Consider the following 230,686-nt stretch of genomic DNA (forward strand, 5'->3'; position numbering starts at 1 on the left):
CCTGCGGCGCACCGGCCGGAGCCGTCGCCTTGCGCGTGGCACGGCGACGGGTGCGGGGCGCGGGGGCCTCGGTGGGCTCTGCGGCCTCTTCGGCGGCGGGCGCCTCGGCCGCGGCGGGGGTTTCGCTGCTCTCCGCGGCGGCCTGCGGCGCGCCGGCGGGGGCGGTCGCCTTGCGGGTCGCGCGGCGGCGGGTGCGCGGCGCGGGGGCCTCGGTGGGCTCTGCGGCGGCGGGTGCGACCGGCTCGGCGGCCGGTGCCGGGGTCTCGGCGGTTCCCGCCGTGTCGGCGGCCTCCGCGCCGGGTGCGCCCACCGGCGGACCGGCGGGTCGCGATGCCGCGCGGCGCCTGCGGCGCGGCGGCAGCGTGTCGCTGGGGCTGTTCTGGTCGTTGTCTCCGGTGGTACCGGATTCGTTCTGCTCAAGCATGCGGGCGTAGCTCCCGTCACGCTCCCGGGCGCCGCGCCTGGTCCGGTCCGGCGGCACGGCCCACGCGGTGTGCGCGGGTGCCGCCGTCCGGGGCGCGGGCGCCGCACGGGAGCTGTTATGTCTGGCTCGCCGGTTCCCCACGCGGTGTGCGTACGGCCTGGCGAAAGTCTGTTAGGTCTGTGCGCGGCCCGACCCAGGTGGCTCCCGAGTGCCAGGGCTGCGCTACGACGACCGCCCTTACGCGGCGGGACCTTCCGGCGCCGTCGCAGAGACGGTCCCGGCGGCTGTTTGTGGAGCGGCCGGGGCTGCCTCGCGGTCGGGCGCGAGCGGGTCGGTCACCGTGCCGGACTCCTCGTCGAAGAGCCCCTGCGCCAGCCTGGTCACCGCTGCGGGGACCGGCGGCGCCAGGTCGGCCACAGCTCGGAGACCGGACAGGACGTCGTCGGGTCGTACGGCAGGTGTCAGGTGCCGCACTACCAGCCGCAGTATCGCACAGGCGTCGCCGAGAGGCCTATCGGCCTGCGGAGGAAGCGCCTGGAGGTCGGCGACGGCGCCTCTGGTGTCGAAGGTGCGCATGCCGTTCTTGGTCTGGCGCTGGACCTCGACGGTGTCGGCGGCGAGGAATGTCCGGACGGCCTTCTCGGCGGTCTCGACGGTGACGCCGTCCAGGCGCAGCTCCCACACGGAGGCGGTGAGCCGGTCGGCGAGGCCCGAGGTGCGGACCTCGACGGCGTCGACGACGTCGAGCCCGGTGGGCAGCGACTCGTCGAGCAGGGCGCGCAGTTTCTCGGGGTCGCGCTGTGCGGTGAGCGCGATCTCCAGGTACTCGGCCTCGGAGCCGACGCCGGTGGGTGCGGCGTTGGCGTACGACACCTTGGGGTGCGGGGTGAAGCCTGCCGAGTACGCCATGGGCACCTCGGCTCGGCGCAGGGCCCGCTCGAAGGCGCGCTGGAAGTCACGGTGGCTGGTGAACCGGAGGCGGCCGCGCTTGGTGTAGCGCAGGCGGATGCGCTGCACCGCGGGTGCGGGCGGCGGGCCTTCGGGCTGTCGCTTGCCCAGTGGTTCTTCTCCTCGGTGCGGGGCGGGCGCGGGTGTGCGCCGCCCACCGTCCTGTGGGGGTCCCTCCGGTCACGGCGGGGGCGCTACCCGGCTCATCCCTCCGTTTTGCTGAGGGAGATCTCGGGGGCGGGCACCGCGCCGGAGGCAGTAGTTGTACTACCCAGAGTACGCGCCCGGTGCTCCACCCGTTCCCGGGGCGACCCGCCGACCAGCGCCCGCCAGGCCTCCTGCCGGGCGTTGCGTACGGTCTCGCGGGCCGAGGCGAGGGCTTCGCGCGCGGCGTGCCCCGCGCCACGGGCCGCGTCGGCCGCGATCCGCCCGACCCCGCGTACGGCACGGGCGGCCGGCCGGAGCACCGTGTCCCGCGCCCAGTGTCCGACCGGGGTGAGCAGTGCGGCGTACACCCAGCGCAGGGGCCGTCCGACGAGGTTGCGGCCGAGCCACTTGAGCCCCCGGCCGACGGCCCGCGACACGAACCCGGCGGCCCGCCAGGCGTGCCCGACCGCGTGCCCGATCTCCCGCGCCACGACGGCGAGCGCCCGCCCGAGCGGCGTGAGCACCTGCCGGTACGCCCACACGACCGGCACCACGAACAGCAGCACGACGAGCGCGCCGAGGCCCCGCGCGAGGGCCGTCAGAGCGGCCCCGACCGCCCTGCCCAACCAGGCGGTTGCGTGGCCGAGCGGGGTGAGGGCGTTGCGGTACAGCCAGCTGCCGGGGGCCAGCAGGCCGTAGCGCAGCAGCGGGTGGAGGAGGCGCCACAGCGTGGCCGGCGTCCGGACGAAGACGGCCCACAGCACGCGTCCGAGCACGAACCCGATCCCCTGGGCGGCCAGGCCGATCCCCGTGCCGATTCCCCTGACGACCCGTCCGACGCCGCGTCCGAGCGGCGCCAGGACGGTACGGAACAGCCATCGGGCAGGGGACGCGACCAGGTTCACGGCGAGCCGTGCCACCCCCCGCCCCAGCGCGACGCATCCGGCCCCGACCAGGCCGGCCAGCCAGGTGATCCCCTGCCCGAGGGGGGTCAGCAGGAACCGGTACGACCACTCGAACGGGATCACCACGAGCACCCGCCACAGCGGCACGAGTACCACCCGGCGCACCGCCTTCGCACCGGCGGCGAGCAGGTCCCACGCCATGCGGACGGGGACGACGAGGACGAGGACCACGATCCGTACGGGGATGCGGATCGCGACGGTGAGGCAGCCTTCGGGGCCCTGCGGGGTCGACCGGTTCTCCATACCGTCAGGGACGCACGAAGGGCACTCCGCCGTTGCGACGGGGTGCCCTTCGTGATCAGTCGGTGATGCGGTGTGCCCGGGGCGGTGCGGTCAGTTCTTGACCGTCAGCGGCAGCAGCTTCTTGCCGGTGGGGCCGATCTGGATGCTGGTGTCCATCTGGGGGCACACCCCGCAGTCGAAGCACGGCGTCCAGCGGCAGTCCTCGACCTCGGTCTCGTCGAGCGAGTCCTGCCAGTCCTCCCAGAGCCAGTCCTTGTCGAGGCCCGAGTCGAGGTGGTCCCAGGGCAGGACTTCCTCGTAGGTGCGCTCGCGGGTGGTGTACCAGTCGACGTCCACGCCGAAGGCGGGGAGCGTCTTGTCGGCGCAGGCCATCCAGCGGTCGTAGGAGAAGTGCTCGCGCCAGCCGTCGAAGCGGCCGCCGTCCTCGTAGACGGCGCGGATGACGGAGCCCACGCGGCGGTCGCCGCGCGAGAGCAGGCCCTCGACGATGCCGGGCTTGCCGTCGTGGTAGCGGAAGCCGATGGAGCGGCCGTACTTCTTGTCGCCGCGGATCTTGTCGCGGAGCTTGGTGAGGCGGGCGTCGGTGTCCTCGGCGCTGAGCTGCGGCGCCCACTGGAACGGGGTGTGCGGCTTGGGCACGAAGCCGCCGATCGACACCGTGCAGCGGATGTCGTTCTGGCCCGAGACCTCGCGGCCCTTGGCGATGACGTTGACCGCCATGTCACCGATCTGGAGGACGTCCTCGTCGGTCTCGGTGGGCAGGCCGCACATGAAGTACAGCTTCACCTGGCGCCAGCCGTTGCCGTACGCGGTCGCGACGGTACGGATGAGGTCCTCTTCGGAGACCATCTTGTTGATGACCTTGCGCATGCGCTCGGAGCCGCCCTCGGGGGCGAAGGTGAGGCCCGAGCGGCGGCCGTTGCGGGTCAGCTCGTTGGCGAGGTCGACGTTGAAGGCGTCCACGCGGGTCGAGGGCAGCGAGAGGCCGATCTTGTCCTCGGTGTAGCGGTCCGCGAGGCCCTTGGCGATGTCACCGATCTCGGTGTGGTCGGCGGAGGAGAGGGAGAGCAGACCCACCTCTTCGAAGCCGGTCGCCTTGAGGCCCTTCTCCACCATGTCGCCGATGCCGGTGATGCTTCGCTCCCGCACGGGGCGCGTGATCATGCCGGCCTGGCAGAAACGGCAGCCGCGGGTGCAGCCGCGGAAGATCTCCACGGACATGCGCTCGTGGACGGTCTCGGCGAGCGGGACCAGGGGCTGCTTGGGGTAGGGCCACTCGTCGAGGTCCATGACGGTGTGCTTGGAGACCCGCCACGGCACGCCCGACCTGTTCGGTACGACACGGGCGATGCGGCCGTCCGGCAGGTACTCGACGTCGTAGAAGGCGGGAACGTAGACGCTGCCCGTCCGCGACAGGCGGAACAGGACCTCTTCGCGGCCGCCCGGGCACCCCTCGGCCTTCCAGCCGCGGATGATCTCGGTCATGTCGAGGACGGCCTGCTCGCCGTCGCCGATGACCGCGCAGTCGATGAAGTCCGCGATCGGCTCGGGGTTGAAGGCCGCGTGGCCGCCCGCGAGGACGATCGGGTCGTCGATGGTGCGGTCCTTGGACTCCAGCGGGATGCCCGCGAGGTCCAGGGCCGTGAGCATGTTGGTGTAGCCGAGCTCGGTGGAGAAGCTGAGCCCGAACACGTCGAAGGCGCGCAGCGGGCGGTGCGAGTCCACCGTGAACTGCGGGACCTTGTGCTCGCGCATGAGCTGTTCCATGTCCGGCCACACGCTGTAGGTGCGCTCGGCGAGGACGCCCTCGCGCTCGTTCAGTACCTCGTAGAGGATCATGACGCCCTGGTTGGGCAGCCCGACCTCGTACGCGTCCGGGTACATGAGCGCCCAGCGGACGTCACACTCGTCCCAGGCCTTGACGGTGGAGTTGAGCTCACCGCCGACGTACTGGATCGGCTTCTGCACATGCGGGAGCAGCGCTTCGAGCTGTGGGAAGACGGACTCGGCAGACATCTCGACCTTCGTGGGCTGGCAGGGGGCGACTCTCTAGCGTAACGCGAGCCGGGTCGCCCCCTCGCACGACGATCAGCCGGCCCCCGTCCCGGCCGTGGCGGCGATCACGAGCCGGCGGTCCTCAGGCGCCCGCGGAGCTTCGTCCGGGAGGCGCGGGCCCACACCTCGGGCAGCCGGCGTTCGCTCAGCGCGGCCGCCGCCTCCTCCCTGCCGTACACCAGTCCCCAGGTGAACGCGGACTCGCCGGCCGCGTGGGCGCGGGCGGCGAGCAGCCGCAGGGCGTCGCGGGCGACCACGCCGTCCTGGTGGTCGCCGAGCAGGCTCTGTACGGCCTTGACGCGCTTGGCGAGCTTCTTGGCGGGCTTGCCGAGCGCGGGGGTCGCGGCCTCGGCGGCGTACCGGGTGCGTTTGGCGGCCTTGCGGGCCTCGTGCAGGGCGAGGTCGCGGGCGTGGCCCGGGGCGAGGTCGAGCGCGGTGCGGATGCGGCCGGCGAGGCGCCGGTGGTCCTTGAGCACGGCCTTGGGCAGGACGTCGGCGGCGGGCCGGGCGGCGGCCGGGCGCAGGGGCGGGTCGGCGAGCAGCGCGTCGAGGGCGTCGAGCAGGGTGAGGTAGCGCTCGGAGTCGAGGACGGCGAGGGTCCGGCGCCGGGCGCCGGTGCCGCGGTCGGCGCTCCAGATCCGCAGCCGGGCGCGGACCGGGCCGAGCAGCAGGGTGACGGGCAGGGCCTCGATGTGGGAGCGCAGGCGTCCGGCGAGGACTTCCCGGTCGCGGTCGACGCCGAGTTCGCCCGCGAGCCATCTGAGTTCCTCGCCGACGGGGTCGGTGACGGACCGGTCGATGACCTTGGCGTACGACGTGAACGCGCTGCGCAGCCGGCGGGTGGCGACCCGCATCTGGTGGACGGCGTCGGGCAGTTCACGGCGTACGGCCGGGTCGTGGGCGACCAGCGCGTCGCGCTGGTGGCGCAGATAGCCGAGCACTTCGGCGCCGGCGGTGCCGTCGGCGGGCCCGGTGTCCTTGCCGCCGTCGTCCTCGTGCGGCTTCGGCGGGGCCGTCTCGCGCAGGGCGCGGGCGAGTTTGGAGGCGCTCGCCGAGGGCCGGATGCCCGCCTTGCGCAGATGCTTCTCCACACCGTCCAGGATGCTCTCGTCGTGGACGGCGTCGGCCAGCTCGACCTCGATCTCGGTCCAGGTGGTGCCGGAGGCGCCCTCGGCGAGCCCTTGGGCGCTGACGGTGTCGACGCTGAGCTCGGCGAGCGGGGTGCCGTCGTCGGCCAGCAGACGGGAGACGGCGCGGGACGACAACAGCCTTATCACGGGGGCGAGTTGGGCGTCGCGGACGCGGGAGCGCAGCAGGGCGGCGAGCTCCGGCGGCAGTGCGTCGGAGAGCGGGGCGCGCACCTCGTCGCGGATGCCCTTGGCGACGGGGAACTTCAGGTGCCAGCCGGCGTCGGCGCCGCCCGTTCTGCGGCGCAGGGTGAGTGAGCCGGCGTCCAGGCGCAGGTCCGGGGTGTCGTAGTAGACGGCGTCGAGGTCGACGACGCCTTGGTCGACGACGCGTGCGATGCCGGGGACTCTGGTCAGGTCGGGGAGCCGGACCGGGTCCCCGACCGCGGTGGGGAACTCGAATTTCCGCTCGATCTCGCGTTTCGTGTCCGCCATGTACCGACCCTAGACGCGATCGGCGCCCTGCGGCAGGGCGCCGGACCGGCCAACCTCCGCCGGTCCGGTGCCCCTGCCCGCCAGGCCGCCAGGCCGTTGTCCCGCCAGGCCGCCAGGCCGCCAGGCCGCCAGGCCGCCAGGCCGCTAGGCCGCTAGGCCGTTATGGGCCGCTGCACCCGGATCGACTGGAGCAGCCCTATGGCGACCCACACCGCGAACATCGAGGACCCGCCGTAGGAGACGAAGGGCAGCGGGATGCCGGCGACCGGCATGATGCCGAGGGTCATGCCGATGTTCTCGAAGGACTGGAAGGCGAACCAGGCGATGATGCCGGCGGCGACGATGGTGCCGTACAGCTCGGTCGTCTCGCGGGCGATGCGGCAGGCCCGCCACAGGATGACGCCGATGAGCACGATGATCAGGCCCGCGCCGACGAAGCCGAGTTCCTCTCCGGCGACGGTGAACACGAAGTCCGTCTGCTGTTCGGGCACGAACTGGCCGGTGGTCTGGGAGCCCTTGAAGAGCCCGGTGCCGGTCAGTCCGCCGGAGCCGATCGCGATCCTGGCCTGGCCGGTGTTGTAGCCGACGCCGGCCGGGTCGAGGTTGGGGTTGGCGAAGGCCGCGAAGCGGTTGATCTGGTACTTGTCCAGTATCCCGAGGGCGGCGACGAGGACCGCGCCGACCACGCCCGCGCCGAGCAGCCCGAAGATCCAGCGGTTGGAGGCTCCGGAGGACAGCAGCACGCCGAGGATGATCACCACGATGACCATGGTGGAGCCGAGGTCGGGCATCAGCATGATGCAGCCGATCGGGATCATCGCGAGGCCGAGGGCCTTCATCACCGTGCGGTGGTCGGGGTGCGGCTGGTCGCCTGCGTCGACGCGGGCGGCGAGCAGCATCGCCATGCACAGGATGATCGCGATCTTCGCGAACTCGGAGGGCTGGAGGGAGAATCCGCCGCCGAGCACGATCCAGGAGTGCGCGCCGTTGACGGTGGCGCCGAGCGGCGAGAGCACCGCGAGCAGCAGCAGGATGGAGAGCCCGTACAGGATGGGCACCGCCCCGCGCAGGGTGCGGTGGCCGAGCCAGATGGTGCCGACCATCAGGCAGAGCCCGATGCCGGCGTTCATGGCGTGCCGGATCAGGAAGTAGTACGGGTCGCCCTGGTTGATGTTGGTGCGGTTGCGGGTGGCGGACCACACCAGGAGCGAGCCGATGAAGCAGAGCGCGAGGGCCGCGAGGAGCAGCGGCCAGTCGAGCCGGCGCACCACCGAGTCCCGGGCGGTCAGCTTGGCGAAGGCGCCGCGTTCCTTGGGGGCGTAACGCGGGACGGAGAAACCTGCCATGGCGCTAGTCCCTCCGCGGGTTGCGGTTGTCGACGTTGGTGGCCGGCGGGTTGGCCGGCTGCTGCTGGCCGTTGGGCTGCTGGCCGCCGGGCTGCTGCTTGTCCTTGGTCTTGCCGGCGTTCGGGTCGTAGGCGGCGACCGTCGGCGCGTCGATGGAGCCGTCGGGCTGGATCTTGGGCAGGGACTTCTCGGGCTCGGGGAGCATGGCGCGCTTGAGGTCCTGGTGGCCGGCGTCGTCGATGCCGTACATCGCCTCGTAGATCTTGCGCACGGCCTCACCGGAGGCGCCGGAACCCGTACCGGCCTGGGCGATCGTCATGACGACCGTGTAGTCCTTGGAGTACGTGGCGAGCCAGGAGGTGGTCTGCTTCCCGTAGACCTCGGCGGTGCCGGTCTTGGCGTGCAGCTCGATCTTGTCCTGCGGCCAGCCCTGGAACTTCCAGGCCGCGGTACCGCTGGTGACGACGCCCGCGAGCGCCTTGTTGAAGCCGTCGAGGGTGGCCTGGGAGACCGGCAGCCTGCCGTTGACCTTCGGCTTGATCTCCTGCACGGACTTTCCGTCGGCGCTGATGATCGCCTTGCCGATGGTCGGGGCGTGCATGGTGCCGCCGTTGGCGATCGCCCCGTAGATCATGGCCTCCTGGATCGGCGTGACGAGGGTGTCGCCCTGGCCGATGGAGTAGTTGATCGAGTCGCCCTCGCGCATCTTGTTGCCTTCGAGGCAGTTCTCGTACGCGATCTTCTCGACGTAGGTGCCGTCCTTCTTGCCGGTCTTGCACCAGCTGTCCTTCATGGACGCGAAGAGGGCTTCCTTCCACTGCCGGTCGGGGACGCGGCCGGTGACCTCGTTGGGCAGGTCCACGCCGGTGACCTTGCCGAGGCCGAACTGGTGGGCCGCCTTGTAGAAGTAGTCCTTGGGCTGGCCCTTCTTCGGGTTGATCCCGCCGTCCTTCTTCCACTCGTTGTCCGCGAGCCCGTAGAAGACGGTGTCGCAGGACACCTCCAGAGCACGGCCGAGCGAGATCGGACCGAAGCTCTCCCCCTCGAAGTTCTTGAAGACCTGCCCGCCCACGGAGTACGAGCTGGTGCAGGGGTAGCCACCGTCCCACTTGTAACCGGCCTCGACGGCGGCGGCCGTGGAGACCACCTTGAACGTCGAACCGGGCGCGGCCTGACCCTGTATGGCCCGGTTCAGCAACGGATAGTCGCTGTCCTTGCCGGTGAGCGCCTGGTAGTCCTTGGCGGAGATCCCGCCGACCCACACGTTCGGGTCGTAGGTCGGCGCCGAGGCCATCGCGACGACGCGTCCGGTCTTGGCCTCCATGACCACGACCGCGCCGGAGTCCGCCTTGTAGTTCTCGTTCGTGATCTTGTCGAACTGCTGGCGGGCCTCCTTCATCGCGTAGTCCAGCTCGTACTCGGCGACCGCTTGGACCCGTGCGTCTATCGACGTCACGACATTCGCGCCGGGCTGCGCCTTGTCGCTCTGCGCCTGCCCGATGACCCGCCCGAGGTTGTCGACCTCGTACCGGGTGATACCGGCCTTGCCGCGCAACTGCTTGTCGTACGTGCGCTCAAGGCCCGAGCGGCCCACCTGGTCGGAGCGCAGGTAGGGCGAATCGCTGTCCTTCGCCTTGGTGATCTCGTCGTCGGTGACGGGCGAGAGGTAGCCGAGCACCTGGGAGGTGTTGGCCTTGCCGGGCGCGGGGTAGCGGCGCACGGCCGTGGGGTCGGCGGTGATGCCGGGGAAGTCCTCGGAGCGTTCGCGGATTTGCAGGGCCTGCTGGGTGGTCGCCTTGTCCGTCACCGGGATCGGCTGGTAGGGCGAGCCGTTCCAGCACGGCTTGGGGGTCTTGGCGTCGCAGAGCCTGACCTTGTCCATGACGTCCTGCGGCTTCATGCCGAGCACTCCGGCGAGCCGGGTCAGGACGGCCTTGCCCCGGTCCGGCATCTTCGACAGGTCGGTGCGCGAGGCCGAGACCACCAGTCGAGTCTCGTTGTCGGCCAGCGGCACGCCCCGGGCGTCCAGGATCGAGCCGCGCACGGCGGGCTGGACGACCTGCTGGACGTGGTTGTTCTTCGCCTCGTCCTCGTACTCCTGGCCGTTGCGGATCTGGAGGTACCACAGGCGGCCGCCCAGCGTGAGCAGCAGCGAGAAGACCAGGACCTGGATGATGACGAGCCGGATCTGCACCCGGGGGGTGCGGCCGGTCTCGGGAATGTTGCTCATGCCTTGACGACCCCCTGGTTCACAGACGCTTGACGCCCTTGATGCGACCGGCGCGGGCCGCTCTGTTCCTGGCGGCCTTGACGCGCAGGCCGCCGCGCTGGCCGCCGATGCGCAGGCCGGTGCCGCCGGCGAACCAGCCGGCGGTGATGTTGCTCTTGGAGCTGCTGCCGCCGGTCTCGCCGAGGGGATCGTTCTCGGCCCGCCGGGCGATCGCCATGATCAGCGGGACCGTGAACGGCGCGAGCAGGAGGTCGTAGACGGCGGCCGTGAACAGCAGGCTGGGCAGGCCGACATGGCGGGCCGCGGTGTCCCCCACCAGGGCGCCGACGGTGGCGTAGAGCAGCGTCGAGCCGATGGCCGCGCCGACCACCACCAGCATCGGCCCGGCCGCGCTGCGCAGCCGGCCGTGGTCGGGCTTGGCGAGCCCGGCGAGGTAGCCGATCACGCACAGGACGAGGGCGTAGCGTCCGGCCGCGTGGTCGGCGGGCGGGGCGAGGTCGGTGAGCAGACCGGCGCCGAATCCGACGAAGGCGCCGCCGAGGTGGCCGTAGACCAGCGCCAGGCCGAGCACGGTGAGGAGCACGAGGTCCGGTACGGCGCCGGGCAGTTGGAGGCGGGCGAGGACGCTCACCTGGATGACGAGGGCGATCACGACCAGGGCGGCGGAGAGGATGACCCTGTTGACACGCATCTGGATCAGCTCCTACTGCTCGCCGTCGGCGTTGGCGTTGCCTTGGCCGTTCGGATCACCGTTGTTGGGATTCGGATTGGCGTTCCCGTTCGGAGGATTGGCGTTCCCGTTCGGAGGGTTGGCCTGCCCGGCCGGGGGGTTGGCGTTGCCGGCGGGCGGGCTCGGCTTCGCGTTCGGGTCCGGGGTGCCGTTGGCGTTCGCGTTCGGGCCGGTGATCTCGTTGTTGGCCAGGTCGTTCGGGGTCGGGTTCCCGGACGGGGTGGCCGTGACGGTGACCGTCGGGATCGGCGTCGGCTTGGGCTTGGCGGGCAGTACCTGGTCGCGCGGGTCGGTGCGCGGGGCCTGGACGACGACGCCGACGATGTCGAGCTTGGTGAAGCCGACGTAGGGGCGTACGTAGATGGTGCGCGTGAGGTCGCCGCCCGAGGGGTCGACCTTGACGACCTCGCCGACGGGGACACCGGGCACGAACGGCTTGTCGGCCTGGGAGCCGAAGGTCACCAGGCGGTCGCCGGGGTTGACCTTGGCCTTGCCGTTGAGGAGCTGGACCGACAGCGGCCGGTCGCCGTGCCCGGTGGCGAAGCCCAGCTCGTCGCTGCTCTCCATACGGGTGCCGACGGTGAAGTCGGGGTCGTTGGCGAGCAGCACGGTCGAGGTGGAGGGGCCGACGGTGGTGACCCGGCCGACCAGGCCGTCGCCGTTGAGGACCGTCATGTCGCGCTTGATGCCGTCGTTGGACCCGGCGTCGATGGTGACCGTCCAGGAGAAGCCCTGGGCCGCTCCTATGGCGACGACCTGGGCGGCCTTGATGCCGTACTGGCCTTCGCCCGCGGTCTTCAGCATCGCGTCGAGCTGGTTCAGGCGGCTGCGGTTGCGGGCGTCGCTGCCGAGTTTCTGCTTGAGGGCCTCGTTCTCGGCCTGAAGGGTGGAGATCCGGTCGTGGCGCTTGCCGGAGTCGCGCACCGCGCCGATCGCGTTGCCGACCGGGTCGACCGCGGCCGCGACCCCGTTCTCCACCGGGCCGAAGACGGCGGCGGCGGCGTGCCGGGCACCGTCCACCGGTGAATTCGCCCCGCCTCTGATGTCCACCGTGATCAGCGCGAACGCCACGGCGATCAGCAGTACCAGGAGCAGCCGGCTCTCTCGTGTGTCCCTCACGTGCGGCGGCCGTGCCTTCCTCGTAGGAATGTGGGTGATCTACAAGATCTCTTCGATCTGTATATCAACGATCCGCCGTACGGGTCGGCAGTGACCCATACGGCGGACAGCAGGCCCCGGGGGGCTATCGGCGGGGCTGCGCGTCGAGCACCTGCTGGAGTGCTTCGAACTCCTCCACGCACTTGCCGGACCCGAGGGCGACGGAGTCCAGCGGGTCCTCGGCGATGTGGATCGGCATGCCGGTCTCGCGGCGCAGCCGCTCGTCCAGGCCGCGCAGCAGGGCGCCACCGCCGGTCAGCACGATGCCGCGGTCCATGATGTCGCCGGAGAGCTCCGGCGGGCACTTGTCGAGCGTCGTCTTGACGGCGTCGACGATCGCGTTGACGGGTTCCTCGATCGCCTTGCGCACCTCGGCCGCGGAGATCACGACGGTCTTCGGCAGGCCGGAGACGAGGTCGCGGCCGCGGATCTCGGTGTGCTCGTCCTTGTCGAGGTCGTACGCGGAACCGATCGTGATCTTGATCTGCTCCGCGGTCCGCTCACCGAGGAGGAGCGAGTACTCCTTCTTGATGTGCTGGATGATCGCGTTGTCGAGCTCGTCGCCCGCGACCCGGATCGACTGGGCCGTGACGATTCCGCCGAGCGAGATCACGGCGACCTCGGTGGTGCCGCCGCCGATGTCGACGACCATGTTGCCGGTGGCCTCGTGGACCGGCAGGCCCGAGCCGATGGCCGCGGCCATGGGCTCCTCGATGATGTGCACCTGGCGGGCGCCCGCCTGGGTGGAGGCCTCGATGACGGCGCGGCGCTCGACTCCTGTGATGCCCGAGGGCACACAGACCACGACGCGCGGGCGGGCCAGGTACCGGCGCTTGTGGATCTTCAGGATGAAGTAGCGGAGCATCCGCTCGGTGATTTCGAAGTCGGCGATCACGCCGTCCTTCAGGGGCCGTACGGCGACGATGTTGCCCGGCGTACGGCCGATCATCTTCTTGGCTTCCGCGCCGACCGCCAGGATGCCGCCGGTGTTGGTGTTGATGGCGACGACGGACGGCTCGTTCAGGACGATTCCGCGGCCCCTGACGTACACCAGCGTGTTGGCGGTCCCGAGGTCGACAGCCATGTCACGGCCGATGAACGACATTTTGTTGCTCCCCATGAGGATGCGTCCGGCCTTCCCTAATCGAGCGTTGACGGCTTCTCAGGTCGGCGAGGTGGGTGCGTTGAGCGTGAGGGCCCATCGTAGTCCGGCCTGCACGGACACGGCGCGGTGGTCCACCTCAGTATTGGTGACGTCGTGTCGGGGCGATGCGTTCCCGAAGTCGTCCCGCATATGCCCGGGGACGACCGAAATTCCTTCGGTCGCCCCAGGTAGTGAGCGCTATATGGCTGACATCGCGTCAGTAAACGGGTCAGCTGCGGCCCGGGAAGAAAATCTTCAGTTCTCGCTCCGCGGACTCCTCGGAGTCCGAGGCGTGGATGAGGTTTTCCCGGACGATGGTGCCGAAGTCGCCACGAATGGAGCCGGGGGCCGCCGCGATCGGGTCGGTGGGACCCGCCAACTGGCGTACACCCTCGATGACGCGCTCACCCTCGACGACCAGGGCCACGACCGGACCCGAGGACATGAACGCCACGAGCGGCTCGTAGAAGGGCTTGCCCTTGTGCTCGCCGTAGTGCTGCTCCAGGGTGTCCTGATCCAGCGTGCGCAGCTCAAGGGCGGTGATCTGCCACTCGGCCTTGCGCTCGATGCGGCCGATGATCTCCCCGACCAGCGAGCGGCGGACGGCGTCCGGCTTGAGGAGGACGAGGGTGCGCTGCGTCATGGTGTGCGGCTCCTTGGCAAACGTGTGCGGTCCGCCGAGATTACCGGGTGTAGCCGAAGGCCCGACACCCGGTCCCGCCGGCGCAGCTCAGGCCTGTGGCTGGGCCTCGGCCTGGGCCGCGAATCTCGCCTTGGCCTCGTCGATCTTGCGGCCGTAGTGCACCGACGCCCACCACAGGGCGGCGAACAGGGCGCCCATGAAGAACATCAGCGGCACGGCGAAACCGCTCGCGATCAGGGCGATCTGGAGCGCCCAGCCGAGCTCGACGCCACCGCGCCGGCCGAGCATCCCGCAGAGCAGCACCGAGACCAGCATGCCGATGCCGCACACCGTCCACACCGTGGTGGTGGCGAGGTCGGGGTCCTTCATCGCGACCAGGCCCGCGAAGGCGATCACGAAGAATTCACCGATCAGGGTGGACGCGCAGAGCGTACGCATCGGGTCAGCCCCTCTTCAGCAGCAGCCGGGCGTCGCCGACCGTGAACACGGAGCCGGTGACGAGGACGCCCGCGCCCGCGTACTCGTCCTCCTCCTCGGCCAGGGTGATGGCGGCCTCGATGGCGTCGTCCAGGCGGGGCTCGACCACGACCCGCTCGTCGCCGAAGACCTCGACGGCGAGCGCGGCCAGCTCGTCCACGTCCATGGAGCGCATGGAGGCGTTGGCGGTGACCACGACCTCGGCGAAGACCGGCTCGAACGCTTCGAGCAGCCCCTTGACGTCCTTGTCTGCGCTGGCGGCGACCACGCCGATCAGCCGCGAGAAGCCGAACGCCTCGGTCAGGCCGTCCGCCGTGGCCCGCGCGCCCGCCGGGTTGTGCGCGGCGTCCAGCACCACGGTCGGCGAGCGGCGCACGACCTCCAGGCGGCCGGGCGAGACGACGGAGGCGAACGCCTTGCGGACCGTGTCGAGGTCGAGCGGGCCCGGCTGCTGCGAGCCGACGCCGAAGAACGCCTCGACCGCGGCGAGCGCGACGGCCGCGTTGTGCGCCTGGTGGGCGCCGTACAGCGGCAGGAAGACGTCCTCGTACTCGCCGCCGAGGCCGCGCAGCGTCAGGAGCTGGCCGCCGACGGCGACCTCGCGGCTCACGATGCCGAACTCCATGCCCTCGCGGGCCACCGTGGCGTCCTTCTCGACGGCCTTCTTCAGCATGACCTGCGCCGCGTCCACCGGCTGCTGGGCCAGGATCACCGTCGCGTCCTGCTTGATGATCCCGGACTTCTCCGTGGCGATCTCGGCGGTCGTGCTGCCGAGCCGGTCGGTGTGGTCCAGGTCGATGGGGGTGACGACGGCGACGCCGGCGTCGATGACGTTCGTCGCGTCCCAGGTGCCGCCCATGCCGACCTCGACGACGGCCACGTCCACCGGCGCGTCCGCGAAGGCCGCGTACGCCATGCCGGTGAGGACCTCGAAGAAGGAGAGCCGGAACTCTTCCCGGGCGTCGACCATCTCGACGTACGGCTTGATGTCGTCGTACGTCTCGATGAAGCGCTCGGCGGGAATGGGCAGGCCGTCCAGGCTGATCCGCTCGGTGATCGACTGGATGTGCGGCGAGGTGTAGCGCCCGGTGCGCAGCTCGAAGGCGCCGAGCAGGGCCTCGATCATGCGGGCGGTGGACGTCTTGCCGTTGGTGCCGGTGATGTGGATCGTCGGGTAGGCGCGCTGCGGCTCCCCGAGGACGTCCATCAGGGCGGCGATCCGGGTGACGGACGGCTCCAGCTTGGTCTCGCCCCAGCGGCCCGCCAGCTCGGTCTCGACCGCGCGGAGCGCCGCGTCCACCTCGGGGTCGGCCGGGCGGCCCGGCACGGCTTCGCCCTGCGGCTGGACGCCGTGGGTGCGCAGGGTGCGGCTGCCGGCCTCGATCACCGCCAGGTCGGGGTCTCTATCGGTCTCGGCTTCGACGATTCCGTCGAAGTCATCGGCTTCACTGCGGTCGGGCTGCTCGGTCACGGGTCCAGTCTACGGAGGGGTACCGACAGGACCTTGGACCCGCCCCTTTCGGGACGTTCGGCCCCCGGGTCCCACAGGCTCTCCGGGCAAACTTGGCGATCATGGACATAGGGATCGACCTCGGCACCGCCAACACGCTTCTGTACGCCAGGGGGCAGGGCATCGTGCTCAACGAGCCGTCCGTGGTGGCGATGAAGGAGGGCGGTCGCACGGCCCTCGCCGTCGGCACGGAGGCCAAGGAGACCATCGGCCGCACCCCCGGCTCGATCACCGCGATCCGGCCGCTGCGGGACGGCGTGATCAGCGACTACGAGGCCGCGGAGGAAATGATCCGGCATTTCGTGAAGAAGGCGGTACCGGGCCGCCGTCCGCGCACCCGCATGGTGGTGTGCGTGCCGAGCGGGGTGACGCCGGTGGAGCGGCGCGCGATCGTGCACGCCGCCCAGCGCTCCGGTGCTAAGGCCGTGCACCTCATCGAGGAGCCCATGGCGGCGGCCATCGGGGCCGGGCTTCCGGTCGCGGAGCCGCGCGGCTCGATGGTGGTGGACATCGGCGGCGGCACCACCGAGGTGGCCGTGATCTCGCTCGGCGGCATCGTGACCTCGCAGTCCCTGCGGGTGGGCGGCGACCGCCTGGACACCGCGATCACCGACTACGTACGCAAGGAGCACTCGCTGCTCATAGGCGAGCGCACCGCCGAGGACGTCAAGTGCGCGATCGGGTCGGCGTGGCCGGTGCCGGGCCAGGAGGAACTGGAGGAGCGGGCCTTCACGATCCGGGGCCGCGAGAAGGTGGGCGGCCTGCCCAAGACGCTGTCGCTGACCGCACGCGAGGTGCGGGCCGCGCTGGACGAGCCGGTCGAGTCGATCATCGCGGCGGTGAAGGTCACCCTGGAGGAGTGTCCGCCGGAGCTGTCCGGCGATGTGATGGAGCACGGCATCGTCCTGACCGGCGGCGGCGCCCTGCTGCCCGGCCTCGATCTGCGGATGGCGTCGGCGACCGGCATCCCGGTGTTCGTGGCGGACGACCCGCTGGACTGCGTGGCACTCGGCTCGGGCAAGTGCGTGGAGGACTTCGACCAGTTGCAGAAGCTGCTCGTCGGCACGTAGGCGCCGGGGCGGGCCCGGTCAGCCGACCGTGCCCGCCGGAAGCGTCGCCCGCACCTCGTACGTGGTGTCGGTACGGGTCGTGGCGAGCGAACCGCCCATGCTCTCCACCCGCTCCCGCATCGAGAAGGTCCCGGTCCCCGTGGAGACCGGGTCCTTCACCGGGGCCGAGCGCGGCAGCGGGTTCTGCACCGTCACCACGAGGTCTCCCGCCGCGAGCCGGATCGTCACCGCGACGGGCTCGCCCCGGGCGTGCTTGACCGAGTTGGTCAGGCATTCCTGCACGACCCGGTAGACGGCCGCCTGCCGCAGCGGGGACAGCCGGTGCGCGGCCTCCTCTATGTCGAGGCCGACCGGGGTGCCCGCGCTCCGGCTCTCCTCCGCCAGCACGGGCAGCCCGTCCAGGCCGGGCGTGGCGGTGCGTTCGTCCGCACGCCGCACGATGATCTCGTTCAGCATGAGGTGGGCCCGGCGGGCGGTGTCGGCGAGCTCCTCGAAGTCCTTGTGGTGCGGCTCGTTCCTGGCCCGCATCGCGAGCACCTCGGAGCGCACGGCGAGCATGGTCAGCTCCCGTCCCACCATGTCGTGCACGTCCCGGGCCACCGAGACCCGCTCGGCCTGCACCGCCTGGAGGGCCGTCGTCTCGGCCCGCTGGGCCTCCAGCTCGTGCACGAGGTCGTGGCGGTAGGCCGAGATGCCGACGCCGGAGGCGAGGACCCCCACCGGCACCACGATCGCCAGGAACGAACTGAGCGTCTCGCCCCGGGTGTCGGGCCAGCCCGGCAGGTTGAACAGGACGTACGCCACCGCGATGTACCCGATGGTGGCGAGGACGCCCGCGCGCCGGCCCCGGAAGCGGCCGACCGAGTACAGCGCGAACTGGACCAGGTTCAGCTGGTGCAGCCAGCCCAGGAAGAGCAGCGAGACCAGATACGGCAGCCACGGCCACCGGCGCCGCAGGAGCAGCGTCGCCGCGCCCACCGCCAGAACGGGCGGGGCGGTGTAACTGTTGAGGGAGTTGTCGGCCTTGGCCAGGCCCGGCACGTCCAGGACCATCAGACCGAAGCAGCTCAGCGCGATCAGCGCGTCCAGGGCGCGTTGGTCGCCCACCCAGCGTGTGCTCACGGCACGCGCCGCCGCCAGCGCGCGCTGCGGCGCGGAGGGGGAGGGCGGGGTGTGCATGCCTTCCATCATCCAAGGTCTTTGGGCCCGATCGGCTGAGCCGAACGGCCCAAATTTAGTGATATGTCGCACGTGGTTACGGTCCCTTCGACCCTCCCCCGGTGGCCGCACGGATCCCTAGCGTGGTTCCCATGCCTGCCTCCTCCCCCGGCCGTTCGGCGCGCGGCACCGGCCTGCTCCTGCTGATCGGCGGACTGCTCGGCACCCTCGCCTCCGCGGCGCTGACCGCGGACCGCGTCCACACCCTGGAGAACCCGGCCTTCTCCCCCGGCTGCAACATCAACGCGGTGCTCAGCTGCGGCGACGTGATGGACACCTGGCAGGGCAATCTGCTCGGCTTCCCCAACATGCTGCTCGGCGTGGGCGCGTTCGCGGCCCTCGCGGCGCTGGGGCTCGCGCTGGTCGCGGGCGCGGAGTTTCCCCGGTGGCTCTGGCTGGGCGTCTGGGCGGGTGTCACGGCGGGCTTCGCCTTCACGGTGTGGCTGATCGGCCAGTGCCTGTACGTCATCGGCGCGCTGTGCCCGTGGTGCCTGCTGGTGTGGGCGGTGATGATCCCGCTGTTCTGGTACGTCACCCGGCACGTGGCCCGGCCCCGCTCCTGGGTGCGCCGGGTGGCGCCGCACTGGCTGGTGCCGCTGGCGATGTACGCGGTGGTGGCGGCGCTGGTGTGGGCGGAGTTCGGCGACCGGCTGTTCTGAATCCGGGCTGAATCCGGGCCGAATCCGGGCTGAATCCGGGCTGGATCCGGGCGTGCGCACGGGGAAGGCCCCCGGGATCTGGTCCCGGGGGCCTTCTCGTCTCGGTACGGCGTTGCGATCAGGCCTGCGGCAGGCTCGCGATCTGGTTGCCGATGCGCTCGATGTCGGCCTCGGCCTTGGCGAGCCGGGTGCGGATCTTGTCGACCACGTTGTCCGGGGCCTTCGCGAGGAAGGCCTCGTTGCCGAGCTTCTTGTTGGCGTCCGCCTTCTCCTTCTCGGCCGCGCCGAGGTCCTTGGTCAGGCGCTTGCGCTCGGCCTCGACGTCGATCGTGCCCGACAGGTCGAGCGCGACCGTGGCACCCGCGACCGGCAGCGAGGCGGTGGCGTGGAAGCCCTCGCCGGCCGGCTGGAGGCGAAGGAGCTGACGGATGGCCGCCTCGTGCGGGGCCAGCGCGGTGCCGGTCAGGGTGAGCTCGGCCGGGACCTTCTGGCCGGGCTGGAGGCCCTGGTCGGAACGGAAGCGGCGGACCTCGGTGACGACCTGCTGGACCAGCTCGATCTCGCGCTCGGCGGCCTCGTCGCGGAAGCCGCTGTCCTTGGGCCAGTCGGCGATCACGAGGGACTCGCCGCCGGTCAGCGTCGTCCACAGGGTGTCGGTGACGAACGGGACGACCGGGTGCAGGACCCGCAGCATCACGTCGAGGACCTCGCCCAGGACCCGGCCCGAGACCTTCGCCTGCTCGCCGCCCGCGAAGAACGTCGTCTTCGACAGCTCGACGTACCAGTCGAAGACCTCGTCCCACGCGAAGTGGTAGAGCGCCTCGCTGAGCTTGGCGAACTGGTAGTCCTCGTAGTACGCGTCGACCTCGGCCACGGTCTTGTTCAGCCGCGACAGGATCCAGCGGTCGGTCGCCGACAGCTGCTCCACGGGCGGGAGTTCGCCCTCGACGGTCGCGCCGTTCATCAGCGCGAAACGCGTGGCGTTCCAGATCTTGTTGGCGAAGTTGCGGGACGCCTGGACCCAGTCCTCGCCGATCGGCACGTCCGCACCGGGGTTGGCGCCCTTGGCGAGGGTGAAACGGACCGCGTCCGAACCGTAGTTGTCCATCCAGTCCAGCGGGTCGACCGCGTTCGGGTTGGACTTCGACATCTTCTTGCCGAACTCGTCACGGACCAGACCGGTCAACGCGACCGTCTTGAACGGGACTTCGCCGTCCATCGCGTACAGGCCGAACATCATCATCCGGGCGACCCAGAAGAAGATGATGTCGTGGCCGGTGAGCAGGACGTCGGTCGAGTAGAACTTCTCCAGGTCGGCGGTCTTCTCCGGCCAGCCCAGCGTGGAGAACGGCCACAGGCCGGAGGAGAACCAGGTGTCCAGGACGTCGGGGTCCTGGTGCCAGCCCTCGCCGGTCGGGATCTCGTCGTCGGGTCCGACGCAGACGACCTGGCCCTCGGGGCCGTACCAGATCGGGATGCGGTGGCCCCACCACAGCTGGCGCGAGATGCACCAGTCGTGCATGTTGTCGACCCAGTCGAAGTACCGCTTCGACATGTCCTCGGGGTGGATCCTGACCCGGCCGTCGCGGACCGCGTCACCGGCGGCCTGCGCGAGCGGGCCGACCTTGACCCACCACTGCATCGACAGGCGCGGCTCGACGGTGGTCTTGCAGCGCGAGCAGTGGCCGACCGAGTGCATGTAGGGGCGCTTCTCGGCGACGATGCGGCCCTGCTCCTTGAGCGCGCCGACGATCGCCGAACGGGCCTCGTAGCGGTCCAGGCCCTGGAAGGGACCCGGGACCGTGATGACCCCGCGCTCGTCCATGACCGTGATCGAGTCGAGGTTGTGCCGCTGCCCGATGGCGAAGTCGTTCGGGTCGTGCGCCGGGGTCACCTTGACGCAGCCGGTGCCGAACTCGGGGTCGACGTGGGCGTCCGCGACGACCGGGATGGAGCGGTCGGTCAGCGGCAGCTTGATGAGCTTGCCGACCAGGTGCCGGTAGCGCTCGTCGTCGGGGTGGACGGCGATCGCGGTGTCGCCCAGCATCGTCTCGGCGCGGGTGGTGGCGACGACCAGGGTGTCGTCCCCCTCGCCGTACTTCAGCGAGACGAGCTCGCCCGGGTCCTCCTGGTACTCCACCTCGATGTCCGAGATGGCGGTCAGACAGCGCGGGCACCAGTTGATGATGCGCTCGGCCCGGTAGATCAGCTCGTCGTCGTACAGGTTCTTGAAGATGGTCTGGACGGCCTTGGACAGGCCCTCGTCCATGGTGAACCGCTCGCGCGACCAGTCGAGGCCCGCGCCGAGCCGCTTGAGCTGGCCGAGGATGCGGCCGCCGTACTCGCCCTTCCACTGCCAGACGCGCTCGGTGAACGCCTCCCGGCCGAGGTCCTGGCGGGACTTGCCCTCCTCGGCGAGCTGCTGCTCCACCTTGTTCTGCGTGGCGATGCCCGCGTGGTCCATGCCGGGCAGCCACAGCGTCTCGTAGCCCTGCATCCGCTTGCGGCGGGTCAGCGCGTCCATGAGCGTGACCTGGAAGGCGTGGCCCAGGTGCAGCGCGCCCGTGACGTTCGGCGGCGGGATGACGATGGTGTACGGGTCCTTGTCGGACCCCGCGTCGGCGGTGAAGTAACCGCGCTCTACCCAGCGCTCGTACAGCTTCCCCTCTACCTGGGCCGGCGCGTACTGGGTCGGCAGTTCGGTGATGGGCGCTGGATTCTGCTGCTGAGAGTTCTCGGTCACCGGGCCAGTTTAGAGGTGTCACCGGCCCGTACTGAAACGGGAATCTTTGGTAACGGTGAGCCCCCCGATGCACCACTCCACCGCCTCTTCGGTCAGGATGTCTGGATCGGATAAGCATTCCTAGGGGGAACCCAGCAATGAGCTACAACCAGCCGGGCCCGTACGGCGGCCAGCAGCCTCAGCAGCCCGGCCCGTACGGCCAGCAGCCGCCGCAGCAGCCCAATCCGTACGGGCAGCCCGGCCAGCCGCAGCCCGGTTACGGCTATCCGCAGCAGGCCCCCCAGGGCGTTCCCCCGCAGCAGCCGGGTCCCTACGGGCAGCAGCCGCCGCAGCAGCCGTACGGCTACCCGCAGCAGCAGCCCGGCCCCTACGGCCAGCCGCCCCAGCAGCCCCCGTACGGCCAGCAGCCGCCGTACGGCGCCCCGATGCAGCCCGCGCCCGGGGCCCCGAAGAAGAAGACGGGCCTGATCATCGCGTCGGCCGTCGTGGCTCTCGCGGTCATCGGCGGCGGGGCGTGGTTCCTCACGAAGGGCGGCGGCGCGAGCAACAGCGATGTGTCGGCGAGCACGAAGGGCTACAAGATCGCCCCGCCGGCGACGGTCGAGGACTTCAAGAAGAGCCCCCAGGGCGACGTCAAGACGCCCATGACCGCCGACCAGAAGAGCAAGGCCGAGGCCCTCGGCGTCAAGAACCCGCAGCAAGTCGGCGCGCAGTACCAGGCCGGTGACAGCGCCAACCCGCTGACCACCAAGGCGCTCAGCTTCCAGGGGGTCTGGGGCGACATCGCCGATCCCGCCAAGGTGATCGACGCCTCGTTCGTGAACGCCAAGAACAACACCAGCAAGGACCCGAACATCAAGGCCGAGCTCGTCGGCGAGGCCAAGATCGTGAAGCCGGCCGGGTTCTCGGGCGCGCTGATGAAGTGCCAGAACATGAAGCTGACCAACTCGGGCGCCGACGGGTCGGCCGCCAAGGGGCCGAAGGAGGCCCTGATCCCGATCTGCGTCTGGGCCGACTACAGCACGTACGCCGTCGTCGACGTGGTGGACCTGGGCAAGGCCGCCACCGGTGGCGGCCCCAGCCAGGAGGAGGTCGCCAAGCTGACGGCCTCGCTCTACAACACCTCCCGCCAGAAGGTCTAGCGGCACCCGAAGTCGCCAACGGGCCGCCCGGTCAAGGAAGTTGACCGGGCGGCCCGCTGTCGTGCTGGTGAGGCCAAGCGCAGCGTCACGCGCTCTTCTCGTGCCGCCCGTCGTTCTTCACGATGCGGGGCTCACGCGGGACCAGCGTCGGGTTGACGTTGTTGCGGACCACGTCGGCGGTGATGACGACGCGGGCCACGTCCTTGCGGGAGGGGACCTCGTACATCACCGACTGGAGGACCTCCTCCATGATGGCGCGCAGGCCGCGCGCGCCGGTGCCGCGCAGGATGGCCTGGTCGGCGATGGCCTCCAGGGCCGGGCGGTCGAAGTCCAGCTCCACGCCGTCGAGTTCGAACAGGCGCTGGTACTGCTTGACGAGCGCGTTGCGCGGCTCGACCAGGATCTGCAGGAGCGCCTCGCGGTCGAGGTTGTGGACCGAGGTCAGCACGGGCAGCCGGCCGATGAACTCGGGGATCATCCCGAACTTCACCAGGTCCTCCGGCATGACCTCCTGGAACTGGTCGCTCGCCTCGATCTCCCGCTTGGAGCGGATCGTCGCGCCGAAGCCGATGCCCTTGGCGCCGGCCCGGGACTCGATGATCTTCTCCAGGCCCGAGAAGGCACCGCCCACGATGAACAGCACGTTCGTCGTGTCGATCTGGATGAACTCCTGGTGCGGGTGCTTGCGTCCGCCCTGCGGCGGGACGGAGGCGGTGGTGCCCTCCAGGATCTTGAGCAGGGCCTGCTGGACGCCCTCGCCGCTCACATCGCGGGTGATCGACGGGTTCTCGCTCTTGCGGGCGACCTTGTCGATCTCGTCGATGTAGATGATCCCGGTCTCGGCCTTCTTGACGTCGTAGTCGGCGGCCTGGATCAGCTTGAGCAGGATGTTCTCGACGTCCTCGCCGACGTACCCGGCCTCGGTGAGGGCGGTCGCGTCCGCGATCGCGAAGGGAACGTTGAGCATGCGCGCCAGGGTCTGCGCGAGCAGCGTCTTGCCGGAACCGGTGGGGCCGAGCAGCAGGATGTTGGACTTGGCGAGCTCGATCGCGTCGTCGCGGCCCGTGCCGCCGCCGTTCTCGCCGGCCTGGACGCGCTTGTAGTGGTTGTAGACCGCCACCGAGAGGGCCTTCTTCGCGGGCTCCTGCCCGACGACGTACCCCTCAAGGAACTCGTAGATCTCGCGCGGCTTGGGAAGTTCCTCCCACCGCACCTCGGAGGACTCGGCCAGCTCCTCCTCGATGATCTCGTTGCAGAGGTCGATGCACTCGTCGCAGATGTACACCCCGGGGCCTGCGATGAGCTTCTTCACCTGCTTCTGGCTCTTTCCGCAGAACGAGCACTTGAGCAGGTCGCCGCCGTCACCGATGCGTGCCACGAGGTGCTTCCCCTTCGCCTGGGAGACGCCACGTGCGCCGCCTCCTGGTGCCTACTGCGTTTTCCGGGGGGACACCCCCAGACCCCCTACCGACGGTACCTTGCCGAGGCCCTCGTTCGGGCCCCCCTTGGCGCGGTTCACTTCTCCGTGGACCGCGCCAAGGTCGCCGAAGCGGCTCAGGCAGCCGCGGCGGAGGTCGTCTTGCGGGTCGAAACGATCTGGTCGACCAGACCGTAGGCCAGCGCGTCCTCGGCCGTGAGGATCTTGTCGCGCTCGATGTCGTCGCGGATCTTCTCGATCGGCGTCGTCGAGTGCTTGGCCAGCAGGTCCTCCAGCTGCGTACGCATGCGGAGGATTTCGTTGGCCGCGATCTCCAGGTCCGAGAGCTGCTCGCGGCCGGTGCCGCCCGAGGGCTGGTGGATCAGGACGCGGGCGTTCGGCAGCGCCATGCGCTTGCCCGGCGTGCCGGCGGCGAGCAGGACGGCGGCGGCGGAGGCCGCCTGGCCCATGCAGACCGTCTGGATGTCGGGCTTCACGAACTGCATCGTGTCGTAGATCGCCGTGAGGGCGGTGAAGGAACCACCCGGGCTGTTGATGTAGATGGAGATGTCGCGGTCCGGGTCCATCGACTCCAGGCACAGGAGCTGCGCCATCACGTCGTTGGCGGACGCGTCGTCGATCTGCACACCGAGGAAGATCACGCGCTCCTCGAAGAGCTTCGCGTACGGGTCGTACTCGCGCACGCCCTGCGAGGTGCGCTCGACGAAGCGCGGAACGATGTAGCGGTTGTCGACCTGGGGGCCGGTGTAGAGGCCGCTCGCGTTGGCCGAGGGGCCGGAGAAGTTGCTCATGGGGGTGTTCACCATCCTGGTGGCGTTCAGTGGGCGGGGGAAGCGGTGCGGGTCGGGGGCTCAGACCCCGGTGCCGCCGCCACCCGGAACGCCCGAGGCGGCGGAGATGATCTCGTCGATGAGGCCGTAGTCCTTGGCCTCCTCCGCCGTGTACCAGCGGTCGCGGTCGCCGTCGCGGATGATCGTCTCGACGGTCTGGCCGGAGTGCGCGGCAGTGATCTCCGCCATGCGCTTCTTCGTACGGATCAGGTACTCGGCCTGGATCTTGATGTCGGAGGCGGTGCCACCGATGCCGGCGGAGCCCTGGTGCATCAGGATGTCGGTGTTGGGCAGCGCGAAGCGCTTGCCCGCGGCGCCGCCGGTGAGCAGGAACTGGCCCATCGAGGCGGCCATGCCCATGCCGATGGTGACGACGTCGTTCTGGATGTACTGCATGGTGTCGTAGACCGCCATGCCGGCCGTCACCGAGCCACCGGGGCTGTTGATGTAGAGGTAGATGTCCTTGTCCTGGTCGGCAGCGGCCAGGAGGAGCATCTGGGCGGTGATCTTGTTGGCGATCTCGTCGTCGACCTGCTGGCCGAGGAAGATGATGCGGTCATTGAGCAGTCGGCTGTAGACCTGGTCGCCGAGGCCACCACCGAGGGACGGCTCACCGGCGGCGTAAGGCATCAGATTCGTCACGTATCCACCTGCTCGTCTCTGACGGCTTCGGCCGTCTCATCGTCTTCGTTCCGGGGGCGCGGACTCCGGCTCGCCAGACTCCACCACCCTCGTATTCATGGACCCTAACGCGCAGGTGGGACAACGCCATCCCGGTTCCCGAACTGTTCGCTCGGAGCGCAAGGTGGTTGAAGCGGAATCCCTTACGAGCAAGGGCCCGTACGCGACTGCGCACGGGCCCTTCCCCAGAGGTACTGCGGAGGTCGGACGGAGGCTCAGGCCTCGGTCTTCTCCGCGGCCTCGCCCTCGGCGGCCTCGACGACGGCCTCGGCGAGCTCGGTGTTCTCGTCCTCGGCGTCCTCCAGGTCGACGACCTCACCGTTGGTGTCGGTGACCTTGGCGGCCTCGACAACGACGGCGAGCGCCTTGCCGCGGGCGACCTCGCCGACGAGCATCGGCACCTGGCCACCCTCGACGACGGCCTGGGCGAACTGGTCGGGGCTCATGCCGGAGGAGGCCGCACGCCGCATGAGGTGCTCGGTGAGCTCCTCCTGGTTGACGTTCAGCTTCTCCTTGTTGACGAGCTCGTCCAGGATGAACTGCGTCTTGATGCCCTTGACCGCCTGCTCCTCGGTCTCGGCGGTGAACTCTTCCTCGGTCTTGCCCTGGATCTCCAGGTACTTGGCGAGGTCGATGCCCATCTGGCCGAGCTGGTGGTGCTCAAGGTTGTGCTTGCGGGTCTGGATCTCGTCCGCGAGGAGCTTCTCGGGGATCGGGACCTCGGCCAGCTTGAGGAGCTCGTCGAGGACGCGCTCCTGGGCCTGGGTGGCCTGGTCGTACTGCTTCATGTTCTCAAGGCGCTTGCGGCTGTCGGCCTTGAGCTCGTCCAGGGTGTCGAACTCCGACGCGAGCTGCGCGAAGTCGTCGTCCAGGGCGGGCAGTTCACGGGCGGCGACCTGGGTGACCTTGACGGTGACCTCGGCCTCCTTGCCCTCGGCCGAGCCGCCCTTGAGCTCGGAGGTGAAGGTGGCCTCGCCACCGGCCTCCAGGCCCTTGACGGCCTCGTCGATGCCCTCAAGGAGCTCGCCGGAACCGATGGTGTACGAGACACCCTCGGCCACGCCGTCCTCCAGGACCTCGCCGTCGACCTTGGCCTCCAGGTCGATCGTCACGACGTCGCCGTCCTCGGCGGCACGCTCGACCGGGGAGGTCGAGGCGAAGCGCTCGCGGAGCTGCTCCACGGACTTCTCGACGTCCTCGTCGCTGACCTCGACGGCGTCCACGGTGACCTCGATGCCGGAGTAGTCCGGGATCTCGATGGTCGGGCGGATGTCGACCTCGGCGGTGAAGTTCAGCGTCTCGCCGTCCTTCAGCTCGGTGATGTCGACCTCGGGCTGACCCAGCGGGTTCAGCTCCGCCTCGTTGATCGCCTCGGTGTAGAACTTCGGGAGCGCGTCATTGACGGCCTCTTCGAGCACGGCGCCACGACCGAACCGCTGGTCAATCACTCGGGCCGGGATCTTGCCCTTACGGAAGCCCTTGACCGTGACCTGCTGGTTGATCTTCTTGTACGCCGCGTCGAGGCTGTCCTTGAGCTCCTCGAAGGGCACCTCGACAGTGAGCCGAACCCGAGTCGGGTTCAGGGTCTCCACGGCGCTCTTCACGGTTCGGTCTCCTTGTGGCTGACTTCTTGGGAGTTCTGCCGGAGACCGAGCGGTCCCCGACGGATGGGGCCCGGTACATCATTCATCAGACACACGGGCACGCAGCTTGCATAGTAACCGCAAGCGGGATGCCACCCACAATGTGATCTTGTGTGCGGAGATCGAGAGCCGCCGGCGGCGGCGATCGAACGCAGGTGACACCGGCCGAACGCCGGTGACGCTGGTCGGGGTGGCGGGATTTGAACCCACGGCCTTCCGCTCCCAAAGCGGACGCGCTACCAAGCTGCGCCACACCCCGTCGGTGCGAGACGTAGGGTACATGCCCGCGGGGACCGCGTCGGCCGCTTTGTCCGGGGCGGCCCGCCGAGCCCCGGTCCGGGCGCTCCGCCTCCGCTTCGACGCCCGCCGCCGGTGGCCGCGCCGGTGGCCGGGATCCACCGCCCGGGCGGGGCCCGCGCGGACGCCGGAGGGCCGCGGTGTGCGCGGCCGGGGTGCGACCCGCTACGATGCTCTACGTGCCGGGGTCGCGCTGACGCGATGACCTGCGGCGCGGTGCTTGCGGGCGTAGCTCAATGGTAGAGCCCTAGTCTTCCAAACTAGCTACGCGGGTTCGATTCCCGTCGCCCGCTCTCGAAGGTCCGAAGGGCCCGGCAGCCAAGCTGCCGGGCCCTTCGGCATGTTCAGAACTTGATCTGGTTGATCGTGTCCGCTATCGAGTTCAGGAAGCGCTGGATCGAGGGGGCCATGCCCGTCGAGGCCAGGAAGAAGCCGAACAGTATCGCGACGATGGCTGGGCCGGCCTTGATGGAGCCGCCGCGGATGAGCACCACGAGGACGACCGCCAACAGCACCACGGCTGACAGTGAAATGGCCACAACTGATCACACACCCTTGGTCGGTCCGCCTTGCCGGCCCGGGAGCATGCCGCGCACGCCCCCGCGAGCTCTATCGTGCCACCAACACCCCTGTGGTTGTTCCGGGGTGACGGATCGCCAAGGCAAGAATCCGGTCAACAGCCGTGAAATCGCCGTGACGTTTGATGACGGACAAGGTCAACTAGCCGGTCCGCAACGGATGTTCATCGCGTATCGGCCACCGCGTCGGCCGTTCTTCACGCCGCCGCCCGCGCGGGCGGCGGCGTCGCCATCCGTGCCGCGATCCGGTCGGCCGACATCGCCGGCAGGTCGTCGGCCAGGACGCCGTCGGCCAGGAACAGGACCCGGTCGGCGTGAGCCGCGGCCGTCGGGTCGTGGGTGACCATGACCACCGCCGCGCCCAGGGTGTCCACCGCCGCGCGGAGCAGGGACAGGACCTCGGCGGCGGTGGTGGTGTCCAGGGCGCCGGTCGGCTCGTCCGCGAAGATCACGTCGGGGCTCGTGACCAGCGCCCGGGCGATCGCCACGCGCTGCTGCTGGCCGCCGGAGAGCTCGCCGGGGCGGCGGTCGCCCTTGCCGTCCAGGCCGACCCGGGCCAGGAGCCGGGCCGCGTGGCGCCGGTCGGGGCGGCCCCCGGCGAGGCGCGCCGGAAGCAGCACGTTCTGCTCGACCGTGAGCGAGGGCAGCAGGTTGAAGGCCTGGAAGACGAAGCCGAGGCGGGAGCGGCGCAGTTCGGTGAGTCTGTTCTCGCTCATGCCGGTGATCTCGGTGCCGGTGAGCCGCACCGAGCCGTCGGTGGGGCGGTCCAGGCCCGCCGCGCACTGGAGGAGCGTCGACTTGCCGGAGCCGGAGGGCCCCATGACCGCGGTGAAGCTGCCCCGGGGCAGGGTGAGGTCGATGCCGCGCAGGGCGTGCACGGCGGTGGCGCCGCGGCCGTACCGCCGCCGTACGCCGCGCAGTTCGACGGCCCGGTCGGCTCCGGATGCCGCCCCCGCGGCCGTCCGGTGTCTCTGCTCGGCCCGTCGCAGCGCCATGGTCCCTGCCCTTTCCTCGCCCCGTCCGGCACGCTCGCGCCGGCCCTTCGAACCTAGGGAGGGGAGACGGCCCGGGCCATGGCGGCCGCCGGTGGATCGGGGGTGGTGCTGGCCCCACCCCCGGTGCGGGACCGCCGGACGGTCAGGCGTCGCGCCTGATCAGAAGCAGCGCGCGGTCGTCGTTGACGTCCTTGGCGACGGCCTCGATCAGGTGCCAGGCCGCCCCGTCGAAGCCCGTCGAGACATAGCGGTCGGCCTCGCCGGTCAGGCGGTCGATGCCCTCGGCGATGTCGCGCTCGGAGGTCTCCACGAGCCCGTCCGTGAAGAGCATCAGGACGTCGCCGGGGGCCAGTGAGCCCTTGGCCGGGTGGAATTCGGCGGCGTCGTAGACGCCGAGCAGGGGGCCTTCGGCGGCCTGCTCCTGCCAGCGTCCCGAGCCGGCGTGGAGCTGGAGGGCCGGCGGGTGGCCCGCCGAGAGGAGTTCGTAGTCGCCGGAGTCGAGATCGAGGACGAGGTGGATGGCGGTGGCGAAGCCCTCGTCCCAGTCCTGGCGCAGCAGATAGCCGTTGGCCGCGGGCAGGAAGGCGTGCGGGGGCAGCGAGCCGAGGAGCCCGCCGAAGGCGCCGGAGAGCAGCAGGGCGCGCGATCCGGCGTCCATGCCCTTGCCGGAGACGTCGGTCAGGACGATCTCCAGGGTGCGGCCGCCGCCGGTGCGGGCGGCGACCACGAAGTCGCCGGAGAAGGACTGGCCGCCCGCGGGCCGCAGCGCCATCTCGCGGTGCCAGCCCTTGGGGAGCTGCGGGAGCGCGCTCTGGACGCGGATGCGTTCGCGCAGGTCGAAGAGCATGGTGCCGCCGCGCCGCCAGGGCACCCCCACGCGGGCCCGGAACTGGGCGATGAGCAGCCCGAAGAGCCCGCACGCCGCCACCACCAGAACCGTGCCGGGGGTGACCCGCGAGGGGCCCGCGGTGTACGGGCCGAGCCGTACCGATTCCACGATCAGCGCGGTCGCGGCGGCCGCGTACAGGCCGAGGAGGTTGGCGGGCCGCAGCAGCAGGCCGCCCGCGACGATCGGCAGGACCAGGGCGGAGGGGGCGCACCAGACGGGGGCCAGAAGTGTGGCGCAGGTGATCGCGGGCACGGTGAGGAGCAGGCCGGCCAGGGCGATCCAGTCGGAGCCGTCGCCGCGGAAGTAGTCGACGCCGGATCTGCGCACCGCGTTGCGGACCCGGTGCAGCGCCTTGCGCCACCGGGCGGTGAACGAGTCCGCTCTCATCGCACGTGCCATTGCCGAGGACCCTATCCAGCCGGTGGGGCCGCGCGCAGGTGGCCCCCGGCGCCCGGGCCGGGCGCCCGGTGGAAATCGGGTCGCTCGTACGGCGCGCTCCCTGCTAGTCATGCACTCATGACGATGGAGTTGCGGGTTCTGGACCAGGCGGAGTGGGACGAGTGGTACGGGGCCGTGGTGGTGGCCTTCGGCGGGGTCCCCGACGCTCCCGAGGAGCTGGCCGGGTGGCGCGAGCTGATCGACCCCGAACGCACGATCGCCGTGTGGGACGGCTCGCTGTGCGTGGCCGGAACCAGCACCTTCCCGTTCCGCCTGAGCGTGCCGGGCGGCGCCGTCGTTCCCGCCGCGGGGGTGACCGCCGTCGGCGTCATGGGCACCCATCGCCGCCGCGGCGTCCTCACGTCGATGATGCGGCGCCAGCTCGACGACCTGCGCGAGCGGGGCGAGGCGCTGGCCGTCCTGACCGCGTCCGAGCCCGCCATCTACGGGCGGTTCGGGTACGGGATCGCTTCGATGGCGCTGTCCGCCGAGATCGACACGGCCCGGGTCCGCATCGCCCTGCCGCCGGGCGCCGAGGAGGTGAGCCTGCGGTACGCGAAGGTGGACGAGTCGCTGGCCCGCTGCGAGGAGCTGTACGCGCGCCTGGTGCCGCGCCGCCCGGGCATGCTGGCCCGCGTGCCGGGCTGGGACCGGTTCAACGTCATCGACCCGGAGTCCTACCGGGACGGCGGCTCGCCCTTGCAGTGCGTCCTCGCCGAGCGCGGCGGGGAGCTGGTCGGGTACACCCGCTACCGGGTCGCCGTCCAGGCGGAGCCGACGGGCGTGACGGGCACGGTGCGGCTGAAGGATCTGGAGGCCGAGGACCCGGCGGTGGCCGCGACGCTGTGGCGCTATCTGTTCGAGATCGACCTGACGAGCACGCTGAAGGCGAGGACCCGGCCGGTCGACGACCCGTTCCAGCACCTGGTGTCCGATGTGCGGCGGTGCGGGATCCGGCTGCGGGACTCGCTGCACGTACGCCTGGTCGAGGTGGGCGCGGCCCTGGAGGCGCGGACGTACGCGGCGCCCGTGGATGTGGTCCTGGAGGTCGAGGACGCGTTCTGTCCGTGGAACGCGGGCCGCTGGCGGCTGACCGGCGACACCAAGGGCGCGACCTGTGTGCGCACCGAGGATCCGGCCGAACTCGCCCTGTCCGTACGGGAGTTGGCCGCTGCCTACCTCGGCGGGGTCACGCTCGCCTCACTGGCCGGGGCGGGCCGGGTGCGCGAGTTGCGGCCGGGCGCGCTGTCCGGGGCCTCGACGGCCTTCGGCAGCGAGCTCGCGCCGTGGCTGCCTCACGGCTTCTGACAGCCGGGGCACCAGAAGAGGTTGCGGGCGGCGAGGCCGGCGGTGCGGATCTCGCTCCCGCAGAGGTGGCAGGGCAGGTTCGCCCGGCGGTAGACGTACACCTCGCCGCCGTGGTCGTCCACGCGCGGCGGGCGGCCCATGGCCTCGGGGGTGTGCTCGGGGCGGACGGTGTCGATGCGGTTGAGCCGGACGCCCTCGCGCATCAGCTCCACCAGGTCGGCCCAGATCGCGTCCCATTCGGCGCGGGTCAGGTCCTTGCCGGGCCGGTAGGGGTCGATGCCGTGCCGGAAGAGGACCTCGGCGCGGTAGACGTTGCCGACGCCCGCGATGACCTTCTGGTCCATGAGCAGGGCCGCGACGGTGGTGCGGCTCTTCGAGATCCGCTGCCAGGCCTTGACCCCGGTGTCCTCGGGCCGCAGCGGGTCCGGGCCGAGCCGGTCGTGTATCGCCTGCTTCTCGCCGTCGGTGATCAGCGAGCAGGTCGTCGGCCCGCGCAGATCGGCGTATCCGGTGTCGTTCAGCAGGCGCAGCCGGACGGTGTCGGTCGGCGGCGGGGCGGGGGCGTCGCCGAAGCCGTACTTGCCGAACAGGCCGAGGTGGATGTGGATCCAGCCCGAGGGCCCGAAGCCGAGGAAGAGGTGCTTCCCGTGGGCTTCGGCGTCTTCCAGGACCTGGCCGTCGACCAGGGCCGCGCCGTCCGAGAACTTGCCCTGGGGGCTGGACGCGCGCAGCGGCCGGCCGCCGAACCTCAGGTCGTGGTCGGCGGCCAGGCGGTGGATGGTGTGGCCCTCGGGCATGGGCCGGGCTCAGCCCTGCTGCGGGTGGTGGGCCGGGATCTCGGGGAGCTTGCCGGTGGTCTCGTACTCGGTGAGCATCTCGATGCGGCGGGTGTGACGCGCCTCCCCCGAGTACGGGGTGGCGAGGAAGATCTCGACGAACCTGGTCGCCTCCTCCTCGGTGTGCATCCGGCCGCCGATGGAGATCACATTGGCGTCGTTGTGCTCACGGCCGAGGGCCGCGGTCTGCTCGCTCCAGGCCAGCGCGGCGCGGACGCCCTTGACCTTGTTGGCGGCGATCTGCTCGCCGTTGCCGGAGCCGCCGATCACGATGCCGAGCGAGTCCGGGTCGCCGGCCGTCTTCTCGGCGGCACGCAGACAGAACGGCGGGTAGTCGTCCTGGGCGTCGTAGATGTGCGGACCGCAGTCCACGGGCTCGTGCCCGTGGGCGGTGAGCCACTCGACGAGGTGGTTCTTGAGTTCGAAGCCGGCATGGTCGGAGCCGAGGTACACGCGCATGTACCGAGTGTGGCATGCGCGGGGCAGGGCAGGGCTTAGCGGGGTGAGGACTTTGGTCCCCGCACTTGGTCCCGTCTAACGATCCGGATTCAGGCCTTCCGTCCCGAAGCGGACCAGGTTTGAATACCCGGGCTCGTAACCCGAGTGCTCCGAAGACTTAAGGAAGCGTCTATGACCTCGCAGCCGTCCCTTGCGAAGGAAGACCGCCTGCCCGGTGAACCCGGTGATCCGCAGGTGCCCGACAGCGGCCTCAAGGCTGGTCTCAAGAACCGCCATCTCTCCATGATCGCCATCGGTGGCGTGATCGGCGCCGGCCTGTTCGTGGGCTCCGGCTCCGGCATCGCCGCGGCGGGACCCGCCATTCTGCTCTCGTACGCACTCGTCGGCGTGATGGTCGTCTTCGTGATGCGGATGCTGGGCGAGATGGCCGCCGCCCGCCCGTCGTCGGGCTCGTTCTCGGCGTACGCCGACCGTGCGCTCGGCCGCTGGGCCGGCTTCTCGATCGGCTGGCTCTACTGGTTCTTCTGGGTCGTGGTGCTCGCGGTCGAGGGGACGGCCGGCGCGAAGATCCTGCACGACTGGGTGCCGGGGGTCCCGCAGTGGGGCTGGGCGCTGATAGTGATGCTGGTCCTGACCGCCACCAACCTGGCCTCGGTCTCCTCGTACGGCGAGTTCGAGTTCTGGTTCGCCGGGATCAAGGTCGTCGCGATCGGCGGCTTCGTGATCATCGGCCTTCTCGCGGTGTTCGGCGTGCTGCCGGGCTCGGACAACCCCGGCGCGGGCCTCGCGCACCTCACGGACGCGGGCGGATTCTTCCCCAAGGGGTACGGCGCGATCCTCACCGGTGTCCTGATGGTGGTCTTCTCCTTCATGGGCTCCGAGATCGTCACGCTGGCCGCCGGCGAGTCCGAGGACCCGCGGCGCGCGGTGACCAAGGCCACCAACAGCGTGATCTGGCGGATCGCGGTCTTCTACCTCGGTTCGATCTTCGTGGTGCTCACGCTCCTGAAGTGGAGCGACCCCTCGATCGTCGCCGACGGCTCCTACGTCGCGGCCCTGAAGACGATCGGCATTCCGCACGCCGACCAGATCATGAACGTGATCGTCCTGACGGCGGTCCTGTCCTGCCTCAACTCCGGCCTCTACACGGCCTCCCGGATGGCGTTCTCGCTCGGTGAGCGCGGCGACGCGCCGAAGTCCTTCGCCCGCACCAACAAGCGGGGCGTGCCGCAGGTCGCGATCCTGTCCTCGGTCGTCTTCGGCTTCGTGGCCGTCTTCTTCAACTACAAGTGGCCGGACACCGTCTTCGCGTTCCTGCTCAACTCCTCCGGTGCGGTCGCCCTGTTCGTGTGGCTGGTGATCTGCTTCACCCAGCTGCGGATGCGCGGGATCATCCTGCGCGAACAGCCGGAGAAGCTGACCGTGAAGATGTGGGGCTTCCCCTATCTCACCTGGCTGACGATCGGGATGATCTCCTTCGTCCTCGTCTACATGCTGTACGACAAGTCCGGCCGTGAGCAGGTGCTGCTCTCCCTGCTCGTCGCGGCGCTCGTCATCGTGATCGCGGTCGTCAAGCAGCAGGTGCTGGCGCGGCGCGCCCCCGCGCGGAGCGGTGTGAAGGAAGAGGTCACCGCGCCGTAGGCGTGTTCCAGGAGTGCTGGAACGGAAGAGGGCCCGGCAGCCGCCGGGCCCTCTTCGTCGTACACCTGCCGGGACTCAGCCCTTGCGGCCGAGGAACTTCCACGCGGCCGGGAGGAGGCCCATCGCCAGGGCGGCCTTCAGGGCGTCGCCGATGAGGAATGGGGTGAGGCCGGCGGCGACCGCGGCGGTCAGGGACATGCCGGTCGAGGCGGCGAGGTAGGGCACGCCCACCGCGTAGATGATCGCCGAGCCGAGCACCATCGTGCCCGCCGTGCGCGGCACCGAGCGGTCGGCGCCGCGGCGGGCCAGGGCGCCGACGACGGTGGAGGCGAGCAGCATGCCGAGGACGTAGCCGAAGGAGGCGCCGCCCGCGCCGGAGGTGCCGTCCGCGAACCACGGCATCCCGGCCATGCCGATCAGCGCGTACAGCGCGAGCGAGAGGAAGCCGCGGCCGGCGCCGAGGCCCGCGCCGACCAGGAGGGCCGCGAAGGTCTGGCCGGTGACCGGGACGGGCGAGCCGGGGACGGGCACGGCTATCTGGGCGGCGATGCCGGTGAGCGCGGCGCCGCCGGCGACGAGCGCGATGTCCCGGGCACGGGAGGCGGGCAGCAGGTCGGCGAGGACCGATCCGGTACGGGGGGCGGCGGACGCAGTGCTCATCGGAACTCCGGCAGGTATTGGGGCAGCGGGACGTGCTGGGGACACGGTGACGTTAGCCCACGGAATCTCGCCGGATCACCAGCAGCCGCCCACAAAGCGGGTGTTGAAGCCTTGGTGGGGTCCGGACAAAGGACGGGATTCACGCCTCGCCCGGGGTGACCCTCGTCACTACGCCGATCGTCCCGGGTATCCCTTTTGCGCCCGGGGTCGTGACTCGGCGAGACTGTAGATTCCCCATAAACCGAAAGTTACGAGCGCCATGCACGAGTCCCCGCCCGCCGAGCCCCTCTCGCACGGCCTGAAACAGCGCCACCTGACCATGCTCGGCCTCGGCGGGGTGATCGGCGCGGGACTCTTCGTGGGGTCGGGCGCCGGTATCGCGGTGGCGGGCCCCGGCATCATCGTCTCGTATCTGATCGCGGGTGCCATCGCGATGCTGGTGATGCGGATGCTCGGCGAGATGTCGGCGGCGATGCCCGCGTCCGGCTCGTTCTCGGTGCACGCGGAGCGGGCGCTCGGCCGCTGGGCCGGGTTCAGCGTGGGCTGGCTGTACTGGTTCCTGCTCGTGGTGGTGCTCGCCGTGGAGGCGACCGGCGCCGCGAAGATCGCGAACGGCTGGGCGCCGGGGGTTCCGCAGTGGGCCTGGGTGCTGATCTTCATGGTGGTGTTCACCGTCGCCAACCTGGCCGCGGTCAAGAACTTCGGCGAGTTCGAGTTCTGGTTCGCCGCCCTGAAGATCTTCGCGATCGTGGCGTTCCTGGTGCTCGGCCTGCTCGCCGTCTTCGGCGTGCTGCCCGACACCTCGGCGGTGGGCCTCGCCAACCTGACCGGCCAGGGCGGCTTCCTGCCCGCAGGCTGGAGCGGAGTGGTCTCCGGGGTGCTAGCGGTGATCTTCGCGTTCGGCGGCCTTGAGGTGGTCACGATCGCCGCCGCCGAGTCCGACGACCCGGTGCGCGCGGTCGGGCGCGCGGTGCGCAGCGCGGTCTGGCGCATCCTCTTCTTCTACGTGGGCTCGATGCTGGTCATCGTGACGCTGCTGCCGTGGACGTCGATGAAGCCGGGCCAGAGCCCGTACGTCGCGGTCCTCGACTCGATCGGCATCCCGGGAGCCGGCCAGATCATGAACATCGTGGTGTTCGTGGCCCTGCTCTCCGCCCTCAACGCCAATCTGTACGGCTCCTCGCGCATGATCTTCTCGCTCGCCGAACGGGGCGAGGCGCCGAAGGGCCTCCTGAAGGTGTCGGGCGGCGGGGTGCCGCGCCGCGCGGTGCTGGCCTCGGTGGCCTTCGGGTTCGTCTCCGTGCTGCTGAACCTGAAGTGGCCGGACTCGGTATTCCTCTACATGCTCAACGCGGTCGGCGCGGTGCTGCTTTTCGTGTGGGCGCTGATCGCCTTGTCGCAGCTGCGCCTTCGCCGCCGCATCGAGCGCGAGGCACCCGAGACGCTGGCCCTGAAGATGTGGGCCTTCCCGTATCTCACCTGGGCCGCGCTCGCCGCGATGGCCGCGGTGCTCGTCCTGATGCTGTTCGACTCCTCGGCCCGGCCACAGCTGCTGTGGTCGGCGGGGGCGACGGCGCTGGTGCTCGTGGTGGCAGGGGTACGGGAGTGGCGTACGCGGCGCGTGTGAAGTGCGGAAGTAAGGCGTGGCGCGCAGGAGAGCCGAGGTACGGGACGGGCGCACGCGGCGCGCGTGAAGATCGCGTAAACAAAACGCACGTGTCTCTTCACGCTGTGTGAGTCGAGTGTCCGCATAGCGGTCGGGTGTTCCCTCTGAGCGGGGCCGCCCTAAGACTGTGGGCTCCGTGCCGCCGACCCGGTGGATCAGCTACTGAACAGGGCATGCCCATGTCTCGGACAACCGCGCCCGCGCCGGACGACAGCCGGCCGAAGACCGACTCGCCGCTCACGCACGGCCTCAAGCAGCGCCACCTCTCGATGATCGCCCTCGGCGGTGTGATCGGCGCCGGCCTGTTCGTGGGCTCCGGCACCGCGATCGCCGCGGCCGGCCCGTCGATCATCCTCGCCTACGCGATATCGGGCGCCCTGGTCATGCTCGTCATGCGCATGCTGGGCGAGATGTCGGCCGCCAACCCCGCCTCCGGCTCCTTCTCGGTGCACGCCGAGCGGGCGATCGGGCCCTGGGCCGGATTCACCGCGGGCTGGGCCTTCTGGTTCCTGCTGTGCGTGGCCGTCGGCCTGGAGGGCATCGGCGCGGCGGGCATCGTGCACGGCTGGCTGCCGGGGGTCCCGGAGTGGGCCCTGGTCGCCGTGTTCATGCTGCTGTTCTGCGGCACCAACCTGGCGGCCGTGAAGAACTTCGGCGAGTTCGAGTTCTGGTTCGCCGCGCTGAAGATCGGCGCGATCACGCTCTTCCTGGTCATCGGCGTCCTGGCGATCATCGGCGTGCTGCCCGACACCAACGCACCGGGCCTGACGAACCTCACCGGCCAGGGCGGCTTCATGCCCAACGGCAGCGAGGGCCTCATCGTCGGACTGCTCGCCTCCGTCTTCGCGTACGGCGGCCTGGAGACGGTCACCATCGCGGCGGCCGAGTCCGAACACCCCGTCCAGGGCGTCGCGAAGGCCGTGCGCACCGCGATGTGGCGGATCGCGATCTTCTACGTGGGCTCGATGGCCGTCGTCGTGACGCTGCTGCCGTGGACCACGAAGGACATCGCCGCCAAGGGCCCGTACGTCGCGACCCTGGATTACCTGAGCATCCCCGGGGCCGGCCGGATCATGGACGTGGTCATCCTCGTCGCGCTGCTCTCGGCGATGAACGCGAACATCTACGGCGCGTCCCGGATGGCCGGCTCGCTCGTCTCGCGCGGTCAGGGCCCCAAGGTGCTCGGCAGGATCTCCGGCGGGGTGCCGCGCGTCGCGGTGCTCACGTCCTCGGCCTTCGGCTTCGTGTGCGTCCTGCTGAGCTACTGGCGCCCGGACGACATCTTCCAGTGGCTCCTGAACACCATCGGCGCGATCATCCTGGTCGTCTGGTTCTTCATCGCCGCCTCGCAGCTGCTGCTGCGCCGCCGCATCGAGCGCGAGGCCCCGGAGAAGCTCGTCGTGAAGATGTGGCTGTACCCCTGGCTCACCTGGATCGCGCTGGCCGGCATGGCGGCGGTGTTCGTCCTGATGGCCCGCGAGGACGGCACGCGCGTCCAGCTCTACTACACGGGCGGCCTCACGCTGCTGCTGGCGATCATCGGCTACATCCGCCAGCGCACCTCGCCGAGCACCCCGCTGGAGGCCTGACCGCACCCCCTCCCCCAGGGGCGTTCAGCGCGTACCGAAGTGGGTCAGCCAGCCCCAGAGCACCAGCATGGCCGAGCAGGAAACCGCCAGCTGGACATTGACGCTCACGCTGTTCCGGGGCCTGTCCCTGCCGGATTCCACCATCTCCGCCATGAGTTCGCGGACCTTCGCCCCCTGCCCGAGCAGACCGAGGAGCAGCCCGCACAGCGCTGTCGCGTACATCGGCAACAGCCGTTCCAGGGGCACCCCTTTCACGAGCACCGACGCCATCACGAAGACGGCCCCCAGGACGGGTATCGCGGCGACCCGCAGCTTGTAGGCGCGCTGGGGCATGAGCGGGACCAGGTACAGCCAGAGCCAGACCGTGCTCACGGCGGAGACGGTCCACCAGGACCCGATGCCGATGGCGGGCGGCTCCACGGGCACTCCTGTCGCTTATGTGCGGGAAACGGATATTCGTCCGCCGACTTTATCGAAGCCGCCCCGGCCCCCGGGGCGGCCCCCTCCCCTGCTCGCACCCCGCCCCAGGCCCCGGGACCCAGGACTTTTTGCTGAGGTCACCCTTAGCTGCGAAGCCGTATTGCTGCTGATAGCGTGCACTTGCACATCAATTGCAATAAGCATTTGCAGTGAGCAGTCGGAGGGCTCGGACATGGCCATTTACACGCTTCCTGAACTTCCGTACGACTACGCGGCGCTCGAACCCGTCATCAGCCCGGAGATCATCGAGCTGCACCACGACAAGCACCACGCGGCGTACGTGAAGGGCGCGAACGACACCCTGGAGCAGCTCGCGGAGGCGCGCGACAAGGACTCCTGGGGGTCGATCAACGGCCTGGAGAAGAACCTCGCGTTCCACCTCTCCGGCCACATCCTGCACTCGATCTACTGGCACAACATGACGGGCGACGGCGGCGGCGAGCCGCTGGAGAAGGACGGCACCGGCGAGCTGGCCGACGCCATCGCCGAGTCCTTCGGCTCCTTCGCCAAGTTCAAGGCCCAGCTGACCAAGGCCTCGGCGACGACGCAGGGTTCGGGCTGGGGCGTCCTCGCCTACGAGCCCATCAGCGGCCGCCTCGTGGTGGAGCAGATCTACGACCACCAGGGCAACGTGGGCCAGGGCTCGACCCCGATCCTGGTCTTCGACGCCTGGGAGCACGCCTTCTACCTCCAGTACCGGAACCAGAAGGTCGACTTCATCGAGGCCATGTGGCGGGTCGTCAACTGGCAGGACGTGGCCAAGCGTTACACCGCAGCCAAGCAGGCCGGCAACAACCTGCTCCTCGTGCCGTAGGGCAACGCGACCCGACTGGGTGCAACTCCCTTCACAACAGGCCCACTTGGGCCCCAGGCGTCCTGCTCGTGATCGTCTTCTCAACCTTCACCTGCGGACGGAATGACCGGCCGGCCCTCGCGAGGACATGACTCGCGGGGGCCGTCCGCGTTCAACCGCCGCGACGGCGAGGGGCGTTGTCAGTGGCGGGTGCCATGCTCGGTCCATGGACACAGCAGAGCTCTGGCAGTTGATCGACGACGCCCGCGCGCGGGTGCCGCACGGCGGGGACGCCGAGGCGGTCGCCGCGCAGGCCTCGGCGCTGCTCGCGGAGCGCCCGGCCGGCGAGATCCGGGCCGCCCAGCAGATCCTGTGGGACCTGATGGCGCGGTCGTACACGGCCCCGCTGTGGGCGGCGGCGTACACGATCAACGGCGGCTGCTCGGACGACGGGTTCGACTACTTCAGGGGCTGGCTCATAGCCCAGGGGCGCGAGGCGTACGAGGCCGCCGTGGCCGATCCCGACAGTCTGGCCGGGCTCGCGGCGGTGCGGGAGGCGGCCGTCACCTGGGAGGAGCTGGAGTGCGAGCCGGTCCTCGCGATCGCCTGGGACGCCCATCTCAAGGCGACCGGGCAGGAACTGCCCGGCGACTGCTTCACCATCGACTACCCGCTCCTGGACCCGGAGTGGGACTTCGACTTCGACGACGCCGACGAGGTGGCCCGCAGACTGCCGCGCACGGCGGCCCTGCACGCCTGAGAACCCGCGCGGAGGGCGCCCGCCCCAGGACGTGGCGGGCGCCCGGTGCCGGTCAGAGGTTGCTGAAGTCGGGGCCCTTGGTGCGGCTGCGCTTGAGCTCGTAGAAGCCGGGGGTGGCGGCGACCAGCAGAGTGCCGTCCCACAGCTTGGCCGCGGCCTCGCCCTGGGGGGCGGGGGTGACGACGGGGCCGAAGAAGGCGATCTGCTCGCCGTCGGCGCCCGGCACCGCGATGACGGGGGTGCCGACGTCCTGGCCGACCTTCTCGATGCCCTCCTTGTGGGAGGCGCGCAGCTGGACGTCGTAGGTGTCCCGGTCCGCGTAGTCGATGAGGTCGGCGGGCAGGCCCACGTCCTTGAGTGCCGCGGCGACGGCCTCGCGGGTCGTGCCGAGGCCCTCGTTGTGGATGCGGGTGCCGAGCGCGGTGTAGAGCTTGCCGACGACCTCGTCGCCGTGCAGCTCGCGGGCCGCGATCACCACGCGGACCGGGCCCCAGGCCCTGCCGCCGGGCCGCATGTTCTCGGCGTACTCCTCGGGCAGCTCGTCCAGGCGGTCCTCGTTGAGCACCGCGAGGCTCATCACATGCCAGCGCACCTCGACGTCACGGACCTTCTCGACCTCCAGCATCCAGCGCGAGGTCATCCAGGCCCAGGGGCACAGGGGGTCGAACCAGAAGTCGACGGGGGTCTTGGCGGAGTCGGACATGTCTCTCCTCGGGCAACAGCGTGCGACAGCGGACGACGTCGGAAAACAAGCGTCTGTACCGGCGAACACCGGAGGCGGCCGAAAGCATTCCGCCGTGCACCCGATGGGGCCGACCGTCTTCCCGCTCGGCTCCCGCTCCGGTGGCATGGGAGGATCGAGTCCGTTCGAACGAGACACGAAGGAGTGCCCGTGCCCGGTGAGAATCTGTCCCGCGACGAGGCCCGTGAGCGGGCCGAGCTGCTGTCCGTCGAGGGCTACGACGTCTCTCTCGACCTGCGGTCCGCGGTCGGTGAGGCCCCGGGCGGGCCCCGCACGTTCCGGTCCCTGACCACGATCCGCTTCCGCTCGGCCCGCCCCGGCGCCTCGACGTTCGCCGACCTCATCGCCCCGTCGGTGACCTCGGTGACCCTGAACGGCCGCGCGCTGGACGTGGCCGAGGTCTTCGACGGCAGCAGGATCGCCCTGGACGACCTGGCCGCCGACAACGTCCTCGTCGTCGACGCGCAGTGCGCGTACAGCCGGACCGGCGAGGGCATGCACCGCTTCGTCGACCCGGAGGACGGCGAGGTCTACCTCTACACGCAGTACGAACCGGCCGACTCCCGCCGGGTGTTCGCCAACTTCGAGCAGCCCGACCTCAAGGCCCGCTTCACCTTCGAGGCGCAGGCCCCCGAGGGCTGGACGGTGTGGTCCAACGGTTCGGGCGGCCAGGAGGCCGACGGGGTGTGGCGGTTCGCCGCCACCGAGCCGATCTCGACGTACATCACCTGCGTGGTCGCCGGCCCGTACCACTACGTGACCGACTCCTACACCCGCACGTTCGACGACGGGCGCACACGGGAGATCCCGCTCGGCGCGCTGTGCCGCAAGGGGCTCGCCAAGCACTTCGACGCGGACGACGTCTTCCTGGTCACCAAGCAGGGCCTGGACTTCTTCCACGACAACTTCGACTTCCCCTACCCGTTCGGGAAGTACGACCAGGCGTTCGTGCCGGAGTACAACCTGGGCGCGATGGAGAACCCGGGCCTGGTGACCTTCCGCGAGGAGTACATCTACCGCGGCAAGGTGACCCGGGCCGCCTACGAGCGCCGGGCCAACGTCATCCTGCACGAGATGGCCCACATGTGGTTCGGCGACCTGGTCACCATGGTGTGGTGGGACGACCTGTGGCTGAAGGAGTCCTTCGCCGACTTCATGGGCTCGTTCTCGCAGGCCGAGGCGACGCGCTTCACCAACAGCTGGGTGACCTTCGCCAACAATCGCAAGGCGTGGGCCTACCGGGCCGACCAGCTTCCCTCCACGCACCCGATCACGGCCGACATCCGCGACCTGGAGGACGCCAAGCTCAACTTCGACGGGATCACGTACGCCAAGGGCGCCTCGGTGCTCAAGCAGCTCGTCGCGTACGTGGGCCGGGACGACTTCCTCGAAGGGGCCCGGCGCTACTTCAAGCGGCACGCCTACGGCAACACCCGGCTCGGCGATCTGCTGACCGTCCTCGAAGAGGTGTCCGGTCGCGACATGGCCACCTGGTCGCGCTCCTGGCTACAGACGGCGGGCGTCAACTCCCTTACGCCGGTGGCCACTTATGACGCCGGGGACCGGATCACCGAGCTCGCCGTGCTCCAGGAGGCGGCCCCCTCGCACCCGGAGCTGCGCCCGCACCGGGTCGCGGTGGGCCTGTACCGCAACGAGGCCGGCGCCCTGGTGCGCTACGCCCGCGCCGAGGCCGACGTGGAAGGTCCGCGGACCGTCGTCACCGAGCTCGCCGGGGCCGAGCGGCCCGATCTGATCCTGGTCAACGACGACGACCTGACCTACTGCAAGATCCGTTTCGACGAGGGCTCGCTGGCCACCCTGCGCGCCCACCTCGGCGACATCAGCGATCCCCTGGCGCGCGCCCTGTGCTGGTCGGCGCTGTGGAACCTGACGCGGGACGCGCTGATGCCCGCCCGTGACTTCGTCGCGCTCGTCCTCGCGCACGCCGGCCGCGAGTCCGACATCGGCGTGCTCCAGATGCTGCACGCCTGGGCCGGGTCCGCGGTCACGCACTACGCGGCTCCGGACTGGCGCGAGGAGGGCGGCCGGCTGCTCGCCGAGGGCGCCCTGCGCGAGCTGCGGCTCGCCGAGCCGGGCAGCCAGCACCAGCTGACCTGGGCCCGCTTCTTCGCGGCGACGGCCGCCACCGACGCCGACTTCCAGCTCCTGCGGGGGCTGCTCGCGGACACCGCGAAGGTCGACGGCCTCGACGTGGACCAGGAGCTGCGCTGGGCGCTGCTCGAACCGCTGGCCGCACACGGCATCGCCGACGAGGCCGCCATCGACGCGGAGCTGGCCCGCGACGACACCGCCTCCGGCAAGCGCCACCAGGTGCGCTGCCTGGCGGGGCGCCCGTCCGAGGCGGTCAAGGCGCAGGCCTGGGCGCAGGTCGTGGAGTCGGACGCGCTGTCCAACGCCCTGGTGGAAGCCACCATTTCGGGCTTCAACCAGCCCTCGCAGCGCGAGCTGACCGCCCCGTACGCCGCGAAGTACTTCGCGGCGATCGAGCGGGTGTGGGCCGAGCGTTCGATCCAGATCGGCATGGACGTCGTCAAGGGCCTGTTCCCCGGGCTCCAGAACGACGAGGCCACCCTGGCCGCGACGGACGCGTGGCTCGCCGCGCACGAGGACGCGGCCCCCGCGCTGCGCCGCCTGGTGCTGGAGGCCCGCGACGACCTGGCCCGCACGCTGCGCGGCCAGGTCTGCGACGCCACGGCCGCCGCCCGCTGACGCCCGTTCGGGGGGCCCGGGAACGGGCCCCCTGATCGGCACTCGAACGCCCGTACTTTAGGACGGTGTTGTCCGGATTTGTCGACGGGCCTGTAACAGCGGTTAGCTGGGGCTCCGGGTGCGGAAAACCCTGCGGCATGAACCACAACACCCCGCTCTCCCCCCGCCCCCTGAGCCACCTCACCGAAGTGCAGCAGCGCGTGCTCTCCGCCAACCAGCTGCGCGCGCACGGGGTTTCGGCCGCGCGTACCGCCGCCCAGTGCCGGCCCGGCGGCCCCTGGCAGCAACTGCTTCCCGGCGTGTACCTGCTGCACCCGGGCCCGGCCACCAGCGAGGAGCGGCTGCACGCCGCGCTGCTGTTCGCGGGGTGGCCGGCCGCCGGACGCGCCAAGGCCATTCCGGCACAGGGCCAGGCCCACGACCAGCCGCCGGGGGCCGTCGTCACCGGGCTCGCGGCGCTCGCGATGCACCGGTTCTCGGCCGCTCCCCCGCTGCACTCGCTCGACCGGATCGACGTGCTGGTGCCGCGCACCCGGCGGCTGCGCTCCACGGGCTTCGTCCAACTGGTGCGCGCGGTGGCGATGCCGGGCGCGGAGATGATCGCGGGCGTGCCGGTGGCGCCGGTGCCGCGGGCGCTCGCCGACGCGGTCGCGGTCCTCGACGACGCCGAGGCGGTGCGCCGCCTGCTCACCGAGGCCGTGCGCTGCGGGCACACCGAACCGGCCGCGATCGTGCGGGAGTTGACGCAGGCGCGGCTGCTGACCCGGGCCCATGTGGTGGACGCGGTGGACGCGCTGCTCGCCGAGGGACGCTCGATCGCCGAGGAGCGGCTCTACGCCATGGTGCGCGGGTTCGGCCTGCCGGACCCGCTGTGGAACGTGGACCTGCGGCTGCCGGGCGGCCCGCACCTGGGCGGCCTCGACGCGTACTGGCCGGAGCAGGCGGTCGCGGTGGAGCTGGACACCCGGGCGGCCCGGCAGGACGACGACGCGCTGTTCTCGGAGTGCGCGCGCAAGCGCGAGGCACTGGAGCGGCTCGGGATCACCGTCGTGCACATCACGCCCAAGAAGCTGCGCACCGCGCTCGAACAGCAGGCGGCCGTGGTGCGGACCGCGCTGATGGCGTCCACCGAACGGGAGCCGGCCGCCTATGTGGTGGTCCTCCCCCGCTGACGCCGGGCGCGGGCGGCGGGCCTTCATGGAGGGGAACGGCCCGCCGCCCGCGACCGGAAGAAGGCGGCCGGCGACCGGTTCAGTCGGCGGCCGGATGCGTCCGCCGCGCCTTGCCGGTCGCCGGCCGGGCGTGCCACAACTCGATTCCCACGTCGACGAGTTCGACCCGGTCCAGATCGCTCACCGCGTCCAGGCGGTGCCAGGCGGCCAGGTCGGTGGAGCCGTTGGTCTCGTGGCGCAGCTCGCCGCCGGTGACCCGGCCCTCGTAGACGATGCGCAGCCCCTGGAAGTCCGCGAACCGGCCGAGCTTGCGCGGATAGCGCCGGTTGATGGAGTCGATGCCGAGCAGCCGGACCGGTTCGACCGCGTAGCCGGTCTCCTCGTCGAGTTCGCGCACCACGGTGTCGAGGGGATCCTCACCGTGGTCCATGCCGCCGCCCGGCAGCGTCCACCGCTTGGTGCCGTCCCGGGCCACCCAGCGCGCCAGCAGGATCTCCCGGACGCCGCCGGTTTCCCGTACGCATACGGCGTAGGCCGCCACCCGCAACTCCGTGTTCATTTGGTGAGATTACGGGTCGGCGTGCGTGTGCGCCCGCCCCTGGGGAGAACCGTGCCGGTTCGACCTGGCGGATCCGGTGCGCTGGCGGGAAAGCGCCATGTTCACATCACGTAACGGTCAACTCTCCACAAACAACAGTCATATACGCAATGCTCAGCGGTCATCCGGTACCGAATTTCGAACCGTTCACGAGTCCGGACCTTTACCCACATCACAGGGATGCTGAATGACCACTGAATCCCCGCGCCCCATACCCGGGGCGAGACGCACGGCCCGAATAGCGGCGGCGGCCGGCCTGGTGGCCGCGCTCGTCACGGCGGGCGCAGCCCCGGCCTTCGCCGCCACCGGCGGCGACGGTCCGACGTCCGTGCCCCCGGTGAAGACCGCTCCGGCCAAGACCGCCGAGGACAAGCTCGGCAAGGCCGATGAGCAGCGTCTCGCCGAGGCGCAGGCCAAGGGCGAGAAGAGCGTCACCGTCATGGTGGCGACCGCCCCGGGTGCCACGTCCGACGTCACCGAGCAGCTGCACGCGGTCGCGGGGGCGACCGTGGGCAAGCGGGACGACAAGCTCGGCTACGTCCGGGCGACCCTGCCGACGGCCAAGGCCGAGGCCGCCCTGAAGGCCGCAGCGAAGCTGCCCTCGGTGGACGGCATCGACCTCAAGCAGGACATTCAGCTGGACGACCCGACCCCGTCGGGCGACACCACGAAGTCCGCCAAGCAGCTGCGCACCTCGGGCAGCTACCCCGCGCCGGACAAGAACACCCCCGCGAAGAACCCGTACAACCCGAACTTCGAGACGGGTGCGGTCGACTTCGTGAAGCAGCACCCCGAGGCGGACGGCCGCGGGGTCACCATCGGCATCCTGGACTCCGGCGTCGACCTCGGTCACCCCGCGCTCCAGAAGACCACCACCGGCGAGCGCAAGATCGTCGACTGGGTCACCTCGACCGACCCGGTGCAGGACAACGACGGCACCTGGCTGCGCGCCAACACCGCCGTCTCCGGGCCGACGTTCACCGCGGGCGGCAGGACGTGGAAGGCCCCGGCGGGCTCCTACGACTTCTCCACCTTCGCCGAGAAGGTCACCAAGGGCGGCGACGCGGCCGGCGACCTGAACCGGGACGGCGACACCACCGACACCTGGGGCGTGCTCTACGACCCGGTCGCCGGCACGGTCCGGGTGGACCTGAACAACAACAACGACTTCTCGGACGACGCTCCGATGAAGCCGTACAAGGACGGCTACCAGGTCGGCTACTTCGGTACCGACAACCCGGCGACCGATGTCGTCGAGCGGGTGCCGTTCACCGTGGAGATCCGCAAGAACGTCGTCTACGACGCTGCCGGGCACACCTCGGACTACGTCAACATCGGCGTCATCGAGTCCGAGCACGGCACCCACGTCGCGGGCATCACCTCCGCGAACGGCCTGTTCGGCGGCAGGATGAGCGGTGCCGCGCCCGGCGCGAAGATCGTCTCCTCGCGCGCCTGCAACTGGGACGGCGGCTGCACCAACATCGCGCTGACCGAGGGCATGATCGACCTCGTCACCAACCGCCACGTCGACATCGTGAACATGTCGATCGGCGGCCTGCCGGCGCTCAACGACGGCAACAACGCGCGCGCCGCGCTCTACAAGCGCCTCATCGACAGCTACGGCGTGCAGCTGGTCATCTCGGCCGGCAACGACGGCCCGGGCGTCAACACCATCGGTGACCCCGGCCTCGCCGACCACGTCATCTCCGTCGGCGCGAGCATCTCCAAGGAGACCTGGGCCGCCAACTACGGCTCCGGTGTCTCCACGGACTACCAGATGATGCCGTTCTCCTCGCGCGGCCCGCGCGAGGACGGCGGCTTCACGCCGACCCTCAGCGCCCCGGGCGCGGCCATCAACTCCACCCAGACCTGGCTGCCCGGCAGCCCGGTCAAGGAGGCGGGCTACAGCCTGCCGGCCGGCTACTCGATGCTCCAGGGCACCTCGATGGCCTCCCCGCAGGCCGCCGGCGCCTCGGCGCTGCTCATCTCGGCCGCCAAGCAGCAGGGCATCGACCTGCCGCCGGCCGATCTGCGCACCGCGCTGACCTCGACGGCCAAGCACATCAAGGGCACCCAGGCCTACTCCGAGGGTGCCGGTCTCATCAACATCGTGGGCGCCTGGGACGCGATCAAGGAGACCGCGAAGAAGCACGCCCCCGCGCACGAGTACACGGTCACCGCGCCGGTCTCCAGCGCGCTCGGCTCCGCTCTGAAGACCCCGAACGTCGGCACCGGCATCTACGACCGCGAGAGCGGTCTGAAGGCCGGACAGAAGAAGACGTACGACGTCACGGTCACCCGCACCACGGGCCCGGACAAGAACGTCAAGCACAAGCTGTCGCTGAAGAACGACGACGGCACGTTCAAGGTGCTCGGCGACAAGGAGGTGAGCCTGCCGCTCGGCAAGCCCGTCACCGTCAAGGTGCAGGCGCAGCCGAAGTCCGGCGGCGTGCACAGCGCGATCCTCCAGGTCGACGACCCCAAGACGGTCGGCGTCGACCAGCAGATCATGGCCACGGTCATCGTCGCGACCCCGATCGCGGGCCCCGGGTACACCTTCTCGGCGTCCTCGACGGTCCAGCGCAACTCGACCAAGTCGTACTTCGTGAACGTCCCGGCGGGCGCGCAGAACCTGGAAGTCCGCATGAGCGCGCTGCGCTCGGGCAGCCAGACCCGCTTCATCTCCATCCACCCCTACGGTGTGGCGGTGGACCCGACGGGAACGCCGAACTGCTACCCGAACTACGACAACCCGGCCAACACCTGCCGCCCCGACCTGCGTTCGTACGCGAACCCGCAGGCCGGTGTCTGGGAGATCGAGGTCGAGGCCCGTCGTACGTCGCCGTACCTGGACAACTCCTTCAAGCTGGACGCCTCGGTGCTCGGTGTCACCTTCGACCCGGCCACCCAGACGGTGCCCGAGGCGAAGGTCGGCACCCCGGCCCCCGTGCAGTGGAAGGTGACCAACAAGTTCGCCGCCCTCGACGGCAAGCTGACGGGCGGCTCGCTCGGCTCGGCGAAGGTCGCGAACCCCACCATCAAGGCCGGTGAGACGCAGACCAGCACGGTGACCATCGGCGCGGGCGTCGAGCACCTGGACGTCTCCATCGGCGGCACCTCGGACGCGGGCGCCGACCTCGACCTGTACGTCTTCGACCAGAGCGGCAAGGCCGTCGCCCAGTCGACGACGAGCAGCGCCAACGAGTCGGTCAGCGTGGTCAAGCCGGCCGCCGGCACGTACACGATCCAGGTCGCGGGCTACGCGGTTCCGGCCGGGTCGACGACGTACGCCTACAAGGACGTGTACTTCGCGCCCTCGCTCGGCACGGTGAAGGTCGACACGGGCAAGACCGTCAAGCTGGCGGCCGGCGCCTCCGCACAGGTGGCGGCGGACGTCGTCGTGGCGGGCGCGGCTCCCGAGGGACGTCAGTTCTTCGGCACCGTGCAGCTGGTGAACGAGCGCGGCACCGCGGCGGGCACCGGCAGCGTGCTCATCGGGAAGGTCACGCAGTAGCGGGTGCGGTGACGGCCTGAGGAAACGACGGCGGGGCGGGTGCTCATGGAGAGCACCCGCCCCGCCTGTTTCCGTACCGGCTCAGTGCTTGAGCGAGCTCAGGTCGTAGGCATAGGTGCCGACCGCCTGGGCGATGACGTCGATGTTGAGGTCGAAGTACTTCTTGTCGATGTTCTTCAGCGTGTCGCCCGCCGCGTGGTAGTTGGGGTCGAAGGCCTCACCGGCCCTGCCTCCCCACTTCTTGGCCTGCTCGGGCGTCTTGATCTCCTCGGCGCCGGTGTAGGTGCCGCCGGCCGGGATGCCGACCGCGATGAAGGGGCCGTAGTCGGAGCGGCCGTCGAAGTCGTAGCCCTCGTGCTGCACGTGCCGCTTGTCGAGGTAGCCGTTGATGAGGCCCTCGATCTGCGCCGAGCCCTCGGGGCCGGGGCCGGCGCCCTTCTTGTCGGAGTCGTCTCCGTCGTAGACGAGCTGGGCCGCGTTCGGCGAGGCGATCATGTCGAAGTTCAGATAGAGCTTGATCTGCTTCTGCTGCCGCTCGGTGAGGTTCTTGACGTAGTGCTCCGAGCCGAGCAGGCCGAGCTCCTCACCGGACCACCAGGCGAACCGCACCTTGTTGGGGAGCTGCTTGGGGTGCTTGCGGGTCTGCTTGGTCTCCTTGGCGAGCTTGAGGGCCACTTCGAGCAGACCGGCCGAGCCGGAGCCGTTGTCGTTGATGCCGGGCCCGGCGGGCACCGAGTCGAGGTGGCTGCCGAGCGCGACCACGCTGTCCGGGTTGCCGGTGCGGGTCTCGGCGATCACGTTGCGGGTCTTCCTGGCGACGTTCTCGGTGGCCACGTCCAGGGTGACCTCGACCGGGCCCTTGGCGAGCTGCCCGGCCAGCGCCTCGCCGTCGGCCAGGCTGATCCCGGCGGCCGGGATGTGCGCGTTGTCCGGCGATTCGACGGTGCCCTGCACGGGGTCGGTCCCGGAGTGGTTGTAGACGATCACGCCGGCCGCGCCCGCCTTCGCCGCGACGGCCTCCTTCTCCTGGAAGGTGCAGCTGCCGCGCTTCACCAGCGCGATCTTCCCGGTGAAGGTGTCCGAGGCGTAGTCGTCGAGCGAGCAGCCCGGGGTGTCGTCGACGCGGGCCGCCTTCACCTGGGCGGTGAGGCCGCCGACCGGGGTCGACTTGCTGAACTTGTAGGCGGCGGTGGGCAGTTGACGCCCCCCGAGGGTCAGCTTCTGCCGCAGGGTCTTCGACTCGTAGAACGTGAAGTCCTGGTAAGAGACGTCGTACCCGGCCTGCTTGAGCTGCCCGTACACATAGGCGGCCGAGGCGTCGTAGCCTGGAGTGCCCGCGGCCCGGTTGCCGCCGTTGGCGTCGGCGATCTTCTGGAAGGCCTCCAGGTGACGGTAGGCGCTCTCCCCGGACGCCTCCTTGACCAGCTTCTTCGCCAGGTGCTGGTCGTGGGTCCCACGAGCGACGGCGGGCGTCGCCAGGGACAGGAGCACCGGGGCGGCTGCGAGGGCGGCTATGGCCCTGCTGCGACGGGATACGGGCACGGGAAATCCTCCGGAATGCGGTGCGGTGTCGCCGATGATCGACCGGCTTGCCAGGACCGTAACCAGCGAAAACGACCGTGTAGGGCATTTCGGGGCGGATGCAACACGGATGCCATGGACTTGTCACAAGTGGGCAGGTGTCCCACACCCCGGACAATGGATTGGACAAGTCCGCCGGGCGCCGACGCATCATGGATGCGCCGGAGTCGTCAGAAGACCACGTGAGCTGCACGTGAGCACCAAAGGAGTCACCGTGAGGGTCGGAATCGTCGGAGCCACCGGACAGGTCGGCTCAGTCATGCGCAAGATCCTCGTCGAGCGGGACTTCCCGGTCGACGAGCTGCGCCTGTTCGCCTCCGCGCGCTCCGCGGGCACGGTCCTGGACGGCGTGACGGTCGAGGACGCGTCCACCGCCGACTACGCGGGCCTGGACATCGTGCTGTTCTCGGCGGGCGGCGCCACCTCGCGCGCCCTGGCCGAGAAGGTCGCCTCGCAGGGTCCCGTCGTGATCGACAACTCCTCCGCCTGGCGCGGTCACCCCGAGGTCCCCCTGGTGGTCTCCGAGGTCAACCCGCACGCGGTCAAGGACCGCCCCAAGGGCATCATCGCCAACCCGAACTGCACGACGATGGCCGCCATGCCGGTGCTGCGCCCGCTGCACGACGAGGCCGGCCTCACCGCCCTCGTCGCCACCACCTACCAGGCCGTCTCCGGCTCGGGCCTGGCGGGCGTGGCCGAGCTGTACGGCCAGGCCTGCAAGGTCGCCGAGGCGGCCGACCAGCTGACCTTCGACGGCGACGCGGTCGAGTTCCCCGAGCCCGCCGTCTACAAGCGGCCCATCGCCTTCAACGTGCTCCCGCTCGCGGGCAGCATCGTCGACGACGGCTCCTTCGAGACGGACGAGGAGCAGAAGCTCCGCAACGAGTCCCGCAAGATCCTGGAGATCCCGGAGCTCAAGGTGTCCGGCACCTGTGTCCGGGTGCCGGTCTTCTCCGGCCACTCGCTCCAGGTCAACGCCCGCTTCGCCCGTCCGATCAGCGTGGAGCGCGCGTACGAGCTGCTCAAGAACGCTCCCGGCGTCGAGCTCTCCGAGATCCCGACGCCGCTCCAGGCCGCGGGCAAGGACGCGTCGTACGTGGGCCGCATCCGCAACGACGAGACCGTCGAGAACGGTCTCGCGCTCTTCCTCTCCAACGACAACCTCCGCAAGGGCGCCGCGCTCAACGCCGTCCAGATCGCGGAGCTGGTCGCGGCCGAGCTGAAGGCTTAGCCCCCTTCGGGTGCGTCCACCTTCGGGTGCGGGCCGCCTGCGGCTGCCCGCACCCGACCGTCGAGGGCGACCCACCTCGAACTGGTCGCAGCCGTACTCGACCGCACGGACGTGCACCAGGACGACCTCCGGGTCGCAGTAGGCGTCGTCGAGGTTCCGGAGTTCCTTGAGGACGGCGGGGTCGACGAGGCGTGCGGAGTAGGTCGTCGTGGCACAGGCGGGGGCGCGCGAAGCCCTGTTCACCGGCGGAAAATGGACATCGCGCTGCGTGCATGCTGCGTGCAAGGATGGCCGGAACGTCACGATCTGATGGAACTGAAGCATCTGAAGGAGATGACCGGGTGCCTGGCACGAATCTGACCCGCGAAGAGGCGCAGCGGCGGGCAGCCCTGCTCACCGTTGACTCGTACGAGATCGAGCTCGACCTGAGCGGCGCGCAGGAGGGCGGCACCTACCGGTCCGCGACCACCGTGCGCTTCGATTCCGCCGAGGCCGGGGCGGAGACCTTCATCGACCTGGTCGCGCCGACCGTGCACGAGGTCATCCTGAACGGCACCGCGCTGGACGCGGCGGCCGTGTTCAAGGACAGCCGGATCGCCCTCGCGGGCCTTGAGGCGGGCCGCAACGAACTGCGGGTCGTCGCCGACTGCGCCTACACCAATACCGGCGAGGGTCTGCACCGCTTCGTGGACCCGGTGGACCAACAGGCCTATCTGTACACGCAGTTCGAGGTCCCGGACGCGCGCCGCGTCTTCGCCTCCTTCGAGCAGCCGGACCTGAAGGCGACCTTCCAGTTCACCGTGAAGGCGCCGAACGGCTGGACGGTCATCTCCAACTCGCCGTCCCCGGAGCCCAAGGACGACGTCTGGGTCTTCGAGCCGACGCCGCGCATCTCCTCGTACATCACCGCGCTGATCGTGGGCCCGTACCACTCGGTGCACTCCTCGTACGAGGGCCCGAACGGGCAGTCGGTGCCGCTGGGCATCTACTGCCGCCCCTCGCTCGCCGAGTTCCTCGACGCGGACGACATCTTCGCGGTGACCCGGCAGGGCTTCGACTGGTTCCAGGAGAAGTTCGACTTCGCCTACCCGTTCGCCAAGTACGACCAGCTCTTCGTGCCGGAGTTCAACGCCGGCGCGATGGAGAACGCGGGCGCGGTCACCATCCGCGACCAGTACGTGTTCCGCTCCAAGGTGACGGACGCCGCGTACGAGATGCGCGCCGAGACCATCCTGCACGAGCTCGCCCACATGTGGTTCGGCGACCTGGTGACGATGGAGTGGTGGAACGACCTGTGGCTGAACGAGTCGTTCGCCACCTACACCTCGATCGCCTGCCAGGCGTACGCCGAGGGCTCGCGCTGGCCGCACGCGTGGACCACGTTCGCCAACTCGATGAAGACCTGGGCCTACCGCCAGGACCAGCTTCCCTCGACGCACCCGATCATGGCGGACATCCGTGACCTGGACGACGTCCTGGTCAACTTCGACGGCATCACGTACGCCAAGGGCGCCTCGGTGCTCAAGCAGCTCGTCGCCTACGTCGGCATCGACGAGTTCTTCCAGGGCGTGCAGGCCTACTTCAAGGCGCACGCCTTCGGCAACACCCGCCTGTCCGACCTGCTCGGCGCGCTGGAGAAGACCAGCGGGCGTGACCTGAAGACATGGTCCCGGGCCTGGCTGGAAACGGCCGGGATCAACATCCTGCGCCCCGAGATCGTGACGGACGAGGCGGGCGTGATCACGTCCTTCACCGTCCTCCAGGAGGCCCCGGCCCTGCCGGCCGGCGCCAAGGGCGAGCCCACCCTTCGGCCGCACCGCATCGCGATCGGCTTCTACGACCTGGACGGCGCGGGCAAGCTGGTCCGCACCGACCGGATCGAGCTGGACATCGAGGCCGCGGCCCGCACCGAGGTCGAGCTGCCCGCGGGCACCCGCCGCCCGGCGGTCGTGCTGCTCAACGACGACGACCTCTCCTACGCGAAGGTCCGCCTGGACGAGGACTCCCTGCGGGTCGTCACCGAGCACCTGGGCGACTTCGCGGAGTCCCTGCCGCGCGCCCTGTCGTGGGCCTCGGCGTGGGACATGACCCGCGACGGCGAGCTGGCCACGCGCGACTACCTGGCACTGGTCCTCTCCGGCATCACCAAGGAGTCCGACATCGGTGTGGTGCAGTCCCTGCACCGCCAGGTGAAGCTGGCCATCGACCTGTACGCGGCGCCCGAGTGGCGCGATGCGGGCCTGACCCAGTGGACGGACGCCACGCTCGCGCACCTGCGCACCGCCGAGCCGGGCAGTGACCACCAGCTGGCGTGGGCCCGCGCCTTCGCGGCCACGGCCCGCACCCCGCAGCAACTCGACCTGCTCCAGGCCCTGTTGACGGGCGCGGAGGTCATCGAGGGCCTCGCCGTGGACACCGAGCTGCGCTGGGCGTTCGTGCAGCGCCTCGCGGCGACCGGCGTCTTCGACGAGGTGGAGATCGCGGCGGAGCTCGAACTCGACAAGACGGCCGCGGGCGAGCGCCACGCGGCGACCGCGAAGGCCGCGCGCCCGACGCCGGAGGCCAAGGCCGAGGCGTGGGCGTCGGTCGTGGAGGGTGACACCCTGCCCAACGCGGTGCAGGAAGCGGTGATCGGCGGCTTCGTCCAGACCGACCAGCGCGAGCTGCTCGCCCCCTACTCCGAGAAGTTCTTCTCGGCGGTCAAGGGCGTGTGGGAGTCCCGCTCCCACGAGATCGCCCAGCAGATCGCGGTGGGCCTGTACCCCGCGCTCCTGGTCTCCCAGGAGACCCTGGACGCCACGGACGCCTGGCTCGCCTCGGCCGAGCCGAACGCGTCGCTGCGCCGCCTGATCTCGGAGTCCCGAGCGGGCATCGAGCGCGCGCTGCGGGCGCGGGCGGCGGACGCGGAGGCGTCGGCCTAGCCGTTCGTTCGACGGGGGCGCCTCCTGTGCGGGGGCGCCCCCTGCTGCTGGACCGGAACGTATGAGGTCGGGCCGGCCGGGTCGGCCGCTCCGCGTGATCCGTCCCCGCCCCCCCCCGAACGCGACGCCAGACACCAGGAAGCCGAAGGCCGCGCCATGACCGTCTCCGCCCACAAGAAGAAGTCCATGCTCATAGGCGTGGGTTCGCTGGCGGCGCTCACCGTCCTCGCGACCGCGTACTGCTGGTGGAACACGGATCTCCTCGGTGCGGACTCGTTCTGTGGCGGTCGCTTGGGAGGCGGTGACGCGCAGGCCGCTCTGGACTCCACCGGCCGGCTGTCTCAGGTGCGCGCGCAAGACTCCCCCCGGCGAGCCGAGTTCACGTGCACGCTGGAGCGCACCAGCCGTTTCGTCGGTGGCGAGGAGCAGCGGGTGACGGTGGGGACGGCCGGCGAGCAAGGGGCGTTCCCCTTCACCACCAGCGTCTGGAAGGATCCGGCAGCCCGTTCCTATTTCACGAACGGTGTGACGGGCGCCGTGTCGCCCGGCGGCGGGTACGTGGTTCTACCGAAGGCGTGCTGGGGCAAGGTCGGGGGATTGCAGGGCAGTCAGGTCGTGCGGACCGAGGACAGCGTGGTGGCCGCAGTGACGGCAACCACCGAGAAGGGGTCGGCCGACCCGGCCGGCCTGGCCCGGTTGCTGGCCCACGCTGCACGGCAGGTCGCCGAGAAGGCAGGCTGCGGTACGTCGGCGCTCTCGGCCGCTTCGGCCCTCGCCGGTCCGTCGGCGTCCCGCACGACGGATGTCCGTAGCGTGTGCGCGTTGCCCGGCTTCGCCCTCCCGAAGAGCGTCGTTCTCGTCGGCCGGGCAGAGCCGGACAAGGAGCGGGTGAACGCCGGCAGCGCTCACACCTGGGCGTGCGACCTGCACATGGCGGGCTCGGCCAAGGCATCCGTCTCCTTCGCCGCGACATCGGACCCGAGCCTGGTTCAGGCAGCTACGACCGGCACCGACGCACTGCGAAACCTCCCTGGCCTCCGTGGAGTTGCCGGACCCGACCAGGCCGTCCTGCACTGCGGTGGCGCAGACACGTACTTCGCCGCGCACTGGAGCACCGCGTACGAGGGTGCCCTGCTCGACAGCGTCGGCCATGCGACCACCGCGTACGCGCAGGCCAAGAAGGCCGCGTTCCAGAACTTCCTCGACGCGACCGCCGACGCCCACGCGTGCCCACGAGTCGCCCTCCCCTGAGAGACTGCCAAGCGCACGCGTCCGGCACCGGACGGGCCGTTCCCGGCGCCTGTGCGTTCCATCGCGAGCGGGCCCGACCTGTCCCACGTATCGCGATGGGCCCCCACCTGGCGGTGCGCCGGTCACACCCCGCGGCGCTGGCATCGGGGCACTCCCCCGACCCGTGGAGTTCGCCGCAACGCCGTTGCCCCGTATCGGAGTTGTCATCGTGACCATGGGCACACGCCCACGGGAACTGGCGGCCCTCCTCGACTCGGTCGAGAAGCAGGACGTACCGGCGGCCCGCGTGGCACTGGTCGGCAACGCGACGCCGCTCTCCGATGTGGACGTGGCGCGGAACGTCACCAAGATCCCGCTCGACGAGAACCTCGGGTGTCCCGGAGGCCGCAACGTCGGCCTGGAGATGCTGCGCGACTGCGGCGAGGTCGATGTCGTCATCGAGCTGGACGACGACGGACTGCTCATCGACCCGGACGTGTTCCGGACGGTCCAGCACCTGTTCGCATCCGACCCTCGGCTCGGCATCGTCGGCTTCCGGGTGGCGGACGAGCACGGGCACACCGAACGGCGCTGGGTGCCCCGGCTGCGCGCCGACGATCCGATGCGGCGCGGCCTGGTGACCGCCTTCCTCGGCGGCGGGCACGCCTTCTCCGTGCCGATGCTCAGGGAAACCGGCCTGTGGGCCGCCGAGTTCTTCTTCGGACACGAGGAGTCCGACCTGGCCTGGCGTGCGCTCGACGCGGGCTGGAAGATCCTGTACGAACCCGCACTCGTCCTTCAGCACCCGGCGACGGCCCCGGCTCGGCACGCGGTCTACTACCGCTTCACGGCGCGGAACCGGGTCTAGCTGGCCCGCCGCCGTCTGCCCCTGCCGCTGATCCCGGTCTACCTCGGCGTCTGGATCCTGCTCACCATGGCCCTCATCCGGTCCCTGCCCGGCGCGAGGGCCTGGTGGGGCGGCTTCGCCGAGGGAATGCGCGAGCCGTGCGGTCCGCGCGGAGCGATGAGGTGGCGCACGGTGTGGCGCATGACCCGCCTCGGCCGCCCGCCGATTCTTTGAGCTGCTGCGCGTTCACCCGGGTCGGCCTCTGCCGTCTCGGACGGAACGCCGGGCTGTCCGAACACCCTTGCTTGCCACCCCGTGGAGATGACCGCCCCGGCGCAGGGGTAGCGACCGCCCTGACGGGCATGTCGCACAAGGGAGTTGAGAACCATGACGATGGCCTACGGAGAGTGGCTGAAGGACCGGAGGGAGCACGCCGGCCTCACGCAGCAGCAGCTGGCCGAGACGGCCATCATGAGCCGCACGCACATCGCCCACATCGAGGCGGGGCGGCGCTGGCCCTCCCAGGACGACGCGAAACGCCTCGACCGGGCGCTCAATACGGGGAATGTGCTGGCGAGCTTTCTGCCGGACCGGAATGCTCGACCGGTCGCCGATCATTTCGAAGCGGCGAAGCAGTTCGAGCAACAGGCTTCCGTGATCCGCGAGTTCGCGCTCGCCTGCGTACCGGGCATTCTCCAGACGGAGGCGTACGCAAGGGCCGTTCTGAGCGTCAGGTTCCCTCCTCTGAGGCCGGAAGAGCGGGACCAAGCCGTCGCCACGCGCCTGAAGCGCTCCCGCATCCTGACCGATCCGGTGACGCCCGTCGTGTGGGCGCTCCTGGACGAGACCGTGCTGCACCGGCCGGTCGGCGGCCCGACCGTCATGGCGGACCAACTGATTCACATGGCCGACTTGGCCGATGCCGGCCGAATCCGCGTACATGTGCTGCCGTTCAGCCTGGGCGCGCACCCGCTGTTCCCCAGCATGGTGACGCTGATGTGGTTCGAGGACCAGCCCCCTGTCGCTTACGTGGAAGGGCTGCACACTGGCACTGTGCACGACTCCCCGGCGCTGGTCGATCGCTTCCAGGCAACATACGATCTCGCGCTGAGTGACGCGTTGCCACTGAAGGAGTCACTCGCCCTACTGAGGGCCACAGCGAAGGGCTATGGACACCATGCCGATTGAGCACATCACTTCCAGGGCTTCCGCGCTGACGGGTTGGCGCAAGTCCAGCTACAGCGGCCCGGACGAAGGCAGCTGCGTAGAGATAGCCGACGGCCACGCGAGCGTCCCCGTACGGGACTCCAAGGATCCGGACGGCCCGGCGCTGCTCTTCCGGGCCGAGACGTTCGGCACGTTCATCGACGCGCTCAAGGCGCACGCGTTCTGACGCAATGAGAACCGCCCGGCGGACGGGCGTCAGAGCGCAACCGTTCCGCCGGGCGGGAGTCAGGACGGGCGACCGGGGGTCAGCCGGTCAACTCCGTGTAGCGGCGCCGGAGTTCGGCGGCGCCGTCCGCCGTGAGGGCGCCGTGCAGGCGCATTCGGGCCACCCCGCCGTCCGGGAAGGCGTCGAGGCGGACGTGCGTCGCCACCGCCTGCGCGGGAAGGCGGAACCGGTGCAGCGTGTCGGGCTGGAGGCGCGTACGCGGGATGATCTCGAACCACTCGCCCGACTCGCCGTTGCGGCCGCTCAGCGCGATCCACCCCGCCGAGTTCCCCTTCAGGTACGCCGTGTCGATCTCGACCGCCCTGATCGCCCCCTGTGCGACCAGCCGGAAGCGCACCCAGTCGTTGGTGTCGCGGACTCGGCGACGGCGGTTCTCCCAGCCGTCGTCCATCTTGCGGGAGGTGCCGGGCAGGATGATCTGCGTCGGCGAGGAGTAGAACTTGTCCGAAGCGTCCTCGTACGAACCGCCGTTGAGGACCGCCACGAGGTCGATCGTGCCGAGCGTGTCGAGCCACTCCGGGTCCGGTACGACCTCGCCGTGCACGCGCAGTCGGGCGACGCCGCCGTCCGGGTGCTGGCAGAGCCGGATGTGGGTGTAGCGGCGCCCGGTGGTGATCTCGAAGCCGTTCTCGGCGTGGCCGCGCACCGGCGTCGGCGCGACGATCTCGTCCCACTTCACGTCGTCGGCGAGGAGCTGCTCGGGGCTGGGCGAGCCCTCAACCGCGGTGGCCTGTATGGAGATTCGCTGCGGGTAGTTGCCGCGGAAGTGCGCCGTGTCGACGACAATCCCCTTGATCACACCGGGCGCGCCGAGCCGGACGAGGGCCCAGTCGTGGTCCTCGGGGGCGGGGAAGACGTGGTCGGCGTCCGCACCGCGACGGCGACGGGTCTCCCAGCCGTCCATGATCTTGCCCTTGTGTCCGAAGTGCTCGGGGTCGAAGACGGCCCGTTCGCGGACGAGGAGGTTCTCGCGCTCGGCGAAGAACTCGTCGTTGGCGGCGATGACTCCCGCGCCGAGCCGGCGGTCCGCGAGATCGACGAGCTCGGTGAAGGCGAAGTCGCCGGAGCGGTAGTCGGCGTACGGGTCGCCGCCGCCATAGGGCGCGGCGTCGTTGGCGTGCGGGTCCGCTGCGGATGCCTGGTCTGCGTTGTGCTCGGTGGCGGAAGTCATGATCCGACTCTCGCCTGCCCCACAGCTCACGTCCATCGAAAGTTTTCGGATGGTCTGTTCAGCTGAGCTGAATGGAAACGAGTCCCTGGTGGGCACCTAGGAGCCGATTCGCCCGACAAGAACTCCCTCGGCGGCAGGGGGAGTTGCGCGACCGGCCCTGGGCGGCCCGCACGCGAAACCTCCACCCCCACCCCCGCCCCCACCCCCACTCCCACGGAGCGATCACGCGCCCGCGACCTCCCGCAGCGCGGTCAGCACGCGGGCCACCGCGGGGCCGTCCTCCGCGCCCCGTCGCACCGCGGCCACCACATGCCGCCGGGGCTGGTCCGCACTGAGTATCCGCGTGATCACGCCCGCGCGGCGGTCGGCCACGGCCATCCTCGGGACCAGCGCGACCCCCATCCCCGCCTCCACCATGGCCAGGATCGCGGTCCAGCCGGCCGCGCTGTGGGCCTGTTCGGGCACGAACCCGGCCGCCTCGCACGCCGCCGTGGTGATCTCCGACCAGGGCCCGCTGCCGCCGAAGATCCACGGCTCGTGGGCCAGGTCGGCGAGCCTGAGGCCCGGTTCGGCGGCGAGCGGGTGCCCGGCGGGCAGGGCCACATCGAGTGGGTCGGCGAGCAGGGGCAGGAGCGCGAACTTGGGGTCGCGGGCGCTCGGCGCGTGGGCCGCCAGCGACAGGGCGAGGTCCACCGCCCCGGCCGAGAGCAGCTCGAACGCCTCGGCCGCCTCGGCCTCCCGCACCCGGACCTCAAGGGCGGGGTGGCTGCGGCGCAGCTGGAGTACGGCGGGGACGACCAGGGCGGGCACGGCGGTGGAGAACGCCCCGACCCGCACCTCGCCCGCCTCACCCTGGAGGTAGCCCGCCAACTCGGCGTCCGCGCGCTCCAGTTGGGCGAACACCGCCTCGGCGTGACGCAGTACGAGATGGGCGGCGTCGGTGAGCCGGACCCGTCGGCCGTGCGCTTCGAGCAGCGTCACGCCGAGCTGCTTGGCTAGGTTGGACAACTGCTGCGAGACCGCCGAGGGCGTCATCAGGAGCACCTCGGCGGTCGCGGTCACGGTGCCCTGCTCGCGCAGGGTCCGCAGGATGTGCAGCTTCTTGATGTCCCACTCGCTCATGGGACGCAACATACCGGCGCCTCCCCGGGGTGGCTCACCTGCGGAGTCACCTCACCTGCGGGAGCCACCTCACTTGCGGGAGCCGAGGACGACCCCGCCGAGGATGAGCGCCATGCAGACCAGCTGGGCCGGGCCCATGGCCTCGCCGAGCAGCGGGTAGGAGAGCAGGGCCACACAGACCGGCTGGAGGTAGTAGACGACACCGGCGCGGGCGGCGCCGACCAGTGAGATCGCCTTGTTCCAGGCGAAGAACGCGACGGCGGAGGACAGCACGCCGACATAGAGGAGCGGCCCGACGGTGGCGGCCCGCACCTCGAAGCCGCCCTGCACCGCGAGGCTGACCCCGTACGCCGGGGCCAGCATCAGCGCGCCGAGCACGAAGGTGGTCAACAGGAAGGCGAGCGAGCCGAGTTCGGCCGGGCGGCGCCGCAGGAGCACGCTGTACGAGGCGAAGCTGAGGGCGGCCGCGACCATCCACAGGTCGCCCGGGGCGAGGTCGAGGGTGAGCGAGCCCTTGCTGACCAGGAGCAGCACCCCGGCCACGGCGACGAGCAGTCCGATGGTGCGGCGGGCGCCGAGCCGGCCGCCGGTGAGCCGCTCGTGGACGGCCATCAGTACGGGCGAGGCAGCCATGATCATGCCCATGTTGCCGGCCGATGTGGAGGTGCCGGCCTGGTTGACGAGGGTGTTGTAGACCGTGATGCCGAGCAGCGAGGCCACCGTCAGATAGCCCAAGTGGCGCCGTATCAGGGTACGTTGACGCCAGGTCTCACGGATCGCGAACGGGGCGACCGCGGCGATGGCGATCAGCCAACGCCAGAACGCGGCCTGGATGGGCGGGACCGATGCGTGCAGGGCGCGCGAGGCGACGAAACTCCCGGACCAGACGACCGTCGCCACGGCCGCGAGGGCGAGGCCGAGCCCGGCGGCCTGCCCCGCCCTCTTGGCCGCGGTGGCGCGCGGTGTGCTGCGGACTGGGTCCAGGACGGTCACGATGACTCCGTTTCGGGGCGGTGGGGACGTGGCGAGCCGGCCGCGGCTCGCGAGGTCCCCCTACCGTCGCACCGCCACACCGATTACGTCTATCGAAAGTTCTGCGGCATTACCTTCAGTAGAACTGAACGGTACGATCTCCTCCACGGCCTTCGGCGGCCTCGTTCCGGACCGCCCGGCGCCGATCTGACCCGCCAGGGTGGCGCCGAAGGCGATCGCCATGCCGAGCAGTTGGACGGGGGCGAGCGCCTGGCCCAGCGCCGCCCAGCCGACGACCGCGGCCGTCAGTGGCGAGAGCGGGCCGAGGAAGGTGACGGAGGTGGCGGTCATCCGGCCGATGCCGCGGAACCAGAGCCAGTAGGCGACGGCCGTGTTCACCAGCGCGAGGTAGACGTAACCGGCGAGGTTGCGGCCGTCGAGCGCGGGCGGCGCGCCCTCCACGAAGAAGGCGACCGGGGCGATGAGGAGCCCGCCCGCGGTGAGCTGCCAGCCGGTCAGGACGAGCGGCCCGGCACCCTCCGGCCGCCCCCAGCGCTTGGTGAACACGGTCCCGGCCGACATCGAGGCCGAGGAGCCGAGGGCGGCGAGCACTCCGATCGCGTCGAAGGAGCCGGCCGCCTTGAGGACGACGAGGCTGACGCCGAGGGCGGCGGCGATTGCGGTGAGCAGGGTGCGCAGGGTCGGCTTCTCACCGAGGAAGAGGGCGGCCAGGCCCGCGACCCACAGCGGGCCGACCGAGCCGATCACCGCGGCCATGCCGCCGGGCAGACGGTAGGCGGAGAGGAAGAGCAGCGGGAAGAACGCCCCGATGTTCAGCGCACCCAGGACCACCGACTTCCACCACCAGTCCCCTCTCGGCAGGCGCCGGGTCAGGGCGAGCAGCGCGAGTCCGGCGGGCAGCGCCCGCATCATGCCGGTGAACAACGGCCGGTCGGCGGGCAGGAATTGCGTGGTGACGAAGTAGGTGGAGCCCCAGGAGACGGGCGCGAGCGCGGTGAGGGCGACGGTGGCGAGGCGGTTCCGGTTCATGGCTGGCTCCCTGTGCGGGTCGTAGTGCGCTGTAGCGGACCGGTTCAGCGGGCGGCGGTGACCGTGGCCGGCGCCGGGGTCTCCACCCGCGCGGCGACGATGGGGACGGGGACGGCAGGGACGCCGGGGGCGACGGGCACGGCGGGGGCGACCTGGGCGGCGGGGGCGACCTGGACGGCTCCAGCGGGCAGCACCCGCTCAAGGCGCACCACCATCAGGGCCGCGGTCAGCGACGTACCGACGAGCAGGGCCCACGGAAGTCGTCCGTCGACCGACATCAGGGCCGTGAAGATCGACGGGGCGACGGCGGCCGACAGCGACCAGGACAGCTGGTACGCCGCGAGGTAGCGGCCCCGCAGCGCTTCGGGCGCGGCGGCCACGGACAGCGCCCCGGCCGACGGGCTGTGGACGAGCTCACCCAGCGTGTAGAGGGCGACGATGACCATCAGGGCCGCGCCGAGCACGATCCCCGAGCCGGGGCGGAACGTACCGAGCACGATCTGGGCCGCGAAGGCGGCAGCGAACAGGAGCGAGCCGAGCGCCGTGGAGCGGGTGCGCCGGGCGCCGCGTGCCCGGACCCGGGCGGCGACGACGACTCCGCCCGCCGCGCACATCACGGTGTTCAGCGTGAACGCGGTGCCGGTGATGGCCTGCGGCCCGCGCAGCCAGGTGGTGAGGTACAGCGGGAAGAGGACCGAGAGGGCCGAATACCCCAGCGCGTTCAGGAAGTTGACGCCGGTGAGCCCGAGGAAGGGCCGGTCGGCGAACACCTGCCGGTAGCCGGCGGACGGCCTGGCCACGTCCGCGCCGGGCGCCCGCCGTTCGGCCCGTACGCCCCGCATCAGCACGGCGGCGAGCGCGAAGCTGGCCGCGTTCAGCCAGGCCGCGGCCGTGAACCCGGCGTTCCCCGCGAGGCCCACGATGAGCGAGGCGAGCAGCGATCCCGCACCGAGCCCGCCGTTGCGCAAGGCGCGCGAGGAGGCCTGGAGCCGGTCCCGGTCGGCGCCCTGGGCGACCTCGCCGATCAGGGACTGCTGGACGGCCGGGAAGGCCCGGTCGCCGAAGGCGGTGGCGAGCGCGACGGCCGCGAAGGCGGGGAGGGAGTGGGCGAACGGGTAGAGCAGGAAGCCCGTGCCGCGCACCCCGTACAGGAAGAGCTGGACGCGCTGCGCCCCGTACCGGTCGACCGCGGCCCCCGCGAGCGGCAGTGCGCCGAGCCCGACCAGCCCGACGGCGGTGAGCACGAGGCCCACGGTGGCGAAGCCGAGCCCGGTGACGTGGTGGAAGAAGACGAGGCTGAACGGGACGTACATCCCGGAGCCGGTCGCGTCGACCGCCATGGCGACGAGCATCCGGCGCTCGCCGGCTATGCGGGTGGTGCGGCTGCTGCGACTGCGGCTGCGGCTTCTGCTGCTGCTGCTGCTGAACGTACGCATGGGGGCTCCCGGGCGGGGCGGGCGGTGGGGTGGCTGGCGTCGATCGACTGCTCGACGGCAGTTAGCTTACCCCTAAGCTACTTACCGTCAAGCTACTTTCTTGCACGCGACCGACCTGGCTCGGATACTGACCCCATGACGCAGTCAAAGACGCCTCCCCCGGCCTCTCCGACCCCTTCGACCCCTTCGACCCCTCAGGCTTCTCCGGCCCCCTCCTCACCGGATGCGGTGGACGCGGTGGACGCGATCGCCGCTCAGTGGGCGGAGGTCCGCCCGGACCTCGAAACGGAGCCGATGGCGGTGTACGGGCGGATCTACCGGATCGCGCGTGCGATGGGCGACCGGATGGAGAAGGAGTACGCACGGTTCGGCATCGGGCGCGGCGAGTTCGACGTCATCGCGACGCTGCGGCGCTCGGGCGAGCCGTACACGCTCTCGCCGCGACAGCTCTCGGCGACGCTGATGCTGACGACAGGGGGGATGACGGGGCGACTGGACAAGCTGGAGAAGGCGGGCCTGCTGCTGCGCAGTCCCGACCCGAACGATCGGCGGGGGCTGCGGGTGAGTCTCACGGAGCGGGGGCTTCGACTGGTGGACGAGTCCGTCACGGCGGGGCTCGCGGTGCAGACGGAGGTGCTGTCCGCCGCGCTGGACGCCTCCGAGTCGGCCCAACTCTCGGCTCTGCTGCGGAAGTTGCTGGCGGCGCACTGAGCGCGGCGAGCGCTCTGGCCGGCGCGGGGCGCCGCCCGATACTGCCGGGGCTCCGCCCCAGACCCCGGTCCTCGGCCCCGCCCCGCCCCTTCCCCAAACCCTCCGGGGGCGGTGAAACGGGCGGCCGAGCTCTCCGGGGCTGCACCCCGGGCCCCTGCCTCCGGCTGCGGACCTGCGCGGAAGGGTGGGCGGCCCTTCCGGGGCTGCGCCCCGGTCCCACCGGTTCGACTGCGGACCGTGCGTGGCTGGTCGCGCAGTTCCCCGCGCCCCCCAATGCCTCGGCCCCGCCCCGCACGGGGCATCTCGCGCAGGCACCCCCACCCCGTCCGACGATCGAGGACGAGCGCCCGCAAAGCACGAACAGGGCCCGGGGCCGGCCCATCAACACGGACCCGTGCAAGCACCCCCAGCCCGTCCGACGATCGAGGACGAGCGCCCGCAAAGCACGAACAGGACCCGGGGGCCACGCCAATCAACACGGGCCCGTGCAAGCACCCCCAGCCCGTCCGACGATCGAGGACGAGCGCCCGCAAAGCACGAACAGGGCCCGGGGCCGGCCCATCGACACGGGCCCGCGCAGGCACCCCCAGCCCGTCCGGCGATTGAGGACGAGCGCCATCAAGGCGCGAACGGGGTCCGGGGCAGAGCCCCGAGGGCCGGAACCGACCAACCCCGGGTCACGGGCGGGAGGGTGGGCAAAAGGGGCCCCGGGGCGCAGCCCCGGGCACCTTCGGCCGACCCGCACGCCCGGCGAGGGCTACGCCTTGTTGGGCGTCTTCCGGGACTTGTCCAGGACCATGACCAGGCCCGCGATGATCGCGAACAGCGCGATCGGCGCGACCACGAACAGACCGATCGTGTCGATCACGCTCAGACCGGTCCCCGGATCGTCACCGTCATCGCGCGTGAGCGCAAGCGCCGGGGACGACATGAGCAGCATCATCAGCGTCGTACCGGCTGCTACGGCGCCGGCGCGCAGGGCGTTCTTCTTGTCCACGGTGCAAACGTAGCGAACGCCTAGGAGGGCCGCGCGCCCGGGGGTGCCGTACGGGGACCCGAGCCCCCGCCCATGCCCCGGAACACCCGCATCAGTTCGTGCAGCCGGGACGACGCCGTGATCTCCTCCAGGGTCAGGGGCTGGGCATCGGGCCCGGCCACCGGCAGGCGCCAGTTGGGGTACTGGTCCCACGTCCCCGGCAGGTTCTGCGGCCTGCGGTCGCCCACCGCGTCGGGCAGCCACACCCCGACGAGCCGCGCGGGCGTACGCAGCAGGAAGCGGTGGACGGCGATGATCTCGGTCCGCTCGTCGCCGGGGCCGTCGGGGAGCAGGCCGAGCCGTTCGAGATAGCCGAGCCATTCGGACACCTCCGCACGGGCGGCGCGCTGTTCCGTCACGAGCGGGCTCGTGAGCAGCCCGAGGCGGTGGCGGAGCTGGACGTGTTCGCCGGTGAGCCGGGCCGCTGTGGACGGCAGGTCGTGGGTGGTGGCGGTGGCCACACAGCCGGGCCGCCACGCCTCGGGGGCCAGGGGCTGCCCCGTACCGGCCCAGTCGCGCTCGAACCAGAGCACCGACGTGCCGAGCACGCCCCGTTCGGCGAGCGCCTCGCGCACACCGGGTTCGACCGTGCCGAGGTCCTCCCCTATGACGACGGCCCCCGCCCGGTGCGCCTCCAGGGCGAGGACGGCGAGCATGGCCTCGGGGTCGTAGTGGACGTAGGTGCCGTCCGTCGGCGGATGCCCCTCGGGCACCCACCAGAGACGGAACAGACCCATCACGTGGTCGATGCGCAGGGCACCCGCGTGCCGCAGCAGGTTGCGGAGCAGCCCGCGGTAGGGGGCGTAGCCGGATGCGGCGAGGACGTCGGGGCGCCAGGGCGGCAGGCCCCAGTCCTGGCCGAGCGCGTTGAAGGCGTCCGGGGGCGCCCCGACGGACATGCCGGGCGCGAAGGCGTCCTGCTGGGCCCAGGCGTCCGCGCCCTCCGGGTGCGCGCCGACGGCCAGGTCGTGGACGAGGCCGATCGGCATGCCCGCCTCGCGGGCCGCGCGCTGGGCCGCGGCGAGCTGGGTGTCGGTGAGCCAGGCCAGCCAGGAGTGGAAGTGGACGCGGTCGATGAGCTCGCGCCGGGCCCGGCCGGTAGCGGCGGAACGGGGGTCGCGCAGCCCCTCGGGCCAGCGCCGCCAGTGCGGCCCGTACCGCTCGGCGAGCGCGCACCAGGTCGCGTGGTCCTCCAGGGCTCCGCCCTGCTCCGCGAGGAAGTCGCAGTACGCGGCCCGCCTGCCGGGCCCGAGCGGCACCCGGTACAGCAGGTCGAGGGCCTCGCGCTTGAGCTCCCACACGGCGTCCCGGTCGATCAACTCGCCCTTGGTGAGCACCCGTTGGCGCAGCGCGGCCGCGCGCCCCGTCAGCTCGTCGAGGCGGTCGCGGTCGGTGGCGTACGCGTACTCGGGTACGTCCTCGACGCGCAGATGGACGGGGTCCGGGAAGCGGCGCGAGGACGGCCGGTAGGGAGACGGGTCCGTCGGGGTGCCGGGCACTGCCGCGTGCAGCGGGTTGACCTGCACGAATCCGGAGCCGAGCGTGCGGCCCGACCAGGAGGCGAGCTCCGCGAGGTCGCCGAGGTCGCCCATGCCCCAGGAACGGCTCGACAGCAGGGAGTAGAGCTGGACGAGGAAGCCGTGCGAGCGGACCGTGGGCTGCGGCACGACGGACGGCGCGACGACGAGCGTCGCGGTCGCGGTGCGGCCGTCCGGGTGGCGCACGTCCAACTGGTGCACGCCGAGCGGGAGTTGATCGACCTGGGTGCCGACGACCGTCAGCTCGTCGGAGAGGCCCGGCACCGGCCCGTCGCCCCAGCGCACGAGGGTGGGGGGCAGCAGGCGGTCCGCGTCGGCGGCCTCGGCGTCGGCCAGGGCCCGGCGCAGCGCGGCCGGGGTCGAGGCGTCCACACCGAGTGCGGCGAGGACGGCGACCACCGTGGCGTCCGGCACGTCGACGGTGAGACCCGCCGACGGGGAGTAGGACGTGGCCACGCCGTGCCGGGCGGCGAGCCGGGCCAGGGTCATGGCCTCAGAATCCCGCGGCAGCGGCGACCGGCGTCGGCTCGCTGGTGAGCGGGGGCTCGGCCATCGGGGGCTCGCTGATGAGGGGCTCGGCGTCGGCCATCGGGGGCTCGCTGGTCAGCGGCTGCTCGGGGGCTTGGGCGACCACGGGGGCCTCCATTTTCGGTGGACGGCAGGAACAGGGATGCCCTACCCAGAGGACGGCCCGCCAGACGTAACGCCGCACACAAGCTCGTACCGAGTCCATCCGACCAGGCATATCAGACACATCGGCCACCCGCGTTGACACCTTCGGCAGACGGGTGATGGGCTCCTTGCTCACGTGGTGTTGCTCATCGGTCACATCGCGTCACGCGTGTCGCGCGGCGATCGCGCCGCGGCCGGCGAGCTGTGGCACGTGAGCCAAGGCAGGTGAGCCGGGCCGGGCCCGTCGTGGCGGGTGAGCTGCGACAGGCAGGCCGGGCAGGTGGGCCGCGACAGGTAAGGAGTGGCCGTGCACGTCGGTCGCGGAAGGACGGTGGCGGCGCTCGCGGCCGCCCTGGTCGGCGGGCTGGCCGGCTCGGCGCCCGGCGCCCTGGCCGCCCCCGGGCCCGCCCACACCGCCCTCGACGAGCCGGCCCTGGAGGCGGGCCCGCCGCCCGCGGTGTGGCCCCGGCCGCAGTCGATGCGGGCCGCCGGCGGCGCGGTCCTTCTCGGCGGCGAGGCGGTGCTGCTCGCGGACCCGGAGTCCGATCCGTACGCCGTCCAAGCGGTCGAGGACCTCCTGAAGGCCGCCGGAGTGCGTACCGTCCACCGCCGGCTGCCGGGTCGGGGGCCGGTGTTCCGGCTCGGCGGGGCCGGGGCCGAGGAGGCACTGCGGGCACTGCGGGTGCCGGGGCGGGGCGCTCTGGCGTCCGGCGGCTACCGGATCGGGGCGGGCCGGGTCGGCGGGCGGGACACCGTGGCGCTCGACGGGGTCGGCGACGACGGCCTGTTCCACGCGGCCCAGACCCTGCGCCGGCTCGTCGGCGACGACCCGCGCGGACAGCGGCGAATCCCGGGGATCGTGATCCGCGACTGGCCGGAGACCGCCGTGCGGGGCATCGCGGAAAGCTTCTACGGACGCCCCTGGACCCTCCAACAGCGCCTGGAACAGCTGGACTTCATGGGCCGCACCAAGCTGAACCGCTATCTGTACGCACCGGGCGACGACCCCTATCGCCAGGCCCGGTGGCGCGAGCCCTACCCCGCCGGGCAGCGCGCGGCCTTCCGGGCGCTCGCCGGGCGGGCGGCCCGCAACCATGTGACGGTGGCCTGGGCGATGGCGCCCGGGCCGGAGCTGTGCCTGTCGTCGGACGCCGACGTGGCGAGCCTGAACCGCAAGTTCGACGCGATGTGGGCGCTCGGGGTGCGGGCGTTCCAGTTGCAGTTCCCCGACGTCTCCTACAGCGAGTGGCACTGCGGCGCGGACGCGGAAACGTTCGGCTCGGGGCCCCGGGCCGCCGCCGCGGCGCACGCCCGGGTGGCCAACGCGGTGGCCGCCCACCTCGCCACGGCCCACCCGGGCTCCCCGCCGCTTTCCCTGCTTCCGGCCGAGTACTACCAGGACGGTACGACCGACTACCGGCGCGCGCTCGCGGCGGGCCTCGCCCCCGGCATCGAGGTCGCCTGGACCGGCGTCGGGGTCGTGCCGACGTCCATCACCGGGGCCCAACTGGCAGCAGCCCGGGCCGTGTTCGGGCACCCGGTCGTCACCCTCGACAACTACCCGGTCAACGACTACGCCCCGGGCCGGATCCTCCTCGGCCCCTACACCGGCCGCGAACCCGCCGTCGCGGGAGGCTCGGCGGCGCTGCTCGCCAGTGCGATGGAGCAGCCGACGGCGTCCCGCATCCCGCTGTTCACGGCCGCCGACTTCGCCTGGAACCCGCGCGGCTACCGCCCGCAGGACTCCTGGCGGGCCGCCGTCGACGACCTCGCGGGCGGCGATCCGATGGTCCGCGAGGCGCTGGGAGCGGTGGCGGGCAATGACTCCTCGTCGGTGCTGGGCCACTCCGAGTCGGCCTACCTGCGGCCCTTCATGGCCGCCTTCTGGGCGGCGCGGCCGGGCCCGGACGCGGTGGCGCGCGACCGCGCGGCCGGCGCGCTGCGGGCCGCGTTCACGGTGTTGCGCCAGACCCCGCGGCGCCTCGCGCGGCAGCCGGTGGGCCCCGAACTGGCGCCCTGGAGCGAGCAGTTGGCACGATATGGGCAGGCCGGTGAGCTCGCCGTCGATCTGCTCCAGGCGCAGTCGGCGGGCGACGGCGCGGCGGCCTGGCGGGCCGCCCTCGCGCTCGCCCCGCTGCGGGAACGGCTGCGGGCCGCCCCGGTCACCGTCGGCGCAGGCGTGCTCGACGCGTTCCTGGACCGGGCGGGCCGGGCGGCCGACGCCTGGACCGGCGCGGACCATCCGCCCGCCGGCGTCACGCGGTCGCCGGACGCCCACACCGTCGCGTTCGGCCGCGCCCGCCCGGTCCTGGCCCTGACCGTCCTGGCCGGGCCGGGCACCACGGGCGAGGTCCAGGCGCACGTGCCGGGCGAGGACTGGCACACCCTGGGCCCGCTCGACGCCTCCGGCTGGACCCAGCTCGCGACGGCCGGGGTGCGGGCGGACGCGGTACGGGTCGTCGGCACGGCGCCCGGCGTGCGGCGCCTGGTGCCCTGGTACGCGGACGAGCCCGGGGCCCATCTCGCGCTCGGCCCCGCCACGGTGGACGCCGAGATCGGCGGGGCGCCCCGGCGGGTGACCGCCTCGGTCGCGGCGATGGGACCGGGCGCGGTGCGGGGCGCGCTGACCGCGCGGACCCCGCGGGGCATCACCGTGCGGCTGCCCCATGGCACGTCGGTGGCTCGCGGGACCCGTGCGGAGGTGCCGGTCGAGGTGAGCGTGGCCCGGGGCACGCCCGCGGGCAGCTACCGGGTGCCGCTGTCCTTCGCGGGCCAGGAGGCCGTCCTGACCGTGCGGGCCTTCCCGCGGACGGCCGGGCCCGACCTGGTCGCGGGCGCGAAGGCGAGCTCGTCCGGGGACGCGGACCCGGGTTCCCCGGCGCGCGCGGCGGCCGACGGCGACCCGGCCAGCGACTGGACCCCGCCGCCCGGGGACGACCCCTGGTGGCAGGCCGAGCTCGCGGGTCCCGCCCGGCTGGGCCGGGTGGTGCTCCAGTGGCGGGGCGCCGGTGCCGGGCACTATGCGGTGCGGGTGTCGTCCGACGGGCGTAGCTGGCGTACGGCGGCGACGGTGGACGGCGCCGGGGGCGGGCGCGTATCCGTCCCCCTGGACGCCGCGGACGCCCGTTTCGTCCGCGTCCAGGTGCTGGGGCGGGCGTCCGGTGCGGACTGTTCGCTGTGGTCGGTCGAGGCGTACGCGGTCGAGGGCCGGCCCTGAGGACGCCGGGCCCGGGAACTGCGGGGCCCGGATCGCGCTACGCGCTCCGGGCCGGGGCCGGCCGGGTGTCAGGCGGAGATGCCGTCGATCCTGGCCAGGGCGTCGTCCGCGCCGAAGGGCTGGAGGTAGGGCAGCCAGCGCGGGTCGCGGTGGCCGGTGCCGATGATCCGCCAGGCGAGGCCGGTGGGCGGGGCGGGCTGGTGGCGAAGGCGCCAGCCGAGCTCCAGGAGATGCCGGTCCGCCTTGACGTGGTTGCAGCGCCGGCAGGCGGCGACGACGTTCTCCCAGGCGTGCTGGCCGCCGCGGCTGCGCGGGATGACGTGGTCGACGCTGGTTGCGACGCCACCGCAGTACATGCAGCGGCCACCGTCCCGGGCGAACAGGGCGCGGCGGGTCAGAGGAACGGGCCCCCGGTAGGGGACCCGCACGAATCGCTTGAGCCGGACGACGCTGGGCGCGGCCACGGCCCGGGTCGCGCTGTGCAGAAAGGCGCCGGACTCCTCAAGGCTGACGGCCTTGTTTTCGAGGACGAGGACGAGCGCGCGGCGGAGCGGTACGACGCCGAGGGGCTCGTACGACGCGTTGAGGACCAGGACGTGCGGCACGGGTGCCTCCTATTACGCCGGCGGCGCGTGGCTCGCGCCGGGACGATCTGCTCTCCAGTCTCTCCTCATGCCTGGTCGAAGCGCCACCACGTCCGGGTAACGGGCTCGGAGTGTTTTCGACCACACCCCCTTCTTTCCCAGGCCGCAGGGCCCTCTCCCCCGAACACGTCAACGGAGCACAGCTCTTGCCCCGTTAGTGTGGTGGGTCTGCCCTCGCCTTCGCCGGCACCGCAACGCTGGAGGTTCCTGCCGTGAACTGGTCCGCCGTCCTGGCCGACGGATCGCCACCGCCCACACCCGCGACGCTTGAGGACGCCCAGAAGTCGGCGACCGAGGCCGCCGGGTGGGTGGAGCAGAACTGGTCGACGTGGTTGTACGTCGGATTCCGCATCCTCCTGATCATCGTCATCGCCTCGGTCCTGCGGGTTCTGGTCCGCCGGGCGCTGACCAAGCTCATAGAACGGATGAACCGCAGCGCCCAGGCGGTCGAGGGCACCGCGCTCGGCGGGCTCCTCGTCAACGCCGAGCGGCGCCGTCAGCGCTCGGAGGCCATCGGCTCGGTCCTGCGCTCGGTGGCGTCCTTCCTCATCATGGGCACGGCCGCCCTGATGGTCCTCGGCGTCCTGAACATCGATCTGGCCCCGCTGCTCGCCTCGGCGGGTGTGGCGGGTGTGGCGATCGGTTTCGGCGCCCGCAACCTGGTCACGGACTTCCTGTCCGGCGTGTTCATGATCCTGGAGGACCAGTACGGCGTCGGCGACTCGATCGACGCCGGCGTGGCCTCCGGCGAGGTGATCGAGGTCGGCCTGCGCGTGACGAAGCTGCGGGGCGCGGACGGCGAGATCTGGTACGTCCGCAACGGCGAGATCAAGCGCATCGGCAACCTCTCCCAGGGCTGGGCGACAGCCGGGGTGGACGTCCGGGTCCGCGCGAGCGAGGACCTGGAGCGGCTGCGTGCGGTGATCGGCGAGGCGACCGAGTCCATGGCGAAGGATGAGCCGTGGAACGAGCGCCTGTGGGGTCCGGTCGAGATCCTCGGCCTCGACGAGGTGCTGCTGGACTCGATGGTGGTCCGCGTCTCCGCGAAGACCATGCCGGGCAAGGCCCTGAGCGTGGAGCGCGAGCTGCGCTGGCGCATCAAGATCGCCCTGGACGCGGCGGGCATCCGCATCGTGGGCGGTCTGCCGCTCGTGGAGGAGCCGGCCGCGGTCGACCCCTCGGCCTCGGTCGCCGCCCCCTCTGCCCTGAACAACCCGACCTCCCCGCAGTCCCTGGCCACCGCCCCGATCCCGAACCCGGCCCCGAACTCGAACCTGTCGAAGTAGCCGCGGCCCTGTCGAACCGGCTGCGGCTCTGTCGAAGGAGCCGCCACAGCACGAACGCGCCCGAGGGGGCTTCCCCTCGGGCGCGTCGCCGTTCAGGGCCGCGCCGGGCGGCCGAACCGCAGGCTCCCAGCGCTTCTTGAGCGCGTCGTGGCCCGAGCCCCGGCCCATGTCCGCGTCGAGGCCTCCCAGGTTCATCGGCACCAGTGTCACCGTGATCGCCCCTTCGAGAGGGATACGCCGCGGCGCGAGCAGACGGCCGGTTCCACGGCAGGAGGCAGGAGGCAGGGGCAGGAGACAGGAAAGTCTCCCCGGTCACGCCACCGCCCGGACGAAACTTCCCCGACCCCGGTGCCCCGGTGCCTCGGTGAGTAACTCGGCGGAGACCGACCGCAGTGAGCGCGCACCACGCCGGAACTCCCCGGCCGCGAGACCGGCCGAATTGAGCGCGCACCACGCCGGAACTACCGTCACCCGCATGCCCGAACACGACGACTCCCTGGCAGCCACCCGCGAGGCCTACGACACCGCCGCCCCCACCTATGCCCGACTGTTCCGCGACTCGCTGCACGAAAGCCCCCTGGACCGGGCCATGTTGAGCGTGTTCGCCGAGGCCGTGCGGACGGGCGGCGGAGGCCGTGTCGCGGACCTGGGGTGTGGACCGGGCCACATCACGGCCCATCTGGCGGGCCTCGGCCTTACGGCCTTCGGCGTCGACGCCTCCCCCGCGATGATCGAGCTGGCTCAAGAGGCATACCCGGAGCTCCAGTTCGATACGGGCTCGATGGCCGCCCTCGACATCCCCGACGGCGAACTGGCCGGGGCGCTCTCACGTTGGTCCATCATCCACACCCCGCCAACTCAACTCCCGTCCATCACGGCCGAGTTCGCCCGCGTACTGACGCCCGGCGGCCACCTCCTGATCGGCTTCTGGGCGAGCGACGACGCGACCCACCCGACACAGGGCTTCGACCATGCGGTCGCCCCGGCCCACCGCTGGTGGCCCGACCACCTCTCCGCACTGCTGCGCGCATCGGGCCTGACGGAGGTGGCCCGCATGATCCGCGAACCCCAGCCCACGGACCGCCGCCAGTACAGGGAGGTCCACCTCCTGACCCGGAAGGCTTAGCTCCGCCGCCCATCGGTCCGCGACGGGCGGCCCAGGCCCCATGGAGGGGCGAATTCCGGCCGGGGTGTTTGCGTCACGTCTCGACGGGTCCTGGCCTGCAGGGGCTGCTCGGACGCCTGGCCCGGCGCCAAATGGACTGCCTGCCTCTGTTCTGAACTGGCGCACATGGAACGGTTGTTAGGGGGAAAAGAGGGGCGTTTCTTTCGGATGTCTGTGTGAGCGTGTGTGCCCTCCCGGGGCCAGTGGGGCTGCCGGGGCGAATCTTCCGTAGGGGAAAGCCATGCACACACCCTCGTTCGGCATGCCCAGGGGGCGCGCGAGATCCCGTACCCGCCTCTCGGTGGTCGCGGCGGTAGCCCGCCACGCCCGGCGGGGGAGCCGCCCGCACCGGCGAATCCTGGAACGACTTCGGCCAGCAGACCTCGATCACGGCCGGCTCGACCACCTACGCCGTGGAGAACGCCGACACCGGAAACACCGAACGGATCCGGATCGGCGACACCTGGTTCCACCAGACCCAGACCGGACTCGCCGCGTCCACAACCGGCAGCCAGGACACGGGATTTGTCCGCGAGCCGACGGGAACCCTCAACGAGTGGACACGTTATGGCTGCTGACCGTTGCGGTTGGAAGGACTTCGTGGTCGGAGCCGTCGCGACAGCGGCGGTGGGGGTGGCAGCTGCGGTGGTAGGGGCTGCATGCGGCGCTACGGCGGGGGTCGCATGTGCCGTAGCCGGAGGTGTGCCAGCAGGCCTCTGGGCAGGAGCTGCCGCCGGTGGCCCCGCAGCCGCACTGGGTGTCAGCACAGAAAGCGCCGTCTTCGGTGGTGTGGCCGCCGGGATATTTGGGCCATTCGTACCTGGCTTCAAATAACGCGGAGACGGATCGAAACGAGGAAGCATGAACCGGAAACGAGTGAGCGGACCAGCTCTCTGGGCCGTCTGCGTCATGCTGATCTTCTTCGTCGTGTACTACCTCACCCAGATGTAGCTCAGCAAACACAAGCCCACGCCGTCGAAGCAGTCCCCCAGCCTTTCCGCCATGCCGACACCTACCTCGACCCCACCGGCCTCTACACCATGGGCACCCGCACCTACGACCACAACCTCCAGAGAAAGGTTGGAGCCCCATGGACAACCTGATCTACATTCTGATCGCTGGGGTTGTCGCTCTGATCGGGAGCTACCTGATCGGCGAATGATGGAACAAGGGAAGATGAGCACGTCCGGTATGCGCTGAACGACTCGGCGGTCTCAAGCAGGCACGCGCTTGAGACCGCCGCTCGCGAACTCCGTCGCAGCACGCACGCAGGCTCGACGCCTCGCGGCCTCCCGGATACACGTCACCTCTGGTCGGGATTGACGCCATAACTTTCGGAACCGCATTCATTCCGATACCTATCTGCATCTGCGAACTAAGAGAGGAATCATGCGAAGGATGGCAGTCATTATCGCTCCCTCCACGGACGCCCCGGCGACATTGATCTTGAGCGTGTTTCTCATTTCGCTCGTTGCCATCTGCGCATACTATTTCATCTGGCGCAATAAATAACCACAGTACACCGGCACCGGCGACACCAGCCAAGCCTGCTGGGGATGCCCGAGGTAGCCGCACCACACGAAATTCCGGCCTGTCACACGCTTGCGAGGCGAAATGAAAGAAGCGATGACCATGGCCTACAAGGGTTGGCCGTCCGGGACACCGATCATAGCCCTGCTAGTGGTAATTGCAGTAGTCATAGTGGTGGCAGCCATGATAGGCCGCGCGAGACGCAAATAGCTGCCACAGCCTCCACGGACCTGCGGACCCATATACAACGGCAGGAGGAACAAGATGCTCACCCGGCTGGTGCGGATCGGGATTGCTCTGGGGTGCTTCGGGTTGCTCCTCTTCCTCCTCGACATGGCAATCTCGCGCTGATCATTCTCGGGCCGCCCGCAGCCCGCAGCGGCAGGCGGCCCACTCTTCTCAATCCGACAGCGTGCGGCGACATGATGCGGGTACAGCACGTACATGATGGGACGCGTTGAAGAGTTCGAGGATCGCACCCGTGGCCATCCCGTTGCCAACCTCGCATTGGCCTTTCTGGCGATCTATGTACTGGGGGGCGTGATCATGACCTTGACGGGCGCATCCGCCACGAAGGCGTGGGTGGCACCACTTCCCGTACTTCTCGCCGTCGGCTCCGGGATGGCAGCCGTGCGGTCTCGACGCAGGGGCAGGCCCAACCAGCCACACTGAGAGCCGAGTTGAAGGTCGCACCGAGCTCTCCCGGCGGCCAGGAAAACTCATCGGCGGAGAGCACGGCCACCAGTAGGCGGGAGACCTCTCCATGGCTGGCAGGTGGAAGCCCGGCCCCCGGATGCGTGTCCTCCTGATCGGGTACGTGGTGTTCATGACGTGCCTCGTCGTGGCATCGCTCGCCCTCGGCGAGTGGAGGCCGGGCCTGATGAGCGCCTTGGCGGTCCTACCAGGCTGTGTCGTATGCATCGCCGCCCTGAGGAGACACTAGGCAACAAGGGCGGCACCGGCGCCGCGAGTCAAGGAGGCCCGCTCAAGGAGGCCCGCATTCCGCTGCGGCGCGCCGGCCTTGTCACCGGACCGGACTCGTCGCCTCCACAACTAGCCACCTCGGCAGGGGATTTGTGCGGTGGTCCGCGGGAACTCTCAACTCCGTGGCAAGGAACGGGGAGAGGCACGGCACCGCGCCCGCGCCCGCGCCCCGGAAATGTCCTCGCGCGCGTCCGTTCCACCAGCACCCGTGAGGCAGAAGGTCCGCTTCTTCCTGTGGCACCGCCGACGATAAAGCAGGACTGAGAGCAAGGGGGGAGCATGGCGAAAACCATTGGTCGCGGAGTAGTCCGTCGGCTCTACTTCTACGTCATCCCCATCTACCTGCTCTCGTTCCTGCTCTGGAAACTCGTGTTGCGGAAGGGCTGGTTGGAGTCACTGCTCAGCGTGCCCCTGGCCTTGGCCCTGGGGGCCGTGGCGGGGTCCTTCGCCTACGCCGCGATGGATGTCGCGGCGGATAGGGACGGGCAGAAGGGCGACCACTCCCGGAGACAGGGGGATTCGTGAGGCGACGTTCACATTCTGGTTCCCACGCCGTGTCGTTATGGGCGAGGTCGGTCAACCGATGGGGCTCATGGCTCTGCCTGACGATGCTCTGTCTCAGTGTGGCCCTGCTGGTGCTGCGGGTGGTCGAAAGAGATGGGACGGGGAGAATCACGTTGGCCGCCTTCTCCGTCCTGACGTGGGTTTCGTTGCTGGCCGCCAACGAGCACTCACGGCGCAAGCGGAGGAGCCTCCCCCCGTCCCACCGGCCCTGAGGAGGACCGGCCTCTGCGGAGGGTGGCCCGTTCTCGCCGAGGCCGAGGGAAGAGCGGGGCCGGGAGCGAATCCTCCATCGCCGACGGGGTACGCGGCGGGGTACGCAGCTACCCAGAACGGCTACCCGGAATTGACGTCCTTCCGAGCCGGAGTCCGACGACCGAAAGGCGAAGCACGTGTCCGCATCCCTCGTGGAAACCGTCGATGTCAAAGCCCCCGTCTCCGTCGCCTGGGCCCTCTGGAGCGATGTGAACCGGTGGCCGAAGTTCCTGAGCCACGTACGTCGTGTGGACCGGCTCGACGGGCAGCGTTTCGCCTGGCAGTTGGAGATCCCGGGTGCCGACAAGAACTTCGTGGCGGAACTGACCGAAGTGATCCCGGAGGAGCGGATCGCCTGGCACACCGTGGAGGGCGTCGATCACGCCGGCGTGGTCACCTTCCACCGTCTGAGCGATACGACGAGCCGGGTGACCCTACAGATCGAGTACGACCCGAAGGGGTTCATCGAGCATCTCGGCGCGCTCACCAACCTCGACTCGACGCTCGCCAACTACGACCTCGGCGAATTCCAGAAGCTGGCCGAGAAGACTGCGGCATCCTGATCGTCCTGTCCGTCCTGTCCGTCCTGTTCGCCGGAGGGCGTCCCGGCCGGTCACCCTTGATGAACCGGAGATGACCGCCACACTCCCCTGTTACGGGAGTCCCCTTGTCACAGGGTGGCCGGCCGGTCGTTCCGAACCGAGGCCGACCCCCGGCGGCCCCCGACCGCTCCGATCGCCAACTCCGCGAACACCGTCTTGCCGACCGTCCGCGACTCCGTACCCCAGCGGTCGGCCAGCACCCCGACCAGCAGCAGCCCCCGGCCGAACTGCTCGTCGTCCGCCGCCACGCGCGGGCACGGGTGCGCTTCTCCGCGCGGGTCGCTGACCTCGATCCGGAGGGCAGAGGCGCCCAGCGTGAGGCGCACCCGGAACAGCCGGTCCCGCAGACAGCCGTGCAGTAGGGCGTTGGTGGCCAGCTCACTGACCAACAACGCCGCGTCACCGGCGAGTTCGGGATGCCCCCACGCGGCGACGAGGGCGGCGGCCCTTCTCCGCGCGAGGCTGACGCTGCGGGCGGTGGGGGTGTAGTCGAGACAGTCCGCGTACGCGGACACCTGCTCGCGGTCCTCCATGGACACGCACCTCCTTGTGCGGGTCGGCGCCGACGGTGGCCATGCCGTTCTCCCGTGCGGGGCAGGGGCAGAGCGGTGCACTTCCGTCAACTGGCTTAGCCAGATGGCTTGTTGGTGAGCGACGTTATTGAGCAAGCTGAAACGGATGCAAGTCGTTCGGGGATAATTGTCCCCAACGAGTGAAGGGGAGTCGACTGGTCCACTCCCAGAGGCCAGACTTGCCCCGTGAACGGATCAGCTCAGCAGGGCAATCGGACCTCAACTGTCCTGGGACGCAGACTCGGTGGCGAACTTCTGCGGCTGCGCGACGCGGCGGGCAGGACCCAACAACAGGCCGCCCAGGTCATCAGTGCCACCAACTCGAAGATCGTCAAGATGGAGCGCGGCTGGGTCCCGATGCGCGACCCCGACCTTCGCGCGCTGTGCGAGTTCTATGGACTGGCCGACACCGAGAAAGTCGGCAAACTTCTGGAGCTGGCCAAGCTGGACCGCGAGCGGCGCAAGGCGAAGGGGTGGTGGCAGCACTCGCCGCACGCCGGCGCGCTGGCCGAATACATCGCGATGGAGGACGTCGCGACGAGGGTTCGGGCCTGGCAGCAATGCCTTGTCCCTGGTCTGCTCCAGACTCCCGTTTACACACGTGCACTTGGCGTCAGCGAGGGCACATGGGAGAACCCCGACGACATCGAACGCTGGGTGGCGGTGAAGCAGAAGCGTCAGGAACGCCTGCTGGGCCCTTCTCCACTTCAGCTGTACGCCGTCGTCTGGGAAGCGGCATTGCGCCAGCTCGTCGGAGGTCCAGGAGCCATGCGCAAGCAGTTGGGACATCTCCTTGATGTTGCCCAACTACCCAATGTCAGCCTGCAAGTTCTTCCCTTCCACGCAGGTGCACACCCCTGCATGGCGGGGGCCTTCAACGTCATCTCCTTCGCCGAGGCGGGTGCGGCGGACGTCGTACACATCGACACGATCGGATCTACCGTTTGGGCGGAGAGTGCGGAAGAAGGCACCGCTTACGGCGCCTTCTTCGACCGCACGGCTCGGCTGAGCCTGTCCCAGGTCGACTCTGCCGCCCTCATCGACACCATCCGCAAAGGGTTGTGAATCATGGCCGCGTTCCACTTCGTGAAGTCTAGCTACAGCACCCTGTCGGGCGATTGCGTAGAGGTCGCCCTCAACATCCCCCACACCGTCGCCGTACAGGACTCCAAGACACCCCCGGGGCCGGTCCTGCACCTCACCCCCGCCGCCTGGGCCGCGTTCACCGCCGGGATCGTCCTCGGCGGTCGGCGGCGAGGCTGAGCCGGGGCGAACCCAGGTAAACCGGCCGCACCCATTGACGGGCCGATGACGGGCGTCCTACGTTCCTCCCAACCAACAGGAAACTTTCCTAACAGTGCTGGGGAAGCGGGCGCCCGAAGGGCCCCGGAGAGCCCCGAAGGGCAGGGGGATTCGTCGTGGCCGGTACCACCCCGGGGACTCCGCGCGTACTCCGCGCGATGAACGACCGGGCCGCGCTCGATCTGCTGCTGGCGCACGGGCCCCTCTCGCGGACCCGGATCGGAAAGCTCACCGGGCTCTCCAAGCCGACCGCGTCCCAGCTCCTCGCCCGGCTGGAGGCCGCCGGGCTCGTCGTCGCCACGGGTACCACCGAGGGGCGGCCGGGGCCCAACGCCCAGTTGTACGCGGTCAACGCGACCGCCGCCCACGTCGCGGGAGTCGACGTCACACCCGAGCGGATCCGGGCCGCCGTCGCCGATGTGGCGGGCGGCGTCGTCGGGGAGTTCGAGGTCGCGACCCCGGGGCGGCGGGCCGCGTCCGCGGTGCGGCAGGTCACCGGCGCCCTGGACGGCGCGGCGAAGGCGGCCGGGCTCGTCCGGGGCGATCTGCACCGGGTCGTCATCGGTACCCCGGGCGCCTTCGACCCCGGCACCGGACGGCTGCGCTACGCCTCCCACCTGCCGGGCTGGCACTCCCCCACGCTCCTCGACGAGCTCGCCGCGGCCCTGCCGATGCCGGTCGAGTACGAGAACGACGTCAACCTCGCGGCCATCGCCGAGCAGCGCCTGGGCGCGGCCCGGGACCACGACGACTTCGTCCTGCTCTGGAACGAGGGCGGCCTCGGTGCCGCGCTCGTGATCGGCGGGCGGCTGCACCGCGGCTTCACCGGCGGCGCGGGCGAGGTCGGGTTCCTTCCGGTGCCGGGGGCCCCGCTCGTACGGCATGTCACCAAGGCGAACTCCGGCGGCTTCCAGGAGCTGGCCGGCGGTCAGGCACTGCCCCGGATCGCCCGGGGTCTGGGTGTCACCGACATCCCGGGCGGAACCGTCAATGAGGTGGCCGCCGCCCTGATCGCGCGCTGCGCGCAGGCCGGGGACGGTCCCGAACGCCAACTCCTCCATGCCTTCGCGACCGGGCTCGCGACCGGCCTCGCCTCCCTCGTCGCCGTGCTCGATCCCGAGCTCGTCGTCCTTTCCGGCGGGCTGCTCGCCGCCGGGGGCGAGCCACTGCGCGCACTGGTCGAGACCGAACTGGGCGAGCTGGCGGCCTCCCGTCCCCGGCTCGTCATCGGCGAGGTGACCCAACTACCCGTACTGCGCGGGGCGTTGGAGGCCGCGCTCGCCACCACGCGCGACGAGGTCTTCGACACCTCGCGCTGAACCACCGCCCTTCGCCCCACCCGGCAGCCTCGGCGGCCCGCCCGTCCACCGTGCGGCCCGCCCCACCCGACACCTCGCGCCAACGCCAACCCCTCGCCCCCCGGGAGACACCGCCATGCCCGCATTCCGCCGGAAGTCGGCCGCCGTACTGGCCGCGACCGCCTCCATAGCCCTGTTCGCCTCGGCCTGTACGGGGCAGAGCAACACCAGCGCCAAGGACGACGCGTCCAAGGACACGACGATCACCTTCTGGCACGGCTGGAGCGCGCCCAACGAGGTCAAGGCCATCCAGGCCGAGGTGGACGCCTTCCAGAGCGCGCACCCCAACATCCATGTGAAGGTCGTCGGCAACATCAACGACGACAAGATCAACCAGGCGCTGCGCGCGGGCGGTTCCAACGCCCCGGACGTGGTGTCGTCGTTCACCACGAACAACGTCGGCAAGTTCTGCTCGTCCAACGCCTTCGTCGACCTCGCCCCGTTCCTGAAGAGGGACGGCATCGACCCGGCGAAGACGTTCCCCAGGACCATGAACGAATACACCCAGTTCCAGGGCAAGCGCTGCTCGCTGCCGCTGCTCGGGGACTCCTACGCGCTCTACTACAACAAGGACGCCTTCAAGGCGGCCGGGATCGACGCCCCGCCCACCACCTGGTCGGAGTTCGAGGCGGACGCGAAGGCGCTGACCAAGCCCAAGGGCGACTCCTACGAGCAGCTCGGCTTCATGCCGAACTACCACGCCTACGAGACGACGACCGAGCACTACCTGGCGCAGTGGTCACCGACGTACTTCGACACCGCCGGCAAGTCGAACATCGCCAAGGACCCGGCGTTCGAGAAGGGCCTCGCCTTCCAGAAGCAGCTCGTGGACGGCCTCGGCGGCTTCGCCAAGCTGGAGAAGTACCGCTCGTCCTTCGGTGAGGAGTACGGCGACACCAACCCGTTCAACACCGGCCAGGTCGCGATGGCGATGGACGGCGAGTGGCGGCTCGGCATGGCACTGGACAGCAAGCCCAAGTTCGACATCGGGGTGGCGCCGCTGCCCGTACCCGACGATCAGAGGGCGACGCACGGCAAGGGCTACTTGACCGGCACCATCGCGGGCATCGCCGCGACCTCGAAGAAGCAGAACGCGGCCTGGGAGCTGGTGAAGTTCCTGACCACCGACACGGACGCGGTGGTGAACTTCGCCAACGCGATCCACAACGTGCCCTCCACCTTCGACGCCCTCAAGTCGCCGAAGCTGAAGGCCGATCCGCGCTTCAAGACCTTCCTGGACATCGCGCAGAACCCGAACTCCACCACCTCACCGGCCTCCGTCAACGGCGGCCAGTACCTGGTGTCGTTGCAGAACCTCGGCTACGACATCGAGAGCGGCAAGCAGACCGACATCAAGGCGGGGCTCGCCAGGACCGCCCAGGAGATCGACGCCGCGATCGCGCAGGCGAAGTAGGCCGGCCATGAGCACCACGTACACACTGCGCTCCAAGCACCGCCGCTCGGCGCTGCGGACCCTGGCGTTCCTCTCGCCCTGGCTGATCGGGTTCGGCGTCTTCTTCGCCTATCCGCTGATCTCCACGGTCTACTTCTCCTTCACCCACTACGACGGCTTCGGCGCGGCCACCTTCGACGGCCTCAAGAACTGGTCGTACGTGTTCGGCGACTACCCGCTGTTCTGGCCCGCCCTGCGCAACACGCTGTGGCTGGTGGTCGTGATGGTCGCCTGCCGGGTGGTCTTCGGGCTCGGCGTCGGCATGCTGATCACCAAGATCAAGACGGGTGTCGGCGTCTTCCGCACGCTGTTCTACCTGCCCTACCTCGCCCCGCCGGTCGCGGCCACGCTCGGCTTCGTCTTCCTGCTCAACCCCGGTACCGGGCCGGTCAATTCGCTCCTGGGCGACCTGGGCATCCCGGCCCCGAACTGGTTCACCGACCCGTCCTGGTCCAAGCCCGCGCTCACCCTGCTCGCGGTGTGGGGCGTCGGGGACCTGATGGTCATCTTCATGGCCGTGCTGCTCGACGTGCCCAAGGAGCAGTACGAGGCCGCCGAGCTGGACGGCGCCTCGCCCTGGCAGCGGTTCCGCTACGTCACCCTGCCGAACATCTCGCCCATCGTGATGTTCGCCGTGGTCACCGGCGTCATCCAGGCGATGCAGAGCTACACCCAGCCGCTGGTGGCGGGCAAGGTCGCCTCCGGCATCATCGGCAACTCGGGCCAGCAGTTCGAGCCCGGCTACCCCGACAAGTCGACGCTGACGCTGCCCCAGCTCGTCTACAACCTGGGCTTCCAGCGCTTCGACTACGGCTCGGCGTGCGTGGTCGCCCTGGTCCTGTTCGCCCTCTCCATGGTCTTCACGGCGCTCCTCATGAAGCGCCGCGGCGGACTGATCCAGGCAGGTGAGTGACATGACGTACGCCCTGAAGGCACCGGAGGCGCCCAAGGCACCGAAGCCGCCGGAGGCCGAGGCCGTCAGCCCGGCGGCCAAGGTCGCCCGGCGCAAGGCCCTGCTGCAATGGATCGCGGTGCACTCGCTCGGCGTCGCGGCCGCGCTGTTCTTCGTGCTGCCCTTCGTCTTCCTGCTGCTGACCTCGCTGATGGACGACCAGCAGACCCTGACCCGGGACCTGGTCCCGCACCACTGGGCCTGGTCCAACTACCGCAAGGTGTTCGACACCCCGGGCTTCCTGACCTGGTGGAAGAACACCCTGCTCTACGCCGGACTCGGCACCGTGCTCAGCGTGGTGTCGTCGGTGCCGGTGGCCTACGCGCTCGCCAAGTTCCGCTTCCGCGGCCGCAATCTGTCGCTGATGCTGGTCATCTCGATGATGATGCTGCCGCCACAGGTGATCATCATCCCGATGTACCTGTTCTGGGCGAAGCAGCTGGACATGGCCGGCACGCTGTGGCCGCTGATCATCCCGCTGGCGTTCGGTGACGCGTTCACCATCTTCCTGCTGCGGCAGTTCCTGATGACCATCCCCAACGAGTACCTGGACGCGGCGAAGGTCGACGGGTGCGGGGAGTTCCGCACGCTGATCAAGGTGGTGCTGCCGATGGCCCGGCCGGGCATCGCCGCCGTCGCGCTCTTCCAGTTCTTCTACGCCTGGAACGACTACTTCGGACCGCAGATCTACGCGTCCGACACGCCGGCGTCCTGGACGCTGAGCTACGGCCTGGAGTCCTTCAAGGGCGCGCACCATACCGACTGGAACCTGACCATGGCCGCGACCGTTCTGGTCATGGCCCCCGTGATCCTCGTCTTCTTCTTCGCGCAGAAGGCTTTCGTCGAGGGCGTCACACTGACCGGAGTGAAGGGCTGACACGCATGCTGCAATCCCCCGGGGAACAACCCCCGAACCCCCGGCCGAAGAAACTCGCAGTAGTGGGGGGCGGGTCCACCTACACCCCCGAACTCATCGACGGCTTCGCCCGGTTGCGGGACACGCTGCCCATCGGCGAGCTCGTCCTCATCGACCCGGCCGCCGACCGCCTGGAGCTGGTGGGCGGGCTCGCCCGGCGCATCTTCGCCAAGCAGGGCCACCCGGGGAGGATCGTCACCACCTCCGACCTGGACGCGGGCGTCGAGGGCGCGGACGCCGTGCTGCTCCAGCTGCGCGTCGGCGGCCAGGCGGCCCGCCAGCAGGACGAGACCTGGCCGCTGGAGTGCGGCTGCGTGGGCCAGGAGACCACGGGCGCGGGCGGCCTCGCCAAGGCGCTGCGGACCGTGCCGGTGGTGCTCGACATCGCCGAGCGCGTACGCCGCGGCAACCCGGACGCCTGGATCATCGACTTCACCAACCCGGTGGGCATCGTGACCCGCGCCCTGCTCCAGGCCGGGCACAAGGCGGTCGGCCTGTGCAACGTGGCCATCGGGCTCCAGCGCAAGTTCGCCGCGCTTCTCCAAGTGACGCCCGGTGAGGTCCACTTGGACCACGTCGGCCTCAACCACCTCACCTGGGAGCTCGGGGTGCGGCTGGGCGGGCCCGAGGGCGAGAACGTCCTGCCGAAGCTGCTCGCCGAGCACGGCGACACCATCGCCGACGACCTGCGCCTGCCCCGGCAGGTCCTCGACCGGCTCGGCGTCGTGCCCTCGTACTACCTGCGGTACTTCTACGCGCACGACGAGGTGGTGCGCGAGCTCGGCACCAAGCCGTCGCGGGCCGCCGAAGTGGCCGCGATGGAGCGGGAGTTGCTGGCCCTGTACGGCGATCCGACGCTCGACGAGAAGCCCGGGCTGCTCGCCAAGCGCGGCGGCGCCTTCTACTCGGAGGCGGCCGTCGACCTCGCGGCCTCGCTGCTCGGCAACGGGGGCAGCCCCGTGCAGGTCGTCAACACGTACAACAACGGCACGCTGCCCTTCCTCGCGGACGACGCCGTCATCGAGGTGCCGGCCCGGGTGGACGGGGCCGGCGCGGTCCCGCTCGCGGTGCCCGAACTCGACCCGCTGTACGCGGGGTTGATCGCCCACGTCACCGCGTACGAGGACCTCGCCCTCGAAGCGGCGCTGCGGGGCGGGCGCGACCGGGTGTTCCGGGCACTGCTCGCGCACCCGCTGGTCGGGCAGTACGACTACGCCGACGGGCTCACCGACCGGCTGATCGCGCACAACCGGGAGCACCTTTCGTGGGCCTGAGTGTGCTGGCGATCGACGCCGGCAACAGCAAGACCGACGTGGCCCTGATCGACGGGGACGGCACGGTCCTCGGCGCGGCCCGGGGCGGCGGCTTCCGGCCCCCGGCGGTGGGCGTCGAGGCGGCTCTGCGCGTGCTGGCCGCCACGGTGGAAGAGGCCCGCCTCGCCTCCCGCGTCCCCGGGCCGCTACGGGTCGCGCACGTCTCGGCATGTCTGGCCAACGCCGATCTTCCGGTGGAGGAGCGGGAGTTGGCGGCCGCCCTTGAGGCGCGCGGCTGGGGGGATTCGGTGCGGGTGTACAACGACACCTTCGCGATACTGCGCGCCGGGCTGCCCAGCGGCGCCGAACCGCGCGGGGTCGCGGTGGTGTGCGGCGCGGGCATCAACTGCGTCGGCATGACCCCGGACGGACGGACCGCCCGCTTCCCCGCGATCGGGAAGATCTCCGGGGACTGGGGCGGGGGCGGCGGCCTCGCCGAGGAGGCGCTGTTCTTCGCGGCGCGCGCCGAGGACGGCCGGGGCGCCCCGACCGCGCTCACGGCCGCGCTGCCCGCCCACTTCGGGCTCGCCTCGATGTACGAGCTGATCGAGGCGCTGCACCTGGGCAGGCTGCCGTTCGCGCGCCGCCACGAGCTGAGCCCGGTGCTGTTCGAGGTCGCGGCGGCCGGGGACGCGGTGGCGCGCTCCCTGGTCGACCGGCAGGCCGAGGAGATCGTGGCACTCGCGACGGTCGCCCTGGACCGGCTCGACCTGCTCGACGTCCCGACGCCGGTCCTGCTGGGAGGCAGCGTACTCGCCGCCCGGCATCCCCAACTCGACGACGGAGTAAGGGAGTTGCTCGGGATCCGGGCGCCCAAGGCGGAGCCGCTCGTGGTGACCGCCTCGCCGGTGCTCGGCGCGGGGCTGCTCGGCCTCGACCACCTGTCGGCGCCCGCCGGCGCCTACGCACGGCTGCGGGCCCGGTACGCGTAGCGGGAATACCGGCCGGGCCCCCGGGGAACCGATGGGATCGCCCTTGCGTATACATGGTGGGGAGGAAGGACGGGGCGAGGGGGCCCGCCGGGCACCCCGAGGGGCGCGTGCGGCAGGTAACAAGATCCAGACAACCCTGGATGCTTGTCGGTCCCTGCGGCCATACTGCCTAGGCAGCGACCGAGGGGGAGGTCAGGTGGCGAATCCGCCGAACGTGCGCGAACCGGGGACGCGGGAGTCCGCGACCCGGTCCGCGGGACAGCCACGGCCCGGCACGCACCGGGCCTGGGCCGAGACGCGGGAGCGGCTGCGGGCCGCCGCGACGACCGAGCCCGGCCGCCTGTGGATCATGGGTGCGGTGGTGGCGGTGCTCGTCGTGGCCTTCGGCGGGATCACCGCCTGGGAGGTCTCGGACCGCTCGGCCGCGGCGGGCGACGTGGTGAGCCGCAGCCAGCCGCTGAGCGCGGACGCGGCCTCCATCTACCGCTCCCTGGCCGACGCCGACACGGCCGCCGCGAGCGGATTCCTGGCGGGCGGCCAGGAGCCGCTGGACGTGCGCAAGCGGTACGACACGGACATCGCGACCGCCTCCCGTCTGCTGGTGAAGGCGGCCGCGAACACCTCGGGGTCCGCCGAGTCGGCCCAGCAGATAGCCACCCTGAACGAACAACTGCCGCTCTACAACGGCCTGGTCGAGCAGGCGCGCGCCAACAACCGGCAGGGCTTCCCGGTCGGCGGCGCCTATCTGCGCTTCGCCAACCAGAAGATGAGCACCAGCCTGCTGCCCGCGGCCCAGAAGTTGTACGAGGCCGAGACGGGCCGCCTCTACGACGACTACGACCAGGCGGACACCTGGCCGTACGCGGCGATCGCGCTCGGCGTGGTGGCCCTGGCCGGACTCGTGGCGGTCCAGCGGCGCAACTACCTGCGCACCAACCGGGTGTTCAACCACGGCCTGCTCGCCGCGACCGCGGCCGCCACGGTGGTGCTGCTGTGGCTGGTGGTGGGGCACGCGGTGGCCTCCTCGGACCTGTCGACCTCGCGGGCCCACGGCCAGGAGTCCCTGAAGGTCCTCAACGACGCCCGGATCAGCTCGCTCCAGGCCCGCGCCAACGAGAACCTGACGCTGGTGGCCAGGGGCGCTGTGCTCACGCCGGACGGCAAGGACCTGTACGAGGCGGAGTTCACCAAGGAGATGGCGTCCTTGAACGACAAGCTGGACGCCGCCAGGGGCCTCGCCGACGACACGGCGGGCAAGACCCCCGTCGTGAAGGCCGTCAGCGACATGAACGAGTGGCGAAAGCGCCACACGGCGGCCCGCACGACGGACGACAGCGGCGACTACGACGGCGCGCTGACCCAGGTCATCGGCGCGAAGGGCTCCACCGGCGAGTGCTTCGACCAGGTGGACCGGGAACTCGACTCGGCGATCGCCCACGAGCAGGCCCAGTTCACCGCGGCCGCCTCCGACGGACACGGCGCCCTGACGGGCCTCCCGCTGGGAGCGGCGCTCCTCGCGGTGCTCGCGGCGGCCGGAGCCGGCGTCGGCATCAGCCGCAGGCTCGCGGAGTACAGGTGAGCGGCATGGACAGCGGCGACGGACGCGCGAGCGGCGCATCGGCGAGAGGGGTCGCGATGAGCGGCGCGAACGGCTCGACGGACCCGGAAGTTCCGGCCGCCCCCGGCACGGGCCGGGCCCCGCGCAGCGCGCGGCGCGGGCTCGGGCGGCTGCGCGGCTGGGGCGGGGTGGCCGGGATGGCCCTCGCCCTGGCGGTCGCGGCCGGCGCGCTCGTCCCGCTCGCCCGGCACGGCGACGCGGCGGACGCGGCCACCGTCGCGGGCCCCGGGGTGGCACGGGCCGAGCAGGCCAAGGCCGACGACTGCAAGGACCCGGAGGCGAGTCTGTCGCCGTCGTCGGCGGACGGACCGAACATCGACGCCATCAAGCGGCGCGGCAAGCTGATCGCGGGCGTCGACCAGAACAGCTTCCGCTGGGGCTACCGCAACCCGGCGACCCGCACCCTCGAAGGCTTCGACATCGACCTGGTGAAGGCGATAGCGAAGAACATCCTGGGCGACGAGAACGCGGTCATCTACCGGGCCATCCCCACCAGTCAGCGCATCCCCGCGCTCCAGAACGGCACGGTCGACGTGGTGGTGCGCACGATGACCGTCAACTGCGGCCGCATCAAGCAGGCCTCGTTCTCCACCGCCTACTTCGAGGCGGGCCAGCAGGTGCTCGCCCCCAAGACCTCCGCCATCACCGGCTTCGACGACTCCCTCAAGGGCAAGCGGGTCTGTGTGGCGGCGGGCTCCACCGCCTTCGACGCCCTCAAGGCCAACGCCCACGGCGCCGACTACCAGGACTTCACGGTCCCCAACCAGCTCGACTGCCTGGTCCGCCTCCAGCAGAACCTGGTGGACGCGATCGTCACCGACAACGCGCTCGCCGCGGGCCAGGCCGCCCAGGACCCCGCGGTGCAGCTCAAGGGCAGCCCGTTCACCACCGAGTACTACGGCGTCGCCGTCAAGCTCGGCAACAGCGACCTGGTGCAGCGGATCAACCAGGTCCTGGTGGACTACCGCAACGGCGGCACCAACAGCCCCTGGATGACGGCGTACCGCAAGTGGCTCGCCGCCGACCTGCCCGGCATATCGAGCCCGCCCGCCCCCAAGTACCGGACGGGATGAGCCGGTTGACGGCCCGGACCTACCAACGAGCGGAGAGGTGATCGATGGGCGCGGGATCCTCCCCCAGCTCCACCGGGGGACCCCCGGAGCCGGTCATGGACCGGGACGAGGTCGACCGTGCCCTGGCACGCCTCGGCGCCGAGCACGAGGCCGTGGAGACCTCGCTGCTCGCCCTCCAGGACCATGCCGGGCGCAGACTCCTGGAAGGCGCCGACCTGACCGGCGTCACCAAGGAGCGCTGGGCGGCCACCGAGCAGTCGATCACCCTGCTCTGGGGGTACTTCGACGCGTACTCGGCGGCCCTCGAAGCCACCCGTGAGCTGCGTTCGCGGCGGCGCTGGCCCGGCCGCGAGGATCTGGTGGAGCTGACCGACCGGCTGCGCGGCGAGTCCGTGACGCTCTCGGGCGCCGCCCTGCACGGCGCCCCCACCCTGGCCGGCGGCCCGGCGAAGCTCACCGAGCGGTTCACGCTCGCCGAGCTGGTCAACCGGATGAACGAGCTGTACGCGCGCTCGCTCGACCTGGTGGTCGCCGCCGACACGGTGTGGTCGGCGCTGCCCGCGCGGATAGACCTGCTGGCCGCCGAGCTGCACCGCACCCGGGGCCTCGCGCACTCGGTGGGCGTACGGCCCGGCGAGCACCCCTCGGGCGACGACCTGGAGTCGATCACGGCCGAGCTGACCGAGCTGCGCGCCCAGGTGATCTCCGACCCGCTCGCGTTCTGGGTGCCCGCGCCGGGCAGTTCCGCGCCGGGCGGCGGCCGCCCCGACACCGGTCGCTACGACCGGGCGGCCCGCGCCCTGGAGGACGTACGCCGGGAGATCGAGGCTGTTCTGACGGTGCGTCAGGATGCCGAGCAGCGGCTGGCGCGGCTGCGCGACGTCCTGTCGCGGGCGGACCGCACCCTGGCCGAGGCCCGCTCGGCGCGCGGCGAGGTCCTCGCGAAGATCGCGGCCAGTGAGGTGCCCGCCGTGAGCGGCCCCTCCATCGCGCTCCAGGAGCAGCTGGCCGCCGCCGCCGAGTACCGCAGACACTCCCAGTGGCACCGCCTCTCGCCGCTCCTGGAATCCCTGGAACGGGAGGCCGAGGACGAACTGCTGCGCGCCCGCGAGTCGTTGACCGCGGTCACCGCGCCGCTCGCGGTCCGCGCGGAGCTGCGCGGGCGGCTGGACGCGTACAAGGCGAAGGTCGCCCGGCACGGCATGGCCGAGGACCCGTTCCTGATCGAGCGGTACGACGCGGCGCGCCGGATGCTGTGGTCGGCGCCCTGCGATCTGCGCGTCGCCGAAGAGGCGGTGCTGCGCTACCAGCGGGCGGCCGCGGACGTCCTGGTCCCGAGAAGTCCCGGGCCCGTGGACCAGAGGGGGGAATCATGAGCGAGAACACCCAGTGCCAGCGCCCCGGTTGCGCGGGCTCGTACGAGGACATGGGCGGCGGCGAGCTGTACTGCGACACCTGCGGGCTCGCCCCGGTCGTGTCCCCGACGGGCATGGTGTCCTCACCGCCGACCGGGATCACCGGCGGCGGCCACCGATCGGCCTCGCAGTCCTCGCGCTCCTCCGCGCGCGCTTCGACCCGCTCCTCGCGGTCCTCCACCTCGCGGCGCTCGGTCTCCGGGCGGCTGTCCACGCTGAGCGGCACGACCACCTCGCGGTCGGTGTCGGTGCGCAGCTCGGGCGCCTCGGCCGGCTCGTCCGCGCGCAGCCGGCTGGGCGCCGGTCTGGTGTCGGTGCCGCAGGTGCCGCGGCCCGATCCGCGCTCGGCGGTGATGGAGCGCCCGGAGGTCCCCGAGCGCAAGCGGTTCTGTTCGCGCTCGGACTGCGGGGCCCAGGTGGGCCGCTCGCGCGGGGAGCGCCCCGGGCGCACCGAGGGCTTCTGCACCAAGTGCGGCCACCCGTACTCGTTCGTGCCGAAGCTGCACACCGGCGACGTCGTGCACGGCCAGTACGAGGTGGTGGGCTGTCTGGCGCACGGCGGGCTCGGCTGGGTCTACCTCGCCGTGGACCGGGCGGTCTCGGACCGCTGGGTGGTGCTCAAGGGCCTGCTCGACACCGGCGACCAGGACGCGATGGCGGCGGCGATCTCCGAGCGGCGCTTCCTCGCCGAGATCGAGCACTCCAACATCGTGCGGATCTACAACTTCGTGGAGCACCTCGACCAGCGCACCGGCTCGCTCGACGGCTACATCGTCATGGAGTACGTCGGCGGCAAGTCGCTCAAGGAGATCGCCAACGAGCGCCGCACGCCGACGGGCAAGCGCGATCCGCTGCCGGTGGAGCAGGCCTGCGCGTACGGCATCGAGGCCCTGGAGGCGCTCGGCCATCTGCACAGCCGCAACCTGCTGTACTGCGACTTCAAGGTGGACAACGCGATCCAGACCGAGGACCAGCTGAAGCTGATCGACATGGGCGCGGTGCGCCGCATGGACGACGACGAGTCGGCGATCTACGGCACGGTCGGCTATCAGGCCCCCGAGGTCGCCGAGGTCGGCCCCTCGGTCGCCTCCGACCTGTACACGGTGGCGCGCACGCTCGCGGTGCTGACCTTCGACTTCCAGGGCTACACCAACGTCTACGCGGACAGCCTGCCCGACCCCGAGCACATCGACGTGTTCGGGCAGTACGAGTCGTTCTACCGGTTCCTGGTGCGGGCCACCGACCCCGATCCGGTCCGCCGGTTCGCCTCCGCGCAGGAGATGGCGGAGCAGCTGACGGGTGTCCTGCGGGAGGTGGTGGCGCTCCAGACGGGCCGCCCCAGGCCCGCCCTGTCCACCCTGTTCGGCGCCGAACTGCGCGTCACCGACACGAAGTTGTTCGCCCCGCAGAGCGGGGACGTCTCGCGCCTGGGGGCCCGGGTGGCGCCGGTGGGCCGACGCGCGCGCAAGGCCCTCGCGTCCGCGTCGGTCCCGGCCGCGGCCCTCGCCTCGGTCCCGGCGGGCGCCCCTCCGCTGCCCGCCCTCGCCCCGCACACTCCGGGCCTGCCCCAGCCGATGGCGCGGGGCGCCGTCCCGGTGCCCCGCGCCGAGGGCACGAGCGGCGGTCAGCCCGGCGGCCCCGCGCTCGTGCCGCTCGACCCGCGCGGCACCTCGCTCGCGCTGCCCGTGCCGCTCGTGGACCCGAGCGACCCCAACGCGGGGTTCCTCGCGGGCCTGATCGCGGCCGCGCCCGCCGAGCTGATCACCGCCCTGCACTCGGCCCCGGCCAACTCCATCGAGCGCAGACTGCGCGAGCTGCGGGCCCGGCTCGACATGAACGAGCGGGTCTCCGCCGACAAGGCCCTGGCCTCCCTGGAGACCGACTTCCCGGACGACTGGCGGGTGGTCTGGTACCGGGGTCTCGCCTCGCTGGCCGCGGGGGACAACGAGAACGCGGCGCTGTCCTTCGACGCGATCTACGACGCGTTCCCGGGCGAGCCCGCGCCCAAGCTCGCCCTCGGCGTGTGCGCGGAGGTGCTCGGCCAGCTCGACAACGCGGCCGAGTACTACCGCCTGGTCTGGACGACCGACCCCGGCTATGTGAGCGCCGCGTTCGGGCTTGCCCGGGTACAGCTCGCGGCCGGGGACCGCACCGGCGCGGTGCGCACCCTGGAGTCGGTGCCCGAGGCCTCCATCCACTACACGGCGGCCCGGGTCGCGGCGGTGCGGGCGCGCCTGCGCAGCCGGTCGCCGCACGACCCGCTGCTCGACGACCTGTTGGCGGCCTCGGCGCAGGTCGAGGCGCTCGACGCGTTCGGTCTCGACCCCGTACGACGTGAACAGCTGGCGACCGAGGTCCTGGGCACCGCCCTGGACTGGGTACTGTCGGGGAGCACCGGTGCCGGGCAGAGCAGAACCGTTCTCCTCGGCAGCGACGTGGAAGAGCGGGGCCTGCGCTTCGGTCTGGAACGTTCGTACCGGGTGCTCGCCCGGCTCGCACAGCGTGGCGAGGAAAGGATCGACCTGGTGGAACGGGCCAACCGATTCCGCCCCCGGACCTGGGTGTGACGATGTCGCAGACGCATCAGCTCGCCGCCTGCCCCGGCTGCGAAGAGCCGCTGGAGACGGGCGACCTGTTCTGCGGGGCCTGCGGGTACGACCTGTCGGCCGTGCCCGAGCCGCCGCTGGACCATCCGACCATCGAGATGACGTCCCCGGTGGCAGCGGCCCCGCAGCAGCAGCCCCAACTCCGCTACCCGGTACGGACGGACGAGCCGCACGCCGCACCGGACGGGACCGGGGGCGCCGCCGAGTACCCGCTGCCCGCGCCCGACCCGCGCGCCGGCGAGCCCGACCCGGACACCCATGTGGCCCGGCCCCCCGCGCCCGGCGCCCAGGTGTGCGTGGCCTGCCGGGCCGGCCGGGTGGACGACGACGGGTACTGCGAGAACTGCGGGCACGCGCAGCCGCGCGAGCGCGACCACATGGAGCAGGAGCTCGGCGGTGTGTCCGCGGTCACTGACCGGGGGCTGCGCCACCACCGCAACGAGGACTCCTTCGCGCTGTCCTCGACCGCGCTGCCCGACGGCTCGCCCGCCGTCGTGGCCGTGGTGTGCGACGGGGTGTCGTCGGCGACCCGTCCCGACGAGGCGTCCGAGGCGGCGGCCGCCGCCGCCAATGAGGCGCTGCTCGTCTCGCTGCCCCAGGGCACCCATCCCCAGCAGGCGATGCACGACGCGATCCTCGTGGCCGCCGAGGCCGTCAACTCCCTTGCGCAGCAGCCCGGCCAGGCCCTCGCGCACGATCAGCACCGGCACCAGAACGCCCCGGCCTGCACGCTGGTGGGGGCCATCTCCGCGGGCGGTCTGCTCGTGGTGGGCTGGGTCGGCGACAGCCGTGCGTACTGGGTGCCCGACGACCGCACGACCGCGCCGGCCCGGCTCACCGAGGACGACTCGTGGGCCGCGCAGATGGTGGCGGCCGGCCTGATGAGCGAGGCCGACGCCTACGCGGACGAGCGGGCCCACGCCATCACCGGCTGGCTGGGCGCGGACGCCTACGAACTCGACCCGCACACCGCCTCGTTCAAGCCGGACCGCTCCGGCGTGGTGGTGGTCTGCACGGACGGCCTGTGGAACTACGCGGAGGGCGCCGAGGAACTGGCCCGGGTCATCCCGCCGGACGCCGCCGAACGGCCGCTGCACAGCGCCCAGGTGCTCGTCGGACACGCCCTGGACGGCGGGGGCCACGACAACGTAACAGTGGCCGTACTGCCGTTCGCGGTGGCGGAGCAAGGGGCAGGATCCGCCTACAACTAGGCCCGCTTCCCCCTTTGCGCCCCTTGCGCGGCGCTTGCCCGACTTCTTTCACTTCAGGTCCATGGAGCCTCAAGGAGCCTTTCCGATGGCCAACTTCTCCAAGTCCACCGTGCCGCAGTTCTCCGTCGAGGTGTACCAGAACGAATTCCTGCCGGAGGGCGGCCGCGAGGTCAACGCGATCGTCACGGTCGCCTCGACCGGTGGCGGCACCCTGGGCGGGGCCCCCTTCACGACGGCCTCGGCCTCGCCGTCCTACATACCGGGCCAGCCGCCCACCGCGGCCGTGGTGATCATGGTGGACTGCTCGGGCTCGATGGAGTACCCGCCCACCAAGATGCGCAACGCCCGGGACGCCACGGCCGCCGCCATCGACACCCTGCGCGACGGCGTCGCCTTCGCCGTGGTCTCCGGTACGCACATCGCTCGCGAGGTCTACCCGGGCAACGGCCGCCTGGCCACCGCCGACGACCAGACCCGCGCCCAGGCCAAGGAGGCGCTGCGCAAGCTGAGTTCGTGGGGCGGCACCGCCATCGGCACCTGGCTGCGGCTGGCCGACCGGCTGCTCGCCTCGGCGGACGTGCCCATCCGGCACGGCATCCTGCTGACCGACGGGCGCAACGAGCACGAGTCGCCGGAGGACCTGCGCGCGGCCCTCGACGCCTGTGCCGGACGGTTCACCTGCGACGCCCGCGGCGTGGGGACCGACTGGGAGGTGAAGGAGGTCACCTCGATCTCTTCCGCGCTGCTCGGCACCGCGGACATCGTCGCGGATCCGGCCAACCTGGCCGCCGACTTCACGCAGATGATGGAGAACGCGATGGGCAAGGAGGTCGCGGACGTGGCTCTGCGCCTGTGGACCCCGGTCGGCGTGGAGATCCAGTTCGTCAAGCAAGTGGCCCCCACCGTCGAGGAGTTGACAGGTCGTCGCACCGAGGCCGGGCCGCGCGCCGGGGACTATCCGACCGGCTCCTGGGGGGACGAGTCCCGCGACTACCACGTGTGCGTCCAGGTGCCCCAGGCCAATGTCGGCCAGGAGATGCTGGCGGCCCGGGTCTCGCTGATCGTCCCGGACCGCGAGGGCGGCACGCCCCAGCTGCTCTCGCAGGGCCTGGTGCGGGCGGTGTGGACGGACGACATGGCGGCCTCCACGTCCATCAACCCGCAGGTCGCGCACTACACGGGACAGGCCGAACTGGCACAGGTCATCCAACAGGGCCTGGATGCCCGCAAGTCGGGCGATGTGGACGGGGCGACCGCGAAGCTGGGCCGGGCGGTGCAGCTGGCCGCCGCCTCGGGGAACGCCGATACTGCGAAACTGCTCGCGAAGGTGGTGGACGTCGTGGACGAGGCGACAGGTACTGTGCGACTGAAGGCGAAGGTCGCGGAAGCGGACGAGATGACCCTCGAAACGCGCTCCACCAAGACCGTTCGCGTCAAGAAGTAACCAGAAGCGAACAAGAAGTGACTACGCCCGAGAAGTGCGTGGTTACGCCCGAAACGCTTCGATTCGCACGCATTCGAGTCGCACGCATGCGAGTCGTACGCATGCGAGTCGTACGAAGAAGCACCGAGAAGTACCCGTAGGCGCTGAGAAGTACCGAGAGGTACCGACAGCACTCAGAACCACCGAACCGCCGCGGCCCACGGGGCCGGATGATGAGAGGGGGAAGCGACTCCATGCCGACCTGCCCGAACGGACATCAGTCGGGTTCCGACGACTGGTGCGAGATCTGCGGCCATCGCATGGGCGCCGTGCCGCCGCCTCCCCCGCCTCCGCCCGCGTACGGCTACCCGGGTCCCGGGGATCCGGGCGCCACCGCCCAGGCCGAGCTCTGCCCGCAGTGCCGCACCCCGCGTGAGGCGGGGGCGCCGTTCTGCGAGGAGTGCCGCTGGAACTTCCTCACCAACACGGCGACCTCGTACACCCCGCTGGCCCCGCAGCAGCCGATGCCCGCACAGGGCCCCGGCCCGGCCCCCGGCCCCGCGCAGGGCCCCGGCCCGGGTCTGAATCTGCCGCCCGCCTTCCAGCAGGGCCCGCCGCCCGCGCCGCGCGACCCGTACGAGTACCAGAGCTCGCGGCCCTCGCAGATGAACCGGCCGGCCGAACCGCTGGCCGGCGAGCCCTCGCAGCGCTCCGGGCAGCAGCTGCCGCCCAACGCGTTCCAGCAGCAGCCGCCCCCGCCGCCCGGACCCTTCAACGGCGGCCAGGGCGGCCCGCCGCCTCCGCCGCCGGGCCCGTTCAACGGCGGCCAGGGCGGCCCGCCCCCGCCGCCGCCCGCCTTCCAGCACCAGGCTCCGCCGCAGGCCCGGCCGCCCCAGGCGCCCGCCCGGGACGACGACTGGACGCTGCCTCCGCCGTCCCCGTCCGTACCGGAGCCGGGGCGCAGGAACGCGCCCGACCGCGGCGACGACTGGCCCCAGCCCGCGCCCGACCGCGGGGACGACTGGCCGCAGCCCAGCACGCCGTCCGCACCGCAGCCGCCCCAGGAGCGCGCCGCCGACGACTGGCCGCAGCCCAGCACGCCGTCCGCACCGCAAGCGCCCCAGGAGCGCGCCGCCGACGACTGGCCGCAGCCCGCGTCCCGGCCCGCCCCGCCCGCTGCACCGCAGGCCGCGCCGCAGCAGGGACCGCCGTCCGCTCCCGAGCGGAACGACGACTGGCCGCAGCCCGTCACGCCCCCGGCGCCGGCCGGCTGGTCCATCACCATCGGTCCCGACCGGGACTACTTCCTGGCGATGATGCAGCGCAGCGGCCCGGAGGCGGCCGGGCTCAACCTGCCCGCGTACTCCCCCGAGCAGCAGCGCCCGCTGTCCGGCAACCAGATCACCATCGGCCGCCGCCGCCACTCCACCGGTGAGGCACCCGACATCGACCTGTCGGTGCCGCCGGAGGACCCGGGCGTCTCGCACCAGCACGCGGTGCTCGTGCAGCAGCCGGACGGCACCTGGGCGGTCGTCGACCAGAACTCGACGAACGGCACCACGGTCAACGGCTCCAGCGAGCCGATCCAGCCGTACGTGCCGGTGCCGCTCCAGGACGGCGACCGGGTGCACGTGGGCGCCTGGACGACGATCACCGTCCGCCGGGGCTGAAGGGCCGATCCCGCAGGGGCCAGGCGTAGGGCCCCTGCGGATCGTCCAGCCACGCCCACTGGGCCGCACCGTCCAGCGTCACCCCGAACCGCTCGCGCGGCGGGCGCTGCTCGCGGCGCCACAGCGCGTGCGCCTCGTAGGGGTCGAGGCTGCCCGCGGTCAGTTCGAGCAGGAAGCGGAACAGCTCGTTCGTGACGCTCTCGCGGGGCAGGCCGCCCGTGTACGGGGTGCCCCGCGGCGGCGATCCTGTACCGCGCAGGGGCACGAAGTAGGCGGGGGTGTGCAGGAAGCGGCCCTCGGCGCGGTCCGGGCCGGCCACCCGCAGCCGGATCAGGCCGGTGGCGAGCGGGGCCAGGATCAGCGCGCCGGTGCCGCACTGGGCCGGCCACTCCCCGGGCACCGAGCCCACCGTGCAGGTCGCCACGACCTTGTCGAAGGGTGCCCGCGCGGGCACCCCGCGCGCCCCGTCCCCGGTGATCACGGCGGGGTGGTATCCGGCCGCCTCCAGGTGGGCCCGGGCCGACTCGGTGATCTCGGGGTCGAGGTCGACGGTCGTCACGTTCGCCTCGCCGAGCCGGTGGCACAGCAGCGCCGCGTTGTATCCGGTGCCCGCGCCGATCTCCAGGACCCGGTCCCCGTCGCGCAGGTCGAGCGCCTCCAGCATGCGGGCCATCAGGGAGGGCTGGCTGCTGGAGGAGACGAGGTCGCCGTCGCGCATCCGGGTCCCCAGCGCGGCGTCCGCGTACGCTCCGGTCAGCCAGCGTTCCCGGCGGGCCCGATCGGGGTCCTCGCCCCACAGCCGGACATGGCCGCCGGGCGCGCCTTCGTAGTAGTACGGCACGAAGAGATGGCGCGGCACGTCCTCGAACGCGGCCCGCAGGGCCGGGTCGGCGAGCGCCCCGCCCGCGACGATCCGCCGCACCAGGGCCCGCCTCAGTGCCAGGTCCGCGCTCATAGGTCCACTGTGCTGCGCCGGGCCCCCGGAGGCGAGTGGTCGTACGCCCCCCGTCGCGGGGCCGGCGGAAGCGTGCGGTCGCGGGGCTGCCGGAGCGTGCGGTCGCGGGGCTGCCGGAGCGTGCGGTCGCGGGGCTGCCGATGCGTGGTCCTACGCCGCCGGTCCTCGGTCACCCGGTCTGAGACCATGGAGGCGTGCCGCATTTCCCGGGGGACGGCCCCTGGACCCCGGGCGTTGTCCCGGGGCAGGCCCGACTGGCATTGCGAGGGTGTTCGACGTGACCGAGATTCCGCGCGGGACGCTCCAGGAGCAGACCTTCTACGAGCAGGTCGGCGGCGAGCAGACCTTCCGCCGGCTCGTCCACCTCTTCTACCGGGGCGTCGCCGACGACCCGCTGCTGCGGCCCATGTACCCGGAGGAGGACCTGGGCCCGGCCGAGGAGCGGCTCGCCCTGTTCCTGATGCAGTACTGGGGCGGCCCGCGCACCTACAGCGACGGCCGGGGCCACCCGCGGCTGCGGATGCGGCACGCGCCGTTCACGGTCGACCGGGCCGCGCACGACGCCTGGCTGCGCCACATGCGTACGGCCGTCGACGAGTTGGGCCTGTCCCCCGAGCACGAGCGGACGCTCTGGAACTATCTGACGTACGCGGCCGCCTCGATGGTCAACTCCGAGGGCTGAGCCACTGCTGACCGGGGCCGCGCCCCGGCGCGAGCCGCGGTCCGCGAAGTCCGGGAAGTCCGGGAAGGGGACGGTCAGGCCGGCGTGACCGTCAACCCCGCCGCACCCGCGCGGCGAAGCGCGACCGAGCCGTAGGGCGTGCGCAGCCTCAGCCACGGGCCGGAGGCGAAGAGGGCCACCGGCTCGGGGGCGGACGGCGCGCCCGCCGAGGCGAGCGCACGTACGGGTCGCAGGAATCCGAGCGACTGGGCCGCGTGCACGGCCCGCAGCGGCAGCTCGGTGGAGCCGAGCGTACGGGACCAGATCTCGCGCCCGATCCGCTCACGCTCGGCCCGCGTACGCAGCGACTCGGGCAACGCCTCGTCCCGGGAACGGAATTCGGCGACGGCGGCCGAGACCGCCCCCCGCATCCGCTCGGGCTCCGGCAGCCCCGGCACCGGCTGCCAGCCGCCGCGCGGCGGCAGGACTCCGGTCCACGGCGGCCCGGTGACGGCGACGGGGACACCCGCGGTCGCCGCCGACTCGTCGAGGGATTCGAGGAGTTCACCCGCGGAGACGGTCGCGTCCAGGGAGAGGGACGCGTCCACGAGCCGGGCCGTGCGGATCGCGAGGACCTCGAAGGACGGCGGCCGGCCGAAGACGGCCAGCGCCCCGCCGCCCGCCTGGAGGCGGACGGCGGCGGCCCGGTCGTAGTGGATCAGGCGGCCGAGGAAGGCGGCGAGGTCCGCCACCTCCCTGGCATCGTCGAACCCCAGCACGGCGCTCATGCCGCGGCCCGCTCCTGCCCTGCGGCGCGGGCGCCGTCGTCGGAGCGGGCGCCGTCGTCCAGGTACTTCCTCAGGAAGTCCTTCTCCTCGGCGGTGATCCGCCGCGGCCGCCCCGCCGCGAGGTCGTAGGGCACGACAACGGTGGACGCCGTGACGTACACGAGGCCCCCGTCGCCGGGCTCCTTGATCTCGTAGGAGATGGTCAGCGACGCCGCGCCCATCTTCGTCACCCACGACTCGATGATGACCGGCTCGTGCCGGTGCACCAGGGGCCGCTTGTAGTCGATCTCGTGCCGGGCCACGACGGACCCGCCCTGGAACGACGGCGACCCGTCACCCGGTGCGAGGCGGAACATGAAGTCGATGCGGGCTTCCTCCAAGTACCGGACGAAGACCACGTTGTTGACGTGCCCGAAGGCATCCATGTCCGACCAGCGCAGCGGGCAGCGGTAGATATGACGGGCCACTGGCGATCAGCCCCGGGTGAGCTTCTTGTACGTGGCGCGGTGCGGACGGGCCGCGTCCGCGCCGAGGCGCTCGACCTTGTTCTTCTCGTACGACTCGAAGTTGCCCTCGAACCAGTACCACTTGGACTCGCCCTCGTAGGCGAGGATGTGGGTGGCCACTCGGTCCAGGAACCAGCGGTCGTGGGAGATCACGACGGCGGCACCGGGGAACTCCAGGAGCGCGTTCTCCAGGGAGGACAGCGTCTCGACGTCGAGGTCGTTGGTGGGCTCGTCGAGGAGCAGCAGGTTGCCGCCCTCCTTGAGCGTGAGCGCCAGGTTGAGGCGGTTGCGCTCACCACCGGACAGCACGCCCGCGGGCTTCTGCTGGTCCGGGCCCTTGAAGCCGAAGGCGCTGACGTAGGCGCGGGACGGCATCTCGACCTGGCCGACGTTGATGTAGTCAAGCTCGTCGGAGACGACGGCCCACAGCGTCTTCTTGGGGTCGATGTTGGCGCGGCTCTGGTCGACGTAGCTGATCTTGACCGTGTCGCCGACCTTGATGGACCCGTTGTCCGGCGTCTCCAGGCCCTGGATCATCTTGAAGAGCGTGGTCTTGCCGGCACCGTTGGGGCCGATGACGCCGACGATGCCGTTGCGCGGCAGCGTGAAGCTCAGGTCGTCGATCAGGACCTTGTCGCCGAAGGCCTTCGAGAGGTTCTCGACCTCGACGACGATCGAGCCCAGACGCGGGCCCGGCGGGATCTGGATCTCCTCGAAGTCCAGCTTCCGCATCTTGTCGGCTTCGGCGGCCATCTCCTCGTAGCGGGCCAGACGCGCCTTGGACTTGGTCTGACGCCCCTTGGCGTTGGACCGCACCCACTCCAGCTCTTCCTTGAGGCGCTTGGCGCGCTTCTCGTCCTTGCGGCCCTCGACCTTCAGGCGGGCGGCCTTCTTGTCCAGGTACGTGGAGTAGTTGCCCTCGTAGGGCAGCGCGCGGCCGCGGTCGAGCTCCAGGATCCACTCGGCCACGTTGTTCAGGAAGTACCGGTCGTGGGTGACGGCCACCACGGCGCCCGCGTACTTCGAGAGGTGCTGCTCCAGCCAGTTCACCGACTCGGCGTCGAGGTGGTTGGTGGGCTCGTCGAGGAGGAGCAGGTCCGGCGCCTCGATGAGCAGCTTGCAGAGCGCGACGCGGCGCTTCTCACCACCGGAGAGGTTGGTGACCGGCCAGTCGCCCGGAGGGCAGCCGAGCGCGTCCATGGCCTGCTCCAGCTGGGCGTCCAGGTCCCACGCGTTGGCGTGGTCCAGGTCCTCCTGGAGCTTGCCCATCTCTTCGAGGAGCGCGTCCGAGTAGTCGGTCGCCATCAGCTCGGCGACCTCGTTGAAGCGCTTGAGCTTGCCCATGATCTCGGCGGCGCCGTCCTGGACGTTCTCCAGGACGGTCTTGGACTCGTCGAGCTGGGGCTCCTGCATGAGGATGCCGACGCTGTAACCGGGCGACAGGAAGGCGTCACCGTTGGAGGGCTGCTCAAGGCCCGCCATGATCTTGAGAACGGTGGACTTACCGGCGCCGTTCGGGCCGACCACACCGATCTTCGCGCCGGGCAGGAAGTTCAAGGTGACGTCATCAAGAATCACCTTGTCGCCGTGCGCCTTGCGCGTCTTGCGCATGGTGTAGATGAACTCAGCCAAGAGAAACCGTCCGGCAGATCGATGTGTGGGCAGATACACCCCATCTTGCCTGACGGCCACCCCCCGGGGGAAACGGGTATGGGCGGGGGCCCACGACCTGGGCGTTCGGGGTGGGCCTGGGTAGTCGCGCGGGGTGACGGGCCGTGGCCGGGATCGCGTTTTCCCCGTGCGGCAGCCGGTACGCGGCAAGCCGCACGGCAGAACGGCGGACACCCCCGTATGCGACGGCCCCCGTATGCCATGGCCCCGTATGCGACGGCCCCCGTATGCGACGGCAAACGGCCCCGGTACGCGATCGCGTACCGGGGCCGTCGGGGTCAGCTCAGCGGGAGCTCACCGGACTGCCGGGCTGCTGGTCAGTTGCCCGCGGTCTTCTTCTTACGGAGGAAGAAGACGGCGCCGCCACCGAGCAGCACCAGGACGACCGCCGCGCCGGCGATCATCGGGGTGGAGCTGGAGCTACCGGTCTCGGCGAGGTTGGTACCACCGTTGGTCCCGGTCGAGCTGCCACCGGTCGAGGTGCCGCCCGCCGAGGCGGGGCTGGGCTTCGAGGACGGGGTGGGCGTACCGGTGCCGGCCGTCTTGCAGTCGAGGACGCCGGAGAAGTGCTGGTCGGCGATGGTGAAGTCGTACTTCGCGTCCTCCGCGACCGGCACGAAGACCGTCTGCGAGGAGTTCGCGGGGACCGTCAGCTTCTTGCCGAGCACGACCACGTCGAAGGCCTTCGTGCCCTTGTTGCTGACCGAGACGTCGAGGCCGCCCTTGACGCAGTCCTTCTTCACGGAGACGGCCGGGGCAGCGCCCTTGTCCGCCCACTTGGCCGAGGCCACCGCGCTGACCGGCACGACGCTGGTGCTGGCCAGGATGAAGGTCTGGCTCTGGATCTCGCCGTCACTGACGAAGGCCCGGCCGACCGGAACCGTGGTCTGCGCGCTGGCGGTGACCCTGGCGGAGCCGTCGGCGGTGCCCTTCGGCACCTTGAAGTAGACCTGGGTGCCGTTGACGGCGGAGGTGATGACCTTGCCGTTCGCGTCGGTGATCTGCACACCGGCGGCCGCGCCCGGGGCGATCGCCAGACCGACCTTCTTGGCGTTGGTCTGGACCGTGAGGGGGCCGACCTCCTCGCCCGGGCGGCCGGAGACCGCGTCCTTGTCGAAGCCCAGGGAAGCCTTCGGCTCCTCCTCCTTCGTCGCGTTGTCCAGCAGGTACTTGGTCAGCGCCTGCGCGGCCTGGTCCTTGGGGGTGGCCGTTACGTCGTCGGAGAGCGTCCAGATCGCGGCCTGGGTGGCCGCGGCGGCCGTCTCTTCCGTGAGGGCCTGCCCCTTGATGTCCTTGGACAGCTCGGGCGGAACCACCGACGGGTACGAGTGCTTGAGGATCCAGTTGATCTTTCCGGCGGCCTCGGCCTTGGCGGGACCAGCGAGCGAAGACTCCGCCCAGGTCACTTCCTTGTAGGTGGCGTTGCCCACCGTGTGGTGGTTCAGGTCGATGCAGTACGTCTTGATGACGCCCGCGTTGTCGACCTTGAGCTCGAACAGACCGCCGGTGGTCGACGACGGCTTGCCGTGGTCGTCGATGTCCACCGCGGCGCCCACCTTGACGAACGGGCTGACGAGGGTGGCGTGCACACCCGACGACGAGGCGGCGGGCTTGTCGTCCGCGAAGGACGTGCCCGCGCCGGCTATCGCACCGGCCGCGACGAGTCCCGTGACGGCTGTGGCGGTGGCGAGGCGCAGCGCACCCCGCTTGCGGGCGGTAGGCCCGTGAACGGCTGAAAACACAGAATTCCCCTTCGGGCGAGGCGCTTTCGCATGTGGTGCGCGTGCACGAGAGGTGCGCGTGGGGGAAGTGCCTCGCCGGCAGACTCAAGTGCCCCGTGAGTACGCCGGAATCCTAGGGATGCGGAAGTCGACGATCCGCAGGGATGACATCAGATAACCATTCCGATTCGCAATCGTTATCCCAAAACACGTGTGCCATCTGGGCTTATCGACAAATCCCCTGGACAGAAAGGGAGTTTCGGGACACCGGCCGGCCTCGGCCCGTACTCCCTCCTCCTGCCCCTTCCCCGAGTTCCTCCCTCAAGTCCCCCCGTCTAGAAGGGCGTCGGAGGAACCGTCTCGGCCACCGGCGTGGCCGATTCCCATACCACCGCCGGGAGGTCCTTGGCCGAAACCGCCCCCGTCCTCCCGGCCGGGACGGACCCGGTGGCACCGGACGGAACCGCCTCGCCGCCCGGCGCCGGGCCGAGCTCCGCCCCCTGCGGGCCGGCCCGTTCGACGGGGCTCGCCTCGCCCTTGAACACCCGCCGGAACGCGGTGGTCCCGCGTGAGATGTCGTGCCCGATCGCCACCGCGTCGACGTCGGCCGAGAACCGGCGCGACCCGTCCTTGCGCTCCTCGTCCCGCACCCTCAACCGCCCGTGCACCACGACCGGTTCACCGATCGCGACCGAGCCCGTCAGATTCATGCCGAGCGCCCGCCCCGCCCACACCGTGTAGAAACTGGTCGCCCCGTCGACCCAGGACTGCCTCTCGCGGTCGAAGCGGCGCGCGGTCACCGCGAGCCGGAACCGGGCCACCCCGCCCGTCGCCGTCTCGCGCCACTCCACCTGGGTGGCCACATTGCCGACCAGCGTCACCGTCGTCTCGTTCACTGCCCTCAACCCCCGTACCGTCCCTGCCCGATACCCACCGGCTCGCGCCGGGCAGAGGGAACCCCGCCCGGTCCGGCCGTCGATCGAACCCTTGCGCTGTCGATCTCCATGCTGGACCGGACGGGGAGTGTGTGCCGGGGCCTGTGGACTACCCCCGGGCTGTGGAAATCCGGCTCACCCTTCCGGGCGACCCCACGGCCGGGCCGCGCCCCTCAACCGGGTCACCCCGTCCCCGCCAACCCCGCTCCCACCACCGCCGCGTACTGCTCGCGCACCTCCCGGTACCGCAGCAGCTCGGCGGCCACCGGGTCCAGGACCTTGGCCCGGCCGCAGGCCGCCGCGGTCTCGCGGAGCCGGCGTTCGGCCTCCTGGCCGTAGCGCCGCCCGGGGCCGCGCGCCGCAACCGCGCAGGCCCACTCGATCAGCGGGCCGCCGACGATCCCGCCCAGCATCACGAGCGCGGGGACGATCAGGCCCGGTGTCAGCACCCCCACGATCTGCCCCAGCAGCCAGAGCCCGCCCACGACCTGAATGCCCGTCATCACCATCTGGGCCAGTACGGCGGCGGGCCACCACCGCGGCCGGGGCGAGGTGCCGCGCTCCAGCTCCTCGCGCACGGCGAGTTCGTCCAGCGCCTCGGGAAGCTCCTCGGCGCCCCGTACCGCCGCCTCGCGCACGGCCTGCGCCCAGGGTGCGGGCAGCCCGGCCGCGGCCTCGTCGGCCACCGTACGGACCGCCTGCTCGACCCGCTGGCGGGCAGTGACCTGCTCCTCGATCTGGGCGTCGGAGCGGGGCCGCTGCACGGCCGGGACGCGGATCCGGTCGTACCAGCGCCACAGCCGCAGCCAGGGAGTCCCGCAGGCACGCTGCGCGTTGCGCCGCCACTCGCGTTCGGCGGCCTCCCCCGCGGCCGAGGCCCCGACCGCCTCGCCCAGCCGGTCCGCGAAGTCCCTGCGGGCCCGCTCGCCGAGCCCGGGCCGGCCGTCCGCCACGTACAGCGGGCGCAGTTCGGCCGCGGCCGCGTCCACATCGGCGGCCAGCCGGCGGGCGGCGGCGCCGCGCTCCTGCACGAACCGGCCGAGCTGCTCGCGGAGTTCGCCCACGCCCTGGCCGGTCAGCGCGGACAGGGAGAGCACCGAGGCGCCGGGCTCGCCGTGTTCGCCGAGCGCCATGCCGTCCTCGTCGAGCAGTCGGCGCAGATCGTCCAGGACCTGGTCGGCGGCCTCGCCGGGCAGCCGGTCCACCTGGTTGAGCACCACGAAGCTGACCTCGGCGTGCCCGGCGAGGGGCCGCAGATAGCGCTCGTGGAGCACGGCGTCGGCGTACTTCTCGGGGTCCACGACCCACACGATCGCGTCGACCAGGGCGAGGACGCGGTCGGCCGCCTGCCGGTGCGAGACGACCGCCGAGTCGAGGTCGGGGAGGTCGACGAGGACCAGGCCCTCCAGGTCGACGCCCGCGTTGTCGAGCGGACGGCGGCGCAGCCGGCCGGGGATGCCGAGCCGGTCGAGCAGGCCGGCGGCGCCGTCGGTCCAGCTGCACGCGATGGGCGCGCCGGTGGTGGGGCGGCGCAGGCCGGTGTCCGAAATCTGGCTTCCGGCAAGGGAGTTGAAGAGGGTGGACTTGCCGCTTCCGGTGGCCCCGGCGACGGCGACGACGGTGTGCCGCGCGGACAGGCGCTGGCGCGCGGACGCCTCGTCGAGCACCCGCCCGGCCTCGGCGAGCGCCGTCGCGTCGAGCCGGGTGCGGGAGAGGCCGACGAGTTCGCGCAGCGCGTCCAGGCGCCCGCGCACCTCGCCGACGTACGGCCCGCCGATGGGCTCGAACGCGATGTCGTCCTGCGGCTGAGCCCCCTCCTCGTGGGGGGACGTCATCTCGCCGGGCTCGGCGGCACGCCGCGCGATCAGCCCGTCGGCCCAGCGGTCCTCGACCTCCTGCGTCATGCCGCTTTCCTCTCCTTCTGCACTACGGACAGTGCGGCGATCAGCCCGGCCTGCGGCTCGGGCGTCACCTCCAGGGCGTCCAGCGGCGCGAGCCGCCGTTCGCGTTCGGCGCCGAGCACCTGGTCGATGTACGTGGCGACGAGTTCGCCGCCCTTGTCACGCAGCCGCAGCGCGCCCTGCGCGCCGATCCGCTCGGCGAGCCGCTCGCCCGCCCGGCGGGCCCGGCGGCCGCCGAGCAGGGCGGCGGCGAGCAGTGCCGCCACCGTCTCGGGGTCGGGCGCGACCGAGCGTTCCATCTCCCGCACCTCGTCCTCGGCCAGCTCTTCGAGCACCCGCCGCCAGCGCCGCACCGCGAGGCCGATGCGGTCCTCCGGGTCGACGTGGCGCACCTCGTCGGCCAACCGCCCCGCCGCCGGTTCGCGCGCCCACGCGTCCCGGACCCGCTCGTCGGCGGCGGCGGCCGCACACCGAAGCAGTTCGGCCAGGCTGTCCACGAGCGCGTCCAGGAGCTCGGCGGAGGTGGCGCCGCCGGGGTGGGCGCGCCAGCGGGTGAGCGCGTCCCCGGCGAGCACCTCGCCGGCCCGCAGGCGCCGCCGGACCCGGTCGCCCTCCTTGGCGTACGCGTCCTCGACGGCGCCGGTGAGGCGTACGGCGGCGGCGTACTGGGCCGCGACGGCCGAAGCGAGCTCCGGCATCCGCGCGTTGAGGGACTCGATCGCGCCCGAGGCGGTACGGGCGACGGCCTGCTGGCGGGCGGCCGGGTCCTGGCTGCGGTGGGTGAGCCAGGTCCGCAGCGCGGCCACCGCGGTGGAGGGCAGCAGCCCGTGCGAGGCCCCGGCGGACTCGGGCAGTTCGGGCACGGTGAACCGCGGCACCTCCCCGAGACCGGCCCGGGTGAGCAACGCCCCGTACTGCCGCGACACTTCGGCGAGCACCTGGTGCGGCACCCGATCGAGGACGGTGACGAGGGTGGCGTCGTACTCCTTCGCGGTACGCAGCAGATGCCAGGGCACGGCGTCCGCGTACCGCGATGCGGTGGTGACCATGACCCAGACGTCGGCGGCGCAGATGAGCTCGGCGGCCAGGATGCGGTTGCCGACGACCAGCGAGTCGATGTCCGGGGCGTCGAGGAGCGCGAGCCCGCGGGGCAGCGTGGTGGCCGTCTCGACGCGCACGGCCCCGTCGTCGTCCTGCCCGATCTGGCCGTCGCGCTCGGCGTCCTCGTGCTGCTGCGGCAGCCAGACGCGGGTGAGTTCGGGCAGCACGCGCGGCCCGGAGAACCACTCCCGGTCGTCGGGGTGGCACACGAGCACGGGCGTCCGCGTGGTGGGCCGCAGCACGCCCGCCTCGCTGACCCTGCGCCCCACAAGGGAGTTGACGAGGGTGGACTTGCCGGCGCCGGTCGAACCGCCGATGACCGCGAGGAGCGGGGCCTCGGGATCTCGGAGCCGGGGCAGCAGATAGTCGTCGAGCTGTGCGAGCAGCTCACTGCGCGTCTGCCGGGCGCGCGGGGCGCCCGGCAGGGGCAGTGGGAGACGCACGGCGGCGACACTGTCGCGCAGGGCGGAAAGTGCGTCGATGAGCTGAGGCCGTACGTCCATGGTCACCACATGCGAAGAATGCCCAATTTTGGCGGCTTTTTGAAGCGTATGGCCACTTCCGCGCGCGTCCATAGGCCACCGAGACGCGCCGAACGGACAGATGAGACACACGGGACGAGTGGGACGCAGGCATAACGAGTGCACAACACCCTGCGCCGCGAGCGTCAAAAGCGCTGCACGATTCGCACCTGCCTGCGATTATCGGTTCGCTTCACCGAACCTCCACATCGTGCCACGCAGGTGAAGCAACCGGGACGAGGTGACAGGAGCCCTATCCTTGTCCCCGGCAAGGTCATCGGCCCGGGACCCGTCCCGGACCAACGTCCTCGCCGGCCCGGGGCTCCAGGCCACCCAGGCCCCATCCGGCCCCCGTAGCTCAGTGGATAGAGCAGGCGCCTTCTAAGCGCTTGGCCGCAGGTTCGAGTCCTGCCGGGGGCGCCCAGCCCAACCGGGCGTCCGGCCCTCCTTCGGGAGGGCCTTTTCGCTGGTCGGAGCACCGTACCGAGAGGGCGACAGCGGGGGCGCAGGGCGTCGGACCGCCCGCCCGTGTGCGCGGACGCGCAAGACGCCGGACCCGCCCCCGTGGGCGCGGGGGCGGGTCCGACGAGTACAGCCGGCAAAGCCTCTACCGGGGCGGGGCCTCGCGAGGGCTCACCCGCAAGTCATGTTCGGCCACATGCCCCCGGCCGAGACCCCGTCAGAGGGACGGTCCACTTCACCGGAGACGCTCCCAGAGCCTGCACGGCGATTCCCTAGGCGGAAAGTGACTCTTGGGGAGGTGTACGAAAGGGAAGGGTCCGGGCGGGCACCACATGCGGGCAGATCAGTTCGTGTTGAACGATGGCCACCAGGGCGGCCTGAAGCCGGGAGGAGACGCCCAATTTGGCCAGAATGTTCGCCACGTGCTTCTTGACGGTTCTCTCCGCAATGCCCAGACGGCAGGCGATACTGACGTTGCTCGCCGCCGTGCCCAGCAGATACAGAACCTCCTTCTCCCTCGCGCTGAGTCGGTCCAGTGCCCCCTCTTCCCGCTGAGGAAAATGCAGCATTTCGCACTGGCATCTTTCGGCGCTTCCAGCCGCCGCCATATCCCGCATGGGTAAATCCCCCGTCCAGCTGTACGTTGCGTGCCGCATCGCCCCACAAGCCCAGGATTCGCTCCCGTGACCGGCCCGCCCATCGTGAGAATGTGCCCGGCCCGAAGGTTTCCGGCCGCCGGTCCGGGCTCTGCCCGGATAGGTCATGCGCGGCTCGCGGGCAATCGGTCGCGATCCTGCTCTCCTCGGCCCTGCTCTCCTCGGCATCGGCTTTCCGACGATTGTCCAAGCCGAGGCGCGGCCCGACTGCCGATTCCGCGTACATGGCAGGTTCTCGTCTTGCGTCTGGCGCCCCGCGGATCCGGGTTGATAGCGTTACTGCTGATTTCTGCGCGCCGAGGACGACGAGGATCGCGACGAGGATTTCGAGCCCAGGAGTTCCGAGAGCAGGAGTTCCGCGAGCAGGAGTTCCGGGCCCAGGAGTTCCGAGGCGTTCCGAGGCCTGCCGAGTCGGGCGGCTCCGTTCGGCGACGGCCCCTCCGTCTGCGGGAGGCGCCGGCCTGTCGCAGGACGCCCTCCTGTCGGGAGACGGCCCAGCCACCTCACCCCTCCGGCGCCTCCCCGCCCAGCTCCCGGTGAACCCGGGCCGTTTCCGCGGGGGTCAGCGGGCGGGCCGGCAAAGGGCGTTGGGCGGAGGCGCGGAAGCCGGCCAGGAGGAGGGCCAGGGGGCGGCGCCAGGAGCCGGGGCGGACCGATTCGATCGCGGGGAGCGAGGTGCCGAGCGCGCTCAGGGCGAACAGGAGGTCCTCCGGGACGACGTCCGTGCGCAGGTCGCCGTCCGCCGCGGCCCGGCGCATCAGTTCACTCAGGGTCGCGTGGTTGTGGACGTGGATCGCGTCCAGGGTCGGCACGCCCTCGATGCCGGTGGTCATCAGGTCGCCCACCCCTCGGTCCCGGGCCAGCATCGCGCAGACGCCCTCCAGGTAGGCCGTGAGCGCGTCCCACGCGTCGTCGGCGAGGCGCGCCCGCTCGCCGGAGGCCATCACCGCGCCGAGGTCCTCGTGGAAGACGGCCTCCACCAGGTCGCCCCGGGCGGGGAAACGCCGGTACAGGGTGGCGTTGCCCACCCCGGCCCGCTTGGCGATCTCGTCCAGCGGGACGTTCAGGCCCTGCTCCGCGAAGAGTTCCCGCGCCGCCGCCACCAGCAGGTCCCGGTTGCGCTGGGCGTCCCGCCGCAGCGGCGGGGACTTCTTCGGGGGCACGGCTCGGCTCTCGCCTTGCGGCGACGACTGCGGGGGCATGGTGGCCGACCCTACAACCCCGTCCGTCCCGGGGCTCCGTCCGGCTCGGCCGCCCTCTCAGTTCAGGCTGTACGACCAGTCCGGCCGCCACGCCCAGCCCACCGGGCCGGGACCGCCGGCCCCCGCACCGAGCACGAGGCGCACCCCGACCGTGCCGTCGAGCCCGTGCCGCATACGGCTGCGGGCCAGGGTGAGGGCTGCGGGCAGGCCGTACTTGTCCAGCAGCGCGATCCGGTACCGGACGCTCCCCTCCGCGTCGAGGAACACCGCCCTCCCCCGCGGGGCGGTGGTCCCCTCGCCGAGCAGGATCCGCGACCCCGCCCGCAGCCGGGCCGCGAGCGGGGACCGCGTCGGTATCAGGATGCCGAGGGCCGGACCGTCCCGGATCACCCACGGCCGGTCGGTCACGGCCACGCCGTCCGGGCGGTACGTGGTCATCAACAGGCGTCTGGCGCCCGCCAGTTCGGCTGCCTCGGTCACCCCCGTACGGGCCCCGGCCCCTACCGCGTTCACCGGCCGTCCCGCCCGTGCCCCGCCGCCAGGCTCTCGCGCTCCCCCGGCGTCGCCTTGCGGATCTGCCCGCCGTCGCCGAAGTACACGCGCGAGAGCCGGGCCCTCAGCGCACTCCCCCCGGTGACCGGCTCGGGCTGCTCGTGGGCGGTCAGGGTGTGCAGGCGCGCGGCGGGCAGCGGCTCGTGGACCTCCACGTATTCACCGTGCGGCAGCTTCCTGACCCGGCCGGTCTCCCGCCCGTGCAGCACCAGATCACGGTCGCGCCGCTGGAGACCGAGGCAGCAGCGGCGGGTGATCCCGAAGACGGCGACCGGAACCACGAAGAAGCCGATCCGCACCGACCAGGTCATCGCGTTCAGGGAGAGGTGGAGGTGCGTGGCGAACAGGTCGTTGCCGCCGCCCACCAGCGTCACCAGATACAGGCTGATCCACGCCGCGCCGAGGGCGGTGCGCACCGGCGCGTTCCGCGGCCGGTCCAGGAGGTGGCGCTCGCGCCGGTCCTTGGTGATCCAGGCCTCGACGAAGGGGTACACCGCGATCAGGCCGAGGACCAGCGGGAAGAGGAGGAACGGGATCAGCACGCCGAGCGCCAGGGTGTGGCCCCACGCAGTGATCTCCCAGCCGGGCATGACCCGGATCAGGCCCTCGGCGAAGCCCATGTACCAGTCGGGCTGGGCGCCGGTGGAGACCTGGTCGGGGCGGTACGGGCCGAAGGCCCAGATCGGGTTGATCGAGGCGATCGCGGCGACCGCCGCGAGCACGCCGAACGTGAGGAAGAAGAAGCCGCCCGCCTTCGCCAGATAGACCGGCAGGAGCGGCATGCCGACCACGTTCCGCTCGGTGCTGCCCGGCCCGGCGAACTGGGTGTGCTGGTGGAAGAAGACCAGGATCAGATGCGCCACGAGCAGGCCCAGCATGATCCCCGGGATCAGCAGGACGTGGAGGCTGTAGAAGCGCGGAATGATGTCCGTACCCGGGAACTCCCCACCGAACAGGAACATTTGGACGTACGTTCCGACGACCGGCACCGCGAGGATGACGCCCTCGATGAAGCGGATCCCCGTACCGGACAGCAGGTCGTCGGGGAGCGAGTAGCCGAAGAAGCCGTCCAGCATCCCGAGGAACAGCAGGCCGAAGCCGAACAGCCAGTTGATCTCACGGGGCTTGCGGAAGGCGCCGGTGAAGAACACCCGCATCATGTGCACGAACATCGCCGCGATGAACACCAGCGCCGCCCAGTGGTGGATCTGCCGGATCAGCAGACCTCCCCGCACCTCGAAGCTGATGCGCATCGTGGAGTCGAAGGCCTCGGAGACCCGCTGCCCGTTCAGCGGGACGTACGAGCCGTCGTAGACGACCTCGGCCATGCTCGGTTCGAAGAACAGCGTCAGCCATACGCCGGTCAGGATGATGACGACGAAGCTGTACAGGCAGATCTCGCCCAGCATGAACGACCAGTGGTCCGGAAAGACCTTTCGCACAGTGCTCTGGGCGATGCGGTGGATCCCGATCCGCCCGTCCGCCCAGTCGATGATCCGCTCTCCACGACGTCCCGCCATCGCAAACCCCCCTCGCTCAGCACCGATCGCTCGGCGTCCGACCTCCGCATACTAACTGGGGAGTTCTCCCCACTTACATCGGGGCGCTTACGGGCGGCCGCACGGCGGCGCCGGACGCGGCGACGGGCCGCGCGGATCCCCTACCCTTATTGCACATTGGTTGCAAGAGCAGTCAGCATGCAGAAAGCACGGAAGAGGTGGTCGGGGTGGGCGCTCCGGTGGTGCTCGGGATCGAGTCGTCCTGCGACGAGACCGGTGCCGGGCTCGTGCGGGAGGGGCGGCTGCTCGGCCACGCGGTGGCGTCGAGCATGGACGAGCACGCGCGCTACGGCGGGGTCGTACCCGAGATCGCCGCCCGCGCCCATGTCCACTCCTTCACTCCGGTCGTCCAACGCGCCCTGGAACAGGCCGGGTTGAGGGCGTCCGACATCGGCGCCATCGCCGTCACGACCGGCCCGGGTCTCTCCGGCGCCCTCCAGGTCGGACTCGCGGGCGCGAAGGCGCTGGCCTACGGCCTGGACGTGCCGCTGTACGGGGTGCACCATCTGGCCGGGCACGTGGCCGCCGACACCCTGGAGCACGGCCCGCTGCCCGACCCCTGCATGGTGCTGATCGTCTCCGGCGGCCACACCTCGCTGCTGCTCGTACGCGACCTGGCCCGCGACCCGATCGTCCACCTCGGCGACACCCTGGACGACGCGGCGGGCGAGTGCTTCGACAAGGTCGCCCGGGTCTTCGGGCTGCCCTACCCCGGCGGCCCGGCCATCGACCGGGCGGCCAGGGGCGGCGACCCCGCGGCCGTGCCGTTCCCGCGGCCGCTGACGGGGCCGCGCGACGATCCGTACGCCTTCTCCTTCTCCGGACTCAAAACGGCCGCCGCCCGCTGGGCCGAGCGGCACGCGGGCGCGACGCTGCCCGTCGCCGACGGCTCGGCCGCGCTCCAGGAGGCGGTCGCCGACGTGCTGACCCGCAAGGCGGTCGCCGCCTGCCGTGCCCACGGCGTCGACACCCTGGTCGTGGTGGGCGGGGTCGCCGCGAACTCGCGGGTGCGCTCGCTCGCCGAGCAGCGCTGCGCGGCGGCCGGGATCACCCTGCGCGTCCCGCCGCTCGGCCTGTGCACCGACAACGGCGCGATGATCGCCGCGGTGGGCGACCTGCTGGTCCGCGCGGGCGCGGAGCCCGCCCCGCTGGACGTCTCCATCGACCCGTCCGCACCGCTGGAGTACGCGGCCCTGCACCCGTCCGCGGCACTGGAGCACGCGGCCCTGCACCCGTCCGCACCGCTGGAGCACGCGGCCGTACGGCCGGCCGCGCGGGGAGTGCGCGCTTGACGGACCGGCCCGGGGGCGCAGCCGATGGCGCGGGAGGGGGTGCGCTTGATCGTCCGGCCCGGGGGCAGGCGGTCGTCCGGTGTCCGGGGAGCTCTTTGTAAGCTCGACCCGGCGCACCCACCCCATGCCGTTCCACGCCCGCGCGGCCCCGCGAGAGGAAACACCATGACCACCGAGCTGACCTCCGACGCCCTGGCCGGGCTGCTCGACCAGGCCCGGCAGGACTACGAGGCGCTTGCGGCCCGCGGTCTCAAGCTCGACCTCACCCGGGGCAAGCCCGCGCCCGAGCAGCTCGACCTCTCCGAGGACCTGCTGAGCCTGCCCGGCGGCCGCTGGACCGCCGCCGACGGCACCGACGTGCGCAACTACGGCGGTCTCCAGGGTCTCCCCGAGCTCCGGGAGATATTCGCCGAGGTGCTCCAGGTACCGGCCGGCCAGCTGCTCGCCGCGGGCAACTCCAGCCTGGAGCTCATGCACGACTGCCTGGTGCACGCGATGCTGAGCGTCCTGCCCGGCGCCGAGTCGCGCTGGGTCGACCAGGAGCGCCTCGCGTTCCTGTGCCCGGTGCCCGGCTACGACCGGCACTTCTCGCTGTGCGAGCGGTTCGGCATCGAGATGATCCCGGTGCCGATGACCGACGCGGGCCCGGACATGGACGTCGTGGAGCGCCTGGTCGCCGAGGACGCGGGCATCAAGGGCATCTGGTGCGTGCCGAAGTACAGCAACCCGAGCGGCATCAGCTACAGCGACGAGACGGTGGCGCGCCTGGCCCGCATGGAGACCGCGGCCCCCGACTTCCGCGTCTTCTGGGACAACGCCTACGCCGCCCACCACCTCACCGACGAGCCCGTCGAGATCGCCGACCTGCTCGGCGCCTGCGCCGAGGCCGGTCACGCGGACCGGGCGTTCGTCTTCGGCTCCACCTCGAAGATCACCGCCGCGGGCGCGGGCGTCGCCTTCTTCGGCTCCTCGCCGGCCAACGTGCAGTGGCTGCTCGCCAACAGCTCCAAGCGCTCGATCGGCCCGGACAAGGTCAACCAGCTGCGGCACGTCCTGTTCCTGCGGGACGCGGAGGGCGTACGGGCCCACATGGAGCGCCAGCGCGCGCTGCTCCAGCCCAAGTTCGAGACCGTCCAGCGGATCCTGGAGAGCGAGCTCGGCGGGACCGGCCTCGCGAGCTGGACGCTCCCCAAGGGCGGCTACTTCGTCACCCTCGAAGTGCCCGAGGGCTGCGCCAAGGAGGTCGTGGCGCGCGCCGGGCAGGCGGGCGTCGTGCTGACCCCGGCCGGTGCGACGCACCCGTACGGCAGCGACCCGAAGGACGCCACCATCCGCATCGCGCCCAGCTACCCGGGCCTGGCGGAGCTGGAGCAGGCGATCCTCGGCCTCACGGCGTGCGTGCGGCTCGTCGGCTACGAGAAGCTCCTCGCCGCCTGACCCGGGCCCGGGAGCCGGTACGGCGGAACCGAACCGGTACGGCGGAACGTGTCGCCGACGGGTCGGCCCCGGCCCGGAGCACAACGCGTCGGCCGCCTTCGAGCGCCCCGGTTCACCGGGCCTCGAAGGCGGCCGTCGCGCGTACGGGCCCGGTGGGCCCCCGGGTTCTACGACACGATGTCCTTGCGGGCGAAGCCGCGGAAGGCCAGGGCGAAAAGCACCAGGGCGTAGGCGACGGAGACCGCCGAGCCCTTGAGCATGCCGCCCCACTCCAGGTGCGGCTGGAGCGCGTCGGCCCAGGCGAACTGCCAGTGCGCGGGCAGGAAGTCCCGCCAGCCGCCGAGTGCCGTCACCGCGTCCAGTACGTTGCCGACGATGGTCAGGCCCACCGCGCCGCCGACCGCGCCGAGCGGCGCGTCCGTGCGGGTGGAGAGCCAGAACGCGAGCGCCGCGGTGACCAGTTGGGACACGACGACGAAGGCGACCGCGACGGCCAGGCGCACGACGGCCTGCCCGCCACCGAGTGAGCCGCCGGTCGGGATCCGGAGCGGCCCCCAGCCGTAGACGGCGGTGCCCGCCGCGAGCGCCACCACGGGCAGCAGCACGATCGCCGCCGCGCTGAACCCGAGCGCCACCGCCAGCTTCGACCAGAGGAGCCGGGCCCTGGGCACCGGCGCCGCCAGCAGATAGCGCAGCGAGGACCAGCTTGCCTCGGAGGCCACGGTGTCACCGCAGAACAGCGCGACGGGCACCACGAGCAGGAAGCCCGCCGAGACGAACAGACAGGTCGCGGCGAAGTTGGCGCCGGACGCGGTCGCCGTGTCCATCAGCGTGATGCGGCCGTTGCGGCTGCTCGGGCTGCCGCCGACGGCGAACGCGACGATCAGGACGAACGGCAGCGCGCCGAGCACCGCGCCCATGACCAGGGTGCGCCGGCGCTTCAGCTGCCGCCGGGCCTCGACGCGCAGCGGCAGGGTGCGCCGGGCCCGGTAGCCGGGGGCCGTCTCGCCCGCCGGGGTGTCCATCAGGGTGCTCACGCGGAACCTCCGATCAGGGTGAGGAAGGCGTCCTCCAGGCGGCGGTGCGGGCCGACTCCGGTCAACTGCACGTCCAGGCGCAGGAGTTCGGCGATGAGCTCGGTGGTGGTGGCTCCTTCGAGCCGGACCAGGAGCCCGTCGTCGGTGCGCAGCGCCGAGCCGATGCCGGGCAGCACGGCCACCTTGTCGACGACGGCCTCGGGAACCGGTTCGACGGTCGTGACGAGCAGGGTGTCGCTCCCGCCGGTGATCTCGGCGACCGGACCCGCCTGGACGAGCCTGCCCCGGTCCATCACCACCAGATGCGTACAGGACTGCTCGACCTCGGAGAGGAGGTGGCTGGAGACGATCACGGTGCGGCCGCCCTGGGCGTACCGGATCATCACGTCCCGCATCTCGCGGATCTGCGGCGGGTCGAGTCCGTTGGTCGGCTCGTCGAGGATCAGCAGGTCCGGCATGCCGAGCATGGCCTGGGCGATGGCGAGGCGCTGGCGCATGCCCTGCGAGTACGTCCGTACCGCGCGCTGGAGGGCGTCGCCCAGGCCCGCGATCTCCAGGGCCTCCTCGATGCGGGAGTCCCCGGCGGGGCGGCCGGTCGCCGCCCAGTACAGCTCCAGGTTCTCGCGGCCCGACAGGTGCGGCAGGAAGCCGGCGCCCTCGACGAACGCGCCGACCCGGGACAGGACCGGCGAGCCCGGCCGGATGGCGTGGCCGAACACCCGGATCTCGCCGCCGTCGGGCCGGATGAGGCCCATGAGCATGCGCAGGGTGGTGGTCTTGCCGGCGCCGTTGGGTCCGAGCAGGCCGAGCACCTGGCCCTTCTCGACCCGGAACGACAGCTCCCGCACGGCGTACCGGTCGCTGGACTTGGCGTACTTCTTGGTCAAGTCGGTGATCTGGAGCGGCACTTGGGCGAGCCCGGGATCGGGTGCGGGGGTGTGGGTACGCCGGGTGATCAGGAGGGCGCCGCCGACGAGGGCCCCGATCAGCGGCAGCCCCCACACCCACCAGGCAAGGCCCGCCGAGGCGGTCCGCGCGGCGGGCACGGTGGGCACGGCCAGGCCGCCGCCGTCCAGGGAGACGGTGTAGGTGGCGGGCGCGGCCGGGGAGGCGAAGCCGAGGTCGGTGGCGGCCACGACCAGGCGAAGGCGGTGGCCCGCCTCGACGGTGTGGTCGACGGCGGGCAGCGTCAGCTCGACGGCCTTGCCGTCCTTGGCGCCGGTGACCCGCACGGGGGCGACGAGCTGGGACGGCAGTACCTGCTGCTTGCCGTCGGGGCCGACGTCGTACACCTTCCCGAAGAGCACCGCGTCGTCGCCGCTCGACTTCACCTTGAGCTTCACGGTGGGCGAGCCGGTGACGTGGAGGCCGGTGGTCAGGGGCGCCGAGGCGAATGCGGCGTACTGGCCGGGAAAGTCGAGGGAGAGCCCGACGCCGAGGGAGGACAGGCCGGACAGGCCCGCGCCGAGGCCGGGCACCGCCGAGATCGCGGGCGGCGCGCCGCCGGGCGGGTTGTCGAAGCTCTGCTCGCGCCCGGTCAGCGCGACGGTGTGCCGCCCGCTCTCCAGGCCGGGGTACGTACCACTGCTCGCACCCCTCAACTGGGCTGCCCCATCGGTGGAGTTGACCCCTCCGGTGCGGGTGACGCGGAAGGCGGGGCCGGTGTCGGCGCCCTTGTCGCCCTTCAGGTACCGGTCGAACCACTGGGTGACGCGGGCCTGGGTGCGGCCGGTCTCGCGGTCGCCGCCGTCGTGTCCGCCCGCGACCCAGTCCACCGAGACCGGGGCGCCGTTGGCGGTGATGCGCTTGGCCATGGCGTCGGCCTGGCCGAGCGGGAACAGCGAGTCCGTCTGGCCCTGCATGATCAGCGCGGGGACCTTGATCCGGTCGCCCACGGCGGAGGGGCTCTTGGACTCCAGGAGCGTCTCGGCGGCCCGGTCCGGCTGTCCGGCGGTCGCGACCCGGTTGTACATGGCGCAGATCTGCGGCTCGAACTTCTGGCAGCCGCCGGCCGTGGAGACGAAGATCCCGGCCCAGAGCTTCTTGTAGACGCCGTCCGGGAAGAAGACGTCCGACAGGTTCCAGTACGTCATCTCCGGGGCGATCGCGTCGACCCGCTTGTCGTATCCGGCGGCGAGCAGCGAGATCGCGCCGCCGTAGGACACCCCGGTCACGCCGACGCGCGGGTCGCCCGCGCCGTCCAGCCGCACCTCGGGCCGCTTGGCGAGCCAGTCGATGAGCCGCGAGACGTCCTTGACCTCGAACTCGGGGTCGTTGAGCCCGATCTGCCCGGTGGACTTGCCGAAGCCGCGCGCGGACCACGTCATGACGGCGTACCCGTCGCGCGCGAGCTGCTCGGCCTGGCCCCTCACCTCGTCCTTGCTGCCGCCGAAGCCGTGTCCGATCAGCACGGCGGGCCGCCTGTCGTCGGGGCTGCCCGCGGTGAAGAACGACGTGTCGATCTTCGCTCCGGGCATGTCGAGCACCCGGTCCTCGCGGTGCAGTGCGGGGGCACCCGAGGCGCCGGCGGCACTCCAGACGCCGGCGCCGGCCAGGGCGACGAGGGCGGCCGCCCCCGCGGCCACCCGCCATCGGCGTCTGCGCATGCTGATCTCCATCCCCCCACGGTATGCGCCCGCGCCGACAACCGATGCTGCCCCAGGGTGGAAGTGCGGGCTGTACCCGGGGAGTACGGGGCCCTGGTCGCGTACCGCGGCGGGAGTACGGGGCGTTCCGGGGGCGGAGCCCCCAAGGTCCGTCACCCCGGACGGTCTCGGGAGGGGGACTCGCTCAGCCGAAGGCGGTCGCGGTCAGCCAGTGGTCGAGGACGGCCGGCTCGCCGAGGACCTCGACGGACGGGGAGTCGGCGGGCAGACGCCGGTAGAAGACGCGCAGGACGTCCGCGAGGGGACCGCGCAGCGCGACCGTCGCCTTCGCATGGGCGTGCCGCCAGGTGAAGCCCTCGTCACCGATCTCGATGAGCCACTCGGCGTCGGGGGCGTCCGTGGCGTGCAGGTGCAGGGACTGGCCGGGCTCGCCGAGCGGGGCTTCGCTCTTCTTGAACGCCTGGACGAAGGCGATGATGCCGAGCCACTCGTCGATGCCGTCGGCCGCCACGTCGGCGGGCAGTGTGTAGGCCGCACCCACCGTGCCGGCCGCGTCCGCGCGGTGCACGGCGGTCTCGTGGGTCATCCGGCGCGACCAGAACGAGGTGGTGGTGTCGCCCATCCAGGACCACACCTTCAGGTCGGGCCCGGCCTCGCGCAGGGCGGCGGCGCAGTGTTCGGCACCTTCGGCGAGCCAGGCGTCCAGGGCGGCCGGATCGTCGCTCCCGGGGCCGCCGGCGCCGGACACTTCCCTCGGCTTGACCATGCTCGTGGCGCGGGTGCGCACGATGTGCTCGACCCAGCGGTGCGCCCCGCCGACGTGCACGGCGAGCTCCCGCAGGCTCCAGTCCGGGCAGGTGGGCACGGTCGCCGAGAGGTCCGCACCGGACAGGTGGGACCTCAACTCGGTTGTCTGACGCACGAGTTCGTCGCAGTAGGTGCCATGTTCGAGAGTCATGGCACCACCCTAGGCAACGGCTCAGACGTGGCTGTCCTCGGGGATGCTGACGAGCCACCGGGTGTCGCGGCGCGGCCGCAGGTACAGCGCCCAGTACAGGGTGGCGACGGCGGTGATACCGCCGGTCCACACCAGGTACTCGGTCTCCTGCTGGGTCAGGATGTAGGCGAGTACGGCGATGAGCAGGACCGGCACCGCGGGCCACAGCGGCATCCGCCAGGCCGCGACGTGCTTGTGCGCACCGCGCCGGCACAGCAGGGCGGCGACGGCGACGAGCAGGTACATCGCGGTCACGGAGACGCCGGTGACGCCGTAGAGGGTGTCGAGCTTGACGAAGCAGAGGGCAGCGCCGGGGACGCCGACGAGCAGGGTGGCCACCCACGGGGAGCCGAACCGGCCGAGCCGGGACAGGCCCCGGTTGACGGGCCCGGGCCAGGCCTTGTCGCGGGCGGAGGCGAACAGGACCCGGGAGTTCTGGATGACCATGACGATGCCCGCGTTGATGATGGCGAGCGCGACGCAGAGGCTGACGAAGGTGCCGACCGCGGAGTTGGACCAGGCGGTCACCATGTCGCTGAGGTTGCCGCTGGTGAGGGCGGCGAGGTCGGGGGCGCCGAGCGTGATGGCGACAACGGGCACCAGGATCACGGCGGTTGAGATGGCGAGGGTGGCGAGCACGGTGCGGGCGACGTTGCGCCGCGGGTGCTCCAGCTCCTCCGAGAGGTAGACGGCGGTCGAGAAGCCCTGGGTGATGAAGAGGGCGATGGCGAGGCCCGAGATCACCATCATCGCGGTGACCGTCGAGGGTGCCCCGCCGTCACCGGCGACCGAGCCGTGCACGAGCGCCGAGGCGCCGCGCTCGCTGTGGGCGAAGCCGAGCACCGCGACCACTCCGGCGGCGATGACCTCAAGGACGAGGAAGATGCCGGTGATCCAGGCGTTGGCGCGCAGGTCGAGCAGGCCGGCCAGGGTGGCGAGCAGCATGACTCCGGCGCCCGCGAGGGGGGCCGGTATGTGCACGATCGGGGCGAGGTAGTCGGCGGTGCCCATCGCGATGACGGGCGGCACGATCATCACGACGAGCAGCGAGAGCACGAACACCAGCCAGCCCGCGAGCCGTCCCGCCATCGTGGAGACCATGGCGTATTCGCCGCCCGCACTCGGGATGAGCGTGCCCAGTTCCGAGTAGCAGAAGGCGACGCCGATACAGAGCAGCGAGCCGATCGCGATGGTGAGCGCGGTGTAGGTGCCGAGCGTGGAGAAGAGGTCGGGCACGACGACGAACAGGGTGGAGGCGGGCGTCACGCACGACAGCGTGAGGAGGGTGCCGCCCACGACGCCGATGGAACGCTTGAGCTTCTGCGGGGTGGGGCCGGTCGCGGGGGCGAGCGCCTGGGGGGCGCTGAGCGTTTCCGTCATCGTGCGGTTCCGATCGACTGGTGCGGTTCCGATGCGCGGGAGCGGTATCGCCTCCGTAGGCGGGGTGGTGAATATTCGGCGGCTCCCGGGTGCCGATATGGAATCCTTCGGAGAACCGCAGGTCAATAGGGTGTTACCTGCGGAATCCGAAGATCCGGCGGGGTCGGTCACCGGTATTCGGCGTTAAGGGCGCGTCAAGGCACGAGGATCGGCGTGTGCGGGAACCGCAGCGCGGGTGCCGAAGTTTGTCCGTAACTTTCCGCGTTCTGGACGCGCTCGCGCCCGTTCGGCCGGTGAGCGCGGCCACCGGGGCGCGTACCGGCTGGCCCGGGCCGCGCGGGTGGACGGTCTCCGTACGGTGCACCAGGCGCGGTGCCGGGATCCGTACCGCCACCGTCCCCGCGGGGCCCTCGGTCAGCCCGGTCGAGAGCGCGGCGGGCCCGTGCCCGGCGGCGACCGGCGCTCCGAGCCCGCCCCCGCCCAGGGGGTGCCCCGGCCGCCGACGACGGGCCGCACCCGTACGACGGCCCCCTCCGGGAGCCGGACGGGGGCAGGCCGAACCCCCGCCGGCCGGGGCCGACGGGGGTTCGGGGGCGCGCGTGGTCAGTGGTTGCGGGGGAAGCCCAGGTCGACGCCGGAGGGGCCGTCGGCCGGGTCGGGCCAGCGGGTCGTGACGACCTTGCCGCGGGTGTAGAAGTGCGTGCCGTCGTTGCCGTAGATGTGGTGGTCGCCGAAGAGCGAGTCCTTCCAGCCGCCGAAGGAGTGGTAGCCCACCGGCACCGGGATCGGCACGTTCACGCCGACCATGCCGGCCTCGACCTCCAGCTGGAAGCGGCGGGCCGCGCCGCCGTCGCGGGTGAAGATGGCGGTGCCGTTGCCGAAGGGGGACGCGTTGATCAGCGCCAGGCCCTCCTCGTACGTCTCGGCGCGCAGCACGCACAGGACCGGTCCGAAGATCTCGTCGCGGTAGGCGTCGGCCGAGGTCGGCACGTGGTCCAGGAGGGACAGGCCGATCCAGTGGCCGTCCTCGAAACCGTCCACGGTGTAATCCGTGCCGTCCAGGACGACCTCGCAGCCCTGGGCCGCGGCGCCCTTCACGTACGACGCCACCTTGTCGCGGTGGGCCGCGGTGATCAGCGGGCCCATCTCGGAGGCCGGGTCGTTGCCGGGGCCGATCTTGATCTTCTCGGCGCGCTCGCGGATCTTCTCCACCAGCTCGTCGCCGATCGCGCCCACCGCGACGACCGCGGAGATCGCCATGCAGCGCTCGCCCGCCGAGCCGTACGCGGCCGAGACCGCGGCGTCGGCGGCCGCGTCCAGGTCGGCGTCCGGCAGGACCAGCATGTGGTTCTTGGCACCGCCGAGCGCCTGCACCCGCTTGCCGTTGGCGGAGGCGGTGGTGTGGATGTGGCGGGCGATGGGCGTGGAGCCGACGAAGGACACGGCGGCCACGTCCGGGTGGGCCAGCAGCCCGTCGACGGCGACCTTGTCACCGTGCAGGACGGTGAAGACGCCCTCGGGAAGCCCCGCCTCGGCGAGCAGCTCGGCGATCTTCATCGAGGCCGACGGGTCCTTCTCCGACGGCTTCAGGATGAAGGTGTTGCCGCACGCGATGGCGAGCGGGAACATCCACATCGGCACCATCGCCGGGAAGTTGAACGGGGTGATGCCCGCCACGACACCCAGCGGCTGGCGGATGGAGGCCACGTCCACCCGGCTGGAGACCTGGGTGGACAGCTCGCCCTTGAGCTGGGTGGTGATGCCGCAGGCGAGGTCCACGATCTCCAGACCGCGGGCGACCTCGCCGAGCGCGTCCGAGTGCACCTTGCCGTGCTCGGCGGTGATCAGCTCGGCGATGGCGTCCCGGTTCGCGTCGAGCAGCGCCCGGAACTTGAAGAGCACCGTGGTGCGCTGCGCCAGCGAGGACGTGCCCCAGGTCGCGTACGCCGCCTTGGCGACGGCGACGGCCCGGTCCACCTCCTCGGCCGAGGCGAAGGCGACCTGCGTGGTGACCGCGCCGGTCGCGGGGTCGGTCACGGGGCCGAAGTTGCCCGACGTGCCTTCGACGGTCTTGCCACCGATCCAGTGGTGGACGGTCTTCGTCATGTCCAAGTGCTCCTTCACAGATGGCGGCGTCGGGCGGTGACGTGCCGTTCGTACTCCTCGCGGGCCGTGACCGCCGACGTGCGGGTCGCGGTCTCGGCCACGGGCACATCCCACCACGCCTGGGCCGGGGGCGGGCCCGACACTGTGTCGGGCGTTTCGGTCTCCACGTAGACACATGTAGGCACGTCCGAGCGGCGCGCCTGCGCGAGGGCTTCCCGCAGGTCACGCACGGTTTCGGCGCGCAGCACCCGCATTCCGAGCGAGGCCGCGTTGGCCGCCAGGTCGACCGGCAGCGGCGCCCCGCCGAAGCTGCCGTCCGGCGCCCGGAACCGGTACGCCGTGCCGAACCGCTCACCCCCCACCGCGTCCGAGAGCCCGCCGATCGAGGCGTACCCATGGTTCTGGAGGATCACCACCTTGATGGGGAGGTTCTCCTGCACCGCGGTGACGATTTCGGTGGGGTTCATCAGATACGTACCGTCGCCGACGAGCGCCCAGACCGGCCGGCCGGGCGCCGCGAGGGCGACGCCGAGGGCCGCGGGGATCTCGTAGCCCATGCAGGAGTAGCCGTATTCGACGTGGTACTGGTCGCGCGAGCGGGTCCGCCACAGCTTGTGCAGGTCGCCGGGGAGCGAGCCGGCCGCGTTGATCAGGATGTCGTCCCCGGTGACCAACGTGTCGAGTACGCCGAGGACTTGGGCCTGCGTGGGGCGCGCGTCGCCGGATCCGGGCGTGTAGGCGGCGCTCACCCGGACCTCCCACGCGTCCTTCAGCCGTGCGCTCTCGGCCTCGTGGTCGGCGGGTACGCGGTGGCCCTTCAGGGCGTCGCGCAGCGCGGCGAGCCCGGTGCGGGCGTCGCCGACCAACTGGTGGCCGCCCATCTTGTGCGCGTCGGCGGGGCGGACGTTGAGGTTGAGGAAGCGGACGTCCGGGTTCTGGAAGAGGGTGGACGAGGCCGTGGTGAAGTCGGTCCAGCGGGTGCCGACGCCGAGCACCACATCGGCGGTCCTGGCGAGTTCATCGGCGGCGGCCGTGCCGGTGTGGCCGATGCCCCCGACGTCCTGGGGGTGGTCGTACGGCAGCGCGCCCTTGCCGGACTGGGTGCTCGCGACCGGGATGCCGGTGTCCTCGGCGAACGCGCCGAGCACGTCCTGGGCGCGGGCGTGCCGCACCCCGCCGCCCGCGACGATCAGCGGCCGCCGCGCCGACCTCAACTCCCCTGCGGCTAGGGCCAGTTCCTCGGGGTCCACGGCGGGAGCCCGTACCTGCCAGACGCGTTCCCGGAAGAACGCCTCCGGCCAGTCGTACGCCTCGGCCTGGACGTCCTGCGGCAGCGCGAGCGTGACCGCGCCGGTGTTCGCCGGGTCGGTCAGGACGCTCATCGCGTTCGGGGCGGCCGTCAGGAGCGCCTCGGGGCGGCCGATCCGGTCGAAGTAGCGGGAGACCGGGCGCAGACAGTCGTTGACCGACACATCGCCCGCATACGGGACTTCGAGCTGCTGGAGGACGGGGTCGGCGGGCCGGGTGGCGAAGCTGTCGCCGGGCAGCAGGAGCACCGGCAGGTGGTTGACGGTGGCCAGGGCCGCGCCGGTGACGAGGTTGGTGGCGCCGGGGCCGATCGAGGTGGTCACCGCGTGCGTGGAGAGCCGGCCCGACTGGCGGGCGTAACCGACGGCGGCGTGCACCATGGCCTGCTCGTTGCGGCCCTGGTGGAAGGGCATGGTGTCCGGCCCGGATTCGAGCAGCGCCTGCCCGATCCCGGCGACGTTCCCGTGCCCGAAGATGCCCCAAGTCGCCGCGATCAGACGGTGGTTGACCCCGTCGCAGGCGGTGTACTGGCGGGCCAGGAAGGCGATCAGGGCCTGGGCGGTGGTGAGGCGGCGCGTCGTACCTGTCACTGGTATCCCTCCACGTGGTCCGGGTGGAAGGAGATCTTCCACTCCCGCTCGGGTCCCGGCCCCGCCATCACGTTCAGGTAGTACATGGCGTTGCCGGGCTGGGCGATGGACGGCCCGTGCCAGCCGTCCGGCACGAGCACCGCGTCGCCGGAGCGGACCTCGGCGAGCAGCTCGGCGCCGCCCTCGCGGGACGGCGAGATCCGGTGGTAGCCGTAGCCGCCGGGGCGCTCGAACGCGAAGTAGTAGATCTCCTCCAGCTCGCTCTCCCGGCCCGGCACGTGCTCGTCGTGCTTGTGCGGCGGGTACGAGGACCAGTTGCCGCCCGGCGTGATCACCTCCACGGCGATCAGCCGGTCGCAGGCGAAGGCGTCCGCGGCGGCGAAGTTGCGCACCGTACGGGCGCAGTTGGCCGAGCCCCGGGCCTCGACGGGTACCTCGGGCGCGGGGCCGCGGCGAGCGGGGAGCCGTCGCTCGCACCGCGCTCCTGCCAGGGCGAAGCGGCCTCCCGCACCGGAGGTGATCAGGGCGTCCGCGTCCCGCGGAACGTAGGCGAAGTCGGTGGGCCCCTCGAACACGCCCGTACGGCCGGTCAGTTCGAGGTCGAGCCCTTCGGTACGCACCGTGCAACCGCCGCCGAGCGGCACCACGAGCCATTCGCTGTCCCCGGCGGCCAGCAGGTGTGAGCCGCCGGGCGGCAGGTCGAGGACCCGCAGGGACGAGTAGCGCGGGGGTGAGTGGCGCGGGGGTGAGCTGCGCGGGGGTGAGCTGCACGGGGCGCCCCGTGCCGGGCCGATGTCGAGGGCGTACGCGTCATGGGCCGAGGCCCCGGCCCGCACGAGCAGTTCCTGATGACCCCTATGCCCCATGTCCGATCCCTGCCCTCTCTGCCCTGTCTGCCCTGTCTGCCCTGTCTGCCCTTTCCATCCTTGCCACCCTCCGCAACGGTCCGGCCTACAGCAGCCCGACGGCGGTGTCGACGGCCGCCGCCACATCGCCGTCGGCCGGATAGAGCAGCGAGCGCCCTGCGACCAGGCCCTGAACGGTGGGCAGTTGCAGGGCCCCGCGCCACTTCTCGAAGGTGGCGTCCCGGTCGTCCCCCATGTCGCCGCCGAGCAGCACCGCGGGCAGCGTACTGGTGGCCATGACCTTGGCCATGTCGTCCGGGTTCTCGGTCACGGGCACCTTCAGCCAGGTGTAGGCGGAGGTGCCGCCGAGGCCGGAGGCGATGGCGATGGACCGGGTGACGGCTTCGGCCGAGAGGTCGTGCGACACCGTGCCGTCGCGCCGATGGCAGATGAACGGCTCTACGAACAAAGAGAGTTGACGCTCGGCCATCGCGTCGACGGCGCGGGCTGCGGCGTGCAGGGTGTCGAGCGAGCCCGGGTCCTGGTAGTCGATCCGCAGCAGCAGTTTGCCCGCGTCGAAGCCGAGCCGCTCCAGGTCCTGGGCGCGGTGGCCGGTGAAGCGGTCGTCGAGTTCGAAGGCGGCGCCGGCGAGGCCGCCGCGGTTCATGGAGCCGATGACGACCTTGTCGTCGAGGGCGCCGAGCAGCAGCAGGTCCTCCAGGACGTCGGCGCCGGCGAGCACGCCGTCGACACCGGGCCGCGACAGGGCGAGACGGAGCCGGTCGAGCAGCTCGCCCCGGTCGGCCATGGCCAGCCCGTCGCCGCCGACGCCGAGCGCGCCCCGGGCCGGATGGTCGGCGGCGATCACCATCAGCCGCCCGCCGTCACCCCGGAGCAGCGGTCTGCGCACCCGGCGGGCGGCGGCCTCGGCGACGGCCTCGGGGTGGCGGGCCCGGATCCGGGCGAGCCCGCCGGGCCCGAGGGCGGCGCTCACACCCGGCCCCCTTCCAGGACGCGCTCGACCTCGGCGGGGAAGGGCATGGCGGCGGAACAGGCGAGCCGGGACGCGACGATGGCCCCGGCGGCGTTGGCGTACCGCATGACGCGTTCGAGCTCCCATCCGGCGAGCAGCCCGTGGCAGAGCGCCCCGCCGAAGGCGTCCCCCGCGCCGAGCCCGTTGACCACCTCGACCGGCACCGGCGCCACCTCGGCGACGGCCCCGTCCCGGTGCACGGCGAGCACCCCGTCGGGGCCCTGCTTGACGACGGCGAGCTCCACCCCGGCCCTCAGCAACGCAGCTGCGGCGGCGCGGGGTTCACGCTCCCCCGTGGCGACCTCGCACTCGTCGATGTTCCCGACGGCGACGGTGGCATGGGCCAGGGCCTCGCGGTAGTGGGCCCGCGCTTCGGCGGGATCCGCCCAGAACATCGGCCGCCAGTCGAGGTCGAAGAAGGTGAAGGAACCAGAGCCGGCCGGAGCGGAATCAGCGCCCCGCACCCGCAGCGCGCCCCGCACCCGCAGCGCGCCCCGCACCCGCAGCGCGGCCAGCGTCGTCGCCCGGCTCGGCTGCGCGCACAGCCCCGTTCCGGTGACCCAGAAGATCCGGGCCGCCCGGATCGCGGCGAGGTCCACCTCCTCTTCGCGCAGCTCCAGATCGGGCGCCTTGGGCTGCCGGTAGAAGTACAGCGGGAAGTGGTCCGGCGGGAACACCTCGCAGAAGGTGACCGGCGTGGGCAGCCCGTCCACGGGGGTGACCCAGCGCGCGTCCACCCCGAACCGGCCCAGCTCCGCCCGGAGATACTCCCCGAACGGGTCGCGCCCGGTACGCGTGACGGCCGCGACGCGACGGCCGAGCCGGGCCGCGGCGACGGCCACGTTGGCGGGCGAGCCGCCGAGGAACTTCCCGAACGAGCTGACCTCCGCGAGCGACACCCCGCTCTGCAACGGATAGAGGTCGACCCCGATCCGGCCCATCGTGATCAGGTCGTACGGAACCTCGTCCATGCACATCCCCTCGGATCGCCGGCCGGACAGCCGGACAGCCGGGTCGCTGATCACCGGACCGCCGGACCGCCGGACCGCCGGACCGCTGCCGGACTGCCGGACTGCCGGACTGCCGGTGAACCCAGGTCTAGCCGTCCGCTCCCACCCCTGTCAATCTTTTGTCCTTACATTCGGACGTTGCCTTGACACCCCTCCCGGACCCCCGGAAGGCTGGCTCCATGACGACGGCGAAGACCCGCATCCGGATCGGTTCGGCCCCCGACTCCTGGGGCGTCTGGTTCCCCGACGACCCTCGCCAAGTCCCCTGGCGGCGCTTCCTCGACGAGGTCGCGAGCGCGGGCTACCGGTGGATCGAACTCGGACCGTACGGCTATCTGCCCACCGACCCGGCGCGCCTCGCCGAGGAGACCGCCGCACGGGACCTGCGGGTCTCGGCCGGGACCGTCTTCACGGGCCTGCACCACGGCCCGGCGGTGTGGGAGCGGACCTGGGCGCACGTCGCGGACGTGGCCGCCCTCACCCGGGCCACCGGCGCCCGCCACCTCGTCGTCATCCCGTCCTTCTGGCGCGACGACAAGAGCGGCGAGGTCCTGGAGAGCAGCACCCTGACCGCCGCGCAGTGGCGCGATCTCGCCGGTCAGACCGAGCGCCTGGCCCGCGAGGTGCGGGACCGCTACGGCCTGCGCGTGGTCGTGCACCCGCACGCCGACACCCACATCGACAGCGAGGAGAACGTGGCCCGCTTCCTGCACGCCACGGACTCCGACCTGGTCTCGCTGTGCCTGGACACCGGGCACTACGCGTACTGCGGTGGCGACAGCGTCAAGCTGATCGAGACGTACGGGGAGCGGATCGGTTACCTCCACCTCAAGCAGGTGGACCCGGAGGTGCTGGCCCAAGTCCGCGCCGAGGGGACCCCGTTCGGGCCCGCCGTCGCCCGGGGCGTGATGTGCGAGCCGCCGCGCGGCGTGCCGGCGCTCGAACCGGTACTGGCCGCGGCCCAGGATCTGGACGTCGACCTCTTCGCGATCGTCGAGCAGGACATGTACCCGTGCGACCCCGACAAGCCGCTGCCCATCGCCGAGCGCACCCGGGCCTTCCTGCGCTCCTGCGGAGCGTGACGCACTCCTGGACGCCCCCTCGGCCCCGCCGGGCGGAGGGGGCGTTCACCCGTTTGCACCAACCGCCCTTTTCGTCACGCACGTCACAAGGATCTCCCTCCCGTCACGCATGTCTCGATTACGCGGGTCTTGCGTCACAGGCGGTCGACAGGAGCCCCCCAGACCTCACTCTCTGTCGTTCAACGGGCACAGGCTGAGTGATCGCCAAGCGTTGGCGCCGCAGCTCCCCCGACGACCGTCCGGCCGCCGCTGCGACGCACGCAGGGAGGTGCCTTACATGACCGACCGAAGGCTCTGGTCCTACAAGGAAATCGCCGCGCACATCCGGGTGCAGCCCGACACCGTGCGCTCCTATCGCAAACACGGACTCCTTCCGGCCCCGGACCTCGTGGAGAACGGCAAGCCCTACTGGTTCGCGGACACGATCCGCGCCTGGGTCGCCCGCCGCCCGGGCAACCGGGGCCGCCGCGATTGAGAGGGGGCGCACCGGGGGCGGCGATCGCGTCGTTATCACCACGAAACGCCCCCGGCCGCGACCACGGTGGTCGCGTTATACCCCCTAGGGGTATAACCTGGGGCTCGTGAGGGTGGCCCGGCCTCCCCTTGGCCCCCTCATGCACCATGGATCCGTACGCCCGTGAAGAGGAGAACGCCATGACCGCCGAGACCGAGACCACCGTCGCCGCGACCGGTTCCTGCTGCTCGCCCGCCGGTGGCTGCCACGACGGCGGGGCCGCCGACGTCCAGGTGGGCGCCGTCACCACCGTCTACAAGGTCTCCGGCATGAGCTGCGGGCACTGCGAGGGCGCGGTGTCCGGCGAGATCTCCGAGATCGAGGGCGTCGGCTCGGTCAAGGCCGTCGCCGCCACCGGTGAGGTCACCGTGATCTCGGCCGCCCCGCTCGACGAGGAGGCGGTCCGCGCGGCCGTCGACGAGGCGGGCTACGAACTGGTCGGCCTCGCCTGACCGGAGCGCGTCCCCTCGCTCGCCCCTCGGGCCGCACCCGCCCGGCTACCCGCCGGCGCCGTGCGGCCCGGCCCGCTTTCTGGAGCCCCCCGTGCAAACCCCCGACCCCGCCCGGCGCGTCGAACTCACCATCGGCGGGATGACCTGCGCGGCGTGCGCGTCCCGCATCGAGAAGAAGCTGAACCGGATGCCGGGGGTGACGGCGACGGTCAACTACGCGACGGAGAGGGCGCGGGTTGCCTTCGGCGAGGGGGTGGGGGTCGACGACGTGATCGCCACGGTGGTGAAAACGGGCTACACGGCCGAGCCCCGCCCAGCCGAGCAGCAGCCCACCCCAGCCCGCCCGGCGTCCGAGGACCGCACCCCGGACCGAAGCCCCACGACCGCCGCGCAAGCCGCATCAGCCCGCCCGGCGTTTGAGGACGAGCGCCCTTCAGGCGCGAACGGGGTCCGGGGCGGAGCCCCGGCAGCCACCGCCCCGCAGACGCAGACGCCGACGCCGAACAGCACCCCGCAGGAGCAGCGCACCCCGCACAGCCGCCCCACCCCGCGGGCAGAGGCAGGGAGGACCCCGCAGGGGGAGGCAGGGGGGCCCGCCACCCTGAGGACGCGGCTGAGGATCACGGCCCTCCTCTCCGCGCCCGTCGTCGCGCTGGCGATGATCCCCCCGCTCCAGTTCGACAACTGGCAGTGGCTCTCCCTCACCCTCGCCGCCCCCGCCGTCATCTGGGGCGGCCTCCCCTTCCACCGCGCCGCGTGGACGAATCTGCGGCACGGCGCCGCCACGATGGACACCCTCGTCTCCACCGGCACCCTCGCCGCGTTCGGCTGGTCGCTGTGGGCGCTGTTCTTCGGCACCGCCGGCCTGCCCGGCATGCGGCACGGGTTCGACTTCGGCACCGGGCGCGGGGACGGCGCGGGGACCATCTACCTCGAAGTGGCCGCCGGAGTCGTCACGTTCATCCTGCTCGGCCGTTACCTGGAGGCCAGCGCCAAGCGGAAGTCCGGGGCCGCCCTGCGCGCCCTGATGGAACTGGGCGCCAAGGACGTCGCCGTACTGCGCGACGGGGCCGAACTGCGCGTCCCGGTGGGCCAGTTGCGTACCGGAGACCATTTCGTCGTACGCCCCGGCGAGACGATCGCCACGGACGGCACCGTCGTCCAGGGCACCTCCGCCGTCGACGCCTCGATGCTCACCGGAGAGTCCGTACCGGTGGACGTGGGCGTGGGCGACCCCGTCACCGGCGCCACGGTGAACGCCGGCGGTCGCCTGATCGTCGAGGCGACCCGGATCGGCGCGGACACCCAACTCGCCCGCATGGGGCGCCTGGTGGAGGACGCCCAGAACGGCAAGGCCCAGGCGCAGCGCCTCGCGGACCGCATCGCGGGCGTCTTCGTGCCCGTCGTGTTCCTGATCGCGGCGGCCACCCTGGCCGGCTGGCTGCTCGCCACCGGCGACGTCACCGCCGCCTTCACCGCGGCCGTCGCCGTACTGATCATCGCCTGCCCGTGCGCGCTCGGCCTGGCCACTCCGACGGCCCTGATGGTCGGCACCGGACGCGGCGCCCAGCTCGGCATCCTGATCAAGGGCCCGGAGGTACTCGAATCGACCCGCCGCGTCGACACCGTCGTCCTGGACAAGACGGGCACGGTCACCACGGGCCGCATGAGCCTGGCCGAGGTCCACACCGCCGACGACATCGAGGAGAAGCAACTCCTGCGCCTGGCCGGGGCCTTGGAACACGCCTCGGAGCACCCCGTCGCCCGCGCGATCGCGTCCGGCGCCGAGGACCGGGCCGGCGCCCTGCCCGACGCCGAGGACTTCCGCGCGCTGCCGGGCCGGGGCGTGGCGGGGGTCGTCGAGGGCTACCGGGTGTACGTGGGCCGGGACCGCGACCTGGAGCTGCCGCCCGGGCTCGCCGAGGCCCGGAGCGCCGCCGAGGCCCGGGGACGTACGGCCGTCACCGTCGCCTGGGACGGGGTGGCCCGGGGCGTCCTCGCCGTGTCGGACACCGTGAAGGAGACCAGCGCCGAGGCCGTCGTCCGGCTGCGCGCGCTCGGGCTGACCCCCGTACTGCTCACCGGCGACCACCGCGATGCCGCCCTCCGCGTCGCCGCGGAGGTCGGCATCGCGGCCGACGACGTGTACGCGGAGGTTCTGCCCGAGGACAAGGCCGCGGTCGTCGAGCGCCTTCGGGGACAGGGCCGTACGGTCGCGATGGTCGGCGACGGCGTCAACGACGCGGCCGCCCTCGCCATCGCCGATCTGGGTCTTGCCATGGGGACCGGCACCGATGCCGCGATCGAGGCGGCCGATCTCACGCTCGTACGCGGTGACCTGCGGGTTGCCGCGGATGCGATCCGTTTGTCCCGGCGCACCCTGGCCACCATCAAAGGCAACCTTTTCTGGGCATTCGGCTACAACATGGCCGCGGTGCCGCTGGCCGCCGCGGGCCTGCTGAATCCGATGATCGCGGGCGCGGCTATGGCGTTCTCATCCGTGTTCGTGGTAACCAACAGCCTACGGTTGCGTTCCTTCACCTGACCTCCACAAAGAGATCTAGATCACAGAGGTTTTGAGGTAACCATCGGGAGGGGTCGGGAGTCTAAGTGTGCGATGCCGCGGATGTCTTGGGGGACGTCCATGGAATGTCTTGGGGGACGTTCCAGGCAACGCGTTGGCCGGGGCACGTACGTCGGGAGCTTTGAGCGGCCCACCCGACAGGTACGTACCCCGGCAGACCGCCTAGACCCCCGGCCGGATCCCGTGGGGGGAATCCGCACCGGGAAACAGGGAAGCGCCCCGACTGCCAACCCGTGGGGGGATTGGCAGCGGGGCGCTTTCCGACTTACGGACGCTTTCCGAAGACCTCGGGTCAGCGACCCTCGACCGGCACGAAGTCGCGCAGGACCTCGCCCGTGTAGATCTGCCGCGGGCGGCCGATGCGGGAGCCGGGCTCCTTGATCATCTCGTGCCACTGGGCGATCCAGCCCGGCAGGCGGCCGAGGGCGAACAGGACCGTGAACATCTCGGTCGGGAAGCCCATGGCGCGGTAGATCAGACCCGTGTAGAAGTCCACGTTCGGGTACAGGTTGCGCGAGACGAAGTAGTCGTCGCTCAGCGCGTGCTCTTCCAGCTTCAGCGCGATGTCGAGCAGCTCGTCGGACTTGCCGAGGGCCGAGAGGACATCGTGCGCGGCGGCCTTGATGATCTTCGCGCGCGGGTCGAACGACTTGTACACCCGGTGGCCGAAGCCCATCAGGCGGACGCCGTCCTCCTTGTTCTTCACCTTGCGGATGAAGGAGTCCACGTCGCCGCCGTTGGCCTGGATGCCTTCCAGCATCTCCAGGACCGACTGGTTGGCGCCACCGTGCAGGGGGCCCCACAGGGCGCTGATGCCGGCGGAGATCGAGGCGAACATGTTCGCCTGCGAGGAGCCGACCAGGCGCACGGTGGAGGTCGAACAGTTCTGCTCGTGGTCCGCGTGCAGGATGAGCAGCTTGTCCAGCGCCGAGACGACGACCGGGTCCAGCTCGTACTCCTGGGCCGGCACGGAGAACGTCATCCGCAGGAAGTTCTCGACGTAGCCGAGGTCGTTGCGCGGGTAGACGAACGGGTGGCCGATCGACTTCTTGTACGCGTACGCCGCGATCGTGGGCAGCTTGGCGAGCAGCCGGATCGTGGACAGGTGGCGCTGCTTCTCGTCGAACGGGTTGTGGCTGTCCTGGTAGAACGTGGACAGCGCGGAAACCACGGACGACAGCATCGCCATCGGGTGGGCGTCCCGCGGGAAGCCGTCGAAGAACCGCTTCACGTCCTCGTGGAGCAGCGTGTGCCCGGTGATCTCGGTCTTGAAGCTGGCGAGCTCGTCCACGGTCGGAAGCTCGCCGTTGATCAGCAGGTACGCGACCTCGACGAAGGTCGAGCGCTCCGCCAGCTGCTCGATCGGGTACCCGCGGTAGCGCAGGATGCCCTGCTCGCCGTCCAGGTAGGTAATGGCGGATTTATAGGCGGCGGTATTGCCGTATCCGCTGTCGAGGGTGACCAGTCCGGTCTGGGCTCGGAGCTTCCCGATGTCGAAGCCCTTGTCGCCGACGGTGCTGTCGATCACCGGGTAGGTGTACTCGCCATCGCCGAACCGCAGTACTACAGCGTTGTTCGCGTTCTCGCTCACGTCATCCCTCACCGACGTAGTGCCTCTTCTTCGAGGTGCCCTGACTGTCTCTACCATCCCCCATTTGGCTCAGCAGAGTGCACTCGGGGTCGCCCATTGGGCTTATTCACGGCACTCAGTGCCGTCAACCTGCTCATCCTGCCCCGTTCGCCCCGGTTAGGAAAGTCCGGGGTGAGGTTTCACACCAAAGTGCCCCCTGCCAGCCGGTGAGCGAGTGCGGTAAAGCGCCTGCCTGCGGAAACGGTACGGACCGCCTGGCCGATCGCCTTGCGGGACCCCACCAGGACGACGAGCTTCTTGGCCCGGGTCACCGCCGTGTAGAGCAGATTGCGCTGGAGCATCATCCAGGCGCTGGTGGTGACCGGGATGACGACGGCCGGGTATTCGCTGCCCTGGGAGCGGTGGATCGTCACGGCGTAGGCGTGGGACAGCTCGTCCAGTTCGTCGAACTCGTACGGCACCTCCTCGTCCTCGTCCGTCAGGACCGTCAGGCGCTGGTCGTCGAGGTTGAGCGCGGTGACCACCCCGACGGTGCCGTTGAAGACGCCGTTCTTGCCCTTCTCGTAATTGTTGCGAATCTGGGTGACCTTGTCGCCGACGCGGAACACCCTTCCACCGAACCTTTTCTCCGGCAGGTCGGGCCGGGCCGGCGTGATCGCCTGCTGGAGCAGGCCGTTGAGGGCGCCGGCGCCGGCCGGGCCCCGGTGCATGGGGGCGAGGACCTGGATGTCGCGGCGCGGGTCGAGCCCGAACTTCGCCGGGATGCGACGGGCCGCCACGTCGACGGTGAGGCGCCCGGCGTCCTCCGTCTCGTCCTCGACGAAGAGGAAGAAGTCGTCCAGGCCCGAAGTGAGCGGCTGGGAACCGGAGTTGATGCGGTGGGCGTTGGTCACGACGCCGGACTGCTGGGCCTGCCGGAAGATCCGCGTCAGCCGCACGCTGGGGACGGGGCCGCCCTCGGCGAGCAGATCGCGCAGCACCTCGCCGGCGCCGACCGAGGGCAGCTGGTCGACATCGCCCACCATCAGCAGGTGGGCACCGGGGGCCACCGCCTTGACCAGCTTGTTGGCGAGGAGCAGATCGAGCATGGAGGCCTCGTCGACCACGACCAGGTCCGCGTCCAGCGGCCGGTCCTTGTCGTACGCCGCGTCCCCTCCCGGCTTCAGTTCGAGCAGGCGGTGCACGGTGGAGGCCTCGGCGCCGGTCAGCTCGGCCAGTCGTTTGGCGGCCCGCCCGGTCGGCGCGGCGAGCACGACCTTGGCCCTCTTGGCGCGGGCCAGCTCCACCACCGAGCGGACGGTGAAGGACTTGCCGCAGCCCGGGCCGCCGGTGAGCACGGCGACCTTGCTGGTCAGGGCCAGCTTCACGGCCTCCTGCTGCTCGGGGGCGAGCTCCGCGCCGGTGCGGGTGGCCAGCCAGCCGAGCGCCTTGTCCCAGTCGACCCCGGCGAAGGACGGCATCCGGTCCTCGCCGGTCCGCAGCAGGCGGCCGACCTGGGCGGCGAGCGAGAGCTCGGCGCGGTGGAACGGCACGAGGTAGACGGCGGCGACGGGCTCGCCCCCGTCGGGCCCCGGCACCTTCTCGCGCACGGCCCCCTCCTCGGCGATGAGCTCGGCCAGACACTCGATGACGAGCCCGGTGTCGACCTGGAGCAGCTTCACCGCGTCCGCGATCAGGCGCTCCTCGGGCAGGAAGCAGTGCCCCTGGTCGGTGGACTGGGACAGCGCGTACTGCAGGCCCGCCTTCACGCGCTCCGGGCTGTCGTGCGGGATGCCGACGGCCTGGGCGATCTTGTCGGCGGTGAGGAACCCGATGCCCCAGACGTCGGCGGCCAGCCGGTAGGGCTGGTTCTTCACGACCGAGATCGAGGCGTCCTCGTACTTCTTGTAGATGCGCACGGCGATGGAGGTGGAGACCCCGACCCCCTGGAGGAAGACCATGACCTCCTTGATGGCCTTCTGCTCCTCCCAGGCGGCGGCGATCTTCTTGGTCCGCTTGGGGCCCAGCCCCGGGACCTCGATCAGTCGCCCCGGCTCCTGCTCGATGATGTCGAGGGTGTCGGCGCCGAAGTGCTGGGTGATGCGATCGGCGAAGACCGGGCCGATGCCCTTGATCAGGCCGGAGCCGAGGTAGCGCCGGATGCCCTGGATGGTGGCGGGCAGGACCGTCGTGTAGTTCTCGACGGTGAACTGCTTGCCGTACTGGGGGTGGGAGCCCCAACGCCCCTCCATCCGCAGCGACTCCCCCGGCTGCGCGCCGAGCAGCGAGCCGACCACGGTGAGCAGATCGTTGCTGCCCCGGCCGGTGTCGACCCGCGCGACGGTGTAGCCGCTCTCCTCATTGGCGTACGTGATCCGCTCAAGGACCCCCTCCACCACCGCCGCACCCGTGAGACTGGACATGCCCCGACGCTACCGTCCCGCACTGACAGCCCGGACAACACGGTTGCGGCGCAAGGGAGTCGGAGGGCGAGAGGGGCGGTCACGGGAAACGGTTCGAGCCGGGGGCCAATTCAAGGGGGCCCGGTCCGTCGACCGGGCCCCTCGATTTCCCTCCCCGTCAGCGCTTCCCGAAATCCCCCCGGATCCCTCCCCTGAAGCACCGACGCCCTTAAGACCGCCGTCACCCCGGAAGGGTTGTACGACTGCGGGCGGTAATTTTTCCGGAAGCCCCGCGTACGCTCACCGCCCCGCTCAACGTGCCGACGAAGCGGGGCGAACGTAGCGTTTGCGGCATGAGCGACAATCCCTCCCCCACTCCTGATGGCGCCCCCTCGCAGCAGTCCTTCCACCAGGACGTCATGGATGAGCTGGGCGACGACGGACTCCAGCAGATCGCCGGGCTGCTCGGCACGGACGCGGCGGGCGCGCAGGACGTGGTCGGTACGACGATGTCCGCGCTGTCGGGCGGACTGCCCCCGGACACCCGGGAGGAGGTCCGCCAGGCGGTCGCGGAAGCCCCGCCGGAGGAGACCCCCTTGCAGGGCGTGGCCACGCTGGGCGGCGGCCTCGGCGGCATGCTGAGCGGTGGTCTCGCGGCCGGCGTCCTGGCGAAGGTGGCCCGTCCGGTGGCGAACGCGGTGGCCAAGAAGACGGGCCTGCCGCCGGCCACGGTGGCGAAGGCACTGGAAGTCCTGCTCCCGGTGGCGCTGGCCGTACTGACGAAGCGGGCGGCATCGAGGCCCTCGGCTTCGGGCGCGGCCCCCGGTGCCGGGCCGGGTGCCGGCCCGGGCGCGGCGGGCCCGGCCGCCGGGGCGAACGCGGGCGGCCTCGGGGACATCCTGGGCCAGATCCTGGGCGGGACGAACAGGAAGTAGCGCGGGCGTCGGCGGGAAGCCGCCACCCGCGACGGTTCCTGGCCGGTACGCCGTGGCCTGAGTGGCGCGGCGCACCGGCGAGGACCGGTAGGGCTTCTCAGCCCGTTCCGCGCAGGAACGCGTCGCCGTGCGCGGCGATGTGCGCCTCCACGGCCGCGAGGGCCAGCTGTGTGTCGGCCGGTGTGCCACCCGTGTGCCGCTCGGCGTAGTACGCCGCGCCGAGCCGCTTCAGCAGGTCGTTGCCGGCCCGCTGCTGCTGGACCTCGTCGACCTTCTGCTTGCCCTGGTTGAGCGCGCTCTGCGCCTGCTCCTTGGCCCGGTCGAGAAAACCTGCCATGACCGCCTCCGTTCGTGATCGTGCCCCGTCGTGGCATCACTTCCCCCATCCCGGTCGCACATGCTCCTGCGTACGCCCGATCGGGCCCGTCACCGGGAACGGGCACCCCGCACCCCGTCTCGCACACCCGCGCGAATACCCTGACGCGCATGCCCGCCCCCGCCCGCCTCAGGGCTCACTCGCGCCACACCACCGCCGCGAAGGCATCCGTGCTGGCCTTCGGCGTCCTGCTGGCATCCACGGCGTGCTCGGGGTCGCCGTCCGCCGCCGCCCCCGCGGCCGTGCGGTCCGCCCCGGCGAGCCCCGAGACGGCGGTCGCCGTGACGGCCCGGCCCACGCCGGACCTTCCGCCGGGCACGATCACTCTCGCGTTCGGCGGGGACGTCCACTTCACCGGGCGGACCGCGCCCCGCCTGAACGCGACCCCGGCGGACCCGGCCCTGGGCCCGATGTCCAAGACCGTCGCGGCCGCCGACTTCGCGATGGTCAACCTGGAGACCGCCCTCACGACGCGCGGCGCGGCGGAGCCGAAGCTGTACCACTTCCGCACTCCGCCCAGTGCGCTGACGGCCCTTCAGACGTCGGGCGTGGACGCGGTGTCGATGGCCAACAACCACGCCGTCGACTACGGGCCCGCGGGCCTGGCCGACACCCTCGCCGCCGTGCACCATGCACCCATACCGGTGCTCGGCATCGGCGCGAACGAGGCCGAGGCGTATCAGCCGTACGTCAAGAACATCCGCGGGGTGCGGCTCGCCGTCGTCGCGGCGAGCCAGGTGATGGACCTGACCAACGACAAGTTCCGCGCGGGGCCGAAGAAGCCGGGCATAGCGTCCGCCCTCGACCGGACGAAGCTGATCGCGGCGGTGAGGCGGGCGAAGGCGGAGGCGGACGTCGTCGTGGTCTATCTGCACTGGGGCACGGAGGGGCAGTCCTGCCCCGGCCCCGAGCAGAAGTCCCTCGCCGCGCAGTTGTCGGCGGCGGGGGCGACGGTGGTGGTCGGTACGCATGCGCACGTGATGCTGGGGTCGGGGATGCTCGGCAGGTCGTACGTCAACTACGGCCTGGGGAACCTGCTTTGGTACGGGTCGTCGCCGTACCCCCGCTCCGACGACAGCGGGATCGCGACGCTGACGATCGCCCATGGCAAGGTCGTGAAGCAGGGCTTCAGCCCGGCGGTGGTGGACGGCCGGGGTGTCCCGATGCCCCAGTCCGGGGCGGCGGCCAAGTCCGTCACGGACCGGCTGGCCTCCCTGCGGGGCTGCGCGGCCCTGGCCCCCGGGCCGCGATCCTGACCCCTTGGGCTGCGCCCCAGACCCCGGGGGTTTGCCCACCCGCCCGCCCGTGCGGCGGGTTGGATGAGCTGACCCCTGGGGCTGCGCCCCAGACCCCGGGCGGGGGCTCCGCCCCCTGCACCCCCGTTCGCGCCTGAACGGCGCTCGTCCTCAAACGCCGGACAGGCTGTAGGTGCCCCAGCACCCGTACCGCCAGGGGCGCGGGGAACTGCGCGAGAAGCGCCCACGGCGCGAGGCCGACCGCGGGTTTCCAGGGGCGCGGGGAACTGCGCGAACAGCGACCGTGATCCGCAGCCGAAAAGGGGGTTGGGGGCGCGGGGAACTGCGCGACCAGCCCCCACGGTCCGCGGCCGAAAAGGGGGTTGGGGGCGCGGGGAACTGCGCGAAAAGCGACCACGGTCCGCAGCCGAAAAGGGGGTTGGAGGTACAGCCCCTGGAAGCCGACCCACCCCCGGAGGGTTGCGGGAAGGGGTGGGGAGGGGCGAACCACCGGCCCGGAAGGGACACCCAGCGGCAGACCCGGGGCCCCAGGGGGTTGACCCCCAGGGCGCGGGCCCCACGGGGTTGACCCCCAGGACCGGGCGCGGGCCCCAAGGGGTTGACCCCCAGGACCCGGGGCGCAGCCCCAGGGGGTTGGCTGTGACGGGCGGTCAGACGGCTCGCGGCCCCGCCGTGGACGCCCGCACCATCAACTCCCCGTGCACCGTGGCGATCCCCCCGGGCGGAGCCGGTTCGAGGCCGAGGGCGAGCCGGCCCGCCCGAGCCCCCGCCTCGTACAGCGGCAACCGCACCGTCGTCAGCGCCGGCACCGCGTCCGCACTGAACGGCAGATCCACGAACCCCGCCACCGAGACGTCCCCGGGGACGGATAGCCCCCGGTCCCGCAGCGCCGCGCACGCCCCCAGCGCCACCGTGTCGTTGGCGGCCACCACCGCCGTCAACTCCGGCTCCCGCCGCAGGAGTTCGAGGACCGCGTCGTAACCGGAGCGGCGGTCGTAGGACCCGTGCACGACCCGCGCGTCGAGCGCGCTCGTGAGGCCCGCCGCCTCCAGGGCGGCCCGGTGGCCCTCCAGGCGGTGCCGGGTCGTGGTGCGTTCCGTGGGCCCGGCGACGTAACCGATCCTGCGGTGGCCGAGGCCGATGAGGTGCTCGGTCAGGCGCCTGCCGCCGCCCCGGTTGTCGAAGGCCAGCGTCGCGGTGACGCTGTCGCCGGGCAGCGGCGGCCGCCCGCACAGCACGATGCGGGTGCCCGCGTCCGCGAGCCGCGCGAGCTTCGCCCCGACGGCCGCCTGGTGCGCGGGGTCCTCCAGCGCCCCGCCCGTCACGATGACGGCGGCCGCGCGCTGCCGCTGGAGCAGCGTCAGATAGGTGAGTTCGCGTTCCGGGGAGCCCCCGGTGTTGCAGATGACGGAGAGCTTCTCGCGCGCCCCCCGGCCCTCGCCGATCGCCGCCTGGGCCGCCCCGGCCATGATGCCGAAGAAGGGGTCGGCGATGTCGTTGACGAGGATGCCGATCAGGTCCGACGTGGCCGCCGCGAGCGAACTCGCGGGCCCGTTCAGGACGTAGTCCAGCTCGTCGACCGCGCGCAGCACACGCTCCCGAGTGGCCGCCGCCACCGGGTAGTTGCCGTTGAGAACGCGGGAGACGGTGGCCGGGGACACCTGGGCCCGGGCCGCCACATCCGCCAGGGTCGCTGTCATCTCTGCCTCCGCACCGGTCGGGCCGCGATCGTGTCGTTCGGCCGTCGCGCGCGCCGTTCAAGCTTTCGGCCTCTTGTCCGAGGCGCTGTGCGCAGGCTAGCGTCCTGCCCAGTAGAAAGCGCTTGCTATCAGCATTCTCCCAGGTTCCGGGCGCCTTCCGCACAGCCATGTCCGCCCGCGCACCACCGGGCACTCCCCGCACCAGCTCGCCCCCGGAGGGATCACATGACGGAACGCAGGACCATGCGGATCGCCATGAACGGCGTCACCGGACGCATGGGTTACCGCCAGCACCTCGTACGTTCCCTCCTCGCCCTCCGCGAGCAGGGCGGACTCGACCTCGGCGACGGCAGCACGCTGTGGCCCGAGCCGGTCCTGGTCGGCCGGCGCGAGCACGCGCTGAAGGCGATGGCCGACCAGCACGGCCTGACCGAGTGGTCGACCGATCTGGACGCGGTCCTCGCCGACCCGGGCATCGACGTCTACTTCGACGCCCAGGTGACGTCCGCCCGCGAGGAGGCGCTCGGCAAGGCCATAGCGGCGGGCAAGCACATCTACACCGAGAAGCCGACCGCCACCGGCCTGTCGGGCGCGCTGGACCTGGCCCGGCTCGCCCGCGACGCCGGGATCAAGCACGGCGTCGTCCAGGACAAGCTCTTCCTGCCGGGACTGCTGAAGCTGAAGCGCCTGATCGACGGCGGCTTCTTCGGCCGGATCCTGTCCGTGCGGGGCGAGTTCGGCTACTGGGTCTTCGAGGGCGACTGGCAGTCCGCGCAGCGCCCGTCGTGGAACTACCGCCGCGAGGACGGCGGCGGCATCGTCGTGGACATGTTCCCGCACTGGGAGTACGTCCTGCACGAGCTGTTCGGCCGGGTCACCTCGGTGACCGCGCACACCGCCACCCACATCCCGCGGCGCTGGGACGAGCGGGGCGAGCCGTACGCGGCGAGCGCCGACGACGCGGCGTACGGGATCTTCCAGCTGGAGGGCGGCGTGGTCGCGCAGATCAACTCCTCCTGGGCGGTCCGCGTCAACCGCGACGAGCTCGTCGAGTTCCAGGTGGACGGAACGGAGGGATCGGCGGTGGCAGGCCTGCGCAACTGCCGGGTGCAGCATCGCAGTTCGACCCCGAAGCCGGTGTGGAACCCGGATCTCCCGGCCACCGAGCGGTTCCGTGAGCAGTGGCAGGAAGTGCCGGACAACGACACCTTCGACAACGGGTTCAAGGCACAGTGGGAGCTGTTCCTGCGGCACGTCGCGCTCGACGAGCCGTACCACTGGGACCTGCTCGCCGGGGCGCGCGGAGTCCAGCTCGCCGAGCTCGGCCTGCGCTCCAGCGCGGAGGGCCGCCGCCTCGACGTACCGGAGATCGCGCTGTGACGCTGCGACTCCCGTCCCCGGACGGCACGACGAGGCCGTACGAACCGCGCACGACACCGCTCGCCCTCCCGCCCGGCCCGCGCCCCGTCTCCCGTACGGTCTTCTCGGCGGCACACGTGGTGGCGGACCCGTACGCGGACGTCTCCCCCGACTCCCCCGCGGCCGTCGACTGGGACGCGACGCTCGCCTTCCGCCGCCACTTGTGGGCGCACGGACTCGGGGTCGCCGAGGCGATGGACACCGCCCAGCGCGGCATGGGTCTCGACTGGCCGACGGCGGCCGAGCTGATCCGTCGAAGTGCCGCCGAAGCCAGGGCGGTTGGGGGCCTCATCGCGTGCGGGGTCGGCACGGACCAGCTCGGCCCGTCCGCCACGCTGCCGCAGGTGTGGTCCGCGTACGAGGAACAGCTGGCCGTGGTCGAGGGCGCCGGGGCCCGGCCGATCCTGATGGCCTCGCGCGCCCTCGCCGCGGCGGCCCGCTCGCCCGAGGACTATGTGACGGTCTACACCGACCTCCTCCGCCAGACCGCGGAACCCGTGATCCTGCACTGGCTGGGCCCGATGTTCGACCCGGCGCTCGACGGCTACTGGGGCTCGTCCGACCTGGACGCCGCGACGGAGACCTTCCTTGAGGTCGTCGCCGCGCACCCCGACAAGGTCGACGGCATCAAGGTCTCCCTCCTCGACGCCCGCCGCGAGGTGGAGCTGAGGCGTCGCCTCCCGGACGGCGTACGGTGCTACACGGGCGACGACTTCCACTATCCCGAACTGATCGCGGGTGACGAACAGGGCTTCAGCCACGCCCTGTTGGGCATCTTCGATCCGCTGGGGCCGCTGGCAGCGGAAGCGGTACGCGTACTCGACCAGGGCGATACGGCCGCCTTCCGCGGCCTCCTCGACCCGACGGTCGAACTGTCCCGCCATCTGTTCCGGCCCCCAACCCGCTTCTACAAGACGGGTGTTGTGTTCCTGGCCTGGCTGGCGGGCCACCAGTCGCACTTCACGATGGTCGGCGGCCTCCAGTCGGCGCGGTCGCTGCCGCACCTCGCGCGGGCGTACGAACTGGCCGACGAGCTGGGCCTGTTCCCCGATCCCGCGCTGGCGGCCGACCGCGTGAAGTCCCTCCTGAGCGTCTCCGGAGTCCCCCAATGACGATCCCTCCCCCGCCGTCCCGCTTCAGCATCAACCAGATGACGGTGAAGCAGCTCGGCCTGCCGGAGCTGGTGGACGCGTGCGTACGGCTCGGGGTGCACGGGGTGGGCCTGTGGCGGGAGCCGGTGGCGGAGTACGGGCTCGAAGCGTCGGCGAAACTGGTGCGGGACGCGGGGCTCGACGTCACCACGCTGTGCCGTGGCGGCTTCCTCACCGCGATCGAACCGGCCGAGCGTGCCGCCGCCCTCGCCGACAACCGCGCCGCGATCGACGAGGCGGCCACCCTGGGCACGGACACCCTGGTCCTGGTCTCGGGCGGGCTTCCGGCCGGCTCCAAGGATCTCGCGGGCGCACGGGAACGGGTGGCCGAGGCACTGGCCTCGCTCGGGCCGTACGCCGCCGCGCGGGGCGTACGGCTCGCGATCGAACCGCTGCATCCGATGTTCGCCGCGGACCGCTGCGTGGTGTCCACGCTGAACCAGGCGCTCGACCTGGCGTCGGCCTTTCCTCCCGCGCAGGTGGGGGTGGTGGTCGACACGTACCACGTGTGGTGGGACGACGGGGCGCCGGGCGCGGTGGTACGGGCCGGGGCGGCCGGACGCATCCACTCCTTCCAACTGGCGGACTGGGTCACGCCGTTGCCCGCCGGCGTCCTGAACGGGCGCGGCCAGCTGGGGACGGGGTCCATCGACCTGGCGTGGTGGGCCTCGCTCGTGGATCTCGCGGGGTATTCCGGGCCGGTCGAGGTGGAGCTGTTCAACGACGTCCTGTGGGCGGGGGACGGGGTTGCCCTCCTGGCCGACACGGCGTCCCGCTTCGCGGAGGTCCTGGGCTAGCCCCGGCCCGGCCGGCCCGGCCCGCCGGGGCTCCGCCCCGGACCCCCTGCGCAAGGGGGGTCGGATGCTTCGGCCCCCTGGGGCTCCGCCCCGGACCCCGGTTGTCGCCCCCTCCCCACCCCTTCCCGAAACCCTCCGGGGGTGAAGTGGGGTGGGCGGGCCTTCCGGGGGCTGCGCCCCCCAGGCCCCCTGCTTCGACTGCGGACCGTGCAGGGCCGTCCGCGCGGTTCCCCGCGCCCCTTGGCGGTACCGGCGCCGGTCGGCGTTGGCGTCTTCGGCCTGCTCCCGGCGCCCCCTAACCCCGCTTTCGGCCTCGCACCGTGCGTGGTTGCCCGCGCAGTTCCCCGCGCCCCTTGGCGGTACCGGCACCGGGGCACCTTCAGCCCGTCATGGGGGTCCCCCTGGCCCTCAGGGCCTTGGGGGAGATGGAGGACGAGCGCCCCTCAAGGCGCGAACCGGGTCCGGGGCGGAGCCCCAGCACTCGACCAGCAGCCGAACCATCCCCCCGGAGGGTCTCGGGAAGGGGCGGGGTGGGGAAAGGATCCCCCCATGGAAAGGACCCGCACCATGACACACAAGCTCGCCCTCTCCACCCTCGGGCTCCCCGGCATGCCCATGCCCGACGTGGCCCGCCTGACCGCCGCCTCCGGCTACCAGGGTGTCGAACTGCGGGCCCACCCCGAGGAGCCCGTACACCCCGGCATCGGCGTACACGAACGGGCCGCCGTCAGAAGGGAGTTCGAGGCGCACGGCATCGAGATCCTGACCGTCGCCGGCTACGCGAAGGTCACCACCCCCCTCGCCCCCCATGAACTGCCCGAGCTCGTAGAGCTCGCCCACGACCTGGGCGCGAGCTACGTCCGCGTGTTCCCCGGCGGCGACGGCACCCCCGAGGCCGACGACAGGGCCGTACAACAACTCGCCGGGGCGGCCCGGTTGGCGGCGGACAGCAACGTACGCATCCTCCTGGAGACCCACGACTCCCACCGCACCGGTGCAGCCGCGGCCGCTCTCCTGGACCGCGTGGACAGAGGGGGCATCGGCGCACTCTGGGACGTCATGCACACCTGGCTCGGCGGCGAGACCCCCGCCGAGTCCTACGCGCGCCTCGCCCCCCACCTCGGCTACACGCAGGTGAAGGACATCGCGTCCGCCGAGGACACCACCCCCCTCCCCCTCGGCGCCGGCGCACTCCCCCTCACCGACTGCCTCGCCCTGCTGCCGCCGGACGCCTGGCTGTGCTGGGAGTACGAGAAGCGCTGGTACCCGGACGCCGCCCCCTTGCCGGGGCTGCTCGCGGCGGGCCGGGCGTACCTCACGGCGCTGGACGGAACCTGAGCGTCGCGGCGCGGCACGGCGGATCCGGCTTTACGGTTTGTGGGTCACCCAGAGCAGTTCCGCCGGCCAGTGACGTGCCCAGTCGGGTGGGTCGGTCTCGTTGTAGCCGTTGGGTGTTCCCGGCTCGGGCCGCGGCTCGATGAGGTCGTCGATGACGAGACCCGCGCCGCGCAGGACCTTGACCCAGTCGCCGTAGGTGAGCTGATAGCTGGTCGCGCCGTCGCCCTCGGCGATGGTGTCGAGCCCGAAGTAGTCGCGCTGGAGCGTCGTGGTGACGCGGCCGGCGGATTCGTCGTAGCAGGCTTCGAACCATGGGCTGGCGACGTTGAACACCAGGCGCCCGCCACGGCGCAAGACGCGTGCGGCCTGCGGGACGGCCAGGTGCGGGGGCGCCCAGCTGAGCCCACCGAAGTCGCAGAACACCAGGTCGAAGCTGTCGGCGGCGAAGGGGAGCTGCTCGGCGGCGCCTTGCACGAGCGGGTAGCGAGTGGACCCCATCGCGGCCGCCGCTGCGCCGAGTTGGGCTTCGGACAGGTCGATCCCGACCACGGCGGCGCCCTCGTCGGCGAGCACTCTGGACCACTGGCCGGCGCCGCAGCCGAGTTCGAGGACGCGCCGGCCGGCGACGTCGCCCAGGGCGTGCAGGCGCGCGTCGGGGATGGAGTACATGCCCCACAGTCGGGGTGCGGCGCCGATTTGCGGGTCGTGCTCCTGCTGGTAGGCGCTGCTGATCTGGTTCCAGAGCCGCCGGTTGGCGGGGATGCTGTCCACGTGCCGACTCCAGCACCACCTGCCGTGGGCGGTCAACACGATGGAGGCACTGACCAGTTCTCGCCTCGGCCCGGCGCCACCCCGGCCCGTGATCCGCCGGACGAGTCCGGACCGGCCGGGGTCGGGGACGAGGCCGGACCGGACGAGGGGACGGCGCCGCGGCCTCCCGGAACTGCTCGCGGCAGCCCGGCAGCACCCGGCGGCCCACCCGGCCGCACCAGCGACGTGAGTGCCACCCCGCCCACGAGCAGCGCCGCCGCGCACCACCGCAGCGGCGTCACCGGCTCCCCGAGGAGTACCGCCGCCGAGGACATCCCGAACACCGGGACGAGCAGGCTGAACGGAGCCACCGACGACGCCGGGTAGCGGCGCAGCAGCATCCCCCACGCCCCGAAGCCGAACACCGTGCTGATCCACGCCACGTACACCAGCGCCCCCACCCCGCTCCAGTCGAACCCGGCCAGCGCCTCGGCGTCCCGGGCCGGTCCCTCGAAGAGGAGCGAGAGGGCGAGCAGCGGGAGCACGGGAACGACGGACACCCACACCATGAAGTTCAGCGCGTCGGGCGGGGCGGCCCGGCGGGTCAGGACGTTCGACACGCCCCAGCACGCCGCCGCTCCCACCGTCAGCGCGAAGCCGAGCAGCGGGCCGCCCGAGCCCTCGTCCACCCCCGCCACCGCGATCCCGGCGAGCGCGACCGCCATCCCCAACAGCCTTACACCGCCCAGCCGTTCACCCAGCACGGCCATCGCCACGGCCGCCGTGAAGACCGCTTGCACCTGAAGGACGAGGGACGACAGACCGGCCGGCATCCCCTGGCTCATCCCGATGAACAGCAGCCCGAACTTCGCGACCCCGAGCACCAGGCCCACTGCCACGATCCACTTCCACGCGACCCGGGGCCGCCCGACGAAGAACACGGCGGGCAGCGCCGCGACCAGGAAGCGCAGGGCGGAGAACAGCAGCGGCGGGAAGTGGCCGAGGCCCACGTCGATGACGACGAAGTTGACCCCCCACACGGCGGCGACGAGCACGGCGAGGGCGATGTGTACGGGACGCATGCGTCGAGGATCACGGTCCTCGACCATTCAGCACCAGCGCGAATTCATTGATGATGGCCGGTAGCACTGCTTAATCGTCACCGTCACGACACCCGGGAGGACCCGTGCTCGACCTGGCCCGGCTGCGCGCACTGCACGCCGTCCACGTGCACGGCTCGGTCGCCGCCGCTGCCGCCGCGCTCGGGTACACCCCGTCCGCGATCTCCCAGCAGATCACCAAGCTGGAACGCGAGACCCGTACGACACTCCTCGAACGCCGCGGCCGGGGCATCGCCCTCACTGACGCGGCCCTCCATCTTGCCTCCGCAGCACGGGAGTTGATGGACATCGTCGAGCGTACGGAGACGGCGCTCGAAGAGCGGCGCGGTCTGCCCACCGGCGTCCTCACCGTCGGCGCGTTCGCCACGGCCGCGCGCGGACTCCTTCCGCAGGCCCTCGCCGCCCTGGCCCGTGAACACCCCACCCTGGAAACGCGGTTGTCCGAAGTCGATCCGCACGTCTCCGTCGACCTCGTGGCCAAGGGCATCATCGACCTGGCCGTCGCCCACGACTGGGACATCGCCCCACTGCCCGCCCCCGAGGGCGTCGAGTACGCGGCCATCGGCGACGACCACTGCGACGTACTGGTCCCGGCGGACCATCCGCTCGCGTCCCGCGCCGTGATCCACCGCTCCGACCTCGCCCGCGAACCGTGGATCTGCCAGCCGCCCGGCTCGGTCTGCCACGACTGGCTCGTCCGCACCCTGCGCGCCGACGGCCACGAGCCGTATCTGCGCCACCAGGCCGCCGAGTACCACACCCAACTCGCCCTGGTGGCAGCCGGTTTGGGCATCGCCCTGATACCGCGCCTGGGCCGGGGCCCGCTCCCCGAGGGCGTGGTGACCCTGCCCTTGGAGCCGGTCCCGACCCGCCGCCTCTACGCCCTGTGGCGCACGGGAGCGGCCCGCCGCCCCGCGATCACGGCGACGATCCACGCCCTCCACGACGCCTGGGCCCGGCTCAGCGGCTGAGCGCCCCGCCCTTGACCGCGCCGACGAACTCCGCCCAGGCCGTCGGCCCGAACACCACGGCCGGCCCGGTCGGGTTCTTGCTGTCCCGCACGGGGACGCACGCGGAGCAGGAGTCGCTGAACTCCAGGCAGTCCCCGCCACTTTCACCGCTGTACGTGGACTTCCGCCAGGCGTCGCTGACTTCGAGGCACTCGCCGCTCGTTCCGCCGCTGTAGCTGGACTTCCGCCAAGCGGGAAGGACGGAGGCATCAAGGATGCTGTGCTCACTGCGCTTCATGCTCGTAATCCTCCGCTATGGACTTGATCAGCGCCAGGGACTTCCTATGCGACAGCGCGTCTCCCAGTGCGTGCTCATAGGCCACCTGGCACTCGCGCACTACGGACGGAAGCTCCCAGACCCTGCCCGTCCGCAGGCCTTCCACATACGCGATGGGAGGGAGATCCTCGAACCACATGAGCGAAACGATGCCTTCCAGCAGCGAGTGGGCGCCCACCTCGAAAGGGAGGACGTGCAGCCGGACTCGACGCCGTTCACCCAAAGCCGCAATGTGTCGTAGCTGATGACACATCACTGCGGGCCCGCCGATTGGGCGCCGCAGGACCGCCTCGTCCAGCAGGGACCACACCACGGGCGAATGGAAGTCTTCGAGGATGCCGGCGCGAGCCAGGCGCGTGCTCAGCAGCCTGTCACGCTCTTCGTCGCTCTTCGGTCGGGCCCCGGAGCCAAGCACTTCACGCGCGTAGGCCTCCGTCTGGAGGATTCCTGGCACCAGTTTCGCCGCGTAGTCGTGAATCACAGTCGCCTGCCCCTCGAACTCCAGCGCCTCCGCGAAGTGTTCAGCCACCTTCCGCCCGTCCAGCGTCGGCAGGAACCGCTCGAAGAACCCCCCAGTCCCCAGCACCGAGTCGAGCCGCCGCGCATCGGCGGGGTCGGGGCGGCGCCTCCCCGCCTCGATGTGGGCGATGTGCGTGCGCGACATCACCGCACGTTGGCTGAGCTCCTCCTGCGTGAATCCGGCCGCCTCGCGCTTGGCCCTCAGTTCCTCTCCGTACTTCGTGCGGGACTCGGGGTTGTCCTCGATCGCCATGCCATCAACTCCCTTCCGTGCAGGCCCTGTTGTCACCCTCTGTGCACTGTTCAGCGTACGGAACGTGACCCCACGCTGTGAGCGGAACAGCACACACAGTGAGAGGCAGTGCGATGGGAGCCCACGACGTGGGGGCGTACGTCGCCCACACCGGGACGGACGTGTACGGGCCCGGCAAGGTGATCGGCACGGACGGTGACTGGCGGCGCGTCCGGTTCGTGTACTTCGTCGCGACGATCGCCGCGCGGGACCTGCGCACCGCCTCCACCCAGGAGGAGGGACAGGTACGCGCATGGCTGAGGGAGAAGGCCCTCCGGCATGGGGGGCGCTGGTAGCGGGGCCGGCGCTCGCGCTGCGGATGTCGCGGGACGGCGGGCGGACGTGGGAGCCGTACGTCATGCCCCGCCCGGCACTGGCGGAAAGAATTTCGGCGGGGCTGTCACATTTCGAGGCTCCACTCGGTCAGTGCAGTGAAGGCGAACGGAAACGCCCTCCACTACACACAGGAGCCACCGCCATGCAGGCACGTATGACGAACCCCGTCCAGGTCATCCCCAGCGCCCTGCCCGCCATCCTCGGCGTGCTCAAGGCCGCGAAGGAGGGCGGGGTGGACGAGTCCACGCTGGAGCTGGTGCACCTGCGGGCCAGCCAGATCAACGGCTGCGCCCCGTGCATCGACCAGGGGGTCAAGCAGGCCCGCAAGGGCGGGGTGAGCGAGGAGAAGCTGGCCACGGTCGTGGCCTGGCGCGAGGCGCCGTACTTCACGGACGCCGAGCGCGCGGCCCTCGCGCTGACCGAGGCCTCGACCCGGCTCGCCGACCGGCCGGACGCGGTGTCCGACGAGGTCTGGGACGAGGCCGCCCGGCACTACGACGAGAAGGGGCTGGCCTCGCTGGTCCTCATGATCGGCGTGACCAACCTCTTCAACCGGCTCAACGCGACCACCCGGCAGATCGCGGGTGCGGCCTGGTAGTCCGTCCCGGTGGCCCGTGGTGTCGGGCCGGGCTGGGCAATGCGCGCCACGGGGGTGTGCCGCATCGCCCCCGCCGCACTGCCCGGCCCGCCCCGCACTCCTCGGTCGGCCCCGCCCACCCCGAGCCACGCCCAGCCACGCCGTAGGGCACCTCGCGCGCATAGCCTTGACTGACAATAACTTTCCGGATAACGGTTCACTTTGGAAGTTTCTTCCAATTGCCCGGCCCCCCGGGTACCACCGCCGGAAGGAGCGACGCACGTGCACCAGCAGCACCGCACCTCAAGACGCAGCCTCCTGACCACCGCCGCCGCCGTGGCCGCCATGACCGCCCTCGGCCCCCAGTCCCCCGCCCGCGCGTCGGACAGGTCGGACGCGTCGGACACGTCGGACGCGTCCGACGCCATCGGCACCGATCGCCGCCTCCGCGCGCTCATCGCCCGCATGACGGTCGAGGAAAAGATCGGGCAGCTCTTCGTCATGCGGGTCTACGGGCACTCCGCGACCGCCCCCGACCAGGCGGACGTCGACGCCAACCTGCGCGAGCTCGGCGTGCGCGACGCCGCCGAGCTGATCGCGAAGTACCACGTGGGCGGCATCATCTACTTCACCTGGGCGCACAACACCCGCGACCCGCACCAGATCGCGGACCTCTCGAACGGCATCCAGGCGGCCGGCCTCGCCCAGCGCGTACCGGTGCCGCTGCTCATCGCCACCGACCAGGAGCACGGGGCGGTGTGCCGGGTCGGCGCTCCGGCCACGCTCTTTCCGGGCGCGATGGCGATGGGCGCGGGCGGTTCGACGGACGACGCCCGCGCGCTCGGCCGCATCTCGGGCGCCGAGCTGGCGGCGATCGGCATCCGGCAGGACTACTCCCCCGACGCGGACGTGAACATCAACCCGGCCAACCCGGTGATCGGCGTACGGTCCTTCGGCGCGGCTCCCGCCGCCGTGGCCCGTATGGTCGCCGCCGAGGTGCGCGGCTACCAGGACTCCTCGGTCGCGGCCACCGCCAAGCACTTCCCCGGGCACGGCGACACGAGCGTCGACAGCCACACCGGCATCCCGGTGATCACCCACACCCGGGAGCAGTGGGACCGGCTGGACGCGCCGCCGTTCCGGGCCGCGATCGCCGCCGGGATCGACGCGATCATGACGGCGCACATCCAGTTCCCCGCGCTCGACCCGAGCAACGACCCGGCGACCCTCTCCCGCCCGATCCTGACCGGCATCCTGCGCGAGCAGCTCGGCTTCGGCGGGGTCGTCATCACGGACTCCCTCGGCATGAAGGGCGTCCGCGACAAGTACGGGGACGACCGGGTGCCCGTACTCGCGCTGAAAGCGGGCGTCGATCAACTCCTCGATCCGCCCAGGCTGGACGTGGCGTTCAACGGAGTGCGTGCGGCGGTGGCGAGCGGGGAGTTGAGCGAGGGCCGCCTGGACGAGTCGCTGCTGCGCATCCTGCGGCTCAAGGAGCGGCGGGGGCTGTTCGCCCGGCCCTACGTCACGGCCCGGGGCGTGGACCGTACGGTCGGCACCCGGGCCCATCTGGCCGCCGCCGACAGGATCGCCGAGCGCACCACGACCCTGCTCGCCAACCCGCGCGGGCTGCTCCCGCTCTCCCGGCACAGCCACCGCCGGCTCCTGATCGTGGGCGCCGACCCCGACTCCCCCTCCGGCACGACCGGCCCACCCACCCGGGTGCTGGCCCGCGCGCTCACCGAACTCGGCTTCCGCACAACGGTGTTGAGCACGGGCACGCTGCCGTCGCAGGCCCAGATCGACGCGGCCGTGCGGGCGGCTTCCGACGGTCAGGACGCGGTGCTCGTGGGCACGTACAACGCGGGGGCGGGCGGCGCGCAGAGCAAGCTGGTGGCCGCGCTCGGCGCGAGCCGGGTACCGGTGGTCCACCTCGCCCTCCGCAACCCGTACGACATCGCCCACCTGAGCGGGTACGCGGCCTCACTCGCCACGTACTGCTGGACCGATGTCGAACTCCGGGCAGCGGCAAGGGTGTTGGCGGGCCGAGTCCGCCCGCGCGGGCGCCTTCCGGTAGCCGTGCCCCGGCCCGACGACCCTACGCGCGACCTCTACCCGATCGGTCACGGCCTGACGTACTAGGCGTACGACGCAGACCCGGCGCACCACCCCCAAGTGACCCAAAGCCCCCTGCACGCCTGGCGTGCGCCCGCTCCGGCGGGACAGGCTTGAGTCGTATCCGGGGGGAAGCATGCGTACATTCCGTTGGGCTGGGTCGGTGTGCCTGGTGGCGCTTGTGGCGGTGGGGTGCCGGGGTGGTGCGTCCGGGGCGGAGGGCACGCTCTCGCCGGTGTCGGCGCCGCGCCCCACGCCGACGTTCCTCGACACCGGGGGCTGCGCCGCCCGCGAGGGCGCGGCGAGCTCGCCGGCCTTCTTGGAGGTGTCCTGCACGAGTGAGCGGGCGGCGGCGAGGGTGCTGGTCCGCCGGGCCGGGGCCGTCGCGGCGGGGGCCGCCGTCGACTGCCCGCTCACCACGGACTTCGCCCTGTACGTGTCCGAGGGGGCGCCGGCTGCCCGGGGCTACGCCTGTATGCGCAACCTTGAGGCGCCGCATCCCGGTGACCCCGGGGGTGGGGGCGGGCCGTTCACGGTGGTGGGGGACTGCGTGTACGCGACGGCGCCGGACCAGGTGCGGGAGACTCCGTGCGACGGGTCGGGGGTGCGGGCGCCCCAGCACCGGGTGGCGTCGGCGGTTGCCCGGCGGGGGCTGTGCCCGCCGGGCACCACGCTGTACGTCCAACTGGCCGGCCCCCAGGCGCCGGTGGGGTGTGCGCGGCACGCTTAGCCCGCGCGGGGGTGGGTGCGCCGGGGCTGCGCCCCCGGACCCCTGTGGTCCGGCTGCGAACCGTAGGGGCCGTTCGCGCAGTTCCCCGCGCCCCTGTAAGTGACCCGGTACTCCCCGGTCACGCCCACCGCGGCGGAGCCGCGCAACGTCACAGCCCCGCGCCCCTGAATGCCTCGATGCCGGCCAGCCAGCCGGCGCAGGCATACCCGGTTAGGGGCGCAGGGTTGCCGCCCGGTTCAGCGGGGTTGCGTCCAGCTTCGCGTCGAAGGACGCCTGCGGCTTCGCGGGGGACGGGTTCAGACCCGCCCAGCGGAGGATCGCGGAGGTCGCCGCGGACTTCTGCGCGGCCGGCAGCGCGCCCACCTTGGAGCCGTGGTTGCCGCCCGGGACCGTGTAGACGTAGGAGTCGCGTGCCCCCGCCCCGAGCGAGAACCGCTCGGCACCCCACGGGTCGTTCTGGCCGTAGACGTACAGCATGTGGTCCGCATGGTGCTTGACCCAGCCGTCGACGTCCGCCATCGCCCACGGCTGGAACCGCATCGGGATGTCCCGGGGTACGAAGTTGCGCGGCGGCTGGTAGCCGTAGCGGCTCAGCTTGCCGAGCCACGGCTGCTTGATGGTGGGCGAGCCCAGCTGCGTACCGGCCTGGTAGTAGTACGCCGTGTAGGGGGCCAGGCCCTGGTCCGTGTAGAAGGAGTAGCCCGAGATCGTGTCGATGGAGTCCCAGATCGCCTGGTCGGTGGCGTGCGCCGGGTCCGCCGGGATCGTGGAGCACTCGGCGAGCAGGTGGTACTGCCAGAAGCCCCAGACGTAGTCCAGCACGACCGCCTCGTAGGCCTTGTCGAGCGAGCCGACCGTCGTGAAGGTGTAGCCGTTCGCGGTCGCGTACTCCTGGTACTTCTTCTCCAGGGACGTCCGCCGCACGAGCGCCTCGCGCTGTACGCCCTCCAGCTTGTCGCGGCACTCCTTGGTGCCGACGGTCCTGAAGAACCGGTCGTAGGCCGAATCCTCGTTGTTCACCACGTCGTTGGGGGCGACGTACGCGACGACGCCGTCCATGTCACGCGGGTAGAAGCGCTTGTAGTACGTGGCCGTCATGCCGCCCTTGGAGCCGCCCGTGGTCAGCCAGTTCTTCGGGTAGACCGGCTTCAACGCCCGGAAGATGGCGTGCTGGTCGCTCGCCGCCTGCCAGATGTCGTCCTTGGACCAGTCGGTGGGCTGCGGCCGGGACTGCGGGAAGTAGCGGTACTCGACGGAGACCTGGTTGCCGTCGACGATCTGCGTCGGCTCGCTGCGGCTGGGGGTCGTCGAGACGTCGTAGCCGCCGGTGTACATCACCGTCGGGCGGTCGGTGTCCTTGTGCAGCAGGGTGAACCGCTGCTGGAAGGTGGCCCGGCTGTACGGGTTGCGGTGGTCGACCGGCTGGGTGATGGAGAGGACGAAGTAGCGGTAGCCGGTGTACGGCTTCTCCTCTATGAGACGTATCCCGGGTATCGCCAGGATGCGGTCCTTGATGTCCGGCTCGGCGGCGGTGGCCGCCCCTGCCGTGGCTCCCGTCGCGGTCAGCGTGCCTATCAGCACGACCAGCGACAACAGCCATCTGAACGCCTTGCGCATTCACACTCCCCTGTGGGGCCCCTGTGGGCTCGGAACGTGGCCTCGCGAACCTAGCGGTGCCAACACCGGCCCCGCCAGACCCAGTTGTTCCCCACGGGGTGACCTTCAGCGGGTGCTCAGCACACCCAGCCCGTCTGGGCCGAACCGCCGCCCGCGATCGCGCCGGTGGCGCGGACGCAGCGGCTGCCCGCGTGCACGGTGACGGGGCCCGCGAGGCGCGTATAGGCGCCGGAGTCGCCGGCGGGGGCGCTGCCCCGGGCCTGGATCGTCACCGACATCTGGCGCCGCGCCCCGGGCTTCTTCGCGGCGGTCACCGCGCACGCGTACCCGTTGCCCTTGTAGAGGCGCAGCTCCCCCGCGCCGAACCCCACCGACTTCACCGGCCGCCCCGCGCAGGCCGCCGCCGCGTCCGCGCTGCCGCCGGCCGGGCCGAACACGACCAGGCCGCCCGCCGCCGCGAGCACGGCCAGTGCGGGCCCTATGCGCCCTGGGCGCCCGGTCTGTCCTGTGCGCCCCGAGCCGCTCGCCCTCACCCCACCGAACACGCTTGCACCCTTCCGTCACGTGCGCGTACGTGGGGAGGGACGCGGTAAGTCGTCCGACGGTTCTCAGGGCGGGGGTGCGCGTCCGGCGCCGCTCGCCGACTGCACGCCGTGCGTGGCCGTTCGCGCAGTTCCCCGCGCCCCTCCACCCGCTCTCGACTGCACGCCGTGCGTGGCCGTTCGCGCAGTTCCCCGCGCCCCTCCACCCGCTCTCGCCCGCAGACCGTGCGTGGCCGTTCGCGCAGTTCCCCGCGCCCCTAACCCCGTTTTCGTCCGCGGGCCGTGGGTGGCTGGTCGCGCAGTTCCCCGCGCCCCCAAGAACCCGTCGTCGGCCTCGCACCGCGTGTGGCTGGTCGCGCAGTTCCTCGCGCCCCTGAAAGACTCGGTGCTGGGACACCTACAGCCCGTCCGGCGATTGAGGACGAGCGCCCTTTAGGCGCGAACGGGGGTGCAGGGGGCAGAGCCCCCGCCCGGGGTCTGGGGCGCAGCCCCAGGGAGCCAGAGCCAACCAACCCCGAGCAACGGGCGGGCGGGTGGGCAAACCCCCTGGGGCCCGGGGCGCAGCCCCGGGAGGGGGTCAGCGGGCCGCGATCGGCTCGTCCTCGGGCTCGGCCTCGCCGATGAACGTGCGCCACAGACGGGCGTACTTGCCGTCCAGGGCGAGGAGCTGATCGTGCGTGCCGTCTTCGGCGACCCGGCCCCCGTCCATCACGATCACCCGGTCCGCCCGGGCCGCCGTGGTCAGACGGTGGGCGACGACCAGCGTGGTGCGGCGCCCGGTGAGCCGCTCGGTCGCCTGGTTGACCTGGGCCTCCGTCGCGAGGTCGAGCGCGGCCGTCGCCTCGTCGAGGAGCAGGATGTCCGGGTCCACCAGCTCGGCGCGGGCCAGCGCGATCAGCTGACGCTGCCCGGCGGAGAGGTTGCGGCCGCGCTCGGCGACCTCGTGCAGGTAGCCGCCGTCGAGCGTGGCGATCATGTCGTGCGCGCCGACCGCGCGGGCCGCCGCCTCCACCTCGGCGTCGCTCGCGTCGGGGCGTCCGTAGGCGATGGCGTCGCGGACCGTGCCCTCGAAGAGGTACGCCTCCTGCGGGACCACGCCGAGCCGGTGCCGGTAGGCGGTGATGTCCAGGTCCCGCAGGTCCGTGCCGTCGGCGGTGACCCGCCCGCCCGTCGGATCGTAGAAGCGTGCCACCAGCTTGACGAGGGTGGACTTGCCCGCGCCGGTCTCGCCGACGAAGGCCACGGTCTGCCCGGCCGGTATGCGTATGTCGACCCCGCTGAGCGCCTCCTCGGCCTCGTCGGCCTCGTCGGCGGGCCCGTACGCGAAGTCGACGTTCTCGAAGGCGATCTCGCCGCGCAGGGACAACACGTCGAGCGGCTCGGCCGCTTCGGCCGTGGAGGTCTTTTCCTGGAGGAGTTCCTGGATGCGCTTGAGGGAGACCGACGCCTGCTGGTAGCCGTCGAAGACCTGCGAGAGCTGCTGCACGGGAGCGAAGAACAGGTCGATGTACAGGAGGTAGGCGACGAGCGCGCCGGTGGTGAGGGTACCGGCGTCGACCCGGTGCGCGCCCACGATCAGCACGGCGGCGGCCGCCACCGACGACAGGAGCTGCACGAACGGGAAGTACACCGAGATCAGCCACTGCCCGCGCACCCGCGCCCGGCGGTAGTGGTCGCTGCGCTCGGCGAACCGCGCCGAGCCGTCGCGTTCGCGCCGGAACGCCTGCACGATGCGCAGGCCAGACACCGACTCCTGGAGGTCGGCGTTGACGACGCTGACCCGCTCGCGGGCCAGTTCGTAGGCCTGGACGCTCTTCTTGCGGAAGACGTACGTGCCGACGACGAGCAGCGGAAGCGTCGCGAAGACGACGAGCGCGAGCTGGATGTCGATGACGAGCAGCGCCACCATGATGCCGAAGAACGTGACGACGGAGACGAAAGCGGTGACAAGACCGGTCTGGAGGAACGTGGACAGCGCGTCCACGTCCGTCGTCATCCGGGTCATGATCCGGCCGGTCAACTCCCGCTCGTAGTAGTCGAGTCCGAGCCGCTGGAGCTGGGCGAAGATCTTCAGGCGCAGCGCGTACAGGACGCGTTCGCCGGTGCGTCCGGTCATCCGCGTCTCGCCGGTCTGGGCGAGCCACTGGACGGCGACGGTGAGCAGGGCGAGCCCGGCCGCCGCCCACACCGCGCCGAGCGCCAGCTTCGTGACGCCCTGGTCGATGCCGTGCCGGATCAGGACCGGCAGGACGAGCGATCCCCCGGCGTCGACCGCGACGAGGAGGAGCGAGACGAGCAGCGGGAGGCCGAAGCCGTGGAGCAGCCTGCGCAGGCCGTAGGACTCCTCGGCCCGGACCGCCCTGGCCTCGTCTATGGCGGGGACGTCGGTGGCGGGCGGCAACGCCTCGACCTGGGCGAGCAGTTCCGGGGTGGCGGGCATGCCGCCGGGGGCGGCCGACTCGGCCTTGTCCTCGCGGACCCACAGCGGCGGGGTGATGCCGCGCTCGACGTCGAACTCCGCGTCCAGTTCGTCCCGTACGGAGTGCTCGTCGTCCTCGGTGTACGGGGCTTCCGCGTACGGGGCGGGCGGGGTGTGGCCCGGGGAGACCGCGCCGAGTTCGTCGGGGTCGGTGAGCAGGCGGCGGTAGAGGGCGCTGTCGCGCTGGAGCTCGTCGTGGGTGCCGATCGCGGCGAGCCGTCCGCCGTCGAGGACGGCGATCCGGTCGGCGAGGGCGAGGGTGGAGCGGCGGTGCGCGATGAGCAGGGTGGTGCGGCCGGCCATGACCGACTTGAGGGCCTCGTGGATCTCGTGCTCGACGCGGGCGTCGACGGCGGAGGTCGCGTCGTCCAGGACGAGCAGGCGGGGGTCGGTGAGGATGGCCCGGGCCAGCGCGACGCGCTGGCGCTGGCCGCCGGAGAGGGTCAGGCCGTGCTCGCCGACGGTGGTGTCGTAGCCCTTGGGCAGCTCGGCGATGAAACGGTCCGCCTGGGCGGCGCGCGCGGCCTTCTCGATCTCCTCCCGGGTGGCGTCCGGCTTCCCGTACGCGATGTTGGCGCCGACGGTGTCGGAGAAGAGGAAGGAGTCCTCGGGGACCAGGCCGATGGCGGCGCGCAGCGAGGAGAGCGTCAGCTCGCGCACGTCGTGGCCGCCGATGAGGACGGCGCCGTGCTCGACGTCGTAGAAGCGGGGCAGCAGCAGCGAGACGGTGGACTTGCCGGAGCCCGAGGAGCCGACGACCGCGACGGTCTCGCCGGGCCGGATGTCGAGCGAGAAGCCCTTCAGGACCGGCCGCTCGTCGTCGTAGCCGAAGCTCACGTCGTCGAACTCGACGGTCGCGGGGGCGTCCGGCGACAGCTCCTTGGTGCCGTCCCGCATGGACGGCTCGGTGTCGATCAGCTCCAGGACGCGCTCGACGCCGGCCCGCGCCTGCTGGCCCACGGTGAGCACCATGGCGAGCATGCGGACCGGCCCGACGAGCTGGGCGAGGTAGGTCGAGAACGCCACGAACGTGCCGAGCGTGATCTGGCCCCGGGTGGCGAGCCAGCCGCCGAGGGCCAGCATGGCCACCTGGCCGAGAGCGGGAACGGCCTGGAGGGCGGGGGTGTAGCGGGCGTTCAGCTTGACGGTGCGCAGACGGCCCGCGAACAGCTTGCGGCCGACCTCGCGGAGCTTTCCGGTCTCCTGGTCCTCCTGGCCGAAGCCCTTGACGACCCGGACCCCGGACACGGCCCCGTCGACGACCCCGGCGACGGCGGCGGCCTGGCCCTGGGCGTACCAGGTGGCGGGGAAGAGGCGGGTGCGGCTGCGCTTGGCGATGAACCACAGGGCGGGAGCGACGGCGAGGGCGACGAGGGTGAGCAGCGGCGAGAGCCACGCCATGATCACGATGGAGATCACGAAGAGCAGGACGTTGCCGATGGTCATGGGCAGCATGAAGAGCAGGCCCTGGATCAGCTGGAGGTCGCTGGTGGCCCGGCCGACGACCTGTCCGGTGGACAGCTCGTCCTGGCGCCGCCCGTCGAGCCGGGTGATCGTGCGGTACATCTCGGTCCGCAGGTCGTGCTGGACGTCGAGGGCGAGCCGCCCTCCGTAGTACCGCCGGATGTAGGTGAGCCCGTACACGACGACGGCGGAGGCTATGAGCAGGCCGGTCCAGACGGCCAGGGAGCGGGTGTGGGCGCCGATGACGTCGTCGATGACCACCTTGGTGATCAGCGGGACGAGCGCCATGACGGCCATGCCGCCGAGCGAGGAGCCCAGCGCGAGCAGCACATTGCGCCGGTACCGCCAGGCATACCCGGTCAGCCTGCGCGCCCACCCTTGTTGCGCACCCTCCGTCACGGCATTCCTCCCGTTGGTACCTGTCCTGCCGCAAGCCCCAACACGGGGGCCTGCGGATTTCATCCCGCCGCAACAAATACGGGACGAAGGGACCAGGACCTGTCCGACAGCCGGCCGGGCCCGCCCCAGGGGCGGACCCGGCTCGGAGGCCGGCGTCAGAGATGGGTCGGCGCGAACATCCTCAGGAGGGCGGGCAGCACGACCACGGAGGGCCCGGGGGTCGCCAGCGCCTTGGAGAGGTCGGCGGTCAGGGTGTCCGGGGTGGTGCGGGCGGCCGGGACGCCGAAGGACTCGGCCAGGGCGACGAAGTCGGGCCGGGCCAGCTCGGTGGCCGTGGCCTCGCCGAACGTGTCCGTCATGTACTCGCGCAGGATGCCGTAGCCGCCGTCGTCGACGATCAGCCAGGTCACGGGCAGGTCGTACTGCCTGGCCGTGGCGAGCTCGGCGATCGAGTACATCGCGCCGCCGTCGCCGGACACCGCGAGGACCGGGCGCCCGGGGTCGGCGGCGGCCGCGCCGAGCGCCGCCGGGAAGCCGTAGCCGAGGCCGCCCGCGCCCTGGGCCGAGTGCATCGCGCCGGGCCACGCCGACCAGGCCCAGTAGGCGAGGATCGTCATGTCCCAGAAGCTGGGCGCCCCGGCGGGCAGTGCCTCGCGCACGGCGGCCAGGATGCGCCGCTCCTCGCCGAGGTCCTGGGCGTCGATACGGGCCCTGACCTTGTCGAGGACAGTGCGTACCCGCTCGGCGGCCGTCTCGTCGTGACGCTCCGCGACCGTTTCGAGCAGGGCCTGGAGCGCGATCCGGGCGTCCGCGTGGATGCCGAGCGCCGGGTGGTTGGACTCCAGCTTGCCGAGGTCGGCCTCGATCTGGACGATCCGGCCGCGCGGCTTGAACGTGTGGTAGTTCGACGACAGCTCGCCGAGCCCGGAGCCGACGACGAGCAGGACGTCCGCGTCCTCCAGGAAGTCGGTGGTGTGCCGGTCCTCCAGCCAGGACTGGAGCGAGAGCGGGTGCTCCCAGGGGAAGGCGCCCTTGCCGCCGAAGGTCGTCACGACCGGCGCGTCGAGGCGCTCGGCGAGCGCGAGCAGTTTGCCGGCGGCGTCGGCGCGTACGACACCGCCGCCCGCGATGATCGCCGGGCGGTCCGCGTTCGCCAGCAACTCGGCTGCCACGGCGGTCAGTTCGGGGCGCGGGACGACATCCTCGGGGAAGGCGTCCATGGGCGTGACGACGGGCAGCGCCGTCTCCGCGAGCAGCACGTCCTGCGGGATCTCCACCCACACCGGCCCGTGCGGCGCGGTCAGCGCCGACTCCCAGGCCGCCGCGATCGCGGAGGGGATCTGCGACTGGCCGCGCACGGTGTGGACGGACTTGACCACATCGCGGAACGACGCCTTCTGGTCGCGCAGCTCGTGCAGATAGCCGTGCCGTCCGCCGCCAAGTCCCGCCGTGGGGACCTGACTTGAGATCGCGACGACCGGGGACGAGGCGGCCGCCGCCTCCTGGAGCGCGGCCAGCGAGGTCAGCGCGCCGGGACCGGTCGAGAGCAGCAGCGGGGCCGCCTCGCCGGTGACCCGGCCGTACGCGTCGGCGGCGAAGCCCGCGTTGTTCTCGACCCGGAGGCCGACGTAGCGCAGGTCCGAGCGGCGCAGCGCGTCGAACATGCCGAGCGCGTGCTGACCGGGCAGCCCGAACACGGTGGTGGCGCCGAGCCCCGCGAGGGTCTCGACCACCAGGTCACCGCCGTTGCGCCCGGGCGGGGGGTTCAGGGCGGCCTCCACCTGGCGCGGCGTGGGCCGCAGCACGAGGTCGTGGTCGTGGGTCATCGCGTCCTCTCCTTGGAGTCCTGGGAGCTCGGCCCTTCGGCCCGGCGCCGGTCTCCCGTCCGCCGGGCCGACGCCGTTGATCGTTTCCCGGTCCGTTCCGCGCTCAGGCGCGGGCGGCCGCGATCTGCCGGGACATGATCGTGGTGAGCTCGTACGCCGTGTGCGATGCGGCGACCGAGGTGATCTCGGCGTGGTCGTAGGCCGGGGCGACCTCGACGACGTCGGCGGAGACCAGGTTGCAGGAGGACAGGCCCCGCAGGATCTCCAGGAGCTCGCGCGAGGTCATGCCGCCGGCCTCGGGGGTGCCGGTGCCGGGCGCGTGGGCCGGGTCCAGGCAGTCGATGTCGATGGAGATGTAGAGAGGGCGGTCGCCGATGCGCTGGCGGAGCTGGTCGGCGACCTCGTCGGCGCCGCGCCGGTAGACGTCGGCGGAGGTGACGATGCCGAAGCCCATCTTCTCGTCGTCCGTCAGGTCCTGCTTGCCGTACAGCGGGCCGCGGGTGCCGACGTGCGAGAGCGCCTCGGTGTCGAGGATGCCCTCCTCGACGGCCCGGCGGAACGGGGTGCCGTGGGTGTACTCGGCGCCGAAGTAGGTGTCCCAGGTGTCGAGGTGCGCGTCGAAGTGCAGCAGCGCGACCGGGCCGTGCTTCTTGGCGACCGAGCGGAGCAGCGGCAGCGCGATGGTGTGGTCGCCGCCGAGCGTCATGAGGCGGGCGCCGGTGGAGAGCAGCTCGTCGGCCGCACCCTCGATCGTCTCGACCGCCTCGTTGATGTTGAACGGGTTGGCCGCGATGTCACCGGCGTCGGCGACCTGGGCCAGCGCGAACGGCGAGGCGTCCTGCGCCGGGTTGTACGGGCGCAGCAGGCGGGATGCCTCACGGATGGCGTTGCCGCCGAAGCGGGCGCCGGGCCGGTAGGAGACACCGCTGTCGAAGGGCACACCGACCACGGCGACATCGGCGGTGCCGACCTCGTCCAGGCGGGGCAGCCGGGCGAAGGTCGCGGGCCCGGCGTACCGCGGAATGCGGGACGAATCGATCGGACCGCGCGGCGTTTCGTTGCTGCTCATCTGAATTGCCCTTCGTTTCAGCATTTATGCGCTTTATCAGTGTGACTCTAGCTGGGGGCCGGCGCCGCTTCGGCCGCCGCCGGCTGGTCGGGATCCGGTCCCCCGGGTTCCGCCCCGCGGCCGGCCAGCCGTTCGCGCCAGACGGCGAGCACCGCGGCGTCGGTCGGCTTCGTCGCGTACGACACGACGACGTACGCGAGGAGCGAGGCGAGCAGCCCGTAGTAGACGGGCTCGTTGGCGAGGATGCCGTAGCGCACCATGAGCGCGACGACCGCGAGGCCGCCGACGACGACCGAGGCGAGCGCGCCCGACGCGGTGCCGCGCTTCCACAGCAGCCCGCCGAGGATCGGCACGAGCAGCCCGCCCACGAGCAGGTCGTAGGCGACGGTGAGGCCCTCCACGACGCTGCTCAGGCGGGTCGCGATGACGATCACGACGAGCCCCATGACGAGGATGAAGACCCGGTTGCCCTTCACCTCGTCGTGGTCGGTGCCGGTCTGCCCGGACCTGCCCCGCAGCCGCGCCCAGATGTCGTTGTTGGCGACGGTGGCCGAGGCGATGAGCGCGCCGGAGGAGGTGGACATCACGGCGGCGAGGGCGGCGGCGAGCACCAACCCCCTTACGCCGACGGGGAGTTCTGCCTTCACGATGGTGGCGAACGCGTCGTCGGCGCTGCTGAGGTTCGGGTAGAGCACCTTGGCGGCGGTGCCGATGACGGCGCCCGCGACGGCGTACACCAGACAGTACGTACCGGCGACGGTGCCGCCGAGCCGGGCGACCTTGTCGCTGCGCGCGGTGAACACGCGCTGCCAGATGTCCTGCCCGATGAGCATGCCGAAGGTGTAGATCAGGACGTAGGTGAAGATCGTCTCGCCGCCGATGCCGAGCGGGTCGAAGTAGCCGGTCGGCAGCTTCGCCTTCATCGCGCCGAAGCCGCCGGCCTTGACCACGGCGATGGGCAGCAGGAGCAGCAGCACCCCGATCGTCTTGACGACGAACTGCACCATGTCGGTGAGCGTGATGGACCACATGCCGCCGAGCGTCGAGTAGGCGACGACGACGGCCCCGCCCAGGATGATCGCGACCGTGCGGTTCAGGTCGAAAAGGACGTCGAAGATGGTGGCGTACGCGATGGTCGAGGTGACCGCGAGCATCAGCGTGTAGGCCCACATCACGACGCCGGAGATGAGTCCGGCCCGGCCGCCGTAGCGCAGGTCCAGCATCTCGGAGACGGTGTAGACGCGCAGCCGGGCGATGCGGGCGGAGAAGAACACGGAGAGCGCGAGCAGGCCCAGGCCGATGGTGAACACCATCCAGGCGCCGGACAGGCCGTACTTGTAGCCGAGGCCCACGCCGCCGATGGTGGACGCGCCGCCGAGCACGATGGCGGCCATGGTCCCGGAGTACATCGCGGGCCCCAACCGCCTTCCCGCGACCAGGAATTCGGACTTCGACCGGGCGCGGCGCATGCCCCACCAGCCCATCGCCAGCATCCCGGCGAGATAGACGACGATCACTGTGTAGTCGACGGCCATGCGGGGCCCTCCTTCGCGCTCACTCGGTGGCGTGTCGTGCGGGGGATCTCGGGGTTCCAGGGAGACATCGAGGTCCCGTCGGCTGTTCGCGGGGACATCCGCCCGTACCCGCGGCCTTCGGTTCGGCACGACCCTAGGTGGCCGGAAAGCAACGCTGAAGTGTACGTTTCCTCCACTTCTGATGCTGCTGATGGATGGATCGTCCACCATGCCGGACCCGACCGACCCGACCAGCCCGACCGGACCGACCGACCCGACCAGCCCGACCGGAACGACCGGACCGGCCGGACCGACCGCACCGGCCGCACCCCCCACCCCGCCGGTCGCGCTCGCCGCGCTGCTGGCCCGTGCCGACCTCGGCCTGCGGCAGCTGGCGGGCCCCTCGGACGCGTCCATCCGCTGGGTGCACACCTCGGAGATGGCCGACCCGTTCCCGTACCTCCTCGGCGGCGAGCTCCTGATGACGGCGGGGGTGCAGCTCCCCGACCCCGAGGTGTACGTGGCCCGGGTGGCGGCGGCGGGCGCGGCGGCCCTCGGCTTCGGCGTGGCCCCGGTGTACGACGCGGTCCCGCCCGCCCTGGTGGAGGCCTGCGCCCGCCACGGCCTCCCCCTTCTGGAGGTGCCGCCGCAGACGACGTTCTCGGGGGTGGCCCGTGCGGTGTGGCTGCTGATGGCGCGGGCTCGGGAGGAGGAGTTGCGGAGGGTGAGCCGGGGCCAGCGGGCGCTGGCCACGGCCGCGGCCCGGCCCGAGCCGGTGCGAGCGGTGCTGCGGGTGCTGGCAGGTCGGCTCGGGGGGTGGGCGGCGCTGGTGACCCCGCAGGGGTCGGTGGTGGACTCGGCGGGGCCGGAACCGTCCGATTCCGTGCGGGTGGGGGTGCGGGGGCTGGTGCGGGTGGTGGCGCCTTCGGCGGACCTTCCCCACCCCGCCCCTTCCCGCAAGCCTCCGGCGGATGATGGGCCGACCGCGGGTCGCCGGACACGGGGCTCCGCCCCGGCCCCCGCTGCTCACACGCCGCAGGAGCCGGAGCATGCAGCGCCTCCGGCGTCCGAGGAGCGGGGGCCGGGGGGCGGAGCCCCCAGCACACCCACCGGGCAGCACCCCGACCCTCACCCCCCGGAGGGTCCCGGGAAGGGGCGGGGTGGGGGAAGTGCCCTGACCGCCAGCGACACCCTGGCCGGCACCCACCTCACCGCCTACGCCCTCGCGGGGCCCCGTGTGCTCGCGCTCGCCACCCCCCACCGCGCCCCCGGCGACCACACCATCGCCGGGGTCGCGGCCGTGCTGCTCACCCTGCTCACCGCCGAGCGGCCCGGCGCCGACGAGGCGGCCCGTTCGGCCGCGCTGGTGCGGATGCTGCTGGGCGCCACCCCGGAAGAGGCCGGGGCGCTGCTCGGCGCGGGGCCGTGGTGCGTCGTGCACGCCCGGGGCCAGGGGCCTGCGCCCGACCTCGGGACGCCGCTGGTCGAGGCGGACGGCCACCGCGTACGCGCCCTCGTGCCGGCCGGCCGCGAGGTCACCCCGCACCCCGGCTGGACCTTGGGCATCAGCGCCCCGGCCGGGCTCGACGGACTGACCGTCGCCGACACCCAGGCGGCCCGCGCCCTGGAACGCGCGGAGGCGACCCGCGTCACCCTGGCCCGGCACCGCCCCGCCGGTTTCGGGTCGCTCGTGGACCCCGGGGAGGCCGCCGCGTACGCCCGCGAACTGCTCGCCCCGCTCACCGAAACGCTGCGCGCCACCCTGCGCACCTGGCTCTCGCTGCACGGGAGTTGGGACCGCAGCGCGGTGGCGCTCGGGGTGCACCGCAACACCGTGCGCCAGCGGATCGGCCGCTGCGCGGCGCTGCTCGGGACCGGCCTGGACGACATGGACGTCCGCACGGAGCTGTGGCTGGCGCTGAAGCAGCAGGGCTGAACTCCCCCGGCCGAGCCCGGCGAGCACCTCGTCGGCGAGCACGCGCGGGCGCCGACGATCGGCGGACAGGGGCCCGGGCCGTCGCCGGACGACGGCGGAGTGGGGCCCGGTGGCGCCGGAGAGTGGGGCGTCTCACGCTGGCTCTGGGTCTCCGCGTCTCTGGACCTCTGGACAGTGCCGGTGACTGCCGGGTAACTTCGTTATTCAACCTGAGCAAGCGCTTAGACGAATGTGTGAGCCGAGGAGGGCGACCGTGCGCCGTACGGTATTCGACGAAGACCACGAGGCGTTCCGGGAGACCCTGCGCGCCTTCATCGAGGCCGAGGTCGTCCCGGCCTACGACGAGTGGTTCGCGCAGGGCATCGTGCCGCGCGAGTTCTACTACAAGCTCGCCGAGCTCGGCATCTTCGGCATCCGCGTGGACGAGGAGTTCGGCGGCGCCGGCATCGACTCGTACAAGTTCGAAGCCGTGATGTACGAGGAGACGGCCCGCGCGGGCGTCCAGTTCGGCGGCTCGGGCGTGCACGTGCTGCTCGGCCTGCCGTACATCAAGATGCTCGCCACCGACGAGCAGAAGAAGCGCTTCCTGCCGAAGTTCGTCTCCGGCGAGGAGATGTGGGCGCTCGCGATGACCGAGCCGGGCACCGGCTCCGACCTCGCGGGCATGAAGACCACCGCCAAGCTCTCCGAGGACGGCTCGCACTACGTCCTCAACGGCGCGAAGACCTTCATCACCGGCGGTGTGCACGCCGACCGCGTGATCGTCTGCGCCCGCACCGACGCCCCCTCCGCGGAGGACCGCCGCCACGGCATCTCGCTGTTCGCGGTGGACACCAAGTCCGAGGGCTACTCGGTCGGCCGCAAGCTCGACAAGCTCGGCCTGAAGACCTCCGACACCGCCGAGCTCGCGTTCGTCGACGTCAAGGTGCCCGCCGAGGACCTGCTCGGCGAGGAGAACAAGGGCTTCTACTACCTCGGCCACAACCTCGCCTCCGAGCGCTGGGGCATCGCGTTCGGCGCGTACGCCCAGGCCAAGGCGGCCGTCCGGTTCGCCAAGGAGTACGTCCAGGACCGTACGGTCTTCGGCAAGACGGTCGCCTCGTTCCAGAACACCAAGTTCGAACTGGCCGCCTGCCAGGCCGAGGTGGACGCCGCCGAGGCGGTCGCCGACCGCGCCCTCGAAGCGCTCGACGCGGGCGAGCTGACGCCGGCCGAGGCCGCGTCCGCGAAGCTGTTCTGCACCGAGGTCGCCCACCGCGTCATCGACCGCTGCCTCCAACTGCACGGCGGCTACGGCTTCATGAACGAGTACCCGATCGCCCGCCTGTACGCCGACAACCGGGTGAACCGGATCTACGGCGGCACCAGCGAGATCATGAAGTCGATCATCGCCAAGAACATGGGCCTGTAGGAACCGTCACGGCGGTCGGATACAACTACCTTCATGCATCAGGCACTTGAGAGCCTCCTCGATCTGCTCGACCTGGAGCGGATCGAGGAGGACATCTTCCGCGGCCGGTCCCGCTCGGCGCTCGTGCCGCGCGTCTTCGGCGGCCAGGTGGCCGCGCAGGCGCTGGTCGCCGCGGGCCGCACCGTGCCCGCGGAGCGGATGGCGCACTCGCTGCACGCCTACTTCCTGCGGGCCGGCGACCCGGGCGCGCCGATCGTCTACACCGTCGACCGCATCCGCGACGGCGCCTCCTTCACCACCCGCCGCGTCGTCGCCATCCAGCACGGGCAGCCGATCTTCCACCTCTCCGCGTCGTTCCAGACGTACGAGGAGGGCATGGAGCACCAGGCCGGCATGCCGCCCGCGCCGGACCCGGAGTCACTGCCGACCGCCGCCGAGATGCTGCCGCGCCACGCGGACGCCTTCCGTGACCCGGGCGTGGTGGACCGGCTGATCGAGGCCCGCGCGGCCGTCGATCTGCGGTACGTGGACGCGCCGCCGTGGGGCAGCGTCGGCACCCCGCGCGAGCCTCGTTCGCAGGTGTGGTTCCGCACCAACGGCAAGCTCGCCGACGACCCGCTGCTGCACGTGTGCCTGGCGACGTACGTCTCCGACATGACGCTGCTCGACTCGGTGCTGCTCGCCCACGGGCGCGGCGGCTGGGCGGTCGGCGACGTGGTGGGCGCCTCGCTCGACCACGCGATGTGGTTCCACCGGCCCTTCCGCGCCGACGAATGGCTGCTCTACGACCAGGAGTCGCCGTCGGCGTCCGGCGGGCGCGGGCTCGGGCAGGCGCGGATCTACACCCAGGACGGGCGACTCGCGATCACCGTCATCCAGGAGGGCGTCGTCCGCATCCCCCGCTGACGTCGCCGGGTCCGGGGATCGGACATACCGTCCCGGTATGAGCGCAACGCAGGAGGAGGGCGGCGGCGAGAGCACGGTCACGGTCGTCGTGGCGGCGACCGCCAACCTCGGGATCGCGCTGGCGAAGGCGGTCGCCGGGGTGATCAGCGGGTCCAGCGCGATGCTGTCGGAGGCCGCACACTCGCTCGCCGACACGGTCACCGAGCTGCTCCTGCTCACCTCGCTCAAGCGCAGCGAGAAGCCGGCCGACGAGGAACACCCCCTCGGGTACGGGCCCGAACGCTACATCTGGGCGATGTTCGCGGCCGTCGCCACGTTCGTCGGCGGCGCGGTGTTCTCGGTCTACGACGGCATCCACACGCTGGTGGCGGGCGAGGAGCTGGGCGACCCGCTCGTCTCCTACCTCGTCCTCGCGGTCGCCTTCGTCCTGGAGGGCTACTCCCTGCGGACCGGCATCCGCCAGGTGAAGGCGGAGGCGGCGCGGCTCGGGGCGCCGGTGGGCCGCTACTTCCGGCTGACCCCGGACACCGCGGTCAAGGCGGTGGTGATGGAGGACTCGGCGGCGCTGGCCGGCCTGCTGCTCGCGGCCGGCGGCCTGCTCGGCGGCCACCTCACGGGCTCCGGCGTCTGGGACGGCACGGCGTCCGTCCTGATCGGCCTGCTCCTGGTGTACGTGGCGTGGGAGCTGGGCCGGTCCAACGCGCGCCTGCTGATCGGGCGTCCGCTCCCGCCGGAGATGCGGGACGGGGTACGGGCGGTGCTGCTCGGGGTGCCGCACGTGGAGGCCGTGCTCGATCTGACCACGCTGATCCAGGGGCCGGAGGAGATCCTGATCGCCGCGAAGATCGACTTTCGGGACGTGTCGACGGCGGCGGAGGTGGAGCGGGCCTGCGACGAGGCGGAGGCGCGCCTCCGCACCCGCTTCCCGGCGATCCGCCGGGTCTACCTGGACCCGACCCCGTCCGCGTAGCGGCACCCTGACTCGGTGCGGCCGCGCTCACCTTCGGGCCCGGGCCGCCGGGGGCTTGGCCGCGCAGTTCCCCGCGCCCCTCGACCCCGCTATCACCCGCGGACCGCGGGGGCCGTTCGCGCAGTTCCCCGCGCCCCCAACCCCGTTTCGATCTGCGGACCGTGCCCGCGTCTCGCGCAGTTCCCCGCGCCCCCAACACCCTTTCGGCTGCGGACCGTGGTCGCTTCTCGCGCAGTTCCCCGCGCCCCCAACCCCGTTTCGGTCTGCGGACCGTGCCCGCGTCTCGCGCAGTTCCCCGCGCCCCCAACACCCTCTCGGGTGCGGACCGTGGTCGCTTCTTGCGCAGTTCCCCGCGCCCCCGAGGGGCTCGGTGCTGGCCAGCATGGGCATCTTCAGCCCGTCATGGGGGTCCCCCCTGGCCCTTAAGGCCTTGGGGGAGATTGAGGACGAGCGCCGTTCAGGCGCGATACGGGGTCCGGGGCGGAGCCCCGAACCGGGGGTCCGAGGGGCGCAGCCCCTCGAAGGGGGTCTGGGGCGGAGCCCCAGGGCCCGAGCCCTCCAGCCCGGCCGCACGGGCGGGAGGGTGGGCGAGATGCCCGGGGTCTGGGGCGGAGCCCCAGGGGCCCGGGACCAACCGACCCCGGGCAACGGGCGGGCGGGTGGGCAAACCCCCCAGGGGGGTCAGGCCGCGTTCAGGCCGGCCGCCGCGAGGAGGTACGCCGTCATGGGCTCGTAGAAGCGCGGGTCCAGGACGTGATCGTCCAGGGGAACCGTCACCTGGAGCGAACCCTCCGCCTCCGCGAGGAACAGCGCGGGGTCGTTGCAGTCCGCGTACCCCATGGCGTCCACACCCCGCTGCCCCGCACACCCCGCCCACCCGTGATCCGCGACCACGAGGTCCGGCGGAGTCTCCAGCGCGTCCAGAATCGCGCGCATCGGCTCCGGCGAATGGGTGTGCCACAGCGACGCGCCCCGCTCGAAGACGGCCACGTCCGCGAACTGCACGACGTACCCCTCGTCGGCGGTGAGCCCGCCCGGGATCCGTACGATCTCGCACCCCGCCGCCCGCAGCGCCGCCGCCGTCCGGCTGTGGACATCCAGGAGCGCGCCCGGGTGCCCGGTCGCGAACAGCACCCGCTCCCGCCCCGCCGCCGCCTTGCGCAGCCGCGCCGCCATCCGGTCCAGGCCGTCGACCGTGAGCTCGGGGTCGATGGTGTCCTGGCCGGTGCGGTGCCCGGGGTCGTCCACCACGCCGCAGCGCTCGGCCATCACCGCGAGCACGTCCTGCTCGTCCGTCCAGCGGTCCCCCAGCTCAAGGCCCAGCCAGTAGTGGCGGTCGCCGTTGGCGAGCTTGCGGTAGTGGGAGAGGTTGTTGTCGCGGGGCGTGGCGACGTCACCGGCGATACGGGTGCGGACGAGGTGGTCGACAAGGGCGGCACGGCTGGGTATCGGCATGCCGCCCATTCTGCCCCGAGCGCGCCGCGCACGACCGGTCCGTCCCGAGCAGCGGACCCGTACCGAGCGTGCGGCGGAACGCACGAAGGCCCGCACGGCAGTCCGCGGCACCACTCCCCGCCGCACCCGCTCAGCTCGCGTCGAGCGAGGCGAAGGCCCCGTGCGCCAGGCGGCGCAGCAGCGTCTCGGTGGCGGTGCGGCCGGGCAGGCCCGAGCCGTACGAGCCGAGGTGCGGGGTCGAGTTGAGCAGCCCGAACACGGCGTGCACCGCCCCGCGCACCTCGGCCTCCGGCACCGGCGGGTACAGCTCGCGTACGGCCCCGACCCACAGCTCGACGTACTGCCGCTGGAGCTGGCGCACCAGCTTGCGGTCGCTGTCGCGGAGCCGGTCGAGTTCGCGGTCGTGCAGGGTGATCAGCGACCGGTCGTCCAGGGCGAAGTCGATGTGCCCGTCGATGAGCGAGCCGAGCAGCCGCTCGGGGTCGCCGGCCGCCTCGGCGACCCGCTTGCGCCCGCCGTCGTACAGCCGCCCGCTGATCCCGACCAGCAGCTCCGCCAGCATCGCGTCCTTGCCCGCGAAGTGCCGGTACAGACCGGGGCCGCTGATGCCGACCGCGGCGCCTATCTCGTCGACGCCGACGCCGTGGAAGCCGCGCTCGGCGAAGAGCCGGGCGGCCTCGCGCAGGATCTGCTCGCGGCGGGTGGGGGCGTCGGTACGGGTGCTCATGGGAATTCATTCTAGACAATGCGGTTAGCGCTCGTTAACCTGAACGCAATGAGTTAACGGTCACTAACATCCGTTGACTTCGGCGCGTACGGGCAAGGGGGCTCGACACGATGCAGCAGGCACCGGTCCTGGGGAGTGCGGCAGATCCCGCCTCCGAGGCCTGGCGGGCCAACGAGGCAGGGCACCGCGCGCTCGGCGACGAGCTGCGGGCCAGGCTGGCCGCGGCCCGGCTCGGCGGGGGCGAGCGCTCCCGCGCCCGGCATGTGGCGCGCGGCAAGCTGCTGCCGAGGGACCGGGTGGACGCGCTCCTCGACCCGGGCTCGCCCTTCCTGGAGCTGGCCCCGCTGGCCGCCGAGGGGATGTACGGCGGGCAGGCGCCCGCCGCCGGCGTGATCGCCGGGATCGGCCGGGTGAGCGGCCGCGAGTGCGTGATCGTCGCCAATGACGCCACGGTCAAGGGCGGCACGTACTACCCGATGACGGTGAAGAAGCACCTGCGCGCCCAGGAGGTGGCCCTGGAGAACCGGCTGCCCTGCCTCTACCTGGTCGACTCGGGCGGCGCGTTCCTGCCGATGCAGGACGAGGTCTTCCCGGACCGCGAGCACTTCGGGCGGATCTTCTACAACCAGGCCCGGATGTCGGGCGCGGGCATCCCGCAGATCGCGGCCGTCCTCGGCTCCTGCACGGCCGGCGGCGCGTACGTGCCCGCGATGAGCGACGAGGCCGTGATCGTCCGCAACCAGGGCACGATCTTCCTGGGCGGCCCCCCGCTGGTGAAGGCAGCCACCGGCGAGGTCGTCACGGCCGAGGAGCTCGGCGGCGGCGAGGTGCACGCGCGGGTCTCCGGCGTCACCGACCACCTGGCCGAGGACGACGCGCACGCGCTCAGGATCGTCCGCGACATCGTGGCCACCCTGCCCGACCGCGGCCCGCTGCCCTGGTCGGTGGAGCCGGCCGAGGAGCCGAAGGCCGACCCGTTCGGGCTCTACGGCGCGGTGCCGGTCGACTCGCGCACCCCCTACGACGTGCGGGAGGTGATCGCCCGGGTCGTCGACGGCTCGCGCTTCCAGGAGTTCAAGGCCGAGTTCGGCCAGACGCTGGTCACCGGTTTCGCGCGCATCCACGGCCACCCGGTCGGGATCGTCGCCAACAACGGCATCCTGTTCTCCGAATCCGCCCAGAAGGGCGCCCACTTCATCGAGCTGTGCGACCAGCGCGGCATCCCGCTGGTGTTCCTCCAGAACATCTCGGGCTTCATGGTCGGCCGGGACTACGAGGCGGGCGGCATCGCCAAGCACGGCGCGAAGATGGTGACGGCCGTCGCCTGTACACGGGTGCCGAAGCTGACCGTCGTCGTCGGCGGCTCCTACGGGGCGGGCAACTACTCGATGTGCGGCCGGGCCTACAGCCCCCGCTTCCTGTGGATGTGGCCCAACGCCAAGATCTCGGTCATGGGCGGCGAGCAGGCCGCCTCCGTCCTCGCCACCGTCAAGCGCGACCAGCTGGGCGACGACTGGAGCGCGGAGGACGAGGAGGCCTTCAAGGCCCCCATCCGCGAGCAGTACGAGACCCAGGGCAACGCCTACTACGCCACCGCCCGGCTCTGGGACGACGGCGTGATCGACCCGGTCGACACCCGCCAGGTGCTCGGCCTGGCCCTGACCGCCTGCGCCAACGCCCCGCTCGCCGACCCCGCCTTCGGCGTCTTCCGGATGTGACGCCCGCGATGGCTGAGACACCTGAGACGGCACCCACGTCGACTTCTACGTTGAGGGCTCCCATGTTCACGACAGTGCTCGTCGCCAACCGGGGCGAGATCGCGGTCCGCGTCATCCGCACCCTGCGCCGGCTCGGCATCCGCTCGGTGGCCGTCTTCTCCGACGCGGACGCCCAGGCGCGCCACGTCCGCGAGGCGGACACCGCGGTACGCATCGGACCCGCCGCGGCCTCCGCCAGCTATCTGCGCCCCGAGCTGCTCATCGACGCGGCGCTGCGCACCGGCGCCCAGGCGGTCCACCCCGGCTACGGCTTCCTCGCCGAGAACGCGGGGTTCGCGGCGGCCTGCGCCGAGGCGGGCCTGGTCTTCATCGGGCCGAGCGCCGAGGCGATCTCCCTGATGGGCGACAAGATCCGCGCCAAGGAGACCGTGCGCGCGGCCGGCGTCCCGGTCGTGCCGGGTTCGTCCGGCAGCGGCCTGACGGACGATCAACTCGCCTCCGCAGCGCGGGAGATCGGCATGCCGGTGCTTCTCAAGCCCAGCGCGGGCGGCGGCGGCAAGGGCATGCGCCTGGTGCGTGAGGAGGCCCTGCTCGGCGACGAGATCGCCGCGGCCCGCCGCGAGGCGCGCTCCTCCTTCGGCGACGACACCCTGCTCGTGGAGCGCTGGGTCGACCGGCCGCGCCACATCGAGATCCAGGTGCTCGCGGACGGTCACGGCAACGTGATCCACCTCGGCGAGCGCGAGTGCTCGCTCCAGCGCCGCCACCAGAAGATCATCGAGGAGGCGCCCAGCGTTCTGCTCGACGAGGAGACCCGTGCCGCGATGGGCGAGGCGGCCGTCCAGGCGGCCCGCTCCTGCGGCTACTCGGGCGCGGGCACGGTCGAGTTCATCGTGCCGGGCAGCGACCCGTCCTCGTACTACTTCATGGAGATGAACACCCGCCTCCAGGTCGAGCACCCGGTGACCGAGCTCATCACCGGTGTCGACCTGGTGGAGTGGCAGCTGAGGGTCGCGGCCGGCGAGCGACTGCCGTACGAGCAGAAGGACATCACCCTCACAGGACACGCCATCGAGGCCCGCCTCTGCGCCGAAGACCCCGCGCGCGGCTTCCTGCCGTCCGGCGGTACGGTCCTGGCGCTGCGCGAGCCGCAGGGCGACGGAGTGCGCACGGACTCGGGCCTGAGCGAGGGCACCGAGGTCGGCAGCCTCTACGACCCGATGCTGTCCAAGGTCATCGCGTACGGCCCCGACCGTGCGACCGCGCTGCGCAAGCTGCGCGCCGCGCTGGCCGGCACGGTCACGCTCGGCGTGCCCACCAACGCCGGCTTCCTGCGCCGCCTGCTGGCCCATCCGGACGTCGTGGCAGGCGAGTTGGACACCGGCCTGGTCGAGCGCGAGGCCGATTCGCTGGTCCCCGACGGCGTACCCGACGAGGTGTACGCGGCAGCGGCGGCGGTCCGGCTGGACGCGTTGCGGCCCGTCCCGGCCGCCGGCTGGACCGACCCGTTCTCGGTACCGAGCGGCTGGCGCATGGGCGGCGAGCCGGCCCCGCTCGCCTTCCCGCTGCGCGTCGCGGGGCTCGAACCCGTCACGCACGCGGCACCGGCGGCGGCCACGGTCACGGCGGACCGCGTCACCGTCGAGCTGGACGGGATCACCCACACCTTCCACCGGGCCGGAAGCTGGCTGGGCCGCGACGGCGACAGCTGGAACGTGCTGGACCACGACGCCGTGGAGGCCGCCCTGTCCGGCCGGGCCCACAGCGGGGCCGACACCCTGGCCGCGCCCATGCCGGGCACGGTCACCGTGGTCAAGGTCGCGGTCGGCGACCAAGTGGACGCCGGCCAGAGCCTGTTGGTGGTCGAGGCGATGAAGATGGAGCACGTGATCTCCGCGCCGCACGCGGGCACGGTCACCGAGCTCGACGTCACTCCCGGCTCGACCGTGGCGATGGACCAGATCCTGGCCGTCGTCACCCCGGCCGCCGAATCCGGCTCCGTCGCACCCGGCTCCGCCGCACCCGAGGAGACCTCATGACGCTCCCCATGGTCGTACCGGCGCAGGACCTCCCCGCCCGGGTCCGCATCCACGAGGTGGGCGCGCGCGACGGGCTGCAGAACGAGAAGTCGGTCGTGCCGACCGAGGTCAAGGCCGAGTTCGTGCACCGCCTGGCCGCCGCGGGCCTGACCACCATCGAGGCGACGAGCTTCGTGCACCCCAAGTGGGTGCCCCAACTCGCCGACGCCGAAGCCCTGTTCCCGATGCTGGGCGATCTCGACGGCGTGGCGCTGCCCGTCCTGGTCCCGAACGAGCGGGGTCTGGACCGGGCGCTCGCGCTCGGCGCCCGCCGGATCGCGGTGTTCGCCAGCGCCACCGAATCCTTCGCCAAGGCCAATCTGAACCGGACGGTCGACGAGTCGCTCGCGATGTTCGAGCCGGTGGTGACCCGCGCGAAGGAGCACAAGGCGCACGTCCGGGGCTATCTGTCGATGTGCTTCGGCGACCCGTGGGAAGGCGCGGTGCCGGTGCACCAGGTGGTCCGCGTCGCCAAGGCCCTCGTCGACATGGGCTGCGACGAGCTGAGCCTGGGCGACACCATCGGGGTCGCCACCCCGGCCCACGTCCAGACCCTGCTCGCCGAGCTCAACGAGGAGGGCGTGCCGACCAGTTCCCTCGGGGTGCACTTCCACGACACCTACGGCCAGGCCCTGTCCAACACCCTCGCCGCCCTCCAGCACGGAGTGAGCACCGTGGACGCGTCGGCCGGCGGCCTCGGCGGCTGCCCGTACGCCAAGTCCGCGACCGGAAACCTCGCCACCGAAGACCTCGTGTGGATGCTCCAGGGCCTCGGTATCGACACCGGGGTCGACCTCGGCCTGCTCACCGCCACCAGCGTGTGGATGGCCGGACAGCTGGGCCGCCCCAGCCCCTCCCGCACCGTGCGTGCCCTCTCCCACCAGGAGTCGTAGCCATGCCCCTCGACCACCGTCTCACTCCCGAGCACGAGGAACTCCGCCGTACCGTCGAGGAGTTCGCGCACGACGTCATCGCTCCGAAGATCGGCGACTTCTACGAGCGCCACGAGTTCCCGTACGAGATCGTCCGCGAGATGGGCCGCATGGGCCTGTTCGGGCTGCCCTTCCCCGAGGAGTACGGCGGCATGGGCGGCGACTACCTCGCGCTCGGCATCGCCCTGGAGGAGCTGGCCCGCGTCGACTCGTCGGTGGCCATCACGCTGGAGGCCGGTGTCTCGCTGGGCGCGATGCCGGTGTTCCGGTTCGGTACGGAGGAGCAGAAGCGGGAGTGGCTGCCCAAGCTGTGCTCCGGGGAGATGCTCGGCGCGTTCGGCCTGACCGAGCCGGACTGCGGCTCGGACGCCGGCGGCACGCGCACCACGGCGGTGCGCGACGGTGACGAGTGGGTCATCAACGGCTCGAAGTGCTTCATCACCAACTCCGGTACCGACATCACGGGGCTGGTCACCGTCACGGCGGTCACCGGCCGCAAGGACGACGGGCGCCCGCTGATCTCCTCGATCATCGTGCCGTCCGGCACCCCGGGCTTCACGGTCGCGGCGCCGTACTCGAAGGTCGGCTGGAACGCGTCGGACACCCGCGAGCTGGCGTTCTCCGACGTGCGTGTCCCGGTGGCGAACCTGCTGGGCCAGGAGGGCCGCGGTTACGCCCAGTTCCTGCGCATCCTGGACGAGGGCCGCATCGCGATCTCGGCGCTCGCGACCGGGCTCGCGCAGGGCTGTGTGGACGAATCGCTGAAGTACGCCAAGGAGCGGCACGCCTTCGGGCGGCCGATCGGCGAGAACCAGGCCATCCAGTTCAAGATCGCCGACATGGAGCTGCGGGCCCACATGGCGCGGGTCGGCTGGCGCGACGCCGCGTCCCGGCTGGTGCACGGCGAGCCGTTCAAGAAGGAGGCGGCGCTCGCGAAGCTGTACTCCTCGACGGTGGCGGTCGACAACGCGCGGGAGGGCACGCAGATCTTCGGCGGCTACGGATTCATGAACGAGTACCCGGTGGCCCGCATGTGGCGCGACTCCAAGATCCTGGAGATCGGCGAGGGCACGAGCGAGGTGCAGCGCATGCTGATCGCCCGCGAACTGGGGCTGCCCGCCTGACCGTTGCACCCCTGGGCCCCGGGTCCCCCGATGGAGTGGTGACGCCCGCGTCGCCGCCGCTCCGGGGTGCCCGGGGCCTCACCCTGTCAGGGTGAACCCGCCGAACTGCCCCAACTGCGCGAGCCGTCCCCCGCTGTGGAAGGACACCTCGGCCACGGCCCCGGGGGCCGCGGACCGCTGGCACTGGCACTGCACGGCCTGCCGCCGCAGCTACGAGCCGAGCGCCTCCCACAAGGTCCGCTTCACCTACGCCCCCCTGGCCCGCCAGGCCTCGCTGCTGGGGAGGTAGGCGCGGACTATCCGTTCGACAGGGGCGGCCGGGCCCGGCAGAGTCCCTTCATGGCACCCCTGCTCACGGAACCGAACCCCTGGTGGCCCCTGTACGGCCTCCGCATACGCACCCCGCGCCTCGAACTGCGCCTGCCCGAAGGCGAGTTGCTGTCCGAGCTCGCCCAGGTGGCGGCGGACGGCCTGCACGAACCGGACCGGATGCCGTTCACCGTCCCGTGGACCGACGGCTCCCCCGCCGACCGCGGCCGGGCCACCTATCAGAACGTCCTGTCCACCATCGCCAACTGGTCCCCGGACAACTGGCACCTGAGCCTCGCCGTGCTGCACGAAGGGAAGGCGGTCGGCCGCCAGGACCTGATGGGGCGGCGCTTCGCGGTGACCCGCGAGGTGGAGACGGGGTCCTGGGTGGGGCTCGCCCACCAGGGTCGGGGCATCGGCACGGAGATGCGGGCGGCGGTCCTGCACTTGGCGTTCGCCGGGCTCGGTGCGCGCGCCGCGGTGTCGGCGGCGATGGCCGACAACCCGCGCTCCCTCGGCGTCTCGCGCCGCCTCGGCTACCGCGACGACGGGCTCACCACGACCGTCGTACGCGAACGGCCTGCCACGCTGCGCCGACTGCGGCTTGATCGGGCGGAGTGGGAGCGGGTGCGGACGGTGGAGGTCCGGGTCACGGGGCTCGCCCCGTGCCGCGCCGAGTTCGGCACCCCGTAGCCCGCCGGGGCTCCGCCCCGGCCCGCCGCAAGGGGTTCCGCCCGAGGCCGAACCCACCCCGGGGCACCAGGGTCCGGGCCACCGGAGAAGCTAAGGGTAGGCTAACCTTCGCATTCAGCCAGTGGCCGGTTCCCGGCACATACGTAGGAAGTGGACACCATGCCCCTCGCCCGAGCGTCCCTGCCCACCCGTCGCGGCCTCCTGGCCATGGGCGGCGCGATCGGCATCGGTGCCGCACTCGCCGCTTGCGGTGGCGGCGGCAAGAAGAGCGGGGCGGCGGACGGCGGCGCGGGAGCCGGCACGTCCGGGCCCTGGTCCTTCAAGGACGACCGCGGGAAGACCGTCGAGACCAAGACCACGCCGAAGAACATCGTCGCCTACACCGGCACCGCGGCCGCCCTGTTCGACTACGGGATCCAGGTCAAGGGCGTCTTCGGGCCGACGAAGACCAAGGACGGCAAGCCCGACGTCCAGGCCGGCGACCTCGACATCAACAAGGTCGACATCATTGGCAACGTCTACGGCGAGTTCAGCGTCGAGAAGTACGCGGCCCTCGCGCCCGACGTGCTGATCACGGACATGTGGCAGAAGGACGTCCTCTGGTACGTGCCCGACAACAGCAAGGACAAGATCCTCAAGCTCGCGCCGAGCGTCGCCCTGTGGGCGGCCGACCAGAGCATGACCACCGCCCTCCAGCGCCGGGCCGACCTCGCCAAGTCCCTCGGCGCGGACCTGAACGCGAAGAAGGTCACCGACGCGAAGGCCGCCTTCGAGAAGGCCTCCGCCCGGCTGCGCGCCGCGGCCAAGGCCAACCCCGGGATCCGGGTGCTGCTCGGCTCGGCGAGCCCCGACCTGTTCTACGTCTCCGAGGCCAAGCGCAGCTGCGACACCCGCTACTTCCAGGAGCTGGGCGTCGAGTTCGTCACCCCGAAGGTCGACTCGCAGGGCTTCTTCGAGTCGCTCAGCTGGGAGAACGTCGGCAAGTACGCGGCCGACGTGATCCTCATGGACAACCGCACCGGCACCCTCCAGCCCGCCGACCTCGGCAACAAGCCGACCTGGGGGCAGCTGCCCGCGGTCAAGGCCCACCAGGTCGTGCCGCGTCTGACCGAGCCGATCTATTCCTACGCGCGCGTCGCCCCCATCGTCGACGCCCTCGCCGAGACGATCGAGAAGGCCAGGAAGGTCGCGTGACACGACGGTGCCGGGACCCCTTTCCACGGGCCCCGGCACCGTCCTCGTACAGCCGATTCAAAACAGCCGACCTCGTACAGCCGGCCTCGTACAGCCGGCCCAGGACAACGTCCCCGGACGGCGGATCACACCCAGGGCACCACCGGCGAGCGGTAGAAGTTGATGCCCAGCGCGGTCATCCGCGGCCCCTGCTGAGCGAGCCGCACCTTGTACGTCGCCCAGTCGTGCGTGGACTGCGGCGACCAGCCGATCTCGGCGATCCCCTGGAGCCTCGGGAACGCCATGTACTCGATCTGCGAACTCTTGCTGAGCGTCTCCGACCAGATCGGGGCCTCCACCCCGAGCACGGCCTCGGCGGGCACACCCTTGACGAAGGTGTCCGGGTCCCACGAGTAGGACTTGTCGACCTCGACGTATCCCGCCCAGTTGGTGCCGAGCGGGGACTTCGCGTCGTACTTCATGTCGAGGTAGGAGCGGTTCGCCGGTGACATCACGAGCCGGGTGCCGGCCTGTGCCGCGGCCGCGACCTCCGGCTCGTTGCCGAGCGTGCCCCAGTACTGGGCGACGGCGCCCTCCACCGGGGTGGCCTCGGTGATCTGGTGCCAGGCCATCACGGTCTTGCCGTACTTGCCGACGACCGGCTGCGCCTTGTCCATGAAGGTGGCGTAGTCCTGCTTCGAGGTGGACTCCGCCTCGTCCCCGCCGATGTGGACGTACCGTCCCGGGGTCAGGGCGGCGACCTCGCGCACCACGTCGTCGAAGAACTTGTACGTCACGTCCTTGGGCACGCACAGCGAGCTGAACCCGACGCCGGTGCCCGTGTACAGCGGCGGCGCGACGCCGTTGCAGTTCAGTTCGGCGTACGAGGCCAGGGCCGCGTTGCTGTGTCCCGGGGTGTCGATCTCGGGCACGACCTCCATGTAGCGCGAGGAGGCGTAGGCGAGGATCGCCCGGTAGTCGGCCTTGGTGTAGTAGCCGCCCTTGCCGCCGCCGACCTGGGTCTGGCCGCCGTAGGCCGCGAGCCTCGGCCAGGAGTCGATGGCGATGCGCCAGCCCTGGTCGTCGCTGAGGTGCAGATGCAGCTCATTGATCTTGTACAGGGCGAGCTGGTCGACGTATCGCTTGACCTGGTCGACGGTGAAGAAGTGCCGCGAGACGTCGATCATCGCGCCCCGGTAGGCATAGCGCGGGGCGTCGGTGATCGTGCCGCCCGCGATCTGCCAGGGGCCGCTCTGCTTCGTCCTCTTCTCGACGTTCGCCGGCAGCAGCTGCCGCAGGGTCTGCACGCCGTGGAAGAGCCCGGCCGGTTCGTTGGCGGCGATGGTGACCGAGCCGCGTGCCGAGGTGAGCCGGTAGCCCTCGTCGCCGAGGCCGTCGTCGTGGGCGCCGAGCAGCAGTCGGATGCCGTCGTTGCCCGGGGCGCCGGTGACCGGCAGGGCGTACCCGGTGGAGGGGCGGAGCACGCCCGCCAGGTAGTCGCCGATGCGCTGGGCCTCGGCGGAGCCCTTGGCCACCCTGATCCTGGTGCCGGAGGCGATCGTGTACGGGGTGCCGCCGGGCGAGACGGAGGCGGGGGCGGGCACGATCTGGCCCAGCGGGCGGGGGGTGCCCGCCGCGGCGGGGGCGGCCGAGGCCCCGACACTGGCGAGCCCGGCGCCCGCCACCAGGACGAGCGAGCCGAGGAGCCGGGCGAATGTCCTGCGCTGACCATGTCTCACAAGCGGTTCCCTTCCAAGGGGTCGCGCAACTGTGGGGGCTGAGCAACCGAACACTTCCCATGGGACCCGCGGACCCAGCCGGGGTCAAGACGGCGGCCGGTGCGGCGGTGGGACTCAAGTAGGTCGATCATGGCCCCAGTTGCCGGTGGAACAATCCCTCCATGGCGGAAATCATCCAGAAGGACGGCACCTGGGCGTTCGACGGCGACACGCTGCGGATCGTGCCGGGCAGCGACAAGTCGGTCGGCCTGCTCCGCAGGACGCTGGGGGAGATCGCGGTGCCGCTGCGGGCGGTGGCGGGCATCGCGTACGAGGCGGGGCGCAAGAGCGGGCGGCTCAGGCTGCGGCTGCGGGACGGGGCCGATCCGCTGCTCCAGGTCACCGGCGGCAAGCTGCCGGACGGCTCGGACCCGTACGTCCTCGCGGTGGAGACCCGGACCTCGGGGGTGGCCGAATACCTGGTGGACGAGATACGCAACGCGCTGCTGCTCGACGAGGTGCCGGACGGGCCGGTGGACGCCTACCTCCTGCCGGGGCCCGCGCTGCCGATGACGGTGGGCGCAGGGGACGGCACGGTCACCTTCGACGGCCGCACGGTCCGGCTGGAATGGACCTGGCACACCGACGACAAGAAGACCGCGGCCGGGCCGGTCGCACTGCCCCTCGACGACCTGACCGGGGTCGTCTGGCAGCCGGCCCGGGGCCTGAGCGACGGCTATCTGCGCTTCATCACCACACCGCACGCCCCGCGCCTCAGCCCGGCCCACGATCCGATGGCCGTAGAGCTGAACGGCTTCAAGAAGGACCCGCTCATGGCACTGCTCGCCTCGGCGGTGGTGGCGCGCCTTCCGCATCCGCACGCCCCGGCAGGCGAGCTCGCCGCCGCCGCGCCCAAGGCCCTGGAATCCGCGCCCGCGGCCCCCGCGGCCGAGGATCACGACGTGCTGCTTCGCCGGCTGCGGGAGCTCGGCGAGCTGCACCGCGGCGGCGTCCTGACGGACGAGGAGTTCACGGCGGCCAAACAGGCGGTCCTGAAGCGGCTGTGAGGCCGAGCGGCACCCGTTCTGGTCCAGACCAGAAGCATGATCATGGGAATCCTGCCCGGAATCGGGCAGGATTCTTGCGTATGACCCCGTCAGCCCGCAATATCGACGGGTGCTCGAACGCCGCAACCCGTCGTCCCATGACGACCTCGTAGATCATCTGGTGCGCAGCACCGCGCTCCAGCGCGGTGAGGCCGTCCGGGTGGTGCTTGAGGTGCTGGCGTACTTCGACGAGACGTACGAGGAGTTCGTCCGTCGGCGCCACCGTGAGCTGCAGTCCGGTGGGGCCGTCAACGCGGAGATCTTCGAGCGGATCGCGGCCGAGCTGCCGCACCGCGCCGTGGCGCCACCGGAGCTCTCGCTCCGGCAGCTGCGCCGCATCGTCTACGGCTGAGCAGGCCGAGCACGACCGAGCGCCGCCGGCCCGGCCGAGCGGCACGCGGGACCTTTGTACGTCGATGGAGGGGAAGAGACTTCATGTGCGGGATCGTCGGTTATATCGGTAAGCGTGATGTGGCTCCGCTGCTGCTGGAAGGCTTGCAGCGGCTGGAGTACCGGGGCTACGACTCGGCGGGCGTCGTCGTCAACAGTCCCAAGTCCGGGGCCCTGAAGATGGTCAAGGCCAAGGGCCGCGTCCGCGACCTTGAGGCCCGCGTCCCCAAGCGGTTCGCCGGCACCACGGGCATCGCCCACACCCGCTGGGCCACCCACGGCGCCCCCTCCGACGTGAACTCGCACCCGCACCTCGACCCCGACAACAAGGTCGCCGTCGTCCACAACGGCATCGTGGACAACGCCGCCGAGCTGCGCGCCAAGCTGGAGGCCGAGGGCGTCGTCTTCGCCTCCGAGACCGACACCGAGGTCATCACCCACCTGATCGCCCGCTCCCTCGCCGACTCCCTTGAGGAGAAGGTCCGCGAGGCGCTCAAGGTCATCGAGGGCACCTACGGCATCGCCGTGATGCACGCCGACTTCGCCGACCGCATCGTGGTCGCGCGCAACGGCTCCCCGGTCATCCTCGGCATTGGCGAGAAGGAGATGCTCGTCGCCTCCGACGTGGCCGCCCTGATCGCCCACACCCGCCAGGTCGTCACCCTCAACGACGGCGAGATGGCGACCCTGAAGGCCGACGACTTCCGGACGTACACGACCTCGGGCACCCAGACCAACGCCACCCCCGAGACCGTCGAGTGGGAGGCCGCCTCCTTCGACATGGGCGGCCACGACACCTACATGCACAAGGAGATGAGCGAGCAGGCCGAGGCCGTCGACCGCGTCCTGCGCGGCCGCATCGACGACCGGTTCTCGACCGTTCACCTCGGTGGCCTGAACCTGGACGCCCGCGAGGCCCGCGGGGTGCGCCGCATCAAGATCCTCGGCTGCGGCACCAGCTACCACGCGGGCCTGATCGGCGCCGGCCTCATCGAGGAGCTGGCCCGCATCCCCGCGGACGCCGAGCCGGCCTCCGAGTTCCGCTACCGCAACCCGGTCGTGGACCCCGACACCCTGTACATCGCGGTCTCCCAGTCCGGTGAGACCTACGACGTGCTCGCGGCCGTGCAGGAGCTCAAGCGCAAGGGCGCCCGCGTCCTCGGCGTCGTGAACGTGGTCGGCTCGGCCATCGCCCGCGAGGCGGACGGCGGCACCTATGTGCACGCCGGGCCCGAGGTCTGCGTCGTGTCCACCAAGTGCTTCACCAACACGGTCGTCGCCTTCGCGCTGCTCGCCCTGCACCTCGGCCGGATCCGCGACCTGTCGGTCGCCGACGGCAAGCGGATCATCGAGGGCCTGCGCAAGCTGCCCGCGCAGATCGAGGAGATCCTGGCCATGGAGCCGGAGATCGAGAAGCTGGCCCAGGAGTACGCGGGCGCCCAGTCGATGATGTTCATCGGGCGCGTGCGCGGCTACCCGGTCGCCCTGGAGGCCTCCCTGAAGCTCAAGGAGATCTCCTACATCCACGCCGAGGCCTACCCCGCCTCCGAGCTCAAGCACGGCCCGCTCGCGCTGATCGAGCCCGCGCTCCCCACGGTCGCGATCGTCCCCGACGACGACCTCCTGGAGAAGAACCGCGCCGCCCTGGAGGAGATCAAGGCCCGCAGCGGCCGCATCCTCGCGGTCGCGCACCAGAACCAGGAGAAGGCCGACCACACCATCGTCGTGCCGAAGAACGAGGACGAGCTGGACCCGATCCTCATGGGCATCCCGCTCCAGCTCTTCGCCTACCACACGGCGTTGGCGATGGGCCGGGACATCGACAAGCCGCGCAACCTGGCCAAGTCGGTCACCGTCGAGTAGTCCGCAGGCCTCCCGCGGAACAGCACACGAAAGAGCGACCCCCGTCATCTCGGCGGGGGTCGCCCTTGTGTGTGCCGGTGCTGCCCAGGCACCGGCCGCGGCTGCCGTTCAGCCGGTGGCCGTCACCCCCCGGCCGGCAGCGCGTCGGGGCAGGGCGGTCGGCCACTTGGCGAGCGCGGCCGTCGCCCCGTACCAGGCCGCGGCGCCGGCGGCCACGGCCACCCAGCCGGCCGCCTTGCCGAGCGAGGAACTGGTGGCGAACTGGCCCACGGCGAGCAGCACCAGGGCCAGGCAGAGCAGTCCGTACGTGGCCTGGCGCAGGAGCCCGGCCCCGGCCGAGCCCGCCGCCAGGCTGAGCGCCAGGAGGGCGAAGAGGACCAGGAAGAGGCCGGCCGCGTTGGCCGAGAACTTGGTGTCCGCGCCGACGGCCCAGGTGAACCAGAAGGCGCCGAGGCCGGCGAAGGCCGTGCCGGTGAACGCGTCCTGGTCGCGGAAGGCGAGGACGCCGAGGACGAACAGGCCGATGCCGCCGATGTAGGTGGCGATCGAGACCGAGTCGGCCACCGTCACACCGTCGATCACGCGGGTGTTGCCGATACCGAAGGCCAGCAGGGTGAGGCCGAGTGCGAGGTGACCGAGAGTGGAGGTGGTGCTTCCCGCGGGAACTTCGTTGTCCACGGCGGGCTCCCTTCATGTGCGCTTGTGCTGCTTCCCAGCACCCCTTGTCTACCCTTCACAAGGGCACAATCCACCACCTACGCATGGGTAGATTCCCCATCCGGGCAAGGAAGTTGACACTGGGTCAGACAAACACCTGGCAGGTCACGACCGGGACAACGCCCGATTACGGGATGACCACGACGGGCCGCTGGGCGCGTCGCGCGAGGCGCCCGGCGACCGAGCCGAAGATCCGCCCGACGAGGCCGTGCGTGGAGCCCACGACGATGGCGTCCGCCGCGTACTCGCGCCCGACTTCTTCCAGTTCGTGGCAGATGTCGCCGCCGCGCTCCACCAGGATCCAGGGGACCTCGGCGAGATAGTCGGCGCAGGCGAGTTCGAGTCCGAGGACCTCGGTGCGGTGGTCCGGCACGTCCACGAAGACCGGCGGCTCACAGCCCGCCCACACCGTGGTGGGGAGCCGGTTGGCCACGTGGACGATGATCAGCCCCGAGCCGGAGCGCTTGGCCATGCCGATGGCGTAGGCGAGCGCGCGCTCACTGGACGTCGAGCCGTCGAAGCCGACGACGACGCCGTGACGGAACGCGGGATCGCAGGAATGACGTGATTCTGTCGCCGCTTGGAGGTCCGACGCGGGGTCGGCTACCTGCTTGCGGTCCGCGGGTTCGGAGAATTCGTGACCGGCCATGGGTGTCTCGGCGAAAGAGGTCCTCAGTCGAGGGACAGCGGGGACTGGTGAGCAGCAACAACGAGTCGGCGGCGGAGTCGTGTCCGGGAATCATCTTCCCAACCCCATACCCCCAAGGGTACGGCGACACTCCTCTCCTGCCCAGAGCCGCCGAACCTACTCGGCGTTCCCCGGAGCATGCACGAGCCCGCCCCGGATGGCAATGCTCGATGCGCCCTACAGCGGTCGCCCCGCGGCACCCCGCGGCCGGTCCCGGCCGCCGTGCCGATGATCTTCCAGTGACCGGAGCGGGCGCTTCCGCGTTAGGTACGCGATCACCCCGACCCCGATCAGGAAGCACCTCCCGTGCCCCCTCCCCCGGTCGCCCACCCTTCCACTCCCGCCGCGTCGTCCGGCACCCGTCGCCGGTCGCCGTCCGCGGCCGAAACCGTACGTACCAACCGGTCCGTGAACACCGAACCACTCTGGTCGGCCACCGCCCGGCCTCCGGCCGACGCCGCCGGGGACGTGGTGCGCTGGGCCGCGTTCAGCTGTGTGCTCGTACCCGTCGTGCTCGTCGTGTACGGGTCCTCGTTCGCGGGCGCGACGGGCTCCGCGCTCGGCCTGATGGCCGTGACGACGGTGTGCCGTCTGCTCCTTCGACAGTCCGAGCGGGCGGCCGCCGAGGAACGCGCCACGCGGCCGTTCCCCGCGCCCGCGCGACGCGGCCGGGGCGCCCCCGGCGGGCATCGCGGTGGGCGGCACGGCGGGGGCTGTACACCCGAAGGGTGATCGGTTCGCACACCTGGACCCGTATGTTTTCGGCCAACTTCCCCCGGTGGCGGATCCCTTGGGTAAATGGCCTGCCAACCCCCTTGCCACCAGGGGAGAAAGGACCAATGCGGCCTCTGGCACCATACGGGTACGGGCCATCCCCTTGAGGCGCACTTCCCCTACGGGGCCCGCGAGTGAAACGCTTCGTGATCGAAAGCTTCGCGCCAAGTTGCCTTGTCGACATAGCGCTGGGTGCCGGACTTGTCACGCCGGCGCCACGGGACGCAGTAGATTCGATCATGCGTATCGAAGGCTGGGGACTCGTGCAAAACCGAGGGGAAAAGTGCAGGAGCGACAGGCCCGACAAGAACGGGGAGCCGCGAACACCGAGGGGGGCTTAGCGCCATGAGCCAGGACTCCGCTGCCGCATCACCGGAGACCGCAAGGAAGCTGGCCGGCCGCCGACGCCGGGAAGTCGTCGCCGTACTGCTGTTCAGTGGCGGCCCCATCTTCGAGAGTTCGATTCCGCTCTCCGTATTCGGAATCGACCGACAGGACGCGGGAGTTCCGCGTTACAGACTGCTGGTGTGTGCCGGTGAGGAAGGACCCCTGCGGACCACAGGGGGACTCGAACTCACCGCGCCCTACGGTCTGGAAGCCATCAGCAGGGCGGGAACGGTGGTGGTGCCCGCGTGGCGTTCCATCACCTCGCCGCCCCCCGCGGCAGCGCTCGACGCGCTGCGCCGCGCACACGAGGAAGGGGCAAGGATCGTCGGGCTGTGCACCGGCGCGTTCGTGCTCGCCGCGGCCGGTCTGCTCGACGGCCGCCCGGCGACGACGCACTGGATGTACGCGCCGACACTGGCCAAGCGGTACCCATCGGTGCACGTGGATCCGAGGGAGCTCTTCGTCGACGACGGGGACGTGCTCACCTCGGCCGGGACCGCGGCCGGAATCGATCTCTGTCTGCACATCGTGCGGACGGACCACGGCAGCGAGGCGGCCGGTGCGCTGGCCCGCCGGCTGGTCGTGCCGCCGCGCCGCAGTGGCGGGCAGGAGCGCTATCTCGACCGGTCTTTACCGGAGGAGATCGGCTCCGACCCGCTGGCCGAGGTCGTCGCCTGGGCGCTGGAGCACCTCCACGAGCAGTTCGACGTGGAGACCCTGGCCGCGCGGGCGTACATGAGCCGCCGTACCTTCGACCGTCGTTTCCGCTCGCTGACCGGGTCGGCCCCCCTCCAGTGGCTGATCACCCAGCGGGTCCTCCAGGCCCAGCGCCTGCTGGAAACGTCCGACTACTCCGTGGACGAGGTGGCGGGCCGCTGCGGCTTCCGCTCCCCGGTCGCGCTGCGCGGGCACTTCCGCCGCCAGCTCGGCTCGTCCCCGGCGTCCTATCGCGCGGCCTACCGGGCCCGTCGTCCGCAGCCGGAACCCAGCCCGGGTCCCGTCGCGGTGCCGATGCCCGCTCCGGTGCCGGAGACCGTTCCGTCCCAGGCGCTGCCGCAGGCCCGGCGCACGGCGGCGGCCAGCGCGGTGGTGGGGCCGTCCGCGACCTCGCACACCGGGCCGGAGCCGGGGAGAACCGGCTCCGATCTGTACGCCTCCGGGTACACCGGCGGCCGTCCGAGTCTGCCCGGCCAGCGGAGCGCCCCGTAGGGTAAGACGCATGAACGACCGCATGGTGTGGATCGACTGCGAGATGACCGGGCTCTCGCTGGCGGACGACGCACTCATCGAGGTGGCCGCACTGGTCACCGACTCGGAGCTGAACGTACTCGGTGAAGGGGTGGACATCGTGATCCGTCCCCCGGACGCCGCGCTGGAGACCATGCCGGAGGTGGTGCGCACCATGCACACCGCCTCCGGGCTCCTCGACGAGCTGGCCGGCGGCACCACGCTGGCCGACGCCGAGGAGCAGGTCCTGGCGTACGTACGTGAACACGTCAAGGAGCCGGGCAAGGCGCCGCTGTGCGGAAACTCGGTCGGTACCGACCGGGGCTTCCTGCTGCGGGACATGTCGACCCTGGAGTCCTACCTCCACTACCGGATCGTGGACGTGTCCTCGGTGAAGGAGCTCGCCCGCCGCTGGTATCCGCGGGCCTACTTCAACAGCCCGGACAAGAACGGCAACCACCGGGCGCTCGCGGACATCCGTGAATCCATCGCGGAGCTCCGCTACTACCGGGAGGCGGTCTTCGTGCCGCAGCCGGGCCCGGACTCGGACACCGCGAAGACCATCGCGGCGAAGTACGTCCTGCCTGCGGAGTAGCCCTCCACAGGGAGTCCGGGAGGGTGCCTCGAAACAGGTGCACGAGCACCCTCCCGGACCCTGTACACTTTTTCTCGGCCGGTAGGGAAGCCCCTAGGGACTTCCCAAGACCACAACAGTCCGGTCATGCATGGTGGGTATAGCTCAGCTGGTAGAGCACCTGGTTGTGGTCCAGGATGTCGCGGGTTCGAGTCCCGTTACTCACCCTGATCGAAGAAGGCCCGGGCCGCGCGAGCGGTTCGGGCCTTCTTCGTGTACGAGCCCTGTTCGCGTTTCCGCCCACGGATCTACGAAGAGGCCCGCACCACCAGTTCCGTCGGCAGCACCAGGCTCGGCCGGGCCGGTTCGGTCGCGGATATCTCGGCCAGGAGCAGCTCGGCCATCGCGCGGCCCATCTCCTCGATCGGCTGGCGGACGCTGGTCAGCGGCGGGTCCATGTGGCGGGCTATCGACGAGTCGTCGAAGCCGATCAGCGCGGTGTCCTCGGGGATGCGGCGGCCGTGGTCGCGCAGCACCTGGCGGGCGCCGGAGGCCATCACGTCCGAGGCGGCGAAGACCGCGTCCAGTTCCGGGGCGCGGGCCAGGAGCTCGGCCATCGCGCGGCGGCCGCCCTCCTCGGTGAAGTCGGCGTGCGCGGCCAGTTCCGCGAGGCCCGCGTCCGCGAGGGCGGCCCGGTAGCCGTCCAGGCGCCTTCGGGCTCCGTACACGTCCAGCGGGCCGGTGATCGTCGCTATCGTGCTCCGGCCGCCGGCCACCAGATGGGCGACGGCGGCGCGGGCGCCCTCGAAGTTGTCGGAGTCGACCGAGGCGAGCGGTTCGTCCTCGGAGCGCCGGCCACTGATGACGACCGGGATGCCGAGCTGTTCCAGCAGCTCGGGCAGCGGGTCGTCGGCGTGCACCGAGACCAGCAGGACGCCGTCGACGCGGTGCGAGGCGAGGTACTGGGCGAGCCTGCGCCGCTCCCGGTCGCCGCCGACCAGGGTGAGCAGCAGTTGCATCTCGGTGTCGGCGAGGGCGGCCCCGACCCCGCGCACGATGTCGGAGAAGTACGGCTCGGCGAAGAACCGGGCCTCGGGCTCCGGGACCACCAGGGCGATGGCGTCGGTGCGGTTGGCGGCGAGCGCGCGGGCCGCCCTGTTGGGTACGTAGCCGAGTTCGGCCACGGCAGCCTCGACGGCGGCGCGGGTCTCCTCGCTGACCCGGGGCGAGCCGTTGATCACCCGGGACACCGTGCCCCGGCCGACTCCGGCCCGTGCGGCCACTTCTTCGAGGGTGGGCCGCCCCGCGCTCCGGGCCCTGACCGTGCGGGCTGCTGTCACGTCTGCCTCCCCAACTCGCGCAACTGACGGTGAAGGTAACAGCCCCCGCCGGACGGAGAACGTCATCCCCTGCCGTTGCGCGGTCCCTTGACAGTCCAACAGGGAGCCGCGAACCTTCAACACATCACGGCTGGGAGCGCTCCCACAGTAGTAGGTCCTTACACCTTCCGCATCCCTTCCGCCCGCGCCGACCCGCCTCAACTGGCTTGGCCCGGACGACAGTTGGAGGAAGCAATGCGCACGCGTACACGTATGTCCAGGCGGCTGGCGGCCCTCGCGGCCGTGGCCGCGCTCGGTACCGGGCTGCTCGCCGGCTGCGCCGACGACGGGAAGTCCCCGGCGGCCGAGGGCTCGTCGGCGGGCGGCGGTGGGGGCGGTGGCAAGACCGTCCTGACCGTCGGCGTCTTCGGCGCCTTCGGCCTGAAGGAGGCCGGGCTCTACGACGCGTACATGAAGCTCCACCCCGACATCGAGATCAAGCAGACCTCGATCGAGCGGAACGAGAACTACTATCCGCAGCTCCTGACCCATCTCGGTTCGGGCAGCGGGCTCGCCGACATCCAGGCCGTCGAGGTCAGCAACATCGCGGAGGTCACCGCCACGCAGAGCGGCAAGCTGGAGGACCTGTCCAAGGCGTCCGGTGTGAACAAGGACGACTTCCTGCCGTGGAAGTGGGCGGAGGCCACCACCAAGGACAGCAGGACGGTGGGCCTCGGCACCGACATCGGCCCGACCGGCATCTGCTACCGCAAGGACCTGTTCGCCAAGGCCGGTCTGCCGACCGACCGGGACGCGGTGGGCAAGCTGTGGGCGGGCGACTGGAACAAGTACCTGGAGGTGGGGCGGCAGTACCAGGCGAAGGCCCCCTCGGGCACCGCCTTCGTGGACGCCGCCTCCGGCGTGCTGAACTCGATCACCGGGTCCAGCGCCACCCGCTACTACGACGCCGACGGCAAGGTCGTCTACAAGACCAACCCGGCCGTCAAGCAGGCGTGGGACACCGCGGCCGCGTTCGCGACCGACGGTCTGACCGCCAAGCTCCAGCAGTTCCAGCCGACCTGGGACCAGGGCTTCGCCAACGCCTCCTTCGCCACCGTCTCCTGCCCGGCCTGGATGCTCGGCTACATCCAGGACAAGGCGGGCGCCGCGGGCAAGGACCAGTGGGACGTGGCCGCCGCCCCCAAGCCCTCCAACTGGGGCGGCTCCTTCCTCACCGTGCCGTCGGCCGGCAAGCACAAGGCCGAGGCCGCCCAGCTCGCCGCCTGGCTGACCGCGCCCGCCCAGCAGGCCGTCCTGTTCGAGAAGCGCGGCAGCTTCCCGAGCGCCAAGGCGGCGTACGCCCTGCCCGCGGTCGGCAACGCCAAGCACGCCTACTTCGGCAACGCGCCGATCGGCCAGATCTTCGCCAAGGCCGCCGAGGGCACCCCGGTGCAGTTCCTCGGCCCGAAGGACCAGATCATCCAGCAGAACCTCTCCGACATCGGCATGCTCCAGGTCGAGCAGAAGGGCAAGTCGCCGCAGCAGGGCTGGGACGCCGCGGTGAAGGCGATCGACAACGCGCTGGACCAGTGACGATGGCGAGCGACACCACCGCCGCCGTGCCCTCCCCCGCCCCCGGCGGGCAGGAGGGCACGGCCCCCGCCCGGGCCCGCGCCGACGAGCGGCGCAGCCGCCGCTACCGGCGGGACATGCGCTGGAGCCCGTACGCGCTGATCGCGCCCTTCTTCGTGTTCTTCGCGGCCTTCGGCCTCTTCCCGCTGCTCTACACCGGCTGGGCCTCGCTGCACCAGGTCGAGCTGACTTCGCCGAACGACATGACGTGGGTGGGCCTGCGGAACTTCTCGCGGCTGCTCTCGGACGACTTCTTCTGGAACGCGCTGCGCAACACCGTCACCATCGGCATCCTCTCCACCGTGCCACAGCTGCTCATCGCGCTCGGCATCGCGCATCTGCTCAACTACAAGCTGCGCGGCTCGATGTTCTTCCGGGTCGCCGTCCTCACCCCGTACGCCACCAGCGTGGCGGCCGCGACGCTGGTGTTCGTGCTGCTCTTCGGACGCGACTACGGAATGATCAACTGGGCCCTGGGCCTTGTCGGGTTCGACCACATCGACTGGCAGAACGGCGGCTGGGCACCCCAGTTCGCCGTCTCCACCATCGTCGTGTGGCGCTGGACCGGCTACAACGCGCTGATCTATCTGGCCGCGATGCAGGCGGTGCCCGCCGATCTGTACGAGTCGGCCGCGCTCGACGGGGCCTCGCGGTGGCAGCAGTTCCGGCATGTGACGATCCCCGCGCTGCGCCCGACCATCCTGTTCACGACGGTCGTCTCGACGATCGGCGCGACCCAGCTGTTCGGTGAGCCGCTCCTGTTCAACGGCTCCGCGGGCGCCACCGGCGGCTCGGACCACCAGTTCCAGACGCTCGGCCTGTACCTGTACGAGCAGGGCTGGGTGAACCTGCACCTGGGCCGGGCCTCGGCGATCGCCTGGGCGATGTTCCTGATCCTGCTCCTCATCGGCGCGGTGAACTGGCTCGTCTCCCGCACCTTGCGCAAGGGGATGATGAGTTGAGGGCCCAGCGCGCCGGACGCCAGCTGCACGGCGGCCGGCTCACCTACGCCGTACTGACCGTGTTCACCGCCGGATCGCTCTTCCCGCTGATCTGGACGGCGGTGGCCGCGTCCCGCACCAACACCCGGCTCGCGCAGACGCCGCCGCCGTTCTGGTTCGGCTCCCACCTGTTCAGGAACCTCCGGATCGCCTGGACCGACGCCAACATGGGCACGGCGCTGCTCAACACGACGATCGTGGCGGGCTGCATCGCGGCCGGCACGGTCTTCTTCTCCACCCTGGCCGGCTTCGCCTTCGCCAAGCTGCGCTTCCGGTTCAAGAACCTCCTGCTGATCCTGGTGATCGGCACGATGATGGTGCCGCCGCAGCTCAGCGTCGTCCCCCTGTACATGCTGGTCGCCAAGCTGTCCTGGACCGACCAGCTCCAGGCCGTCATCCTGCCCACCCTGGTCAGCGCGTTCGGGGTGTTCTTCATGCGGCAGTACCTGGTGGAGGCGCTGCCGACCGAGCTGGTCGAGGCCGCCCGGGTGGACGGGGCGAGCAGCTGGCGGGTGGTGTGGCACATCGTGTTCCCGGTGGCCAGGCCCGCGATGGCGGTGCTCGGGATGCTGACCTTCGTGATGGCGTGGAACGACTTCTTCTGGCCGATCATCGCGCTGACCCAGAACGGCAGCCCCACCGTCCAGGTGGCCCTCACCGGGCTCGGCCGCGGCTACATCCCCGACCAGTCGGTCATCATGGCCGGCGCCCTGCTCGGCACGCTGCCGCTGCTGCTCGCGTTCGTCCTGTTCGGGCGGCAGATCGTGGGCGGGATCATGCAGGGCGCGGTCAAGGGCTAGCCCCCTTCGGCCCCGGGAAGCCCCGGCGGCCTCAAGTCCCCCTACCCATCAGCTCGTTGGGAGTGCCGTATGTCCGACCGCTTTCCGCCCGGGTTCCTCTGGGGCGCCGCCACCTCCGCCTACCAGATCGAGGGGGCGGTGGCCGAGGGCGGCCGCACCCCGTCGATCTGGGACACCTTCAGCCACACCCCGGGCCGGACCGACGGCGGGGACACCGGGGACGTGGCCGTGGACCACTACCACCGGATGCGCGAGGACGTCGCCCTGATGGCGGACATGGGGCTCACCGCGTACCGGTTCTCGGTGTCCTGGTCGCGGGTGCAGCCCACCGGGCGCGGGCCCGCCGTCCAGCTCGGCCTCGACTTCTACCGGCGCCTGGTCGACGAGCTGCTCGACCACGGCATCCAGCCCGCGCTCACCCTCTACCACTGGGACCTGCCCCAGGAGCTGGAGGATGCGGGCGGCTGGCCGGCCCGGGACACCGCCCACCGGTTCGCCGAGTACGCGGCGCTCGTCGGGTCCGCGCTCGGCGACCGGGTCGAGCATTGGATCACCCTCAACGAGCCCTGGTGCAGCGCGTTCTTGGGGTACGCCTCGGGGGTGCACGCGCCCGGCCGGACCGATCCGGCGGCCTCGCTGCGCGCGGCCCACCACCTCAACCTGGCGCACGGCGAGGCGACTTCGGCGCTGCGGGCGGCGCTGCCCGCGCGCGACCAGATCGCGGTGAGCCTCAACTCGGCCGTCGTCAGGCCGCTTTCACCGGATCCGGCGGACCTGGCCGCGGTGCGCAGGATCGACGACCTGGCCAACGGGATCTTCCACGGGCCGATGCTGCACGGCGCGTATCCGGCGAACCTGTTCGCGGACACGGCCTCGGTCACCGACTGGTCCTTCGTGCAGGACGGCGATCTGCGCGCGATCCAGCAGCCGCTCGACGCGCTCGGCCTGAACTACTACACGACCTCGCTGGTGTCGGCGGCCGACCCGGACACGGCGGACGCCCGCGCCGACGGGCACGGGGCGAGCGCGCACTCGCCGTGGCCGGGGGCCACCTCGGTCGCCTTCCACCAGCCGCCGGGCGAGCGCACGGCGATGGGCTGGACCATCGACCCGTCGGGCCTGTACGACCTGCTCCTGCGTTACACCAAGGAGGCGCCGGGACTGCCGCTCCTGATCACCGAGAACGGCGCCGCCTGCGAGGACGGGCCGGCCCCCGACGGCTCGGTGCACGACCCGGACCGCATCGGCTATCTGCACGACCACCTCGCGACGGTCCGCCGGGCGATGGAGGCGGGCGCGGACGTACGGGGCTACTACCTGTGGTCCCTGATGGACAACTTCGAGTGGTCGTTCGGGTACGGCAAGCGGTTCGGCGCGGTGTACGTGGACTACGCGACCCTGGAGCGCACCCCGAAGTCGAGCGCCCGCTGGTACGCGGAGCTGGCCCGAACGGGTGAACTGCCGCGGAGGCCCGGGGCCTGACACCACGGCAGGCGCGGCACGGCGGCGACGGCGGGGCCGCCGACGGAAGCGGGGGCGGGGCGGTGGACCGGGGTGCCGCCGCCCCCGTCCGCTGCTAATTTCGCGTTTATGCACTTTATGTCCATATATGACCGAGTCAGTCCGTGTGCCTCGTGTGCCCCCCGGCTCGGCTGAGCCGCGATGGGCATCCTCAAGGACCACCCGGAGCTCGCCCTCTTCCTCTGCCTCGCGCTCGGCTACCTCGTCGGCAAGCTGCGGGCGGGACCCATCACGCTGGGCGGCATCTGCGGCACCCTGATCGTGTCGCTCCTGATGGGCGCCTGGGCCAAGGTGCAGGTCTCCGGTGACGTCAAGACGGTCTTCTTCGCCCTGTTCATCTTCTCGCTCGGCTATCTCGCGGGACCGCAGTTCTTCGCCAACCTCAACCGCGGCAGCCTGCGCTTCTTCACGCTGTGCCTGATCGAGCTGGTCTGTGTGCTCGGCATCGCGTACGGCCTGGCGAAGGCGTTCGGGCTCGACGTCGGCACCGCGTCCGGCATCCTGGCCGGCGCCGCCACCGAGTCCGCGGTCGTCGGTACCGCCACCGAGGCCATCGGCAAGCTCGGCGGCCTCACCCCCACCCAGGTCACCGACTACCAGGGCCATGTGGCGACCGCGTACACGGTCTGCTACCTCTTCGGCCTCATCACCATCGTCATCTACACCAGCCAGATCATGCCGATGATGCTGCGCATCAACCTGCGGGACGCATCGCGGCAGCTGTGGGAGAAGATGCGCGGCGGCGGGGGTGAGCACGGCCTGGAGGCCGACGAGCGCGAGGCGCTGCCCGGCCTGGTGGGCCGCACCTATCTGGTGACGACGGCCGACGGGCGCACCATCGGCGACCTGGAGTCCTCGCTCGGCGGCCGGATCACCATCGAGGCGCTGCGCCGCGGCAGCCGCGCCATCACCCCCGAACCCGGGGTCGAGCTGACCCTGTCCGACCTGGTGCTCGTGGTCGGCCGGCGGGCCAACGCCATCGAGGCGGGCCGCGAGATCGGCCCCGAGACGCCCGGCATCCCGGGCCTGGACTCGCCGCTGGCCACCGCCCAGGTCGCCATGACCGAGAAGTCCGCCGACGGCAAGAGCCTCGACCAACTCCAGCACACCCACCCGGAGTTCATCAAGCAGGGCGTGTACGTCACCGATGTGATCCGCAACGACCAGCATCTGCCGGCCAACCCGGACACCGTGCTGCGGCGCGGTGACGTCCTCACCCTCGTCGGCGCCCGCTCCGGGCTCAACAAGCTGGTCGCGAAGATCGGCGCGGTGGTCAAGAACGACGCCACCGACTTCATCTACCTGGGCCTCGGCATCGTCTGCGGCTCGCTGCTCGGCCAGGTGGTGGTCCGGGCCGGAGACATCCCGCTCTCGCTCGGCACCGGCGGCGGCTGTCTGATCTCCGGGCTCGTCTTCGGCTGGTTCCGCTCCCGCAAGCAGACCTTCGGCGCGTTCCCGCCGCAGGCCGCGACCACCCTCAAGGACATGGGCCTGGCGGTCTTCATCGCCTGCACCGGCCTGGTGTCGGGGCCGCAGGCCTGGCCGCTGCTCAAGCAGTACGGGGCGCTGCTCCCGTTCGCCGGGATCGCGATGGTGCTGATCCCCGCCACCCTGTCGCTGCTGGTCGGACGCTCGCTGCTGAAGATCGAGAAGCCGCTCCTGATCGGCGCGATCGCGGGCCAGCAGTGCTCGACGCCCGCCATCACCTCCATCACCCAGGTCGCCCAGAGCTCCGTACCGATGCTCGGCTACACCATCACGTACACGCTCTCGAACTTCCTGCTGCCCCTGACCGGACCGGTCCTCGTCGGCGTCCTCGGAGCCTGAACATGATCGATTTCATCAACCGGAACATCTTCCAGCCGCACCCCGAGCTCCTGGTGTTCGTCACCATCGCGCTCGGCTTCCTGCTCGGGAAGGTCCGCTACAAGGCGATCGGTCTCGGCGCGGTCACCGGCTGTCTGATCGTGGGCCTGTTCCTCGGCGCCCAGTTCAAGGTGCCGATCGACGCGACCGTGAAGAACCTCTTCTTCACGATGTTCCTGTTCGCGCTCGGCTACCGGGTCGGCCCGCAGTTCTTCCGCGGCCTGAAGAAGGACGGCCTGCCCCAGGTCGCCAACGCGCTGGTCGTCTGCGTCACCGGCCTGCTGGTGTCCTGGGGCCTCGCCTCGATGCTCGGGTACGGGCCCGGGCTCTCGGCCGGGCTGCTCGGCGGCGGGCTCACCCAGTCCGCCGTGATCGGCGTCGCCCAGGACGCCATCGGCAACCTGCCGGGCCTCAGCCCCGCCCAGGTCAAGAGCGAGGAGAACCTCGTCGCCATCGGGTACGCGGTCTGCTACCCGCTCGGCACCGTCTGCGCGGCGCTGCTCCTGGCCTCGGTGCTGCCCCGGCTCTACCGCAAGAACCTCGCCGAGGAGAGCGCCAGGCTCGCCCAGGAGCTGGACGCGCCCGGCGACGATCCCGACCTCGGCGCGGGCTACTACGAGGTGGTGCTGCGCGCCTACAAGGTGGAGCGCCCCGACATCGTGGGCCGCACCATCGACGACTTCGAGCAGCAGCAGAAGCAGCTCGGGCGGCGCGTCTACATCACCGCGGTGCGGCGCGACGGCACGGTCCTCCAGCACGACCAGCAGACGGTCCTGCACTTGGGCGACACCGTCGCCGTCAGCGCGATCCGCGGCGACCTCGTCACCTACGACGCCCGCACCCACATCGGCGGCGAGAGCGACGACGTGGAGCTGCTCGGCTACCAGACCGAGACCCTGCACGTGGTGGCCTCCGAGAAGGCCCAACTGGGCAGGACCATCGGCGAGTTGCGGCAGGAGCCGTTCATGGTCGGGGTGTACGTGGACAAGCTGTACCGCTCGGGCACCGAGTTCCCCTACCGGCTCTCCACCCCGGTCGAGCGCGGCGACACCCTCATTCTGACCGGGCCCAAGCGGCTGGTGGGCCCGGCCGGCAAGGCGATCGGCAAGCCGGTCCCGACGAGCTTCGCCACCGACATGGTGTGGGTCTGCCTCGGCATCTTCCTCGGCGCCCTGATCGGCATCCCGGCCCTGAAGGCGGGCGGCGTGCCGATCTCCCTCTCCACCTCCGGGGGCGCGCTGATCATGGGCCTGGTCTTCGGCTGGATCCGCTCCAAGTACCCGACGTACGGCAACGTCCCGCCCGGCGCCCAGTGGTTCATGGACACCCTCGGACTCTGCCTGTTCATCGCGGTGGTCGGCCTGAACGCCGGTCCCGGCTTCACCAGCGGCCTGTCGACGGCGGGCTGGTCCCTGCTGCTCTGGGGCGTGGTGGTCACCGTCGTGCCGCTGCTCGTCGGCTTCCTGGTGGGCCACTACATCCAGAAGATCCGCTTCCCGATCCTGATGGGCGTCCTGGCGGGCGGCGAGACCACGACGGCCGCGTTCGGCGCGGTCAACGAGGCGTCCAGATCCCAGATTCCCACGCTCGGCTACACCATCCCCTACGCGATGAGCAACGTCCTGCTCACCATCTGGGGAGCCGTGATCATCCTCCTCAACCACTAGACCGACCACTGAGATCAACCACTGAGATCGCCGACTGAGATCGCCGACTGAAAACCGTCAACCGCTCGCGTACGTAAGGAAGTTCCGTGCCGAAGACCACCTTCACCCGTGAGGAAATCCAGTCCTTCGCCCAGCTTTCACCGTTCGAGCTGAAGGACAAGTTCATCCAGATCGCCCAGGCGGTACAGGAGGACGAGCCCGGCCAGAAGGAGAAGTCGGCACGGCAGATGCTGAACGCGGGCCGCGGCAACCCGAACTGGGTGGCCACCGGACCGCGTGAGGCCTTCTACGCGCTCGGCTACTTCGCCCTGTCGGAGTCCCGCCGGGTGTGGACCGCCGACAACCTCGGCGGCATGCCCGAGAAGCAGGGCGCGGCCGCCCGCTTCGACGCGTATGTGCGCCAGCACCCGGACCTGCCCGGCATCGAGCTCCTGGAGCGGTGCATCGCGTACGCCGTCGAGCGGTTCGGCTTCGACCGCGACGAGTTCGTGCACGAGCTCACCGACAGCTCGATCGGCGACAACTACCCGGTCCCGGACCGGATGCTGGTGCACGCCGAGAAGATCGTGCGCGGCTACCTCGCCGACGAGATGTTCGACAAGCGCCCGCCGCAGGACAACCTGTCGCTGTTCGCGACCGAGGGCGGCACGGCCGCCATGTGCTACATCTTCGACTCCCTGATGAAGAACGGGGTCCTCAAGAAGGGCGACCGGATCGCCCTGATGGTGCCGGTGTTCACGCCGTACATCGAGATCCCCGAACTCGACACCTACGAGTTCGACGTGGTGCGGGTCGAGGCGAGCCTGTTCACCGAGACCGGGGTGCGCGAGTGGCGCTATCCCGCCGAGGAGGTCGCCAAGCTCGCCGACCCCAGCGTGAAGCTGGTGTGCCTGGTCAACCCGTCCAACCCGCCCTCGCTGGCGCTGAGCGACCGGGTCACCCAGCAGATCAAGGACATCGTGGCCGGCCCGAACCCGAACCTGCTGATCGTCACCGACGACGTGTATGGCACGTTCGTCGAGGGCTTCCGCTCGATCGCCGCCGAGGTGCCGCGCAACACCCTGCTCGTCTACTCGTACTCCAAGCACTACGGCTGCACCGGTCACCGGCTCGGGGTGATCGCGCTGCACGACGACAACGTGATCGACGAGCTGATCGCCGCGCTGCCGCGGTCCGAGAAGGAGCGCCTGGACAAGCGGTACGGGACGCTCAGCCTGGAGCCGTCCACGATCCGGTTCATCGACCGGCTCGTCGCCGACTCACGGCAGGTCGCCCTCAACCACACCGCGGGCCTCTCGCTGCCGCAGCAGGTGATGATGAGCCTGTTCTCGCTCTTCGACCTCCTGGAGGAGGGCCAGGCGTACAAGCACCGCATCCGCGCGATCGTCAACCAGCGGCTCGAACTCCTCCTGGAGGGCGCCCAGATGAAGATCGCGGACGATCCCAAGCGGGCCGGGTACTACATCGAACTCGACCTGCTCGCCGAGGCCGAACGCGTCCACGGCAAGGACTTCGCGGCCTTCCTTGAGAAGAACTACGAGCCCGTGGACCCACTGTTCCGGCTCGCCGAGCAGACCAGTGTGGTGCTGCTGAACGGCGGTGGCTTCGAAGGGCCCGAGTGGTCGGTGCGCGTCTCGCTCGCCAACCTCGACGACCTGGACTACCTGAAGATCGGCCACCATCTGCGGGCGATCTTCAACGACTACGCGGAGGAGTGGCGGACGTCGCGGGTGTGACGGCTGCCGGGGTGGGGGCGCGGGGCTTGCACCTCACGCGGCGTGAGGATGCACAGTGACGGCATGAGCACCTCCACCTGGAAGGTGGGCCCCCTGGCCGAGGCCGCGGGGCTCACCGTCCGCACGCTGCACCACTGGGACGCCATCGGGCTGCTGTCCCCGTCCCGGCGTACACCGGCGGGGCACCGGGAGTACACCGAGGACGACGTCGAGCGCCTCTACCAGGTGCTCGCCCTGCGCGGCCTGGGCCTCGAACTCGACACCATCGCCCGCTGCCTGGACGCGGGCCTCGATCCGGCGCGGGTCCTGCGCGACCACCGCGAGAGCGTCGAGGCCCAGCTCGCGGCGCTCACCACCCTTCGGGACCGGCTCGCGGGCATCGAGGAGGCGCTGACGGACGGCCGGCCCCCGACGACCGCCGCGGTCCTCGGCGCACTGCGCGCCACCGGCGCCGCGGAAGGCGCGGTGCGCCGCCATCTCGACGACGACCAGCTGCGGGCCCTCGCCCGGCACGGCGCGGGGGCCGGACCGGCCGCGCACTACCTCCTTGAGGTCGAGTGGCCCGAACTGTACCGGCGCGCGGAGGAGTTGAGGCTGGCGGGAACCGAGCCGACGGACCCCCGGGTACGCCGGATCGTGGCCCGGATGGACGAGCTGAGCGCCCTGTTCAGCGGCGGCGACCGGACGCTCTCGGCGGGCGTGCGGGCCGCATGGCGCGAGGACCCGGCGGCGCTGTCCGGGGACACGTCGGCGCGGCCGGGTCAGTGGGACGCGCTGACGGACTACCTGGAGGCGGCGCGATGAAGGGGATGAGCAAGGGGAAGGGGAAGGGGAAGGGGTCGAACGGGACGGGCTTTAACGGAGCGCGGATGAACGGGACGTGGATGAACGGGACGCGGATGAACGGGACGCGGATGAACGGGACGCGGATGAACCGTTACTCGCTCCTGCCGTTCCTGCTGGTCGTCGTGCCGCTGGTGTGCGCGCTCGCGGCGTTCGGGGTGATCGGGTGGGACGTGGTGGCCGCGGTAGTGGTAGCGGTGGGGGTACTGGCCCTGGTGGCGAAGGCACACTGAGGCGCCCCGGCCGACGTGGGGGAAGGTGCGCACCGGCCGGGACGCTGGATCAGTAGGCCCAAGAGGCCTTCCGCGGTGACTACTTGTAGGCGGCGAAGGCCTTGGTGAAGGCGAGCGGGTCCTGGGTGATCGAGGAGCAGGTGGGGTCGGCGGAGTTCTTGGCGCCGCCGGGGCACTGCTGGTCGCGGGCGGCGGACCACATGGCCAGCCAGGCCAGGCCCTTGGACTTGGCGAAGTCCACGAGCTTGGTGGCGTCGGCGACGGTGAACTTCTCGACGTTGACGTCGTTGACGCCGATCATCGGCGTGACCGCGACGGCCTTCCACGCGGCGGCGTCGGACAGGCCCAGAACTCCCTTGATCTGGGCCTGGGTCGCCGTGGCGGCCTGGATCGCGTAGTCGCCCATGTCGCCGCTGTAGGAGGGCCCGTAGTCCATCGCCATGATGTTGACGGCCGAGACCTTGACGCCGTTCTTCTTGGCGTCGGCGACGAGGTCGACACCGGGCTGGGTCAGGCCCTCCGGCATCACCGGCAGCGTGAACGAGACGTCGAGCCCGGGGTGGGACTTCTGGAGCGTGGCGATGGCCTGCGCACGGCGGGCGTTGGCGGCCGTGTCGGGCAGGGCGGCGCCCTCGATGTCGAAGTCCACCTTGGTGAGCTTGTACGCGTCGATGACCTTGCCGTACGCGGCGGCCAGCTCGTCGGCGCTCTTGCAGACCAGGCCCAGCTCGGAGCCGGAGGCGCCGCCGAAGGAGACCCGGACGTCGCCGCCCTTGGCGCGCAGCGCGCCGATCTGCGAGGCGACCTTGTCGCCCGGCAGGTCGGTGACGCCGCCCCACAGCGGGGAACAACCGCCCCCGGAGGTGACGAAGGCCAGGTTGAACTGCTTGACCCCGGTCTTGTCGGCGGTGCCGGCGAGGTCGTACGTCGGATAGAGCGAGGTGTCGACGTACGGGGCGAAGCCCGCGCCGCTCGCGGTGCCGCCGCCTCCGGAGGACGTCTTGCTCGGGGTGGGTATCGCGGTGGGGGTGGCCGGCTTGGAGGGCTGTGCGGTCGGCTTGGTGGTGGGCTCGGTGCTCGCCGACTGGGAGGGCTTGGCGGTGGGCTGCCCGGTGGGACGGCCGCTGGGGCGCGGGGTGGCGCCGGTGTCGACCGAGCACTTCTCCTGGTCGATGAGACAGCCCGTCGGGTCGCCCGCGGTGCCGCTCGCGGAGGTGACGAAGCCGACGGTCACGGACTTGCCCGCGGCGAGGCCGCCCTTGTCCCAGCTCGGGGGCTTCACGGTGACGTGCTGCCCCTTCACCGTCTGGTCTCCGTTCCAGAGGGAGCCGAGGGTGGTGCCGGCGGGCAGGTCGAACTCCAGGGTCCAGTCGGAGAGCGTCTTGCCGCTGTCGTTGGTGATGACGTACTGCCCGGTGTAACCACCGGTCCAGCTGCTGGTCTTGGTGTACGCCGCGCCGACCGAGGCGGCCTGGGCGGTGCCGGTGAGCGCGAAGGCTGCGCCGCCGACGACCGCCGCGGCGACGAGGCCGCCGATCACCTTGGTCTTGCCGCTCGCCCTGCGCCGGTGCGTGCTGGTGCCCATGCCGTTCCTGCCTCTGCGTTGCGGGGGGTTTCTTTGGGGGGTGCGGGCAGCACGCTAGCCCGGTGGATCCGGACAAATGCCCCGTGCCGGGCGGGGCTTGGGGATCTTAGGCTCGCCTTAAGGATCCGATGGGGGGAGGTTAAGCCCGGGGGTCTTGGGGGCTGCGCCCCAGAGGCCCGGGGGGGATGTGCCCACCCGCTCGCCCGTGACGGGGGCTGAAGGGTTCAGCTCCCTGGGGCTGCGCCCCAGACCCCGGGGGGTTTGCCCGCCCTCCCGCCCGTGCGGCCGGGCTGAAGAGTTCGGGCCCCTGGGGCTGCGCCCCAGACCCCCGGGGGCCTGCCCACCCGACCGCCCGTGCGGCGGGGTTGAAGGGTGCGGGCCCTGGGGCTGCGCCCCAGACCCCCTTTGAGGGGCTGCGCCCCTCGGACCCCCGCGGGGGCTGCGCCCCCTGCACCCCCGGTTCGGGGCTCCGCCCCGGACCCCCGTATCGCGCCTGAACGGCGCTCGTCCTCAAACTCCCCCAAGGCCTTAAGGGCCAGGGGGGACCCCCATGACGGGCTGAAAATGCCTCCACCGGCCTGCATCGATCAGCCCGACGGGCTGAAGTACCCAATGCGGGCCAGCACCAACGCCGCTAAGGGGCGCGGGGAACTGCGCGACCAGCCCCGCACGGTGGGCAGTCGAAGGCAGGTCTCAAGGGGCGCGGGGAACTGCGCGAACGGCCCCGCACGGTCCGCAGCCGAACCGAGGGGCACGGGGCGCAGCCGAACCGAGGGGCACCGTCCGCATCCGAACCGGGGGCCTGGGGCGCAAGCCCCGGAGGCCCGCCACCCTCGCTCCACCCCCGGAGGGTTGCGGGAAGGGGTGGGGCGGGGCGGACAACCGGGGTCTGGGGCGGAGCCCCAGGGGGTTGGCCGCCCCGAGGGCCGCGGACTGCGCCGGGTCCGGGGCGGAGCCGAGTCCGAGTCCGGGGCAGAGCCGGGGCTGCGGCGGAGCCGGTCCGGGGCGGAGCCCAAGGGGTTGGCTACGCCAAGGCGGGCCGGGGCGGGCCGGGGCGGAGGCCCGGCGCCCGGGTCGGCCGGGGCTAGGCCGACGCGCCCCGGCGGCGGAGGCGGTGGCTGCGGCGGGCCGGGGCGGGACGGCCGAGGCCGATCCAGAGGCGGACCTCCGTGCCGCCCAGCACGGAGTGGCCGATCCGGACATCCCCACCCGTCGACTCGGCGACCCGCCGCACGATGTCGAGTCCGAGCCCCGTCGAGCCGGGACGGCCACCGCTGTTGCCCCGGGCCAGCGCCGCCCGGGGGTCGGAGATCCCCGGCCCCGCGTCGGAGACGAGCACGATCACCGCGTCCTCCCCGTTGTGGACGTCCACCGAGAACGCCGTCCCCTCCGGCGTGTGCCGGAACACATTGCCGAGCAGCGCGTCGAGCACGGCCACGAGATCGGGCCGGGCCACCGGAATGCGGACCGGCCGGTCCACCCCCGCGAGCCGCACCTCACGCCCCTCGTCCTCGGCGAGCGCGGACCAGAACTCCATCCGTTCGAGAATCACTTCGCAGGCGTCGCAGCCCGCGCCGGGCCCGGCCGGCTGCGTCTTGGGCTTGGCCTCCCGCGCCGTGCGGATGATCGTGTCGACCTCCCGCTCCAGCTGCTCGACCGCCGCCCGGGTCTGGTCGGCCGCGGGTCCCTCCCCGAGGGAGGCGGCGTTCAGGCGGAGCACGGTGAGTGGCGTACGCAGCCGGTGTGAGAGGTCGGCCGCCAACTCGCGCTCATTGGCCAGCAGTTGGACGACCTGGTCGGCCATCGAGTTGAACGCGACCGCCGCCGAGCGCAGTTCGGTGGGCCCCTCCTCGGGCACCCGCGCCCCCAGCTTGCCCTCCCCGAGGTCCTGCGCCGCGCCCGCGAGCCGCTGGGCCGGGCGGACCATGCGTACGCCGAGCCGGTCGGCGACCGCCACGGAGCCGATGATCAGGCCGATGCCGACGCCCGCGAGGACCACCCAGGCCGTCGTCACACCGTTGGTGACCTCGGCCTCCGGCACGAAGACCTCGACGATCGCGATCTGGCCGGAGCTCAGCGCGGTCGGCTGAAGCAGGGTCGAGCCGCCCGAGACATCCGATATCGAGGCCTTGATGACTTTCCGGGTCGCTTCGAGGTCCTTGTCCGCGGCCCGCTGCGTACCGATGTCCACCGCCGCGCTGCCGGGCACGGCCGGGTCCGCCGGGACGTGCACCGCCATCCGGTTCTCCGCACCGGACTGCGTGGAGGCGACCGCCCGCTCCAGGGCGTCGCGGTCGGTGGTGATGGACAGCGTCGGGCCGATCGCCGCGGCCTGGCGTTCGGCGTTGGAGAACGCCCGGTCCCGGGCCATCTCCTTGATGACCATGCCGAGCGGCACCGCGAAGGCGACCACGACCATCACGGTGACCGCGAGGCAGACCTTGACCAGCGCCCATCTCATCGCGGCGGCTCCAGCTTCACGCCGACGCCCCGCAGGGTGTGCAGATAACGGGGCCGGGCGGCCGTCTCGCCCAACTTCCGCCGCAACCAGGACAGATGGACATCAATGGTCTGGTCGTCGCCGTACGACTGCTGCCACACCTCGGCGAGCAGCTCCTTGCGCGGCACGACCACACCGGGCCGTCCGGCGAGGAAGGCGAGCAGGTCGAACTCCCGCCGCGTCAGATCCAGTTGGGCGCCGTCGAGCTCGGCCTGGCGGCGCAGCGGGTCGACCCGGAGCCCGCCCACCTGGAGCACCCGCGAGGGCGGTTCGGCCCCGGCCGTGGCGCGCGCCCGGCGCAGCACCGCGGCCATTCGCGCCGAGAGGTGCTCCACCGAGAACGGCTTCGTCAGGTAGTCGTCGGCGCCGTCGTTGAGCAGCCGCACGATCTCCGTCTCGTCGTCCCGCGCGGTCGCGATGATCACCGGTACGTCGGTGATGCCGCGCAGCATCTTCAGCGCCTCGGACCCGTCCAGATCGGGGAGTCCGAGGTCCAGGATGACCACGTCGAAACGGAAATGGGCCACTTCGCGCAGCGCCTCAAGTGCCGTGCCGACGCTCCGTACCGTGTGGGAGGCCTCGGTGAGGTGGCGGATGAGGGCGGAGCGGACAAACTGGTCGTCCTCGACCACGAGCACACTTGCCATGGGCCGCACCGTACGCCATCCGGAGGATGGGAGTCCCCCGCGGGAGTGGAGTCGGCGCTGGTGGGACACGGGTGGGGCTCGTGGTGCAGTATGGCCCGGATGCACAGAGGACTCGTACACGGTTTGGCGTGGTCGCTCGCCACCGGAGCGGCGGTGACGCTCTCCTGGTGGGGCGTCCACACGGTGATGGCCGGCACGGCGTACGACCCGCCCCGCGCACTGCCGGTCAGTGGTGACGCACACCTCGGCCAGAGCTCGTCGCCGGAGGCTTCGTCGACCCACCGCCCCAAGGAGACCCCTCCCCCGCCCTCCCCTTCCGCCTCCCCGAAGCCGTCCAAGGACGCGGGCGACAGCAAGCCGTCGGGCAGCCGTGCCCCGTCGCCCGGCCCGTCCGGGAGCAAGTCGCCCGGCACGTCCGGCACTTCGGGCAATCCGGCCAACTCGGGCGCGGTGCAGGGCTACAACGTGGCGGGCGGCCGGGTCGTCTTCGACCTCGGTGACACCTCGGCGCAACTGGTCTCGGCGACGCCCGCGTCCGGCTGGCGCATGGACCGCTGGATCCAGACGGAGTGGATACGGGTCACCTTCACACGCGGCAGCGAGACCGTCTCGGTGTTCTGCACCTGGAACGGGCATCCGCCCTCGGTGGAGATCAACAACACCTGACCGGACGCCTCGGGTACGACGCCGGCCCGGGTACGACTACGGCCCGCGTACGGCTACGGCTACGGCTCAGCGGAACGCGGAAGCGGGCGGGGCCGGCGAGGGCTTCGCGCTCGCGTCGCGCACTACGACCGCCCCGCCGGTGAAGTCCGCGAGTTCGCGCCCGTGCTGGACGCGTCCGGGGTGCGGGTCACCCGCGATCCGCCGGGTCAGCTCGGCCACCGGCAGCGGTACGGCCGAGCAGACGAGCACCGCGTTCCCGAACCGCTTGCCGCGCAGCACCGTCGGATCGGCGGCGAGGGCCAGCTCGGCGAACACCCCGGCGGCGGTGGCGATCTGGCCCCGCAGATGTGCGAGCGGCGGCCCGTCCGCGAGGTTCGCGGCGTACGTACCGGACGGCTTCAGGACCCGGCGTACGTCGGTGAGGAACTCGGTGCTGGTCAGGTGGGCCGGAGTGCGGGCCCCGCTGAACACGTCCGCGATGACGAGGTCGGCCCAGGCGTCGGGCAGCTTGGCGAGCCCGGCCCGGGCGTCCCCGCCGCGCACCCGGATCCGGGCACCGGGGTCCAGCGGCAGCTCCCGCCGCACGAGCTGGACAAGGGCCGCGTCGAGCTCCACGACCTGCTGGGTGGAGCGGGGGCGGGTGGCCGCGATGTAGCGGGCCAGGGTGAAGGCGCCGCCGCCCAGGTGCAGCACGTTCATGGCCTGGCCGGACGGAGCGGCGAGGTCGATGACGTGGCCGAGGCGGCGCTGGTACTCGAAGGCCAGCCGCTCCGGGGCTTCCAGGTCCACGTGGGACTGGGGCGCACCGTCGAGCAGCAGCGTCCACCCGCCGGTGCGGTCCCGGTCGGGTATGAGTTCGGCGAGGCCGCCGTCCACCGTCTCGACCACGGGCTCGGGCCCGCGCCGCCTGCTGCTCTTCGCCATCCGGCCATTATCGACCGCCCCGGCGGGTGCCGCCTTCCCGGCCCCGGGCGCCTCAGCGGCCCTCGGCCTCGCGGATCCCGTCGGCGGCCTCGATCATCCGGGCCGCCTCGCCCAGGGCCGCGCGCAGCAGACCCGGGTCGGTGACCTCGGTGGTGTTCGGCGGCAGGAGCCAGCCCGAGCCGGTGACGGGGGGCGCGGCGGGCAGGCCCTCGATGCGCAGGCCGCGGCCGTTGGTCTCCGTACAGGCGCTGCCCGGCACGTCCCAGGCGGCGGCGGTGCCGGAGGGCACCAGGAAGCCGAGGGTGTCGCAGGCCCCGTCGTGCAGGACCGGGCCCACAGCGGTCGGGGCGGCGCCGCGGCGGATGATGTCGACGGCCTCCAAGCCCTGCCGGGCGGGCACGGTCACCAGGTCGCAGGGCTCCTCGGCGGCGCCGCAGGGGGCGGCCGGCGGCGCGCTCGCCTGGGGTGAGTGCGGATGGCGGACGGTCGTCGTCTGCGTACCGGAGACGGTGAAGTCGAGGTCGGTATCGGTGTTCACGCAGTCCTCCAACAAGGCAAGCCCTCCGCGTCGCGCGGTGTATCTGGTGCTCTCCACAGGGTTCAACGCCCTTGCGCGTCAAGGGGAACGGCGGCACGCCGCCGCAAAGGATGGCAGTTCATGGCGGATCGTGGGTGAGATATCCGTTTTGTAGGCAAACACTGCGTGAACAACCCGTCACAGCAGGTACGTTCTTGCCCGCATCACCCCGCCAGAGAGAGCTGTCCAGCCATGGCGTCGTCACCAGATCCCCGCGCAGACCCCCGGGTGAACACGAGGGCCCCGCAGAGTCCGGGCCGGCTCACGCGGGAACCCAACCTGACCTTCCGGCAGTTGAGGGGGGCCCGCTCGCCGGGAGAGTTCGCGGCCGCGGTCCGTCGCGCCGCACGCGAGATCGGCGAACAGGTCGCCTGCGACGCCCGTTACATCGGGCGCGTCGAGAACGGCGAGATCCGCTGTCCCAATTACGCCTACGAACGGGTATTCCGGTACATGTTCCCGGGTTTGACCCTGACGGATCTGGGGTTCTCGGCGAGGGAGACGGTACGGGGCCGAGGCGCGCGGCCGACCTCCGGCGCACCCCTGCTCCACCTCACGCCCCGCCCCGCCGATCCGCCCCCGCACGACTCGTCCCACCACCACCAGAACCACGAGGAGAGCGACGTGCTGCGTCGCGCATTCATGACGGGCTCCACCGCCACCGTGGCGGCCGTCTCGCTGGGCCTCGGCCCGGCAACCGCCCATGCCGTCCAGCGCGTCGGCGAGGCCGAGGTGAGCGCCGTCGAGGAAGCGGTCCGCAGGATCAGGCTCCTGGACGACCAGCACGGCGCCGACGGCCTCTACCAGCGGGCCGCACAACCGCTGCGCACCGCCTACGCCCTGCTCGACGCGAGCGCCGCCCGCGCCGCCACCCAGGAACGGCTGCACACCGGCGCCGGTGAACTGGCCATCTCCGTCGGCTGGTTGGCCCACGACTCGGGCCGCTTCGGCGAGGCACGCTCGCACTACGCGGAGGCGCTCGCCACGTCCCGGCTCGCCGGTGACCCGGGCCTTGAGGCGCACGCCTTCTGCAACATGTCTTTCCTGGCCCGGGACATGGGCCGGCCGCGCGAGGCGATGCGGGCGGCGCAGGCGGGCGAGCGGGCGGCTCGCGCGCTCGGCTCGCCCCGGCTGCTGTCGCTGCTCGCGCTGCGCGAGGCCGGCGGGTGGGCGGGGCTCGGCGACCGCTCGGCGTGCGAGGAGTCGCTCTCACGGGCCCACGCCCAGTTCGCGCGGGGCGCCACGGACGCCGACCCCGAGTGGATGAGCTTCTTCGTGGAGGCCGAGCTGGAGATGCTCCAGGCGCAGTGCTGGTCGGCACTCGGCGACTGGCCGCGGGCGGCCCGCCACGCCCAGCGGGCGGCCGCCCTCCAGGATCCGCACTTCGCCCGCAACCTGGCGCTGTACCGGGCCGAGCTGGCGGACGATCTCGCCCGGGCGGGCGCCCCCGCCGAATCCGCGGCGGCCGGGCAGGCGGTCCTGGACCTCCTCAGCCAGGTCCAGTCCACCCGAATCCAGTCGATGCTGGCCGACACGTCCCGCATCCTGGCCCCCCATCGGGCGTCCCCGGAGGTCGCCGCCTTCCTGGAACGCCGGGCGGCGGTGGCGGTGTAGCCCCCCGGGGGGGGCGGCGTTGGGCTGGGCCGGGTGCGCGGGGCCGGGTGCGCTGGGCCGGGTGCGCTGGGCCGGGTGCGCTGGGCCGGGTGCGCTGGGGCTCTGCCCCAGGCCCCGGGTCTTGGCCCCTCCCCACCCCTTCCCGCAACCCTCCGGGGGAGTTCGTCAGGTGCGGACCGTGGGTGGCTGGTCGCGCAGTTCCCCGCGCCCCTAAATGCCTCGGCGCTGGCCCGTATGAGCATTTTCAGCCCGGCTGGCTGATCGATGCGGGCCGGTGGAGGCATCTTCAGCCCGTCCGGCGATTGAGGACGAGCGCCCTTTAGGCGCGATACGGGGTCCGGGGCGGAGCCCCGAACCGGGGGTGCAGGGGGCGCAGCCCCCGCCCGGGGTCCGAGGGGCGCAGCCCCTCAAAGGGGGTCTGGGGCACAGCCCCAGGGCCCAAACCCGTCAACCCGGCCGCACGGGCGGGAGGGCGGGCAAACCCCCGGGGTCTGGGGCGAAGCCCCAGGGCCCGAACCCACCAACCCCGAGCAACGGGCGGGCGGGCGGGCAAACCCCCCAGGGCCCGGGGAGAAACCCCCCGCAGTACCGAGGGACCCGCACCCCCCAGTTGCTCACCGCTCAAGGTGCCCCGTGTCGTTCCACCGCTCAACCGCCGGCTCCCCGTACGCCCACCCGAGCACCGACAGCGACGTCGGGTCGAGCCGGACGCGGGCCGCGAAGGACACGTCCTCGCCCAGCCAGCGCGCCGCGATCACCCGCAGGATGTGCCCGTGGGCGAACACCAGCACGTCCCGCCCGGCAGACCGCGCCCAGGCCACCACCTCGTCCGCCCGCGCCGAGATCTCCGCCAGGGTCTCGCCGTCCGGCACCCCGTCCCGCCAGATGAACCAGCCGGGCCGCACCGCCTGGATCTCGGGCGGCGCCATGCCCTCGTACGCGCCGTAGTCGAACTCCATGAGCGCGTCCCACGGCTCGGCCCGCTCCCCGAACCCCGCGAGCTCGCACGTCTCGGCCGCCCGCACGAGCGGGCTGGTGCGGACCTCGACCCCGGGCAGCCCGCCCCACGGCTCACGGTGCAGCCGCTCCCCGAGCAGCTTCGCGCCACGCCGGCCCTCCTCAAGGAGGGGGATGTCGGTCCGTCCGGTGTGCTTGCCCGCGAGCGACCACTCGGTCTGCCCGTGCCGGGCCAGCAGGATGCGCGGTGCGGCGGCTGCCATGGGTCTTCTCTCCCGATCCGTACGAAATGTTCCATAACCATCATTACGCACGTCCCGAAGCGACCCCGAGGCAACCAGGAGCCGGACCTGGGCGTCTGTCCCGAACGCCGGGGTGCTGCGTGAAGGCGATCACTTACACCGTACGGTTGAACGCACGTCGAAAACCCGGAGGCCCCGAGCGGGCAGCCCGAGTACCAGTTGGGGGAACCTGCCGGATGCAGCCGCCGCAGCACGCCACGCGACCGCGCTGGTGGACCGAACTCCCGCTCATCGCGCTCATCTACGGGGTGTACTCGCTCGGTCGGCTGATCGTACGCGGTGACGAGGCGCGGGCCGTCGAGCACGGCCTGTCCATCCTGCGCCTGGAGCAGGCCCTCCACCTCAACGCCGAGCACCCGCTGAACCGGCTGTTCACGCACACCCCGGCCCTCGGCATACCCGCCGACTTCATCTACGCCTCGCTGCACTACCTCATAACCCCGGCCGTCCTGATCTGGCTGTTCCGTCGCCGCCCCACGCAGTACCGGGCGGCCCGCGGCTGGCTGATGACCTCGACGCTGCTCGGTCTGATCGGCTTCACCTTCCTGCCGACCTGCCCGCCCCGGCTGCTCCCGGCGGTCCACGGTTTCACCGACACGATGGCCCAGTACAGCTCGCACGGCTGGTGGGGCGGCGAGGCCAGCGCGCCGCGCGGGCTCGGCGGCATGACGAACCAGTTCGCCGCGATGCCCAGCCTGCACGTGGGGTGGGCGCTGTGGTGCGGGGTGATGCTGTGGCGGTTCGGCGGCAGCCGGATCACCCGGATCGCCGCCGTCGCCTACCCGCTGACCATCACGTTCGTGGTGATGGGCACGGCCAACCACTATCTGCTCGACGCGGTCGCGGGCGTCGCCGTGATGGGCCTCGGCCTGCTGCTCTCGCGGCCCCTGCTGCGGCTCGCGGAGCGCGTACGGACCCGCTTCGCACCCGCCTCTTCCACCACTGGCTCCTCGATTGTCAGTGCCGGATGCGAGACTTCGGCGGGTGAGCGAATCCCTGGGCAGCGGACGTCCTCCGACACCCGAGCAGAAGCCGACGACGGCGCTCCGTCGACGGCTCGCTGAACTGCGCGGCCCGGCCACCCCGGCCCGGCCGCTGGACGCACGGGCGCTCGCGGCCCTCGCCGCGAACCCGGGCTGCCGCAGACGCGCCCTTCTGGACGGCGCCGGGGTCGACAAAGGCGCGCTCGCCGAGGCGATCGGCTCGCCGTCGGCGGCCTTCGGCCAGTCCCAGTTCGCCTTCATGCGCGGCAACGCCTTCGAGGCCAAGGTGAAGGGCGACGGCGGCACCGAGCTGCTGCGCCTGCTGCACGAGCGGATGGGCGCCGGAGCCGAGCCGCCGGGACAGGCCGCGGCACCCGATCTCGCGGCGGCCGGCCCCGAGGGCCGCGCGGCCCGCACCGCGCTCGCCCTGCGCGAGGCCACCGACTCCGGCGGCTGGGCGCTGCTCGACCACCCGATGCTGGCCCTGGAGGTCGCGGGCTCCCCCGCCTACCTGGAGCCGGACGCGGTGGTGGTCCACCCCGACGGCCGCTGGACGGTGGTCGAGATCAAGTCCTTCCCCATGATCGACGCGGCGGCCGACGCGTCGAAGGTCGGCGCGGCCGCCCGCCAGTCCGCGGTGTACGTGCTGGCCCTTGAGCGGGTCGCGGCGCTCACCGAGGGCGCCTCGGTGGACCACTCGGTCCTCCTCGTCTGCCCCAAGGACTTCTCCAATCTGCCGACCGCCTCCGTCGTGGACGTACGCAAGCAACTCGCCGTTACCCGGCGGCAGTTGACGCGCCTGGCCCGGATCGAGGACATCGCGGACGAGCTGCCGCCGGACACCACCTTCGATCTCGACGGCCAGTCCGGCGCGTCCCTCGCCACGGCGGTCGAGGCCGTGCCCGCGGTGTTCGCGCCGGAGTGCCTGGCCGCCTGCGAGCTGGCCTTCCACTGCCGGGGCCGGGCCCGCGAAGAGGGCACGGTGACCGCGCTCGGCCGTTCCCTGCGGGGCGAGCTCGGCTCCCTGACGACCGTCGACGAGGTCCTCGCGGCCGCGCGCGGCGAGTCGGGCGACCCGGCGGATCCGACGGTGGCGGCGGTGCGCCGCGCGGCCGCCCTGCGCGCGGAGGCGGGTGCCCCGTGTCGCTGATCACCACGCTCGCCCGTCTGGAGGCCGTCGAGTCCGGCCGCGCCCAGCCGCTGACCACCGTCCGCCACCGTCATCTGAGTGAGCGGCCCCTCGTGTTCGTGCCGCTCACCACGGCGGGCGAGGCGGGCGCCCCGCTCGGCGCCCTGGTCGGCACCGACCGCGAGGCCCCGACGCTGCTGGTGGTCCCCCAGCCCCGCGACCGCGATCTGCGCTTCACGTTCCTGGCCGACCTCGCCGAGGCCGTCCTGCCGCATCTGGACGCGTACGCCGCCGACATCGAGCTCACCGAGCGCTCCGAGACCGATCCGGAGACGGGCAAGAAGACCAAGGTCGAGGTCGAACTGTGCGCGGACGCGCCGCAGTTGATCGTCCCCGGCCGTGCGGGCATCGACTTCGTCCGCCTCCTCGGCCGCTCGATGCGCTTTCGCCGCACCGCCGAGCAGGACCCGGACGCGCCGTACCCCGCGCCGCCCCGGGTCCCGCTGCTCGGCCGCTGGTTCACGCACTACGGCGAGCGGGCCCGCACTCCCGGCGCCGCGCTGCTGCTCGCCGCCACCGACCTCCTGAACCGGCACTGGGCGACCGGCCAGTCCAGCCTGGAGGACCAGCACCTGGGCGCCCTGCTCGCCTGGATCGACCCGCCCGCCGGGGCGACCGGTGCCGAGGCGGCGCTGCGGGCCGAGCTGGCCCGGGGCGCGGACGGCCAGCTCCTGTGCCCGCCGGCCGGCCCGGCCACCGACCCGGCGTTCGACAACCGGCTGCTCGCGCCCGCCGTGGAGCGCTACGACCGGGCCCGCCAGGCCTTGCAGGCGGCCGAGGACGGCCTGGCCGCGGACGACCGCCTCGGTCGGCTGACCACCGCGGAGCGGGAGATCCGCCGCCTGCTCGCGGCCCAGCTGATGCCGACCTGGTCGGCGGTGTGGCGCGCCCTCGACCTGCTGCGCGAGCTTCCCGAGGGCGAGCGGGCCGCCGCGCGCTGGACCAGCGACCGCTGGTCGTTCACCGGCCACCGCGACCGGATCACCGCGGGCGAGCCGCCCCAGCCCCGCCGCGACGACGCGGTGACGGCCGCCACCAAGCTGCTGCGCCGCGAGCGCGCACAGGCCGAGCTTGAGGCCGGCGAGGCCCTGGACGACCCGCTGGTGATGGCGGGCCGCCGGCTCTCGGGCGAGGCGTTCGCGGGCGAGGTCGTCGAGGTGACCCCGGCCTGGTCGGAGTCCAAGCGCCCCAGCCCCCGCCCGCTGCTCACCCTGCGCACCGACGACGCCCCGCACCTCGCCGAGGGCGCGAAGGTCTACCGCTCGCTCGACGGCAAGCCGCAGAAGGCCGAGTTCGTGACGTACGAGCCCGGCGGCGCGCTCGTGCTGCGCGTCCTGGACAGGATGGGCCGCGCCAAGGACCCGGCGCCCGGCTCCGTCCCCGAGAAGGGCGACCGGCTCTGCTGGACGCTGTTCGAGCACGAGCAGCGCGGCGCCCCCAAGCTGCCCGACCCCGAGGCCACCCCCTGGACGCACGGCGGGCCGCCCGGCTCCGCCACCGCGGAACAGCCCGACGCACCGACCCCCGAGGACCTCCTGTGACCGTCTTCGATCCCGGGGCCGCGGCGACCGCGGCCACCGAGGCGATCCTCGCCGACACCCTGCACGGCTCGGCGCGCGGCGTCGTCGTGGACTCGCCGCCGGGCGCGGGCAAGTCCACGCTCGTGGTGCGCGCGGCCCTCGAACTGGCCGCCGCGGGGCGCCCGTTGATGGTGGTGGCACAGACCAACTCACAGGTGGACGACCTGGTGGCCCGCCTCGCCGAGAAGGCCCCGGACCTGCCGGTCGGCCGGCTGCACAGCAACGACAGCGACCCGTACGACAAGGCCCTGGACGAGCTGGTGAACGTACGCAAGTCGTCGAAGGCGGGCGATCTCGCGGGGCTCGACGTGGTGATCTCGACGGCCGCGAAGTGGGCCCACGTGAAGGACGTCGAGCCCTGGCGGCACGCGATCGTGGACGAGGCGTACCAGATGCGCTCCGACGCGCTGCTGGCCGTCGCCGGGCTGTTCGAGCGGGCGCTGTTCGTGGGCGACCCGGGCCAGCTCGACCCGTTCGCGATCGCCGACGCCGAGCAGTGGGCGGGGCTCTCCTACGACCCGTCGGCGAGCGCGGTCTCCACGCTGCTCGCGCACAACCCGGAGCTGCCGCAGCACCGCCTGCCGGTGTCCTGGCGGCTCCCGGCGTCGGCGGCGCCGCTGGTCTCGAAGGCGTTCTACCCGTTCACGCCGTTCCGCAGCGGCACCGGTCACGGCGACCGGCGCCTCGCCTTCGCCGTCGCCTCGGACGGCTCGGCGCCGGACCGTGCGCTCGACGAGGCGGCCGAGTCGGGCTGGGCCCTGCTCGAACTCCCGGCCCGGCACACCCCGCGCACCGACCCGGAGGCGGTCCGCGCGGCCGCCCAGGTCGTACGCCGCCTCCTGGACCGGGGCGGCGCCGCGACCAGCGAGCGCTCCCCCGACCCGGTCCCGCTCACCGCCGACCGGATCGCGGTCGGCACCGCGCACCGCGACCAGGCCGCCGCGATCCGGGCGGCGCTCGCGGAGCTCGGCGTGAGCGGGGTGGCGGTCGACACCGCGAACCGGCTCCAGGGAAGGGAGTTCGACGTCACGGTCGTCCTGCACCCCCTCTCGGGCCGCCCGGACGCGACGGCCTTCCACCTGGAGACGGGCCGCCTGTGCGTCCTGGCCTCCCGCCACCGGCACGCCTGCATCGTGGTGTCCCGCGCGGGCGTGACCGACCTCCTGGACGACCACCCCTCGACGGAACCGGTCCAGCTGGGAGTGACGGTGAAGTTCCCCGACGGCTGGGAGGCCAACCATGCGGTCCTGGCCCACCTCGCCGAGCACCGCGTGAGCCTCCAGCCGTGACCCGGAGCCCCCTCCTCGGGAGCACCTCCACTCGCCGGGCGGAGCCCGGCACGCCGCCAGAGGCGGCCGACAAAAACAGCCCCGACGGCTGGGAGGCCAACCACGCGGTCCTGGCCCACCTCGCCGAACACCGCGTCACCTGGCAACCCTGACCCACACCGGCTCCCGCACGCCGGGCGGGCGGCGGGCACGAGGCTCGGCCCGCCGCGGCCACCGGCGCACACCCGTTCCGATGGGCGGATTCGAATGCGCGGGGGCAGCTCCGGGCAGGGCCCCCGGAAGGCCCCCTTGCGCGGGGGCGGGACAATGGACGGTGGCCCGGGCGCCCCGGAGCCCGAACGTCGAGCTGCCCGTGGGAGGACAGACATGCCGGAGCACGAGCGGAAAGAGGAGCGGCAGCGGCTGAGGCCGGCGCCGCTGCTCTTCGAGCCGTCCGAGGCCATCGCCGACCCGGAGCACTTCTTCGACCTGGAGTCCATGGAGGACCCCCGGGCGCTCCTGAGCCGCTCCACCGAGCTGGCCCTGGCCTTCCGGGCCGCGGCCGACCGGGCGGTCGAGTTCCAGGCGATCGCCGCGGCCCAGCTCGCCGACCCCCGCCGCTTCGACCGGCTGACCCCCGCCGACGTGGCGGAGCGGGCCCAGTGGACCGAGGACTACGCGAAGAAGATGATCGAGTTCGGCCGCGATCTGCTGCGCGGCGGCGAGACCCCCTAGAGCTGGTCGGATCCGCTGCGACCACGGGCCCGGGGCATATGCCGGAGCGCAAGATACGCCCTCCCGCCCCGCCCTGTCCCGGTTTCCGCCAAGCCGCCGAGGGCGGACGTGGCCACCCGGTAGACGTAGAGCATGAGCAGCGACAACGGCAGGGGAAGCGGCGTTCACGGGACGGCGACGGGCGGCGGCCCGCTCACGGCGGTCGGCCGCCGCGGGGCGGCGCCCCAGGGCACGGACGAGCTGGACATCTTCCGGCTGCTGCGCGACGAGGGCGGCCACCAGGTCGGCGAGGTGACCGCGGCCGGCGCCGCCTGGCTCTCGTCCGCGGCCACTCATCCGCGCAGCACCCTCGCCCTCTGGGAGGGCCGCCCGACCGCCCCCGGCGTACTGCCCTGCGGCACGGTCTTCGACGTCGTGAACGTCCCCTCGATGTTCGGGCGCCGCATGCTCGACCACCTGTGGGCCGCGGGGCCCGGCTCCGGGCCGGTCGCGGTCCACCGCGGGCGGATGCTCCTGTTCGCCGCTCCCGGCACCGCACAGCGTCTGCCCTCGCTCCTGGAGTGGGAGGAGTGGCACGGCTCGGACGTCACGGTCCCGCCGCTCCTGTGCCACGGCCCCGGCGACGCCGTCACCGTCCCGGCGCTGGTCCGCCCGGACCGGGAGAACACCGGCGCGGCCCGCTGGCTGGTGGCGCCCGACACCCGTCGGCCCTGGCTGCCGGGCCCCGACGTGGCGCTGTGGGCCTGCGTCCGGGCCGCCAGGAACGAGCCCACGGACGCTCCCCGTATATCGATTTTTCCTCGCGCCGATCAGGATGCTAATGTCTACGACGTCAGCAGGCGCCGCTAGCTCAGTTGGTTAGAGCAGCTGACTCTTAATCAGCGGGTCCGGGGTTCGAGTCCCTGGCGGCGCACAGACGGAAGAAGCCCCTCGCGCAAGCGGGGGGCTTCTTCGTGCGCCGGCAGGCCTGGCCTCAGTGCGAGATCTTGACCGTCCAGGCGCCCGACTTCGTCCGGGCCTCCGCCTCGATCCGGATGCCCTCGCCGGGCACGGTGAACGTCTCGCCGAGCGCGACGGGCGCGTCCGCGAGCGCCGGGTAGACCGACCTCTCCCAGCACGCCTCGGTGTCCGGGTGCGCGTCGAGCACCTCGACCGGGCCGCCGCCCGAGCCCGACCCGCTGCGGACCCGGTAGACGAGCAGACCCTGGTCGCAGCTGGCCCGGTCCAGGCCGCCCGAGTCCCGCACCTCGATCGCGATCGCCCGGTCCTCGCCGGTCCGTACCACCGCGAGGCGCTTGCCCGCGAGGCCCGCCTGCGCGGGGGACGCGGACAGGGGTTCCAGCGTGAACCGGCTCGTGCCGTCGCCCGTCACACAGGTGACCTCCCGCCGGTCCAGCCAGCCCAGCTTCCACTTCTGCCAGCCGAACAGGTCGGGCGCGGTGCCGAACTGACTGCCCATCACGTCCCAGTCGCCGACATAGGTGTCCCAGTCGCCGTTCTTGCCGTCCTGCGGCCGGTGGTAGAGGTCGGGCAGGTCGAAGACGTGGCCGGTCTCGTGGGCCAGCACATTGCGGTCCGGCGGGTGGTGCTCGAAGACGGTCACGACCCGGTTGATCTCCCGGCCGTCCGCGCGCACCGGCCGGTCGAAGTTCACGACCTTCGTGGCGTCCGAGTCGACCCCGGGCGCGTCCGGGTCGGCGACCAGATAGACGATGTCGTACTTCGAGAAGTCGGTGGTCGGATCGGCCGCCTTGATCGCGTCCATCAGATAGCGGGTGCGCTGCGCCGGGTCCCAGTCGCGCTGTATGCGGTACGAGGTCGACGCGGCCGGCATCCGCACCCACTGCCGCTGCGGCTCGGCGTTCAGATGGAACTTGCCGTACGAGGCCTGCTCGAAGAAGCGGCTGGTGGCGGGGAAGTAGTCGGCGGCCAGGTCGTCGGGGGTGGTGGCCGGCTTCGAGTCCGGGAACGACAGGAAGACCATGACCGCGCTCAGGGTGCGGACCGGGCGCGGATAGGCCGGGTTCCACGTGTCGACCCCGAGCGAGTGGTGGGCGTCGGTCCGGGGCAGGGCGCACGGCATGGCGGAGTTCACCGCGACGGCGGGCCCCGACACCAGCGAGATGGCGGCGAGCGCCGTGAGGGAGGTGAGCGCCGCCACGGCTCCGCGCAGCCGGACACGCTCCACTCCCCCGGGTGTCTGCTGACGCTGCACGTCGACCTCCGGGAGCGGGATGCGGAACATCCCGCCCACTTTGTGCAGGTTTTGACAGATACGCCCTGTTTTGCTGCCCCGGAAGGGTGAGAGGGCCGACACCCCGATGACTCACCCAAAGTCACGACCGATCACCGAGGGCCCGAGCCCGGCCAGACCCGCGCAGAAACGATCGGTCAACGATCGACACAGGACTCCGGGTGCTCTTGATCACCAGGACGAAGCTGGATCGCGCCGTGCGCCAGCCTCTATGATCGGCACACTTTCCTGCGTGGACGCGGCCTCCCGAGGTCTCGCCCACCCCGGCCGAAGACCTCGATCCACTCCGTACTACCTCTGCACAACTTCAATGCACTGCGGGAGCCAGCGGTGAGCGGAACCTCCGAAGGACCGGGTCAAGCACCCGGGACCATCCGGCCGCCCGTCACAGAGCGTCATGCGGACCGCATCCCGGGCGCTCTGGCGGAACGCCCAGCGGAACGCGCCGGACACGCCCTGCCCGAGCACCCCCGAGAGCCCCGGGGCGCCCAGGAAGCCCAAGACCCCCGGCAACAGCACGGCCCCCCGGCGGACTCCCCCGCGCACCGGCGGGTCGGCTCGCTCGCCGCCCGGGCCGCCGAACTCCTCGACGGACTGCGGGCCGAGCAGAGCGCGCGGTACGCCGTCGGGCGCACCGCCTCCGAACTGCGCGACTACCGGGCCGCGTTCAACGCCGCCCACCTCGCGATGGCGATCGTCGACCGCGAGGGCGTGGTCGTCGTCGCCAACGACGCGCTCGCCGAACTCCTGGGCACCGACCCGGCCTCCCTGCACGACCAGGACGCCGCCGATCTCGTCGACCTCGCCGCCGACAACCGCGGCTGGCACGCCTACCGCGAAGTGCTGCGCGGCGCCCGCGGCCGGTTCCGCTGCACCCGCCGCCTCAAGCACCCCGACGGCCAGTCCCTGTGGGCCGAGGTCACCGTGGCGCCCGTGCCGGACGGCTCCAGCGTGCTGCTCTCCATCGCGGACATCAGCGACCGGCGCGAACTCCAGGCCCGGCTGCGCCACCTCCAGATGCACGACCCGGTGACCCGCCTGCCCAACCGCACGCTCTTCTTCGAGCGGCTCACCTCCGCGCTCGAAGCCTCCGCGTACGACGACCACGGCACCGGCCGGATCGGGATCTGCTACCTCGACCTCGACGGGTTCAAGGCGGTCAACGACACGCTCGGCCACCGGGTCGGCGACCGGCTGCTGAGCGCGGTCGCGGGCCGGCTCGCCGAATGCGCCGACCAGGCCGGGTACGCGCGCAGCGGCGGCCACCTGGTGGCGCGGCTCGGCGGTGACGAGTTCGCCGTCCTGGTCGAGGACTCCACGGGTACGGAGCAACTGGCCGAGCTCGCCCGTTCCGTACTGCACGCGCTCCAGCGGCCGTTCGACCTCGCGGGCCAGCGCCTTTCGGTGTCGGCCTCGATCGGGGTGGTGGAGCGGGCCAGCGCCGGCACCACCGCGACCGGTCTGATGCAGGCCGCCGACACCACGCTGTACTGGGCGAAGGCCGACGGCAAGGCGCGCTGGACGCTCTTCGACCCCGAGCGCAACGCCCACCGCATGACCCGGCAGGCGCTGTCCTCCACGCTCCGCCCGGCCGTGGAGCGCGGCGAGTTCACGCTGGAGTACCAGCCGCTGGTGGGCATGGCGGACGGGGTGGTGCACGGAGTCGAGGCGCTGGTCCGCTGGAATCACCCGCAATTCGGGACGCTTCCGCCGAATCGGTTCATCGGGATCGCGGAGGAGGACGGCTCCGTGGTGCAGCTCGGCCGGTGGGTGCTGCGCACCGCGTGCCGGCAGGCGAGGCGCTGGCAGGTCGAACACCCCGATGTGCCGCCGGTGTTCGTGAGCGTCAACGTCGCCGTGCGCCAGGTGTGGGACTCCGATCTGGTGGCGGACGTGGCGGAGATCCTCGCGGAGACCCAACTCGCCCCGCATCTGCTCCAGTTGGAGCTGACCGAGTCCGCAGTGATGGGCTCGGCGGGCCGTCCGCTCCAGGCCCTTCAGGCGCTGTCCGACATGGGCGTGCACATCGCGATCGACGACTTCGGCACGGGCTACTCCAACCTCGCGTATCTCAGCCGGCTGCCCGTATCCGTCCTCAAACTGGACGGTTCCTTCGTGCGCGGCTTCCAGTACGACGAGGGCGGCGCGCACCCCAACCCGGCCGACGAGACCATCGTCGAGGCGCTGGTCCAGCTCGCCCACCGGCTCGGGCTCACCGTCACCGCCGAGTGCGTGGAGAGCGCCGAACAGGCCGACCGGCTCGCCCGGATCGGCTGCGACACCGGTCAGGGCTGGCTGTACTCGCGGGCGGTCGCCCCGGACCGCATCGCCAAGATGATCACGCGCAGCCCGCAGCAGGTCTGACGGGCAGCACGATGACGGCCGCCCCGCGCCTCCACAGGGTGGGGAGCGGGGCGGCCGCGTCTGCGGGGAGGCCGGGTCAGCAGGCGCCGAGGTCCTGCCAGACGCCCCAGTCGCCGGTGGTGCCGGGCTGCTCGCCCTGCGTCCACCACTTGGCCTTCCAGTTGTGGCCGCCGTACGAGACCGTCGTACCGCCGACGTACGTCCCGGCCTTGTCCCATGCCGTGGCGGTGCAGCCGCCGGGCGTCGGCGACGGGCTGTTGGTCGACGTGGGCGTCGGTGACGGGGAGTTGGTGGCCGTCGGCGTCGGGTCCGGGGTCGAGGAGGGCGAGGAGCCGACCGCGTCCACGATCTCGTTGAGCAGGGTGGTCTTGTCGTCGAGGCCGAGCAGGCTGTACATCATCGCGCCGGCCAGACCGCGCTGGTGGGCGTAGTCGGCGCGGGCCTGGATGGACTGCTTGTCGAGGCCGGTGAAGAACTCGCCGTCCTTGTAGAAGTACGAGGCCTTCGCGTCCGCGTCCCAGAAGGTGGTCGCCGGGTTGTCGACGATGCCGCCGAGCTCCTTGTAGAGCGCGGTGCCCGCGACCTGGCTGGTGGGCCGGGCGTTGGAGGGGCCGGTCGCGGTCTGGGCGAGGCCGTTGTTGGTCGCCGGGACGCCCTTCCAGCCGCGGTAGTAGAACTCGTACCCGAGCGTGATCTTGTTGGCGGGGAAGCCGCCCGCGATGCCGTAGGCCGCGTTGCCGTCGATCCAGGAGTCGATCGCGTTGGAGATCGAGTACTTCTGGGTGCCGGGCTTGATCACGTCGGTCGGGTCATTGGGGGGCGAGACCAGCGGCGACTGGTGGTAGGCGGGGCCGGTCGCGTTCCAGGCGCCGTGCATGTCGTACGTCATGATGTTCGCGTAGTCGAGGTACGCGCCGATCTTGTCCGTCTCGATGTTCTTGATCTTGTCCTGGCCGGCCGGGAGCGCGGCCGTCAGGAGGTAGTGCTTGCCGCCGTGCGCGCTGCCGTACGCGTCCAGCTGCTTGCGGAACTCGGCCAGCAGGGCGGTGTAGTTGGCCTTGTCCTCGGCGCCGTAGTGGTTGCCGAGGTGGCCGTCGGGCGAGCCCGGGTACTCCCAGTCGATGTCGACGCCGTCGAAGATCCCGGCCGCCGCGCCCGCGCCGCCGTAGCCGCCGTCGACCGGGAGGTTGCCGGCGATGTACTGGTCGATGCAGGACGACACGAACTTCTTGCGGCTGGCGTCGGTGAGGGCCGCGTCGTGGAAGTACTTGGAGTAGGTCCAGCCGCCGATCGAGATGTTGATCTTCAGCTTGGGGTACTTCGCCTTCAGTTCCTTGAACTGGTTGAAGACGCCCACGATCGGCTGGTTCCAGGTGTCGGCGACGCCGCTCACGCTGTCGGCGGCACCGAACGACTTCTGGTAGTCGGCGAACGAATCGCCCGCGCCGTCACCGGCGTTGGGGTTGTTGTCGTCGCCCGCCGCCTTGTTCGCCTCGAAACAGGTGAGGTTGGTGGGGTCGATGTTGCCGAATGAGTAGTTGAGGACGTCCAGTTTGCCCGCGATGCCCCGGGTGTCGAGGTGCTTGGGGTAGAAGGCGTTCCCGTACACGCTCCACTGGTCGTAGTACGCGATCTTCACGCCGCCGGTCGAAGGGGCGGCGGCGGTCTGCGCGGTGGTCGCGGCGGATGCGGTGCCGAGGCCCGCGAAGGCGGCCAGGGCGCCGGCGGCGAGCACGGCGGTGCTCAGGGCTGCGACAAGGGGTCTGCGGCGTTGCAAGACGGCCTCCGGGGGGGGTGGAGCACGGGGTGCGGTACGGGTGGGTGAGGAATTGATAGCGACCCTGTCCCGGCCACGTCAATGGTCTGAACCAAATTGAGGACTAGACCAATCTGGCCGCGAATCCCCTAGTCAGCCCCCGAGTTGACCCCCTTTGCCCCCTCAACCCCCCGAAGAGAACCGGCCACCCCCGCCCCCAGGGACCGCTGTACCACTCCCCATACCGAGCCCCACCGCAGCCCCGCCAAGGGCGCGGGGAACTGCGCGAACGGCCCACGACGAGCCGCACCGACCACACCGCACGCGGAAGCAGCCCCGCCCCGTCGGCCGGCGGGCTGGGCCCGGGCGCAAGCGGGCAGCTCCGGTCTCGCAGACCAGCAGGCTGGGCCCGGGCCGGAAGGGCTAGAGCTCGGGCAAGGCGTACGCGTCGGCGAGCAGGCCTAGAGCTCGGGCAGGGCGTACGCGTCGGCGAGCAGGGCTAGAGCTCGGGCAAGCCGTACGCGTCGGCGAGCAGGGCGTAGGAGTGGAGGCGGGCCTCCGGGCTGTGGGCGTTGGCCGTCAGCATCAGTTCGTCCGCCCCCGTGCGCTTCTGGAGGTCGTCGAGGCCCGCCCGCACCTCGTCCGCCGTACCGGAGATCACGTTGGACAGCCAGCTGTCCACGAACTCCCGCTCCAGCGGGCTGAATTCGTACGCCTCCGCCTCCTCCGGCGTCGGCACGAGCCCGGGCCGCCCGGTGCGCAACCGGACCATCGAGAGCGCGTTGGTCAGCGTCTGGCGCCGCGCTTCGCGCTCGTCGTCCGCGGCCAGCGCCGAGACGCCGATCACGGCGTAGGGCGCGTCCAGGACCGCGGAGGGCCGGAAGGAATCCCGGTAGAGGTCGAGCGCCGGCACGGTGTTCGCCGCCGAGAAGTGGTGCGCGAAGGCGAAGGGCAGTCCGAGCACGCCGGCCAGGCGCGCGCTGAAACCGGACGAGCCGAGCAGCCAGATCGGGGGCCGGCCGGAGGGGCCCTGCACGGGCCCCGGCACCGCGTGGATGCGGGCGTAGGGGTGCCCGTCGGGGAAGTCGTCGTCGAGGAACCGGGTCAGCTCGGCCAGCTGCTGCGGAAAGTCCTCGGCTCCTTCGGCGAGCCGGTCCGTGCGCCGCAGCGCCGCCGCCGTCGCCCCGTCCGTGCCGGGCGCACGGCCGAGCCCGAGGTCGATGCGGCCCGGCGCCATCGCCTCCAGCGTGCCGAACTGCTCGGCGATCACCAGCGGCGCGTGGTTGGGCAGCATCACGCCGCCCGAGCCCAGCCGGATGCGCGAGGTGTGGGCGGCGAGGTGGGCGAGGATCACGGCCGGCGCGGACGAGGCGACGCCCGGCATCGAGTGGTGCTCGGCCACCCAGTGCCGGTGGAAGCCGCGCCGCTCGGCGAGCCGCGCGATCTCCACGCTGGTGCGCAGGGCACGGTTCGCGTTGTAGCCGTTGCCCACGGTCACCAGGTCGAGCACCGACAGGGGCACGGGTGCGGTCCCGGCCGCCGTCCCTCGAATCGCATCCACGTCCACCGGTCCACGCCTCCAGCTCGTCGAATCTTCACGTCGCTACGGACACTGCTAACAGGAGGGTCTCTCCGTTTTATTCCCGGCGCCCCCGCCCACGTGTCGGGCCACCCGGATGGGTACGACACCCCTCATGACCGAGCCGAGCGCACTCACCGACCTGACGGCACGTCAACTCCTGTCCGGCTACCGGGCCGGCACCTTCTCACCCCTCGACGCGACCCGGGCCGTCCTGGCCCGGATCGAGGAGGTGCAGCCACGCCTGAACGCGTTCGTACGCGTCGACACCGAGCCGGCCCTGGCCCAGGCCCGCGCCGCCACCGAGCGCTGGCACGCGGGAGAGCCGAAGGGGCTGCTCGACGGCGTGCCGGTGTCCGTCAAGGACACCCTCCTCCAGGCAGGCGGGCCGACCCTCAAGGGATCCAACACCCTTGATGAGGACGGCAGTTGGAGCACCGACTCCCCGGCCGTGGCCCGGCTTCGCGAGCACGGCGCGGTGCTGATCGGCAAGACGACGACGCCCGAGTTCGGCTGGCAGGGCGTGACCGACTCGCCGCGCACCGGCATCACCCGCAACCCGCACGACCCGGCCCGCACCTCGGGCGGCTCCAGCGGCGGCAGCGCCGCGGCGGTGGCGGCCGGGGCGGGGCCGCTCTCGGTCGGCACCGACGGCGGGGGCTCGGTCCGGATACCGGCGTCGTTCTGTGGGGTGTTCGGCCTCAAGCCCACCTACGGCCGGGTCCCCCTGCACCCCGCGAGCCCCTTCGGCACGCTCTCCCACGTCGGCCCGCTCGCCCGCGACGCGGCGGACGCGGCACTCCTCCTCGACGTCATCGGCGGCGCCGACCCGCGGGACCCCACCGCCCTGGAACCGCTGCTCCCCGCCCACTCCTACGCCGAGGCCCTCGCGCAGGACGCGGCGGCGGGCGTGAAGGGCCTGCGCATCGCCTACTCCCCCTCCTTCGGCGGCCAGGTCGCGGTGCACCCGGAGGTGGCGGCCGCCGTGCGGACGGCGGTGACCCGGCTCGCGGACCTCGGCGCCTACGTGGAGGAGGCCGACCCCGACTTCGCGGACCCGATCGAGGCCTTCAACGCGCTGTGGAACGCGGGAGCGGCCCGTATCGTCCATCAACTGGGCGCGGAGAAGCGGGGGTTGCTCGACCCGGGGCTGCGTTCGATCGCGGCCCGGGGCGCCCGGCTCTCCGCCCTCGACCTGCTCGCCGCGCAGGAGGCCCGTATCGAGCTGGGCCGCCGGATGGCCCTCTTCCACCAGCGCTACGACCTCCTCGCCACCCCGACGCTGCCGATCACCGCGTTCGCGGCCGGCCGGGCCGCCCCCCGGGGCTCGGGGCCCCATCGGTGGACGGGATGGACGCCGTTCACCTATCCGTTCAATCTGACCCAGCAGCCCGCCGCGACGGTCCCGGTCGGCGCGGACACGGACGGCCTCCCCGTGGGCCTCCAGCTGATCGCCGCCAGGTACGGAGAGCGGACCGTGCTCCGGGCGGCGGCGGCCCTCACGGGACACCCGAGCAGCTGAGTCCGGCGAGCGGGCGCGGGCGGCACCCGGAAAAATAGGAGGCATGGGCCGCTTGAACTCGGGTAGCCGCGCCGCCATGGCCAGAGCTATCTCACGCCCCAGACCCTCCATACCCAGGCGCACCCTGCTCGCCGGCACCGCCGCCGTCGCCCTCACCGGCGCGGCCGCCTGCTCCCGCGTCCCCCAGGGCGACGCCCTCGCCCGCCTCAAGTCGCAGGGCGCGGTGCGCCTCGGTATCGCCGGCGAAGTTCCGTACGGGTATGTGAACGACCAGGGCGAGTTCACCGGCGAGGCACCGGAACTCGCCAAGGTCATCTTCAAGCGGCTCGGCATCGGCCATGTCCAGCCCGTGGCGACCGACTTCTCCTCGCTGATCCCCGGCCTCAACTCCCAGCAGTTCGACGTCGTTTCGGCCGGGATGTACATCAACAAGGACCGCTGCGCACAGGTGTTGTTCGCGGACCCCGAGTACCAGATGCTGGACGCCTTCATCGTCCGCAAGGGCAACCCGAAGAACCTGCACACCTACGAGGACGTGGTCCGCACCAAGGCCAGGTTCGCGACCGGCACCGGCTACGCCGAGATCGGCTACGCCACCGCGGCCGGCTACCCCGAGAAGGACATCGTCATCCTCCAGGACCAGGTGGCGGGCCTGAACGCGGTGGAGTCCGGCCGGGTGGACGTCTTCGCGGGCACCGCGCTCACCGTGCGGGAGGTCGCCAAGAAGAGCGCAAAGGCCGAGGCCACCCAGGCGTTCGCGGCGGTCGTCGACGGCAAGAAGAAGATCGACGGCGGCGGTTTCGCCTTCCGGCCCACCGACGGCGCCCTGCGCGACGCCTTCAACACCGAGATCCACCGCATGAAGCAGAGCGGCGAACTCTTCCGGATCCTGAAGCCGTTCGGCTTCACCCAGGCCGAGATGACCACCCTGACCGCCAAGGAGCTGTGCCGATGACGGCGGGACTGTGGCAGCACTGGGTGCTCCCGGGCATCTGGATCACCATCCAACTCACCGTGTACAGCGCCGCGTTGGCCGCCTTCGTCGCCTTCGGGATCGGCCTGGCCCGCACTCACCGCTCGCGCCTGGTGCGCTTCCTGGCGGCCGCGTACACGGAGGTCTTCCGCGGGACCTCGGCCCTGGTCCTGATGTTCTGGCTGTTCTTCGTGCTGCCGCCGCTCGCGGGCTGGCAGCTGGTCCCGATGTGGGCCGCGGTGCTCGCCCTCGGCCTCTCCTACGGCGCGTACGGCGCGGAGATCGTGCGCGGCGCGCTGAACTCGGTGCCGCCCGCGCAGCGCGAGGCGGGCATCGCGCTCAGCCTCACGCCCTGGCAGCGGATGCGGCTCGTCCTCCTGCCGCAGGCGGTGCCGGAGATGATCCCGCCGTTCTGCAACCTGCTGGTCGAGCTGCTGAAGGGGACGGCCCTCGTCTCGTTGCTCGGCGTCGGCGACGTGTCCTTCGCGGCGTACCTGGTGCGGCTCGCGACCCAGGACAGCGCGCAGATCTACTCCGTCACCCTCGTCATCTACTTCGTCCTCGCCTTCGCGATCACCCGGGGAATGAAGGCACTTGAGCGCCGCACCAAGGCGAACCTCGGGATCGCCATGACGGACCCGGGCGGCAGGACCCGTACTCCCGCCAAGCCACGCAGGCCCGCCCCGGTCGGCGGCACGACAGCAGCGCGAGGTGACCTCCGATGACCTGGGACTGGTCCGCCGTGTGGGACTTCATGCCGCGCTTCTGGGACGGCGTGGTCACCACGCTGGAGATCCTCGCGCTCGGCTCCCTCATCTCCTTCTCCCTCGGCCTGGTGTGGGCGCTGGCCTTCCGGGCCCCGACCCGCTTCGTACGCTGGCCGGTCAACCTGATCACGGAGTTCATCCGCACCACCCCCCTACTGGTGCAGCTGTTCTTCCTGTTCTTCGTGCTGCCGGAGTGGGGCGTGAAGTTCTCCGCGCTGACCACCGGCATCCTCGCCATCGGCCTGCACTACTCGACGTACACCGCGCAGGTCTACCGGGCCGGCATCGACGCCGTGCCCAAGGGCCAGTGGGAGGCGGCCACCGCGCTGAGCCTGCCCGCGCACCGCACCTGGTTCGCGGTGATCCTGCCGCAGGCCGTCCGCCGCATCGCGCCGGCGCTCGGCAACTACGTCATCTCCATGCTGAAGGACACCCCGCTGCTCGCCGGGATCAGTGTCCTGGAGATGCTCCAGCAGTCCCGTCTGGCCGGGGCGAGCACCTTCCAGTACACCGAGCCGCTGACCGTCGTCGGCGTCGCCTTCATCCTCATCGCCTATCCGGCTTCGCTGTTCGTACGAGCCCTGGAGCGCCGCCTTGTCCGCTGACACCCAGATCGAGAGCACCGTGAAGAACGCGCAGAAGCGGAGCGGCACCGAGCTGATCCGCTTCGAGAACGTCACCAAACGCTTCGGCGACAACACCGTCCTCGACGACCTGTGCTTCACCGCCCGCAAGGGCAAGCACGTCACCCTGATCGGCCCGTCGGGCTCCGGCAAGACCACGATCCTGCGGCTGCTCATGACCCTGGAGACCCCGGACTCCGGAATCATCCAGGTCAACGGGACCCGGCTGTACCCGGCCGGCGAGAAGGAGCGCAGAGAGGCCCGCAAGAAGATCGGCATGGTCTTCCAGCAGTTCAACCTGTTCCCCAACATGAGCGTCCTGCGCAACATCACCGAGGCCCCGGTACGGGTGCTCGGCCTGAGTGCCGACGAAGCCGAGGAGCGGGCGCGCGAGCTGCTCGACCTGGTGGGCCTGGGCGAGAAGCGCGACGCCAAGCCCTCGCAGCTGTCCGGCGGCCAGCAGCAGCGCGTCGCGATCGCGCGGGCGCTCGCCATGCGGCCCGAGGTGCTGCTCCTGGACGAGGTGACCTCCGCGCTCGACC

At 71.6% G+C, this 230,686-nt stretch carries 186 protein-coding genes, 5 tRNA genes and 3 pseudogenes (1 of these 194 running past the window's edge); 103 read left to right on the forward strand and 91 right to left on the reverse strand.

Going from position 1 to position 230,686, the window contains the following annotated elements; genetic code table 11:
* From ACFYNP_RS09080 to ACFYNP_RS09140, 13 genes and pseudogenes are all read right to left on the reverse strand, one after another.
* Positions 1-424 (reverse strand): annotated as a pseudogene (locus ACFYNP_RS09080) (ribonuclease E/G); the annotation flags it as partial.
* A gap of 237 nt (positions 425-661) precedes the next feature.
* A complete protein-coding gene (locus ACFYNP_RS09085) occupies positions 662-1,441 on the reverse strand; it encodes a TIGR03936 family radical SAM-associated protein (protein ID WP_388407423.1) in 780 nt (259 codons plus the stop codon).
* 134 nt (positions 1,442-1,575) lie between these two features.
* Entirely contained in the window at positions 1,576-2,727 is a 1,152-nt protein-coding gene (locus tag ACFYNP_RS09090; protein ID WP_388783945.1) for a hypothetical protein, read from the reverse strand.
* Positions 2,728-2,817: 90 nt separating this feature from the next.
* On the reverse strand, positions 2,818-4,743 hold the full coding sequence (locus ACFYNP_RS09095; RefSeq protein ID WP_388783948.1) for a TIGR03960 family B12-binding radical SAM protein: 1,926 nt from the start codon (positions 4,741-4,743) through the stop codon (positions 2,818-2,820).
* Between the two features lie 104 nt (positions 4,744-4,847).
* Positions 4,848-6,404 carry a CHAD domain-containing protein gene (locus ACFYNP_RS09100; RefSeq protein WP_388783951.1) on the reverse strand — a complete coding sequence of 519 codons (1,557 nt, stop codon included), beginning with the start codon at positions 6,402-6,404 and terminating at the stop codon, positions 4,848-4,850.
* 152 nt (positions 6,405-6,556) lie between these two features.
* A complete protein-coding gene (rodA, locus tag ACFYNP_RS09105; protein WP_388783954.1) occupies positions 6,557-7,750 on the reverse strand; it encodes a rod shape-determining protein RodA in 1,194 nt (397 codons plus the stop codon).
* 4 nt (positions 7,751-7,754) lie between these two features.
* Positions 7,755-9,980: a penicillin-binding protein 2 gene (gene mrdA / locus ACFYNP_RS09110; protein ID WP_388407410.1), complete on the reverse strand. Its 2,226-nt coding sequence runs from the start codon at positions 9,978-9,980 to the stop codon at positions 7,755-7,757.
* 19 nt (positions 9,981-9,999) lie between these two features.
* Complete coding sequence (gene mreD / locus ACFYNP_RS09115; RefSeq protein ID WP_388407407.1) at positions 10,000-10,671, reverse strand: rod shape-determining protein MreD; 672 nt, start codon at positions 10,669-10,671, stop codon at positions 10,000-10,002.
* A gap of 12 nt (positions 10,672-10,683) precedes the next feature.
* A complete protein-coding gene (gene mreC, locus ACFYNP_RS09120) occupies positions 10,684-11,829 on the reverse strand; it encodes a rod shape-determining protein MreC (RefSeq protein WP_388783957.1) in 1,146 nt (381 codons plus the stop codon).
* Positions 11,830-11,953: 124 nt separating this feature from the next.
* The gene (locus ACFYNP_RS09125; RefSeq protein WP_053727412.1) at positions 11,954-12,973 is read right to left on the reverse strand and encodes a rod shape-determining protein; all 1,020 of its coding nucleotides are present in this window, start codon (positions 12,971-12,973) and stop codon (positions 11,954-11,956) included.
* A gap of 268 nt (positions 12,974-13,241) precedes the next feature.
* On the reverse strand, positions 13,242-13,655 hold the full coding sequence (gene ndk, locus ACFYNP_RS09130) for a nucleoside-diphosphate kinase (protein WP_100579704.1): 414 nt from the start codon (positions 13,653-13,655) through the stop codon (positions 13,242-13,244).
* Between the two features lie 87 nt (positions 13,656-13,742).
* Entirely contained in the window at positions 13,743-14,093 is a 351-nt protein-coding gene (locus ACFYNP_RS09135; RefSeq protein ID WP_388783960.1) for a DUF4233 domain-containing protein, read from the reverse strand.
* Between the two features lie 4 nt (positions 14,094-14,097).
* Positions 14,098-15,603: a bifunctional folylpolyglutamate synthase/dihydrofolate synthase gene (locus tag ACFYNP_RS09140; RefSeq protein ID WP_388783963.1), complete on the reverse strand. Its 1,506-nt coding sequence runs from the start codon at positions 15,601-15,603 to the stop codon at positions 14,098-14,100.
* 101 nt (positions 15,604-15,704) lie between these two features.
* Here ACFYNP_RS09140 and ACFYNP_RS09145 point away from each other — a divergent pair, with 101 nt between their 5' ends.
* A complete protein-coding gene (locus ACFYNP_RS09145; protein WP_388783966.1) occupies positions 15,705-16,712 on the forward strand; it encodes a rod shape-determining protein in 1,008 nt (335 codons plus the stop codon).
* Between the two features lie 18 nt (positions 16,713-16,730).
* Here ACFYNP_RS09145 and ACFYNP_RS09150 read toward each other — a convergent pair whose 3' ends face one another.
* Positions 16,731-17,891, reverse strand: coding sequence for a sensor histidine kinase (locus ACFYNP_RS09150; protein ID WP_388407394.1), 1,161 nt, complete (start codon positions 17,889-17,891; stop codon positions 16,731-16,733).
* Positions 17,892-18,022: 131 nt separating this feature from the next.
* Here ACFYNP_RS09150 and ACFYNP_RS09155 point away from each other — a divergent pair, with 131 nt between their 5' ends.
* Positions 18,023-18,589 (forward strand): vitamin K epoxide reductase family protein, encoded by a 567-nt coding sequence (locus ACFYNP_RS09155; RefSeq protein ID WP_388407392.1) that lies wholly within the window; start codon positions 18,023-18,025, stop codon positions 18,587-18,589.
* A 118-nt stretch (positions 18,590-18,707) separates the two neighbouring features.
* Here the strand turns inward: ACFYNP_RS09155 and ACFYNP_RS09160 are convergent, their stop codons facing one another.
* Positions 18,708-21,332 (reverse strand): valine--tRNA ligase, encoded by a 2,625-nt coding sequence (locus ACFYNP_RS09160; RefSeq protein WP_388407389.1) that lies wholly within the window; start codon positions 21,330-21,332, stop codon positions 18,708-18,710.
* A 137-nt stretch (positions 21,333-21,469) separates the two neighbouring features.
* Between ACFYNP_RS09160 and ACFYNP_RS09165 the strand changes: the two genes are divergently transcribed.
* Positions 21,470-22,474, forward strand: coding sequence for a hypothetical protein (locus tag ACFYNP_RS09165; RefSeq protein ID WP_388783969.1), 1,005 nt, complete (start codon positions 21,470-21,472; stop codon positions 22,472-22,474).
* An 85-nt stretch (positions 22,475-22,559) separates the two neighbouring features.
* Here ACFYNP_RS09165 and clpX read toward each other — a convergent pair whose 3' ends face one another.
* From clpX to ACFYNP_RS09190, 5 genes are all read right to left on the reverse strand, one after another.
* Positions 22,560-23,852, reverse strand: a complete 1,293-nt coding sequence (clpX, locus tag ACFYNP_RS09170) for an ATP-dependent Clp protease ATP-binding subunit ClpX (RefSeq protein WP_100579698.1) — start codon at positions 23,850-23,852, stop codon at positions 22,560-22,562.
* Between the two features lie 176 nt (positions 23,853-24,028).
* Positions 24,029-24,718, reverse strand: coding sequence for an ATP-dependent Clp protease proteolytic subunit (locus tag ACFYNP_RS09175; RefSeq protein ID WP_100579697.1), 690 nt, complete (start codon positions 24,716-24,718; stop codon positions 24,029-24,031).
* Between the two features lie 45 nt (positions 24,719-24,763).
* The gene (locus tag ACFYNP_RS09180) at positions 24,764-25,372 is read right to left on the reverse strand and encodes an ATP-dependent Clp protease proteolytic subunit (RefSeq protein ID WP_100579696.1); all 609 of its coding nucleotides are present in this window, start codon (positions 25,370-25,372) and stop codon (positions 24,764-24,766) included.
* A 266-nt stretch (positions 25,373-25,638) separates the two neighbouring features.
* Positions 25,639-27,027: a trigger factor gene (gene tig / locus ACFYNP_RS09185; RefSeq protein ID WP_100579695.1), complete on the reverse strand. Its 1,389-nt coding sequence runs from the start codon at positions 27,025-27,027 to the stop codon at positions 25,639-25,641.
* A gap of 221 nt (positions 27,028-27,248) precedes the next feature.
* Positions 27,249-27,325, reverse strand: a tRNA-Pro gene (locus tag ACFYNP_RS09190).
* A gap of 260 nt (positions 27,326-27,585) precedes the next feature.
* Here ACFYNP_RS09190 and ACFYNP_RS09195 point away from each other — a divergent pair.
* A tRNA-Gly gene (locus ACFYNP_RS09195) sits at positions 27,586-27,656 on the forward strand.
* Positions 27,657-27,707: 51 nt separating this feature from the next.
* Here ACFYNP_RS09195 and ACFYNP_RS09200 read toward each other — a convergent pair.
* From ACFYNP_RS09200 to ACFYNP_RS09210, 3 genes are all read right to left on the reverse strand, one after another.
* The gene (locus ACFYNP_RS09200; RefSeq protein ID WP_100579694.1) at positions 27,708-27,902 is read right to left on the reverse strand and encodes a hypothetical protein; all 195 of its coding nucleotides are present in this window, start codon (positions 27,900-27,902) and stop codon (positions 27,708-27,710) included.
* A 236-nt stretch (positions 27,903-28,138) separates the two neighbouring features.
* A complete protein-coding gene (locus ACFYNP_RS09205) occupies positions 28,139-28,936 on the reverse strand; it encodes an ABC transporter ATP-binding protein (protein ID WP_388783971.1) in 798 nt (265 codons plus the stop codon).
* 142 nt (positions 28,937-29,078) lie between these two features.
* The gene (locus ACFYNP_RS09210) at positions 29,079-30,224 is read right to left on the reverse strand and encodes a PP2C family protein-serine/threonine phosphatase (RefSeq protein WP_388407380.1); all 1,146 of its coding nucleotides are present in this window, start codon (positions 30,222-30,224) and stop codon (positions 29,079-29,081) included.
* Positions 30,225-30,341: 117 nt separating this feature from the next.
* On the opposite strand from ACFYNP_RS09210, the gene ACFYNP_RS09215 reads away from it, so the two are divergent.
* Positions 30,342-31,571 (forward strand): GNAT family N-acetyltransferase, encoded by a 1,230-nt coding sequence (locus ACFYNP_RS09215; RefSeq protein ID WP_388783975.1) that lies wholly within the window; start codon positions 30,342-30,344, stop codon positions 31,569-31,571.
* Here the strand turns inward: ACFYNP_RS09215 and ACFYNP_RS09220 are convergent.
* Both ACFYNP_RS09220 and ACFYNP_RS09225 read right to left on the reverse strand, forming a co-directional pair.
* On the reverse strand, positions 31,559-32,368 hold the full coding sequence (locus tag ACFYNP_RS09220) for an Fpg/Nei family DNA glycosylase (protein WP_388783978.1): 810 nt from the start codon (positions 32,366-32,368) through the stop codon (positions 31,559-31,561). The genes ACFYNP_RS09215 and ACFYNP_RS09220 overlap by 13 nt on opposite strands.
* Positions 32,369-32,377: 9 nt before the next feature.
* Positions 32,378-32,866 carry a ribose-5-phosphate isomerase gene (locus ACFYNP_RS09225; protein WP_161251482.1) on the reverse strand — a complete coding sequence of 163 codons (489 nt, stop codon included), beginning with the start codon at positions 32,864-32,866 and terminating at the stop codon, positions 32,378-32,380.
* A 171-nt stretch (positions 32,867-33,037) separates the two neighbouring features.
* Between ACFYNP_RS09225 and ACFYNP_RS09230 the strand changes: the two genes are divergently transcribed.
* On the forward strand, positions 33,038-34,507 hold the full coding sequence (locus tag ACFYNP_RS09230) for an amino acid permease (protein WP_388407371.1): 1,470 nt from the start codon (positions 33,038-33,040) through the stop codon (positions 34,505-34,507).
* 75 nt (positions 34,508-34,582) lie between these two features.
* On the opposite strand, the gene ACFYNP_RS09235 is transcribed toward ACFYNP_RS09230, so the two are convergent.
* A complete protein-coding gene (locus ACFYNP_RS09235; RefSeq protein ID WP_388407368.1) occupies positions 34,583-35,167 on the reverse strand; it encodes a biotin transporter BioY in 585 nt (194 codons plus the stop codon).
* Between the two features lie 259 nt (positions 35,168-35,426).
* Here ACFYNP_RS09235 and ACFYNP_RS09240 point away from each other — a divergent pair, with 259 nt between their 5' ends.
* Both ACFYNP_RS09240 and ACFYNP_RS09245 read left to right on the forward strand, forming a co-directional pair.
* Positions 35,427-36,794: an amino acid permease gene (locus ACFYNP_RS09240; protein WP_388783981.1), complete on the forward strand. Its 1,368-nt coding sequence runs from the start codon at positions 35,427-35,429 to the stop codon at positions 36,792-36,794.
* Positions 36,795-37,012: 218 nt separating this feature from the next.
* The gene (locus ACFYNP_RS09245; RefSeq protein ID WP_388783984.1) at positions 37,013-38,422 is read left to right on the forward strand and encodes an amino acid permease; all 1,410 of its coding nucleotides are present in this window, start codon (positions 37,013-37,015) and stop codon (positions 38,420-38,422) included.
* Between the two features lie 24 nt (positions 38,423-38,446).
* Here the strand turns inward: ACFYNP_RS09245 and ACFYNP_RS09250 are convergent, their stop codons facing one another.
* Positions 38,447-38,842, reverse strand: a complete 396-nt coding sequence (locus tag ACFYNP_RS09250; RefSeq protein ID WP_388783987.1) for a hypothetical protein — start codon at positions 38,840-38,842, stop codon at positions 38,447-38,449.
* Between the two features lie 232 nt (positions 38,843-39,074).
* On the opposite strand from ACFYNP_RS09250, the gene ACFYNP_RS09255 reads away from it, so the two are divergent.
* Both ACFYNP_RS09255 and ACFYNP_RS09260 read left to right on the forward strand, forming a co-directional pair.
* On the forward strand, positions 39,075-39,716 hold the full coding sequence (locus tag ACFYNP_RS09255; protein ID WP_388783990.1) for a superoxide dismutase: 642 nt from the start codon (positions 39,075-39,077) through the stop codon (positions 39,714-39,716).
* A 205-nt stretch (positions 39,717-39,921) separates the two neighbouring features.
* Positions 39,922-40,455 carry a DUF4240 domain-containing protein gene (locus ACFYNP_RS09260; protein ID WP_388407355.1) on the forward strand — a complete coding sequence of 178 codons (534 nt, stop codon included), beginning with the start codon at positions 39,922-39,924 and terminating at the stop codon, positions 40,453-40,455.
* Positions 40,456-40,507: 52 nt separating this feature from the next.
* Here ACFYNP_RS09260 and ACFYNP_RS09265 read toward each other — a convergent pair whose 3' ends face one another.
* Positions 40,508-41,158, reverse strand: a complete 651-nt coding sequence (locus tag ACFYNP_RS09265; protein WP_388407352.1) for a DsbA family protein — start codon at positions 41,156-41,158, stop codon at positions 40,508-40,510.
* A gap of 189 nt (positions 41,159-41,347) precedes the next feature.
* On the opposite strand from ACFYNP_RS09265, the gene pepN (ACFYNP_RS09270) reads away from it, so the two are divergent.
* The gene (pepN, locus tag ACFYNP_RS09270) at positions 41,348-43,927 is read left to right on the forward strand and encodes an aminopeptidase N (protein WP_388783993.1); all 2,580 of its coding nucleotides are present in this window, start codon (positions 41,348-41,350) and stop codon (positions 43,925-43,927) included.
* A gap of 137 nt (positions 43,928-44,064) precedes the next feature.
* Positions 44,065-45,099 (forward strand): hypothetical protein, encoded by a 1,035-nt coding sequence (locus tag ACFYNP_RS09275; RefSeq protein WP_388783996.1) that lies wholly within the window; start codon positions 44,065-44,067, stop codon positions 45,097-45,099.
* A gap of 79 nt (positions 45,100-45,178) precedes the next feature.
* Here the strand turns inward: ACFYNP_RS09275 and ACFYNP_RS09280 are convergent, their stop codons facing one another.
* On the reverse strand, positions 45,179-45,658 hold the full coding sequence (locus tag ACFYNP_RS09280) for an NUDIX hydrolase (protein WP_388783998.1): 480 nt from the start codon (positions 45,656-45,658) through the stop codon (positions 45,179-45,181).
* Positions 45,659-45,884: 226 nt separating this feature from the next.
* Between ACFYNP_RS09280 and ACFYNP_RS09285 the strand changes: the two genes are divergently transcribed.
* On the forward strand, positions 45,885-49,211 hold the full coding sequence (locus ACFYNP_RS09285; RefSeq protein WP_388784001.1) for a S8 family serine peptidase: 3,327 nt from the start codon (positions 45,885-45,887) through the stop codon (positions 49,209-49,211).
* A gap of 81 nt (positions 49,212-49,292) precedes the next feature.
* On the opposite strand, the gene ACFYNP_RS09290 is transcribed toward ACFYNP_RS09285, so the two are convergent.
* Positions 49,293-50,753 carry a M28 family metallopeptidase gene (locus ACFYNP_RS09290; protein WP_388784004.1) on the reverse strand — a complete coding sequence of 487 codons (1,461 nt, stop codon included), beginning with the start codon at positions 50,751-50,753 and terminating at the stop codon, positions 49,293-49,295.
* Positions 50,754-51,006: 253 nt separating this feature from the next.
* Between ACFYNP_RS09290 and ACFYNP_RS09295 the strand changes: the two genes are divergently transcribed.
* Positions 51,007-52,023: an aspartate-semialdehyde dehydrogenase gene (locus ACFYNP_RS09295; protein WP_388784007.1), complete on the forward strand. Its 1,017-nt coding sequence runs from the start codon at positions 51,007-51,009 to the stop codon at positions 52,021-52,023.
* A gap of 63 nt (positions 52,024-52,086) precedes the next feature.
* On the opposite strand, the pseudogene ACFYNP_RS09300 reads toward ACFYNP_RS09295, so the two are convergent.
* Positions 52,087-52,176: pseudogene (locus ACFYNP_RS09300) on the reverse strand (DUF1203 domain-containing protein); the annotation flags it as partial.
* Between the two features lie 188 nt (positions 52,177-52,364).
* On the opposite strand from ACFYNP_RS09300, the gene pepN (ACFYNP_RS09305) reads away from it, so the two are divergent.
* The 5 genes and pseudogenes from pepN (ACFYNP_RS09305) to ACFYNP_RS09325 all read left to right on the forward strand — a co-directional run bounded on the left by pepN (ACFYNP_RS09305) (position 52,365) and on the right by ACFYNP_RS09325 (position 58,414).
* Complete coding sequence (pepN, locus tag ACFYNP_RS09305; RefSeq protein ID WP_388784009.1) at positions 52,365-54,944, forward strand: aminopeptidase N; 2,580 nt, start codon at positions 52,365-52,367, stop codon at positions 54,942-54,944.
* Positions 54,945-55,100: 156 nt separating this feature from the next.
* On the forward strand, positions 55,101-56,195 hold the full coding sequence (locus tag ACFYNP_RS09310; protein WP_388784012.1) for a hypothetical protein: 1,095 nt from the start codon (positions 55,101-55,103) through the stop codon (positions 56,193-56,195).
* A 163-nt stretch (positions 56,196-56,358) separates the two neighbouring features.
* Positions 56,359-57,255 (forward strand): annotated as a pseudogene (locus ACFYNP_RS09315) (glycosyltransferase family 2 protein).
* 153 nt (positions 57,256-57,408) lie between these two features.
* Entirely contained in the window at positions 57,409-58,209 is an 801-nt protein-coding gene (locus ACFYNP_RS09320) for a Scr1 family TA system antitoxin-like transcriptional regulator (RefSeq protein WP_388784015.1), read from the forward strand.
* On the forward strand, positions 58,199-58,414 hold the full coding sequence (locus ACFYNP_RS09325) for a DUF397 domain-containing protein (protein WP_388784017.1): 216 nt from the start codon (positions 58,199-58,201) through the stop codon (positions 58,412-58,414). Before ACFYNP_RS09320 ends, ACFYNP_RS09325 begins: the two co-directional genes overlap by 11 nt.
* Before the next feature lie 79 nt (positions 58,415-58,493).
* Here the strand turns inward: ACFYNP_RS09325 and alc are convergent, their stop codons facing one another.
* From alc to ACFYNP_RS09350, 5 genes are all read right to left on the reverse strand, one after another.
* Positions 58,494-59,645: an allantoicase gene (gene alc / locus ACFYNP_RS09330; protein WP_388784020.1), complete on the reverse strand. Its 1,152-nt coding sequence runs from the start codon at positions 59,643-59,645 to the stop codon at positions 58,494-58,496.
* Between the two features lie 222 nt (positions 59,646-59,867).
* Positions 59,868-60,767: a LysR substrate-binding domain-containing protein gene (locus ACFYNP_RS09335; RefSeq protein ID WP_388784022.1), complete on the reverse strand. Its 900-nt coding sequence runs from the start codon at positions 60,765-60,767 to the stop codon at positions 59,868-59,870.
* 69 nt (positions 60,768-60,836) lie between these two features.
* A complete protein-coding gene (locus tag ACFYNP_RS09340) occupies positions 60,837-61,760 on the reverse strand; it encodes a DMT family transporter (protein ID WP_388784024.1) in 924 nt (307 codons plus the stop codon).
* 60 nt (positions 61,761-61,820) lie between these two features.
* Positions 61,821-62,789 (reverse strand): EamA family transporter, encoded by a 969-nt coding sequence (locus ACFYNP_RS09345; protein WP_388784026.1) that lies wholly within the window; start codon positions 62,787-62,789, stop codon positions 61,821-61,823.
* Between the two features lie 44 nt (positions 62,790-62,833).
* Positions 62,834-64,225 (reverse strand): MFS transporter, encoded by a 1,392-nt coding sequence (locus ACFYNP_RS09350; protein ID WP_388784029.1) that lies wholly within the window; start codon positions 64,223-64,225, stop codon positions 62,834-62,836.
* Positions 64,226-64,360: 135 nt separating this feature from the next.
* Between ACFYNP_RS09350 and ACFYNP_RS09355 the strand changes: the two genes are divergently transcribed.
* Entirely contained in the window at positions 64,361-64,936 is a 576-nt protein-coding gene (locus ACFYNP_RS09355) for a MarR family winged helix-turn-helix transcriptional regulator (protein WP_388784032.1), read from the forward strand.
* A 757-nt stretch (positions 64,937-65,693) separates the two neighbouring features.
* On the opposite strand, the gene ACFYNP_RS09360 is transcribed toward ACFYNP_RS09355, so the two are convergent.
* The 3 genes from ACFYNP_RS09360 to ACFYNP_RS09370 are packed head-to-tail and all read right to left on the reverse strand — an operon-like array spanning position 65,694 to position 68,144.
* Complete coding sequence (locus ACFYNP_RS09360) at positions 65,694-65,933, reverse strand: hypothetical protein (RefSeq protein WP_100579665.1); 240 nt, start codon at positions 65,931-65,933, stop codon at positions 65,694-65,696.
* A 20-nt stretch (positions 65,934-65,953) separates the two neighbouring features.
* Positions 65,954-67,999, reverse strand: a complete 2,046-nt coding sequence (malQ, locus tag ACFYNP_RS09365) for a 4-alpha-glucanotransferase (protein ID WP_388784035.1) — start codon at positions 67,997-67,999, stop codon at positions 65,954-65,956.
* A 4-nt stretch (positions 68,000-68,003) separates the two neighbouring features.
* On the reverse strand, positions 68,004-68,144 hold the full coding sequence (locus tag ACFYNP_RS09370) for a hypothetical protein (RefSeq protein WP_159030524.1): 141 nt from the start codon (positions 68,142-68,144) through the stop codon (positions 68,004-68,006).
* Between the two features lie 345 nt (positions 68,145-68,489).
* On the opposite strand from ACFYNP_RS09370, the gene ACFYNP_RS09375 reads away from it, so the two are divergent.
* Positions 68,490-71,399 carry a beta-N-acetylglucosaminidase domain-containing protein gene (locus tag ACFYNP_RS09375; RefSeq protein WP_388784038.1) on the forward strand — a complete coding sequence of 970 codons (2,910 nt, stop codon included), beginning with the start codon at positions 68,490-68,492 and terminating at the stop codon, positions 71,397-71,399.
* A 68-nt stretch (positions 71,400-71,467) separates the two neighbouring features.
* Here ACFYNP_RS09375 and ACFYNP_RS09380 read toward each other — a convergent pair whose 3' ends face one another.
* The gene (locus ACFYNP_RS09380; RefSeq protein WP_100579663.1) at positions 71,468-72,004 is read right to left on the reverse strand and encodes an HNH endonuclease; all 537 of its coding nucleotides are present in this window, start codon (positions 72,002-72,004) and stop codon (positions 71,468-71,470) included.
* A 251-nt stretch (positions 72,005-72,255) separates the two neighbouring features.
* On the opposite strand from ACFYNP_RS09380, the gene ACFYNP_RS09385 reads away from it, so the two are divergent.
* The 5 genes from ACFYNP_RS09385 to ACFYNP_RS09405 all read left to right on the forward strand — a co-directional run bounded on the left by ACFYNP_RS09385 (position 72,256) and on the right by ACFYNP_RS09405 (position 78,387).
* Complete coding sequence (locus tag ACFYNP_RS09385; RefSeq protein ID WP_388407296.1) at positions 72,256-73,329, forward strand: mechanosensitive ion channel family protein; 1,074 nt, start codon at positions 72,256-72,258, stop codon at positions 73,327-73,329.
* A gap of 475 nt (positions 73,330-73,804) precedes the next feature.
* Positions 73,805-74,455 carry a class I SAM-dependent methyltransferase gene (locus tag ACFYNP_RS09390; protein WP_388784041.1) on the forward strand — a complete coding sequence of 217 codons (651 nt, stop codon included), beginning with the start codon at positions 73,805-73,807 and terminating at the stop codon, positions 74,453-74,455.
* Positions 74,456-74,907: 452 nt separating this feature from the next.
* Positions 74,908-75,072, forward strand: coding sequence for a hypothetical protein (locus ACFYNP_RS09395; RefSeq protein WP_388784044.1), 165 nt, complete (start codon positions 74,908-74,910; stop codon positions 75,070-75,072).
* 2,215 nt (positions 75,073-77,287) lie between these two features.
* On the forward strand, positions 77,288-77,533 hold the full coding sequence (locus ACFYNP_RS09400; RefSeq protein WP_388407287.1) for a hypothetical protein: 246 nt from the start codon (positions 77,288-77,290) through the stop codon (positions 77,531-77,533).
* A gap of 428 nt (positions 77,534-77,961) precedes the next feature.
* Positions 77,962-78,387, forward strand: a complete 426-nt coding sequence (locus tag ACFYNP_RS09405; RefSeq protein ID WP_388784046.1) for an SRPBCC family protein — start codon at positions 77,962-77,964, stop codon at positions 78,385-78,387.
* Positions 78,388-78,494: 107 nt separating this feature from the next.
* Here ACFYNP_RS09405 and ACFYNP_RS09410 read toward each other — a convergent pair whose 3' ends face one another.
* Positions 78,495-78,959, reverse strand: a complete 465-nt coding sequence (locus tag ACFYNP_RS09410) for an ATP-binding protein (protein ID WP_388784049.1) — start codon at positions 78,957-78,959, stop codon at positions 78,495-78,497.
* A gap of 225 nt (positions 78,960-79,184) precedes the next feature.
* On the opposite strand from ACFYNP_RS09410, the gene ACFYNP_RS09415 reads away from it, so the two are divergent.
* The 15 genes from ACFYNP_RS09415 to ACFYNP_RS09485 all read left to right on the forward strand — a co-directional run bounded on the left by ACFYNP_RS09415 (position 79,185) and on the right by ACFYNP_RS09485 (position 98,240).
* Positions 79,185-80,063: a helix-turn-helix domain-containing protein gene (locus ACFYNP_RS09415; protein ID WP_388784052.1), complete on the forward strand. Its 879-nt coding sequence runs from the start codon at positions 79,185-79,187 to the stop codon at positions 80,061-80,063.
* A 3-nt stretch (positions 80,064-80,066) separates the two neighbouring features.
* The gene (locus tag ACFYNP_RS09420) at positions 80,067-80,261 is read left to right on the forward strand and encodes a DUF397 domain-containing protein (protein WP_388784055.1); all 195 of its coding nucleotides are present in this window, start codon (positions 80,067-80,069) and stop codon (positions 80,259-80,261) included.
* A 155-nt stretch (positions 80,262-80,416) separates the two neighbouring features.
* Positions 80,417-81,619, forward strand: coding sequence for an ROK family protein (locus ACFYNP_RS09425; protein ID WP_388784058.1), 1,203 nt, complete (start codon positions 80,417-80,419; stop codon positions 81,617-81,619).
* Positions 81,620-81,734: 115 nt separating this feature from the next.
* Positions 81,735-83,072 carry an ABC transporter substrate-binding protein gene (locus tag ACFYNP_RS09430; RefSeq protein WP_388784061.1) on the forward strand — a complete coding sequence of 446 codons (1,338 nt, stop codon included), beginning with the start codon at positions 81,735-81,737 and terminating at the stop codon, positions 83,070-83,072.
* A gap of 7 nt (positions 83,073-83,079) precedes the next feature.
* Entirely contained in the window at positions 83,080-84,024 is a 945-nt protein-coding gene (locus ACFYNP_RS09435; RefSeq protein ID WP_388784064.1) for a carbohydrate ABC transporter permease, read from the forward strand.
* 1 nt (position 84,025) lies between these two features.
* Positions 84,026-84,940, forward strand: a complete 915-nt coding sequence (locus tag ACFYNP_RS09440) for a carbohydrate ABC transporter permease (protein ID WP_388407268.1) — start codon at positions 84,026-84,028, stop codon at positions 84,938-84,940.
* Positions 84,941-84,945: 5 nt separating this feature from the next.
* Complete coding sequence (locus ACFYNP_RS09445; RefSeq protein ID WP_388784067.1) at positions 84,946-86,253, forward strand: 6-phospho-beta-glucosidase; 1,308 nt, start codon at positions 84,946-84,948, stop codon at positions 86,251-86,253.
* Positions 86,244-87,224: an N-acetylglucosamine kinase gene (locus tag ACFYNP_RS09450; RefSeq protein WP_388784069.1), complete on the forward strand. Its 981-nt coding sequence runs from the start codon at positions 86,244-86,246 to the stop codon at positions 87,222-87,224. Before ACFYNP_RS09445 ends, ACFYNP_RS09450 begins: the two co-directional genes overlap by 10 nt.
* A gap of 196 nt (positions 87,225-87,420) precedes the next feature.
* Positions 87,421-88,803, forward strand: coding sequence for a hypothetical protein (locus tag ACFYNP_RS09455; protein ID WP_388784072.1), 1,383 nt, complete (start codon positions 87,421-87,423; stop codon positions 88,801-88,803).
* A 56-nt stretch (positions 88,804-88,859) separates the two neighbouring features.
* Positions 88,860-89,915 carry a glutamate ABC transporter substrate-binding protein gene (locus ACFYNP_RS09460; protein ID WP_388784075.1) on the forward strand — a complete coding sequence of 352 codons (1,056 nt, stop codon included), beginning with the start codon at positions 88,860-88,862 and terminating at the stop codon, positions 89,913-89,915.
* Between the two features lie 95 nt (positions 89,916-90,010).
* Complete coding sequence (locus ACFYNP_RS09465) at positions 90,011-91,291, forward strand: hypothetical protein (RefSeq protein ID WP_388784078.1); 1,281 nt, start codon at positions 90,011-90,013, stop codon at positions 91,289-91,291.
* Positions 91,288-93,897: a tetratricopeptide repeat protein gene (locus ACFYNP_RS09470; RefSeq protein WP_388784081.1), complete on the forward strand. Its 2,610-nt coding sequence runs from the start codon at positions 91,288-91,290 to the stop codon at positions 93,895-93,897. The genes ACFYNP_RS09465 and ACFYNP_RS09470 overlap by 4 nt, the downstream gene beginning before the upstream one ends.
* Positions 93,894-95,147, forward strand: coding sequence for a PP2C family protein-serine/threonine phosphatase (locus ACFYNP_RS09475; RefSeq protein WP_388784084.1), 1,254 nt, complete (start codon positions 93,894-93,896; stop codon positions 95,145-95,147). The genes ACFYNP_RS09470 and ACFYNP_RS09475 overlap by 4 nt, the downstream gene beginning before the upstream one ends.
* Before the next feature lie 85 nt (positions 95,148-95,232).
* A complete protein-coding gene (locus ACFYNP_RS09480; RefSeq protein WP_388784087.1) occupies positions 95,233-96,591 on the forward strand; it encodes a VWA domain-containing protein in 1,359 nt (452 codons plus the stop codon).
* A 233-nt stretch (positions 96,592-96,824) separates the two neighbouring features.
* On the forward strand, positions 96,825-98,240 hold the full coding sequence (locus ACFYNP_RS09485; RefSeq protein WP_388784089.1) for an FHA domain-containing protein: 1,416 nt from the start codon (positions 96,825-96,827) through the stop codon (positions 98,238-98,240).
* On the opposite strand, the gene ACFYNP_RS09490 is transcribed toward ACFYNP_RS09485, so the two are convergent.
* The gene (locus tag ACFYNP_RS09490) at positions 98,221-99,195 is read right to left on the reverse strand and encodes a methyltransferase domain-containing protein (protein ID WP_388407243.1); all 975 of its coding nucleotides are present in this window, start codon (positions 99,193-99,195) and stop codon (positions 98,221-98,223) included. The genes ACFYNP_RS09485 and ACFYNP_RS09490 overlap by 20 nt on opposite strands.
* Before the next feature lie 277 nt (positions 99,196-99,472).
* Here ACFYNP_RS09490 and ACFYNP_RS09495 point away from each other — a divergent pair, with 277 nt between their 5' ends.
* On the forward strand, positions 99,473-99,877 hold the full coding sequence (locus ACFYNP_RS09495; RefSeq protein WP_388407240.1) for a globin: 405 nt from the start codon (positions 99,473-99,475) through the stop codon (positions 99,875-99,877).
* A gap of 74 nt (positions 99,878-99,951) precedes the next feature.
* On the opposite strand, the gene ACFYNP_RS09500 is transcribed toward ACFYNP_RS09495, so the two are convergent.
* The 7 genes from ACFYNP_RS09500 to ACFYNP_RS09530 all read right to left on the reverse strand — a co-directional run bounded on the left by ACFYNP_RS09500 (position 99,952) and on the right by ACFYNP_RS09530 (position 108,982).
* Positions 99,952-100,644: a hypothetical protein gene (locus ACFYNP_RS09500; RefSeq protein ID WP_388407238.1), complete on the reverse strand. Its 693-nt coding sequence runs from the start codon at positions 100,642-100,644 to the stop codon at positions 99,952-99,954.
* Positions 100,641-101,111 (reverse strand): acyl-CoA thioesterase, encoded by a 471-nt coding sequence (locus ACFYNP_RS09505; RefSeq protein ID WP_388784092.1) that lies wholly within the window; start codon positions 101,109-101,111, stop codon positions 100,641-100,643. The genes ACFYNP_RS09500 and ACFYNP_RS09505 overlap by 4 nt, the downstream gene beginning before the upstream one ends.
* Before the next feature lie 6 nt (positions 101,112-101,117).
* Positions 101,118-102,782, reverse strand: a complete 1,665-nt coding sequence (ettA, locus tag ACFYNP_RS09510) for an energy-dependent translational throttle protein EttA (RefSeq protein WP_100578492.1) — start codon at positions 102,780-102,782, stop codon at positions 101,118-101,120.
* A gap of 356 nt (positions 102,783-103,138) precedes the next feature.
* A complete protein-coding gene (locus tag ACFYNP_RS09515; protein ID WP_388784094.1) occupies positions 103,139-104,563 on the reverse strand; it encodes a Cys-Gln thioester bond-forming surface protein in 1,425 nt (474 codons plus the stop codon).
* A 314-nt stretch (positions 104,564-104,877) separates the two neighbouring features.
* Positions 104,878-105,438, reverse strand: a complete 561-nt coding sequence (locus ACFYNP_RS09520) for a single-stranded DNA-binding protein (protein ID WP_388784097.1) — start codon at positions 105,436-105,438, stop codon at positions 104,878-104,880.
* 221 nt (positions 105,439-105,659) lie between these two features.
* The gene (locus ACFYNP_RS09525; RefSeq protein WP_388784100.1) at positions 105,660-107,381 is read right to left on the reverse strand and encodes a GTPase; all 1,722 of its coding nucleotides are present in this window, start codon (positions 107,379-107,381) and stop codon (positions 105,660-105,662) included.
* Complete coding sequence (locus ACFYNP_RS09530; protein WP_388407223.1) at positions 107,378-108,982, reverse strand: dynamin family protein; 1,605 nt, start codon at positions 108,980-108,982, stop codon at positions 107,378-107,380. Before ACFYNP_RS09530 ends, ACFYNP_RS09525 begins: the two co-directional genes overlap by 4 nt.
* A 365-nt stretch (positions 108,983-109,347) precedes the next feature.
* On the opposite strand from ACFYNP_RS09530, the gene ACFYNP_RS09535 reads away from it, so the two are divergent.
* Positions 109,348-109,420: transfer RNA gene (locus ACFYNP_RS09535), tRNA-Arg, on the forward strand.
* A 314-nt stretch (positions 109,421-109,734) separates the two neighbouring features.
* Here ACFYNP_RS09535 and ACFYNP_RS09540 read toward each other — a convergent pair.
* From ACFYNP_RS09540 to ACFYNP_RS09555, 4 genes are all read right to left on the reverse strand, one after another.
* The gene (locus ACFYNP_RS09540; RefSeq protein WP_388784103.1) at positions 109,735-110,031 is read right to left on the reverse strand and encodes a LuxR C-terminal-related transcriptional regulator; all 297 of its coding nucleotides are present in this window, start codon (positions 110,029-110,031) and stop codon (positions 109,735-109,737) included.
* A 590-nt stretch (positions 110,032-110,621) separates the two neighbouring features.
* Positions 110,622-111,320 (reverse strand): TetR/AcrR family transcriptional regulator, encoded by a 699-nt coding sequence (locus ACFYNP_RS09545; protein ID WP_388784105.1) that lies wholly within the window; start codon positions 111,318-111,320, stop codon positions 110,622-110,624.
* A 57-nt stretch (positions 111,321-111,377) separates the two neighbouring features.
* Positions 111,378-111,833 (reverse strand): PPOX class F420-dependent oxidoreductase, encoded by a 456-nt coding sequence (locus tag ACFYNP_RS09550; RefSeq protein ID WP_388784108.1) that lies wholly within the window; start codon positions 111,831-111,833, stop codon positions 111,378-111,380.
* Positions 111,830-113,392, reverse strand: coding sequence for a cytochrome bc complex cytochrome b subunit (locus ACFYNP_RS09555; protein ID WP_388784111.1), 1,563 nt, complete (start codon positions 113,390-113,392; stop codon positions 111,830-111,832). The genes ACFYNP_RS09550 and ACFYNP_RS09555 overlap by 4 nt, the downstream gene beginning before the upstream one ends.
* A 206-nt stretch (positions 113,393-113,598) precedes the next feature.
* On the opposite strand from ACFYNP_RS09555, the gene tsaD reads away from it, so the two are divergent.
* Positions 113,599-114,723, forward strand: coding sequence for a tRNA (adenosine(37)-N6)-threonylcarbamoyltransferase complex transferase subunit TsaD (tsaD, locus tag ACFYNP_RS09560; protein WP_388784114.1), 1,125 nt, complete (start codon positions 113,599-113,601; stop codon positions 114,721-114,723).
* 165 nt (positions 114,724-114,888) lie between these two features.
* Positions 114,889-116,160 (forward strand): aminotransferase class I/II-fold pyridoxal phosphate-dependent enzyme, encoded by a 1,272-nt coding sequence (locus ACFYNP_RS09565; protein ID WP_388407209.1) that lies wholly within the window; start codon positions 114,889-114,891, stop codon positions 116,158-116,160.
* A 167-nt stretch (positions 116,161-116,327) separates the two neighbouring features.
* Here the strand turns inward: ACFYNP_RS09565 and ACFYNP_RS09570 are convergent, their stop codons facing one another.
* From ACFYNP_RS09570 to iolC, 9 genes are all read right to left on the reverse strand, one after another.
* A complete protein-coding gene (locus ACFYNP_RS09570; protein WP_388408448.1) occupies positions 116,328-117,185 on the reverse strand; it encodes an ABC transporter permease in 858 nt (285 codons plus the stop codon).
* A gap of 8 nt (positions 117,186-117,193) precedes the next feature.
* Positions 117,194-119,815 carry an alpha/beta fold hydrolase gene (locus ACFYNP_RS09575; RefSeq protein ID WP_388784118.1) on the reverse strand — a complete coding sequence of 874 codons (2,622 nt, stop codon included), beginning with the start codon at positions 119,813-119,815 and terminating at the stop codon, positions 117,194-117,196.
* 172 nt (positions 119,816-119,987) lie between these two features.
* On the reverse strand, positions 119,988-120,761 hold the full coding sequence (locus ACFYNP_RS09580) for a maleylpyruvate isomerase family mycothiol-dependent enzyme (RefSeq protein WP_388784121.1): 774 nt from the start codon (positions 120,759-120,761) through the stop codon (positions 119,988-119,990).
* A 21-nt stretch (positions 120,762-120,782) separates the two neighbouring features.
* Positions 120,783-122,180, reverse strand: a complete 1,398-nt coding sequence (locus tag ACFYNP_RS09585) for an APC family permease (protein ID WP_388784124.1) — start codon at positions 122,178-122,180, stop codon at positions 120,783-120,785.
* 603 nt (positions 122,181-122,783) lie between these two features.
* Positions 122,784-124,286 (reverse strand): CoA-acylating methylmalonate-semialdehyde dehydrogenase, encoded by a 1,503-nt coding sequence (mmsA, locus tag ACFYNP_RS09590; RefSeq protein WP_388784127.1) that lies wholly within the window; start codon positions 124,284-124,286, stop codon positions 122,784-122,786.
* 14 nt (positions 124,287-124,300) lie between these two features.
* Complete coding sequence (gene iolD / locus ACFYNP_RS09595) at positions 124,301-126,190, reverse strand: 3D-(3,5/4)-trihydroxycyclohexane-1,2-dione acylhydrolase (decyclizing) (RefSeq protein WP_388784313.1); 1,890 nt, start codon at positions 126,188-126,190, stop codon at positions 124,301-124,303.
* Positions 126,181-127,050 (reverse strand): 5-deoxy-glucuronate isomerase, encoded by an 870-nt coding sequence (gene iolB, locus ACFYNP_RS09600; RefSeq protein WP_388784130.1) that lies wholly within the window; start codon positions 127,048-127,050, stop codon positions 126,181-126,183. Before iolB ends, iolD begins: the two co-directional genes overlap by 10 nt.
* Before the next feature lie 85 nt (positions 127,051-127,135).
* Complete coding sequence (locus ACFYNP_RS09605; RefSeq protein WP_388784133.1) at positions 127,136-128,023, reverse strand: deoxyribose-phosphate aldolase; 888 nt, start codon at positions 128,021-128,023, stop codon at positions 127,136-127,138.
* On the reverse strand, positions 128,020-129,033 hold the full coding sequence (gene iolC, locus ACFYNP_RS09610) for a 5-dehydro-2-deoxygluconokinase (protein ID WP_388784136.1): 1,014 nt from the start codon (positions 129,031-129,033) through the stop codon (positions 128,020-128,022). The genes ACFYNP_RS09605 and iolC overlap by 4 nt, the downstream gene beginning before the upstream one ends.
* A gap of 218 nt (positions 129,034-129,251) precedes the next feature.
* On the opposite strand from iolC, the gene ACFYNP_RS09615 reads away from it, so the two are divergent.
* From ACFYNP_RS09615 to ACFYNP_RS09630, 4 genes are all read left to right on the forward strand, one after another.
* Entirely contained in the window at positions 129,252-130,154 is a 903-nt protein-coding gene (locus tag ACFYNP_RS09615; RefSeq protein ID WP_388407187.1) for a sugar phosphate isomerase/epimerase family protein, read from the forward strand.
* Between the two features lie 277 nt (positions 130,155-130,431).
* Positions 130,432-130,629, forward strand: coding sequence for an AlpA family transcriptional regulator (locus ACFYNP_RS09620; protein ID WP_100578458.1), 198 nt, complete (start codon positions 130,432-130,434; stop codon positions 130,627-130,629).
* Between the two features lie 179 nt (positions 130,630-130,808).
* Positions 130,809-131,120 carry a heavy-metal-associated domain-containing protein gene (locus ACFYNP_RS09625; protein ID WP_388407185.1) on the forward strand — a complete coding sequence of 104 codons (312 nt, stop codon included), beginning with the start codon at positions 130,809-130,811 and terminating at the stop codon, positions 131,118-131,120.
* A gap of 139 nt (positions 131,121-131,259) precedes the next feature.
* Positions 131,260-133,665: a heavy metal translocating P-type ATPase gene (locus ACFYNP_RS09630; protein ID WP_388784316.1), complete on the forward strand. Its 2,406-nt coding sequence runs from the start codon at positions 131,260-131,262 to the stop codon at positions 133,663-133,665.
* Positions 133,666-133,996: 331 nt separating this feature from the next.
* On the opposite strand, the gene ACFYNP_RS09635 is transcribed toward ACFYNP_RS09630, so the two are convergent.
* Both ACFYNP_RS09635 and ACFYNP_RS09640 read right to left on the reverse strand, forming a co-directional pair.
* Positions 133,997-135,295, reverse strand: a complete 1,299-nt coding sequence (locus ACFYNP_RS09635) for a citrate synthase (protein ID WP_388407183.1) — start codon at positions 135,293-135,295, stop codon at positions 133,997-133,999.
* Between the two features lie 179 nt (positions 135,296-135,474).
* Positions 135,475-137,697, reverse strand: coding sequence for an ATP-dependent RecD-like DNA helicase (locus ACFYNP_RS09640; protein ID WP_388784139.1), 2,223 nt, complete (start codon positions 137,695-137,697; stop codon positions 135,475-135,477).
* Positions 137,698-138,029: 332 nt separating this feature from the next.
* On the opposite strand from ACFYNP_RS09640, the gene ACFYNP_RS09645 reads away from it, so the two are divergent.
* Complete coding sequence (locus tag ACFYNP_RS09645; RefSeq protein ID WP_388784142.1) at positions 138,030-138,611, forward strand: DUF937 domain-containing protein; 582 nt, start codon at positions 138,030-138,032, stop codon at positions 138,609-138,611.
* A 97-nt stretch (positions 138,612-138,708) separates the two neighbouring features.
* Here ACFYNP_RS09645 and ACFYNP_RS09650 read toward each other — a convergent pair whose 3' ends face one another.
* The gene (locus tag ACFYNP_RS09650) at positions 138,709-138,948 is read right to left on the reverse strand and encodes a hypothetical protein (protein WP_161253636.1); all 240 of its coding nucleotides are present in this window, start codon (positions 138,946-138,948) and stop codon (positions 138,709-138,711) included.
* 149 nt (positions 138,949-139,097) lie between these two features.
* Between ACFYNP_RS09650 and ACFYNP_RS09655 the strand changes: the two genes are divergently transcribed.
* Entirely contained in the window at positions 139,098-140,243 is a 1,146-nt protein-coding gene (locus ACFYNP_RS09655) for a CapA family protein (protein ID WP_388784145.1), read from the forward strand.
* Between the two features lie 650 nt (positions 140,244-140,893).
* Here the strand turns inward: ACFYNP_RS09655 and ACFYNP_RS09660 are convergent.
* Positions 140,894-141,943, reverse strand: a complete 1,050-nt coding sequence (locus ACFYNP_RS09660; protein ID WP_388420344.1) for a LacI family DNA-binding transcriptional regulator — start codon at positions 141,941-141,943, stop codon at positions 140,894-140,896.
* 225 nt (positions 141,944-142,168) lie between these two features.
* Here ACFYNP_RS09660 and ACFYNP_RS09665 point away from each other — a divergent pair, with 225 nt between their 5' ends.
* From ACFYNP_RS09665 to ACFYNP_RS09680, 4 genes are all read left to right on the forward strand, one after another.
* Positions 142,169-143,323 carry a Gfo/Idh/MocA family protein gene (locus ACFYNP_RS09665; protein ID WP_388784149.1) on the forward strand — a complete coding sequence of 385 codons (1,155 nt, stop codon included), beginning with the start codon at positions 142,169-142,171 and terminating at the stop codon, positions 143,321-143,323.
* On the forward strand, positions 143,320-144,474 hold the full coding sequence (locus ACFYNP_RS09670; RefSeq protein ID WP_388784152.1) for a dihydrodipicolinate synthase family protein: 1,155 nt from the start codon (positions 143,320-143,322) through the stop codon (positions 144,472-144,474). The genes ACFYNP_RS09665 and ACFYNP_RS09670 overlap by 4 nt, the downstream gene beginning before the upstream one ends.
* A complete protein-coding gene (locus ACFYNP_RS09675) occupies positions 144,471-145,310 on the forward strand; it encodes a sugar phosphate isomerase/epimerase family protein (protein ID WP_388420347.1) in 840 nt (279 codons plus the stop codon). Before ACFYNP_RS09670 ends, ACFYNP_RS09675 begins: the two co-directional genes overlap by 4 nt.
* Before the next feature lie 567 nt (positions 145,311-145,877).
* The gene (locus ACFYNP_RS09680; RefSeq protein ID WP_388420348.1) at positions 145,878-146,648 is read left to right on the forward strand and encodes a sugar phosphate isomerase/epimerase family protein; all 771 of its coding nucleotides are present in this window, start codon (positions 145,878-145,880) and stop codon (positions 146,646-146,648) included.
* 30 nt (positions 146,649-146,678) lie between these two features.
* Here ACFYNP_RS09680 and ACFYNP_RS09685 read toward each other — a convergent pair whose 3' ends face one another.
* Complete coding sequence (locus ACFYNP_RS09685; RefSeq protein ID WP_388784154.1) at positions 146,679-147,419, reverse strand: class I SAM-dependent methyltransferase; 741 nt, start codon at positions 147,417-147,419, stop codon at positions 146,679-146,681.
* 32 nt (positions 147,420-147,451) lie between these two features.
* Entirely contained in the window at positions 147,452-148,480 is a 1,029-nt protein-coding gene (locus ACFYNP_RS09690) for an EamA family transporter (protein WP_388784157.1), read from the reverse strand.
* Positions 148,481-148,584: 104 nt separating this feature from the next.
* On the opposite strand from ACFYNP_RS09690, the gene ACFYNP_RS09695 reads away from it, so the two are divergent.
* Positions 148,585-149,490: a LysR family transcriptional regulator gene (locus ACFYNP_RS09695; protein ID WP_388784159.1), complete on the forward strand. Its 906-nt coding sequence runs from the start codon at positions 148,585-148,587 to the stop codon at positions 149,488-149,490.
* Here the strand turns inward: ACFYNP_RS09695 and ACFYNP_RS09700 are convergent.
* Positions 149,480-149,767 carry a DUF397 domain-containing protein gene (locus ACFYNP_RS09700; RefSeq protein ID WP_388784162.1) on the reverse strand — a complete coding sequence of 96 codons (288 nt, stop codon included), beginning with the start codon at positions 149,765-149,767 and terminating at the stop codon, positions 149,480-149,482. The genes ACFYNP_RS09695 and ACFYNP_RS09700 overlap by 11 nt on opposite strands.
* On the reverse strand, positions 149,754-150,578 hold the full coding sequence (locus ACFYNP_RS09705) for a Scr1 family TA system antitoxin-like transcriptional regulator (protein ID WP_388784165.1): 825 nt from the start codon (positions 150,576-150,578) through the stop codon (positions 149,754-149,756). Before ACFYNP_RS09705 ends, ACFYNP_RS09700 begins: the two co-directional genes overlap by 14 nt.
* Before the next feature lie 113 nt (positions 150,579-150,691).
* Here ACFYNP_RS09705 and ACFYNP_RS09710 point away from each other — a divergent pair, with 113 nt between their 5' ends.
* The 4 genes from ACFYNP_RS09710 (at position 150,692) to ACFYNP_RS09725 (ending at position 154,375) form a co-directional block, all read left to right on the forward strand.
* A complete protein-coding gene (locus tag ACFYNP_RS09710; protein WP_388420353.1) occupies positions 150,692-150,913 on the forward strand; it encodes a hypothetical protein in 222 nt (73 codons plus the stop codon).
* A gap of 182 nt (positions 150,914-151,095) precedes the next feature.
* Positions 151,096-151,551 carry a carboxymuconolactone decarboxylase family protein gene (locus ACFYNP_RS09715; protein WP_388420354.1) on the forward strand — a complete coding sequence of 152 codons (456 nt, stop codon included), beginning with the start codon at positions 151,096-151,098 and terminating at the stop codon, positions 151,549-151,551.
* A 324-nt stretch (positions 151,552-151,875) separates the two neighbouring features.
* On the forward strand, positions 151,876-153,672 hold the full coding sequence (locus ACFYNP_RS09720) for a glycoside hydrolase family 3 protein (protein ID WP_388784319.1): 1,797 nt from the start codon (positions 151,876-151,878) through the stop codon (positions 153,670-153,672).
* A 208-nt stretch (positions 153,673-153,880) separates the two neighbouring features.
* Entirely contained in the window at positions 153,881-154,375 is a 495-nt protein-coding gene (locus ACFYNP_RS09725; RefSeq protein WP_388784167.1) for a hypothetical protein, read from the forward strand.
* A 210-nt stretch (positions 154,376-154,585) separates the two neighbouring features.
* Here the strand turns inward: ACFYNP_RS09725 and ACFYNP_RS09730 are convergent, their stop codons facing one another.
* The 6 genes from ACFYNP_RS09730 to ACFYNP_RS09755 all read right to left on the reverse strand — a co-directional run bounded on the left by ACFYNP_RS09730 (position 154,586) and on the right by ACFYNP_RS09755 (position 165,306).
* Positions 154,586-155,992: a S28 family serine protease gene (locus ACFYNP_RS09730; RefSeq protein ID WP_388784170.1), complete on the reverse strand. Its 1,407-nt coding sequence runs from the start codon at positions 155,990-155,992 to the stop codon at positions 154,586-154,588.
* Between the two features lie 116 nt (positions 155,993-156,108).
* On the reverse strand, positions 156,109-156,537 hold the full coding sequence (locus ACFYNP_RS09735) for a hypothetical protein (protein WP_388420357.1): 429 nt from the start codon (positions 156,535-156,537) through the stop codon (positions 156,109-156,111).
* Positions 156,538-157,111: 574 nt separating this feature from the next.
* Positions 157,112-160,876 (reverse strand): ABC transporter ATP-binding protein, encoded by a 3,765-nt coding sequence (locus tag ACFYNP_RS09740; protein ID WP_388420358.1) that lies wholly within the window; start codon positions 160,874-160,876, stop codon positions 157,112-157,114.
* A gap of 155 nt (positions 160,877-161,031) precedes the next feature.
* A complete protein-coding gene (locus tag ACFYNP_RS09745) occupies positions 161,032-162,702 on the reverse strand; it encodes a thiamine pyrophosphate-binding protein (RefSeq protein ID WP_388784173.1) in 1,671 nt (556 codons plus the stop codon).
* Positions 162,703-162,805: 103 nt separating this feature from the next.
* Positions 162,806-163,771, reverse strand: a complete 966-nt coding sequence (speB, locus tag ACFYNP_RS09750) for an agmatinase (protein ID WP_345260522.1) — start codon at positions 163,769-163,771, stop codon at positions 162,806-162,808.
* 47 nt (positions 163,772-163,818) lie between these two features.
* Positions 163,819-165,306 carry a sodium:solute symporter gene (locus ACFYNP_RS09755; protein WP_388784176.1) on the reverse strand — a complete coding sequence of 496 codons (1,488 nt, stop codon included), beginning with the start codon at positions 165,304-165,306 and terminating at the stop codon, positions 163,819-163,821.
* Between the two features lie 208 nt (positions 165,307-165,514).
* Between ACFYNP_RS09755 and ACFYNP_RS09760 the strand changes: the two genes are divergently transcribed.
* The 4 genes from ACFYNP_RS09760 to ACFYNP_RS09775 all read left to right on the forward strand — a co-directional run bounded on the left by ACFYNP_RS09760 (position 165,515) and on the right by ACFYNP_RS09775 (position 170,508).
* Entirely contained in the window at positions 165,515-167,221 is a 1,707-nt protein-coding gene (locus tag ACFYNP_RS09760; protein WP_388784179.1) for a PucR family transcriptional regulator ligand-binding domain-containing protein, read from the forward strand.
* A gap of 253 nt (positions 167,222-167,474) precedes the next feature.
* Positions 167,475-168,632 (forward strand): acyl-CoA dehydrogenase family protein, encoded by a 1,158-nt coding sequence (locus ACFYNP_RS09765; protein ID WP_100578432.1) that lies wholly within the window; start codon positions 167,475-167,477, stop codon positions 168,630-168,632.
* Positions 168,633-168,665: 33 nt separating this feature from the next.
* On the forward strand, positions 168,666-169,538 hold the full coding sequence (tesB, locus tag ACFYNP_RS09770; RefSeq protein WP_388420364.1) for an acyl-CoA thioesterase II: 873 nt from the start codon (positions 168,666-168,668) through the stop codon (positions 169,536-169,538).
* Between the two features lie 37 nt (positions 169,539-169,575).
* Positions 169,576-170,508, forward strand: a complete 933-nt coding sequence (locus ACFYNP_RS09775; protein ID WP_388784182.1) for a cation diffusion facilitator family transporter — start codon at positions 169,576-169,578, stop codon at positions 170,506-170,508.
* A gap of 681 nt (positions 170,509-171,189) precedes the next feature.
* On the opposite strand, the gene ACFYNP_RS09780 is transcribed toward ACFYNP_RS09775, so the two are convergent.
* Together ACFYNP_RS09780 and ACFYNP_RS09785 are read right to left on the reverse strand one after the other, a co-directional pair.
* Positions 171,190-171,963, reverse strand: a complete 774-nt coding sequence (locus ACFYNP_RS09780; protein ID WP_388420366.1) for a phosphatase — start codon at positions 171,961-171,963, stop codon at positions 171,190-171,192.
* A gap of 130 nt (positions 171,964-172,093) precedes the next feature.
* Entirely contained in the window at positions 172,094-172,690 is a 597-nt protein-coding gene (locus ACFYNP_RS09785) for a TetR/AcrR family transcriptional regulator (RefSeq protein WP_388784186.1), read from the reverse strand.
* Between the two features lie 110 nt (positions 172,691-172,800).
* Between ACFYNP_RS09785 and ACFYNP_RS09790 the strand changes: the two genes are divergently transcribed.
* The 7 genes from ACFYNP_RS09790 to ACFYNP_RS09820 all read left to right on the forward strand — a co-directional run bounded on the left by ACFYNP_RS09790 (position 172,801) and on the right by ACFYNP_RS09820 (position 180,738).
* Positions 172,801-174,408: a carboxyl transferase domain-containing protein gene (locus ACFYNP_RS09790; protein ID WP_388420368.1), complete on the forward strand. Its 1,608-nt coding sequence runs from the start codon at positions 172,801-172,803 to the stop codon at positions 174,406-174,408.
* A 62-nt stretch (positions 174,409-174,470) separates the two neighbouring features.
* The gene (locus ACFYNP_RS09795; protein WP_388784189.1) at positions 174,471-176,447 is read left to right on the forward strand and encodes an acetyl/propionyl/methylcrotonyl-CoA carboxylase subunit alpha; all 1,977 of its coding nucleotides are present in this window, start codon (positions 174,471-174,473) and stop codon (positions 176,445-176,447) included.
* Positions 176,444-177,379 (forward strand): hydroxymethylglutaryl-CoA lyase, encoded by a 936-nt coding sequence (locus ACFYNP_RS09800; RefSeq protein ID WP_388784192.1) that lies wholly within the window; start codon positions 176,444-176,446, stop codon positions 177,377-177,379. Before ACFYNP_RS09795 ends, ACFYNP_RS09800 begins: the two co-directional genes overlap by 4 nt.
* A gap of 2 nt (positions 177,380-177,381) precedes the next feature.
* The gene (locus ACFYNP_RS09805) at positions 177,382-178,542 is read left to right on the forward strand and encodes an acyl-CoA dehydrogenase family protein (RefSeq protein WP_388420371.1); all 1,161 of its coding nucleotides are present in this window, start codon (positions 177,382-177,384) and stop codon (positions 178,540-178,542) included.
* A gap of 91 nt (positions 178,543-178,633) precedes the next feature.
* Complete coding sequence (locus tag ACFYNP_RS09810; RefSeq protein WP_388420372.1) at positions 178,634-178,831, forward strand: hypothetical protein; 198 nt, start codon at positions 178,634-178,636, stop codon at positions 178,829-178,831.
* A 50-nt stretch (positions 178,832-178,881) separates the two neighbouring features.
* Positions 178,882-179,544 (forward strand): GNAT family N-acetyltransferase, encoded by a 663-nt coding sequence (locus ACFYNP_RS09815; RefSeq protein WP_388784195.1) that lies wholly within the window; start codon positions 178,882-178,884, stop codon positions 179,542-179,544.
* A 159-nt stretch (positions 179,545-179,703) separates the two neighbouring features.
* Positions 179,704-180,738, forward strand: a complete 1,035-nt coding sequence (locus ACFYNP_RS09820) for an ABC transporter substrate-binding protein (RefSeq protein WP_388784198.1) — start codon at positions 179,704-179,706, stop codon at positions 180,736-180,738.
* A 125-nt stretch (positions 180,739-180,863) separates the two neighbouring features.
* Here ACFYNP_RS09820 and ACFYNP_RS09825 read toward each other — a convergent pair whose 3' ends face one another.
* Positions 180,864-182,456, reverse strand: coding sequence for a beta-N-acetylhexosaminidase (locus ACFYNP_RS09825; RefSeq protein WP_388784200.1), 1,593 nt, complete (start codon positions 182,454-182,456; stop codon positions 180,864-180,866).
* Positions 182,457-182,617: 161 nt separating this feature from the next.
* Here ACFYNP_RS09825 and ACFYNP_RS09830 point away from each other — a divergent pair, with 161 nt between their 5' ends.
* From ACFYNP_RS09830 to glmS, 3 genes are all read left to right on the forward strand, one after another.
* Positions 182,618-183,502: a DUF4429 domain-containing protein gene (locus ACFYNP_RS09830; RefSeq protein ID WP_388784203.1), complete on the forward strand. Its 885-nt coding sequence runs from the start codon at positions 182,618-182,620 to the stop codon at positions 183,500-183,502.
* A 109-nt stretch (positions 183,503-183,611) separates the two neighbouring features.
* A complete protein-coding gene (locus ACFYNP_RS09835; RefSeq protein ID WP_388420377.1) occupies positions 183,612-183,893 on the forward strand; it encodes a hypothetical protein in 282 nt (93 codons plus the stop codon).
* Positions 183,894-183,976: 83 nt separating this feature from the next.
* Entirely contained in the window at positions 183,977-185,794 is a 1,818-nt protein-coding gene (glmS, locus tag ACFYNP_RS09840; protein WP_388420378.1) for a glutamine--fructose-6-phosphate transaminase (isomerizing), read from the forward strand.
* A gap of 108 nt (positions 185,795-185,902) precedes the next feature.
* On the opposite strand, the gene ACFYNP_RS09845 is transcribed toward glmS, so the two are convergent.
* Both ACFYNP_RS09845 and ACFYNP_RS09850 read right to left on the reverse strand, forming a co-directional pair.
* A complete protein-coding gene (locus ACFYNP_RS09845) occupies positions 185,903-186,472 on the reverse strand; it encodes an acetate uptake transporter (protein ID WP_388420379.1) in 570 nt (189 codons plus the stop codon).
* 166 nt (positions 186,473-186,638) lie between these two features.
* Positions 186,639-187,160 (reverse strand): universal stress protein, encoded by a 522-nt coding sequence (locus tag ACFYNP_RS09850; RefSeq protein WP_388420380.1) that lies wholly within the window; start codon positions 187,158-187,160, stop codon positions 186,639-186,641.
* A gap of 447 nt (positions 187,161-187,607) precedes the next feature.
* Between ACFYNP_RS09850 and ACFYNP_RS09855 the strand changes: the two genes are divergently transcribed.
* The 4 genes from ACFYNP_RS09855 to ACFYNP_RS09870 all read left to right on the forward strand — a co-directional run bounded on the left by ACFYNP_RS09855 (position 187,608) and on the right by ACFYNP_RS09870 (position 190,388).
* The gene (locus ACFYNP_RS09855; protein WP_388420381.1) at positions 187,608-187,931 is read left to right on the forward strand and encodes a hypothetical protein; all 324 of its coding nucleotides are present in this window, start codon (positions 187,608-187,610) and stop codon (positions 187,929-187,931) included.
* A gap of 387 nt (positions 187,932-188,318) precedes the next feature.
* Positions 188,319-189,569: a helix-turn-helix domain-containing protein gene (locus ACFYNP_RS09860; protein ID WP_388420382.1), complete on the forward strand. Its 1,251-nt coding sequence runs from the start codon at positions 188,319-188,321 to the stop codon at positions 189,567-189,569.
* A 10-nt stretch (positions 189,570-189,579) separates the two neighbouring features.
* Complete coding sequence (orn, locus tag ACFYNP_RS09865) at positions 189,580-190,182, forward strand: oligoribonuclease (RefSeq protein WP_388420383.1); 603 nt, start codon at positions 189,580-189,582, stop codon at positions 190,180-190,182.
* Between the two features lie 133 nt (positions 190,183-190,315).
* Positions 190,316-190,388: transfer RNA gene (locus ACFYNP_RS09870), tRNA-His, on the forward strand.
* An 81-nt stretch (positions 190,389-190,469) separates the two neighbouring features.
* Here the strand turns inward: ACFYNP_RS09870 and ACFYNP_RS09875 are convergent.
* Positions 190,470-191,501: a LacI family DNA-binding transcriptional regulator gene (locus ACFYNP_RS09875; protein ID WP_388420384.1), complete on the reverse strand. Its 1,032-nt coding sequence runs from the start codon at positions 191,499-191,501 to the stop codon at positions 190,470-190,472.
* A gap of 252 nt (positions 191,502-191,753) precedes the next feature.
* On the opposite strand from ACFYNP_RS09875, the gene ACFYNP_RS09880 reads away from it, so the two are divergent.
* The 9 genes from ACFYNP_RS09880 to ACFYNP_RS09920 all read left to right on the forward strand — a co-directional run bounded on the left by ACFYNP_RS09880 (position 191,754) and on the right by ACFYNP_RS09920 (position 202,779).
* A complete protein-coding gene (locus ACFYNP_RS09880) occupies positions 191,754-193,073 on the forward strand; it encodes an extracellular solute-binding protein (RefSeq protein ID WP_388784205.1) in 1,320 nt (439 codons plus the stop codon).
* A 2-nt stretch (positions 193,074-193,075) separates the two neighbouring features.
* Complete coding sequence (locus tag ACFYNP_RS09885; protein WP_388420386.1) at positions 193,076-194,074, forward strand: carbohydrate ABC transporter permease; 999 nt, start codon at positions 193,076-193,078, stop codon at positions 194,072-194,074.
* Entirely contained in the window at positions 194,032-194,913 is an 882-nt protein-coding gene (locus ACFYNP_RS09890; RefSeq protein WP_388784322.1) for a carbohydrate ABC transporter permease, read from the forward strand. The genes ACFYNP_RS09885 and ACFYNP_RS09890 overlap by 43 nt, the downstream gene beginning before the upstream one ends.
* 69 nt (positions 194,914-194,982) lie before the next feature.
* Positions 194,983-196,395: a GH1 family beta-glucosidase gene (locus ACFYNP_RS09895; RefSeq protein ID WP_388784208.1), complete on the forward strand. Its 1,413-nt coding sequence runs from the start codon at positions 194,983-194,985 to the stop codon at positions 196,393-196,395.
* A 180-nt stretch (positions 196,396-196,575) separates the two neighbouring features.
* Positions 196,576-198,261, forward strand: coding sequence for an aspartate-alanine antiporter (gene aspT / locus ACFYNP_RS09900; protein ID WP_388420388.1), 1,686 nt, complete (start codon positions 196,576-196,578; stop codon positions 198,259-198,261).
* Between the two features lie 2 nt (positions 198,262-198,263).
* Positions 198,264-199,967, forward strand: a complete 1,704-nt coding sequence (aspT, locus tag ACFYNP_RS09905; RefSeq protein WP_388420389.1) for an aspartate-alanine antiporter — start codon at positions 198,264-198,266, stop codon at positions 199,965-199,967.
* A gap of 86 nt (positions 199,968-200,053) precedes the next feature.
* Positions 200,054-201,703, forward strand: coding sequence for a bifunctional aspartate transaminase/aspartate 4-decarboxylase (locus ACFYNP_RS09910; RefSeq protein WP_388784211.1), 1,650 nt, complete (start codon positions 200,054-200,056; stop codon positions 201,701-201,703).
* 63 nt (positions 201,704-201,766) lie between these two features.
* Complete coding sequence (locus ACFYNP_RS09915) at positions 201,767-202,507, forward strand: MerR family transcriptional regulator (protein ID WP_388784213.1); 741 nt, start codon at positions 201,767-201,769, stop codon at positions 202,505-202,507.
* Between the two features lie 65 nt (positions 202,508-202,572).
* Positions 202,573-202,779, forward strand: a complete 207-nt coding sequence (locus ACFYNP_RS09920; protein WP_388784216.1) for a hypothetical protein — start codon at positions 202,573-202,575, stop codon at positions 202,777-202,779.
* Between the two features lie 79 nt (positions 202,780-202,858).
* Here the strand turns inward: ACFYNP_RS09920 and ACFYNP_RS09925 are convergent, their stop codons facing one another.
* The 3 genes from ACFYNP_RS09925 to ACFYNP_RS09935 form a co-directional block, all read right to left on the reverse strand.
* On the reverse strand, positions 202,859-204,364 hold the full coding sequence (locus ACFYNP_RS09925) for a cellulose binding domain-containing protein (protein ID WP_388784218.1): 1,506 nt from the start codon (positions 204,362-204,364) through the stop codon (positions 202,859-202,861).
* A gap of 1,084 nt (positions 204,365-205,448) precedes the next feature.
* On the reverse strand, positions 205,449-206,825 hold the full coding sequence (locus ACFYNP_RS09930) for a sensor histidine kinase (protein ID WP_388784222.1): 1,377 nt from the start codon (positions 206,823-206,825) through the stop codon (positions 205,449-205,451).
* Positions 206,822-207,511 (reverse strand): response regulator transcription factor, encoded by a 690-nt coding sequence (locus tag ACFYNP_RS09935; RefSeq protein WP_100578405.1) that lies wholly within the window; start codon positions 207,509-207,511, stop codon positions 206,822-206,824. Before ACFYNP_RS09935 ends, ACFYNP_RS09930 begins: the two co-directional genes overlap by 4 nt.
* 99 nt (positions 207,512-207,610) lie before the next feature.
* On the opposite strand from ACFYNP_RS09935, the gene ACFYNP_RS09940 reads away from it, so the two are divergent.
* A complete protein-coding gene (locus ACFYNP_RS09940; protein WP_388417295.1) occupies positions 207,611-208,177 on the forward strand; it encodes a hypothetical protein in 567 nt (188 codons plus the stop codon).
* Between the two features lie 66 nt (positions 208,178-208,243).
* Here the strand turns inward: ACFYNP_RS09940 and ACFYNP_RS09945 are convergent, their stop codons facing one another.
* Together ACFYNP_RS09945 and ACFYNP_RS09950 are read right to left on the reverse strand one after the other, a co-directional pair.
* A complete protein-coding gene (locus tag ACFYNP_RS09945; RefSeq protein ID WP_388784224.1) occupies positions 208,244-209,101 on the reverse strand; it encodes a spermidine synthase in 858 nt (285 codons plus the stop codon).
* Positions 209,102-209,153: 52 nt separating this feature from the next.
* Positions 209,154-209,639, reverse strand: a complete 486-nt coding sequence (locus ACFYNP_RS09950) for a hypothetical protein (protein ID WP_388417289.1) — start codon at positions 209,637-209,639, stop codon at positions 209,154-209,156.
* Positions 209,640-209,870: 231 nt separating this feature from the next.
* Between ACFYNP_RS09950 and ACFYNP_RS09955 the strand changes: the two genes are divergently transcribed.
* Entirely contained in the window at positions 209,871-211,292 is a 1,422-nt protein-coding gene (locus ACFYNP_RS09955; protein WP_388784226.1) for a hypothetical protein, read from the forward strand.
* 614 nt (positions 211,293-211,906) lie between these two features.
* Here ACFYNP_RS09955 and ACFYNP_RS09960 read toward each other — a convergent pair.
* Positions 211,907-212,512, reverse strand: coding sequence for a histidine phosphatase family protein (locus tag ACFYNP_RS09960; RefSeq protein WP_388417283.1), 606 nt, complete (start codon positions 212,510-212,512; stop codon positions 211,907-211,909).
* 215 nt (positions 212,513-212,727) lie between these two features.
* Between ACFYNP_RS09960 and ACFYNP_RS09965 the strand changes: the two genes are divergently transcribed.
* The 8 genes from ACFYNP_RS09965 (at position 212,728) to ACFYNP_RS10000 (ending at position 219,219) form a co-directional block, all read left to right on the forward strand.
* Entirely contained in the window at positions 212,728-213,615 is an 888-nt protein-coding gene (locus ACFYNP_RS09965) for a phosphatase PAP2 family protein (protein WP_388784228.1), read from the forward strand.
* Positions 213,536-214,684 (forward strand): hypothetical protein, encoded by a 1,149-nt coding sequence (locus ACFYNP_RS09970; RefSeq protein WP_388784231.1) that lies wholly within the window; start codon positions 213,536-213,538, stop codon positions 214,682-214,684. Before ACFYNP_RS09965 ends, ACFYNP_RS09970 begins: the two co-directional genes overlap by 80 nt.
* Positions 214,675-216,264: a hypothetical protein gene (locus ACFYNP_RS09975; RefSeq protein ID WP_388784234.1), complete on the forward strand. Its 1,590-nt coding sequence runs from the start codon at positions 214,675-214,677 to the stop codon at positions 216,262-216,264. The genes ACFYNP_RS09970 and ACFYNP_RS09975 overlap by 10 nt, the downstream gene beginning before the upstream one ends.
* Positions 216,261-217,592: an AAA domain-containing protein gene (locus ACFYNP_RS09980; RefSeq protein WP_388784236.1), complete on the forward strand. Its 1,332-nt coding sequence runs from the start codon at positions 216,261-216,263 to the stop codon at positions 217,590-217,592. Before ACFYNP_RS09975 ends, ACFYNP_RS09980 begins: the two co-directional genes overlap by 4 nt.
* Positions 217,589-217,744 (forward strand): hypothetical protein, encoded by a 156-nt coding sequence (locus ACFYNP_RS09985; RefSeq protein WP_388417269.1) that lies wholly within the window; start codon positions 217,589-217,591, stop codon positions 217,742-217,744. The genes ACFYNP_RS09980 and ACFYNP_RS09985 overlap by 4 nt, the downstream gene beginning before the upstream one ends.
* A gap of 214 nt (positions 217,745-217,958) precedes the next feature.
* A complete protein-coding gene (locus tag ACFYNP_RS09990; RefSeq protein ID WP_388417266.1) occupies positions 217,959-218,306 on the forward strand; it encodes a hypothetical protein in 348 nt (115 codons plus the stop codon).
* Between the two features lie 132 nt (positions 218,307-218,438).
* Positions 218,439-219,155 (forward strand): bifunctional DNA primase/polymerase, encoded by a 717-nt coding sequence (locus ACFYNP_RS09995; protein WP_388784238.1) that lies wholly within the window; start codon positions 218,439-218,441, stop codon positions 219,153-219,155.
* Positions 219,146-219,219, forward strand: a tRNA-Lys gene (locus tag ACFYNP_RS10000). Before ACFYNP_RS09995 ends, ACFYNP_RS10000 begins: the two co-directional genes overlap by 10 nt.
* Positions 219,220-219,279: 60 nt before the next feature.
* Here ACFYNP_RS10000 and ACFYNP_RS10005 read toward each other — a convergent pair.
* Entirely contained in the window at positions 219,280-220,551 is a 1,272-nt protein-coding gene (locus ACFYNP_RS10005) for a M6 family metalloprotease domain-containing protein (RefSeq protein WP_388417260.1), read from the reverse strand.
* 339 nt (positions 220,552-220,890) lie between these two features.
* Here ACFYNP_RS10005 and ACFYNP_RS10010 point away from each other — a divergent pair, with 339 nt between their 5' ends.
* Positions 220,891-222,924 carry a putative bifunctional diguanylate cyclase/phosphodiesterase gene (locus ACFYNP_RS10010; protein WP_388784241.1) on the forward strand — a complete coding sequence of 678 codons (2,034 nt, stop codon included), beginning with the start codon at positions 220,891-220,893 and terminating at the stop codon, positions 222,922-222,924.
* Positions 222,925-223,000: 76 nt separating this feature from the next.
* On the opposite strand, the gene ACFYNP_RS10015 is transcribed toward ACFYNP_RS10010, so the two are convergent.
* Entirely contained in the window at positions 223,001-224,701 is a 1,701-nt protein-coding gene (locus tag ACFYNP_RS10015; RefSeq protein WP_388417253.1) for a glycosyl hydrolase family 18 protein, read from the reverse strand.
* Positions 224,702-225,179: 478 nt separating this feature from the next.
* Positions 225,180-226,247, reverse strand: a complete 1,068-nt coding sequence (locus tag ACFYNP_RS10020; protein WP_388784244.1) for an LLM class flavin-dependent oxidoreductase — start codon at positions 226,245-226,247, stop codon at positions 225,180-225,182.
* Positions 226,248-226,374: 127 nt separating this feature from the next.
* Between ACFYNP_RS10020 and ACFYNP_RS10025 the strand changes: the two genes are divergently transcribed.
* The 5 genes from ACFYNP_RS10025 to ACFYNP_RS10045 form a co-directional block, all read left to right on the forward strand.
* The gene (locus ACFYNP_RS10025) at positions 226,375-227,781 is read left to right on the forward strand and encodes an amidase (RefSeq protein ID WP_388784247.1); all 1,407 of its coding nucleotides are present in this window, start codon (positions 226,375-226,377) and stop codon (positions 227,779-227,781) included.
* Between the two features lie 76 nt (positions 227,782-227,857).
* Positions 227,858-228,736 carry an ectoine/hydroxyectoine ABC transporter substrate-binding protein EhuB gene (gene ehuB / locus ACFYNP_RS10030; protein WP_100578514.1) on the forward strand — a complete coding sequence of 293 codons (879 nt, stop codon included), beginning with the start codon at positions 227,858-227,860 and terminating at the stop codon, positions 228,734-228,736.
* The gene (gene ehuC / locus ACFYNP_RS10035) at positions 228,733-229,479 is read left to right on the forward strand and encodes an ectoine/hydroxyectoine ABC transporter permease subunit EhuC (RefSeq protein ID WP_388784250.1); all 747 of its coding nucleotides are present in this window, start codon (positions 228,733-228,735) and stop codon (positions 229,477-229,479) included. The genes ehuB and ehuC overlap by 4 nt, the downstream gene beginning before the upstream one ends.
* Positions 229,476-230,126, forward strand: a complete 651-nt coding sequence (gene ehuD / locus ACFYNP_RS10040) for an ectoine/hydroxyectoine ABC transporter permease subunit EhuD (RefSeq protein ID WP_388784253.1) — start codon at positions 229,476-229,478, stop codon at positions 230,124-230,126. Before ehuC ends, ehuD begins: the two co-directional genes overlap by 4 nt.
* Positions 230,116-230,686: the 5' portion of an amino acid ABC transporter ATP-binding protein gene (locus ACFYNP_RS10045; RefSeq protein WP_388417237.1), read on the forward strand. Its footprint extends 221 nt past the window's final position; only the first 571 of its 792 coding nucleotides appear in the window; the start codon lies at positions 230,116-230,118; its stop codon lies beyond the right edge, outside the window. The genes ehuD and ACFYNP_RS10045 overlap by 11 nt, the downstream gene beginning before the upstream one ends.

The organism is Streptomyces sp. NPDC006691 (assembly GCF_042869955.1).
Taxonomy (GTDB): domain Bacteria; phylum Actinomycetota; class Actinomycetes; order Streptomycetales; family Streptomycetaceae; genus Streptomyces.

Bases quoted from the DNA above. Each gene is read 5' to 3' on its own strand.
- ACFYNP_RS09090 (WP_388783945.1), bottom strand. From the start codon at position 2,727: ATGGAGAACCGGTCGACCCCGCAGGGCCCCGAAGGCTGCCTCACCGTC.
- ACFYNP_RS09095 (WP_388783948.1), bottom strand. From the start codon at position 4,743: ATGTCTGCCGAGTCCGTCTTCCCACAGCTCGAAGCGCTGCTCCCGCAT.
- ACFYNP_RS09100 (WP_388783951.1), bottom strand. From the start codon at position 6,404: ATGGCGGACACGAAACGCGAGATCGAGCGGAAATTCGAGTTCCCCACC.
- rodA (WP_388783954.1), bottom strand. From the start codon at position 7,750: ATGGCAGGTTTCTCCGTCCCGCGTTACGCCCCCAAGGAACGCGGCGCC.
- mrdA (WP_388407410.1), bottom strand. From the start codon at position 9,980: ATGAGCAACATTCCCGAGACCGGCCGCACCCCCCGGGTGCAGATCCGG.
- mreD (WP_388407407.1), bottom strand. From the start codon at position 10,671: ATGCGTGTCAACAGGGTCATCCTCTCCGCCGCCCTGGTCGTGATCGCC.
- ACFYNP_RS09125 (WP_053727412.1), bottom strand. From the start codon at position 12,973: ATGTCGTTCATCGGCCGTGACATGGCTGTCGACCTCGGGACCGCCAAC.
- ndk (WP_100579704.1), bottom strand. From the start codon at position 13,655: ATGACGCAGCGCACCCTCGTCCTCCTCAAGCCGGACGCCGTCCGCCGC.
- ACFYNP_RS09135 (WP_388783960.1), bottom strand. From the start codon at position 14,093: ATGCGTACGCTCTGCGCGTCCACCCTGATCGGTGAATTCTTCGTGATC.
- ACFYNP_RS09145 (WP_388783966.1), top strand. From the start codon at position 15,705: ATGGACATAGGGATCGACCTCGGCACCGCCAACACGCTTCTGTACGCC.
- ACFYNP_RS09150 (WP_388407394.1), bottom strand. From the start codon at position 17,891: ATGCACACCCCGCCCTCCCCCTCCGCGCCGCAGCGCGCGCTGGCGGCG.
- ACFYNP_RS09155 (WP_388407392.1), top strand. From the start codon at position 18,023: ATGCCTGCCTCCTCCCCCGGCCGTTCGGCGCGCGGCACCGGCCTGCTC.
- ACFYNP_RS09165 (WP_388783969.1), top strand. From the start codon at position 21,470: ATGAGCTACAACCAGCCGGGCCCGTACGGCGGCCAGCAGCCTCAGCAG.
- ACFYNP_RS09175 (WP_100579697.1), bottom strand. From the start codon at position 24,718: ATGGTGAACACCCCCATGAGCAACTTCTCCGGCCCCTCGGCCAACGCG.
- ACFYNP_RS09180 (WP_100579696.1), bottom strand. From the start codon at position 25,372: ATGCCTTACGCCGCCGGTGAGCCGTCCCTCGGTGGTGGCCTCGGCGAC.
- ACFYNP_RS09205 (WP_388783971.1), bottom strand. From the start codon at position 28,936: ATGGCGCTGCGACGGGCCGAGCAGAGACACCGGACGGCCGCGGGGGCG.
- ACFYNP_RS09210 (WP_388407380.1), bottom strand. From the start codon at position 30,224: ATGGCACGTGCGATGAGAGCGGACTCGTTCACCGCCCGGTGGCGCAAG.
- ACFYNP_RS09215 (WP_388783975.1), top strand. From the start codon at position 30,342: ATGACGATGGAGTTGCGGGTTCTGGACCAGGCGGAGTGGGACGAGTGG.
- ACFYNP_RS09220 (WP_388783978.1), bottom strand. From the start codon at position 32,368: ATGCCCGAGGGCCACACCATCCACCGCCTGGCCGCCGACCACGACCTG.
- ACFYNP_RS09225 (WP_161251482.1), bottom strand. From the start codon at position 32,866: ATGCGCGTGTACCTCGGCTCCGACCATGCCGGCTTCGAACTCAAGAAC.
- ACFYNP_RS09230 (WP_388407371.1), top strand. From the start codon at position 33,038: ATGACCTCGCAGCCGTCCCTTGCGAAGGAAGACCGCCTGCCCGGTGAA.
- ACFYNP_RS09235 (WP_388407368.1), bottom strand. From the start codon at position 35,167: ATGAGCACTGCGTCCGCCGCCCCCCGTACCGGATCGGTCCTCGCCGAC.
- ACFYNP_RS09240 (WP_388783981.1), top strand. From the start codon at position 35,427: ATGCACGAGTCCCCGCCCGCCGAGCCCCTCTCGCACGGCCTGAAACAG.
- ACFYNP_RS09245 (WP_388783984.1), top strand. From the start codon at position 37,013: ATGTCTCGGACAACCGCGCCCGCGCCGGACGACAGCCGGCCGAAGACC.
- ACFYNP_RS09255 (WP_388783990.1), top strand. From the start codon at position 39,075: ATGGCCATTTACACGCTTCCTGAACTTCCGTACGACTACGCGGCGCTC.
- ACFYNP_RS09260 (WP_388407355.1), top strand. From the start codon at position 39,922: ATGGACACAGCAGAGCTCTGGCAGTTGATCGACGACGCCCGCGCGCGG.
- ACFYNP_RS09265 (WP_388407352.1), bottom strand. From the start codon at position 41,158: ATGTCCGACTCCGCCAAGACCCCCGTCGACTTCTGGTTCGACCCCCTG.
- ACFYNP_RS09275 (WP_388783996.1), top strand. From the start codon at position 44,065: ATGAACCACAACACCCCGCTCTCCCCCCGCCCCCTGAGCCACCTCACC.
- ACFYNP_RS09280 (WP_388783998.1), bottom strand. From the start codon at position 45,658: ATGAACACGGAGTTGCGGGTGGCGGCCTACGCCGTATGCGTACGGGAA.
- ACFYNP_RS09285 (WP_388784001.1), top strand. From the start codon at position 45,885: ATGACCACTGAATCCCCGCGCCCCATACCCGGGGCGAGACGCACGGCC.
- ACFYNP_RS09310 (WP_388784012.1), top strand. From the start codon at position 55,101: ATGACCGTCTCCGCCCACAAGAAGAAGTCCATGCTCATAGGCGTGGGT.
- ACFYNP_RS09320 (WP_388784015.1), top strand. From the start codon at position 57,409: ATGACGATGGCCTACGGAGAGTGGCTGAAGGACCGGAGGGAGCACGCC.
- ACFYNP_RS09325 (WP_388784017.1), top strand. From the start codon at position 58,199: ATGCCGATTGAGCACATCACTTCCAGGGCTTCCGCGCTGACGGGTTGG.
- alc (WP_388784020.1), bottom strand. From the start codon at position 59,645: ATGACTTCCGCCACCGAGCACAACGCAGACCAGGCATCCGCAGCGGAC.
- ACFYNP_RS09335 (WP_388784022.1), bottom strand. From the start codon at position 60,767: ATGAGCGAGTGGGACATCAAGAAGCTGCACATCCTGCGGACCCTGCGC.
- ACFYNP_RS09345 (WP_388784026.1), bottom strand. From the start codon at position 62,789: ATGAACCGGAACCGCCTCGCCACCGTCGCCCTCACCGCGCTCGCGCCC.
- ACFYNP_RS09350 (WP_388784029.1), bottom strand. From the start codon at position 64,225: ATGCGTACGTTCAGCAGCAGCAGCAGCAGAAGCCGCAGCCGCAGTCGC.
- ACFYNP_RS09355 (WP_388784032.1), top strand. From the start codon at position 64,361: ATGACGCAGTCAAAGACGCCTCCCCCGGCCTCTCCGACCCCTTCGACC.
- malQ (WP_388784035.1), bottom strand. From the start codon at position 67,999: ATGACCCTGGCCCGGCTCGCCGCCCGGCACGGCGTGGCCACGTCCTAC.
- ACFYNP_RS09390 (WP_388784041.1), top strand. From the start codon at position 73,805: ATGCCCGAACACGACGACTCCCTGGCAGCCACCCGCGAGGCCTACGAC.
- ACFYNP_RS09400 (WP_388407287.1), top strand. From the start codon at position 77,288: ATGGCGAAAACCATTGGTCGCGGAGTAGTCCGTCGGCTCTACTTCTAC.
- ACFYNP_RS09410 (WP_388784049.1), bottom strand. From the start codon at position 78,959: ATGGAGGACCGCGAGCAGGTGTCCGCGTACGCGGACTGTCTCGACTAC.
- ACFYNP_RS09420 (WP_388784055.1), top strand. From the start codon at position 80,067: ATGGCCGCGTTCCACTTCGTGAAGTCTAGCTACAGCACCCTGTCGGGC.
- ACFYNP_RS09430 (WP_388784061.1), top strand. From the start codon at position 81,735: ATGCCCGCATTCCGCCGGAAGTCGGCCGCCGTACTGGCCGCGACCGCC.
- ACFYNP_RS09435 (WP_388784064.1), top strand. From the start codon at position 83,080: ATGAGCACCACGTACACACTGCGCTCCAAGCACCGCCGCTCGGCGCTG.
- ACFYNP_RS09440 (WP_388407268.1), top strand. From the start codon at position 84,026: ATGACGTACGCCCTGAAGGCACCGGAGGCGCCCAAGGCACCGAAGCCG.
- ACFYNP_RS09445 (WP_388784067.1), top strand. From the start codon at position 84,946: ATGCTGCAATCCCCCGGGGAACAACCCCCGAACCCCCGGCCGAAGAAA.
- ACFYNP_RS09460 (WP_388784075.1), top strand. From the start codon at position 88,860: ATGAGCGGCGCGAACGGCTCGACGGACCCGGAAGTTCCGGCCGCCCCC.
- ACFYNP_RS09465 (WP_388784078.1), top strand. From the start codon at position 90,011: ATGGACCGGGACGAGGTCGACCGTGCCCTGGCACGCCTCGGCGCCGAG.
- ACFYNP_RS09470 (WP_388784081.1), top strand. From the start codon at position 91,288: ATGAGCGAGAACACCCAGTGCCAGCGCCCCGGTTGCGCGGGCTCGTAC.
- ACFYNP_RS09480 (WP_388784087.1), top strand. From the start codon at position 95,233: ATGGCCAACTTCTCCAAGTCCACCGTGCCGCAGTTCTCCGTCGAGGTG.
- ACFYNP_RS09485 (WP_388784089.1), top strand. From the start codon at position 96,825: ATGCCGACCTGCCCGAACGGACATCAGTCGGGTTCCGACGACTGGTGC.
- ACFYNP_RS09490 (WP_388407243.1), bottom strand. From the start codon at position 99,195: ATGAGCGCGGACCTGGCACTGAGGCGGGCCCTGGTGCGGCGGATCGTC.
- ACFYNP_RS09500 (WP_388407238.1), bottom strand. From the start codon at position 100,644: ATGAGCGCCGTGCTGGGGTTCGACGATGCCAGGGAGGTGGCGGACCTC.
- ACFYNP_RS09525 (WP_388784100.1), bottom strand. From the start codon at position 107,381: ATGACGCAGGAGGTCGAGGACCGCTGGGCCGACGGGCTGATCGCGCGG.
- ACFYNP_RS09530 (WP_388407223.1), bottom strand. From the start codon at position 108,982: ATGGACGTACGGCCTCAGCTCATCGACGCACTTTCCGCCCTGCGCGAC.
- ACFYNP_RS09540 (WP_388784103.1), bottom strand. From the start codon at position 110,031: ATGCTGCATTTTCCTCAGCGGGAAGAGGGGGCACTGGACCGACTCAGC.
- ACFYNP_RS09545 (WP_388784105.1), bottom strand. From the start codon at position 111,320: ATGCCCCCGCAGTCGTCGCCGCAAGGCGAGAGCCGAGCCGTGCCCCCG.
- ACFYNP_RS09555 (WP_388784111.1), bottom strand. From the start codon at position 113,392: ATGGCGGGACGTCGTGGAGAGCGGATCATCGACTGGGCGGACGGGCGG.
- ACFYNP_RS09565 (WP_388407209.1), top strand. From the start codon at position 114,889: ATGACCACCGAGCTGACCTCCGACGCCCTGGCCGGGCTGCTCGACCAG.
- ACFYNP_RS09570 (WP_388408448.1), bottom strand. From the start codon at position 117,185: ATGGACACCCCGGCGGGCGAGACGGCCCCCGGCTACCGGGCCCGGCGC.
- ACFYNP_RS09575 (WP_388784118.1), bottom strand. From the start codon at position 119,815: ATGGAGATCAGCATGCGCAGACGCCGATGGCGGGTGGCCGCGGGGGCG.
- ACFYNP_RS09580 (WP_388784121.1), bottom strand. From the start codon at position 120,761: ATGACTCTCGAACATGGCACCTACTGCGACGAACTCGTGCGTCAGACA.
- ACFYNP_RS09585 (WP_388784124.1), bottom strand. From the start codon at position 122,180: ATGACGGAAACGCTCAGCGCCCCCCAGGCGCTCGCCCCCGCGACCGGC.
- mmsA (WP_388784127.1), bottom strand. From the start codon at position 124,286: ATGACGAAGACCGTCCACCACTGGATCGGTGGCAAGACCGTCGAAGGC.
- iolB (WP_388784130.1), bottom strand. From the start codon at position 127,050: ATGGGGCATAGGGGTCATCAGGAACTGCTCGTGCGGGCCGGGGCCTCG.
- iolC (WP_388784136.1), bottom strand. From the start codon at position 129,033: ATGGACGAGGTTCCGTACGACCTGATCACGATGGGCCGGATCGGGGTC.
- ACFYNP_RS09615 (WP_388407187.1), top strand. From the start codon at position 129,252: ATGACGACGGCGAAGACCCGCATCCGGATCGGTTCGGCCCCCGACTCC.
- ACFYNP_RS09620 (WP_100578458.1), top strand. From the start codon at position 130,432: ATGACCGACCGAAGGCTCTGGTCCTACAAGGAAATCGCCGCGCACATC.
- ACFYNP_RS09625 (WP_388407185.1), top strand. From the start codon at position 130,809: ATGACCGCCGAGACCGAGACCACCGTCGCCGCGACCGGTTCCTGCTGC.
- ACFYNP_RS09630 (WP_388784316.1), top strand. From the start codon at position 131,260: ATGACCTGCGCGGCGTGCGCGTCCCGCATCGAGAAGAAGCTGAACCGG.
- ACFYNP_RS09640 (WP_388784139.1), bottom strand. From the start codon at position 137,697: ATGTCCAGTCTCACGGGTGCGGCGGTGGTGGAGGGGGTCCTTGAGCGG.
- ACFYNP_RS09645 (WP_388784142.1), top strand. From the start codon at position 138,030: ATGAGCGACAATCCCTCCCCCACTCCTGATGGCGCCCCCTCGCAGCAG.
- ACFYNP_RS09650 (WP_161253636.1), bottom strand. From the start codon at position 138,948: ATGGCAGGTTTTCTCGACCGGGCCAAGGAGCAGGCGCAGAGCGCGCTC.
- ACFYNP_RS09655 (WP_388784145.1), top strand. From the start codon at position 139,098: ATGCCCGCCCCCGCCCGCCTCAGGGCTCACTCGCGCCACACCACCGCC.
- ACFYNP_RS09660 (WP_388420344.1), bottom strand. From the start codon at position 141,943: ATGACAGCGACCCTGGCGGATGTGGCGGCCCGGGCCCAGGTGTCCCCG.
- ACFYNP_RS09665 (WP_388784149.1), top strand. From the start codon at position 142,169: ATGACGGAACGCAGGACCATGCGGATCGCCATGAACGGCGTCACCGGA.
- ACFYNP_RS09675 (WP_388420347.1), top strand. From the start codon at position 144,471: ATGACGATCCCTCCCCCGCCGTCCCGCTTCAGCATCAACCAGATGACG.
- ACFYNP_RS09680 (WP_388420348.1), top strand. From the start codon at position 145,878: ATGACACACAAGCTCGCCCTCTCCACCCTCGGGCTCCCCGGCATGCCC.
- ACFYNP_RS09690 (WP_388784157.1), bottom strand. From the start codon at position 148,480: ATGCGTCCCGTACACATCGCCCTCGCCGTGCTCGTCGCCGCCGTGTGG.
- ACFYNP_RS09700 (WP_388784162.1), bottom strand. From the start codon at position 149,767: ATGAAGCGCAGTGAGCACAGCATCCTTGATGCCTCCGTCCTTCCCGCT.
- ACFYNP_RS09705 (WP_388784165.1), bottom strand. From the start codon at position 150,578: ATGGCGATCGAGGACAACCCCGAGTCCCGCACGAAGTACGGAGAGGAA.
- ACFYNP_RS09710 (WP_388420353.1), top strand. From the start codon at position 150,692: ATGGGAGCCCACGACGTGGGGGCGTACGTCGCCCACACCGGGACGGAC.
- ACFYNP_RS09715 (WP_388420354.1), top strand. From the start codon at position 151,096: ATGCAGGCACGTATGACGAACCCCGTCCAGGTCATCCCCAGCGCCCTG.
- ACFYNP_RS09720 (WP_388784319.1), top strand. From the start codon at position 151,876: ATGACCGCCCTCGGCCCCCAGTCCCCCGCCCGCGCGTCGGACAGGTCG.
- ACFYNP_RS09730 (WP_388784170.1), bottom strand. From the start codon at position 155,992: ATGCGCAAGGCGTTCAGATGGCTGTTGTCGCTGGTCGTGCTGATAGGC.
- ACFYNP_RS09745 (WP_388784173.1), bottom strand. From the start codon at position 162,702: ATGACCCACGACCACGACCTCGTGCTGCGGCCCACGCCGCGCCAGGTG.
- speB (WP_345260522.1), bottom strand. From the start codon at position 163,771: ATGAGCAGCAACGAAACGCCGCGCGGTCCGATCGATTCGTCCCGCATT.
- ACFYNP_RS09755 (WP_388784176.1), bottom strand. From the start codon at position 165,306: ATGGCCGTCGACTACACAGTGATCGTCGTCTATCTCGCCGGGATGCTG.
- ACFYNP_RS09760 (WP_388784179.1), top strand. From the start codon at position 165,515: ATGCCGGACCCGACCGACCCGACCAGCCCGACCGGACCGACCGACCCG.
- tesB (WP_388420364.1), top strand. From the start codon at position 168,666: ATGCATCAGGCACTTGAGAGCCTCCTCGATCTGCTCGACCTGGAGCGG.
- ACFYNP_RS09775 (WP_388784182.1), top strand. From the start codon at position 169,576: ATGAGCGCAACGCAGGAGGAGGGCGGCGGCGAGAGCACGGTCACGGTC.
- ACFYNP_RS09780 (WP_388420366.1), bottom strand. From the start codon at position 171,963: ATGCCGATACCCAGCCGTGCCGCCCTTGTCGACCACCTCGTCCGCACC.
- ACFYNP_RS09785 (WP_388784186.1), bottom strand. From the start codon at position 172,690: ATGAGCACCCGTACCGACGCCCCCACCCGCCGCGAGCAGATCCTGCGC.
- ACFYNP_RS09790 (WP_388420368.1), top strand. From the start codon at position 172,801: ATGCAGCAGGCACCGGTCCTGGGGAGTGCGGCAGATCCCGCCTCCGAG.
- ACFYNP_RS09795 (WP_388784189.1), top strand. From the start codon at position 174,471: ATGTTCACGACAGTGCTCGTCGCCAACCGGGGCGAGATCGCGGTCCGC.
- ACFYNP_RS09800 (WP_388784192.1), top strand. From the start codon at position 176,444: ATGACGCTCCCCATGGTCGTACCGGCGCAGGACCTCCCCGCCCGGGTC.
- ACFYNP_RS09805 (WP_388420371.1), top strand. From the start codon at position 177,382: ATGCCCCTCGACCACCGTCTCACTCCCGAGCACGAGGAACTCCGCCGT.
- ACFYNP_RS09815 (WP_388784195.1), top strand. From the start codon at position 178,882: ATGGCACCCCTGCTCACGGAACCGAACCCCTGGTGGCCCCTGTACGGC.
- ACFYNP_RS09820 (WP_388784198.1), top strand. From the start codon at position 179,704: ATGCCCCTCGCCCGAGCGTCCCTGCCCACCCGTCGCGGCCTCCTGGCC.
- ACFYNP_RS09830 (WP_388784203.1), top strand. From the start codon at position 182,618: ATGGCGGAAATCATCCAGAAGGACGGCACCTGGGCGTTCGACGGCGAC.
- glmS (WP_388420378.1), top strand. From the start codon at position 183,977: ATGTGCGGGATCGTCGGTTATATCGGTAAGCGTGATGTGGCTCCGCTG.
- ACFYNP_RS09850 (WP_388420380.1), bottom strand. From the start codon at position 187,160: ATGGCCGGTCACGAATTCTCCGAACCCGCGGACCGCAAGCAGGTAGCC.
- ACFYNP_RS09860 (WP_388420382.1), top strand. From the start codon at position 188,319: ATGAGCCAGGACTCCGCTGCCGCATCACCGGAGACCGCAAGGAAGCTG.
- orn (WP_388420383.1), top strand. From the start codon at position 189,580: ATGAACGACCGCATGGTGTGGATCGACTGCGAGATGACCGGGCTCTCG.
- ACFYNP_RS09880 (WP_388784205.1), top strand. From the start codon at position 191,754: ATGTCCAGGCGGCTGGCGGCCCTCGCGGCCGTGGCCGCGCTCGGTACC.
- ACFYNP_RS09885 (WP_388420386.1), top strand. From the start codon at position 193,076: ATGGCGAGCGACACCACCGCCGCCGTGCCCTCCCCCGCCCCCGGCGGG.
- ACFYNP_RS09895 (WP_388784208.1), top strand. From the start codon at position 194,983: ATGTCCGACCGCTTTCCGCCCGGGTTCCTCTGGGGCGCCGCCACCTCC.
- aspT (WP_388420388.1), top strand. From the start codon at position 196,576: ATGGGCATCCTCAAGGACCACCCGGAGCTCGCCCTCTTCCTCTGCCTC.
- aspT (WP_388420389.1), top strand. From the start codon at position 198,264: ATGATCGATTTCATCAACCGGAACATCTTCCAGCCGCACCCCGAGCTC.
- ACFYNP_RS09915 (WP_388784213.1), top strand. From the start codon at position 201,767: ATGAGCACCTCCACCTGGAAGGTGGGCCCCCTGGCCGAGGCCGCGGGG.
- ACFYNP_RS09920 (WP_388784216.1), top strand. From the start codon at position 202,573: ATGAACGGGACGTGGATGAACGGGACGCGGATGAACGGGACGCGGATG.
- ACFYNP_RS09925 (WP_388784218.1), bottom strand. From the start codon at position 204,364: ATGGGCACCAGCACGCACCGGCGCAGGGCGAGCGGCAAGACCAAGGTG.
- ACFYNP_RS09930 (WP_388784222.1), bottom strand. From the start codon at position 206,825: ATGAGATGGGCGCTGGTCAAGGTCTGCCTCGCGGTCACCGTGATGGTC.
- ACFYNP_RS09935 (WP_100578405.1), bottom strand. From the start codon at position 207,511: ATGGCAAGTGTGCTCGTGGTCGAGGACGACCAGTTTGTCCGCTCCGCC.
- ACFYNP_RS09940 (WP_388417295.1), top strand. From the start codon at position 207,611: ATGCACAGAGGACTCGTACACGGTTTGGCGTGGTCGCTCGCCACCGGA.
- ACFYNP_RS09945 (WP_388784224.1), bottom strand. From the start codon at position 209,101: ATGGCGAAGAGCAGCAGGCGGCGCGGGCCCGAGCCCGTGGTCGAGACG.
- ACFYNP_RS09955 (WP_388784226.1), top strand. From the start codon at position 209,871: ATGGCGTCGTCACCAGATCCCCGCGCAGACCCCCGGGTGAACACGAGG.
- ACFYNP_RS09960 (WP_388417283.1), bottom strand. From the start codon at position 212,512: ATGGCAGCCGCCGCACCGCGCATCCTGCTGGCCCGGCACGGGCAGACC.
- ACFYNP_RS09965 (WP_388784228.1), top strand. From the start codon at position 212,728: ATGCAGCCGCCGCAGCACGCCACGCGACCGCGCTGGTGGACCGAACTC.
- ACFYNP_RS09990 (WP_388417266.1), top strand. From the start codon at position 217,959: ATGCCGGAGCACGAGCGGAAAGAGGAGCGGCAGCGGCTGAGGCCGGCG.
- ACFYNP_RS09995 (WP_388784238.1), top strand. From the start codon at position 218,439: ATGAGCAGCGACAACGGCAGGGGAAGCGGCGTTCACGGGACGGCGACG.
- ACFYNP_RS10005 (WP_388417260.1), bottom strand. From the start codon at position 220,551: ATGTTCCGCATCCCGCTCCCGGAGGTCGACGTGCAGCGTCAGCAGACA.
- ACFYNP_RS10025 (WP_388784247.1), top strand. From the start codon at position 226,375: ATGACCGAGCCGAGCGCACTCACCGACCTGACGGCACGTCAACTCCTG.
- ehuB (WP_100578514.1), top strand. From the start codon at position 227,858: ATGGCCAGAGCTATCTCACGCCCCAGACCCTCCATACCCAGGCGCACC.
- ehuC (WP_388784250.1), top strand. From the start codon at position 228,733: ATGACGGCGGGACTGTGGCAGCACTGGGTGCTCCCGGGCATCTGGATC.
- ehuD (WP_388784253.1), top strand. From the start codon at position 229,476: ATGACCTGGGACTGGTCCGCCGTGTGGGACTTCATGCCGCGCTTCTGG.